General features: G+C 40.1%; 221 protein-coding genes, 1 pseudogene and 1 other annotated feature (1 of these 223 cut by a window edge). Of the genes and pseudogenes, 92 read left to right on the top strand and 130 right to left on the bottom strand.

From position 1 onward, the window contains the following. The first annotated feature begins 148 nt into the window (after nt 1–148). The 14 genes from ACFVSW_RS02155 to ilvA all read left to right on the top strand — a co-directional run bounded on the left by ACFVSW_RS02155 (nt 149) and on the right by ilvA (nt 18,425). Entirely contained in the window at nt 149–832 is a 684-nt protein-coding gene (locus ACFVSW_RS02155; protein ID WP_387311674.1) for a TerC family protein, read from the top strand. 265 nt (nt 833–1,097) lie between these two features. Continuing rightward, entirely contained in the window at nt 1,098–1,241 is a 144-nt protein-coding gene (locus ACFVSW_RS02150; RefSeq protein WP_387311617.1) for a hypothetical protein, read from the top strand. A 124-nt stretch (nt 1,242–1,365) separates the two neighbouring features. Next, nucleotides 1,366–2,235 carry a proline iminopeptidase-family hydrolase gene (locus tag ACFVSW_RS02145; RefSeq protein WP_387311672.1) on the top strand — a complete coding sequence of 290 codons (870 nt, stop codon included), beginning with the start codon at nt 1,366–1,368 and terminating at the stop codon, nt 2,233–2,235. A gap of 202 nt (nt 2,236–2,437) precedes the next feature. Then, nucleotides 2,438–2,560, top strand: a complete 123-nt coding sequence (locus ACFVSW_RS02140) for a hypothetical protein (RefSeq protein ID WP_387311615.1) — start codon at nt 2,438–2,440, stop codon at nt 2,558–2,560. Nucleotides 2,561–2,915: 355 nt separating this feature from the next. Then, nucleotides 2,916–4,160: an ATP-binding protein gene (locus tag ACFVSW_RS02135; protein ID WP_387311613.1), complete on the top strand. Its 1,245-nt coding sequence runs from the start codon at nt 2,916–2,918 to the stop codon at nt 4,158–4,160. A gap of 181 nt (nt 4,161–4,341) precedes the next feature. Next, a complete protein-coding gene (locus tag ACFVSW_RS02130) occupies nt 4,342–6,063 on the top strand; it encodes a SpoIID/LytB domain-containing protein (protein ID WP_387311611.1) in 1,722 nt (573 codons plus the stop codon). Between the two features lie 180 nt (nt 6,064–6,243). Further along, nucleotides 6,244–7,575: an MDR family MFS transporter gene (locus ACFVSW_RS02125; protein ID WP_387311609.1), complete on the top strand. Its 1,332-nt coding sequence runs from the start codon at nt 6,244–6,246 to the stop codon at nt 7,573–7,575. A 147-nt stretch (nt 7,576–7,722) separates the two neighbouring features. After that, nucleotides 7,723–9,636: an FUSC family protein gene (locus tag ACFVSW_RS02120; RefSeq protein ID WP_387311670.1), complete on the top strand. Its 1,914-nt coding sequence runs from the start codon at nt 7,723–7,725 to the stop codon at nt 9,634–9,636. 60 nt (nt 9,637–9,696) lie between these two features. Further along, complete coding sequence (locus ACFVSW_RS02115; RefSeq protein WP_387311607.1) at nt 9,697–12,048, top strand: helix-turn-helix domain-containing protein; 2,352 nt, start codon at nt 9,697–9,699, stop codon at nt 12,046–12,048. Between the two features lie 331 nt (nt 12,049–12,379). Then, on the top strand, nt 12,380–13,807 hold the full coding sequence (locus ACFVSW_RS02110; protein WP_387311605.1) for an MFS transporter: 1,428 nt from the start codon (nt 12,380–12,382) through the stop codon (nt 13,805–13,807). A gap of 71 nt (nt 13,808–13,878) precedes the next feature. Further along, a complete protein-coding gene (locus ACFVSW_RS02105; RefSeq protein ID WP_387311603.1) occupies nt 13,879–15,066 on the top strand; it encodes an amidohydrolase in 1,188 nt (395 codons plus the stop codon). Between the two features lie 233 nt (nt 15,067–15,299). Beyond that, nucleotides 15,300–15,764 (top strand): GNAT family N-acetyltransferase, encoded by a 465-nt coding sequence (locus tag ACFVSW_RS02100; protein WP_387311601.1) that lies wholly within the window; start codon nt 15,300–15,302, stop codon nt 15,762–15,764. Nucleotides 15,765–15,944: 180 nt separating this feature from the next. After that, a complete protein-coding gene (gene map / locus ACFVSW_RS02095) occupies nt 15,945–16,685 on the top strand; it encodes a type I methionyl aminopeptidase (RefSeq protein ID WP_387311599.1) in 741 nt (246 codons plus the stop codon). Between the two features lie 166 nt (nt 16,686–16,851). Further along, nucleotides 16,852–17,100 (top strand) — a binding site (T-box leader). Nucleotides 17,101–17,159: 59 nt separating this feature from the next. Continuing rightward, a complete protein-coding gene (gene ilvA, locus ACFVSW_RS02090) occupies nt 17,160–18,425 on the top strand; it encodes a threonine ammonia-lyase IlvA (RefSeq protein ID WP_387311597.1) in 1,266 nt (421 codons plus the stop codon). A 265-nt stretch (nt 18,426–18,690) separates the two neighbouring features. Here ilvA and ACFVSW_RS02085 read toward each other — a convergent pair whose 3' ends face one another. After that, nucleotides 18,691–19,368 carry a DUF2642 domain-containing protein gene (locus tag ACFVSW_RS02085; protein ID WP_387311595.1) on the bottom strand — a complete coding sequence of 226 codons (678 nt, stop codon included), beginning with the start codon at nt 19,366–19,368 and terminating at the stop codon, nt 18,691–18,693. Between the two features lie 30 nt (nt 19,369–19,398). Next, nucleotides 19,399–20,760 (bottom strand): arsenic transporter, encoded by a 1,362-nt coding sequence (locus ACFVSW_RS02080; RefSeq protein WP_387311593.1) that lies wholly within the window; start codon nt 20,758–20,760, stop codon nt 19,399–19,401. Between the two features lie 518 nt (nt 20,761–21,278). Between ACFVSW_RS02080 and ACFVSW_RS02075 the strand changes: the two genes are divergently transcribed. From ACFVSW_RS02075 to ACFVSW_RS02060, 4 genes are all read left to right on the top strand, one after another. Then, complete coding sequence (locus ACFVSW_RS02075) at nt 21,279–21,998, top strand: YebC/PmpR family DNA-binding transcriptional regulator (RefSeq protein WP_387311591.1); 720 nt, start codon at nt 21,279–21,281, stop codon at nt 21,996–21,998. A 104-nt stretch (nt 21,999–22,102) separates the two neighbouring features. Further along, nucleotides 22,103–22,354: a hypothetical protein gene (locus tag ACFVSW_RS02070; protein ID WP_387311589.1), complete on the top strand. Its 252-nt coding sequence runs from the start codon at nt 22,103–22,105 to the stop codon at nt 22,352–22,354. A gap of 107 nt (nt 22,355–22,461) precedes the next feature. Then, a complete protein-coding gene (locus ACFVSW_RS02065) occupies nt 22,462–22,848 on the top strand; it encodes a DnaJ family domain-containing protein (RefSeq protein WP_387311587.1) in 387 nt (128 codons plus the stop codon). A gap of 132 nt (nt 22,849–22,980) precedes the next feature. After that, the gene (locus tag ACFVSW_RS02060) at nt 22,981–23,415 is read left to right on the top strand and encodes an SMI1/KNR4 family protein (protein ID WP_387311585.1); all 435 of its coding nucleotides are present in this window, start codon (nt 22,981–22,983) and stop codon (nt 23,413–23,415) included. Between the two features lie 111 nt (nt 23,416–23,526). Here ACFVSW_RS02060 and ACFVSW_RS02055 read toward each other — a convergent pair whose 3' ends face one another. Beyond that, complete coding sequence (locus ACFVSW_RS02055) at nt 23,527–23,931, bottom strand: hypothetical protein (RefSeq protein ID WP_387311583.1); 405 nt, start codon at nt 23,929–23,931, stop codon at nt 23,527–23,529. A gap of 410 nt (nt 23,932–24,341) precedes the next feature. Here ACFVSW_RS02055 and ACFVSW_RS02050 point away from each other — a divergent pair, with 410 nt between their 5' ends. The 7 genes from ACFVSW_RS02050 to ACFVSW_RS02020 all read left to right on the top strand — a co-directional run bounded on the left by ACFVSW_RS02050 (nt 24,342) and on the right by ACFVSW_RS02020 (nt 29,822). After that, nucleotides 24,342–24,860: a hypothetical protein gene (locus ACFVSW_RS02050; protein ID WP_387311581.1), complete on the top strand. Its 519-nt coding sequence runs from the start codon at nt 24,342–24,344 to the stop codon at nt 24,858–24,860. A gap of 144 nt (nt 24,861–25,004) precedes the next feature. Further along, complete coding sequence (locus ACFVSW_RS02045) at nt 25,005–25,406, top strand: SET domain-containing protein (RefSeq protein WP_387311579.1); 402 nt, start codon at nt 25,005–25,007, stop codon at nt 25,404–25,406. A 277-nt stretch (nt 25,407–25,683) separates the two neighbouring features. Continuing rightward, on the top strand, nt 25,684–26,880 hold the full coding sequence (locus ACFVSW_RS02040; RefSeq protein WP_387311577.1) for a GTP-binding protein: 1,197 nt from the start codon (nt 25,684–25,686) through the stop codon (nt 26,878–26,880). An 18-nt stretch (nt 26,881–26,898) separates the two neighbouring features. Continuing rightward, entirely contained in the window at nt 26,899–27,048 is a 150-nt protein-coding gene (rpmG, locus tag ACFVSW_RS02035; RefSeq protein WP_066087106.1) for a 50S ribosomal protein L33, read from the top strand. A 105-nt stretch (nt 27,049–27,153) separates the two neighbouring features. Continuing rightward, on the top strand, nt 27,154–28,113 hold the full coding sequence (locus tag ACFVSW_RS02030) for a metal ABC transporter substrate-binding protein (protein WP_387311668.1): 960 nt from the start codon (nt 27,154–27,156) through the stop codon (nt 28,111–28,113). 174 nt (nt 28,114–28,287) lie between these two features. Further along, nucleotides 28,288–28,995 (top strand): metal ABC transporter ATP-binding protein, encoded by a 708-nt coding sequence (locus ACFVSW_RS02025; RefSeq protein ID WP_387311575.1) that lies wholly within the window; start codon nt 28,288–28,290, stop codon nt 28,993–28,995. Then, complete coding sequence (locus ACFVSW_RS02020) at nt 28,941–29,822, top strand: metal ABC transporter permease (RefSeq protein WP_387311573.1); 882 nt, start codon at nt 28,941–28,943, stop codon at nt 29,820–29,822. Before ACFVSW_RS02025 ends, ACFVSW_RS02020 begins: the two co-directional genes overlap by 55 nt. Before the next feature lie 111 nt (nt 29,823–29,933). Here the strand turns inward: ACFVSW_RS02020 and ACFVSW_RS02015 are convergent, their stop codons facing one another. Both ACFVSW_RS02015 and ACFVSW_RS02010 read right to left on the bottom strand, forming a co-directional pair. Further along, complete coding sequence (locus tag ACFVSW_RS02015; protein WP_387311571.1) at nt 29,934–30,845, bottom strand: TIGR03943 family putative permease subunit; 912 nt, start codon at nt 30,843–30,845, stop codon at nt 29,934–29,936. A 12-nt stretch (nt 30,846–30,857) separates the two neighbouring features. Next, nucleotides 30,858–31,859: a permease gene (locus ACFVSW_RS02010; protein ID WP_387311569.1), complete on the bottom strand. Its 1,002-nt coding sequence runs from the start codon at nt 31,857–31,859 to the stop codon at nt 30,858–30,860. A gap of 302 nt (nt 31,860–32,161) precedes the next feature. On the opposite strand from ACFVSW_RS02010, the gene ACFVSW_RS02005 reads away from it, so the two are divergent. Continuing rightward, nucleotides 32,162–32,524 (top strand): hypothetical protein, encoded by a 363-nt coding sequence (locus tag ACFVSW_RS02005; RefSeq protein WP_387311567.1) that lies wholly within the window; start codon nt 32,162–32,164, stop codon nt 32,522–32,524. A 142-nt stretch (nt 32,525–32,666) separates the two neighbouring features. Here ACFVSW_RS02005 and ACFVSW_RS02000 read toward each other — a convergent pair whose 3' ends face one another. From ACFVSW_RS02000 to ACFVSW_RS01950, 11 genes are all read right to left on the bottom strand, one after another. Beyond that, on the bottom strand, nt 32,667–33,716 hold the full coding sequence (locus ACFVSW_RS02000) for an ion channel (protein WP_387311666.1): 1,050 nt from the start codon (nt 33,714–33,716) through the stop codon (nt 32,667–32,669). A 144-nt stretch (nt 33,717–33,860) separates the two neighbouring features. After that, nucleotides 33,861–34,094: a hypothetical protein gene (locus ACFVSW_RS01995; protein WP_387311565.1), complete on the bottom strand. Its 234-nt coding sequence runs from the start codon at nt 34,092–34,094 to the stop codon at nt 33,861–33,863. Between the two features lie 32 nt (nt 34,095–34,126). Continuing rightward, nucleotides 34,127–34,360 (bottom strand): hypothetical protein, encoded by a 234-nt coding sequence (locus ACFVSW_RS01990; RefSeq protein WP_387311563.1) that lies wholly within the window; start codon nt 34,358–34,360, stop codon nt 34,127–34,129. A gap of 48 nt (nt 34,361–34,408) precedes the next feature. Beyond that, a complete protein-coding gene (locus tag ACFVSW_RS01985; RefSeq protein ID WP_387311561.1) occupies nt 34,409–34,639 on the bottom strand; it encodes a hypothetical protein in 231 nt (76 codons plus the stop codon). 238 nt (nt 34,640–34,877) lie between these two features. Beyond that, nucleotides 34,878–35,555: an SOS response-associated peptidase gene (locus tag ACFVSW_RS01980; protein WP_387311559.1), complete on the bottom strand. Its 678-nt coding sequence runs from the start codon at nt 35,553–35,555 to the stop codon at nt 34,878–34,880. Nucleotides 35,556–35,680: 125 nt separating this feature from the next. Continuing rightward, nucleotides 35,681–36,397: a trehalose operon repressor gene (treR, locus tag ACFVSW_RS01975; RefSeq protein ID WP_387311557.1), complete on the bottom strand. Its 717-nt coding sequence runs from the start codon at nt 36,395–36,397 to the stop codon at nt 35,681–35,683. Between the two features lie 14 nt (nt 36,398–36,411). Beyond that, nucleotides 36,412–38,079, bottom strand: a complete 1,668-nt coding sequence (gene treC, locus ACFVSW_RS01970) for an alpha,alpha-phosphotrehalase (RefSeq protein WP_387311555.1) — start codon at nt 38,077–38,079, stop codon at nt 36,412–36,414. 78 nt (nt 38,080–38,157) lie between these two features. Then, nucleotides 38,158–39,582 (bottom strand): PTS system trehalose-specific EIIBC component, encoded by a 1,425-nt coding sequence (gene treP, locus ACFVSW_RS01965; RefSeq protein WP_387311553.1) that lies wholly within the window; start codon nt 39,580–39,582, stop codon nt 38,158–38,160. 634 nt (nt 39,583–40,216) lie between these two features. Continuing rightward, nucleotides 40,217–41,482, bottom strand: a complete 1,266-nt coding sequence (locus ACFVSW_RS01960; protein ID WP_387311551.1) for an FtsW/RodA/SpoVE family cell cycle protein — start codon at nt 41,480–41,482, stop codon at nt 40,217–40,219. Then, nucleotides 41,482–41,880, bottom strand: a complete 399-nt coding sequence (locus ACFVSW_RS01955) for a PadR family transcriptional regulator (RefSeq protein WP_387311549.1) — start codon at nt 41,878–41,880, stop codon at nt 41,482–41,484. The genes ACFVSW_RS01960 and ACFVSW_RS01955 overlap by 1 nt, the downstream gene beginning before the upstream one ends. Further along, nucleotides 41,870–42,418: a sigma-70 family RNA polymerase sigma factor gene (locus ACFVSW_RS01950; RefSeq protein WP_387311664.1), complete on the bottom strand. Its 549-nt coding sequence runs from the start codon at nt 42,416–42,418 to the stop codon at nt 41,870–41,872. The genes ACFVSW_RS01955 and ACFVSW_RS01950 overlap by 11 nt, the downstream gene beginning before the upstream one ends. Before the next feature lie 349 nt (nt 42,419–42,767). Between ACFVSW_RS01950 and ACFVSW_RS01945 the strand changes: the two genes are divergently transcribed. Beyond that, on the top strand, nt 42,768–43,184 hold the full coding sequence (locus ACFVSW_RS01945) for a DinB family protein (protein ID WP_387311547.1): 417 nt from the start codon (nt 42,768–42,770) through the stop codon (nt 43,182–43,184). 175 nt (nt 43,185–43,359) lie between these two features. On the opposite strand, the gene ACFVSW_RS01940 is transcribed toward ACFVSW_RS01945, so the two are convergent. From ACFVSW_RS01940 to ACFVSW_RS01930, 3 genes are all read right to left on the bottom strand, one after another. Next, nucleotides 43,360–44,550 (bottom strand): M14 family metallopeptidase, encoded by a 1,191-nt coding sequence (locus ACFVSW_RS01940; protein WP_387311545.1) that lies wholly within the window; start codon nt 44,548–44,550, stop codon nt 43,360–43,362. A gap of 101 nt (nt 44,551–44,651) precedes the next feature. Continuing rightward, entirely contained in the window at nt 44,652–45,563 is a 912-nt protein-coding gene (locus tag ACFVSW_RS01935; protein WP_387311543.1) for a TIGR01777 family oxidoreductase, read from the bottom strand. Between the two features lie 13 nt (nt 45,564–45,576). Continuing rightward, nucleotides 45,577–45,969, bottom strand: coding sequence for a thiol-disulfide oxidoreductase DCC family protein (locus ACFVSW_RS01930; RefSeq protein WP_387311541.1), 393 nt, complete (start codon nt 45,967–45,969; stop codon nt 45,577–45,579). Between the two features lie 295 nt (nt 45,970–46,264). Here ACFVSW_RS01930 and ACFVSW_RS01925 point away from each other — a divergent pair, with 295 nt between their 5' ends. After that, nucleotides 46,265–46,639 carry a DUF2500 domain-containing protein gene (locus ACFVSW_RS01925; RefSeq protein ID WP_387311539.1) on the top strand — a complete coding sequence of 125 codons (375 nt, stop codon included), beginning with the start codon at nt 46,265–46,267 and terminating at the stop codon, nt 46,637–46,639. A 390-nt stretch (nt 46,640–47,029) separates the two neighbouring features. Beyond that, nucleotides 47,030–47,677 (top strand): phosphatase PAP2 family protein, encoded by a 648-nt coding sequence (locus tag ACFVSW_RS01920; protein WP_387311537.1) that lies wholly within the window; start codon nt 47,030–47,032, stop codon nt 47,675–47,677. Nucleotides 47,678–47,774: 97 nt separating this feature from the next. Here the strand turns inward: ACFVSW_RS01920 and ACFVSW_RS01915 are convergent, their stop codons facing one another. The 4 genes from ACFVSW_RS01915 to ACFVSW_RS01900 form a co-directional block, all read right to left on the bottom strand. Then, nucleotides 47,775–48,443 carry a DUF2642 domain-containing protein gene (locus tag ACFVSW_RS01915; RefSeq protein WP_387311535.1) on the bottom strand — a complete coding sequence of 223 codons (669 nt, stop codon included), beginning with the start codon at nt 48,441–48,443 and terminating at the stop codon, nt 47,775–47,777. A gap of 195 nt (nt 48,444–48,638) precedes the next feature. Beyond that, on the bottom strand, nt 48,639–50,129 hold the full coding sequence (locus tag ACFVSW_RS01910; protein ID WP_387311533.1) for a hypothetical protein: 1,491 nt from the start codon (nt 50,127–50,129) through the stop codon (nt 48,639–48,641). Between the two features lie 59 nt (nt 50,130–50,188). Next, nucleotides 50,189–50,677, bottom strand: coding sequence for a hypothetical protein (locus tag ACFVSW_RS01905; protein WP_387311531.1), 489 nt, complete (start codon nt 50,675–50,677; stop codon nt 50,189–50,191). A gap of 156 nt (nt 50,678–50,833) precedes the next feature. Then, on the bottom strand, nt 50,834–51,904 hold the full coding sequence (locus ACFVSW_RS01900; protein WP_387311529.1) for a CotH kinase family protein: 1,071 nt from the start codon (nt 51,902–51,904) through the stop codon (nt 50,834–50,836). Between the two features lie 336 nt (nt 51,905–52,240). On the opposite strand from ACFVSW_RS01900, the gene ACFVSW_RS01895 reads away from it, so the two are divergent. Then, nucleotides 52,241–53,416, top strand: coding sequence for a hypothetical protein (locus tag ACFVSW_RS01895; RefSeq protein WP_387311527.1), 1,176 nt, complete (start codon nt 52,241–52,243; stop codon nt 53,414–53,416). A 97-nt stretch (nt 53,417–53,513) separates the two neighbouring features. On the opposite strand, the gene ACFVSW_RS01890 is transcribed toward ACFVSW_RS01895, so the two are convergent. Beyond that, nucleotides 53,514–54,860: a D-serine ammonia-lyase gene (locus ACFVSW_RS01890; RefSeq protein ID WP_387311525.1), complete on the bottom strand. Its 1,347-nt coding sequence runs from the start codon at nt 54,858–54,860 to the stop codon at nt 53,514–53,516. 153 nt (nt 54,861–55,013) lie between these two features. Between ACFVSW_RS01890 and ACFVSW_RS01885 the strand changes: the two genes are divergently transcribed. Both ACFVSW_RS01885 and ACFVSW_RS01880 read left to right on the top strand, forming a co-directional pair. Continuing rightward, complete coding sequence (locus tag ACFVSW_RS01885; RefSeq protein ID WP_387311523.1) at nt 55,014–55,430, top strand: MerR family transcriptional regulator; 417 nt, start codon at nt 55,014–55,016, stop codon at nt 55,428–55,430. An 83-nt stretch (nt 55,431–55,513) separates the two neighbouring features. Beyond that, a complete protein-coding gene (locus ACFVSW_RS01880) occupies nt 55,514–56,824 on the top strand; it encodes a hemolysin family protein (protein WP_387311521.1) in 1,311 nt (436 codons plus the stop codon). Nucleotides 56,825–56,897: 73 nt separating this feature from the next. On the opposite strand, the gene ACFVSW_RS01875 is transcribed toward ACFVSW_RS01880, so the two are convergent. Next, nucleotides 56,898–57,326, bottom strand: a complete 429-nt coding sequence (locus tag ACFVSW_RS01875; RefSeq protein WP_387311519.1) for a VOC family protein — start codon at nt 57,324–57,326, stop codon at nt 56,898–56,900. Between the two features lie 270 nt (nt 57,327–57,596). Here ACFVSW_RS01875 and ACFVSW_RS01870 point away from each other — a divergent pair, with 270 nt between their 5' ends. Continuing rightward, on the top strand, nt 57,597–57,965 hold the full coding sequence (locus ACFVSW_RS01870) for an ArsR/SmtB family transcription factor (protein WP_387311517.1): 369 nt from the start codon (nt 57,597–57,599) through the stop codon (nt 57,963–57,965). Further along, the gene (locus tag ACFVSW_RS01865; protein ID WP_387311515.1) at nt 57,958–60,093 is read left to right on the top strand and encodes a heavy metal translocating P-type ATPase; all 2,136 of its coding nucleotides are present in this window, start codon (nt 57,958–57,960) and stop codon (nt 60,091–60,093) included. Before ACFVSW_RS01870 ends, ACFVSW_RS01865 begins: the two co-directional genes overlap by 8 nt. Before the next feature lie 142 nt (nt 60,094–60,235). On the opposite strand, the gene ACFVSW_RS01860 is transcribed toward ACFVSW_RS01865, so the two are convergent. Then, nucleotides 60,236–60,574, bottom strand: coding sequence for a YmaF family protein (locus ACFVSW_RS01860; RefSeq protein ID WP_387311513.1), 339 nt, complete (start codon nt 60,572–60,574; stop codon nt 60,236–60,238). A 197-nt stretch (nt 60,575–60,771) separates the two neighbouring features. Here ACFVSW_RS01860 and ACFVSW_RS01855 point away from each other — a divergent pair, with 197 nt between their 5' ends. From ACFVSW_RS01855 to ACFVSW_RS01840, 4 genes are all read left to right on the top strand, one after another. Next, entirely contained in the window at nt 60,772–61,476 is a 705-nt protein-coding gene (locus tag ACFVSW_RS01855) for a DUF421 domain-containing protein (protein ID WP_387311511.1), read from the top strand. 82 nt (nt 61,477–61,558) lie between these two features. Next, a complete protein-coding gene (locus ACFVSW_RS01850; RefSeq protein ID WP_387311510.1) occupies nt 61,559–61,819 on the top strand; it encodes a metal-sensitive transcriptional regulator in 261 nt (86 codons plus the stop codon). Between the two features lie 234 nt (nt 61,820–62,053). Beyond that, nucleotides 62,054–62,533 carry a DsrE/DsrF/DrsH-like family protein gene (locus tag ACFVSW_RS01845; protein ID WP_387311508.1) on the top strand — a complete coding sequence of 160 codons (480 nt, stop codon included), beginning with the start codon at nt 62,054–62,056 and terminating at the stop codon, nt 62,531–62,533. 23 nt (nt 62,534–62,556) lie between these two features. Continuing rightward, on the top strand, nt 62,557–62,853 hold the full coding sequence (locus ACFVSW_RS01840; protein ID WP_387311506.1) for a rhodanese-like domain-containing protein: 297 nt from the start codon (nt 62,557–62,559) through the stop codon (nt 62,851–62,853). Between the two features lie 106 nt (nt 62,854–62,959). Here ACFVSW_RS01840 and ACFVSW_RS01835 read toward each other — a convergent pair whose 3' ends face one another. The 6 genes from ACFVSW_RS01835 to ACFVSW_RS01810 form a co-directional block, all read right to left on the bottom strand. Then, nucleotides 62,960–63,298, bottom strand: a complete 339-nt coding sequence (locus tag ACFVSW_RS01835; protein ID WP_387311505.1) for a hypothetical protein — start codon at nt 63,296–63,298, stop codon at nt 62,960–62,962. Between the two features lie 76 nt (nt 63,299–63,374). Then, nucleotides 63,375–64,547, bottom strand: coding sequence for an MFS transporter (locus ACFVSW_RS01830; protein ID WP_387311503.1), 1,173 nt, complete (start codon nt 64,545–64,547; stop codon nt 63,375–63,377). 169 nt (nt 64,548–64,716) lie between these two features. Further along, nucleotides 64,717–66,345 carry a PhnE/PtxC family ABC transporter permease gene (locus ACFVSW_RS01825; RefSeq protein ID WP_387311501.1) on the bottom strand — a complete coding sequence of 543 codons (1,629 nt, stop codon included), beginning with the start codon at nt 66,343–66,345 and terminating at the stop codon, nt 64,717–64,719. Next, on the bottom strand, nt 66,342–67,100 hold the full coding sequence (locus ACFVSW_RS01820) for a phosphonate ABC transporter ATP-binding protein (RefSeq protein WP_387311499.1): 759 nt from the start codon (nt 67,098–67,100) through the stop codon (nt 66,342–66,344). Before ACFVSW_RS01820 ends, ACFVSW_RS01825 begins: the two co-directional genes overlap by 4 nt. Nucleotides 67,101–67,114: 14 nt before the next feature. Beyond that, complete coding sequence (locus tag ACFVSW_RS01815) at nt 67,115–68,014, bottom strand: putative selenate ABC transporter substrate-binding protein (RefSeq protein ID WP_387311497.1); 900 nt, start codon at nt 68,012–68,014, stop codon at nt 67,115–67,117. Between the two features lie 221 nt (nt 68,015–68,235). After that, a complete protein-coding gene (locus tag ACFVSW_RS01810; protein WP_387311495.1) occupies nt 68,236–69,789 on the bottom strand; it encodes an ABC-F family ATP-binding cassette domain-containing protein in 1,554 nt (517 codons plus the stop codon). A 200-nt stretch (nt 69,790–69,989) separates the two neighbouring features. Here ACFVSW_RS01810 and ACFVSW_RS01805 point away from each other — a divergent pair, with 200 nt between their 5' ends. The 5 genes from ACFVSW_RS01805 to ACFVSW_RS01785 all read left to right on the top strand — a co-directional run bounded on the left by ACFVSW_RS01805 (nt 69,990) and on the right by ACFVSW_RS01785 (nt 74,432). Then, a complete protein-coding gene (locus tag ACFVSW_RS01805; protein ID WP_387311493.1) occupies nt 69,990–70,457 on the top strand; it encodes a hypothetical protein in 468 nt (155 codons plus the stop codon). Nucleotides 70,458–70,560: 103 nt separating this feature from the next. Continuing rightward, nucleotides 70,561–70,740, top strand: coding sequence for a spore germination protein (locus tag ACFVSW_RS01800; protein ID WP_387311491.1), 180 nt, complete (start codon nt 70,561–70,563; stop codon nt 70,738–70,740). Between the two features lie 159 nt (nt 70,741–70,899). Continuing rightward, a complete protein-coding gene (locus tag ACFVSW_RS01795) occupies nt 70,900–71,898 on the top strand; it encodes an NAD(P)H-dependent flavin oxidoreductase (protein WP_387311489.1) in 999 nt (332 codons plus the stop codon). 311 nt (nt 71,899–72,209) lie between these two features. Next, the gene (locus tag ACFVSW_RS01790; protein ID WP_387311487.1) at nt 72,210–73,400 is read left to right on the top strand and encodes a glycine C-acetyltransferase; all 1,191 of its coding nucleotides are present in this window, start codon (nt 72,210–72,212) and stop codon (nt 73,398–73,400) included. A gap of 87 nt (nt 73,401–73,487) precedes the next feature. Then, nucleotides 73,488–74,432: an L-threonine 3-dehydrogenase gene (locus tag ACFVSW_RS01785; protein WP_387311486.1), complete on the top strand. Its 945-nt coding sequence runs from the start codon at nt 73,488–73,490 to the stop codon at nt 74,430–74,432. A gap of 118 nt (nt 74,433–74,550) precedes the next feature. On the opposite strand, the gene selD is transcribed toward ACFVSW_RS01785, so the two are convergent. Next, on the bottom strand, nt 74,551–75,606 hold the full coding sequence (gene selD, locus ACFVSW_RS01780; protein WP_387311484.1) for a selenide, water dikinase SelD: 1,056 nt from the start codon (nt 75,604–75,606) through the stop codon (nt 74,551–74,553). A 188-nt stretch (nt 75,607–75,794) separates the two neighbouring features. Between selD and ACFVSW_RS01775 the strand changes: the two are divergent. After that, a pseudogene (locus tag ACFVSW_RS01775) lies at nt 75,795–75,980 on the top strand (Rdx family protein); the annotation flags it as partial. A gap of 80 nt (nt 75,981–76,060) precedes the next feature. On the opposite strand, the gene ACFVSW_RS01770 reads toward ACFVSW_RS01775, so the two are convergent. Next, nucleotides 76,061–76,459 (bottom strand): Hsp20/alpha crystallin family protein, encoded by a 399-nt coding sequence (locus ACFVSW_RS01770; RefSeq protein ID WP_387311482.1) that lies wholly within the window; start codon nt 76,457–76,459, stop codon nt 76,061–76,063. A 104-nt stretch (nt 76,460–76,563) separates the two neighbouring features. On the opposite strand from ACFVSW_RS01770, the gene selA reads away from it, so the two are divergent. Beyond that, the gene (selA, locus tag ACFVSW_RS01765) at nt 76,564–77,982 is read left to right on the top strand and encodes an L-seryl-tRNA(Sec) selenium transferase (protein ID WP_387311480.1); all 1,419 of its coding nucleotides are present in this window, start codon (nt 76,564–76,566) and stop codon (nt 77,980–77,982) included. 206 nt (nt 77,983–78,188) lie between these two features. On the opposite strand, the gene ACFVSW_RS01760 is transcribed toward selA, so the two are convergent. Further along, nucleotides 78,189–78,326, bottom strand: a complete 138-nt coding sequence (locus ACFVSW_RS01760; protein WP_024026873.1) for a small acid-soluble spore protein P — start codon at nt 78,324–78,326, stop codon at nt 78,189–78,191. A gap of 115 nt (nt 78,327–78,441) precedes the next feature. On the opposite strand from ACFVSW_RS01760, the gene ACFVSW_RS01755 reads away from it, so the two are divergent. Next, the gene (locus ACFVSW_RS01755; protein WP_387311477.1) at nt 78,442–78,711 is read left to right on the top strand and encodes a hypothetical protein; all 270 of its coding nucleotides are present in this window, start codon (nt 78,442–78,444) and stop codon (nt 78,709–78,711) included. A gap of 48 nt (nt 78,712–78,759) precedes the next feature. On the opposite strand, the gene sspO is transcribed toward ACFVSW_RS01755, so the two are convergent. Beyond that, a complete protein-coding gene (sspO, locus tag ACFVSW_RS01750) occupies nt 78,760–78,912 on the bottom strand; it encodes a small acid-soluble spore protein O (RefSeq protein WP_024026875.1) in 153 nt (50 codons plus the stop codon). Nucleotides 78,913–79,240: 328 nt separating this feature from the next. Here sspO and acnA point away from each other — a divergent pair, with 328 nt between their 5' ends. From acnA to abc-f, 3 genes are all read left to right on the top strand, one after another. Beyond that, entirely contained in the window at nt 79,241–81,949 is a 2,709-nt protein-coding gene (acnA, locus tag ACFVSW_RS01745; protein WP_387311475.1) for an aconitate hydratase AcnA, read from the top strand. Between the two features lie 65 nt (nt 81,950–82,014). Continuing rightward, on the top strand, nt 82,015–82,188 hold the full coding sequence (locus ACFVSW_RS01740) for a hypothetical protein (protein WP_387311473.1): 174 nt from the start codon (nt 82,015–82,017) through the stop codon (nt 82,186–82,188). A 261-nt stretch (nt 82,189–82,449) separates the two neighbouring features. Further along, nucleotides 82,450–84,180: a ribosomal protection-like ABC-F family protein gene (gene abc-f / locus ACFVSW_RS01735; RefSeq protein WP_387311472.1), complete on the top strand. Its 1,731-nt coding sequence runs from the start codon at nt 82,450–82,452 to the stop codon at nt 84,178–84,180. A 121-nt stretch (nt 84,181–84,301) separates the two neighbouring features. Here abc-f and ACFVSW_RS01730 read toward each other — a convergent pair whose 3' ends face one another. Continuing rightward, nucleotides 84,302–85,342: an NAD-dependent epimerase/dehydratase family protein gene (locus ACFVSW_RS01730; RefSeq protein WP_387311470.1), complete on the bottom strand. Its 1,041-nt coding sequence runs from the start codon at nt 85,340–85,342 to the stop codon at nt 84,302–84,304. Nucleotides 85,343–85,498: 156 nt separating this feature from the next. On the opposite strand from ACFVSW_RS01730, the gene mtnA reads away from it, so the two are divergent. The 8 genes from mtnA (at nt 85,499) to ACFVSW_RS01690 (ending at nt 91,877) form a co-directional block, all read left to right on the top strand. Further along, entirely contained in the window at nt 85,499–86,548 is a 1,050-nt protein-coding gene (gene mtnA / locus ACFVSW_RS01725; protein ID WP_387311468.1) for an S-methyl-5-thioribose-1-phosphate isomerase, read from the top strand. Between the two features lie 21 nt (nt 86,549–86,569). Further along, the gene (locus tag ACFVSW_RS01720; protein ID WP_387311466.1) at nt 86,570–87,370 is read left to right on the top strand and encodes a class II aldolase/adducin family protein; all 801 of its coding nucleotides are present in this window, start codon (nt 86,570–86,572) and stop codon (nt 87,368–87,370) included. A gap of 155 nt (nt 87,371–87,525) precedes the next feature. Further along, the gene (locus ACFVSW_RS01715; protein ID WP_387311464.1) at nt 87,526–88,068 is read left to right on the top strand and encodes a TlpA disulfide reductase family protein; all 543 of its coding nucleotides are present in this window, start codon (nt 87,526–87,528) and stop codon (nt 88,066–88,068) included. A gap of 127 nt (nt 88,069–88,195) precedes the next feature. Then, on the top strand, nt 88,196–88,327 hold the full coding sequence (locus ACFVSW_RS01710; protein WP_387311462.1) for an FbpB family small basic protein: 132 nt from the start codon (nt 88,196–88,198) through the stop codon (nt 88,325–88,327). 66 nt (nt 88,328–88,393) lie between these two features. Beyond that, nucleotides 88,394–88,540, top strand: coding sequence for an acid-soluble spore protein N (locus ACFVSW_RS01705; RefSeq protein ID WP_024026884.1), 147 nt, complete (start codon nt 88,394–88,396; stop codon nt 88,538–88,540). 218 nt (nt 88,541–88,758) lie between these two features. Further along, nucleotides 88,759–88,974, top strand: coding sequence for a small acid-soluble spore protein Tlp (tlp, locus tag ACFVSW_RS01700; protein ID WP_387311459.1), 216 nt, complete (start codon nt 88,759–88,761; stop codon nt 88,972–88,974). Between the two features lie 126 nt (nt 88,975–89,100). Further along, on the top strand, nt 89,101–91,428 hold the full coding sequence (locus ACFVSW_RS01695; protein WP_387311662.1) for an AAA family ATPase: 2,328 nt from the start codon (nt 89,101–89,103) through the stop codon (nt 91,426–91,428). Between the two features lie 20 nt (nt 91,429–91,448). Continuing rightward, nucleotides 91,449–91,877 (top strand): acyl-CoA thioesterase, encoded by a 429-nt coding sequence (locus ACFVSW_RS01690; protein ID WP_387311457.1) that lies wholly within the window; start codon nt 91,449–91,451, stop codon nt 91,875–91,877. A gap of 49 nt (nt 91,878–91,926) precedes the next feature. Here the strand turns inward: ACFVSW_RS01690 and ACFVSW_RS01685 are convergent, their stop codons facing one another. The 3 genes from ACFVSW_RS01685 to plsY are packed head-to-tail and all read right to left on the bottom strand — an operon-like array spanning nt 91,927 to nt 94,032. Then, the gene (locus ACFVSW_RS01685; protein ID WP_387311455.1) at nt 91,927–92,223 is read right to left on the bottom strand and encodes a HesB/YadR/YfhF family protein; all 297 of its coding nucleotides are present in this window, start codon (nt 92,221–92,223) and stop codon (nt 91,927–91,929) included. 58 nt (nt 92,224–92,281) lie between these two features. Beyond that, nucleotides 92,282–93,433 carry a CapA family protein gene (locus ACFVSW_RS01680; RefSeq protein ID WP_387311453.1) on the bottom strand — a complete coding sequence of 384 codons (1,152 nt, stop codon included), beginning with the start codon at nt 93,431–93,433 and terminating at the stop codon, nt 92,282–92,284. A gap of 14 nt (nt 93,434–93,447) precedes the next feature. After that, nucleotides 93,448–94,032 carry a glycerol-3-phosphate 1-O-acyltransferase PlsY gene (gene plsY / locus ACFVSW_RS01675; RefSeq protein WP_387311451.1) on the bottom strand — a complete coding sequence of 195 codons (585 nt, stop codon included), beginning with the start codon at nt 94,030–94,032 and terminating at the stop codon, nt 93,448–93,450. Nucleotides 94,033–94,224: 192 nt separating this feature from the next. Here plsY and ACFVSW_RS01670 point away from each other — a divergent pair, with 192 nt between their 5' ends. The 10 genes from ACFVSW_RS01670 to ACFVSW_RS01625 all read left to right on the top strand — a co-directional run bounded on the left by ACFVSW_RS01670 (nt 94,225) and on the right by ACFVSW_RS01625 (nt 108,111). After that, nucleotides 94,225–95,964, top strand: coding sequence for a glycosyl hydrolase family 18 protein (locus ACFVSW_RS01670; RefSeq protein ID WP_387311449.1), 1,740 nt, complete (start codon nt 94,225–94,227; stop codon nt 95,962–95,964). Nucleotides 95,965–96,222: 258 nt separating this feature from the next. Next, complete coding sequence (locus tag ACFVSW_RS01665; protein WP_387311447.1) at nt 96,223–97,074, top strand: sensor histidine kinase; 852 nt, start codon at nt 96,223–96,225, stop codon at nt 97,072–97,074. A gap of 67 nt (nt 97,075–97,141) precedes the next feature. After that, nucleotides 97,142–97,555 carry a CoA-binding protein gene (locus ACFVSW_RS01660; protein ID WP_387311445.1) on the top strand — a complete coding sequence of 138 codons (414 nt, stop codon included), beginning with the start codon at nt 97,142–97,144 and terminating at the stop codon, nt 97,553–97,555. A gap of 298 nt (nt 97,556–97,853) precedes the next feature. Next, nucleotides 97,854–99,833, top strand: coding sequence for a DNA topoisomerase IV subunit B (parE, locus tag ACFVSW_RS01655; RefSeq protein ID WP_387311443.1), 1,980 nt, complete (start codon nt 97,854–97,856; stop codon nt 99,831–99,833). Continuing rightward, a complete protein-coding gene (parC, locus tag ACFVSW_RS01650; RefSeq protein WP_387311441.1) occupies nt 99,830–102,268 on the top strand; it encodes a DNA topoisomerase IV subunit A in 2,439 nt (812 codons plus the stop codon). Before parE ends, parC begins: the two co-directional genes overlap by 4 nt. A 96-nt stretch (nt 102,269–102,364) precedes the next feature. Next, nucleotides 102,365–103,120, top strand: coding sequence for a hypothetical protein (locus tag ACFVSW_RS01645; RefSeq protein ID WP_387311439.1), 756 nt, complete (start codon nt 102,365–102,367; stop codon nt 103,118–103,120). 165 nt (nt 103,121–103,285) lie between these two features. Further along, nucleotides 103,286–103,735: a MarR family winged helix-turn-helix transcriptional regulator gene (locus ACFVSW_RS01640; protein ID WP_387311437.1), complete on the top strand. Its 450-nt coding sequence runs from the start codon at nt 103,286–103,288 to the stop codon at nt 103,733–103,735. A gap of 114 nt (nt 103,736–103,849) precedes the next feature. Then, nucleotides 103,850–105,577 (top strand): ABC transporter ATP-binding protein, encoded by a 1,728-nt coding sequence (locus ACFVSW_RS01635; protein ID WP_387311435.1) that lies wholly within the window; start codon nt 103,850–103,852, stop codon nt 105,575–105,577. Further along, a complete protein-coding gene (locus ACFVSW_RS01630; protein WP_387311433.1) occupies nt 105,574–107,469 on the top strand; it encodes an ABC transporter ATP-binding protein in 1,896 nt (631 codons plus the stop codon). The genes ACFVSW_RS01635 and ACFVSW_RS01630 overlap by 4 nt, the downstream gene beginning before the upstream one ends. Before the next feature lie 219 nt (nt 107,470–107,688). Next, complete coding sequence (locus ACFVSW_RS01625; protein ID WP_387311431.1) at nt 107,689–108,111, top strand: PH domain-containing protein; 423 nt, start codon at nt 107,689–107,691, stop codon at nt 108,109–108,111. Nucleotides 108,112–108,242: 131 nt separating this feature from the next. Here ACFVSW_RS01625 and xerS read toward each other — a convergent pair whose 3' ends face one another. From xerS to ACFVSW_RS01550, 15 genes are all read right to left on the bottom strand, one after another. Continuing rightward, nucleotides 108,243–109,331, bottom strand: coding sequence for a tyrosine recombinase XerS (gene xerS / locus ACFVSW_RS01620; RefSeq protein WP_387311429.1), 1,089 nt, complete (start codon nt 109,329–109,331; stop codon nt 108,243–108,245). Nucleotides 109,332–109,862: 531 nt separating this feature from the next. After that, nucleotides 109,863–111,989, bottom strand: coding sequence for a LysM peptidoglycan-binding domain-containing protein (locus ACFVSW_RS01615; RefSeq protein ID WP_387311428.1), 2,127 nt, complete (start codon nt 111,987–111,989; stop codon nt 109,863–109,865). Nucleotides 111,990–112,117: 128 nt separating this feature from the next. After that, a complete protein-coding gene (locus ACFVSW_RS01610; protein ID WP_387311426.1) occupies nt 112,118–112,840 on the bottom strand; it encodes an endonuclease/exonuclease/phosphatase family protein in 723 nt (240 codons plus the stop codon). Between the two features lie 118 nt (nt 112,841–112,958). Beyond that, a complete protein-coding gene (locus ACFVSW_RS01605; protein ID WP_387311424.1) occupies nt 112,959–113,636 on the bottom strand; it encodes a YkoP family protein in 678 nt (225 codons plus the stop codon). 178 nt (nt 113,637–113,814) lie between these two features. Then, nucleotides 113,815–115,047 carry an MGDG synthase family glycosyltransferase gene (locus tag ACFVSW_RS01600; RefSeq protein WP_387311422.1) on the bottom strand — a complete coding sequence of 411 codons (1,233 nt, stop codon included), beginning with the start codon at nt 115,045–115,047 and terminating at the stop codon, nt 113,815–113,817. Between the two features lie 600 nt (nt 115,048–115,647). Then, the gene (locus tag ACFVSW_RS01595; protein WP_387311420.1) at nt 115,648–115,998 is read right to left on the bottom strand and encodes a VOC family protein; all 351 of its coding nucleotides are present in this window, start codon (nt 115,996–115,998) and stop codon (nt 115,648–115,650) included. A gap of 362 nt (nt 115,999–116,360) precedes the next feature. After that, nucleotides 116,361–117,389, bottom strand: coding sequence for a YheC/YheD family endospore coat-associated protein (locus ACFVSW_RS01590; RefSeq protein ID WP_387311660.1), 1,029 nt, complete (start codon nt 117,387–117,389; stop codon nt 116,361–116,363). A gap of 95 nt (nt 117,390–117,484) precedes the next feature. After that, nucleotides 117,485–118,699, bottom strand: a complete 1,215-nt coding sequence (locus ACFVSW_RS01585) for an ATP-grasp domain-containing protein (protein WP_387311418.1) — start codon at nt 118,697–118,699, stop codon at nt 117,485–117,487. Nucleotides 118,700–118,924: 225 nt separating this feature from the next. Continuing rightward, nucleotides 118,925–120,304, bottom strand: a complete 1,380-nt coding sequence (locus ACFVSW_RS01580) for a Mur ligase family protein (protein ID WP_387311416.1) — start codon at nt 120,302–120,304, stop codon at nt 118,925–118,927. 365 nt (nt 120,305–120,669) lie between these two features. After that, complete coding sequence (locus tag ACFVSW_RS01575; protein WP_387311414.1) at nt 120,670–122,250, bottom strand: SagB family peptide dehydrogenase; 1,581 nt, start codon at nt 122,248–122,250, stop codon at nt 120,670–120,672. Between the two features lie 22 nt (nt 122,251–122,272). After that, entirely contained in the window at nt 122,273–124,213 is a 1,941-nt protein-coding gene (locus ACFVSW_RS01570; RefSeq protein WP_387311412.1) for a TOMM precursor leader peptide-binding protein, read from the bottom strand. Then, entirely contained in the window at nt 124,210–126,168 is a 1,959-nt protein-coding gene (locus tag ACFVSW_RS01565; protein WP_387311410.1) for a putative thiazole-containing bacteriocin maturation protein, read from the bottom strand. The genes ACFVSW_RS01570 and ACFVSW_RS01565 overlap by 4 nt, the downstream gene beginning before the upstream one ends. 41 nt (nt 126,169–126,209) lie before the next feature. Next, complete coding sequence (locus tag ACFVSW_RS01560) at nt 126,210–126,608, bottom strand: hypothetical protein (RefSeq protein WP_387311408.1); 399 nt, start codon at nt 126,606–126,608, stop codon at nt 126,210–126,212. Between the two features lie 486 nt (nt 126,609–127,094). Beyond that, nucleotides 127,095–127,367 (bottom strand): heterocycloanthracin/sonorensin family bacteriocin, encoded by a 273-nt coding sequence (locus tag ACFVSW_RS01555; RefSeq protein ID WP_387311406.1) that lies wholly within the window; start codon nt 127,365–127,367, stop codon nt 127,095–127,097. Nucleotides 127,368–127,709: 342 nt separating this feature from the next. After that, a complete protein-coding gene (locus ACFVSW_RS01550; RefSeq protein ID WP_387311404.1) occupies nt 127,710–128,897 on the bottom strand; it encodes an SEC-C metal-binding domain-containing protein in 1,188 nt (395 codons plus the stop codon). A gap of 425 nt (nt 128,898–129,322) precedes the next feature. Between ACFVSW_RS01550 and ACFVSW_RS01545 the strand changes: the two genes are divergently transcribed. From ACFVSW_RS01545 to ACFVSW_RS01530, 4 genes are all read left to right on the top strand, one after another. After that, a complete protein-coding gene (locus ACFVSW_RS01545; RefSeq protein WP_387311402.1) occupies nt 129,323–129,580 on the top strand; it encodes a DUF2533 family protein in 258 nt (85 codons plus the stop codon). A gap of 11 nt (nt 129,581–129,591) precedes the next feature. Next, nucleotides 129,592–130,275: a LexA family transcriptional regulator gene (locus ACFVSW_RS01540; RefSeq protein WP_387311400.1), complete on the top strand. Its 684-nt coding sequence runs from the start codon at nt 129,592–129,594 to the stop codon at nt 130,273–130,275. A gap of 271 nt (nt 130,276–130,546) precedes the next feature. Continuing rightward, complete coding sequence (locus tag ACFVSW_RS01535) at nt 130,547–131,746, top strand: iron-containing alcohol dehydrogenase (protein WP_387311398.1); 1,200 nt, start codon at nt 130,547–130,549, stop codon at nt 131,744–131,746. A gap of 24 nt (nt 131,747–131,770) precedes the next feature. Beyond that, nucleotides 131,771–133,141 carry an aldehyde dehydrogenase gene (locus ACFVSW_RS01530; protein ID WP_387311396.1) on the top strand — a complete coding sequence of 457 codons (1,371 nt, stop codon included), beginning with the start codon at nt 131,771–131,773 and terminating at the stop codon, nt 133,139–133,141. A 56-nt stretch (nt 133,142–133,197) separates the two neighbouring features. On the opposite strand, the gene ACFVSW_RS01525 is transcribed toward ACFVSW_RS01530, so the two are convergent. The 11 genes from ACFVSW_RS01525 to ACFVSW_RS01475 all read right to left on the bottom strand — a co-directional run bounded on the left by ACFVSW_RS01525 (nt 133,198) and on the right by ACFVSW_RS01475 (nt 142,399). After that, the gene (locus tag ACFVSW_RS01525; protein WP_387311394.1) at nt 133,198–133,773 is read right to left on the bottom strand and encodes a GNAT family N-acetyltransferase; all 576 of its coding nucleotides are present in this window, start codon (nt 133,771–133,773) and stop codon (nt 133,198–133,200) included. A gap of 77 nt (nt 133,774–133,850) precedes the next feature. After that, a complete protein-coding gene (locus ACFVSW_RS01520) occupies nt 133,851–134,285 on the bottom strand; it encodes a DUF6526 family protein (protein WP_387311392.1) in 435 nt (144 codons plus the stop codon). Nucleotides 134,286–134,301: 16 nt separating this feature from the next. Then, nucleotides 134,302–135,402 carry an ABC transporter permease gene (locus ACFVSW_RS01515; RefSeq protein ID WP_387311390.1) on the bottom strand — a complete coding sequence of 367 codons (1,101 nt, stop codon included), beginning with the start codon at nt 135,400–135,402 and terminating at the stop codon, nt 134,302–134,304. Beyond that, nucleotides 135,399–136,328, bottom strand: a complete 930-nt coding sequence (locus tag ACFVSW_RS01510) for an ABC transporter ATP-binding protein (protein ID WP_387311388.1) — start codon at nt 136,326–136,328, stop codon at nt 135,399–135,401. Before ACFVSW_RS01510 ends, ACFVSW_RS01515 begins: the two co-directional genes overlap by 4 nt. A gap of 228 nt (nt 136,329–136,556) precedes the next feature. Next, nucleotides 136,557–137,360, bottom strand: a complete 804-nt coding sequence (locus ACFVSW_RS01505) for a LysM peptidoglycan-binding domain-containing protein (RefSeq protein WP_387311386.1) — start codon at nt 137,358–137,360, stop codon at nt 136,557–136,559. Nucleotides 137,361–137,579: 219 nt separating this feature from the next. Next, nucleotides 137,580–138,044 (bottom strand): hypothetical protein, encoded by a 465-nt coding sequence (locus tag ACFVSW_RS01500; RefSeq protein ID WP_387311384.1) that lies wholly within the window; start codon nt 138,042–138,044, stop codon nt 137,580–137,582. 20 nt (nt 138,045–138,064) lie between these two features. Further along, nucleotides 138,065–138,778 (bottom strand): DUF4367 domain-containing protein, encoded by a 714-nt coding sequence (locus tag ACFVSW_RS01495; protein WP_387311382.1) that lies wholly within the window; start codon nt 138,776–138,778, stop codon nt 138,065–138,067. Then, entirely contained in the window at nt 138,775–139,326 is a 552-nt protein-coding gene (locus tag ACFVSW_RS01490) for a sigma-70 family RNA polymerase sigma factor (protein WP_387311381.1), read from the bottom strand. Before ACFVSW_RS01490 ends, ACFVSW_RS01495 begins: the two co-directional genes overlap by 4 nt. 329 nt (nt 139,327–139,655) lie before the next feature. Beyond that, complete coding sequence (locus ACFVSW_RS01485; RefSeq protein ID WP_387311379.1) at nt 139,656–140,570, bottom strand: hypothetical protein; 915 nt, start codon at nt 140,568–140,570, stop codon at nt 139,656–139,658. Next, nucleotides 140,551–141,084: an RNA polymerase sigma factor gene (locus tag ACFVSW_RS01480; RefSeq protein ID WP_387311377.1), complete on the bottom strand. Its 534-nt coding sequence runs from the start codon at nt 141,082–141,084 to the stop codon at nt 140,551–140,553. The genes ACFVSW_RS01485 and ACFVSW_RS01480 overlap by 20 nt, the downstream gene beginning before the upstream one ends. A gap of 511 nt (nt 141,085–141,595) precedes the next feature. Next, on the bottom strand, nt 141,596–142,399 hold the full coding sequence (locus ACFVSW_RS01475) for an RDD family protein (RefSeq protein ID WP_387311375.1): 804 nt from the start codon (nt 142,397–142,399) through the stop codon (nt 141,596–141,598). A 124-nt stretch (nt 142,400–142,523) separates the two neighbouring features. Here ACFVSW_RS01475 and ACFVSW_RS01470 point away from each other — a divergent pair, with 124 nt between their 5' ends. Continuing rightward, a complete protein-coding gene (locus tag ACFVSW_RS01470) occupies nt 142,524–143,498 on the top strand; it encodes a stage II sporulation protein M (protein WP_387311373.1) in 975 nt (324 codons plus the stop codon). Here ACFVSW_RS01470 and ACFVSW_RS01465 read toward each other — a convergent pair. From ACFVSW_RS01465 to ACFVSW_RS01440, 6 genes are all read right to left on the bottom strand, one after another. After that, nucleotides 143,476–144,837 carry a DUF58 domain-containing protein gene (locus tag ACFVSW_RS01465; protein WP_387311372.1) on the bottom strand — a complete coding sequence of 454 codons (1,362 nt, stop codon included), beginning with the start codon at nt 144,835–144,837 and terminating at the stop codon, nt 143,476–143,478. The genes ACFVSW_RS01470 and ACFVSW_RS01465 overlap by 23 nt on opposite strands. After that, nucleotides 144,788–145,717 (bottom strand): AAA family ATPase, encoded by a 930-nt coding sequence (locus ACFVSW_RS01460; protein ID WP_387311370.1) that lies wholly within the window; start codon nt 145,715–145,717, stop codon nt 144,788–144,790. The genes ACFVSW_RS01465 and ACFVSW_RS01460 overlap by 50 nt, the downstream gene beginning before the upstream one ends. Continuing rightward, nucleotides 145,714–146,850, bottom strand: a complete 1,137-nt coding sequence (locus ACFVSW_RS01455) for a DUF4350 domain-containing protein (protein WP_387311368.1) — start codon at nt 146,848–146,850, stop codon at nt 145,714–145,716. The genes ACFVSW_RS01460 and ACFVSW_RS01455 overlap by 4 nt, the downstream gene beginning before the upstream one ends. Further along, complete coding sequence (locus ACFVSW_RS01450; RefSeq protein WP_387311366.1) at nt 146,847–147,503, bottom strand: DUF4129 domain-containing protein; 657 nt, start codon at nt 147,501–147,503, stop codon at nt 146,847–146,849. The genes ACFVSW_RS01455 and ACFVSW_RS01450 overlap by 4 nt, the downstream gene beginning before the upstream one ends. A gap of 31 nt (nt 147,504–147,534) precedes the next feature. Beyond that, entirely contained in the window at nt 147,535–148,452 is a 918-nt protein-coding gene (locus ACFVSW_RS01445) for a hypothetical protein (protein WP_387311364.1), read from the bottom strand. A gap of 120 nt (nt 148,453–148,572) precedes the next feature. Then, nucleotides 148,573–149,790, bottom strand: a complete 1,218-nt coding sequence (locus tag ACFVSW_RS01440; RefSeq protein ID WP_387311362.1) for a CapA family protein — start codon at nt 149,788–149,790, stop codon at nt 148,573–148,575. 357 nt (nt 149,791–150,147) lie between these two features. Between ACFVSW_RS01440 and ACFVSW_RS01435 the strand changes: the two genes are divergently transcribed. Both ACFVSW_RS01435 and ACFVSW_RS01430 read left to right on the top strand, forming a co-directional pair. After that, a complete protein-coding gene (locus tag ACFVSW_RS01435; protein WP_387311360.1) occupies nt 150,148–150,714 on the top strand; it encodes a sigma-70 family RNA polymerase sigma factor in 567 nt (188 codons plus the stop codon). Next, nucleotides 150,695–151,453 (top strand): hypothetical protein, encoded by a 759-nt coding sequence (locus tag ACFVSW_RS01430; protein ID WP_387311358.1) that lies wholly within the window; start codon nt 150,695–150,697, stop codon nt 151,451–151,453. The genes ACFVSW_RS01435 and ACFVSW_RS01430 overlap by 20 nt, the downstream gene beginning before the upstream one ends. A gap of 301 nt (nt 151,454–151,754) precedes the next feature. Here ACFVSW_RS01430 and trhO read toward each other — a convergent pair whose 3' ends face one another. Then, nucleotides 151,755–152,714, bottom strand: a complete 960-nt coding sequence (trhO, locus tag ACFVSW_RS01425) for an oxygen-dependent tRNA uridine(34) hydroxylase TrhO (RefSeq protein WP_387311356.1) — start codon at nt 152,712–152,714, stop codon at nt 151,755–151,757. 188 nt (nt 152,715–152,902) lie between these two features. Here trhO and ACFVSW_RS01420 point away from each other — a divergent pair, with 188 nt between their 5' ends. Then, a complete protein-coding gene (locus ACFVSW_RS01420; RefSeq protein WP_387311354.1) occupies nt 152,903–154,081 on the top strand; it encodes a glycosyl hydrolase family 18 protein in 1,179 nt (392 codons plus the stop codon). Between the two features lie 216 nt (nt 154,082–154,297). Beyond that, complete coding sequence (locus tag ACFVSW_RS01415; RefSeq protein ID WP_387311352.1) at nt 154,298–154,693, top strand: hypothetical protein; 396 nt, start codon at nt 154,298–154,300, stop codon at nt 154,691–154,693. A 71-nt stretch (nt 154,694–154,764) separates the two neighbouring features. On the opposite strand, the gene ACFVSW_RS01410 is transcribed toward ACFVSW_RS01415, so the two are convergent. After that, the gene (locus tag ACFVSW_RS01410) at nt 154,765–155,013 is read right to left on the bottom strand and encodes a hypothetical protein (RefSeq protein ID WP_387311350.1); all 249 of its coding nucleotides are present in this window, start codon (nt 155,011–155,013) and stop codon (nt 154,765–154,767) included. A 134-nt stretch (nt 155,014–155,147) separates the two neighbouring features. Beyond that, nucleotides 155,148–155,417 carry a DUF1292 domain-containing protein gene (locus ACFVSW_RS01405; RefSeq protein WP_387311348.1) on the bottom strand — a complete coding sequence of 90 codons (270 nt, stop codon included), beginning with the start codon at nt 155,415–155,417 and terminating at the stop codon, nt 155,148–155,150. 158 nt (nt 155,418–155,575) lie between these two features. On the opposite strand from ACFVSW_RS01405, the gene ACFVSW_RS01400 reads away from it, so the two are divergent. Then, the gene (locus ACFVSW_RS01400; protein ID WP_387311346.1) at nt 155,576–155,872 is read left to right on the top strand and encodes a hypothetical protein; all 297 of its coding nucleotides are present in this window, start codon (nt 155,576–155,578) and stop codon (nt 155,870–155,872) included. A 64-nt stretch (nt 155,873–155,936) separates the two neighbouring features. On the opposite strand, the gene ACFVSW_RS01395 is transcribed toward ACFVSW_RS01400, so the two are convergent. The 5 genes from ACFVSW_RS01395 to proB form a co-directional block, all read right to left on the bottom strand. Further along, nucleotides 155,937–156,800 carry a DUF3307 domain-containing protein gene (locus ACFVSW_RS01395; RefSeq protein ID WP_387311344.1) on the bottom strand — a complete coding sequence of 288 codons (864 nt, stop codon included), beginning with the start codon at nt 156,798–156,800 and terminating at the stop codon, nt 155,937–155,939. Between the two features lie 12 nt (nt 156,801–156,812). Next, on the bottom strand, nt 156,813–157,619 hold the full coding sequence (locus tag ACFVSW_RS01390) for a hypothetical protein (RefSeq protein ID WP_387311342.1): 807 nt from the start codon (nt 157,617–157,619) through the stop codon (nt 156,813–156,815). Nucleotides 157,620–157,722: 103 nt separating this feature from the next. Beyond that, on the bottom strand, nt 157,723–159,999 hold the full coding sequence (locus ACFVSW_RS01385) for an ATP-dependent DNA helicase (RefSeq protein WP_387311340.1): 2,277 nt from the start codon (nt 159,997–159,999) through the stop codon (nt 157,723–157,725). 492 nt (nt 160,000–160,491) lie between these two features. Continuing rightward, a complete protein-coding gene (locus ACFVSW_RS01380; RefSeq protein ID WP_387311338.1) occupies nt 160,492–161,733 on the bottom strand; it encodes a glutamate-5-semialdehyde dehydrogenase in 1,242 nt (413 codons plus the stop codon). 7 nt (nt 161,734–161,740) lie between these two features. After that, nucleotides 161,741–162,853 carry a glutamate 5-kinase gene (gene proB, locus ACFVSW_RS01375; RefSeq protein ID WP_387311336.1) on the bottom strand — a complete coding sequence of 371 codons (1,113 nt, stop codon included), beginning with the start codon at nt 162,851–162,853 and terminating at the stop codon, nt 161,741–161,743. A gap of 649 nt (nt 162,854–163,502) precedes the next feature. Here proB and ACFVSW_RS01370 point away from each other — a divergent pair. Together ACFVSW_RS01370 and ACFVSW_RS01365 are read left to right on the top strand one after the other, a co-directional pair. Next, nucleotides 163,503–163,844, top strand: a complete 342-nt coding sequence (locus ACFVSW_RS01370; RefSeq protein WP_387311334.1) for a 2Fe-2S iron-sulfur cluster-binding protein — start codon at nt 163,503–163,505, stop codon at nt 163,842–163,844. A gap of 452 nt (nt 163,845–164,296) precedes the next feature. Then, entirely contained in the window at nt 164,297–165,556 is a 1,260-nt protein-coding gene (locus tag ACFVSW_RS01365; RefSeq protein WP_387311332.1) for a glycosyl hydrolase family 18 protein, read from the top strand. Between the two features lie 565 nt (nt 165,557–166,121). Here ACFVSW_RS01365 and ACFVSW_RS01360 read toward each other — a convergent pair. From ACFVSW_RS01360 to ACFVSW_RS01340, 5 genes are all read right to left on the bottom strand, one after another. Further along, nucleotides 166,122–166,289 (bottom strand): hypothetical protein, encoded by a 168-nt coding sequence (locus ACFVSW_RS01360; protein ID WP_387311330.1) that lies wholly within the window; start codon nt 166,287–166,289, stop codon nt 166,122–166,124. A gap of 208 nt (nt 166,290–166,497) precedes the next feature. Beyond that, a complete protein-coding gene (gene wrbA, locus ACFVSW_RS01355; protein ID WP_387311328.1) occupies nt 166,498–167,109 on the bottom strand; it encodes an NAD(P)H:quinone oxidoreductase in 612 nt (203 codons plus the stop codon). A 325-nt stretch (nt 167,110–167,434) separates the two neighbouring features. Further along, complete coding sequence (locus tag ACFVSW_RS01350) at nt 167,435–168,967, bottom strand: serine hydrolase domain-containing protein (protein ID WP_387311658.1); 1,533 nt, start codon at nt 168,965–168,967, stop codon at nt 167,435–167,437. A 374-nt stretch (nt 168,968–169,341) separates the two neighbouring features. After that, nucleotides 169,342–170,253, bottom strand: coding sequence for a carotenoid biosynthesis protein (locus tag ACFVSW_RS01345; RefSeq protein WP_387311326.1), 912 nt, complete (start codon nt 170,251–170,253; stop codon nt 169,342–169,344). A gap of 242 nt (nt 170,254–170,495) precedes the next feature. Beyond that, nucleotides 170,496–170,972: a DUF6220 domain-containing protein gene (locus ACFVSW_RS01340; RefSeq protein ID WP_387311324.1), complete on the bottom strand. Its 477-nt coding sequence runs from the start codon at nt 170,970–170,972 to the stop codon at nt 170,496–170,498. Nucleotides 170,973–171,279: 307 nt separating this feature from the next. Between ACFVSW_RS01340 and ACFVSW_RS01335 the strand changes: the two genes are divergently transcribed. Together ACFVSW_RS01335 and ACFVSW_RS01330 are read left to right on the top strand one after the other, a co-directional pair. After that, complete coding sequence (locus ACFVSW_RS01335; RefSeq protein ID WP_387311322.1) at nt 171,280–171,966, top strand: response regulator transcription factor; 687 nt, start codon at nt 171,280–171,282, stop codon at nt 171,964–171,966. Beyond that, complete coding sequence (locus ACFVSW_RS01330) at nt 171,963–173,081, top strand: sensor histidine kinase (RefSeq protein ID WP_387311320.1); 1,119 nt, start codon at nt 171,963–171,965, stop codon at nt 173,079–173,081. Before ACFVSW_RS01335 ends, ACFVSW_RS01330 begins: the two co-directional genes overlap by 4 nt. 123 nt (nt 173,082–173,204) lie before the next feature. Here the strand turns inward: ACFVSW_RS01330 and ACFVSW_RS01325 are convergent, their stop codons facing one another. The 23 genes from ACFVSW_RS01325 to ACFVSW_RS01215 all read right to left on the bottom strand — a co-directional run bounded on the left by ACFVSW_RS01325 (nt 173,205) and on the right by ACFVSW_RS01215 (nt 195,728). Then, nucleotides 173,205–175,451 carry an AAA domain-containing protein gene (locus ACFVSW_RS01325; protein WP_387311318.1) on the bottom strand — a complete coding sequence of 749 codons (2,247 nt, stop codon included), beginning with the start codon at nt 175,449–175,451 and terminating at the stop codon, nt 173,205–173,207. Nucleotides 175,452–175,567: 116 nt separating this feature from the next. Next, on the bottom strand, nt 175,568–175,768 hold the full coding sequence (locus ACFVSW_RS01320) for a helix-turn-helix domain-containing protein (RefSeq protein ID WP_387311316.1): 201 nt from the start codon (nt 175,766–175,768) through the stop codon (nt 175,568–175,570). Nucleotides 175,769–175,936: 168 nt separating this feature from the next. Further along, nucleotides 175,937–176,584: a deoxyribose-phosphate aldolase gene (gene deoC, locus ACFVSW_RS01315; protein ID WP_387311656.1), complete on the bottom strand. Its 648-nt coding sequence runs from the start codon at nt 176,582–176,584 to the stop codon at nt 175,937–175,939. 175 nt (nt 176,585–176,759) lie between these two features. Continuing rightward, nucleotides 176,760–177,023, bottom strand: a complete 264-nt coding sequence (locus ACFVSW_RS01310) for a EutN/CcmL family microcompartment protein (RefSeq protein WP_387311314.1) — start codon at nt 177,021–177,023, stop codon at nt 176,760–176,762. Next, complete coding sequence (locus tag ACFVSW_RS01305) at nt 177,023–177,298, bottom strand: BMC domain-containing protein (protein WP_024028003.1); 276 nt, start codon at nt 177,296–177,298, stop codon at nt 177,023–177,025. The genes ACFVSW_RS01310 and ACFVSW_RS01305 overlap by 1 nt, the downstream gene beginning before the upstream one ends. 3 nt (nt 177,299–177,301) lie before the next feature. Continuing rightward, on the bottom strand, nt 177,302–177,586 hold the full coding sequence (locus ACFVSW_RS01300) for a EutN/CcmL family microcompartment protein (RefSeq protein WP_387311311.1): 285 nt from the start codon (nt 177,584–177,586) through the stop codon (nt 177,302–177,304). Nucleotides 177,587–177,601: 15 nt separating this feature from the next. Then, a complete protein-coding gene (gene rpiB / locus ACFVSW_RS01295) occupies nt 177,602–178,057 on the bottom strand; it encodes a ribose 5-phosphate isomerase B (protein WP_387311310.1) in 456 nt (151 codons plus the stop codon). Further along, nucleotides 178,054–178,893, bottom strand: coding sequence for a triose-phosphate isomerase (gene tpiA / locus ACFVSW_RS01290; protein ID WP_387311308.1), 840 nt, complete (start codon nt 178,891–178,893; stop codon nt 178,054–178,056). Before tpiA ends, rpiB begins: the two co-directional genes overlap by 4 nt. An 11-nt stretch (nt 178,894–178,904) precedes the next feature. Continuing rightward, complete coding sequence (locus ACFVSW_RS01285) at nt 178,905–179,183, bottom strand: BMC domain-containing protein (RefSeq protein WP_024028007.1); 279 nt, start codon at nt 179,181–179,183, stop codon at nt 178,905–178,907. Between the two features lie 103 nt (nt 179,184–179,286). Continuing rightward, a complete protein-coding gene (locus tag ACFVSW_RS01280; RefSeq protein WP_387311306.1) occupies nt 179,287–180,714 on the bottom strand; it encodes an aldehyde dehydrogenase family protein in 1,428 nt (475 codons plus the stop codon). Nucleotides 180,715–180,716: 2 nt separating this feature from the next. Further along, complete coding sequence (locus ACFVSW_RS01275; RefSeq protein WP_387311304.1) at nt 180,717–181,016, bottom strand: EutN/CcmL family microcompartment protein; 300 nt, start codon at nt 181,014–181,016, stop codon at nt 180,717–180,719. Next, entirely contained in the window at nt 181,013–181,759 is a 747-nt protein-coding gene (locus ACFVSW_RS01270; protein WP_387311302.1) for a hypothetical protein, read from the bottom strand. Before ACFVSW_RS01270 ends, ACFVSW_RS01275 begins: the two co-directional genes overlap by 4 nt. Nucleotides 181,760–181,764: 5 nt before the next feature. Beyond that, a complete protein-coding gene (pduL, locus tag ACFVSW_RS01265) occupies nt 181,765–182,424 on the bottom strand; it encodes a phosphate propanoyltransferase (protein WP_387311300.1) in 660 nt (219 codons plus the stop codon). Continuing rightward, entirely contained in the window at nt 182,417–183,379 is a 963-nt protein-coding gene (locus ACFVSW_RS01260) for a DNA-binding transcriptional repressor DeoR (protein ID WP_387311298.1), read from the bottom strand. The genes pduL and ACFVSW_RS01260 overlap by 8 nt, the downstream gene beginning before the upstream one ends. A gap of 330 nt (nt 183,380–183,709) precedes the next feature. After that, on the bottom strand, nt 183,710–185,065 hold the full coding sequence (locus tag ACFVSW_RS01255; protein WP_387311296.1) for an aspartate aminotransferase family protein: 1,356 nt from the start codon (nt 185,063–185,065) through the stop codon (nt 183,710–183,712). A 181-nt stretch (nt 185,066–185,246) separates the two neighbouring features. Continuing rightward, nucleotides 185,247–186,713 carry a CoA-acylating methylmalonate-semialdehyde dehydrogenase gene (locus ACFVSW_RS01250; RefSeq protein ID WP_387311294.1) on the bottom strand — a complete coding sequence of 489 codons (1,467 nt, stop codon included), beginning with the start codon at nt 186,711–186,713 and terminating at the stop codon, nt 185,247–185,249. A gap of 177 nt (nt 186,714–186,890) precedes the next feature. Next, nucleotides 186,891–188,507, bottom strand: coding sequence for a PucR family transcriptional regulator (locus tag ACFVSW_RS01245; protein ID WP_387311292.1), 1,617 nt, complete (start codon nt 188,505–188,507; stop codon nt 186,891–186,893). A gap of 78 nt (nt 188,508–188,585) precedes the next feature. After that, nucleotides 188,586–188,804 (bottom strand): hypothetical protein, encoded by a 219-nt coding sequence (locus ACFVSW_RS01240; protein ID WP_387311290.1) that lies wholly within the window; start codon nt 188,802–188,804, stop codon nt 188,586–188,588. Between the two features lie 51 nt (nt 188,805–188,855). Continuing rightward, nucleotides 188,856–190,274, bottom strand: coding sequence for a dihydropyrimidinase (gene hydA / locus ACFVSW_RS01235; RefSeq protein ID WP_387311288.1), 1,419 nt, complete (start codon nt 190,272–190,274; stop codon nt 188,856–188,858). Between the two features lie 21 nt (nt 190,275–190,295). After that, nucleotides 190,296–191,582: an NAD-dependent dihydropyrimidine dehydrogenase subunit PreA gene (gene preA / locus ACFVSW_RS01230; protein WP_387311286.1), complete on the bottom strand. Its 1,287-nt coding sequence runs from the start codon at nt 191,580–191,582 to the stop codon at nt 190,296–190,298. A gap of 22 nt (nt 191,583–191,604) precedes the next feature. After that, nucleotides 191,605–192,957, bottom strand: coding sequence for an NAD(P)-dependent oxidoreductase (locus tag ACFVSW_RS01225; protein WP_387311654.1), 1,353 nt, complete (start codon nt 192,955–192,957; stop codon nt 191,605–191,607). Between the two features lie 534 nt (nt 192,958–193,491). Further along, nucleotides 193,492–194,076, bottom strand: a complete 585-nt coding sequence (locus ACFVSW_RS01220) for a branched-chain amino acid aminotransferase (protein ID WP_387311284.1) — start codon at nt 194,074–194,076, stop codon at nt 193,492–193,494. 137 nt (nt 194,077–194,213) lie between these two features. Then, nucleotides 194,214–195,728 (bottom strand): DHA2 family efflux MFS transporter permease subunit, encoded by a 1,515-nt coding sequence (locus ACFVSW_RS01215; protein WP_387311282.1) that lies wholly within the window; start codon nt 195,726–195,728, stop codon nt 194,214–194,216. A gap of 185 nt (nt 195,729–195,913) precedes the next feature. Here ACFVSW_RS01215 and ACFVSW_RS01210 point away from each other — a divergent pair, with 185 nt between their 5' ends. After that, complete coding sequence (locus ACFVSW_RS01210) at nt 195,914–196,819, top strand: TetR/AcrR family transcriptional regulator (protein ID WP_387311280.1); 906 nt, start codon at nt 195,914–195,916, stop codon at nt 196,817–196,819. 46 nt (nt 196,820–196,865) lie between these two features. Here the strand turns inward: ACFVSW_RS01210 and ACFVSW_RS01205 are convergent, their stop codons facing one another. Together ACFVSW_RS01205 and ACFVSW_RS01200 are read right to left on the bottom strand one after the other, a co-directional pair. Further along, the gene (locus tag ACFVSW_RS01205) at nt 196,866–197,267 is read right to left on the bottom strand and encodes a hypothetical protein (protein ID WP_387311278.1); all 402 of its coding nucleotides are present in this window, start codon (nt 197,265–197,267) and stop codon (nt 196,866–196,868) included. Nucleotides 197,268–197,362: 95 nt separating this feature from the next. Then, on the bottom strand, nt 197,363–197,848 hold the full coding sequence (locus ACFVSW_RS01200) for a PaaI family thioesterase (RefSeq protein WP_387311276.1): 486 nt from the start codon (nt 197,846–197,848) through the stop codon (nt 197,363–197,365). Nucleotides 197,849–197,937: 89 nt separating this feature from the next. On the opposite strand from ACFVSW_RS01200, the gene pepF reads away from it, so the two are divergent. After that, entirely contained in the window at nt 197,938–199,752 is a 1,815-nt protein-coding gene (gene pepF, locus ACFVSW_RS01195; RefSeq protein WP_387311275.1) for an oligoendopeptidase F, read from the top strand. Between the two features lie 65 nt (nt 199,753–199,817). On the opposite strand, the gene ACFVSW_RS01190 is transcribed toward pepF, so the two are convergent. Next, complete coding sequence (locus tag ACFVSW_RS01190; protein WP_387311652.1) at nt 199,818–200,810, bottom strand: VanW family protein; 993 nt, start codon at nt 200,808–200,810, stop codon at nt 199,818–199,820. Between the two features lie 315 nt (nt 200,811–201,125). On the opposite strand from ACFVSW_RS01190, the gene ACFVSW_RS01185 reads away from it, so the two are divergent. Then, on the top strand, nt 201,126–201,548 hold the full coding sequence (locus ACFVSW_RS01185; RefSeq protein WP_387311273.1) for a hypothetical protein: 423 nt from the start codon (nt 201,126–201,128) through the stop codon (nt 201,546–201,548). 149 nt (nt 201,549–201,697) lie between these two features. Here ACFVSW_RS01185 and ACFVSW_RS01180 read toward each other — a convergent pair whose 3' ends face one another. From ACFVSW_RS01180 to ACFVSW_RS01170, 3 genes are all read right to left on the bottom strand, one after another. Further along, nucleotides 201,698–202,681 (bottom strand): proline dehydrogenase family protein, encoded by a 984-nt coding sequence (locus ACFVSW_RS01180; protein ID WP_387311271.1) that lies wholly within the window; start codon nt 202,679–202,681, stop codon nt 201,698–201,700. A gap of 184 nt (nt 202,682–202,865) precedes the next feature. Beyond that, nucleotides 202,866–204,119, bottom strand: coding sequence for a cell division protein FtsZ (gene ftsZ / locus ACFVSW_RS01175; RefSeq protein WP_387311269.1), 1,254 nt, complete (start codon nt 204,117–204,119; stop codon nt 202,866–202,868). Between the two features lie 215 nt (nt 204,120–204,334). Continuing rightward, on the bottom strand, nt 204,335–205,645 hold the full coding sequence (locus ACFVSW_RS01170; protein WP_387311267.1) for a DUF4139 domain-containing protein: 1,311 nt from the start codon (nt 205,643–205,645) through the stop codon (nt 204,335–204,337). A 247-nt stretch (nt 205,646–205,892) separates the two neighbouring features. Between ACFVSW_RS01170 and ACFVSW_RS01165 the strand changes: the two genes are divergently transcribed. The 5 genes from ACFVSW_RS01165 to ACFVSW_RS01145 all read left to right on the top strand — a co-directional run bounded on the left by ACFVSW_RS01165 (nt 205,893) and on the right by ACFVSW_RS01145 (nt 211,234). After that, nucleotides 205,893–206,867 carry a 2-hydroxyacid dehydrogenase gene (locus tag ACFVSW_RS01165; RefSeq protein WP_387311265.1) on the top strand — a complete coding sequence of 325 codons (975 nt, stop codon included), beginning with the start codon at nt 205,893–205,895 and terminating at the stop codon, nt 206,865–206,867. 87 nt (nt 206,868–206,954) lie between these two features. Further along, entirely contained in the window at nt 206,955–207,149 is a 195-nt protein-coding gene (locus ACFVSW_RS01160; RefSeq protein ID WP_387311263.1) for an alpha/beta-type small acid-soluble spore protein, read from the top strand. Between the two features lie 315 nt (nt 207,150–207,464). Continuing rightward, entirely contained in the window at nt 207,465–208,301 is an 837-nt protein-coding gene (locus ACFVSW_RS01155; RefSeq protein WP_387311261.1) for an SDR family oxidoreductase, read from the top strand. A 196-nt stretch (nt 208,302–208,497) separates the two neighbouring features. Beyond that, nucleotides 208,498–209,886: a TldD/PmbA family protein gene (locus ACFVSW_RS01150; protein WP_387311259.1), complete on the top strand. Its 1,389-nt coding sequence runs from the start codon at nt 208,498–208,500 to the stop codon at nt 209,884–209,886. Between the two features lie 4 nt (nt 209,887–209,890). Next, nucleotides 209,891–211,234: a TldD/PmbA family protein gene (locus ACFVSW_RS01145; RefSeq protein WP_387311258.1), complete on the top strand. Its 1,344-nt coding sequence runs from the start codon at nt 209,891–209,893 to the stop codon at nt 211,232–211,234. 115 nt (nt 211,235–211,349) lie between these two features. On the opposite strand, the gene ACFVSW_RS01140 is transcribed toward ACFVSW_RS01145, so the two are convergent. The 16 genes from ACFVSW_RS01140 to ACFVSW_RS01065 form a co-directional block, all read right to left on the bottom strand. Continuing rightward, nucleotides 211,350–212,201 (bottom strand): 3-hydroxyacyl-CoA dehydrogenase NAD-binding domain-containing protein, encoded by an 852-nt coding sequence (locus ACFVSW_RS01140; RefSeq protein ID WP_387311257.1) that lies wholly within the window; start codon nt 212,199–212,201, stop codon nt 211,350–211,352. A gap of 48 nt (nt 212,202–212,249) precedes the next feature. Further along, entirely contained in the window at nt 212,250–213,026 is a 777-nt protein-coding gene (locus ACFVSW_RS01135) for an enoyl-CoA hydratase/isomerase family protein (protein WP_387311255.1), read from the bottom strand. A gap of 80 nt (nt 213,027–213,106) precedes the next feature. Further along, nucleotides 213,107–213,883: an enoyl-CoA hydratase-related protein gene (locus ACFVSW_RS01130; protein WP_387311650.1), complete on the bottom strand. Its 777-nt coding sequence runs from the start codon at nt 213,881–213,883 to the stop codon at nt 213,107–213,109. 56 nt (nt 213,884–213,939) lie between these two features. Further along, the gene (locus ACFVSW_RS01125) at nt 213,940–215,127 is read right to left on the bottom strand and encodes a CaiB/BaiF CoA transferase family protein (RefSeq protein WP_387311253.1); all 1,188 of its coding nucleotides are present in this window, start codon (nt 215,125–215,127) and stop codon (nt 213,940–213,942) included. A 52-nt stretch (nt 215,128–215,179) separates the two neighbouring features. Further along, on the bottom strand, nt 215,180–215,947 hold the full coding sequence (locus tag ACFVSW_RS01120; protein WP_387311251.1) for an SDR family NAD(P)-dependent oxidoreductase: 768 nt from the start codon (nt 215,945–215,947) through the stop codon (nt 215,180–215,182). A 17-nt stretch (nt 215,948–215,964) separates the two neighbouring features. Continuing rightward, nucleotides 215,965–216,753 (bottom strand): enoyl-CoA hydratase/isomerase family protein, encoded by a 789-nt coding sequence (locus ACFVSW_RS01115; protein WP_387311250.1) that lies wholly within the window; start codon nt 216,751–216,753, stop codon nt 215,965–215,967. A 36-nt stretch (nt 216,754–216,789) separates the two neighbouring features. After that, on the bottom strand, nt 216,790–217,701 hold the full coding sequence (locus ACFVSW_RS01110) for an acyl-CoA dehydratase activase (protein WP_387311248.1): 912 nt from the start codon (nt 217,699–217,701) through the stop codon (nt 216,790–216,792). Between the two features lie 159 nt (nt 217,702–217,860). Further along, nucleotides 217,861–219,165, bottom strand: coding sequence for a 2-hydroxyacyl-CoA dehydratase subunit D (locus tag ACFVSW_RS01105; protein ID WP_387311247.1), 1,305 nt, complete (start codon nt 219,163–219,165; stop codon nt 217,861–217,863). Nucleotides 219,166–219,200: 35 nt separating this feature from the next. Then, on the bottom strand, nt 219,201–220,358 hold the full coding sequence (locus ACFVSW_RS01100) for a 2-hydroxyacyl-CoA dehydratase subunit D (protein WP_387311245.1): 1,158 nt from the start codon (nt 220,356–220,358) through the stop codon (nt 219,201–219,203). Nucleotides 220,359–220,436: 78 nt separating this feature from the next. Next, on the bottom strand, nt 220,437–221,207 hold the full coding sequence (locus ACFVSW_RS01095) for an SDR family NAD(P)-dependent oxidoreductase (protein ID WP_387311244.1): 771 nt from the start codon (nt 221,205–221,207) through the stop codon (nt 220,437–220,439). Between the two features lie 82 nt (nt 221,208–221,289). Continuing rightward, entirely contained in the window at nt 221,290–221,778 is a 489-nt protein-coding gene (locus ACFVSW_RS01090) for an acyl-CoA dehydrogenase family protein (RefSeq protein WP_387311242.1), read from the bottom strand. Between the two features lie 95 nt (nt 221,779–221,873). Further along, nucleotides 221,874–222,425 carry an acyl-CoA dehydrogenase family protein gene (locus ACFVSW_RS01085; protein ID WP_387311240.1) on the bottom strand — a complete coding sequence of 184 codons (552 nt, stop codon included), beginning with the start codon at nt 222,423–222,425 and terminating at the stop codon, nt 221,874–221,876. 30 nt (nt 222,426–222,455) lie between these two features. Further along, nucleotides 222,456–223,694, bottom strand: a complete 1,239-nt coding sequence (locus ACFVSW_RS01080; RefSeq protein WP_387311238.1) for a thiolase family protein — start codon at nt 223,692–223,694, stop codon at nt 222,456–222,458. Nucleotides 223,695–224,054: 360 nt separating this feature from the next. After that, nucleotides 224,055–225,695, bottom strand: coding sequence for an AMP-binding protein (locus ACFVSW_RS01075; protein ID WP_387311237.1), 1,641 nt, complete (start codon nt 225,693–225,695; stop codon nt 224,055–224,057). A gap of 353 nt (nt 225,696–226,048) precedes the next feature. Continuing rightward, a complete protein-coding gene (locus ACFVSW_RS01070; protein ID WP_387311235.1) occupies nt 226,049–226,987 on the bottom strand; it encodes an MBL fold metallo-hydrolase in 939 nt (312 codons plus the stop codon). Between the two features lie 58 nt (nt 226,988–227,045). Continuing rightward, nucleotides 227,046–227,663: a TetR/AcrR family transcriptional regulator gene (locus tag ACFVSW_RS01065; RefSeq protein ID WP_387311233.1), complete on the bottom strand. Its 618-nt coding sequence runs from the start codon at nt 227,661–227,663 to the stop codon at nt 227,046–227,048. A 276-nt stretch (nt 227,664–227,939) separates the two neighbouring features. On the opposite strand from ACFVSW_RS01065, the gene ACFVSW_RS01060 reads away from it, so the two are divergent. The 3 genes from ACFVSW_RS01060 to ACFVSW_RS01050 all read left to right on the top strand — a co-directional run. Then, nucleotides 227,940–228,521, top strand: a complete 582-nt coding sequence (locus ACFVSW_RS01060; RefSeq protein WP_387311231.1) for an anthranilate synthase component II — start codon at nt 227,940–227,942, stop codon at nt 228,519–228,521. Then, a complete protein-coding gene (pabB, locus tag ACFVSW_RS01055; RefSeq protein ID WP_387311229.1) occupies nt 228,521–230,272 on the top strand; it encodes an aminodeoxychorismate synthase component I in 1,752 nt (583 codons plus the stop codon). Before ACFVSW_RS01060 ends, pabB begins: the two co-directional genes overlap by 1 nt. 62 nt (nt 230,273–230,334) lie before the next feature. Further along, nucleotides 230,335–230,686 carry the start of a right-handed parallel beta-helix repeat-containing protein gene (locus ACFVSW_RS01050; protein WP_387311228.1) on the top strand. It continues 1,049 nt past the right edge of the window, so the window shows 352 of its 1,401 coding nt (coding positions 1–352); it begins with the start codon at nt 230,335–230,337; its stop codon lies off the right edge, out of view.

Below are 230,686 nucleotides of genomic sequence, written 5' to 3'. Positions count from 1 at the left end.
GTAAGTTCACATTGGAAAATAAATAGCTGTTCATTTCCTTTTTAATCTCGTTTCCTTGGTTTAAAAGGGAAGTCTATAAACGGAAAGGGGAAACAGGCCGGTGGAACTCCTACATGAGATATTAAATAGTTATAGTACATTTTTTTCAATGGAGACCTTTGAGAAGGTTGTGTCGGATCCCGCCAGCTGGGGAATAATTGGTACCCTTATTATTCTGGAAGGATTATTATCTGCTGATAACGCCCTCGTCTTGGCGGTGATGGTGAAGCATCTTCCGACGGAACAACGTAAGAAAGCCCTATTCTATGGCATTTTTGGCGCCTATTTCTTCCGGGTTGTCGCTATAGGGTTAGGGGTATCCTTAATCAACATTCCTTGGATTAAAATTGTTTGCGGGCACTATCTTTTATGGATTGTCTTTCAAAACTTTTTTCAAAAAAAGGAAGAGGAAGATGGAGTTCAAAATAAAAAGATGGGATTCTGGAGAACCGTTTTAACCGTGGAGCTGATGGACATTGCTTTTAGTTTTGACAGTGTAATTGCGGCTTTTGGGGTTTCAAATCAGGTTTGGGTATTGTTTTTGGGAGGAGTTCTGGGTATCTTAATGATGCGCGGGGTAGCTCAGTTATTCCTGGTATTAATTGAAAGAGTTCCTGAATTTGAAACAACCGCGTTTATTCTAATTGCGATAATAGGAGTAAAAATGATCATTGCAGCATTTGGATTCTATATGAATGAAGTCGTTTTCTTTAGTATTTTAATCGCGGTATTCTTGGGTACATTCGTCGTTCATTTATTTAAGAATCATTCAGGAAATGAACCGACTATGTAAAATCTTTTTAAAGGGGAAGGACAAATCGTTCTTTCCTTTTAATTTTATCAATTGATAGGTCAAAAAAATATAAAAATAGGAATATTATCTAGGGGATTTAGCAGTATAAGGGGTGAGCTGCTGTTATGTTGGCTCTCAAATTAGATAGTATGTAATAAGCAATACCCACATCTCAGAAGAGAAGTTGAACAACAGTCGCTTTTTTTTTATGGCTGTTAAGGCCAAATTTTTCAATTGGTTAAATACATAAGAAGGAGGAAGAGAAATGACAAATCGTAATAACAATCGAAATCAGCCGCATACCGGGGGTAGTCAAGGAAAGGCAAGCGATACCGAATTTGGCGCAGAGTTAGGATTAAGCAAAAAAGCGAGAAAAAGAGCTGCCAGAGAAAGTAAAAAGAATCAATAGGCATATTGTGACTAAAGGAACTGATTGTCATCTCAGTTCCTTTTTAAATGGACTGAAAAGATTCTATCCGTGTTGCTGCACATTATGGTAAAATTGGATATTATGGATTTAAAAGGGGGAAACAATTGTGCTGCAAGAGGGCTTTATTGAAGTAACCGGAGGCAAGGTCGCTTATCAACTGTTTAATCGACAAGCAGCTGGAACACCTGTGATTATTTTACACGGGGGACCTGGTTCGTCTTGCTATTCGCTGCAAGGGTTAAAAGCGCTAGCGGAAGATCGTCCGGTTATTTTCTATGATCAATTGGGATGCGGAAAATCGGACAGGCCGACTGACACGTCGCTGTGGCGGCTTGATCGATTTGTGGAGGAATTAGCACAGGTTAGAAATGCATTGAATCTTGATGAAGTACATATTTTAGGGCATTCGTGGGGGACAACGCTTGCAGCTGCGTACTGTTTAACGAAACCAAGCGGCGTGAAAAGTGTTATTTTTTCTAGTCCATGCCTAAGCGCCCCATTATGGGAACAAGACCAAAAACGCAATCTAAAGAAGCTGCCAATCGAAATTCAAGAAACAATCAAACAATGTGAAGAAAATGGTACAACCGATTCTGAGGAATTTAAAGCGGCAATCGAGGTTTTTAACAATCATTTCGTTTGCAGAATCCCAAGACCGGAACATTTATCACAAGGGTCACACTATCGTAACCCTGAAATTTATAACATTATGTGGGGACCGTCTGAATTCACTGTGCTTGGCAATCTGAAAGAATTCGATTGTACTTCACGGTTAAAGGAAATCAACTGCCCAGCGCTATTCACATGCGGGCGTTTTGATGAGGCAACACCTGAAACTACCCAGTATTACAGCAGTTTAACACCTGATTCGAAATTCCACGTGTTTGAAAATAGCGCCCATTTACCGTATATCGAGGAACCGGAAGCGTTTCTGCAGGTGATAGGCAGCTTTTTAAAAACAATCGATTCCTAATAATCTCTGAACAAAAAGATAATCCACCCATGAGGTGGATTATTTCAGAAATTTTGACGTCCATCCGCTAATTAGCAGCAAGGGTGATACATTGGAAAACAGCATGGGTTGAAAGCGGGCGGGCAGCATGGATTGTACATCGGCGGTGGACAACACGGATTCATTGGCGGTAGACAACACGGATGTATAGGCGGCGGACAACATGGATTCATCGGCGGCAGACAGCACGGATCATACATTGGATAACAACAAGGTTCTTGAACCGGATAATAACTTGGCTGCTGATAAACTTGTGGTGCGATATAAGGGATATTTGGGACATTAGCTGGGGAAACAGGTTGGTTTGGCATAATATTTGGACTCACAAACGGCAAGTTGGGCATGTTATTTGCAATTGGTTGGTTTGCCATGATATTGGAACTTACCATTGGCTTATTTGGCATAGTATTAGGACTTACATAGTGCTTTTTTTCCATTATTGATCTCTCCTCATCCATTTTTCATACAAGATAGTCTATGTGTCTATATGCAGGAGTGTATAGACAAATCCCCAATCAAACATCTCCATTACCTCTGTTCTATTTTTCATAAAATTTCATTTTAAAATAAATTAGTGAAGGAATGAAGTAGGATTTTGTCGAATTAATATAAGTAAATATGTCTATTACGAGGACAAAGAAATGAATAAATTCGGACAAGCTTTTCTCGTGTTAATTTCCATCTTATTTACCAGCTATCAGCACTTCATCCATAATGAGCCATTTTTTACTTTAGACTTTGTTATTTTTACCGTAATTGCTTGGTTTGTTGGCTGGCAATATGATAAGGCACGATTCTATGAAAAAAATGCACGTGCAAGTGAGGACAGCTATAAGCAATTGATCGATTCATTGCCTGAACCCGTTTATGTAACATGCGAGCATCGGCTGCTTTTTGCTAATCATGCGGCAGTATCCATGATTGGTGCGACAAATAAAGAGGAGGTAATCGGTAAATTTATTACTGATTTCATTGTACCTGAGTATGAGAACCGTTTAATGGAACGATTTAAGCAGATTAAGAAAGCGAAACAGCCAGTAAACACCATTGAATACAAAGCGAAGCGTTTGGATGGAACGGTGTTTTTCTTCGAAGTTTCTTCGTTGTCCATTGTTTTTGGCGGAAAAGCGGCGATACTATCAATTGGAAAAGATGTTACTGAAAGAAAAGAACAAACGAGCCAACTGTTGCAAAAGTCTGAAAAGCTGGCCTTGCTCGGTCAAATGGCAGCCGGCATTGCCCATGAAATAAGGAATCCCCTTACTTCGATAAAAGGATTTATTCAGTTGTTCAAGTTCGACCATCTTCAAGATGAATACTATGATATTGTGTTAGCTGAACTTGATCGAATCAACGAAATTGTCGGTGAATTCCTGGTTCTCGCCAAACCGTCGGCAGCTGTATTAGTCGAAAAAGATGTAAAGGTATTAATAAAAGATGTAGTAACCTTATTTAATAGTCAATCCATTTTGAAAAACGTCCAGATTTTTGTCGAATATGAAAGTGATTTGCCAATGATCAGCTGCGAGGAAAATCAGTTAAAGCAGGTTTTTCTCAATCTGCTTAAGAATGCTGTGGAAGCCATGCCGGCCGGTGGAAATATTGAGGTTAAAGTAATGGCAAAAGGCGATGGTCATGTTGCTATTCAGATTGTCGATCAAGGTGTTGGGATACCGGAGGAACGGATTCCAACACTTGGAGAGCCTTTTTATACCACTAAGGAAAAGGGAACCGGTCTTGGCCTGATGACCTGCTTTAAAATTATCGAAAGTCATCACGGTAAGCTTACCATTCAAAGTAAGGAAAAAGTGGGAACCACCGTAGAAATCATCTTACCGACGATTAAACAGCAGTTATTGAGACAGGAAATGAGTTATCAGCATTAAACTTAGTCGATAAAAATTATAGCCTCAGTCGTTAATATAAAGGCTGGCGAAATAAGGCTTGAGGGCATTTTCCTCAAGTTTTTTAATTGGAAAAAATAATCCATTGTCCGTTTCTAAACTATTACTATATGATTATCCTGAACAACGGATACGATTAATAGTTTTGGAGGGGAAACTTAGATTGAGAAAAATCCTGCTTACAGTCGTAGCTTTTGCCTTACTTATTTCTTTTCTTCCTGCTGGACGTGGTTTTGCACTGCAGCCAGAACCGCTCGTAAAAGTGAAGTTGATCAATTTTTTGGGAAACAAAACGGAAATCAGCTTAGAACCAAATGGTGATTATCTTACAAATGACCCGAATGTTAACTTACAATCAGGGAGCACCTATCTATTAAGACAAGTAAATGGAAAACTATCACTATATAAGGATGGAAGCTTTCTAAATTCATTTGAAACCTTTTCTGTCCAGCCTCAAAAGCCTAATTCCCAACTATCAATTAATAATCGTTTGTACCTTGGCAGCTTTGATTTTTTCATCGAAAACAAGCAATTTGTCCGACCGGTCAATTCTGTTTTAATGGAAGATTATTTAAAAGGTGTTGTTCCGATTGAAATGTATCCTTCCTGGAATATTGAAGCCTTAAAAACTCAAGCCGTGGCTGCAAGGACATACGCGTTGAGTTATCTAAATCGCGATGTAATTGAGGATACGATTTCTTATCAGGTATACGGCGGCTATAATTGGACAACAAATACGACAAAAGCGGTTGATGAAACGAAAGGTCAGGCTGCCCAATTTAATGGGCGCCTCATTGATGCTGTTTATTCGGCCAGCAATGGCGGGATGACCGAAAGTAATACCAATGCTTGGGGATCTCAAGCCGTTCCTTATTTATCGGTAAAAAAAGATAGCTATGATTCAAAGACAGTTTGGGACTTTTCCTTCCGTAAAACCCAAATTGACCTTACCTCAAAGGATTTATCAAATTCGGCCGCATGGTGGTCCACAACCAATGAAGCCGATGTGACGATTTCCACTAATATTAAATTGTGGTTAAGCAACAATGGTTATACAAGCAAAGACATTAAAATTGTTTCCATTTCTGATTTTTCACTTCATAGTCCAGGTTCTGGCGGTCGGGTCAGTAAAGGAAGCATTACGATAGACTATTTAGCTAAAGATAAAGTAGACGAAGCCGGGAAATTGATACTGCAGCGTGTTGTTTTTTCAAATGTGAATGCATCAACCATAAGAGCAATGATTGGAAACCGGGTGATGTTAAGCTATTTAATTAATAAAATAGATACGAATGCAACTGTTGTTACTGTTAGGGGTTCTGGTGATGGTCATGGTGTCGGCATGAGTCAATGGGGTGCTAAATACATGGCTGATGCAGGGAAGTCGTATGAAGAAATTTTGAAGTTTTATTTTACAGGGATTACGCTTGTCAACATGTATGAAGCTACATCCCATAGTGGAAGTGAGCCAACTACTGCGCCAACTTCTCAAAGTGAAAGTCCCGTAACTGTAGTAAAAACCGGCTGGGTAAAAGAGAACGGAAAGTGGTTCTACCTCAAATCAGGCGGTGTTAAGACGACTGGTTGGCTGAAAGATGCCAACAAATGGTATTATTTAAACAAAAATGGTGAAATGCTTACTGGCTGGCAAAAGGTCAGTGGCAAGTGGTATTATTTAGAGCCAAGCGGTGCAATGGCAACGGGTTGGTTGAAGGATAAAGAAGTATGGTACTATCTAACTTCTTCCGGTGCGATGGCAACTGGCTGGATTACGGTAAATGGTAAACGGTACTTTTTGACCGCCAATGGCGCAATGGTGACAAACAAGCAATGGATAAGTGGAAAATGGTATCTATTTCATGCTAGTGGTTATTTCATAAAATAAGAAAAGGTTCTTTATAGAAAACCATGTTTACCTGTTCGAGGGCTCCGACTTTATAGTTGGGCCTATTCTTTTGCTAAAAAATAGTTAGGTTAATAAGTTGCATTTTGTTATAATAGTAGAAGTGAATTAAAAAAATGTAAAAAAGAGGAAATGTTTTTCTGTGGCATTTGGGAGGTATTTATGGGAAAAAATAGATTTGTATTTTGGGCTTTAGTAATAACAACCCTTATTTCGGCGTTGGATGCTAATATTATGCAGACGGCAAGTCCGACGATTGTCAAGCAGCTTGGCGGCATGGAGCTGTTTGCCTGGATATTTGTTGTTTATATGTTAGCAAGTACGGTTACGGTCCCGCTTTACGGGAAATTATCGGATATGTACGGAAGAAAAAGATTACTAATTATCGCCGTGGGGATCTTTACAATCGGTTCGGTTCTTTGCGGAATGGCGAATTCGATGGTCATGCTCGTGGTTTATCGGGGTGTTCAAGGTCTAGGGGCTGGCGGTATGATTCCGCTTTCGATGATCATCGTCGGTGACTTGTTTACGATTGAAAAGCGGGGCAGGATTCAAGCGGTTTTCAGCACCATTTGGGCGCTATCTTCGATTGTTGGTCCTGTTTTAGGCTCGTTTTTCGTCGAAGCACTGACGTGGAGATGGATATTCTTTATCAATATTCCAATCGGCATTGCCACTGTGCTATGCTTGCTTCCTTATAAGGAACAAATTGAATTTAAGAAGACCCATATCGACTTTAAAGGATTCTTCCTTTTCGGAGCATCGATTACGCTGTTATTGTTAGCGACAAATATGAGTAATCCGCTCTGGTACGCTATTATTGGAGTTATTGGTTTGATTATATTTGTCATAGTGGAACGGAAAGAAGCACATCCCTTTCTACCTGTTGCTTTATTTAAGAACAAAGGGTTATTTTCGACAAACCTGTTCATGCTAGTGTACTGCTTATCTTTCTTCGGGACATCGAACTTTATTCCATTGTTTCTGCAGGAAGGTGCGCATATGAGTATTTATAAAAGCGGTCTAATCCTGTTAAGTATTGCGGTAGGCTGGATGTTTGGCAGTACTCCTGCTGGAAATTGGATTATCCGCTTCGGCTATAAGCCTTTATTTATTACTGGAAGTTTTATTACCGCCCTATCAGGATTGGCACTATTTTTATTTATTAAAGATTTATCTTATACGAATTTGTTTATCATTCTGACCATCCAGGGATTTTCCTTTGGTTTATTGTTTGCGATTGGAACGATTGCTTCTCAAGAATTTGCCGATTCTTCAATCAAAGGAGTGTCGACGTCACTGCAAATGTTCTTGCGAAATATTGGGACATCCATCGGCGTTACAGTGATGGGGCTGTTCATTAACCATGCAGCAAACATAATCGTTGGAATGCAAAACGTATTTCTTTATGCCTTTTGCTTAAGTTTAATTACCGTCGTTTTGAGCTTCCTCATCCCATCAAAAACGGGGGCATTGAGTGAGAATCAATCGTAATCCTCGATAATCTAGAAAAGAGACCGCACATTAATGTCCGGTCTCTTTTCTTTGGTGTTTAAAAAAGCCGCAAAGGATTAGAGCAATTGGAGAATACTATTGATAAATCAAATGTTTTCCAAGAAAGCGGGTTGCGTAGTGGCAAAGATGAGAAATTGGTCAACATTCGGAACGATAACAAAACAGGCATTTGAAATTAAAAAGAATCCTTTTCCATGGAAAAAAGCTATTTGTGCTGGTTTTTGTGCGGCAATCCCGGCCCTCATTGGATTGCTCAGCGGAAATTTAGCCTATGGAATGCAGGCAGGGATTGGGGGTTTTACCTTTCTTTATGTATTTAATGAACCCTATGCACAGAGGGCAAAAAAATTATTTTGGGTGATGATTGGGCTCAGCCTATCAGTTGGTTTAGGAACGATGCTTGCACCGTATCCATGGTTATTCGCATTAATGGTCGGAGTTATTGGTGCAGTAGGGACATTTATTTTTGGTGCCTTGCAAATTCCAGGGCCAGCAGCGGTGTTTTTTGTTTTATGTTTTTCGATGACGTCTGGAATGCCGATTGATCCTGCCCTTGCTCCATTGAGAGCCAGTCTTGTTTTATTGGGTGGGCTGCTTTCATGGGTAATTGGAATGGCTGGTTGGCTTTATCAACCACATGCTCCTGAAATGAGGGCGGTAAAAAAAGTATATTCCGAACTGGCATGCTTTTTAGATTCAATCGGTACAGCAGACTATAATCAGGCAAGGCACAGAACCGTGATGCAGATGAGGGCTACGGATGATATTCTGTTGGCGGGTTACATTTCATGGCGAAGTACGGATTTATTCAACCGGTTAATTTTGTTAAATAATCATGCAAACGAAATATTTATCCATGTCATGGAACGTTTTTCCGAACAAAGCGGCAAACTGCCGCATGAATTAGCAGCAGCTGTCAGGGGGATTGTCCATTCAATCGATCATAAAATGGACACGCGATTTACTTTTCGCCAGCCTGATGAAATGGATGAAGGCATCGACCGATTGTTTCGCAAAATATTTGATGCCGATGCCATTTTGAATGAGCCTGTTTCGAAAATCAATCAAGACATAAAAATCTTTAAGCGTTCATTACCGACAGTATTCGGCGGGGCTTTTGACAAGAACTCGGTTGTGTTTCTTTCTGCCGTTCGCTATGGAGCAATCCTTACGATTGCGGCGATTGTTGCATATTCTTTTGATTTTTACCGATCCTATTGGATTCCATTATCCTGTGCGGCTGTGATGCTTGGTTCTACCATAATATCTACCTTTCATCGGGCTATTCAGAGAACTTTAGGTACTATTATTGGAATACTGGCGGCGAGTATCGTTCTTTCAGCAAACCCCCAAGGAATTTTTATTATCTTAATTATTTTTTCACTGACAACCTTGACAGAGCTTTATATTGTTAGGAATTACGCACTTGCTGCGATGTTTATCACTCCCAATGCCTTATTAATTGCCGAAAGCTCGACACATTTACATAAGCTGTCTATTTTTGCCACTGCAAGAATCACAGATGTGTTAATTGGGTGCTTCATTGGGTTGATCGGTACTTATTTGACAGGAAGAAGATCAGCCTCAAGCAGGCTGCCACATGCCATCGCTAAAACAATTAGAAGCCAGATGCAGTATTTCCAGGTGTTATTTTCAGCGCAAAGCAAAGGCTATTCTTTTGGTAAAATCCAGGCACAAAGCAAAATGCACACGAATTTTGATAATTTAAAAATTATCTATACAACAGCGTTAGGGGAAATCCCAAACAATAAAACTGCTTTAGCGGAACTTTGGCCCGCTATTTTTTCAATGGAACAGCTGCGGTTTCATCTCAATGCTTGTTTAAAAATAAAGGACCGGCCAATCCTTCCAGATGAAAGCCTTGCCCAAATATTATTCGTTTTTGAATCAATGGCAAGCGCAGTTGAACATAAACAATCTGTAGTGAGAAAGAGGATACCAAAAATAACGGGATTCTCAAAAATTCAAAAAGAAATCGCAGACCTGCAAAACGCTTTGGGGGAAAAACAATTCAATTAATAGTAAAATAAGTACTGTTTCCATGACCTTATGGATGTGGAATGAGGACTGAGGACTGAGGTGAATGGGTTGGAGGAACAAGGATTAGATTTTTTTCTTGAGCTTAAAAGGATTGAATATGCAGCGCCAAAGGTAAATAGAGGTGTTCAAATTGTATTTGTTATTAATGGCGTACTAACAGTAGAAACGAATAGCCGCTTTTATTCATTAGCTGAAAATGATTTACTTCTTCTTAATCGAAATCAGCTTTATCAATTGCATGGCTCGAATGATAATTGTGTGTTGCTGTTGACGATTACGGACCCCTTTATCGATCGCTATTATCCAGACTATCACAGGCGTCGGTTTCAATGCTTTTCACGAGAAGTCGAAATGGGCCGTGAGTTAAAGATTGACAAAATCAGACGATTGCTTGCGGAAATGATGATTACCTATTTAAGAAGGGATGAAAGCTATAAGCTTGAAATTCAAGGAACCATCTGTCAAATACTGTTGATCCTAATTCGTAATTTTAGTGGGGAAGGTACCGCTTTCGAAAAAATCGATACAGATGATCAGCGGTTAACGCAAATCATTGACTATATGGAAAGAAACTATGAACAACAAATTACCCTGGAAGAAATGGCACAAAAGAGCTTTCTTTCAACAGGCTATTTATCGCGCTATTTTAAACAAAAGATGGGAATGGGTTTCAGCCGATTTTTAATGAATATTAGGTTAAAACATGGGGTAAAGGACTTGCTTTATACAACGGATTCGATTTCGCAAATTACGATGAAAAACGGATTTCCAAATACAAAATCGTTTACAAACCTGTTTAAAGAAGTATATAGTGTAACGCCGCATGAATATCGAGAAACTCATTCCCCCGAACAACAAGTGGATTCCATTCACAGCTATCATTTGCACGATTCAGAAACACTGATGAAGTCTCCAGAGGTTTTGACTAAATTAGGGATGATCTTAACTGCTAGTGACAAAATGTATGTTAATACAGAAACACGTTATGAAGAATTGGCGATTGAACTTTTGCATGAGAAAAGGGTGGTTGTCAACCTTCCTGAAAACATCCTCATCATTGGGGAATTAAAGGAATTATTAAAAGAAGATGTGCGCTCGCAAGTGTTGATGGTGAAAGAAGAATTGGGATTACGCTTTATTGGAATCCGCCATTTGGTTAGCGGGGCGACCATTCTTCCTACTGTAGAAACTGATGAACGGTTTGCCACGACCTCACCTTACTTTAACACGGATGGTGCGTTAAATTTTATGAAAAAAAATGATCTCTCCTTGTTTGTACGGGTAGATTATAAAGAAATTTCCATTGACGAAGAACAGTACTTCAGTAAACTAACGAAGTTTTTAAAGCATTGTTTGCAGGTTTATGGAGAAATTTACTTAAATACATGGCATTTCATGTTTAATGAGCCCTATTATACAGCTGTGAAGGCTAAGGACTTACATCGGGTCTATCTAAAACTATATCATCTCCTTAAACAGCATGTGCCGGGAATTCAGGTCGGTGTATTTCTGCCATTTTCTTTTCATGACGAAAAAATTCCGAAAGAGCATGAATGGCAGTTAGAAGAAAGGGACCGGATTGATTTTTTTGGCTATCATGCAAACCAAAATGAAGTGATTGATTTTAACGAAATGGGCGATGACCGCTTTTCATTAGCAAAGGATTACATAATGGAAAAAACAAACAAGATAAAAGGATTTTTAAAGCAGCATCAGATCAATAAACCGTTTTTTCTTGTATCGTGGAATACACTTTCCGGAAATACCCGGTACACAAACGGCACGTTTTTCCGGGGTGCCTTAGTTTTAAAAGATGCTTTAGATTTAGCCAATGAAATCGATTCACTCGCCTTTTGGATTAATACTGAATTACATGAAGAGGATAAAATGAACCTACGAATTCGTCTTGAAGGGTTAGAATTATTTCATTATTTCAATGGAAAGCGACCTGCCTTTTATTCGATGTTATTTGCGAACAAGCTTCAAGGAGAAGTCGTTGCAAAGGGACCGGATTATTACATGACACAAACGGACCGAGGTTACCAGCTAGTCCTCATGAATTGCAATTACGTTAATCCCTATTTTTCAATTGAGGAAGCGTTTCTTCAAAAACTAAATAAAGATATTCGTGTGAAAATTTCCGGCATGCAGCAAGGCGAGTATCAGGTTCGTAAGTACATTTTTGACAAGGACAATGGGGCGTTATATACGAATTGGTGGAAATTGGGTAGTAAACATGGAATGGATGCCGAGATTATTGATTATATTACCCGTTCCAGTCTTCCATCATTAGAAATATTTGATGAGTCAATTGATGAAGAATGGGTGTTTTATTCCTATATGACCACAAACGCCATCCATTTTTTCGATATTCGTAAAGTAATTGAATAATCAGGTTAGCCATTGATATGAATCAATGGCTTTTTTTTGAATAAATCAAACCGAATGTCAAAAATCGACGGCTATTTTTCACTGTTAAGGAAGGGCGTTTAAAAAAATGACCAAGAATACAACAAAACAAAACAATAAAAGACTCAGTTTCATTGGCTGTTTTTTCTATAATAGGGACATAAACAAGATATGAGTTAACCGTTATGAACTACAAGAAGATAAATCATGCCTTGTGAATCAAGGTAATTTTTATATCAAATACTATGCTGTAGGAATGATAATTTTTCGAAATAGATAACGGTTAGCAAAAAGATAAATAGGGGGTTCAACCATGGAAACAGGTTACAAAGGTACAAATAAAATGATCACAGGAATTGTGTTTGGTGTTCTTACATTCTGGCTATTTGCACAAGCATTGCTAAATGTGGTTCCTTCTGTTCAAAAAGATTTGGGCGTTTCACTTGGAACAGTGAACATTGCCATTAGTTTAACATCCTTGTTCTCAGGATTGTTTATCGTTGCTTTTGGTGGACTTGCAGATATAGTTGGTCGTAAAAAAATGGCTAATATTGGTTTTGTTTTAAGTATCATTGGTTCACTTTGTCTAGTTTTCGCTAACGGAGCCGTATTACTTATTATTGGGCGTATCTTAACAGGATTTTCGGGTGCAGCTATTATGCCATCAACCATCGCCTTAATGAAAGCTTATTTTGAGGGAGCAGATCGCCAACGTGCTCTAAGTTTCTGGTCTATCGGTTCTTGGGGAGGAACAGGGATTGCCTCATTTTTAGGCGGTGCCATTGCCTCATCTTTGGGATGGAGATGGATTTTCATCATTTCTATCATCGTTGCCATTCTTGGTATGCTTCTATTGAAAGCTACACCAGAAAGTAAACAAGAATCTTCAGGTGGTTTTAAATTCGATTACACTGGTTTAGTCATTTTTATCATCACCATGTGTGCTCTGAATGTATTTATTAATTTCGGACCGACTCTTGGATGGACAAGCCTGACTTCCATTGCTCTTATCATTATCACAATCATAGGTTTGATTGTTTTCATTAAAGTTGAAAGTGGTAAAAAGATTGCACTGATTGACTTTGATGTATTTAAAAATAAGGCATATACTGGTGCGACGATTTCCAATTTCTTGTTAAATGCAACTGCTGGTGCGATAGTTGTAGCTAATACGTATGTACAAGTAGGTCGTGGAATGAGTTCATTCCAAGCAGGTTTGTTATCACTAGGTTATCTAGTAGCTGTGCTTGTGATGATTCGTGTCGGAGAGAAAATATTACAAAAAGTAGGCGCAAAATCACCAATGATTTGGGGTTCCATCATTACGACAATTGGTTGTGCATTGATGGGCTTAACTTTCTTACCAGGTGTTGGTTATATAATTTCTGAATTCATTGGATTTACACTATTTGGTCTCGGACTTGGATTCTATGCGACTCCATCAACGGATACATCTGTATCGAATGCTCCTGCTGGCAAAGTAGGGCAAGCAGCTGGAGTTTATAAAATGGCAAGCTCACTTGGTGGTGCATTCGGCGTTGCAATTTCCGCAGCTACTTATGGTGCAATCGCAGCAAGTGGAAATCTTGAATCAGCCGGTGCAATTGGTATGGCCGTAAATGTTATATTTGGCATAATTGCAATACTATCTGTTATCTTTTTGGTGCCAGGAGATGCTGGAAAAACTTCAACTGCACCTAAAAAAACAAAGGCTATCAGCCAACGTCCTATTACAGAATAATTAGCAATTGGAAATGTTTAACGCGCCACTTTTAGTGGCGTGTTCGTAAATAATAAAAAGGTGGTTAGATTGTGAAGAGTAAATTAATGGAAATGTTAGAAGCACGTAAAGATGAAATGATTGAAATTCGCCGACATCTACACGAAAATCCTGAGCTTTCTTTTAAAGAAGAAAAAACAGCTCAATATATTATTGATTTTTATAAAGGTAAGGACGTAGAAGTTCAAACGAATGTTGGTAATGGACACGGAGTTATCGTAACCATTAAAGGCGGAAAGCCTGGGAAAAATATTGGTTTGCGCGCTGATTTTGATGCACTCCCAATCATCGAAGAAACAGATTTACCATTTAAATCAAAAAATGAAGGCGTTTTTCATGGGTGTGGGCATGATGGACATACAGCCTATTTGTTAATCTTAGCGGATTGCCTCATTCAATTAAAGGATGAAATTCCCGGCACCATCAAAATTATTCACCAACATGCAGAAGAAGTTCCGCCAGGCGGGGCAAAAAGTATTGTCGAATCTGGCATTCTTGACGACTTAGACAATATATTTGGTATCCATTTGCTGCCAATGGACAAAGCTGGAGTGGTTGGTTATCATGCTGGATTTTCCTTTAACGGCAGGGCATATATGAAATTAAAAATTCAAGGTAGAGGTGGCCATGGTTCTTCACCACATTTAGCGAATGATGCCATTGTGGCTGGTGCTCATTTTGTTACAGCCGTTCAAACGATTATTAGCCGTCGCTTAAGTCCTTTTGATATTGGTGTAATTACGATTGGTTCTTTTGATGGGAAAGGAACATTTAATGTCATTAAAGACAGCGTAGAGCTTGAAGGCGATATTCGTTATATGACGGTTGAAACAAAAGCAACCATTGAAAAAGAAATGAAACGTATCGTAAAAGGGCTGGAAGAAGAATTTGGTGTAACATGTGATCTAACTTACGAAAATGATTATCCACCACTTTATAACAACCCAGAATTAACAGAGAAAGTTGCTCAATTCTTAAAGAGTGCAAATGATAAAGATATTACAAAAGTAGAAGAGTGGCCAGCAATGCCGCCATCCGAAGACTTTGCTTATTATGCTGAAAAATTCCCTTCATGCTTCTTCTATATCGGTTGTACACCTAAGGGCGTGGAAAAACCATATTTTAATCATAATCCTAAATTTGATATCGATGAAGATTCACTTCTCGTAGCAGCAAAAGCAGTAGGATATGTGGTTTGTGGTTATTATGAGTTAGATTAGCAAAAAGCGTTTCTGCAAAATATCTGGTGTCAGGCACCAACCCATTACCATTGTTCATCTTATTTCCCGGCCAAAGCAGTGGTAATGATTGAGTGCTTGAATTGAATGGAAAATAATAATATTATGTAAACTTATAATAAGGCCATGGTTACTAATGGCCTTTTTGCTGTGATTTCATTTCATGAACAGTGATCATTTCATATAATAATTGAAATGTAATTAGAGGTGAGAAAATGGCTTTAAAAATTGAAAAGACAAAAATGACCGAGGCAGCAGCGCTGTTATCGATTCAGAAAGAGGCGTTCCAAGCCGACTTGAAAAAGTATCGGGACTATGATTCGAGTCCAGCTGCGGAAACATTGGATTTTTTTAAGTATAAAATCAATAACTCCTTCCATTATACGATTTTCTTTGACGGGAAAATAGCAGGCGGCATCTGCGTTGTGAAAGTGTCAGATACCCATTACCGTTTGTTTCGGATATTCCTTCATCCCAGCTGTCAAGATAGAGGGCTAGGCGGTAAGCTTGTTTCAAGCATCGAAAAAAAGTTTCCTAAAGTGAAAACGTGGAGCCTTGACACACCAAAGGATAATCGTCGAAATCGCTATTTTTACGAAAAACTGGGCTATCAAAAACAGGGGGAATATAAAGTAAATGACCGATTAACACTAATTGAATATCAAAAAACAGTAAAATGAACAACGAAAGCTTAAGTTCTGGCTATTTTTAAAAATAAAAGTACAATATAATAATGGATGATAAAAAAACTCGCCGATTGGCAAGCCGTTAGACGGTTCATGAGGCGTTGTTTGCCCTTATGCTTGATAGGAAAGTTATACTTTCCTATCGGCTAAAAAATATATGAGTGGAGAAAAATAATGATTGCAAAAACAGAAGCAGATTTTAATGGTTTAAAGGAAATAGGTAAAATTGTTGCCTCCATTAGAGATGAATTGGTACAAAGAGCAGTACCTGGCGTCACGACGAAGGAACTTGATGACTTGGCAGGAGAGCTATTTGAACAGGCTGGAGCTATTTCCGCTCCAAAAGGGGAATACGATTTTCCCGGTTACACATGTATAAGTGTAAATGAGGAGGTAGCCCATGGTATTCCAGGTCCTCGGGTTATCGCGGAAGGGGACCTTGTTAATATTGATGTTTCCGGATCAAAGAACGGCTATTTCGCTGATACCGGCATCTCGATTGTTGTCGGAAAAGGGGATGAAATATTAACTAAAATTTGTGAGGTTGCGAAGCTTGCCTTTGAAGCGGGGCTTAAGAAATGCAAGCCGGGAGCGAAGAAAAGCGGCATTGGCAAGGTCGTGCACAAAACAGCGCAGCAGCATGGATTAACCGTCATCAAAAATCTCACCGGACATGGGATTGGCCGCTCCATCCACGAATCACCTGATTATGTCTATAATTATTATGAGCCGTGGGACGATGAATTGCTCAAGGAAGGGATGGTTATTGCATTTGAACCGTTTATTTCTACCCTGGAAGAGGAAGTAATTCAACTTGATGACGAATGGACCTATGCAACAGAAAAAAGCTTTGTCGCTCAGTATGAGCATACAATGATCTTGACTAAAGATGGTCCGATTATTGTGACACTTTAATATTAGTGAAGTTTTCAATTTAGAATTGGCTGTTTTCATATGAAGACAGCTTTTTTTCATTTACAGCTGTTTAATGTAAGCGCTTTATAATTGACAAAATAGTTAAAATAGTCAAAAAACATTGACGGACTTCTTTTCCCGTGTTACCCTTATTTTTATAATTAAACATGAATCGAAGACGAGAAGAGTAGGATAGGTACTTGTACTAAAGAGAGTCGACATTTGGTGGGAGTCGATGGCAGGACTATTTGAAGATCATCTCCGAGATGCGTAGCTGAAGAGACTAAGTAAGCTAGGCCGGCCAAGTCCGCCGTTACAATGGAACACGTACAAATCAAGCGTACGTCAATCGAGAGCCGCAGTCATTTAGGTGCTGCGGAAGTAGGGTGGTATCGCGAGTAAACTCGTCCCTATACACTGGGGCGGGTTTTTTGTTGTTTAAAAAATGCTATTCGTAATAGGAGGAAAAAGAAAATGAATCAAAAAGTTGAGAAAAAAGTGTTTAATGTGGAGGATATTATCATTGCCAGTCATACAATTAAGGACGAGATTTCACCCACTCCCTTGCAATATAATCACTTACTATCCGAACGCTACGACTGCAATGTGTATTTGAAGCGCGAGGATCTGCAAAGCGTCCGTTCGTTCAAAATTCGCGGTGCCTATAATCGAATTAAAAAACTAAGCCCTGGAGAATTAGAAAACGGAATTATCTGCGCAAGCGCGGGTAATCATGCTCAAGGAGTCGCATATTCCTGCCACCTGTTACAAATTAATGGAAAAATCTTTATGCCAACCACCACTCCAAAGCAAAAGGTGAACCAAGTTAAATTTTGGGGTAAGGGCAGTGTTGAGATTGTCTTAGCAGGCGATACCTTTGATGATGCTTCTGAACAAGCAATGGCTTGCAGTCAAGAGGAAAAGCGGACATTTATCCACCCATTTGATGACTATGATGTGATTGCCGGCCAAGGAACAGTTGCCGTAGAGATACTTAATGATTGTCCTGTAAAAATGGATTATTTATTTGGAGCAATCGGCGGCGGCGGTCTTATGGCTGGAGTTGGAACGTATTTAAAGCACTTTTCACCGCAAACGCGATTAATTGGGGTCGAGCCTGAAGGTGCGCCTGGGATGAAAGAGTCGTTTTTAAAGGGGGAAGTAACCACACTTAAAACCATTGACCCATTTGTTGACGGCGCTGCAGTAAAAACGGTCGGAACAAAGACCTTCAGCATTTGTAAGGAAATCGTAGATGATATTATCGTCATACCAGAGGGCAAAGTATGTACCACGCTTTTATCACTTTACAATGAAAATGCCATTGTTGTCGAACCGACCGGAGCCTTATCCATTGCTGCTTTGGATACATACGCGGAGGAAATTAAGGGTAAAACGGTGGTCTGTATTGTTAGCGGCGGTAACAATGATATCGGCCGAATGCAGGAGATCAAGGAGCGTTCGAAGCTTTATGAGGGCCTGCAGCATTATTTTATCGTCCAGTTCCCGCAACGTCCAGGAGCCTTACGTGAATTTTTGTTTGATGTTCTTGGACCGAATGATGATATCAGTCATTTTGAATACACGAAAAAGAACAATCGCGAAACGGGACCTGCACTGGTTGGAATCGAACTAAAGGATAAGCACGACTATTTCCCTCTTATTGAACGGATTAAAACGAAGGGATTTTTATATCGCGAAGTGAATAAAGACAGCACCTTGTTTCAGATGCTGGTGTAAGGGGAATCAATTTTAACTGAATCACCATGTAAAAGAAACCGCCGAAATCAAAATACCTTTTTATGTCTTGAACATTTTAAGACTATGTTTCATATTTTATCATAGTGAAGGAAATTAAAAAAAAGACCGTAGGGCAGTGCCACGGCCAATGAACATTTTCCAAGTAAAGGATCATCCATCTTTGTACGCCAATACAGGATGGATTATTTTTTTTGTTTCGATTTTTTAAAATCATTATGATTACCCTCCAATTTTCCTATTTGTGTTACGGTAAATGGATGGTTTTGACGTGCTCTAGATTTCGAAACACTTTTTCCCTTTCGGCTGTAATGAGAGTCAATTTCTTATTACGCACCTTCTCAAGGAAGCCTATTTTTTCGCTGCTGTCACCGCCATCGATCACCACCAGCTGATTTTCTAATTTTTTGCATTGTTCTTCAAAGCTCCTGGCTAATGGAATGTTCGTGGGATTAACCGGGAGTGACTCATTGCTAAGTGAGTATGGTGTGGCATTTTCCGGATACGGAATCAGCCATTTTACATGGTTCATCGATATAAACAGAGTTTTATAGATTGGAGAGTAAAAGACAAAGTGATCGTTCATAATACTTGTTAAATAGCCATGAACCGATTTATTCCCGGTTACATACACTTCGACAAACCTGCCTCTGGCGTTGTTTAAAATTCCGCGAAAGGACACCACGGGTGAATTTGTTTCAAGTGGCTTTAATGAGGGAGGATCATAATAGATTGTATTTTCCTCTTGTTTTGCCTCTTTCATTTGCTGAATATGAACAACAGGAATGTAGAGGAAGGATCCTGTTCTACCCACGAACAAAACAATGATGTCTAACCCACTATCAACTAATATTCCTGAGTAAAAATTCTTTCCGGAAATCTCAATTTCGATATTTTTTCCCAATAATTCTTTAAAATCATTCATGTTATTTCTCCTTTTTCTAGAAGCTTTTGATTACTGAAGTGCTCCGCCAAAGATCCATGTAACCCAATGAGATAGAACAATCAATGTAAACAAAACAGCTGGAGGGATGACGACTGCGGTTATTTTTACATACTCAAACCAAGTGATTCTGACTTTACCTTTCCTGACAATGTGCATCCACATCAATGTTGCCAGCGTTCCCATTGGTAGAAGCAACGACCCCATGTCACTGCCAATAACGTTGGCAAGATAGGAAACTTTCAAGGTGAGCGTGTCTAGGCCCATATGTGTTAATGTGAGAGTTCCGACCATGAGTGCAGGGTGATTATTAAAGATATTGGAAAGAACGGATAGGAGAACGCCCATCATGATACTCGCATGATGCAGACTGCCGGAAACCATCGGTCGCATGAAAGCAATCAGCCAATCGGTCAAACCAATATTATTCAGACCGTAAATAATGACATACATGCTGAAAGCAAAGATTAGAATATACCAAGGTGTCTTTTTCAGCATATCGTATGGAGGTATTTTTAAATAAGCCCATCTCCAGCCTAAAAGGATAAGTGATCCGATGACGGCCATAACTGAGACAGGAATGGCAAAATACGATGCAACAAAGAGACTGACACGGACAGCAAAGACAAACAGCAGAACATTTCGCATAAATTTCGACCGGGCTTTATCCGATGCATAAATCGGTTCTTTCTTAAGTGGGTGGTAGGTTGGCAGTGTAAGACCGCTTACTTTTGTAGGAACGGTTTTTGGGAGGACTTTGTAAAATCTTAGAAACAAGAGTCCAACTAATAACAGAAGACCAAGGGTTGCTGGTACAAACATCATCGCTGTGTGCATATACAAGCTCATATCGACGATTTTTAGGGCAATCAGATTGACAATATTACTGACGCCAATTGGAGCACTTGAAGCGGTAGCGATTAAGCCGCCTGATAATAGGTAAGGAATTTTTTGATGGTTTTTTAAACCCATATTGTTTAGCAGCATGACAAGAATAGGTGTTGTGATTAAGATACTCCCATCATTATTGAAAAACAGTGTCATCATAAAACATAACAGATTGACGTACCAGAATAAGCGAATTCCAGACCCGTTAGCTTTGGCAGCGAGCTTCTCTGCCACCCAGTGGAAAAATCCAAAACTTTCGAGGACGATTGCCATTACAATCGTTGCAATAATGGTAATCGCTGCGCCGCTGATTGTTTCAGTGATGATCCCGAGGTCAGATAGGGAAACACTTCCGCTGATTAATACAAAAATCGCACCGATTGTGGCCGGTATCGCTTCGTTAATTCCCCGCGGCCTCCAAAGAATTAAGATAAGTGTAACGACAAATGATAATATGGTAATCCAGATCATTGGTTGAAGAAACATGGTTTTCCCCTTTCATATTTGCAAGTGATTCATGATGTTTCATGAGAAGCAACTGCCTCCTCAAGTCCTCAGTAAGGTCCGCTTCTGTCCCCCCCTTCCATCTATCCCTCTTGTCAGGTTGTACTACATTTATATGTATCACTATAAAGACGAGCTCTAGGTTTGTACCCGATTTTCACTAATTCCACGAAAATCTATGTATGCGATATTTTCCTCGATAGTGGTAACATAAAGGGGATCCGTAAAATCAATTGTTGAACAATGGGGAAACGTTATGGAAAATGGATTGTTTAATCCAGCTGCCGCAGAAAAATACGGGGATAACGATAGACGAAGTCAATTCAGACTTAACAAATGCGTAAATTAAGGTATAATATTATTGTAAAAAAGATAGTACCGTGTGATTAATAGTATTGAAGCAAAGAACGGTTGTTTGTTATTTTGAAAAAGTATTGAAATGATGACTTTTTCTATTATAATTATTTTGTGTAGTTTAAAGCGGAAAGAGAGTGTTCATAATGGGACGTAAATGGAATAATATTAAAGAAAAGAAAGCGTCAAAAGATGCCAATACGAGTCGTATCTATGCCAAGTTTGGCGTTGAAATTTATGTAGCCGCAAGACAGGGTGATCCCAATCCAGAATCAAATCAGGCATTAAAATTTGTTCTAGAACGTGCAAAAACCTACAATGTCCCGAGACATATTATTGACCGAGCGATTGAAAAAGCTAAAGGCGGTTCAGAAGAAAGCTATACTGAACTTCGTTATGAAGGTTTCGGACCTAACGGATCCATGGTGATTGTCGATGCATTAACAAACAACGTTAACCGTACAGCTTCAGACGTTCGTGCAGCCTTTGGTAAAAACGGCGGGAACATGGGAGTGAGCGGATCGGTAGCTTATATGTTTGATGCAACTGCCGTCATCGGTGTCGAAGGGAAAACTGCCGATGATGTACTTGAACTATTAATGGAAGCTGATGTGGATGTCCGCGACATTTTAGAGGAAGACGATTCGGTTATCGTTTATGCCGAGCCAGACCAGTTCCATGCCGTACAAGAGGCATTTAAGACCGCTGGCATTTCGGAATTTACCGTTGCCGAACTAACCATGCTAGCACAAAACGAAATCACACTGCCAGAGGACGGACTAGCCAAGTTTGAAAAAATGATTGATGTATTAGAAGACTTAGAAGACGTGCAGCAAGTGTACCACAACGTCGATTTAGGTGAATAATCTATAGAAGAAAGCAGACCCTTGATTAAAATAAAAGGTCTGTTTTTTTTGTTTAGAAACTAATTCAATGTAGTGAATTGCCCGAATACAGAAAAAGGAGGTTTTTGGGTAAAAGGAGAGGGGCTGCATTGCCCGAAAACAGCAAAAATTTCAATTTGGGTAAAAGGAGCGGGGCTGCATTACCCGAAAACAGCAAAAATTTCAATTTGGGTAAAAGGAGCGGGGCTGCATTACCCGAAAACAGCAAAAATTTCAATTTGGGTAAAAGGAGTGGGGCTGCATTACCCCAAAACAGCAAAAATTTCAATTTGAGTAAAAGGAGAGACGCTGCATTGCCCGAAAACAGTAAAAAATAACATTTTGGGAAGATTGGTTTTAATTTGTTATTTTTAAACAAAGGAATATGCAAAAGAAAAAGAGAATAAAGAACATAAAGTGTATTCAAGAGAGGAGTTGAAAATCAATGACTTTTAAAAAAGATAATCATGAAAATTGGATGGATCAAGTTTCGAAAGACTATAATTTGGATGAGGAAATGAAGAAACACCCGGGATTCGGAAAACCACTTCCATCTCGATTATTTTCAGGAGATATCTATTCAAATTTTGTCAATACTGCGAAAGAGGCGGGGTACCTGCCGCCATTTGTCGCCTTGCAAAAGGAAATAAGGCAAGAGATCGCTAAGGCGCTAAAATTAAAGGAAGAAAATGCAAAGGATTCTGAACTAAGCAATTTAATCGCTCAAATTAATGAGAAAATAAAAAAGTATAACTCCAGCTGTCCACCAAGCATGCAGCGGGGAAGGATTGGTTTAGATAATATTGAAAATCAATATAAAATTTGGGAATAAGATGCCCGCTATTATAAGGATAGAGCGATTAGTTAGCATTAATATCAGGCAGCTAGCAGATTGCTAGTTAACTGATTTATGTTTGCTAACAAGAGATACGTAGTTATTTTAAAGAAGAGGATTGAAAATAATATGTGGAAGAACTATATTTCTAAAATATCACCAGAATACCATTTTAAAACACCGGCTACAAAGTATGAACAAGATGAAATCAACGCAAAACTTAATGTGGAGCTGCCAACTGAATTAAAAAACCTTTTCAGTGAAACAAACGGAGTATTCGATGAATTTAATTGTCCATTAATTTGGTCGACTAAACAAATCATCGAGGAAAACCTGTCATTAAGAAATGATGAGGAATTTAAGGATTTGTTTATGCCCTTTGATCATTTGTTATTTTTTTCAGATGCTGGAAACGGTGATTTATTTGGCTATGCGATTTTAAATGGAGAAATTCAAAAAGATGATGTGTATGTTTGGAGTCATGAGTGTGACAGTCGGACATGGATTGCCTCATCACTGGAAGATTTTATTGAAGGCTGGGCAACCGGTAGAATAGGTGTTTAATAGAAATGAAAACGCTTGGCAAGAAACAAACGGGTTCGGTTTTGTATTCGAAAACCGAACCCGTTGCGAGGGGACACCAAGCGTTTTCAGTTCGTCAACATTTGAATAGGATTATCTTGGCGTGATTGGTTTTACCATGATTGCTGGTGAGTAGGTCGTTAAGATACAGCCCTCCATATGAGTTGGACTTAGTAATCCTAAATTAAGCGCAGAATTAATTTTTACAGGATCCGGTTTTTTAACGACTTGAATCAGGTCATTCATCTGTAATTCTTCTAATCTTTTAATCGTTTCGTCTTCATCATACTTTTCCGTTTTTCGAATCTGCCTTTGGAGCTTGTAGCCGCTGATGGTGATTTCCCCTTTATGCTCGGGGCCAACCAAGTTATTAAAATAAGTTTGAAAAGCTTCCTTTAATTCATTCATTTTAAGTTCAATTTCCTTCTTCTGTTTATTCAGTTCGTAATACTTGACCAACATCTCTCCTGTAATGAAGGATTCATTGTTTTTAACCAAAATCCTCGCCTCCCTACGAACGTATATTCTATAATATGATGATTTTGGAAAAATAGTACCTTTTTTCGTAAAAATGGATGATTTCAATTTTTAAAATAGTATGATTTTCAATGCCATATCAGGAGTTACCTTCGTCGCAGAGCTGCCAAGAACAGCAACTGGAAAAATTCAAATAGTACATCTACGTGATGAGTATTGGAGTGCACAGGGGATGACCGGGCACTTTGTTAATTAAGGTTTTTTGTGGAATCAAATGTATCAAAAACAACTGCTAGGATGTCATCTTAGCGGTTGTTTGATTTTTTTCGCAGAGTCTAAAGGTATTTGAACATGGGTAGTGGAATATAATGAATGTGCTTTTCCAGAAGCTATAATTTTGTCTTTTGGGGATTGAAGGGAGTGGAGCTTTTTTGTTTATAAAAATGAACAAACAGGAGTTTGATACGCTGGAGGATGAAGCACTTGTAGCAATATGCTTCGAGCCATTTATTTCTAAAATCCGAGGAAAAAGTAACACAGTTAAGCAAGAAGTTTACAAGCAACTGAATACTGGGCAAAAGGCGTTGTTTATGTTTAGTGTTTATTTCAACCATGCAAGAAATTCTCTCGCTGAGTTCTACTGGTGGAGCGCCTATTACCTGGCACAACCGAATGCTTGGTCAGAAATTAAGTCAGCATTACGTTACTTTAAAGCCGAAGAAATGCAAAGACTTGTGGAGGAAATTGAAAGGGTTCTTGTCACAAGGGACTTTCCAAGCAATTTGGAGGAGTTCAATGTTTCCTATAATGACCTTGAAAACGATCCGCAGCTCTTGGCAACTATTGGACCTCTAAACACAATATTCACCGGAATTTCTCCTGCTACCTTGAAAATTATTGGTGAATATATTAGAAATAACCCGCTGGAGTTCATTTGTATAGAGGATTAGGAAATTTAGTGACTTTGAACAGGAAAAATTTACAAATTGGTGTCAGGCACCATAGGAAGAAAAAACATTTGCTTTCTGTCTTATTTACTGGCAAGCTTAAGAAGGTAAAAAATCTTCTTATGAAAGAATTTATAGGTGATTAATATGATTGAGATTAAAACTTCGACGCTTAGTGATGGGGATTTAAATAGAGGGGTATTTGCAACACGTGATATAACAAAAGGGGAGCTGATTCATCAAGCACCGGTTATTCCTTATCCTAATGAGGAGCATGTTCACATAGAAAAAACCTTACTTGCCGATTACGCATTTGAATATGGTCTTAACCACACCGCGTTCGTTTTAGGATATGGCATGTTGTTTAACCATTCGTATGAGCCGAATGCCACATATGAAATTAATTTTCCAAATCACTCGTTTGACTTCTATGCTTACAAGGATATAAAAGCAGGGGAAGAGATCCTCATCAATTATAACGGCGATGAAGATGACAATGAACCGCTTTGGTTTAATAAGGATCAAGATAGCACTAACGAAAATGATTAAATCGAAAAGGATAGATGAAAGCAGTTATTTCTGCTTTATCTATCCTTTTTTCATGGAAAACGAAGCTATATAACTCATGAAAAATGGAGGGACGATGAGAAAAAATAAAAAAACACTTGCAAATAGTAATGGTTACGATTTATTATGTATAGGTGGATGAAAGAAGGAATCGTCTACTGCAATATTTTTTTAAGGTTTAAATCGTAATGATTATGATTTAACCGCGATATATTAAGAGTGATTCGCATTTGATAACAAACGAAGGAGAGATGTACAGTTGAGAAGAAACAAAATCCCAGTGACAGTATTAAGCGGCTACCTTGGTTCAGGTAAAACTACTTTGCTTAATCACATTTTGGAGAACCGTGAGGATAAAAAGGTTGCGGTAATCGTAAATGATATGAGTGAAGTAAATATTGATGCCATGCTCGTTAAAAAAGGTGGTTTTTCACGAACAGATGAAAAATTGGTAGAGCTGCAGAATGGCTGCATTTGCTGCACGCTAAGGGAAGATTTAATTATCGAAGTGGAAAAACTAGCTTCAACAGGTGATATTGATTACATCGTAATTGAATCAACTGGGATCAGTGAACCAGTTCCAGTTGCGCAAACTTTTACATACGTGGATGAAAATTTAGGGATTGATTTGTCAAAATTCTGTCGTTTGGATACGATGGTCACTGTTGTCGATGCCAATCGGTTTTGGCATGATTTTTCATCAGGTGAAAGCTTAATTGATCGAAAACAGGCAACCGATTTAAATGATACAAGAGAAGTGGTGGATTTACTGATTGATCAAATCGAGTTTGCGAATGTCATCCTGTTAAATAAAATTGACCTCGTGGACAATGAGGAAATAAGTGAATTAAAGGCAGTTATGCAAAAGTTAAATCCAGATGCTCGAATCTTAGAAACCGACCATTCCATTATTCCATTACATGAGGTTTTGGATACGAACTTGTTTGACTTTGAAAAAGCGAGTCAAGGTGCAGGATGGATAAAGGAATTGAATGAAGAACACATTCCGGAAACAGAGGAATATGGTATTTCTTCGTTTGTTTACAAAAGAAAAAAGCCATTTCACCCAGAACGCATCATGAATTGGTTAGAAAATTGGCCTGTTGAAGTAGTTCGGGCTAAGGGATTTATTTGGCTGGCATCACGAAACAATATCGCTTGCCTACTTTCACAAGCGGGTCCATCGATCACCTTCCAGGGAGCCGGAGAATGGATTGCATCCTATTCAAAGGAAGAGCAAGAGGAAATATTGAAAGAAGAACCGGAATTGTTAGCGCGCTGGGATAATATTTATGGAGACCGGATAACTGAACTCGTTTTGATCGGAATTGAGATGAATCAAAAGGAAATGGAGTGTTCGCTTGATCAATGTTTACTGACCGATGATGAGTTATCACAGGACTGGTCTTTGTTCAATGATCCACTGCCGGTGTTTACAGAGGCAGCTATAAATTAATTTCAGGAGGATGAAAAAATGAGAGTAACGATCACATTAGCTTGTACAGAAACAGGAGACCGAAATTATATTACAACCAAAAATAAACGAACTAACCCTGAGCGCCTCGAATTGAAAAAGTATTGCCCGCGGTTAAAGCGACACACGTTGCATAGAGAAACAAAGTAACGGAATTAGTGAAAAGAGCGGTTTACTTTGAGTTTTAAATCGTAATCATTTCGACTTGAATTTAATGAGGGAGAGAGAAATTTGGAAAAAAATCAACTAACGAAAATGATAAAGACTGGCATTGTAACGCTGGCTTGTTTGACTTTCATTTCCGGATGCAGTTCTAAAGAAACAACTAATGAAAAAAGTAGCGTTGATGGAGATAAAAAACTTCATATCGTTACCACTTTTTATCCAATGTATGAGTTTACGAAAAACATTGCAGGCGATCAAGCAACAGTGGATCTGTTAATTCCTGCAAGTTCGGAGCCCCATGGGTGGGAACCATCTCCAAAGGATATGGCTAACATTCAGAAGGCTGATCTTCTTGTATACAACAGTCCTTTTTTTGAGACTTGGGTTCCAAAGGTGGAGGACTCCCTCGATAAAAATAAAAAACCATTGTTTATTGAAGCCAGTGAGGGGATTACTTTAATGGAAGGGACTGCTGATGAAGAGGATGTAGATGTAGATGAACATGACCACGATCATGGGCATGTCATGGATCCTCATGTATGGCTCAGCCCGGCGCTTGCACAAAAAGAAGTAGAGACGATTACAGCAGCACTTGTGAAAAAAGATCCGGAAAATAAAGAAGTCTATGAGAAAAATAGTCAAGAATACATCCAACAACTTAAAAGTCTTGATCAAAGCTATCGGGATAGCTTAAAAGAGTATGCTGGAAAAGAAATTATTACCCAACACGCTGCCTTTGGTTATTTAACGAAGGAATATGGTCTTAAGCAGGTCCCAATTGCAGGGCTATCTCCTGACGCAGAACCAAGTCCGGCGAGATTAGCGGAGCTTAAAACATTTGCGCAAGAACATCATCTGCACACGATTTATTTTGAAGAGTTGGCTTCCCCAAAAGTTGCTGAAACACTAGCAAGCGAAATAGGAGCAAAAACGAAGGTTCTCAATACGCTTGAAGGATTAAGCAAACCGGATCAGGAAAGGGGATTAAATTACATTGAAGTCATGAAAAATAACTTAAAGTCCCTTGTGGAAACACTCTCGCAAAAATAGGGAATTCATGTTAACGAAAAAGTGTATTACACTTTTTCGGCCGAAAGGAAAGGATTACTTTCCTTTCAGGCATTAGGGAAACTATGCCTTTGTCGTCGCCTAACGGCTCGCCAATCGGCGAGTTTTCTTTATTTTTGCATTAAGTTAGACATTAGCAAAGAGAGGTGTTAAATAATGATTCTTGCTTCCGTGCAAAATATTGTGTTTGGTTATCACCATTTACCAAGCCTCAATGGTGTTTCATTTGAAATTGAAAGTGGCGAATTTGTCGGGATAACTGGACAAAATGGCGCGTCCAAAACCACAATGATTAAGTTGCTGCTTGGATTGCTTAAACCATGGGAAGGCAACATATCTGTTACCAAGACTAACCTGAAAGGTGAAACTCTTACAATTGGGTATGTGCCCCAGCAAATTGCTTCATTTAATGCGGGATTTCCCAGTACCGTGTTGGAGCTTGTTCGTTCGGGACGATTTAAAAAAGGAAAATGGTTCAAGCGCTTAAACAGTCTCGATGTAAAAATTGTAGAAAATGCGTTAAAGATGGTAGGTATGTGGGAGTTTCGTCATCATAAAATAGGATCACTATCAGGAGGGCAAAAACAAAAGATCTGTATTGCCCGGACATTAGCATCAGAACCTGACCTACTCGTGTTAGATGAACCTACGACAGGAATGGATGCAAGCAGTAGAAAAGCGTTCTACGAATTTTTATCTCATCAAGTAAAAGCACATGGAAGAACAGTCATTATGGTGACTCATAACCAGGACGAGGTAGATCCTTTTCTTACAAAAACACTACAGTTGGAAAGGGGGGAACATGGGGGATGGAAATGCTTAGTCTTGAATTCATGCAGCGGGCTTTATGGGCTGGAGGAGTAATTGCCATCATTGCACCCTTATTAGGTGTGTTCTTGATATTAAGGCGTCAGGCATTAATGGCCGATACACTTTCCCATATCTCACTTTCAGGAGTTGCGATTGGTTTTTTTATTCATATCAATATTACATTTTCTAGTATTTTAATCGTCGTCATCGGTGCAATTGGAATTGAATATATGCGCCGTGCCTACAGAACTTATTCTGAAGTATCGATTGCCATCCTGATGGCTGCAGGACTGTCGTTTGCCTTATTTCTGATGAGTATCAGTAGTGGCGGGACGTCGACTTCAATCGATCAATACTTATTTGGCTCGATTGTGACGATTAGTCCATTACAAGTAATAGTACTAACCGTGGTTGCAGCTTGCATCCTCCTATATTTTATTGTGCTTAAAAGACCTTTATATTTGATGACTTTTGACGAAGACACCGCCTTCACTAGTGGAGTTAATACGAATTTGCTTTCGCTCTCCTTTAGTATTGTCACGGGACTGGCAATTTCGGTGATTATTCCAACCATTGGTGTATTACTGGTTTCTGCGCTGCTTGTCCTGCCGGCGGCTTTTGCTATTCGCTTGGCAAAGGGATTTGCCATGGTGATTCTAGTTGCTGAACTTACATCGATTGTAAGTATTTATACAGGTCTCGTTTCTTCATATGAATTAGGAACACCTCCTGGGGCTACGATTACACTCATCTTAATCCTGATTTTATTAGTAGGTTTTATTGTACAGAAGGTGGTTCTTCATTTCTCAAGGGTTTTGAAAACGAGAAGCAGAAAAATCATTCAAGTTCCGCAAACAAGATCATTTGACAAAAGAGCTTAGAAAATTTAAGCACTTTTGTCAATGCTTGTTGTTTTTTTGTAATAGGAGACATCTTCCTCCGGTAAAGGTGATGCTTCCGCCAGTAAAACCCTGCAACCACTTTATATCAGTTTATTCTATCCTCTCCCCAGCATCATAAACGTACGGCTGTTTAGGGATAGGAATCATTTTATAATCTTGAATATTGATAATGGGAATGGAAGCTCCATCGAATATCGTTTGATCGATTGTACCTGTCACTTGTATCCATTTATCATTTGGCAGGCTGGCTACTTTTCCTTTTGCCATGATTCCGTATACTGAGGCATCTGCTACACAGCAAGTGATTCCATAGCGGGCAATGACGATTTGATCTTGGAAGAAATTTTTTTCCCGATAGATAAATCCCTTAATCGTAATCGTTTTGCCTACCATTTTCTCCAAGTTTTCTTGAATAATATTCACCATCGGAACGTATGTGTCATCCGTAACATTAATACTTGGAGAGAGTATTAGGTTGCTAGTTAATGAGGTATATTCAGTTTGTGTTAATGGTTCCGGCATTCCCGCGGATGAAGAGCTGGTGGTGGAATCAGGACGACCTTGGTCAGATGATTCCCCATTCTTTTTTGCTGGGTGAATGTTTACCAAATCCTGCGTATCTGCGCCAAGTTTGAGGGTTCGATTCTTGGCTACAGAGCTTCCGAGGACATGATCGGCAAAAAGGAGCCCGGTGGTAATCGGAATAATGAAGATTGAATAAAGGAACAAGCTCTTTATTTTCGATGTTGGATAGTAATGTTCTCCCTGACAATCACAATCGTAGTGTGCATTTTCTTCAGAGGTCCCTCGAAATATTAATAGAACCCCTACTAGGAGAAAAATAAACAATGTAACGTAAATAAAACCGTTCATCTTCGGTGCGATAAAAAGGGTGATATTATTTGTAAGGAGTAGTTTCAAAAGCAGGAGCATAAATCCGATCAGAATAATGCCCCTAATTAGATGGTGATAGGTTTTTTTTTCGCTATTCATTCTTTTCATTATGCAAACCTCCTACCAAACTGTTAATTGAAAAATATAAATAGTTACATAAACGACAATGGGGACCACAACCATCAGGAATAAGACGAATCTCTTTTTAAAATAAGCAAATAACATGAACGTATTTTTGATGTCCAGCATCGGACCAAATACAAGAAAAGCAAGCAGTGAACCCTTTGTAAAAGTGGAACTAAATGACGAAGCAATAAAGGCATCGGCCGCAGAACAGACTGACAAAACATAGGACAAGCCCATCATTACTCCTGGTGCGCCGGCTGTGCTTGTTCCAAGTGATAACAACAAATTTCGATCGAAAAAGACCTGAAACAAACTTGCCAAGAAAGCACCGATAAATAAAAATTTGCCCATATCAAATAGTTCATCACTGGCATGATAAAATGTTGCCAATAGTTTGTTTTTCTGCAGATGATGATGCTCATGGTGGTGAACGTGTTTCTTCGTCCTTAAGACATCAGCTTTCCTGAAATACCGATAAATAATCAATCCAATGATGATCGTACAGATAAAACTAACAAACATTCTTGCATTTGCCATATAAGGCGTACTTTTAAAAGCAAAATAAGTGGATGCATAGACAACAGGGTTAATAATGGGTGCGCTAAGCATAATGACAACCCCTACATGTGCAGGCATTCCTTTCTTAATCAATCTGCGAACAACTGGAATAACCGCACATTCACAAATAGGAAAGATGATGCCAATTAAGGCAGCAGGAATAACGGCCAAATAAGCATTACGAGGCATTACCTTCTGAATCATATTTTCTGAGACAAAGGATTGAATAATCGCTGATACAAAGACACCCAACAAGATAAACGGAATCGCTTCTAAGATGATGCTAAGGAAAATCGTGTTGACATTGAAAAAAGAACCAGGGAATTTATCGAAAATAGCCAGATTATTTACTTGCTCCGCAAAAAGAAATAGAAAAATAAAGAGACAAAATAATAGAAGGCTTAAACTACCTTTTATGAACCTAGTTAAGTAGACCAAAATAATAGATACCCCCCTTAGCTCTATCAGTTCCTAACATTATAGTATGTTCTTCTAATTAGATAATGACCTTTATAAAAATATTAAGAAGATAGTAATCCCTCTATGAAACTATCTTATTTCTATAAATCGTAATTATTACTATTTATTTTTAGGAGGATATTAATGAATCACAAAAGACTTGATTTTCGCTCCGCCACCCACTATCCAATTACTTTCCTGAAAAATAGGACATTTGCCTATGCCTTTTCGTGATTTCGACATAGTCTAGACTGTAACCTAAATAAAGGAGAGATGCTCGAATGATTGATACGAGACAATTTATGGGCGGTTTTGGAGGCATGGGAGGATTTCCGGGTGTTGGTGGCTATAGCGGCATGGGCGGTTACCCAGGAATGGGAGGATACGGCACTGTAGGAGGCTATGGTGGATTTCCAGGAATGAGCAGCTATGGAGGATATGGAGGATATCCAGGTATGGGTGTATACCCAGGCTATGGTGGCATGGGCGGTTACCCAGGTCATGGCTGGCATGGAGGCTGGGACGGATATCACGGTCACGGTGGACATGGAGGCTGGGATGGATATCACGGTCACTGTGGACATGGAGGCTGGGATGGATATCACGGCCATGCAGGCATGGGAGGATTTCCCGGCCAAAGTTGATAGAAACATTGAACACAACAGTTAATATGAATAGTTTGTAAACAAAAATGCGCAGCGACTGTATGAAAAAGTTGGCTTTAAAAAAGAATCCAATTACTATTATTTTTCGATTTAAATAAGGGGATGCCAGCAGCGCATCCCCTTATTTAATCGTATTTGTGTTTAGTTGGTCGAGGGTCTCTTTATCACAAATTACGAAAAGCTGGGCATCCTCAGGAATTTTATCATCAAGTTTTTGGTTAATATGCAGGTCACGGCGATCGGCAACAAGTGTCGCCCCTTTGCTGAGAAGATCAAAAAAGGCATCACGATATGTCTGCCATTCAGGTTGTTTAGGAATCTCGTACATGGCTTCCCCATATTTTGTGCTCAACATTTCAGAAAACAAATGAGTAGCACCATGAGAAAACAACGATCTTACTGCTGCATGAGAAATCATTTCTTGGGTCGGAATAAACTCATCGACTTTCGCATGCTTAAATAAGGGAATATGATTTTGATGAATGACCTCAGCAGTAACGTGGACGGACTTATGATATTTTTCCTCAATGGTTGTGATGGCGGTTGCGATTAATAGCGTTTTGCCGTCAACGAGAAGCGGGTCTTTTCTTGCATAGTTGTCTTGGGTAATTTGGTTAGCAAAAATGATGACTCCAGTTGCTTTCGGTAAATTTGCATCTAATAGTGTTTTCTCATTGGTCGCATTCCCGCGAACATAAAACAGCCGCTCCGCCATTATTGGAGCCTTTTCCAAATCATCAATGATGACTATATCGATTTTTTTATCAGATTTGAATATTTCTTCGATTGCTAATTTTGATTTTGCACTCCAGCCAATCAGGATAATATGATTTTTGCCTGTGTATTTCATTTTCCCTCCTATTTTAAGTTTATCGATTAGATAAATGGAATTAATCACTTTTCCAATAAAAACACCGACAAGCCCAATTCCTGTGATATAAAGGAAAATGGTATATGCCTTGCCAGCATCGGTTACTGGAGTATAGTCGCCAAAACCGACAGTAGCAAGAGCTGTCAAAACCCAATAAATAGATGTTAAATAAGATTCAAATCTTTTTGGCTCAATTAAATAAATACCTAACGCGGCCATTAAGATGTACAAAATGGCAAACGGTATAAAGATTTTATCACGAAGCTTAATCAGATAATAGAGCCATTTTTTTAGCATCATTCCCACTAGCTATCGTTCCTGCCTTCCAAACTGTCGAATATGCTTATATTTCCCAAAGTTTGCAGATTAATCAACAGTTGTGAAAGAAAGCATGATAACAGATAAATTACCCCCTATCCAAACCGAATAGGGGGGTAATTGTTTTTAAACGATGCTATTTTTGGTGATCCAGGCATCGCTAATGTCTGAATCTAAGATATAGGAGATAGGGATGATCATGGAAACCAAATCTCCATTTTGCTCACCGTAACCTTGGTTTCGTTTGTATGAAACGAAATGGTCAATAAACTGGTTAGGTCCAAAATTGAGGACCGATGCGTGGTCGATTGAATTGACTTTTACACCCCCGAGATTCACAACCATCGGTGCGAATACCAAAATATCACCCCTTGTTATTAAAACAAAACCCGTTAAATAATGCTGTTCTTTACGGAATTGGTATCATTTACATCTGGGTCAACCACCCATGAAATGGGGATATTTACAGGCGAAATGTCACCATTCTGTTCGCCAACCCCCTGATTTCTTTTGTAAGAAACAAACTGATCGACAAATTGGTTAGGTCCCAAATTAACAAATGCTGAATTATCGACTGAATTTACCTTAAATCCTAAAAAATTGATGGCCATTGGTGCGATATTCATATTATTCACTCCTATGCCTTAATTGTTTTTAACCAATTGGAGATAAAGCTAATGGCTATTCTTTATCACTGGCTTATCGATGAATTCGTCATCGAAGGTAATATGAATGGGGCAAAAATCAACAGTTAAATCGCCATGCTGCTGGCCAAATCCTTGATTTTTTTTCGCGAACGTATTATTTCCTTTTAGAAAATTTTCTCCAAAGGATACGGCACTTTTATGTTCGGCACTGTTTATTTTAATACCGCCAATATTGACTTTTGTTGGAATAAAAAACATCGTATTCTCCTTTCTTTGTCTCTATTCAGAAAAAGGACGGAATGAAATCATGGGTATTTTTAAACTATATTCACTGAAAATGATAATAAGACCGTTATATTGTTTTGGCTGCATTGGACATCAAAAAAAAAGCGGCCGGAGCCGCTTTGTAAGAAGGAAAATCTTTATGGGTTAGTACATCATATGAATTAGCTTGTACGTGCTTGTAGTGAACATGTCCATTTTTAAAAAATATTTTTTAACAAATTTTTTGAATCAGGTTAATCGAGTTATTTTTCGGTGAGTTCACGAGCGGAGATACCTCGTATGTCTCCATTAAATTTTCATCGAAGGGAACTAGTAATGAATGGAGCTGTTTGGAATCTGAAATGGAAGGATTCAGCCAAGTTTTTTCATTTTCCGGCAGTAAAATAACAGGCATCCGGTCATGAATATCCTTCATTAATTCATTGGGTCCTGTTGTGATCACCGAGCAGGTGTAAAGTGTTTTTCCATCCGGCGATTTCCAGCCTTCCCAAATACCGGCCATAGCAAACAAATCATTCGACTTTAGTTTAATGCGCATCGGTGTTTTCGTTTTATCATCGTGGCGTTTCCATTCATAAAAGCTATCGGCAATGACTAAACAGCGTTTCTTTTTGAAAGCGGCGCGAAAGCTTGGTTTTTCAGCAATTGTTTCAGCCCGGGCATTGATCATTTTATTACCAATGGATCCATCCTTTGCCCAGGGCGGGACGAGACCCCATTTTAAAAAGCCCATTCGGTTCGTTTTCCCGTCATTGATTACAGCTAGGACTGCCTGGGAGGGGGCAATATTATAGCTTGGCGAATAAAGCTCTTCCTCCATGAAGGATTGAATATCAAAGCGATCAATGATTTCTTCGAAAGTTGCCGTTAATGTGAAGCGGCCGCACATGCACATCACCTCAGTAATTTATAACCCCATTGTAGCAAAATTCATGGAGAAAATCTTTCAGCGTAGTTCAACAAACGGGAAATAGAAAAGACCTGCTATCAACCAACTAGCAGGTCTCATCTCTATTATTGTCTTGTTCTCCGGGCAAAGTCAACAAAGCGGAATTTGTCAGGACGATGCCTGGATTCTGTGTATTGGAAAAGGGTGGCATCATCTAGATAAACATAGTTTTTAATGACGACCACATTGTGAAAGCCTTCTAGGTCCATTAGTGCACGGTCTTCTTCATTCGGCTCTTCGACAACAATTTCCTTTTTTGCAAAACTAATCGAGAGTCCCAATTCGTCTTCAAGATACTGATAAATCGAATCGGCACAAATATCTTCCGTTAAGTGTGGCACAAATTTTTTAGTTAAGTAATCTTTATCTAAAATAATTTTTTCCCCGCCCATTTCTCTAGTGCGGACAACCTTCCAAACGAGATCTTTACTTGAAAGCTGAAGTTGTTTTCTGATAAGACTATCAGGCTTATCTAACTCGAGCTCGTGGACAATGGTTTTGGGCTTGCTACCCATTTTTTTCGATAATTCCTTAAAGCTGACTAGTCCGGAAACGGGGAAATCAAATTTACTGATGTCGATGACAATCGAACCTTTTCCTCTAACTTTTTGGATATAGCCATTTTGCGAGAGCAGGTTTAACGCTTTTCGAATCGTTTCCCTCGAGGTATCGAATTGATCCTTTAAGTCATTTTCAGAGGGGAGAAGCGTCTGCGCCGGAATTTCTCCGCTTTTTATTTGCCGAGCAATGTGGTTATAGATGGTTTGGTACTTATTTGTCATCACGACAGCTCCGTTCATTTTTTCAGGTGGTACACAATTGATTCATACTGCCGCAAGGGAATAACTTGTCCAAGCGGGGCAGAATCCTCATAGTTAGAGATTAGCACCTTACTATCATAATCATCAAGCTTTAAATGAGCAGGGAGGACAAATTCAATTTCATTGGCGTAAAAATGATTGATGACGAGCAGTTTTTCCGTTCCGCTTGTTCGTACATAGGCAAAAATTTCGTCATCATTTTCTAAAATAAGCTCGAAATCACCTTCAGATATCACTTCAAAGTCTTTTCTTAATTGAATTAGCTTTTGATAGTGATAAAAAATCGAGTCTGTATCGTTAACGGCTTTTTCAGCATTAATGTCTTGATAATTCGCCGCTGTCGTAATCCAAGGGGTTCCTGTCGTGAAGCCCGCGTGTTCACTACCATTCCATTGTACGGGCGTCCGCGAATTGTCCCGTGATTTTTGCTTGAGGATTTCCATAATCTCTTCCTCATCCAAGCCTTCCTGTTTCTTGAGGTTAAACATATTTAAAGTCTCGACATCGCGATAGTCTTCAATCGACTCGAATTTCGGATTGGTCATCCCGATTTCTTCGCCTTGATAAATATAGGGTGTTCCCTGCATCATATGCAGCGCTGTTGCCAGCATTTTAGCAGACTCCTTGTGATATTTTCCGTCATCGCCGAAACGCGAGACGACACGAGGCTGATCATGATTACACCAGAAAAGGGCATTCCAGCCGCCGCCGTGATTCATTTCAACCTGCCACTCTGAGAGGATATTTTTCAAAGACTGAAAATCGAAATCTGCCTTCGTCCATTTATCGCCATTTAGATAATCGACTTTCAAATGATGGAAGCTAAACGTCATATTTAGCTCTTCTTGGTCAGGGTTGGTGTACTTGATACAATTATCAATCGAAGTAGACGACATTTCCCCAACAGTCATGATATCGTATTTTGAAAAAACCTGTTCGTTCATCTCATGGAGAAACTCATGGATGCGCGGTCCATCTGTATAAAATTTACGTCCGTCACTGTTATCTTGAGGGAACTGCTGATTTTTTGATATGAGATTAATCACATCAAGACGGAATCCGTCAACCCCTTTTTTCAGCCAAAAATGCATCATTTCATATAAAGCTTCGCGGACCTTTTCATTTTCCCAGTTTAAATCCGCTTGCCTGACATCGAACAAATGTAGGTAATACTGTTCCGTTTCTTCATCATATTCCCATGCAGGGCCGCCAAATTTGGACTCCCAGTTTGTGGGCGGCATGCAGTCCTTACCATCCTTCCAGATATAGAAGTCACGATATGGATTATCTTTAGAAGATCTAGCTTGCTTAAACCACTCATGTTCGGTGGACGTATGGTTGATAACAATGTCCATGATGATTTTTAATCCGCGTTTGTGGGCTTCATCCAGCAGCAAGTTGAAATCTTCCATTGTTCCATATTCTTCGTGAATGGAATAATAATCACTAATATCATACCCATTATCACATTGAGGGGATTGGTAAATCGGTGTGAGCCAGAGGACATCGACTCCTAGTTCTTTTAAATAGTCTAGTTTTTCAATAATGCCCTGAAGGTCTCCGATGCCATTTCCCGTTGTGTCATTAAAGCTTTTTGGATAGATTTGATAGACGACTGCTTTTTTCCACCATTCTTGTTGCACAATAAACACCTGCCTGTTTTTTTTGAAAAATAATTAGAAAAAGGAGGGAGGCATCTCCCTCCATTACTGGAGTTTTATTTATTTTTTGAAAGAAAATTTATTCATCCTTGTTTTGGCGAAGACAATGGTCAAAATGAATGGTATGACAATTGCTACGACCATGGAAAGGGCGAACATACCCATATGCTGCGGCTGAATCGATAAGAATCCAGGAATACCGCCAACACCGATCGAGTTGGCCATGACATTACTGCTTACGGAAATGACTGCCGCAGCCATTGATCCCAGCATCGCAGCTAAGAATGGGAAGCCATATTTCAAGTTAATCCCAAACATCGCTGGCTCGGTTACACCTAAGTAACAAGAGATGGCTGCTGGAATCGATACTTGTTTTTCTTCTTCATTTTTCCAATTGATGAAAATCATGGCAAGGACAGCAGAGCCTTGAGCAATATTAGATAGAGCGATCATTGGCCATAAGTTTGTGCCCTTAAACTGATCCATCAATTGAAGGTCGATCGCATTTGTCATATGGTGCAAACCAGTGATAACAAGCGGTGCATAAGCAAAACCAAAGATTGCGGCAAATACCCAGCCAAAAGCGGATGTTAAACTAGAATATACCACATGTGAAATTCCAGAACCGATGCTCCAGCCGATCGGGCCTAATACTGTATGTGCGATTAAAACCGTTGGAATTAACGCAAAGAACGGAACGACAATCATTGAAATCGAATTTGGTACAATTTTTCTAAGTCTTGTTTCTAAGAAAGCAAGTAATAAGCCGGCTAAAATAGCAGGAATGACTTGTGCTTGGTAACCAATCATCTTAATTTGCGTAAAGCCGAAATCCCATATCGGAATATCCTTTGCACCCGATACGCCATAGGCATTAAGCAATTGTGGAGAAACGAGTGTAATCCCAAGGACAATACCAAGTATTTGCGAACCGCCCATTTTCTTCGTAACGGACCAGGTTATCCCGACTGGTAGGAAGTGGAAGACCGCTTCGCCAATCAGCCAGAGGAATGCATGGACGCCTGCCCAGAACTGGGATACTTCAACAATGGTTTTGGTGCCATCTTCAAGTAATTTGATATCGCCAATCACGTTCCTGAAGCCGAGGATCAAACCTCCGACAACAAGGGCAGGGATTAATGGAGTGAAAATTTCAGCTAGATGCCCCATCATCCGCTGTAGCCAATTCTGATTTTGTTTGGCTGCAACTTTTGCTTCATCTTTAGATGACCCATCTACACCAGCAATTTTGATAAAGTCGTTGTAAAAGCTTGAGACTTCATTTCCGATGATAACTTGGAATTGACCTGCTTGGGTAAAGGTACCTTTTACAAGTTTAATTGATTCAATTTCTTTAATATTTGCTTTCGCTGGGTCGTTTAAAACAAACCGCATTCTTGTTACACAATGGGTAACGGCTGCAATGTTTTCTTTACCGCCAATTTGTTCCAGTAGTTCTTTAGATGGCTCAGTGTACTTACTCATTAGTCTTTCCCCCTGTTTAAATGGAATATAAACCCCAATTATATCTCTATCCTTTTTATATACAGGCATGTGTACGTTTTCATCCAATTGCTTAGCTTGTATATACAGGTTTTGATTACGTTTTCATTTTAACTTGTATATACATGTATGTCAACAAGGATTTTTTAATAGTTTTTTTATGTTGATTAGATTTGAATTGAAAAGCGGGGGAGTATATTTGGGATTACCGTCTTATGGTCTGACCATATTGTTTAGTCATGCTTATGGCAAGGGGTGAGGGGAAAAGTTAAGTGATGATTTAGATAGACAAATGATGTTTATGAAGTAATCCAAATGGCATGTACCATTGCATGCCATTTGGATTACTTTCACTCTTTACAGCTTTAAAACATTGAAAGAATATTTCGAAAATGGTAAGATAATGATGTTAAAATTCTTCTGAGTTTTGACCTCCTAATGAAGAACTTAGTCTAGACCACTAAGTTCTTATTTGAACCTTTGACTTTAGATCAGGGGTTCTTTTTTCTGATAGAGGGAACCATTTCAGACCAGTAAAAAATAGTGACACTTTTATAGAAATGGAATAGAAAAAAGAGGAAGGATTCATACGCGAATCCTTCTCTCTAAGTGCAGCTTAGTTTATGATAAAATTCTTTCGACGGTATATACTCAGTGCTATTCCGATCACTATGCTATTGATTAGGATTGGAACGGTGCCGTAGCTTATAAAGGGAAGCGACATGCCGATGATTGGCAGGAGGCCGAATATCATTCCAATGTTATAAAGTAATTGGACGGAGTAGATGGTTAAGCCGCCAATGATCAGTAATTTTCCAAACTCGTCTTTGATTTTTACCGCCATAAGCATCATTTTAACAATGATTACTGATAACATCGCTAACAGGAAAAGCGAGAACCCCCAGCCTAATGAATAAGTTAGTGTCAAGTAAACAAAATCCGTATGAGATTCAGGAATAAAAAAGCCGTTTTTCGGGATTGACTGAAAGCCCCATTTCACTTCCTTAAGAATTTTCTCCGACTGAATTGCTATGTAACCCTCGGATGATGGGAACTTGTGAGGGTCTAAAAATGCATAGATTCGGGTTTTTCGGAATGGGACCATTTGGTTCCATAAAACAACTGCCGCAAGCACAGCAGAGGTGGCAGTCAGCAAGGTTGTTTTGACGATCTGTTTCCTGCCGCTGAACCAATACATAAACATTACCATCGTGAAATAAACACAACAACTCGCAAAATTTAAGGTGTTAAATAATAATGTAAGCGAGATGACAAATAAAATTCCTAGCAGCCAAGTTTTCATTTTGGGATTCTTGAAAAATGAAGCCCAGGCGATTAGGTAAAAGGGAAGAACGATACTTGTATCAGTAGAAAATCGACCAATTGAGAAATATGGCCGTCCATTTATGTGCCTTAATAAAGGTAAATCCATTCCATTAGCAGCAATCAAAAGGAGAACGGTGCCAATTATGAAAAAGGTCCAGCCTTTTCTTTCCCAGCTTTTATAATTAAGAAACAATAATCCGCTTACGATGAGAATTCCTAGCGAAATGCCAAAAGCTTTTGACAACCAGCTTAAAGGTAAATCTGTATTTTTTAAAACAATCAGGGGTAAAGTTCCCAGCCCTAAAACGGTTAGAAATAAAAGGATTAACGTCCAGTCAAGCTTGGGCTTATAGATTTTATTAAATTTAGTCCCGATGGCGAGGGGACTGCCCATTTGCTCAACAGCTTTTTGTTCCGCCTCTTCAGAGGAATATCCTTCTTTTAGATAATGATCGATATTTGCTTTAATATGCTGCTCAAGCTCTTTGGTCACGATTTTCTTAGCATCTTTTGATCGAACGTGAGTCATGACCGAAGCGAGAAATTCCTGTTTCATCATGAGCTTTCACCTTCAATCAGCTTTTTTAGAAGTGGCATTTCTGTACTGCGTTTTTCTTCAAGTTTTTTCAACCATTTCCTGCCCTTTTGAGTTAAGACGTAATACTTAAATTGGTCATCCCAACGGCTTGTTAACAGGGCATCCTGTTCTAATTGGTGGAGCATGGTGTAGATCAAACCTTCTTGTTCTTCAAACCTTTTAATATTTCTTGCCCTTAAAAGCTGGACCAATTCTATTCCGTTTTTTTCCGTACTGAGGAGCTGAAGGCTGGCTTCGATAACATTTTCCTGCTTTGTTCTGCGATTAATCGCTTCTTGGTGCTTTTCGGTAAACACTAATTCTTTAAAAATGGAGTTCTTCATTGATTGCTTTAGATTTCTTAGTTTATTGTCCATCCTCAAACCCCTCCAGTTCTTCTCTTAAGAGAACCTTTGCACGTTTCAATCTTGATTTAACCGTGTTTTGATTTACTCCCAAGACGGATTCAATTTCTTTCAACGACATGTCTTCAAAATAGAAGAGGTAGATGACTTCACGATATTTCATCGGCAGCTTTAATACGGCATTCGCAAGTGTTTGTTCCTCTTCTTGTTCTAGGACAGCTTGTTCAACATTTTCGCTCGATGAACCCGTCATTTCTGCCATTTTTTCAGATACCATCACTTTTCGGAAATACCAGCTCCGTAAATAATCCTTGCAATGGTTGGCGGCGATTTTGTAAAGCCAGGTTTTTAGCTTAGCGTTTTGCTTGTATGTATGAAGCGCTTTGTAGCATTTCACAAAAATATCCTGCGTCAAATCTTCTGCTAATTGTTTGTTTCGAACATATGAATAGACAAGTTGCAATATATCTTGACCGTATCTGGTCATGATTTCATTAAATAGTAATTCGTCATCTTCTGATTTGATTAAGTCGGCAACAAACTCTTCCAGGATGAACATCTCCTTTCTCTGTCTTAATAATAGACGGAGCACCATAGGTAAAAGTTTATTTTTTCTCTAATATTGTCGCATTTTGCGGTGAAGAGGGGAAGGGGTGACACCATCAAACATATAAAAGATAACTTTACGATAACCGAAATGGTTTTAGACAGTTGTTCTTTCTCAGTTAACACAACTTATGATAAACTAAGGATATCTGAATTTTCTGAATAACTGAACATTCATTGTTCCGTTAAAGGGATTAAATTGGAGGGAATAGAAAATGGATGTAAAGACACTTTTGTTATAACAATAGGCAAGCTGCTTAGATGAAGAAGACTGGTTTCCACCACTTGAAAAAGTGCTAGAGGATATTACTTTTGAACAGGCAATTTGGAAACCAGCTGATGGGGCAATGAATTCAATTTGGGAATTAGTTTGTCATTTACTTTTCTATGAAAAGAGATTTCTGATGCGATTTCTTGGTGAAACAGCGAATGAACCACAGGCAGAAAATAATGAATCTACATTTCGATTACCAACTGAGACGTTAGAAAATTGGAAGGAAACAAAACAAGAATACTTTTATGTTCATCGTGAACTTGAAAAAATACTAGCAAAATCAGAACATGAAGATTTGTATAGACAGATCCCAGGAGAAGATAATTCATTAGTGCTTGAACTGAAAAGTTTAGCAATGCACGACGCATATCATATTGGGCAAATTGTATTCCTTAGTAAAATGCAAGGAGCTTGGGCAGGGAAACGCAGCTTATAAAAAAGCTTCAATAGCTTTACAGTTATTCCATTATAGGCCCTTTAATGGAATAAGAACGGGAACGTCCAAATCGGACGTTCCCATAATTTATACCTGAAAAACTACAATACTACTTAACAAAGCATAAAAAAAAGAATAGGAAAAAGGAGGTCGGTGAATTTTTTCGACCCCCTGTTTACATATAAAGCCCCGCCAAGAAAATTCCGAGTGATTTCTGGTAAATTTCATCGAACTGCGATATTGGAAGGGGATTTATGCCATGTCCAAGTTCAACCGTGAAACCGGGCCGCCGCCAATCCTGAATAAACCAGTCTTTGTAACCAGCGTAGCTTTCAATCGTTTTGACAGGCACATAACCGCTGACCCGGCTAAATTCTTTCACAATGTCCTCGGACTGTGGCGGTTCGAGATTGTCAAACCCCCAATAAATCTCTTCACATTGCGTATGAAAGGCTAGTACGCGGGCAAATTCCCGCTTTTTGGTCAGCCCGGCCATTGCGATTGCTTCTGGCTCTGATAAGGGTTTTTCTCCTCCATAATCTCGTGGTCCAGGCTGATTAGGATTTCTTGCCTTCTCTTCCTCCCATTTTGCCGGAAATTGATCATTTAAATCTACACCGCTCATATTTGCTTTCCACCCCGAGAAGTCAGTCTTGCCTTTATTTAAACACAATACTCTTTTCTTCAAGTTTTCATTTGCAGGTGGTCCGTGCAAAACGAGATCAACGCCGTCAGGGTTCACCATAGGGACAATTGATAGGGTGGTTTGTTCGTAGAAAGGAAATGTTGATAAACCGCGAATGTTATTTTGATTTGTCAACGATAATAAATAATCATTTAAAAAGGTCATGATGACTGGTGTGGTAATCCATTCATTGGCATGAAAGGAACCGTTATAATGAATTCTTTTTCTACCGTTACCAATGAGAATTTCCGGAATGTTTTTTCCAAGAACGGTATTTCCAATTGAAGGAATTTGTAGAAACGGGTATATCTCGTGTAATCTCTCGATATCCTTCATCAATTTTTCGTAATCATATGACTGCCTGCCGTTCACTAATCTCCACGTAATTCGCAGTGGAACTTTTATAACTTGAGTTTCCTTAAGATTTTTCGGGTTTATTCCTGGATTAACTAGGTAAACGACTTCAAGAGGGAGATTCCGACTTTGGGCAATGCTTGTTAAAGAGTCCCCATAGCGAATTTGATATTCTTGGGCGACGAAGCCCGGAATTTGAATTCGTTGACCAACCGAAAGGCTGTTTGGCTGAATAATCTGATTGGAATCATTAATCAATTGCAAATTAATCTTAAACAACTGGCTGTAGTGCGATAAAGAATCGCCCTGCCTAACAACAATCTCCATTTGGAACCTCCTGCTGAAAAAACAGTCTTAATAAAATGTATGCCAAATGGAAATAAATATTTGATTGTTTTAGGGGTGTCAGGCACCGTACCAGTCGTCACTTAAATTAAGTCTTTTAAGGCTGTTTCTAAATTATGATATTTAAAGGTAAATCCATGATGTTGCAATTTCTTTGGCAGGCAATTCCTGCCGGTTAACGCTAAGCTTGGTTCTGTTTTCATGAAAAGATAGGCACCTAGCCAAACAAGTGGCGTCGGGGCAGGGGGTGTCCACCCTTTATTTAGCACTTTTCTTAAGGCAGCCATAAATTCTTTATTGGTAACAGGATTCGGGCCAGTTGCGTTATAAACGCCTTCATATGTATCGTTTTCGATTGCCTGCAGGAACATTTCATTTAAATCATCGATATGGAGCCAGCTGATATATTGTTTGCCGGACCCGACTGTCCCGCCGAGGTTGAGTTTAGCCAATTTTGTTAACGGCTCAAGTGCACCGCCATCACGCCCTAAGGCAAAACCAATTCTTAACAGAACTTGACGTGTAGCAGGCAGGGATTCCTTGAAAAATTCTTCCTCCCATTGCTGGCAAACTTCTACAGAGAACCCTGTCCCGTGCGGCGCCGTTTCGTCACAAACTGCTGTCGTATCACCAAAAATAGCTAAAGAGCCTGCTTGGACAAATACATGCGGCGGCGTTGTACATTCATTAATTGCTTCTCGTAAAACTTTAACTGAATCGAGTCGGGAGGAGATAATTTCTTCGCGATTCGCCTTTGTATAAATACAATTTACGCTTTTTCCGGTAAAATTTACGAGTGCAAAACAGCCATCAATTTCTTTTGCCCATTCCCCTAAATGAATTCCATCCCATTGGACGTACTTCATTTCACCCTCAACTTTTGAATTACCCCTTGTTAGAATGGTAACTTGATAGCCCTTATTGACGAGAAAGCGGGCTAATGAGTTCCCTAAGAATCCAGTTCCAGCTGCTAAAATAATTTTTTTATCCATCATAAGCCTATCTCCTTTAATCTAAAAATCTACTTTTCCATTCAGGTTTAGGGAGCATGCAACTGTCTTTTTTTCCAAACCACCGATACCTGTTTTTGGCGATTATACCGTAAAACAAATCTCTGATGGAACGGGGGATGATGAGGAAGACTGCAAGCAATCTCCAAGCCCCGGTTAATTTTCTGCAGATTCTTAGTGCTGCGGTTGATTTAAGGTGAATTTCCCCATTTTCTAATAGAACAAAACTGTTGATGTTTGTATTTAGGCCATACTTTTTAAGCAGCGATTGTCCCGCTTCACCTTGGAGGGAGGCAAACTTAAACGTCCCATTAGGGTCACGTTTTAAAATAAATTGCACGCTGCTGTTACAAAGATTGCACACACCATCAAATAAGATGATTCGTTCCATTCAGTTCACCCACTTTAAGTTTTCACTATTATCATGTGATTTAAGCATAGCATATTTTCGGTCTTTGTACTTTTATACGCTTCCATTAATGTTATTTTATTATAAATATTTCTTGTCGAATAGAATTTCTATCGGTATATTTGAATTATGATGAACATCCTTAAATGGAAAGTGAAATCATGGAAATTAGAGTCATTCTTGAAGGTTTTTTTTAATTTAGCTTAAACCGATTAGAATGATTAGCCTTATATATATTCGAACTTATTTTTCATAAGTGATCAAAGGGGGTTACATGATGGATTTTGACCAAGGATTTGATATGTTTTCTGTTATGCAAACCATTTTCCCGATTTTTTTTATTTTGGTGGTTGGGTTCATACTTTTTGCTATTTTCAGAGGGATTAAAGAATGGAGCAATAATAATCATCAACCACGCTTAAACGTTGATGCGGTAGTGGTCTCGAAGAGGACTTCAGTAAGTGGTGGTGGACATGACTCCCATGCCAGTACGTGGTACTATGTAACGTTTCAAGTGGAGAGCGGTGACCGAATGGAATTCAACATAGGCGGAAGAGAGTTTGGCCAATTGGCAGAAGGGGACGTCGGCGAACTTGTCTTCCAGGGCACAAGATACCACCAATTCACAAGAAAACAACAAACAGGGGCATAAAAGACTCTAATAAGAAGAGAAACCAAAATTATCACCTTGGTTTCTCTTCTTATTTCGACTGACTGTCCACTGGGGGCGGACAAATGTCCACGAGCGGTGCCTGACACCCAAATGTAACAACCAAACGAGACACTCCAAATAGGATGTATGCACCTTTGTTGAACAGTTGAGTAGAATATTGGAGAAATAACCCAATTTGTTCTTGAAAGATGTCTAAATTTCGTCTTGAATGATGGTATGTAAGGGACTGTAAATTAACAACATAAAATATAGAGAAATCTTGGAAAATATATGGATTTTTAACTTATTTATGATATTATATTAAAGGTTCGACATTTTTTTCTATTAAACTGTTAATTTTGAGGGTATTCGAGAAGGGGAGGGGCATATTTGAAATTACTAATAAAAAAGGCTCCCTACTTATTATTTTTGCTCGTGATGCCGCTTCTAGGGAAAATCTATGAACTATTAAACACCCGAGCAAATGATGCTGTGGATCTTACCTCCACAGTCGATAAAGCCATTCCTTTTATATCAGTCTTTATCATTCCTTATATCCTTTGGTATGCTTATTTGTTTTGTTATTTAGTTTATTTTTGTTTTAAGGATACCAAAATATACATTAAAACATTGATCTTGATTGTGATTGCCGAGCTGATTTGTTTTGTGATTTACTTCTTTTTTCAGACAACAGTACCAAGGCCGACAGTGGAAGGTAACAATTTAGTTATTCACCTTGTTCAATGGATTTACGCGAACGATCGCCCAGTTAATTGTTTCCCGAGTATCCATGTACTTACGACATTCGCCATCATGCTTGCTTCACTAAACATTAAAAATAAACATGTACTAAACAACTTAACAATCCATATTTTAGGTACATTAATTATTATCTCGACTCTTTTCGTTAAGCAGCATGTGATGTTAGATATGATTGGATCCATGTTCCTTGTTACCTTCCTATATGGAATTACCTTTGAACTACTGTCATTCCGTGTTAGCAGAAAATCAGAGACCGTTTATGTGGAAGATAAATAGTTTACTAAATATGCTCATAAAAAGAGTGTCGATTAGACACTCTTATAGAGTATTATAAAAAAAGCTTGTTTACTAATCAGCCATAGAACATTGCCAATTACGTCATATGAACGGTTTTAATATGTTGTAGATTTAAATAAACTGGATCCTCTTTCGCACTAATTAATTCCACAAAGTTATTCTTGATTCCTTGAATTTTGCCAATCACATTCTCGTTTTCGCCAATATTAAAGACAATTAATTCTCCCACTAACTTTTCAATTTGCACTTCAAAGGATCGGGCAAATGATATGCTGCTCGGGTTAACAGGCAGACTTGCGTTGCTTAAACCGTAAGGCCGTTGATTATTGGTGTACGGGATTAACCATTTAAGATGGTTCAGCGAGATAAACATGGTCTTGTATATAGGGGAGTAAAAGACAAAGTAATTGTTCATGATGCTAATAATATAACCATGCAGTGCTTGGTTACTTGTGACATAGATTTCTGTAAAAATCCCCTTTGCGGAGGTAAGGGTTTTCCGTAATGATATTTCTTCATTATGATTATAAATCGGTGTTGGTTCGTCGTTGAAATTAATCTCATCAATTTCATCTTTCTTTAAAAATTGCCAGTTTTGTATATGAACAATTGGAATATAAAGATAATCATACCCATTGAAAATTACCCATAAATCACTGCCAATGTCCACTAATAACCCGCTGATTAATTTCTTTCCTGAAATCTCTACTTTAATATATCTTCCTCTAATATTTTTCAAATTCATTAACTCACATCCTTTCCTGGGTTTTACCAATTTACAAATAGAGATGGGCTTTAGGAACCAAGTTCATTTACGATATAAGAATGCTGACACCTGCCCAGCTCATATTTGTAAGAATTCTTTGGGATGCTGCCATAAGGCGGGAAGTAAGATTGAAGGGAACTGAAATTTTTTTATCATTTCTTAAAGTGATTATATCTAAAATCTAAATGTTCTTTTGCTTCTGTTTGGCCAGCCTGCAAATGGGAAAGCAGCCCTGCTATTTTCACGGGAAACGGGTTCACCGGCAAAACGGAAACTCTTCGATTCTTGCTGTTTTTGTACCCCTTCTATCCTATTATCCTTTTTATTTGCACTTGTCACCTCTGTCCAAGGATCCTTTTTATTTGCACTTGTCACGTCTGTCCAAGGATCCCTTTTATTTGGACTTGTCACTTCTGTTCTAGTATCCTTTTTATTTGCACCTGTAACTTCTATTCTAGTATCCTTTTTAATTGCACCTGTAACTTCTGTTCTAGTATCCTTTTTAATTGCAACTGTCAGGTCTGTTCTAGTATCCCTTTTATTTGGACTTGTCACTTCTGCCTTAGTATTCTTTTTATTTGCACTTATTACTTCTGTTTTAGTATCCCTTTTATTTGGACTTGCCTCTTTTGTTTTATTTTCAGTTTTATTAGGTACCGCTTTTTCTGAAATAACCGGTTTAGGAACATTTGCGGTTTCTTGAACTTTTGCAGGTTTTACTTCCTTTTTTATTTCCGGTAAAAGTGATGCCGTTGTCGTTCCCGATTTAATTGGTGAGGTTTCCTTTACAGGTTTCATTTCCTTTGGCTGCTCGTTCAGTTTCGGTTTGCTCATCTTTGGAGCTTCAAACTTTTCCTCTGTTCGACTCAATTCAATGGTAGTTGGAGTACTTACTTCTTCAGACTTCTGTTTAATAGTACTGTTAAAGGCAGAGACTTCAACCTTTGTTTCGATTACAGGAGTTTCCGTTTTGATCGGTTGTGACCAAACCATTGAATTGTTTAGTTCGACAATCTCATTAATTTCAGCAATTAGAGCAGCTGTTTCCTGTCTTTCAGGCTGTTCTTTGTGAGTCGAAGCCTTTTGCCTCTTTTCCGAAGAATTGCTCGCTTCTTTTATTGTTGACGTTGATTTTGTATCATTTTTATTCTCTGACTTTTCGGAGGAAGCGGTTCCTTGTTCATTTGCTTCGTTATTTTTTTGTGCACTTTTCTTTGGTGCCTGCAGCTTGGCGGGTTTCTCCTCTTTAACAAATCCTTTTAAAATGTTGGAGACATGCGATAATTTGATTAGGATTCGCTCTTCACCATTAATTAATGTGGCAAAATCGGAATCAATGTCACTTAATACGCCGCTAAACCTTTGTTTATTAACACTTAAAATGCTTACCCAGGAATGTTGAAATGAATGGAGAAGTTCTGTTAAGCTCTGTGTCTTTTGAAATTCTGCAGTGGTTTCCTCTGTCTGGAACAGTCTCGTGTTTTTTGTGATTGCTTGGATTTTATCAATGTTATAATAGAAAATGTATTTATTTTCGGTTTCTAACACGACATGGTCTGTTTCCACACCAATTAGTTTTCCTTTAAATACGTCTTCACCTACATAAAGATTTACATTGAAGCCCTTTAATAAATCCAATGCAGTTGAAAATTTATCTAACCCCATGTATTTACCCTCCTTAAGAGATAATGGGTCGCTTCTCTAGTGGAGAAGCGACATTTTGGTTACTCGTTGTTACCTTCAGAATTTTGATCATTATCACTGTCATCAGAGTCATTTTTTTGTTTCTCTACCATCAAACCATAGCTGATGTTTCGAATGTGCCTCATCGAAAAACGGACGACTTCTTCCTTCACAATTAAAGAAGCAAAATCTTTATTTACATCATTAAGGACGCCTTCAAGGGCTTCCGTGCCTCCGCGGTTAATTCTTACCCATTGATATTTTATACTTTCTAACAATTTATGGAAATTATCTCCGGTTTTATAATCGAAGTTTTTTGGAATGTTTAAACCTAAATTCATTAAATCCTTCGAACTTTCGGTAACACTTTTGATATGATTTGTTTTGTAATATACAACCCCATCCTTTTCAGTTAGAAGGACGAAATAATCATCAAAAACGGCCAGTAATTTTCCTTGCCTGGATTCTGGGCCTCCCCGATCCACCCTGATTGTTTTGCCAACATGAAGGTTCATTACTTCTTTATTCATAACCCATAGTTTCCTCCTTTTATTTAAATAAACATTTACACTGCATCTATATGTGTCACGGGGTGATGTTGTACTAATAAAGCCGCCTTTTTTTCAAAGAATGGGTAAAAAATAGGCAAAAAAAAGTATATGATATTTAACCATATACTTCTTTCGTTATTGGAGTTTAATCATTTGTTGTTTGAGATAAGCATTTCTTTTTTGGATGAAATGAATGATAAATTCCTTCTCCTGATTTAATATTTCTGGGCTTGCTTTAACAAAAGGATCAAGGTGAAGGTACGGAATAATCGTTTGAAAAAGCGCATCAATCATTTCGGTTTGCGTTTCAACTGTAAATTCGTTAGCTAAAATCGAGGACAAAATATCGGAATAGTTCTTTTTAAAATGTGGAAAAAACAGCAATCTGCCTGTCAAGGTGTTATAGCCTGTAATTGGTACAAAATCATGGTCAAGCGGCAGTCCGTGAAGGTCGCGGCCCCAGGTTCCATCATAGTCCCATGGTGTAATCTCGAAAACGCCGGTTTCACTATTTTGGTAAAGGGCATAATTATGGATAAAGCCATCAAAATTTTGCGTACATACAACGCCTGCCAGCCATGTTAAATATTGTTTGACATCAAGAATCATAGGTATTTGCTTTTCAAATTCCTCATTGCTTAAGGAGTTTGTCATGGCGATAAGGTTTTCTAAATTTGCAAGGTCTTTTTTTTCACCATATTTTAGTGTGTAACCGTCATCCAAGCTTTTTTTCAGTTCTTTTTCTGGTGTTAATAAGGAAAAATTTGCATGATAATTGGTGGCGTAAATGATTGGTCCTAACGGCAATTTTCTTTTTTCTAAAAGATATTGATCGAAGGATTCAAGCTCTAGGTAAATCCCTTTGCAAAATCCATTTATATATAGAAGGATATGTTTTGAATGGGGAGCGGAAACACCAATATTGTCAAAGAAATCGAGTGAGAGTTTATTCCTGCAGAGTGTTACGTCATTGAATTCTGCATTTAGGTGGATTTCATGTGCACCATTTACTGTAAAGGGTTTTTGAAAAACGATATTATACGATTTCTTTTTCTTCTTTCTGATTACATTCCCTCGGTAAGATAGTCCAATTGTGTATTGACGGCTGCCTATTTTAAGTACAGCAGGTACATGTTTATCCATCCAAATGTCTTTATCCAGTTGGTTTAGCTGCTTAGGATTAATAAAAATTTCATATTTTTGCAATTTATTTACTCCTAATTATACATATTTTTTAGAATTGTATGCTCGCTAATTATTAATGGTTCCGTATCTAGGTTTTTGCTGTTAAATTCAAAAAAAAAAATAAATGTATGTCTATATCCAATTCCACTTTATTCCCATAGATTATCAATGAGCATAAAACTTTGGGAAAGTGGTGGAAAATGGCAATGAGGATCGTCATGGAAGAATTGCTATCACAAGCACAAGAAAATGGTGTGGTCGATTTTTTAGATAATAATCCAGTTGAGTTCAAACTAGGAAAAAAGGGCAGGAAAGAGAAAAAAGGTAAGAGAGGCAGCAAAGGATCAAGGGGGAGCCATGGTTCAAAGGGCAGTGCTGGAAGTCGCGGCTCACGCGGAAGCAGGGGCAGCCACGGGTCCAGAGGAAGTCGTGGCTCAAGTGGAAGCAGAGGCAGCCGTGGATCAAAAGGAAGTCGTGGCTCAAGTGGAAGCAGAGGCAGCCGTGGATCAAAAGGAAGTCGTGGATCAAAAGGAAGTCGTGGATCACGCGGAAGAAGAGGTAGCCGCGGGTCCAGAGGAAGACGAGGCTCACGCGGAAGCAGGGGCAGCCGCGGATCAAGAGGTAGCCGTGGCTCACGTGGAAGTCGTGGCTCACGTGGAGGAAGCAGAGGTAGCCGTGGCTCACGCGGAAGCAGGGGTAGCCGCGGATCAAGAGGTAGCCGTGGCTCACGCGGAAGCAGGGGCAGCCGCGGATCAAGAGGTAGCCGTGGCTCACGTGGAAGCAGAGGCAGCCGTGGCTCACGTGGAAGTCGTGGCTCACGTGGAGGAAGCAGAGGCAGCCGTGGCTCACGCGGAAGCAGGGGTAGCCGCGGATCAAGAGGAAGCCGTGGCTCACGCGGAAGCAGGGGTAGCCGCGGATCAAGAGGAAGCCGTGGCTCACGTGGAAGCAGAGGCAGCCGCGGGTCAAGAGGAAGCAGAGGCTCACGTGGAGAAAGCAGAGGAAGCCGCGGGTCAAGAGGTAGCCGTGGCTCACGTGGAAGCAGAGGAAGCCGCGGGTCAAGAGGAAGCAGAGGCTCACGTGGAGAAAGCAGAGGAAGCCGCGGGTCAAGAGGGAGCCGAGGCTCACATGGAAGCAGAGGCAGCCGCGGGTCAAGAGGAAGCAGAGGCTCACGTGGAGGAAGCAGAGGAAGCCGTGGGTCAAGAGGAAGCAGAGGCTCACGTGGAAGCAGAGGAAGCCGCGGGTCAAGAGGGAGCCGAGGCTCAGGTGGAAGTAGAGGAAGCCGCGGGTCAAGAGGAAGCCGTGGATCAAGAGGAAGCCGTGGATCAAGAGGGAGCCGAGGCTCAAGAGGAAGCAGAGGCAGCCGCAGATCAAGGAGAAGGCGAGGCCCACGTGGAAGCAGAGGCAGCCGCAGATCAAGAGGAAGCAGAGGCTCACGTGGAAGCAGGGGCAGCCGAGGCTCAAGAGGAAGCAAGGGAAAACCTGGTCCGAAAGGTAAGAAAGGTCCCAAATAGTAATAAAAGTAAATCTTTTTAGGGAGTCATATATTACACAGGATTCATCAAGTGATGAGTCCTTTTCTTATTTTTATAAATATTGGAAAAGTAAAGAATAGCAGCAGGATTCAAAATCATTACCGTCGGTTCACCATTCCCTTTTGATAATATTGATCCATCATTGCTTTCGGAACCATACTCCCGCCCGTTGCCCAGACAATATGTGTACCATTACCCACTTTGTTCACTAAATCACATTTTTGTACATAATCGGCACCCTCTTTAGATAATTTAACCGGTCCAATCATACCCGCCAGTGCAGAAGGTTCTAAATGAATATCCTCCGTATCAACTAGGTCCTTTAACAGTTTATACAAACGGTCATCGCTGACCGTGTAATTTCCGCTTAAAAAAGGTTCCATGGTTCTGCCGACAAATCCAGATGGTCTTCCGACAGCAAGGCCATCTGCCTCGGTAATATTATCAATGCCAATATCTTGGACCGAAATTTGCTCATGAAGACCCGTCATTAAGCCGAGTAACATACACGGTGAGTGGGTTGGCTCGGCAAAAAAGCAGTGGACGTGGTCCTTAAACATTAATTTCAACCCAAATGCTACGCCCCCAGGGCCGCCGCCGACACCACAAGGAAGGTAAACGAATAATGGATGATTTTCATCAACAGTAATCGCTAATTCTTCTAATTGACTTTTCAATCGTAAAGCCGCCACTGCATACCCTAAAAATAAATCACGAGAATTTTCATCATCCACGAAATAACATCTAGGGTCTGCTTCAGCTTGGATTCTGCCCTCCTCAACCGCTTTACTATAATCTGTGTCATACTCGATCACTTCGACATTTCTACTCCGAAGCAAGTCCTTTTTCCATTGTTTTGCATCAGCGGACATATGGACGGTTACCTTAAACCCTAACTTCGCACTGATGATGCCGATACTTAAGCCCAAATTTCCAGTGGAACCAACGGCAATTGAATAGTGAGAAAAGAAGGTGTGGAACTTTTCGCTGGCTAAAACTGAATAATCATCATGAATGGATAACAATTGGTTTTCCAAGGCCAGTTCTTCTGCATACTTTAGGATTTCATAAATGCCGCCTCTTGCTTTAATCGACCCCGAAATAGGGAGATGACTATCACATTTTAACAGGAGCTCTCCCAATAAAGGCTCCCCGAAATCGTGCTCCAATTTTTCTTTCATCGTCGGAATCTTTAGCAAGGGAGATTCTATTATGCCCTTTGAAACGCTTGTTTCCGGAAAAACCTTCGCAATATAGGGGGCAAACCGTTTTAATCTTTCCTCAGCCTCACTCACATTCGTATCGGAAAGCGAAGATTTTTCGATTCCATTCAGGAATTTTTCAAGTTTTGGATTGATCCAAAATACTTCCTCCAGTGATAGGAGCTTTTCCAGCAAAGGGAGTTTTTGATTCTCTAGCCATAAGTGTATATCAGTTTTTTCCATCTTGTAATCCTCCAACCGTTTCAGGATAAATTCAGTTTATCATAAATGCAGCTTATCTAACTTACATAAAAAACCGACACGTTGACTGTACGGTTAGAGTTGTGTTATAGTATTTTAATAGAAAAATAGAAAAGGGGGGAGTCCATTGGGAAGTTGTATAGAATTGGTGAAATAGCAAAGTTAATGAATATCTCTAAAAGGACAATTGATTATTACACCCAAATGGGCTTACTTAACCCTATTAGAACGGATTCTAATTATCGATTGTATGGTCATGAGACGATTCAGATTTTGGAGCTGGTGGAGCATTACAAGAATCTTAAGATGCCGCTTGAGGAAATCAAGTCTTCTATTGAAATGATTCACTCAGATAATAGTATCGACAAACAGAAGGTCGAGCAACATTTTGAACAAATTGCGCTGATTATGGAGCATTTAAAAGAAGAATTAAAGGCGATGCAACCTATTCTACAAAAATTAAACAAGCAACAAAAAGAACAACTGGTAAGCAAATTATCGTCGCAAGGAGTTACATTGGCACAAACATTATATTTACTTTTTAAATGCTAAAATCTTTACTCGATAATAACGAACTAACTTGGGAAAAAACAGGAGGTGTATTCCTTACTTGAAATTTTTAAGTAAGGAGACTATTGATTATTTTTAATTTGTTAATGATAGCAATCTTAATTGCTTTTACAGCGTTTTTCGTATCATACGAATTTGCTATTGTTAAAATTCGCAGCACGCGAATTGATCAGCTAGTTGCAGAAGGCAGCAAGAATGCGGCTGTGGCAAAAACGATTGTAACAAATCTTGATGAATATTTATCTGCTTGTCAATTAGGGATTACCGTAACAGCATTAGGTCTAGGCTGGCTGGGTGAACCGACAGTGGAGCATATCCTGCATCCGCTCTTGGTTAAAATAAACATGCCAGAATCGGTTTCAAGCATAACATCCTTTATCCTGGCGTTTGCTTCGGTAACCTTCATTCACGTCGTAGTAGGCGAGCTGGCACCAAAAACATTTGCCATTCAAAGAGCTGAAACGATTACGTTAATTTTCGCTAGACCGATGATGCTATTTTATAAAATGATGTATCCTTTTATTAAAGCATTAAATGGCTCTGCCCGGATGATTACAGGTCTATTTGGATTGAAGCCCGCTTCCGAACACGAAACGGCACACTCGGAAGAGGAGCTTCAAATCATTATTTCGGAAAGCTTTAAAAGCGGTGAGATTAATCAATCTGAATATAAATATGTGAATAATATATTTGAATTCGATGATCGGAATGCCAAGGAAATTATGGTGCCAAGAACGGAAATTGTCGCTTTTGATATCTCACAATCGTTAGACGAATGTTTGAAAATCGTTATAGAAGAAAATTATACGAGATATCCAGTCATCGATGGTGAAAAAGATAACATCATCGGCATGGTCAATATGAAAGCAGTTTTTACAGAGTATATTAAAGGGAAAAATGTTGAAACTTCTATAATGGAATATATCCGACCCGTCATCCAAGTCATTGAAACCATTCCTATCCACGATTTATTAGTCAAAATGCAAAAAGACCGTGTTCATATGGCTATTTTAATTGATGAGTATGGCGGAACCGCAGGGTTAGTAACGGTCGAAGATATCTTGGAAGAGATAGTCGGCGAGATTCGGGATGAATTTGATGCGGATGAAGTCCCAGATATAAATAAAATCAGTCCAAATAAAACAATAGTTGATGGAAAAGTCCTAATTGATGAAATCAATGATTTGTTAGGATTAGACATCGACGATTCAGATATCGATACAATCGGCGGCTGGATCCTCTCGGAAAAAATGGAAGTAGCCGAAGGTGATAAAATCATGTACGAGGATTACGAGTTTAAGATTCTTGAAGTTGATGGCTATCATATTAAGTCGTTAGAGATTGCGAAATTATTGAAGCAAGAATCTTGTGCTTAACAATAGGCCAAAAAGGGTGAGAAACTTTCTGTTTTGAGAGTTTCCTCACCCTCTTTTTTTGTTTAGGGAAAAATTACATCACCATTTCTCCATTATCAAAATTGAATTGCCATTCTATGCCAAACTTATCTTTTACTTGACCATAGCACTTGCTCCAAAATGTTTCTTGAAGCTCCATGACAACAGTTCCGCCATCTTTTAATTTATTAAAATAAGTGGTAATTTTATCCTTATCTTTATTGACCACTGCTAGGCTTATGTTATTACCTGCTACAAAAGGCATTCCCGGAAATACATCAGAAAACATCACATTACTTCCATCAATGTTGAGCCTTGTGTGCATCACTAAATTCTTTGCTTCTTCTGGCAGTGGGTAATCTGGATTTTGTGGAGAATCGCCAAAAGTCATAATATTTGGTTTTTCGGTACCAAAAACCTCTGCATAAAACTCTGCTGCTTCGCGACAATTTCCATTGAAATTTAAATAAATATCGACAGCCATCTTCTTCACTCCTAGTTAAGTATTTAGCAATCATTGGTAATCTTGCATAAAATATTGTACCATTTTATGATTCAAATTCAAAAATTGGAGCAAATTATTAAGTAAAATCGCTTCTGGAAAACTGGCATCAGTATTGAAACCTAATATAAAAAGCGGTAACTCCCATAAGGAATTACCGCTTTTTCATATTTAAATAAATATTTGACCATTCTAACAATTGAACATATACTAATAATCAAACGGATATTTGAATAATGGGTGGTGAACGTGATGAAACATGATGATATATGTGAAATAACCTGCGTTGATGAGGAAAAAGTGAAGCGGGTGAAGGAATCTGTTTCCCAGCAAAATACAATGGCTGTTTCACAAATATTTAAAGCGTTATCCGATGACACTAGAATTAAAATCGCTTACGCCTTAAGCGTAGAAGATGAATTATGTGTCTGTGATGTAGCTAATATCGTAGGCAGTACGACAGCTACAGCTTCCCATCATTTGCGACTGCTGCGAAATTTAGGGTTAGCGAAATATCGAAAAGAAGGCAAATTGGTTTTCTACGCTCTTGACGATGACCATGTTAAACAACTAATTCAAATCGCTTTTGAGCATCAAAAGGAGGTGGCCACTCATGAGTAACGCTTTAGAACAAGCAAATGATAAAACCGTCTATCGGGTGCAGGGATTCACCTGAGCTGGCTGTGCGACAAAGTTCGAAACGAACGTAAAACACCTGGATGGTGTTTCTAATGCAAGTGTAAATTTCGGTGCTTCCAAGCTTACGGTTTATGGTGAAACAACCATTGCGGAATTAGAGAAAGCAGGAGCTTTTGAAAATATCAAAGTCATTCCTGAAAAACAACGATTTGATGAGAAAAAAGAACCTTTCTTGAAAAAATATTCAACAGTCATAGTCTCATTTGTTTTCTTGCTTATTGGCTGGTTTGCCGGACAAATGAACGGAGAAGAGAGTTTATTTGCGATTTTTGCGTATGGAGCGGCTATTTTAGTAGGCGGCTATCGCCTTTTTATCACCGGACTGAAAAATTTATTCCGTTTAGAATTTGATATGAGAACCCTGATGACCATCGCCGTTATTGGAGCAGCAATCATCGGCGAGTGGGGAGAAGGAGCAACAGTTGTCATTTTGTTTGCCATAAGTGAGGTTCTCGAGTCCTATTCGATGGATAAAGCTCGGCAATCAATTCGCTCGTTAATGGATATTGCTCCAAAAGAAGCCTTAATTCGAAGGAACAACAAAGAAATTACGGTAGAAGTGAACGATATTCAAATTGGAGACATCTTAATCGTCAAACCAGGACAGAAGATCGCCATGGACGGTATGGTAGTAAAAGGAGTATCCGCAGTTAATCAGGCAGCGATCACGGGTGAATCTGTCCCTGTTTCGAAAACGGTTGATGATGAGGTTTTTGCTGGAACCTTAAATGATGAAGGACTTCTTGAAGTGAAAGTCACCAAACATGTGGACGATACCACGATTGCCAAAATCATTCATCTTGTTGAAGAAGCTCAAGCTGAAAGGGCTCCATCTCAAGCATTTGTCGATCGCTTTGCGAAGTATTATACACCCGTTATTATGTTCATTTCCCTGTTAGTGGCAGTGCTTCCCCCGTTATTATTTGATGCGGATTGGAGTAAATGGATTTATCAAGGGCTGGCTGTATTGGTGGTTGGCTGTCCTTGCGCACTTGTCATTTCGACTCCTGTTTCGATTGTGACTGCTATTGGTAATGCTGCACGAAATGGGGTTTTAATTAAGGGCGGAATCCATTTAGAGGAAATGGGTGCAATTAAAGCGATTGCCTTTGATAAAACAGGAACTTTGACGGAAGGAATTCCAGTTGTAACGGATTATCTTCCCCAAACCAATAAAAATTCGAATGAACTGCTAGCCATCATAGCTGCTTTAGAAAATAGTTCACAGCATCCTTTGGCTTCGGCGATAATCAAAAAAGCAAAGCAGGAAAACGTACCTTACAAAGACATTAAAATAGCTGACTTCTCTTCCATTACTGGCAAAGGAATCAAGGGAAGAGTCAACGATAAAATGTACTATGTCGGCAGTCCTCATTTATTCGATGAAATTTTACCAAATGGAATTTCGTCGAAACTAAAAGGGAATATTGCTGAAATGCAAAATCAAGGGAAAACCGTTATGGTGGCAGGCACGGCAACGGAAATACTGGGATTACTAGCAGTTGCTGATGAAGTGAGGGGAAACAGTAAGTCTGTTATCCAAAAACTTCACTCGCTAGGGATTCAAAAAACAATCATGCTTACGGGTGATAATTCAGGGACTGCCAATGCAATTGGAAAGCAAGTAGGGGTATCTGATATACAATCAGATCTGTTACCTCAAGATAAATTAACGTTCATTAAAAATCTAAGAAAAAAATACGACCATGTTGCAATGGTCGGAGACGGTGTGAATGATGCACCAGCTTTAGCCGCATCGACTGTCGGAATTGCTATGGGCGGAGCAGGAACAGACACAGCGTTAGAAACAGCAGATATTGCTTTAATGGCCGATGACCTAGGTAAACTTCCATTCACGTTAAAACTAAGCAGAAAAGCTTTATTCATTATCAAACAAAATATCACCTTCTCACTTGGCATTAAACTATTGGCGCTTTTACTAGTTATTCCAGGATGGTTAACGCTTTGGATTGCGATTTTTGCGGATATGGGTGCCACGCTTATTGTCACATTGAATGGATTACGACTTCTCCGCGTAAAAGATAAATAATATGTTGGGCTTCCCAGAGTAACTGCGAATATTGGTTTTAAGAAAAAGAAGGTGCGATTACTCGCACCTTCTTTTTCTTAAAACCATACATAATCGGTATCTAGTAGTTGGTGGATATTTCGCTACTACTGTGTTTATTTGGTTACTTCGTACCTGGTGCTGGGTGGTCAACCCCTTTAACATGATGACTATGTCCAGCTTCTACTGTGGTATGGAAATCATAGTAATGTACATGCATTCCATTTCCAACTGGGATCGCCGGTCCGGAGTATGCTTGATAATGGTGGGTATGACCATCCTCAAACAAAACATATCCTTCAGTATAATGGATATGACCTCCATCTTGGGTTTGAATCGGTGGTGATGTAATATCCAAGCATTGATGAACATGATTTGAACTTACTCCTGTATAATCAACTGACCCATGATTATGGTGGGGCACAAATCCATTTACAAAATCATCCTTTCCTATTATCGCCACTTAAATCACCCTTTCCTATTTACTATCATGATTAATTAAATATACGCAACGTCCTCAGTGAATAATTCAATATTTTTAAAAATATGGTGGTCGTTAATTCCTCTCGTATAGAAATATATGAACCATAGAATACTAACGATAACTTACGTTCAAATCTTCGGATCGTTAAGCTGAAGAATTTTAGGGGAGATGGATGATTGGAAATATTTTACCGTGCTTTCATTGTTTTTATTATGGGCTATTTGTTTTTACGGGTGACTGGAAAAAAGGCAGTATCGGAAATGCATGCATTTGACTTATTGTATATCTACGTACTTACCAATATCATCAGTACACCTGTGGAAGTCAATCATATAGGAAAATCTTTAATGTATGCTGCAATCATAGTCATTTTGTATAAAATTTTTGTACGTATATCTTTATATAATAAATTAAGATGGATTCTTTATGATAGTCCGACAGTATTGATTCGAAACGGTGATATTGATAGAAAAGGGCTGAAAAAGGTCAGAATGACTATTAATGAGCTATTATCACAATTAAGAGTTAAAGGGTACACGGATAGCCAAAATATTGAGATGGCGGTAATGGAAGATACAGGGAGTATTAGTGTGATCCCCAAGTCAAATTACCGGCCAATCCAACCTAATGATTTAAACATAATTGTAAAGAAAGAATATATACCTATTCCATTGATCATGGATGGGCAAATTCTTGATTATAATTTAAAATATCTTCAACTAGACCGAAGCTGGTTACTTAATGAGGTGGAAAAAGCCGGGGAAAAATTAGAATCAATTACGTTAGCTACTTTCTTAGAAAATCGAAAAGTTTTTATCGATAATAATGAAATTATAGATCATAAAAATAATCCTTATTACTACAAGCCAGGTAACGGTTAGAAAAGTTACAGTTGACAACATACCCTTAAGGGTATAATGTATAACTTGGCAATATTGTTCCTTTTAATGAAGGAGGTACCACATGGATTATAATGATCAAATTAAAAATAGAGTAAAGCGTATTGAAGGACAGTTAAGAGGAATTTTAAGAATGATGGAAGAAAATAAGGACTGTAAGGAAGTTATCACCCAGTTATCTGCATCAAGAACTGCCATTGACCGTACTATTGGTGTAATTGTTAGCTCTAATTTAGTGGAGTGTGTTAGAAATGCCAATGAAAATGGTGAAAGTACAGAAGAAATGGTTAAAGAAGCAGTAAACCTTCTAGTAAAGAGTCGATAAAGAGAACTCGCCGATTGGCAAGCCTTTAGGCGAAGTCAGAGGCGTAGTTGCACTTATGCCTGATAGGAAATTTTTAATTTCCTATCGGCTAAAAAAGGATTGACACCCTTTTTTATTTTTAGTACTATTATACCCGTAGGGGTAATGGTAAAATTTTTAAAAAAATATTTTTTTAAAATGAATTATACCTGTACGGGTATATGTAATGATATTTATCATCCAGGAGGTTCATACATGACAGAGAAGAAAAAGACAACAATTGTATTATTTAGTGGAGATTACGATAAAGCGATGGCGGCATATATTATAGCGAATGGTGCTGCTGCATATGATCATGAAGTAACTATTTTTCACACATTCTGGGGATTAAATGCCCTGCGTAAAGAAGAAAATATTCCAGTGAAAAAAGGATTCATGGAAAAGATGTTTGGAAAAATGATGCCTAGAGGCGCCGATAAAATGGGACTTTCCAAAATGAATTTTGCCGGCTTCGGTCCGAAAATGATCAAAGACATTATGAAAAAACATAATGCGATGCCTTTACCGCAATTGATCGAAATGGCTCAAGAACAGGATGTAAAGCTAGTAGCATGCACGATGACAATGGATTTATTAGGACTAAAACAAGAAGAACTTTTAGATAATATTGAATATGCAGGAGTGGCTGCTTATTTGGCAGACGCACAAGACGGGAATGTTAACCTATTTATATAAGAGTGTATAAGGAGGAGAAAACGATGAGACAAATGACGGCAAAAGAAGTTGCGAAATTATTAAATGAAGGAAAAAAATTAAATATCATTGATGTTCGTGAAGTGGACGAAGTAAGGACCGGAAAAATCCCAGGTGCGATGAATATCCCTTTAGGATTAGTTGAGTTTCGCATGCATGAATTAGATAAATCAAAAGAGTATCTTATGGTTTGCCGTTCAGGAGGTAGAAGCGGTCGTGCAGCACAATTTCTTGAAAGCTATGGTTTTAATGTAATCAATATGGCTGGTGGAATGCTTGACTGGGAAGGTAACGTAGAATAAATTTTTTTAAGATAAATAATACCCATATAAGTATAAAAGCACGAGGTCAACGATGAACAACTTAAAAGTAAATGAAGTTTAATGAATAAAAAAGACCGCTAACCGTTTATTCGTCAGCGGTCTTTTTGCTATAATCCCAATATCTTATGCTATCTGTTTTTCCTGTCGGTTCACTTTTTATAACATTTCCATCTTTGTCCTTATATACTTCATATTCCTCGTATGTTTCTACAATATAGCCATCTACTCTTTCAAGTTTCTCTAGTTTTTCTTCCAATTCTGGAATATCACTCGATGGCTCCACTTCAACAGGTTGGGCTATGGCAGGCTGAACGGATGAATAGGCATAGTTTTTATTAAAAAATGAGTAAGGTGAATCAAGATAGGCAGCAAACACTAAGGTCACCAATAGGCAAGCAACACAAGTAAAGGTTTTTATTTTCATGATATACAGGGCTCCTTTTATATAATCATCCTGTATTCATTTTATGCATGTCCGATGATGCCATATGCCTCAATATTTAATTTTGTATATTTGGTGCTTTTGCCGTATGCAGCTGAGGGCGAAAGACGACGAATAGCAGAAAGGCAACGATTGTGATAATGGCTCCTGAAATATAGGGGAGACCCGCAGCCATTGAAAATAGCCAGCCTCCGAGCGGCGGACCAATAATACGTCCTAAAGAATCAAAGGATGACAATAGTCCGGTTGAGCTTCCATGTCCTGCCTTGGACGTCTTTGTAAGCAGGGAAGAGACGCTTGGACGGATGACTCCATTGCCGAGCCCAAAAAGAGTTAAATATATCGCAGCTGTTGTAAAACTATGTACAAGCAAGATTGAACCGAAGCCAAGGGCAGATACAATCATACCGCCTTGAATGACTCTGCTTTCCCCATATTTTTTGGTTAATCTGCCGACCAAACCACCTTGAACTAATGCACTACCAAAACCCATTATCATGAAGATGTATCCAAGCTGGATTGCGTCTAATCCTGCTTTCTTAGCGGCAAAATAGGCAAACGTTGCCTCTAAACCTGAGAGAGATAACGAAATTAATAGCTGGACGAAAAACAGCACGGACACAGCTCCATTGAATACCTTCCAGATGGATGTTTTTTCCTTTGAGATAGGACCCTTTTTTTGTTTTGATTCCTTTAACAGAATAAATACCAGGATCAAGGTGATAAAGGAAGACCCACTTGCAAGATAAAAAGGCATACTTAAGCTAAATTTCGAAAAAATACCGCCAATCGCCGGTCCGAACACAAAGCCTAAACCAGTGGCAGCGCCGACAATCCCCATGCCTTTGCCGCGATTTTCTTCCGTTGTGATGTCAGCAACATAGGCCATTGCGGTTGGCATATTGGCAGATGAAAGAATACCGCCCAGAATTCTGGCTGCAAATAACATCCATAATTCAGTTGAAAGAGCTTGGATGAGGAAAGATAAACCGAGACCGAATATCCCGATCATCATCACCGGCTTCCGTCCGATGCGGTCGGAAACCTGACCCCACATTGGTGCAAAAATGAGTTGCATCAGTGAATAAACCGCCATTAACAATCCGAGTTCAGTGGGATTTGCCCCAATTTCCTCGGCGTAAAAAGGTAATACTGGAATAATAATTCCGAAACCAACCATAACTAAAAACATAACCACAAATAAAATCGGTAAAGCAGATTTTGTTTGCAATGAATTCTCACTCCCTAGATGATTCAAAAAGTCATTTCTGTACTATTATAGGATAATGGAAAGGACCGTTCGAATCAATTTTTTCCTATCTTGGTATGAGTATGCAGCCAACCATTCGTAGAACCTTACGAAAAAGAACACATTTCTATTTGGAAATGTGTTCCTTTACTTATTTAACCGATTTTCTCGTACTTTCAGAAGCAAAGTCGGCGATGATGACAAGAATCATATAACATAAGAGAAGCAGGGTAATTTGTGTGTAATTGAAAAAGCTCATCGCCAGTTTGAAATCCATTCCCAAACCGCCGGCTCCGACAAAGCCAACGACAATCGTTGTTCTCATAATAACTTCCCAGCGGTAAAGAATATAGGTGAGAAATCGCGGTAAAACCGTTGGAAGGATACCGTAAAAAAATATTTCTACCTTGGAAGCACCAGTGGCAGCTAAATTTCGAATCGGCCTTGGATCCATGTCTTCGATTACTTCTGCCCATAGCTTTCCTAGGATTCCAAAGTTATGAAGGGCAAGAGCAACCGCTCCCGGTAGCAGACCAGGTTTAAATATAAAGATTATCATCATCGCCCAAACTAACTCTGGAACCGATCGTGAAAAAATATAAACGACACGGACTATCCCATATAGGAACCAATTGTACCACTTCTTATTCGAAGTCAAACTGCCATTAGCAATGTTCCTGGCCGCTGGAATAACAGTGAAAAACGCTGCAAGCGTTGCAAACCCAATCGCCATGATGCTCATTTCAAGCGTTTCAAGCGTTAATTTTAATGCGGCACCCCAGCTTCCAGTATCGAGGAAAGCCGGTTGCCTATCGTTTAAGCCAATCAAGCCCCCGAAAAACTTCTTCGCATATTCGATGTTTTTACCAGAAAGTAATTCAAATAACTGGGCATTCTCGCCAAATCTGATATACACCCAAGAACCAAGGATTAACAGGATAGCAAAAAAAGTGGACCGCCACCCAGTGCTGAAACCACGAAGCCGCTTCCGTTCCGTTAACCCTTTACGTGCAAAATTACTCCAAATATCTACAACAAGCACTAATCCGATTAGAAAAAACACATACGACCATACTTGATCATATTTCAAATCGGCAAGCGAAAGTTGAATCTGATAGCCTAAGCCGCCGAGCCCGACGAAACTCATGATAGCCGAAGAACGAATTGCACATTCAAAGCGGTACATCGTATAGCTGATCATATCCGCCCAAATCAATGGAAGATAGCCATAAATAAGGGTTTGCAGCCTGGTTGCACCGGCAGATTTTAATGCCTTAATGGGCTGCTCGGAAACATCATTTAACATATCCGCAAAAATCCGGCCTAGGATACCGCCATATGGAATCGCAAGCGCAAAAATTGCCGCATATGGTGAAAGACCGACTGCGGCAACAAAAAGCCAAGCCCAAATTAGTTCATGAATTGATCGGGTGAATCCTAATATACCTCTAAAAAACACCTTTGAAATCATCCTGGAGGTTTTATTAGAAGCAAGTACACCTGAGGCGAGAATTCCGATGATAAAAGCATAAATAATTGCGAGAGACATCCCGGCAACGGCGTAGGCCAGGGTAATCCACGCCGATTCAAAGCCAAGTGATAACACTCCTGTGGACAAATCAGGATGAATGAGACCTTCAAAAATTTGCAGCATCGTCGGTATTCCGCCAGCATGGAATAGGTCAGTACCCCATTGGATAGAGAAAAGACTCCAGACAAAAACAGCTGCCAAAACTAAAGTAAGGATGAACCGATTATGCATGCGAAAGATCGATTTCATGCCTTATCACCGCTTTTAAGCTGGTACAATTCGGCTAAAAGGTCATCTGTTACATTTTCTGTCGGCAGGTCAAAAAATATTTCACCATTTTTCATAGAAATAATTCTGGTAAAATACTTTCTGGCGTATTCAACAGAATGCAAGCTCGTGATTAACGTTTGCTCTTCTTCGGTAACGATTTTCGTCAGCATCGCCAGAATATCATCTGCTCTTGCAGGATCAAGGGAGGCAACCGGTTCATCGGCCAAAATCACTTCAGGCTTTTGCACCATTAGTCTTGCCATCGCAACACGCTGCTGCTCACCGCCGGATAAGGTTGAGGTGATTTCAAACGCCTTCCCATGAAGTCCAACCCGTTCTAATGCTTGTATTGCCAGTTCTTTTTCCTGTGGAACGAGTAATGAAAAGAGTGATTTAACAGTACCCCATTCTGACAGTTTTCCGGCTAACACATTATGAATCACTGCCAGTGGTCCAATTAAATCGAATTGCTGGCGGATTACACCGATTTTTTTGGCCAATATTTTACCTTTTTTATAGGCCGATAGGGGCTGTCCATCTAAAAGAAGTTCGCCGCTAGACAGTGGTACAATTCTAGCAATGGCATTAAGCAGCGTTGTTTTACCGGCACCGCTTGGTCCAATTAAAGCTACTAATTCCCCTTGTTTAATGGTAAAAGAAAGGGAAGATAGGGCTATCTTCCGCTCAAAGTGTTTTGTTAAATTTTTTGCTTCAATCATGTGTTTTGAAGACATTGCTATTACACCTACTACTTAATGATCTTTAGTTCTTTGGCAACCATCTCAATCTTTTTGTAATTATCATTTTTTGTTTCAACAAAACGATCGGTTTGGAATAAATCAACAATTTCTTTTTGCTCGCTAGTAATCGAGAGAAGGGCTTCTTTTACTTTATTCTTCGTACCCTTTCCGAAAACATCTTCAACATTGCTGTTTACCGTCCAATTATAGTCAAAATAGGCAGGAGTAGTGTAGAATACTTTTACTTTATTCGTATCTACTTTTCTTTCTTTTACAGCTGCTTCCCAAACTGCCTCGTTCAATGCACCTGCTTTAAAGGCACCTGATTCAATAAGCTTGTAGGTTGTATCATGTGAGCCAGAGAAGTTAGGCTTGCCATCAAAGTCCTTATTCGGATCAATTCCTGCCTCTGTTAAATAGTACCGCGGCATTAAATGCCCGGAAGTGGAACTTTCACTGCCAAAGGTAAATGACTTGCCTTTTAAATCTTCCAGCTTCGTGAAATTTTCGGAAGACTGGGTTATAAATACGGAGTGGAACTCAGCATCGCGTGGTCTTTGGACAATCGACTCAGCTTCTGGAACAAGGTTTCTTGCCTGAACACTTGTTAAGCCGCCAAACCAGGCCATATGAATTTCTCCACGTTGAAAACCAGTTACTAGTGCTGCATAATCAACAGACGGTACAAATTCAACCTTTAATCCTGTCTTTTCACTAAGATATTTTGCAACTGCCGTCATGCCTTTGTCAAGATCAGCGGCATTTTGGTCAGGAATTGCTCCGATTTTAAACACTTTGTTGGTTGTTGCCTCTTTTTTTCCTTCACCAGCTTTATCATCCTTTTGCCCGCAAGCAGCTAGGGAAAATACAACCATTACAAGAATAAGCGCGGAAAGCCATTTTTTCATTGTAATAAACACCTCAATTATTTTTTTAAAAAAATACATCCATTGATAAATCCAATGGAAGTGTCTTAAAGTTTACATTATAAAGAATAGTTGTATCAAAATAAATACAATTTATCTATTTGTTCGATGAAAGGTAATCGGTTTTATGTATAGGGGAATATTGGAAGCGAAGCAAAAAGCAAAACCCCCCGCTAAAGTGCAGGGGGCTTATAAGTTATCGCCTATACAGTCTGCTGCGACCATTCCTCAACATTCCATACCTTCGTTACCCAATCTTCATAAAAATCAGGTTCATGGCAGACAAGGACAACAGTACCCTTGTATTCTTTAAGGGCACGCTTCAATTCTGCTTTTGCATCGATATCTAAATGGTTTGTCGGCTCGTCGAATAAAATCCAGTTACTTTCATTCATCATTAGCTTACAAAGGCGGACCTTCGCTTGCTCACCGCCGCTTAGTTGATTCATCGGGCGGGAGATATGTTCATTCTTTAAGCCACAGCGGGCAAGTGCTGCGCGAACTTGGTGCTGATCCATCGAAGGGAAGGCATTCCAAACATCATCAATCGGCGTAATTCCTGCTGCTTTTACTTCTTGTTCAAAATAAGAAGGGAAGAGGAAATCACCACGTTCCACCTTTCCATTTAAAGGATCAAGTTTGCCAAGCATCGTTTTAAGAAGCGTTGATTTTCCGACCCCATTACAGCCGATGATTGCGACTTTTTCGCCGCGTTCTAACGTCATATTCATTTTCGGCAGAAGCGGTTGGTCGTAGCCAATTTCTAACTCATTGGCTTCAAAGACATACCGGCTGCTGCTGCGAGATTCCTTGAAACCAAAAGTAGGTTTCACCGCGGTTTCCGGACGGTCAATCCGTTCCATTCGGTCCAGCTGTTTTTGCCGGCTCTTAGCCCGGCCTGTAGTCGAATAACGAGCTTTGTTTTTAGCGATGAAATCTTCTTGTTTCTTAATGAATTCCATTTGTTTTTCATAGGCATTAATATGCTGGTTCTTATTAATTTCCGCAAGTTCTAAGAATTTTTCATAGCTTGCCGTATAACGGGTCAGCTTGGAAAATTCCAATTGAAAAATGACATTGGATACGGGATTCATAAATTCGGTATCATGGGAAATCAGAATAAACGCATATGGATAATCTTTCAAATAAGATGTTAACCAGCGAATATGTTCAACATCTAAATAGTTGGTTGGCTCGTCAAGTAATAGAACTTTAGGCTGCTCTAAAAGAAGCTTTGCAAGCAGTACCTTTGTTCTCTGCCCGCCGCTGAGTGCCGCAACGTCCCGCTCTAATCCAATCGCATCCAGGCCTAATCCTCGTGCTGCTTCTTCAATTTTGATATCTAATGAGTAGAATCCGCCGGCATCAAGGACATCTTGAATTTCGCCCATTTTTTCTAACAGAACTTCCAGCTCTTCGGGAGAAGCATCAGCCATTTTGGCGATTACCTCATTTAATTCCTTTTCTTTTTCAAAAAGAGGAAGGAAGGCGTCGCGCAGAACATCCCGCATCGTTCTCCCTGGAGTCAACACGGTATGCTGATCCAAATAGCCGTAATGAACACCAGGTGTCCATTCTACCCGGCCGCTGTCATGAATCAATTGACCGGTAATAATATTCATTAAAGTGGATTTACCAACGCCATTGGCACCGACAAGGCCGACGTGGTCTTCAGCTAATAATCGAAAGGAAACATCCTTAAATAAGGTGCGGTCTCCAAATGTATGAGATAAATTATCTACAGTTAATAAGCTCATTTTTATTCGTAATCCTCGCTTTGTTCAAGAATTTATACATTTCTACATAATACTAGATTTTTACGAATTCGACTAGATTTTTAAAAAGATAAATACTGTAAATTTTTGAATGGTGGATTTTGAAAGCAAAAGCTGTTTGAAAAGCAATGAATAATCCCGGTGATTATTTGGGCAATTTAAATAAAAAAAGGAAAAAAAGTATGATAGGACTTTTAATAGCTATCTTTACATTTAACTTTATTGCCTTTAAAACTAATAAAAGATTAACGCCCAATCATATTGTTCACATCTGGACATTTACGATTGCTTTCCAGACGCTTTTCGATTTGTTCATGGAATTGAAATTTCACGGCTATTGGTATTTTAAAAAAGCAATTGAATGGGAAGGAGTCCTTCCGCATGTGTTGCTTGTCCCGCCTGTCAACATGATGTTTTTAAATTGGTATCCATTAAATGCTAAAATCAGTAAACATATGGTTTATATCATCTTATTTGTTTGTGCTATTTTACTTTACGAACTAATTACCCTGCTTCCGGAGCCGTGGGGATACTTCCACTACGGCTGGTGGAAATTATGGCATACCGCTATTATTGACCCCATCCTTTTATTGATTTTGTTAAGTTATTATAAGTGGATATGCAGGATTGAAGGAATTAGGGAAGCGTAGAGGCTGAGGATGCAGCCTCTTTTTCTATTTCTAATGAAGACGTTTAAACAATGATACCAGCTTGTACATATATTAATAAAAATGGATGGGAGGGATGGTTAGGATGGTCAGGAAAGATGGCGTTATTATTGTTAATAATATTTCAGGAGGAACGGTCAACTTTGATGACGCCGTAACAATTGCACCAATATCCATAACAAAAACTGTTGCAGGTTCTGGTTCCGCAAATACAGGACAGACAATCATCACAATCTCTGGGGTGAATTCGACGCAACAGGAGTAGTTGAAAGAGAAATAGACTTCGGTGAGACGGTGCTTTAATAGCAGCGTCTATTTTTATTGATAGTTTTTGTGACTTTACTGATTGAATACTCATTCATTTTCAGTTATGATAAAAAGGAGGTATAAAATCAGAAAATTCAAAACTACGAGGTGAAGGGATATGAATAAATCAATTCCTGATCAATGGTATCATCAATTAAGATTACCGGTCATTGCTGCCCCGATGTTTTTGGTGTCAGGCACCGAGCTTGTTAAAAATTGCTGCTTAAATGGGGTGATTGGCTCATTTCCAGCCCCTAATGCCAGGCCAATTGAGGTTCTTGATCAATGGATGGGGCAATTGAACCAGGAACTTGAGGAGGCTCGCGTTAAAGAACCAAACCGTAAGATTGCACCGTGGGCTATGAATATGGTCGTACATAGCTCTTACAGCCGCCTTCAAGAAGAATTGGCATTAATTCAAAAACACAAGCCGCAATTAGTCATCACATCATTAGGTAGTCCAAAACAAGTTGTTGAGATTGTCCATGAATATGGCGGTTTGGTTTTTTCAGATGTCAGCGACCTTAAATTCGCTAGGAAGGCAGCAGAGACTGGTGTGGACGGGTTAATTTTAGTCGCCAGCGGCGCCGGCGGGCATGCGGGGCAGATTAATGGTTTTGCCTTTGTGGATCTGGTTCGGACTTTCTGGGATGGAATTATTATCCTAGCCGGGTCAATTTCTACAGGGAATGGTGTATTAGCAGCTCAAGCGGCTGGAGCAGATTTTGCCTATATGGGGACGCGATTTATTGTCGCGACTGAAAGCATGGCCAATAATGAATACCGGGAAATGCTGATTGAAGCAACCCAGGAAGACATAATTTTAACGGATGCCTTTTCCGGTGTTATGTGTAATATGTTAAAACCGAGTATTGTCAAAGCAGGACTTGACCCAAATCAACTGGAGAAGAAAGACAAGGTTGATTTCGATACTTTGCAAAAAGACACAAATGCGAAAGCATGGCGCGATATTTGGTCCGCCGGTCACGGCGTAGGAGCCATTGACCGGATTGAATCAGCGGCAGCGATTATTAACCGTTTAGAAACTGAGTATCAAGAGGCACTGGAAAAGGTAAATAACGGTGCAGCCAAATTTAGCGTGATTCCTGTGAACTAAGCGAGTGTCTATTTGCTTCATGTTCAAAAATTTGAAAATAAGACCTTTCTGAGGTTTTATTTTTTTTCTTTTTAAACAAGTATCAATCAAACCACTAAGCAAATAACCTGATTTAAAAATGGGTAATCTAAAAGGAAGAAAAATATTTTTCTCAGTTTGTCCGCCAGGTATGAACAATTAGTAAAAAATATGATAAAGTATACTAGGAGAATCCACCAGTAACACCGTTTAATAAATACATAAATGTCCGCGTGGAGTGGACAAATGTTTTTCTGTAAAACGAATATTAAGTAACTAAGGGGGAATTGAAAATGTCCAGTAACACTTTGGAGCAATTTTTAAATGATAATCTTGAGGATTTGAGGGGTAAGGGTCTATATAATGTCATCGATCCGTTGGAAAGCCCAAATGGACCAATTATCAAGATTAATGGAAGAGAACTCGTCAATTTATCTTCCAATAACTACTTAGGCTTGGCCACCGATGAACGTCTAAAAAAAGCGGCTGCTGAAGCGATTGAGACATACGGCGTCGGAGCTGGTGCTGTTCGAACAATCAATGGTACTCTTAAACTCCACGTCGAATTAGAAGAGAAATTGGCTGAATTCAAACATACAGAAGCAGCAATTGCGTACCAATCCGGTTTTAATTGTAACATGGCGGCCATTTCTGCGGTAATGGATAAGAATGACGCGATTTTATCAGATGAATTAAACCATGCCTCGATTATCGACGGCTGCCGGCTGTCTAAAGCAAAAATTATCCGTGTCAAGCACTCTGATATGGAAGATTTACGTGCAAAAGCGAAGGAAGCAAAGGAATCCGGTCTTTACAATAAAATCATGGTGATTACTGATGGCGTGTTCTCGATGGACGGCGATATTGCCTTACTTCCGGAAATCGTCAAAATTGCCGAAGAATTTGATTTAATAACCTATGTGGACGATGCACACGGCTCAGGTGTTCTTGGTGATGGTGCTGGGACAGTCAAACATTTCGGCCTATCTGATAAAATTGATTTCCAAATCGGTACTTTATCAAAGGCGATTGGTGTGGTTGGCGGTTATGTAGCAGGTAAGAAAAACCTGATTGACTGGTTAAAAGTCCGCAGTCGCCCGTTTTTATTCTCGACATCTTTAACCCCAGCCGATGTGGCAGCGAGCAAGAAGTCAATCGAGATTTTAATGGAAAGTACCGAGCTTAATAAGAAGCTATGGGAAAATGGCGACTATTTGAAAAAGGGCTTAAAGAAATTAGGTTTCAATATCGGCGACAGTGAAACACCCATTACTCCTTGTATTATCGGTGATGAAAGTCTTACACAACAATTTAGCAAACGTTTGAATGAAGAAGGAGTATATGCAAAGGCGATTGTGTTCCCAACCGTTCCACAAGGGACTGGTCGTGTCCGCAATATGCCGACAGCTGCCCATACGAAGGAAATGCTTGATCAAGCCATTGCGATTTACGAAATAGTCGGCAAGGAAATGGGTATAATTTAAACCAGCAAAGACACCCTTGATAAGAGGGTGACGTACCTATAAAGTAAAGCAGAATTTTTTAGCATAAGTGAAGAGGACGGAGAAACGATGAAGCGTATTTTAATTACAGGTGCTTTAGGGCAAATTGGCTCAGAATTGACCTTAAAGCTGAGAGACATCTATGGAACAGATAATGTGATTGCCACCGATATTAAAAAGAATGACAGCGAGGCAGCCAGGAGCGGTCCGTTTGAAATGGTCGATGTGACCAATTTAAACCAAATGGTGGAAACAGCGAAGAAATACAAGGTAGATACGGTGATGCATTTGGCCGCACTTTTATCAGCTACAGCAGAAGCAAAGCCAGTATTTGCTTGGAATTTAAATATGGGCGGACTATTGAATGGTCTTGAAACAGCTAGGGAGCTAAACGCGCAATTTTTCACTCCGAGCTCAATCGGTGCCTTTGGTCCATCGACTCCTAAGGATAATACACCGCAGGATACGATTATGCGCCCATCCACTATGTATGGGGTAAACAAAGTTGCCGGCGAGTTATTGGCCGACTATTACCATCAAAAATATGCTGTCGATACTCGTGGCTTACGTTTCCCAGGATTAATCTCCTATGTGGCCCTTCCAGGCGGCGGGACCACGGATTATGCCGTTGAAATTTACTATGAAGCAGTCAAAAATGGCCGATATACTTCATACATTGATAAGGGCACTTACATGGATATGATGTATATGCCGGATGCTCTAAATGCAATCATTGATTTAATGGAGGCCGATTCTGCCAAATTAATTCACCGCAACTCCTTCAATGTGACAGCGATGAGCTTTGAACCTGAAGAAATCGCTTCAAGCATTGCGAAGTATGTACCCGGATTTGAAATTTCTTACCATGTCGATCCGGCCCGGCAAAAAATCGCGGATAGCTGGCCAAATTCGATTGATGCGACGGCGGCAAAAGAGGAATGGGGCTTTAAATTCGAGTATGATTTAGACAAAATGACAAAGGAAATGCTTGAAAAGCTTCGTCAGAAACTATAATAAGTAAAAATCCTGAACCAAAATGGGTTCAGGATTTTTTATAACAAGGATATCGGTTTATGAATGCTTTTCCGCATATGAATGAAATAGATACAGCGAAGCTATAAATGCCTCACTGTCAGCGGTTTACATAGATAAGTTTGTCTTTCTTTTCGGTTACTCGGCCAATGATTGCTGCTTGGCCTAATCCATTTGAATGAAGATTATCGACGTAATTATTCGCTTCATCTTCACTAATGGCAACGAGGAGACCACCCGAGGTTATTGCATCACAAAGAACAAGCTGTTCTTCCGGTAGGATATCGCCGTAACTAACATCGTCAGCTAACCATTTATGATTCGACTTAGAGCCTCCCGGTACAACACCATCCCTTGCTAACTCGATAGCACCTTCGAGAAGCGGCACTTGGCTAAATGAAATTTCGAAGCTAACTTCACTTCCCCGAGCCATTTCACTGCCGTGGCCAAGTAAGCCAAATCCAGTTACATCTGTAACGGAATGCGGGTGAAAGTTCGTTAATACTTCTGCAGCCGTTTTATTCAGCATCGCCATTGTGTCTGTAACTAGTTGTTCCTGCTCATGCGTTACGACGCTTCTTTTTATCCCCGTTGTCAAGATGCCCACACCAATCGGTTTTGTCAAAACAAGGACATCGCCGGGTTTTGCGCCAACGTTTTTCCAGACCTTATCCGGATGAACAATTCCTGTAACGGACAGGCCAAACTTAGGTTCTTGATCATCAATCGAATGGCCGCCAATCGTAATCGCACCTGCTTCTTTTACCTTATCAGCAGCACCGCGGAGAATCTCGGCAAGCATGTCCGCACCGAGTTTTTTAATCGGATAGCCCACAATATTCAATACTGTTTTCGGTTCTCCCCCCATTGCATAGACATCACTTAATGCGTTTGCAGCCGTAATTTGCCCGAACATATAGGGATCATCGACGATTGGAGTAAAGTAGTCAACGGTCTGAATAAGTGCAATCGTGTCTGTTAACCGATAAACACCGGCATCATCGGAAGTATCAAGCCCCACTAATAATTCTGGGACAGGTTCTTGTTTCGGTAATAAGCGCAACACTTGCGCCAGGTCCTCAGGACCAATTTTGCAGCCTCAACCAGCTTTTGTAGATAAAGAGGTCAGGCGAATTTTTTCTTGTTCACTCAACATGTCCACCTCCATTTTATTAGTATACCTGTTAAGTCATAAATCCGCACTACAAGTGCTATATATTTGCCCTATAATAGCTGATGGGATAAACTATTTCTAACATCTAGGTGTTGGAAAATAAGGAGGAAATTTCAATGAAAAACTATCATGTTATTGTCGAATTCTGCATGCAGTGAAACTATTCTCCAAAAGCTGCGAGTTTCGCGGAAGAGTTATTTAACCATTTTTATCGAGATATTCAAAAGATAGAACTAATCCCAAGTTCCGGAGGCGCGTTCGAAGTGACACTCAATGGGGAGAAGATATACTCAAAGCTTGATACAGGGATTTTCCCAGATACGGCAGAAATGATTGATATTATTTCTACGAAGTAAATCTAATCTTTATTTTTACAAGATATTTCTGATAATAATATTATGTAAACTATCCTGTAAAAAGTAAATCATAAAGGAAATTAAGGCAAAGTAATATATCTGTTTTTCCCTGTTCCTTTATTTGTCTTTGAAATAAATATTTCAAGGATCCCATTTGAAAAAGAAGCCGATACTTCTTGTTGATTTATCTTAAAGGGGAAATCAATGGAACGAACTCGTTTTTGGTTGTCTGGGGAAGGGGGGTATTTAGCTGCAGAAATAATTAATTTTTCTTCTTCTATATATACCTGAATTTCCGAAGCCTCAAACTCGCTTAAGATGGCTTCGACAATCCATTCCTTGTCAGTTTCATAAACATCGATTTGGAATTGTGTCTGGTCATAATAAGAGGTCAATGGATCAAGAAAATAGTTTTCCAGCCACTTCTCTACTAAATCAAAATCAAACTCCTGGTTTTGATCATCTTTCTTTTTTGTCATATCCAATCCCCCTTGCTCGTATCATTTTATTCATTTGGAATTAAAACGTGAAACGGATGTGATATAATAGGAAAAAAGAAGGATAAGTGAAGGAGTTTTTTCTTGTGAAAGAATGGTTACGTTCAATTCCTGCCATTCATGAGCTGCAAAGTCATGGTGCGTTTATGTCACTGCAAGAAGAGAGTAATCTTGATCACTTGCAGCTTACGAAGCAGTTAAAAGATGTTGTCGATCAAATAAGGGATAACATCATTCATGATAAATGGACAGGCGCTAGACCTGGGACAAACCGCTTTATCGAAGAGTTGTTTGCTTTGCTAGAAACGAATTTAAAAAAGCAATTTTCCTATACAATTGAAAAGGTCATCAATGCAACGGGGACAATATTACATACCAATCTCGGCAGAGCAAGATTAAGCGAGAATGCAATTAGCCATGTGGTGGAAACAGCCAGAAATTATTCAAATCTAGAATATAAGTTAAATGAAGGCACGCGTGGTTCGCGGCATAGTCATGTTGAAGCACTTGTAAAGGAAATCACCGGTGCCGAAGCGGCAATGGTCGTCAATAATAACGCATCTGCTGTTTATCTAGTTTTAAGGGCAATGGCTAAGAATAAAGAGGTCATTGTATCAAGGGGGCAGCTTGTTGAAATTGGCGGATCTTTTCGGATTTCCTCGATAATGGAGGAAAGTGGCGCACAGCTAGTAGAAGTAGGAACAACCAACAAAACGCATCTTTACGATTACGAGAATGCCGTAACTCCTGAAACGGCGATTGTCATGAAGGTCCATACGAGCAACTTTAAGGTCGTTGGTTTCACCAAATCAGTCGAGACAGAAGAGCTAATTGATTTATCCAAAAGACTTGATGATGTTATTTTTTACGAAGACCTTGGCAGTGGTGCACTTTACGACTTCAGAAAGCATGGAATAGGTGAAGAACCGGTTGTTAAAGAGGTCATTGAAATGGGGGCAGATGTCGTAACCTTTAGTGGAGACAAGCTCCTTGGCGGCCCACAAGCTGGGATTATTGCCGGAAAAAAAGAAATAATTGATTGTTTGAAAAAACATCAGTTAGCTAGAGTAGTCCGGGTCGATAAGATGACGTTAGCTGCGCTCGAGGGGACCTTAATCGATTATGCCCGCGGTGAAAAAGCGATGCGAAATATCCCCGTTCTCCGTGATTTATTAGTTACTATTAATGAATTAGACGAAAGGTCTAGGGTCTTCGTTTCAAATTTGTTACAAAGGACAAGCGCCTTTCAGGCAAAAATATTTCCGGATACTAGTCAAGTTGGCGGGGGGACGATGCCGGACGTTGTGCTTCCAACCATTGTTATTGCTTTAATACATGACTCCCTAACGGCTGAACAACTTAGCAGAAAACTGCGCACTGTATCAAAGCCAGCAATTGTCGCACGTATTCAAAAAGAGGAATTTATTATTGACTTAAGAACCGTTACACTCAAAGAAGAAGCGATCTTACTTGAAAAATTAATAAATGTAGGGAACCCCTCTTAAAGGAAGAGGGGTTTATTGTTTTTATACAGAATTTATTTCAATGAACTTTGAGAATTGTCCAGCTCCAGCGCCCTAGCGGCTAATGTCCTTCGCTCTCCGCCCTACGATAAGTCAACATCGGGCAGCGAAGCTCACCGTGTTTCCTTTATCTCAGTTGGAGCGCTCCAGGCCATACGCCGCTGAACAGGGCGCTTGCGCTTTTCTTATCACATATCATGGTGTGAATTATGTTTTGCCCGGGTATGATTGCGATTCTTTACTTTGTGAGAACCGCTTAATGGTTCCGGCTGCCCGGATTGCTTTGGCGCGTTTTTTCGCATATCTTTGCCGTCGTTTTTGTTCATTTTTTTATCCCTCCTCAGTATTAGGATGTAATCAATAAATCTTTTTATGCCCGAATATTTTTTATTGTTCTGTGCAATTTAATGGGTATACAAAATGAAGGAGTGATACAGAACCATGCAAAAATATCCTTACAACAAGGACAAACAACAAGCTTTTCAAGCGGCACAGCAAGGATATGAGGAGGCCCAAGGGCTGTTCGAGACCATCGTTAGTGATAGTGCCAGTTATGGCCATCAGCTTAAACATTTAAAGAATGAAGTGAATGAAGCCTACCAGCAAATTGAAAATGCTCTTGAAGTAGCTTCGGAACATCAAAGGTCACAGTTAGAACGATTTCAACAAGACCTGCAAAATATGGTATCCGAAGTAAATCAGACCGAATAGGTAATGCATGGGGGGACCCTGACAAATGGGTCACCCCTTTCTGCTTTTTTATTGATTTTTCTTACGCTTTTTATTGTTCATTCTCTCTATTGCTGTTAATTCCGGTTCACTGGCCAATTCCTCGTTGAAACCTGCTCCTTTTCCTTGTCCATTAGCGGCATTCATTCCAGGAATTACATGATTAGACTTTCGTTTTACCATATCATTCACCTCCCAATACAGTTACTATTTCCTTTATATCTTGAAAAATGACAATAAAAAAGTTTTTTGAGATAATATTAAGGAAGATGAGGACTTTCCCAAAATGAATTCCATTCTAGTGTTAATGCGATTTTCAAAATATTCCGAACAAATTACATAAAAAACATAAGGAAAACTTATCAATCGCAATAACTTTCTTGTTATTTACTTATGTAAACGGTTGTATTAAGATTAGAATTGTGAGAAAAGTGAAGCTGGATGGGGAAATTCAAACATTTCGACTTTTCGTTAATTTTGTTTTATTATGACGAATGAGGGGGTTTTACACATGGTAAAAAATGATGTATTTAACGCACGCGCTTCCTTTGAAGCGAACGGCAAACACTACCACTATTACCGTTTAAGTGCATTGGAAGAAGCAGGGATTGGCAAGGTATCTAAATTGCCATATTCCGTAAAAGTTTTACTTGAATCCGTACTTCGCCAATATGATGGCCGTGTAATCACAAAAGAGCATGTTGAAAACTTAGCAAAATGGGGAACAGCTGAGCTGAAGGAAGTAGACGTTCCATTCAAACCAGCGCGTGTTATTCTCCAAGACTTTACAGGCGTTCCAGCGGTTGTTGACCTTGCTTCCTTAAGAAAAGCAATGGCAGACCTGGGTGGCGACCCCGACAAAATCAATCCTGAGAAAACAGTTGATCTTGTTATCGACCACTCCGTACAGGTTGATGCCTATGGTTCAGATGATGCGTTAAAAATTAATATGGATTTCGAATTCGAAAGAAATGCTGAGCGCTATCAGTTCTTAAATTGGGCGCAAAAATCATTCAATAACTACCGTGCGGTTCCGCCTGCAACAGGTATCGTACACCAAGTAAACCTTGAGTACTTGGCAGATGTTGTTCATGTTGCGGAAACAGACGGAGAATTAGAAGCATACCCAGATACATTAGTTGGTACTGACTCACATACCACCATGATTAATGGTCTTGGCGTTCTTGGCTGGGGCGTTGGCGGGATTGAAGCAGAAGCTGGAATGCTTGGACAGCCATCATATTTCCCTGTACCGGAAGTTGTCGGTGTTAAATTACTTGGCGAGCTTCCAAACGGGGCAACTGCAACAGACCTTGCTTTAAAAGTAACGCAAGTTCTTCGTAAACATGGTGTTGTAGGTAAATTCGTTGAATATTTCGGACCTGGTGTAACTTCACTGCCACTTGCAGACCGTGCAACAATTGCTAACATGGCTCCTGAATATGGTGCTACATGCGGATTCTTCCCAATTGACGATGAATCACTTGGTTATATGCGCTTAACTGGCCGTGAAGAAGAGCAAGTCAAAGTGGTGGAAGAATATTGCAAAGCAAACGGCTTATACTTCGATCCATCATTTGAGCCAGTATATACAGACGTAATCGAAATCGATCTTACTGAAATTGAAGCAAATCTATCTGGTCCAAAACGTCCACAGGATTTGATTCCACTTTCAAAAATGAAACAAGAATTCGTTAAAGCTGTTTCTGCCCCTCAAGGAAACCAAGGCTTTGGTTTACAAGGCACTGAACTTGATAAGTCAGCAACCATTAAATTCACGAATGGCGATGAAGCAGAAATTAAAACAGGTGCTGTAGCAATCGCTTCTATTACAAGCTGTACAAACACTTCTAACCCCTATGTATTAGTGGGGGCAGGTCTAGTAGCTAAAAAAGCCGTTGAACTTGGAATGGAAGTTCCGAAGTTTGTTAAAACTTCTTTAGCACCAGGATCTAAAGTTGTAACTGGATACCTTCGTGATTCCGGCTTACTGCCATACCTTGAGCAAATTGGCTTCAACCTTGTTGGTTACGGCTGTACAACATGTATCGGTAACTCCGGTCCATTAAAAGAAGAAATTGAAAAGACTATCGCGGAAAACGACCTATTAGTGACATCTGTTCTTTCAGGTAACCGTAACTTTGAAGGACGTATTCACCCGCTTGTTAAAGCAAACTATCTTGCGTCACCGCCGCTTGTAGTCGCATATGCACTTGCTGGTACAGTGAACATTGATTTCGCATTAGAACCAATTGGTAAAGACAAAGACGGCAATGATGTCTTCTTCAAGGATGTTTGGCCGTCAACTGCAGAAGTAAATGACGTAGTCAAGCGCACGGTTACTCCGGAACTATTCCGTAAAGAATACGAGAACGTGTTCGGTGACAACGAGCGTTGGAACGCAATCCAAACAAGCAATGAGCCGTTATATACTTGGGATGAAAATTCAACTTATATTGCAAATCCGCCATTCTTTGAAGGTTTATCACCAGAACCGGGTACCGTTGAGCCTTTAACAGGACTTCGTGTGGTTGGTAAATTCGGTGACTCTGTTACAACTGACCATATTTCACCTGCAGGAGCCATTGGTAAAAATACTCCAGCTGGTAAATACTTGCTTGAAAAAGGCGTTCAGCCACGTGACTTTAACTCTTACGGTTCACGCCGCGGTAACCACGAAGTGATGATGCGCGGAACATTTGCAAACATCCGTATCCGCAACCAAATCGCACCAGGCACAGAAGGCGGCTTTACGACTTACTGGCCAACTGGCGAAGTGACATCAATTTACGATGCTTGCATGAAGTACAAAGAAAACGGTACTGGCTTGATTGTTCTTGCTGGTAAAGATTACGGCATGGGCTCTTCACGTGACTGGGCTGCCAAAGGTACCAACCTGCTTGGTATTAAAACTGTTCTTGCTGAAAGCTTTGAGCGTATTCACCGTTCAAACCTTGTGTTGATGGGTGTACTTCCTCTTCAATTTAAAAAAGGCGAAAGCGCTGAAACACTTGGTTTAACTGGTAAAGAAACAATTGACGTCCAGGTGGGCGAAAACGTAAAACCACGTGATCTTCTAAAAGTGACAGCTACAGACGAAGATGGAAACAAGAAAGAATTTGAAGTTCTTGTTCGGTTCGATTCTGAAGTGGAAATTGATTACTACCGTCACGGCGGAATCCTGCAAATGGTATTACGTGAAAAGTTACAACAAGCTTAAAATGTGTGATGAAAACACCATGTCTTTTTGGCATGGTGTCTTTTTAGAAAGGAGAACATATGAATTTGAATAAATGGCCAAAAGGTTTGGGGTTGAGGCATCAGACCTTATCCCAATCAGTGATGGCTATCAAAATTCCGTCTATAGCTTTAGTCGTTCAGGTCATGAATATGTTCTTTGAGCAGAATATTCCATATTCTGATGTTAATTTTCAGGAAGTGATTGACAAATACATTTGATGTTTAATAAAATGTAAGTATCAAACGAAAAGGGATGAATAAAGGGCCAATGAAATTTTAATCTTATTTTTCAGCACATGATTCGAATACTCGAAAAATGATGAACCTGAAGAATGGGATTAGTTTGCCCTTTTTTATATCCAAATCGTATAAACCATTTTCACGAACCTTTTTAGGTTTATTTTTGCTGTGCAATTATTATGGTAAATTATGATAGAACGATATAAAAAACTCGCTTCAGGTTCATGAAGGGAGTTTTTTATGTTTAAAAATCAGAGGACGATCGTAAAAGTAATCGGATTAGAAAAAAGTTTTCATTTAAGGAAGGTATTGCACAATCTCCACTTTGAGATTAATAATGGTGACCGCATCGGCCTTGCCGGCTATAATGGCACTGGGAAAACGACACTTGCCAATTTAATTTTCGGAAAAATAACGCCAGATAAGGGGTTAATTGAAAAATCAAGAGATTTGCGGATGGGTTATCTTTCGCAGTCGATTGATTATGAAGTGAGCCATTTTCAGCAATCCATTGCAGAGGTCGAAGAACACGAGTTGTTTCAGTATGCAAGTAGATTAGGTCTAAAAAGGGTGTATGACTGGAAGGAAGAACGTCTGTCTCACTTAAGCGGCGGAGAAAAGCTGAAGCTCGCACTCTCAATGGTTTGGGCATCGAAGCCGGATTTTTTAATCCTGGATGAACCGACAAATCATTTGGATTTTACCGGAATCGAGTGGTTGATTTCCGAATTAGAAAAGTTTTCTGGTTCTGTCTTGATTATTTCCCATGATCGCCATTTTTTAGATAAAACGGTCAATCGGATTTTTGAGTTAGAAAATAGTAAAATCCAATTTTACAATGGGAACTATAGTGACTATCGAGAGGAAAAGCAGCAGAACTTAGCGAATCAGCGTCACCAATATGACGTTCAGCAGCGCCAAATCGAAAAGATTGAATCGCAAATGGAGCAGTTAAAAACCTGGTCAGAAAAAGCACATCGCGATTCGACAAAGCAAGGGTCTGCCTCAGAAAGAAGACAAATTGGCTTTAAAGAGTATCATCGGGTAAAGGCTAAAAAATTGGATAATCAGGTGAAATCGAAAATGAAGCGATTGCAAAATGAGCTTGATAAACACAAAGTTGAAAAGCCAAGGGAGGAAGCAGCAGTTAGATTTCAGTTTGACAACCATGGAAAAAGAGGCAAACGGATCATTGAGGCCAAGAAGCTAGCAAAAGGATTTGCAGATCGGATTCTTTTTCAGGATTCGCAGTTTTATATTAATCATGGCGAGATAATTGGATTGTTCGGTGAAAATGGCTGTGGCAAAACGACATTAATTAAGATGATACTAGGTGATGATTTATCCTTTGATGGTGAATTGTGGAAGAGCGACTCCGTAAAAATTGCTTACTTAAGCCAGGATGTAGCTGATTTGCCCGCTGATAAAACAGCGATTGAAGCCTTAGGGTTTACGGATAGAGAAAGTATCCTAAAGGCAAGAACAATGCTTGCCAATTTAGGCTTAAAGGAACAACTTATCACGAAGCCAATTGGGACATTAAGTCTTGGTGAGCGAACACGAGTAAAGCTTGTTGATATGTTAATGAAAGACTATGATGTTCTTATTTTAGACGAACCAACCAATCATTTAGACTTACCAAGCAGGGAACAGCTTGAACAGACATTAGGTGAGTTTACTGGGACGATCATTACCGTTTCACATGATCATTATTTTCTTAATAAACTTTGTGACCGGCTGCTTGTGTTTGAAAATCAACAAATTAGACGAGTTGAAATGAAACCAGAGGAGTATCTCAATAAGGATGTAAAGAGTGGAGATAGTTCTGAAGAAGCGCTGTTAATTATTGAAAACAAAATCGCTTTAATCTTAGGTGAATTATCATTAATTAATCAAAAAGATCCAAAATATCATCAATTAGACGCAGAATTTAACGAACTTCTTAAACAAAAACGAAATTTAAAGGGGTAAATCGTGAAAGAGAGCAGGAATTCCCGCTCTCTTTCGTTCGCTATCAGGCATTTTTTGAATTTATTTGCGGATTCACCTGGTTTATTTGCGAATTGCCCTGTTTTATTTACGAATAGCTTTCTTATAAGTTTTGACTCCATAATTGAAGCAGCTCTTTCTCTTTTTCCGAACGCATACCCGATTTCCACTCATCTTCGGACAGGTGACGAGTTTTTTCCCATTCATAAATTTCCAACAAGCTTTCAGTAAGCGACCTAAAACTAAGCCCACTTTGAACTGCCTTATCGATATTTATCGAAAAGGCACCCCGCCAAGGCTGCTCTAGCTCCGGTGATAATGGTGCATCTTCAGGAACCCAGAGTGGCATCTCGGTCCATGGTGCCACGCCTTGATCAAGCAGGAACTTTTCATCCGCCCAATCCAATTCAGCATTTGAACCGGTCACGTTAATACAAGCATCGAGGAACTCTTTCATCGTTAGCGGATAATTAGGTCCAGTGGCGTTATAGGTACCTGTTGAACGGCTACCCATCAACTGCAGCATCCAAACAGATAAGTCTTTATTATCAATCACCTGTACCCGGCGGCTTGGTTTACCAGGGACTAACACTTTACCGCCTTTTGCAACTCTATTTAACCAATAGGGAACACGGTCCGTATAATCGTTCGGGCCCATTAATTGACCAGCTCTGACATTCAACACCCGGCCAGGCATATTTTTTTCGGCAATCCGTTCACATAAAGCCTTGAAATGCCCATAATGATCATAAATTGGACCTTTCGCATCCTTTGAAAGCTCATTTGCTTCGTCAAGCGTCATTTCTAAAACGGGGTAGTTTTCACCCAAATTTTCAGGGATCCAGTCTTTATAAACGGAAATGCTTGAAATAAATGTATAATGATTTACTCGGTCTTTCAAAAATTCAGTCGAATTTTGAACCGTATAGGGAATAAAGCCGCTCGTGTCTAATACTACATCCCAGTTGCGGTTCTTAAGCTCCTTTAAGTTGCCAAAACGATTTCCGGTAATAATTTCAACGTCATTTAGGCCGGCATTTTGAAAACCGCGATTAAAAATCGTCACTTCATGATTTTGAGCCAATGCTTCTTTCACAAACCTTCTACCTAAAAAACGGCTGCCACCTAAAACAAGTATCTTCAAATGAATCACCCTCCCATATCCTACTTCTATTTTAACAAATTTTCCGACAATTGCATTAAGAATAGTAATTCCAGCTTTTCAAAAATGAAAAGTTTTGCATATGCCGTGGATATTGTTAAAATTACATATGTACATATAGACGAGGAGATGTTTAAGTTGGAAAACACTTTTTTACAATCCGTTTCCTATGAAAACGGTGTATTAAAAATATTAGATCAAACCAAAATCCCTAACGTAACAGAATTTCTTGAAATCACGAAAATTGAAGATGCATGGGATGCAATTAAACAATTAAAAGTGCGCGGTGCTCCGGCAATTGGGATTGCTGCTGCCTATGGATTAGTAGTCGGGATGAAGAATGCACCGGAAACTTCCTTTGCGGATTTTTATGCCTTTTTTAAAAAACAAGCGGACTATCTGGGCTCGTCAAGGCCGACCGCCGTTAATTTATTTTGGGCATTAAAACGGATGGATGAGCGGGCGCAAAAGGAACAGGAGCGACCAATCGCAAAAATTAAGCAAGCACTAGAAGACGAAGCCCATTTAATAAGAAAAGAAGATGAAGAAGTTTGCCGGACCATTGGCGAGCATGCCTTGACCCTATTGCAAGACAGGATGGGAATTCTAACCCACTGTAATGCGGGCGGCATCGCAACTGCGAGATATGGAACGGCACTTGCTCCATTATATTTAGCGAAAGAAAAGGGCTGGGATATTAAAGTATTTGCCGATGAAACAAGACCGCTGTTGCAAGGTGCACGCTTAACAGCTTGGGAGCTGATGCAGGCAGGGATTGATGTCACGCTGATTACCGATAATATGGCCGCAATGGTGATGCAAAAGGGATGGGTCCAAGCTGTCATTGTCGGTTGTGACCGAGTAGCAGCAAATGGGGATGTCGCCAATAAAATCGGAACGTATGGTGTCGCTTTACTCGCAAAAGCCCATCAAATTCCTTTTTATGTGGCAGCGCCCATTTCAACGATTGATTTGGAAACCAAAACAGGTGCCGATATTCCGATTGAGGAACGTGAGGCGGCAGAAATTACCGAGGGTTTTGGAAAAAGAACCGCTCCTGAAGGCGTAAAGGTATTTAATCCAGCATTTGATGTAACACCACATGAGCTGGTTACGGCTATTATTACGGAAAAGGGCATACTAACAGGAAATTATCAAGAAGAGCTGCCAAGACTTTTTCAAGTGTAGGAATGGAAAGCAGGGGTGCTTATGATAACAGAAATAAAATATAAAAAACAAATTTGTGACATTGGAAAAAGGATATATGAAAAGGGATTTGTTGCTGCAAACGATGGCAACATTTCCATCCGGCTTAGCGACAATGAATTCCTGATTACGCCAACGGGTGTAAGTAAGGGCTTTTTGGCTCCTGAGATGATAGTAAAGGTGGATGGACATGGGAATGTGCTTGAAGGGACTCCTCCGTACCGGCCGACATCAGAAATGAAAATGCATCTGAGCGTTTACCGAGAACGTCCGGATATACAAGCTGTTGTTCATGTTCACCCGCCATATGCAACGGCATTTGCTATTGCTGGAATCCCTTTAGATCAAGCGATCATGCCGGAATCAGTTGTCTATCTTGGAACGATCCCTGTTGCGGAATATGGGACCCCGTCGACAAATGAAATACCAGATGCCGTCCAAAAGTTTGTTCATCACCATCAAGGCGTGTTATTAGAAAATCATGGTGCTTTAACATGGGGAAAAGACTTAGAGCATGCCTATTATTTAATGGAATCATTAGAATTCACTGCAAAAATTAATTGGATTGCCAAACAAATAAATGGCGATCGTGAACTATCGAAAAAACACGTTCAAACACTTGTTGAGCTGAAAACGAAAATGGGGATTAACAGTAAATCGCCATGTGGGGCCGAAACGGCTGAAGGTATCCATGCCAAGAAAATTTCCCCTCCATTCGAACAATCCTTATCGGAACAAGATATGAACCTGATCGTCGATAAGGTCACCAAAAATGTTCTAGAAGAATTGAAAAAACTATTTTGAAAAACGAACGCTTGCGCTACAGTCCATCCCCCGCTAAGCTGGCACATGCGATTTTCTAAAATTGTCACAGATTTGGCATAGAAAAGCTTCGATTCACCTAAGTTAATAGTGTAAAATCGATATTGCGGATACAGAATTAAAGGAGGTTTTCGGGGATGATAAAAAAAGTAATTGCTGCTGTTCTTTTAATTACATTATTGACAGTTGCGATTGTGCAGGCAATGGATAAACGGACAGAGAAACCCGAAACAGAAACGGCTAGTCAAACAGCTTCAACTAAAGAAACCCTTGGTATTGGAGTAAAGGCCCCTGATTTTGAGCTAAAAACATTGACGGGGGAAACGGTTAAACTCTCCAATTTAAAAGGAAAAAAAGTTATGCTTAACTTTTGGGCTACTTGGTGCGGGCCATGTAAAGCAGAAATGCCGGAAATGGAACAATTCTCTAAGCAAATCGGAGACGATATCGTAATTTTAGCCGTTAACATAGATCCACAATTGGATGTAAAAGGGTTTGTTGACGAAAATAAAATTACCTTTCCAATCCTTCTTGATACAGATGACAAAGTAAATGAAACCTATCAGATTATGGCGATCCCGACTACCTATTTTATCGACAGCAAGGGAATCATTCAGAATAAATATCCAGGAACCATGAAACTGAATATCATGGAAGAATATACAAAAAAATTAAACTGAGACGTTGGTTAAACGCCAATGTCTTTTTTATTTGAAATAATCGATATAATTTTCGAAAAGTTGTAATAATTGCAACCGTTTCCGGGCATAATAACTGTTACAATAGTTAATAAGGAAGGTGATACCCATGAGAAAACCAAGAAAACAATCCTTTGCAGAACTAGTATTAGAAAATAAATCACAATTGTTAAAAGATCGTGCTGCGATGGAAAAAATTGAACAGCGCTTAGAACAAAAACGCCTTGGCAAAGCCGAGTAATACAAAGTTTTCCAATCATGGTTTTTCATCCTTATGGACAAAATGTAAATAAGGAGGGATCATGAGATGAGTAATGAAACAGGTTATAAAACAAAACGTTTTAAACCAGATCACATTGGAACACAACCTCGAGGGTTTGGCGGCAATAAAGGGAAAAAGATGCAAGATACGTCTGGAAAGCATGCCCAAGTGATGCAAACCAAAGGTGAATAATTTATTGATACAAGACCTACATGGCACTAGCCAGCAGGTCTTTTTTGTCCGATAGGAAAGTAAACTTTCCAATTAGGCATAAGTTGCAACTACACCTCATGAAGCGCCAATCGCAAAGTTTTCTTTATCGTGAAAATTTCGCTATTCATGTGATATTTTTTTCATCCGGTAACAAACTATATTTGTACCAAATAAACTATTATGGAGGAATTGGACCCATGGCTTTTGATAACAAACCCAAACCGGACGATCGCAGTGATAATGCTGAAAAGCTTCAGTCGATGATTGATGATACCACGGAAAACATTGCAAAAGCGGAACAATCTCTAGAATTTACCGATAGTGAACAGCAGCGCCAGCAAATTGAAGAAAAGAATCATCGCAGACGGGAAAGCATTGAATCGTTTAAAGCAGAAATTCAGGATGAGACATAAATATATTACGTATTTCAAAAAGGACCTGAGCTATAATTCAGGTCCTTTTCCAATTTCTAATCTCTTTATTTAGTGATTAGAATATGGGTGTGATAAGATAATAAGGAGATTTTTAAAAAAGAAGTGATGAATTTGGAACAACAAGATAAACAGCTTTTATTATCCAGCGAGCAAATTGTGCAGTGGGAACGGGAGCTTAACGAAACAGGGTTTATTCGCAGTCAAAGCCAGTTAGTTGCCGCGATCAGTCATGAGTCCAATCCCGTTACATCATCGAAGTTGTTAACACTTGCGGCGCTCTCAAGACTTGGACGAAATTCCGAAGACTCATTGGCATTTGTTTGGCTCGATAAGGCAATAAAGCTAGATCCTGAGAACCAACGGGCGAAAGAATTTATGATTCGGTCTGATTGGAAGAAGTTAAATGACTTGCTCGACCCACTTTCTTTCCCACCGATAAGGGAAACGGATAATCGCACGGCAAAGAAGAAGACTGCAGAGCAGTACATAGAAATATGTCAAAGCTTTTTAACAGGAGTGGATGCACAGCTACAAAAGCTACAAGATGATCTAGATTTGGCTGTAAAGCTTGCCAATCAAGATGCTTATCTAACGTATCACCAACTTCATGATTTGCTTGCTGCAGCAAACGAGGAAACAAGCAGCTTGCTGAAAGCGGCAGAAGAATACGATCAATCGATTACCGGTGTCTTTCACACATCCACCTTTTATGATGAGTTAAAATTGCATCTTTCTCGCGTGGAAGAAATCAAGCAGAAATGGCAGCAGCTATTTGTTGATGCAGCGGACATAATCGCAGCGCCAGAAAATGCTCTAGAGCAATTAAATAATATGATTGGCATGGCTTCGGTTAAAAAGAGGGTTAATGATTTTTACCGATTTCTAAAGTACCAAAAACAGCGGAAGGAACTTGGCTTTCAAGTGAAGGATGAGCTAAGTTTGAATATGATTTTAACAGGGAATCCAGGTACAGGAAAAACAACGCTGGCACGCTTGCTTGCAAAAATTTATCATGAGCTCGGAGTTCTGCCCCGTGCGGAAGTAATCGAAACAGACCGTTCTCAATTGGTAGGCTCGTTTGTTGGCCAAACAGAAGAAAATGTAAGGGCTGTAGTAGAACGCTCGATTGGCGGCGTTTTATTTATTGATGAAGCCTATAGTTTAAAACGTGTTGGGCAAACAGGAAATGATTATGGGCAGGCAGCAATTGATACGCTTGTTTCATTGATGACAGGACATGAGCATGAGGGGAAGTTTGCTGTCATTCTAGCTGGTTATCCTGATGAAATGCGCTCCTTTTTGGATGCAAATCCCGGTCTCAGAAGTCGTTTCCCACAGTCTAATTTTATTCATTTACCTGATTATTCGAATGAAGAGCTTACCCTAATTGCGGAAGCTGCTGCTGCCGATAATGATTACTTTATCACTGAGGAATCCAAAATTGAAATTGGCCACCGGCTTGATCAGGAGCGGGTAGATGATTCCTTTGGCAATGCAAGAACTGTTCGCAATATCGTGTTGGATGCCATTTTTAAGAAAGGGGCAGACAACCGGGAAAAAGAAGCGGACATTCTCGAATATATGTTTCTTAATCCAGAAGACTTTCGATTGGAAAAAGACGAAGCACCCGAATCACCGACTGAACAGCTCGAACGTTTAATTGGGCTTGAACCTTTAAAAGGAGAATTGAAGTCACTTATTTCGTTTGTAAAAATGCAGCAATTTCGAAGGAAAAATGGGTTGCCGGCGGTACCTATCCAGCTTCATTCAGTCTTTACGGGAAACCCCGGTACAGGAAAAACGACAGTGGCGAAAATCTATGCAGCGTTTTTAAAAGAATGCGGAATTTTAAAAAGAGGACATCTCATTGTAGCGAGCCGAGCAGATTTTGTCGCGGGATATGTCGGTCAAACAACTGGGAAAACAAAGAAGAAGATCAAGGAATCCCTTGGCGGCGTGTTATTTATTGATGAGGCTTATTCCCTCCTTTCGAATTCAGCTGGTGATTTCGGCAAAGAGGTCATTGATACACTAGTCGATGAAATGACGAAGCATAATGAAAATTTAGTTGTGATATTGGCGGGTTATCCTAATGAAATGAATCAGCTTCTTGAGAGCAACCCGGGCCTGCGCTCAAGGTTTAAAAAGTTCTTCCACTTTCCTGATTATTCAGCGGTAGAACTTCTGGAAATCATGACCTCTTATGCTGAAAGCTATCAATACCAAATTACAGAGGATGCGGGGAATTTGCTGCGGCAAACATTAGAAGAAACCGTCTTTAAGGGGAATGGACGCTTTGCGACAAATTTAGTAGACGAAATGATACAAGCTCAAGCCTCTAGATTAATGGCAGTCGAGGGAGACGAACATCTATTTGAAAGTTCAATGTTCCTAGATGTAGAAGATGTCAAAACAGCATTAAATAAAATGTAAATAGGAAAGGATCTTTGCACGTGGATAATTATTTTGTTTCAACTAGAGAGATTCAGCTTTACTATGCTGATACCGATATGATGGGTGTCATTTACCATGCCAATTATTTGAAATTTTTTGAGCTAGGCCGTACCGGGTTTATTGAAGACCTCGGATATAGTTATTTGGCGATGGAGGAAGCCGGTTATTATGCCCCTGTTTATGATATTCAAATTACCTATAAAAAACCGTTACGATATGGAGATCAAGCATTTGTAAAGACATGGGTGGAATTAAATGATGGCATTAAAACCATTTACGGCTACGCGATTATGAACGGGAATGAAGAAGAGTGCGCTGTGGGGACATCCACCCACATTATAGTCAAAAAAGATAATTTTAGACCAACTTCTTTTAAAAAGACCTTTCCTGAGTGGTACTTAAAATATGAGGATGTTAAGAAAAAATAGATATAAACAAAACAGGCACACCATGGAAAATTTCAAGTGTGCCTGTTCCTTATTCTTCTTTTTGATAGTGAAAAACAGGTTCATCATAGTCTGCATGGTATTCAATCAGTAAATCGTGGTTATCAAAGTACCATAAATCTCTTTCTTCAATATAAAAAGTAATACCTGCTAAAATGGATTTAGCCCCAATATCTTCGGGCTGTTCAGTAGAAATACCGAGTGAAAAGCCACTTTGAACCGTACTGCATCCGCCGTACCTAGCATAGAACCGAACAAAGCCTCCATCGGTAAGACTGAGTTCCTCCTTATACCATGCTGCTGCATCACTTGTTATCTGAATGTTCATTTGGATGAACTCCTTTCTAATGAGATAAATTTTCGACCTTGAGATTGTTTTCGCTTTTCTATCGTAACCATTGGACCATATGCTGCTGGATTTCCTTGTATTTCGCATCCGCGTTCGGAAGACCGTACGAACCCGCTTGTTCTAAAGGAACAACCTTAAAATGATGATATTTTTGACTTGTAACGTAGGTTGGATAAAAGACAGGGTTCGAAAGTTCAATCGAATTGCCTTTTTCTTGCACGTGTTTGGTGATGTCAATTGTCGCTAATCCGCCAATATCTTTATAATCATTATACTGTGCTGATATAAAGTTTCCTAACGAATAAATGACAAACGTTTTTCGGCCATCGCTGGTATTAATCCATTCCATCGGCTGCAAAACATGTGGATGGGAGCCAAAAATGACGTCGACGCCCTCATTTGCCAGAAAGGCAGCTAACTCCTTTTGATCATTTGTCGGGATTCGCTGGTACTCATTTCCCCAATGGATGCTTATAACGACCACATCTGCAACATTTTTGGCGCGATGGATTTCTTCCTTCATTACTTCGCGGTCAATCAGGTTAACAAGATAATCCTTTCCTTTGGGAACGGGTATTCCGTTCGTTCCGTATGTGTAGGCAAGAAAGGCAAGCTTGATCCCGTTTTTAGTAACGATCCTTAATTTTTGGCGATCTTTTTCATCAATAAAACTCCCCACATGTGGTAAACCAATACTATCTAAATAAGCTGATTCCGACTGAATTCCTTTTTCGCCTTGATCTAAGGTATGATTATTGGCGGTCGAAACCATGTCGACACCTGTATCGACAAGTGCATTTGCCACTTCGTGCGGACTATTGAACCTTGGATAACCGGATAGACCCAGCTCCAGACCCCCTAACATACTCTCTTGATTGGCTGTGAGAAAGTCTGGCTTTTCTAATAAAGGTTTCACCTGATCAAACATCGGGTCGAAATCATATGTGGCTCCGTTGAAGGCATCTTGATAGACGGGGGTATGAATAAGAATATCACCAATGCCACCAAGGGTTATTTTTTCGGTCAGGCTCCGATTCTCATTTGATGAAGATCTCGGCTGATGATTTTTCACAGGAAAATGCTTTTCGTCTGCGGGAGGTTCTTGCTGTTGCTGAATAAAGAGGACAAAAGCAACAGCAATGCATCCGATGATAATGATAACCGATGGAAAAAGGATCTTCTTTTTCATATTAGCTCCTTAAATCATAACCATTTGATTTTTGGCTCTGTCTTATTGATGATTCTTTTAATATTAGCTCGGTGTCGATAGATAACAAATAAAGTTAAAAGGGCAACAGCGATTAGCAGGGGGATATTCCAAAGAACAAGCCCATAAATGACTCCACAAACACCTGCAAGCATCGAGGATAAGGAAACATATTTAGTTATGTATAGACTGATAAAAAAGACGACCAGGACAGCAATAAACATAAGCGGTGCACAGAATAACAGGACCCCGCCTGAAGTGGCAACTGCTTTACCGCCGCGAAACCCGGCAAAAATGGGATAGGTATGTCCCACAACAGCAAAAGCCCCGGCAATTAATGGATTGAGATCCAGATGAAAAAGCACAGGTAAAGATGCTGCTAGCGTACCTTTTAGTATATCGGCGAGAGTGACAGCTAATCCCGCTTTTACTCCAAGTGTTCGAAATGTGTTTGTTCCCCCTAAATTACCGCTCCCATGTTCACGGATATCCGTTTTATAAAAAACTTTTCCAATGATTAATCCGGATGGGATGGAACCTAGTAAATAGGCAAGGATTAATACTAAAATAATTTGAATCATTAATGATTTCCCCTTCAATAAAAGATACAGTGCTTATATTTTACCATGTAATTGCGCAAAAACACCAATGGATTAATTAATATCCATAAAGGAAATTACCGAGGAATTGATAAATTATTACGGAATTGTAAAAATCCCTTCTCATTTCCAAGCGGATACTTTACGATAAGGAAATAAGGGGGAAAGAGAACCATGGCAAGAGTTATCTATCATAAAAATAAAAAAGTGGCAACGAAGTGGATTATAGGAGGATTAATAGGTGCTTGTTTGCTTATTCTTTCCTCCATATTCCTGTTATTATATCCGTTTGCATCAACAGATAAAAAAGTATATTTTCAAGGTGAAAATCCGATTCTTTATTCAGGGCTTCAGAAAGGGAATGCCTTAATAGAAGGAGATACCCTGTTTGTTCCATTAACATTCATGCAGGAAAACATCGATGATAGCATCATTTATGATGAAAAGTCAAAATCGGTTATCATTACAACCAAAGATAAAGTTGTACAAATGCCAACAGATTCACTAACCTATTTTGTGAATGAAAAGACGGTCGACTTACAGCTTTCACCGATCATCACTAAGAATGGAGAAATTTTCATTGCACTCGACCCGATTCTCCCCTTCTATCCAATCCAGTATAGGAAATTGCCTGAGAGTAAGGCCATTTGGATTCAAAAAGATGGGGAACAATACGAGAATGGCAGATTAATAGATAAGGATGTCAATAAAGAAAAGCTTAGATTGCGTACTGAACCAACTTGGCGCTCCCCATATACGGCCGAAATGACAAAAAGTGAACTTGTCACGATCGAAGGCGCGAAAGAGGACTTTTACCTAGTCAGGAAAGCAAATGGCATAAGCGGCTATCTCAAAAAAGACTATGTTTCTAAGCAAGACACCGTTAAAATCAACATTAGCCGTGAAAGCAAAACGTTTCAAATGCCCAAGTTAGATGGCCCGATTCAATTAACATGGGAAGCGGTTTACACAAAAAACCCTGACACTACTAAAATAGCTAATATGACAGGTGTAAATGTTATCTCGCCAACGTGGTTTTCGCTTGCAGGCAGCGATGGTTCAATCAAGAATCTAGCTTCCCTGGATTTTAGTAAATGGGCACAGGCAAAGGGTTATCAAGTATGGGGTGTGTTTTCAAACGCATTTGATCCCAAACTCACTCATGAAGCATTAAAAGACTTTGAAACCCGGCAAACCATCATCCGGCAATTGCTCCATTTTAGTCAGATGTATCAGCTGCAGGGAATCAACTTTGATATTGAAAACGTAAATCAAGAGGATGGACCATTTGTCACGCAGTTCATGAGAGAGGCGGCACCATACCTGCATGATGCAGGGCTTGTTGTATCAATGGATATCACTTTTTCTGCAGGCGATAACAACAACTGGTCATCCTTCTATGAAAGACCGAAACTTGCCCAAATAGTCGATTATTTGATTGTTATGGCTTATGATGAACATACGGGGGCATCGTCTGGGGCTGGAAGCGTGGCAAGTCTGCCATGGGTCGAACGAAACCTTCAAAATCTGTTGTCAGAGGTTTCCAATGAAAGGCTCGTCCTTGGAGTTCCCTTATATGCAAGGCTATGGAAGGAACAAACGAATGCGGATGGCTCAACGGAAGTAACGGCAAAGGCTCTGGCAATGGATCAAGTGAAGACATGGCTTACCGAAAAAGGTCTGAAGCCATCCTATGATGAAGCTAGCGGTCAAAACTATGCTGAATATGATGATCAGGCCGAAAACGCCACATATAAAATTTGGCTTGAAGATGAATCATCCTTGCAAAAACGAGCGGCTTTAGCTGTAAAATATGAATTAGCTGGTGTTGGGACATGGTCAAGATTTTTTGGCGACCAAACAGCCTGGACGGCCTTGGATTTAAAGGCAGCCAAGGCCTTAACACAAAAATAAAAGGAATAGAAAAAGGACCGGATTAGCGGTCCTTTTTCTATTCCTTTTTTTAATCTGTCAATTCTGAGAACAAAAATCATCAATTTTATTACGAAAATATGGAGAATTTTCAAACCATTTGTTAACTCGTTGAAAGCCATATATAAAGCCCCTATAATTTAGTTAAAATCAAATTCATAACAAAAAAACGGCCGTGCGAATACAACCCATGTTCGGTTTATCTAATAATTTTTCAATCTATTTTAGGGGGTGAGCCTTTTGAAAGAGCAATCGGAAGGTAAAAAGAACGATCAAGATTTAGCGAAAAAGTATGAGTTAATTTTGCAGCAAAATCGCTATTTAGAAAAACGACTCCAGGAAGAGGTGGTAAAGAATAAGCAGAAAGACACGATTTTGATTGAGCAATCCAGACTAGCTGCAATGGGAGGAATGGTTGCGAGTATTGGGCACCAATGGCGTCAACCGTTAAACAATTTATCTCTAATGATTCATGACGTAAGAGAGGCACTTGAGTTTGGCGAAATTGACAATCAATACATTGACCGGTTCACAAGGGAAAGCATGCAACAGATTAAACATATGGCTCGGACGATCAATGATTTCCGGAAGTTCTATAAACCGAATAAGGAAAAATCGTTTTTTTCGGTCGGAGATTCGATTGAAGAGGCTTTGTCGATTTTTTCTATAAGCCTGAAAAATCATGGAATTCAAGTGGAATTTGAATACAGAGGACAACAAATGGCTTATGGCTATCCGAATGAATATAGCCAGGTGGTGTTAAATATCCTAACAAATGCCCGAGACGCGTTTGTCCAAAAAGGTATTAGCCATCGGAAATTAGTGATAAAAATTGGCGAAAGCGGGCAATTTATTAAATCGGAGTTCATTGATAATGCAGGTGGAATTGAGCCAACACTGTTAAAGAAGGTTTTCGACCCCTATTTTACCACAAGGCCGCAAGGATCGGGTCTTGGGCTTTATATGACGAAGATGATTCTCGAGAATATGAATGGTAGTGTCACGGTAGAAAATACAGGTGAAGGCACACGCTTCTGTCTATCAGTGCCGAAGGTTTCCGCAGCGATTGAACAAGAACTTCTAACGGTTTAAATCCATTTATTATCTTTTTTTATCGAAAAAAGGTAAAATTAAGAAAACAACCTTAGGAGTGATTACTATGACAATTGAAAATCCAAGCCGCGCAGAACTTGGCACTATTTTAAAAAAGGCAAAAAGAATTGCAGTCGTTGGTTTAAGTAATAATCCGGAGCGCACTTCCTATCAAGTTTCCGCAGTCATGCAGAAGGCAGGCTATGAAATTATTCCTGTAAACCCAACCATCGATGAAGTACTTGGTGTAAAAGCTGTTGCTGCCTTAAAGGATATTGAAGGCCACGTGGACATTGTCAACGTTTTCCGCCGTTCTGAACAGTTGTTTGATGTAGCGAAGGAATTTGACGAGATCGATGCAGACGTCTTTTGGGCCCAGCTGGGTCTCGCCAATGAAGCCGCTTACGAGTTCTTAAAGGAAAAAGGATATACGGTCGTTATGGACCGCTGTATAAAGGTCGAGCATTCCTTAACAAGATAAAGTCTATTTTTAGGAAAAACTGCTAAATAGTTGGCAGTTTTTTCTTTTTTTTTCGCTTAAAAAACACCAACAAAGTGTTACAAAATGGGGTTGTTTTAAATTTCGTATTTGCCAAATCAAAATAAATCGCTACAATAAAGCATAGACGCCGCGAGTAGATGTGATAAAATGAAAGTGGCAAACATTAGTTCCTTTTATTAAAAAGGATAATTCATTCTATTTACGAATCATTTATTAATTAGCAATTAAAGCAATTAGAAAAGTGTTTCTTTTTGTAGGGTATGAAAGGGGTATTTTAGTGGCAAGGATTCAGCAGGCTTTTGATTATAATGATGATGCCATACAGGTACTAGAAGGTCTTGAGGCGGTTAGAAAGCGCCCGGGAATGTATATTGGCAGCACCGATTCACGCGGTCTTCATCATCTCGTTTATGAGATTGTCGACAATTCAGTCGATGAAGCGCTCGGTGGATTTGGCGATCACATTATTGTCAGAATTTATAAGGATAATTCCATTAGCGTTATTGATAAAGGACGCGGAATGCCTACAGGTATGCATAAAATGGGCAAACCAACACCTGAGGTCATTTTAACCGTGCTTCATGCTGGCGGTAAATTTGGCCAGGGCGGTTATAAAACAAGCGGCGGTCTGCATGGTGTTGGTGCTTCTGTCGTTAATGCGTTATCAGAATGGTTAATCGTCACCATCAAAAGGGACGGATTTGTCTATGAACAGCGATTTGAAAATGGCGGCAAGCCGGTAACGACACTTGAGAAAATCGGCAAAACCAATCAAACAGGAACGACGATTCACTTTAAGCCAGATCCAACGATTTTTTTGACAACTACTTATAATTTTGAAACCTTATGTGAGAGGTTACGAGAGTCGGCCTTCTTGTTAAAAGGATTAAAAATTGAAATTATCGATGACAGAAATGACTTACATGAAATGTTTCATTACGAAAATGGCATTGAAGCCTTTGTTGAATATTTAAACGAAGAAAAGGATATCCTGCATCCCGTCATCAGCTTTGAAGGCGCCCAGAATGGCATTGAAGTTGATTTTGCCTTTCAATTCAACGATGGCTATTCAGAAAATATCCTTTCGTTTGTCAACAATGTCCGTACCCGGGATGGCGGAACACATGAAGCGGGTTCGAAAACCGCGATGACCCGCGTATTTAACGATTATGCCCGCAAGGTATCGTTCTTAAAAGACAAGGACAAGAACCTAGATGGTGCAGATATTCGTGAAGGGTTATCAGCAATTATCTCTGTCAGAATCCCGGAAGAACTGCTCCAGTTTGAAGGACAAACAAAAGGGAAATTGGGAACAAGTGAAGCAAGGTCTGCTGTAGATGCAGTTGTATCCGAGCATCTTTCCTACTTTCTTGAAGAAAATCCAGATATAAGTTCCCTTCTGATAAAAAAATCAATTAAAGCATACCAAGCACGTGAGGCTGCCCGAAAAGCACGTGAAGATGCAAGAAGCGGAAAAAAACGCAAGCGCTCGGACGCCGTCTTATCCGGTAAACTAACACCGGCACAATCCCGTAACCCGCAGAAAAATGAACTGTATTTGGTGGAGGGAGATTCTGCAGGCGGTTCTGCGAAACAAGGGCGTGACCGCCGCTTTCAGGCTGTATTACCCCTTAGAGGTAAGGTAATTAATACGGAAAAAGCGAAACTGGCAGATATTTTTAAAAATGAGGAAATCAATACGATTATCCATGCAATCGGCGGAGGAGTCGGAACGGATTTTAATGTTGCCGATATCAATTACGATAAAGTCGTCATTATGACGGATGCCGATACGGATGGAGCACATATTCAAGTTTTATTGCTAACCTTCTTTTATCGGTACATGAAGCCGCTTTTAGAGGCAGGAAAAGTGTTTATTGCCCTCCCGCCGCTTTACAAGGTAAGCAAAGGGACAGGGAAGAATGAAAAAATTGAGTACGCCTGGAATGACGATGAGCTCCAGGGAGCAATGCGAAAAGTAGGACGAGGCTATATTATTCAACGCTATAAAGGTCTTGGTGAAATGAATGCCGACCAGCTATGGGAAACAACCATGGATCCAGAAACCCGGACATTAATTCGCGTGAAAATTGATGATCTTGCAAGAGCAGAACGCCGGGTCACCACCTTAATGGGCGATAAGGTTGAACCGCGCCGTAAATGGATTGAAAGTAATGTCGCTTTTAGTCTAGATGAGGCCGACACAATTTTAGAAAATGAAAATATTACGGTCTCTGAGGAGGGTGCTGAAGGATGAGTGCAAACGAAAAATTCCGTGACTTACCTCTAGAAGATGTAATTGGTGACCGTTTTGGCAGATATAGTAAGTACATTATTCAGGAACGTGCCCTGCCAGATGCCAGAGACGGTTTAAAACCGGTACAACGAAGAATTCTCTTTGCGATGCATGTGGAAGGCAATACCTTTGATAAAGGTTTTCGTAAATCAGCGAAAACGGTTGGTAATGTTATCGGTAACTACCATCCGCATGGTGATTCTTCCGTTTATGAAGCAATGGTACGGATGAGTCAGGATTGGAAAGTCAGAAATGTTCTTGTACAGATGCACGGTAACAACGGTAGCGTTGATGGCGATCCGCCTGCAGCAATGCGTTATACAGAAGCAAGGCTATCTGCGATTTCGGCAGAGCTATTACGCGATATCGAAAAACAAACGGTTGAGTTTATTCCAAACTTTGATGATACGGCGAAGGAACCAACTGTCTTACCAGCGATGTTCCCAAATTTACTCGTCAATGGCTCAACTGGAATTTCAGCTGGTTATGCCACCGATATTCCGCCGCACCATCTTGGTGAAATTATCGATGGTGTCATCATGAGAATGGACAAGCCGGATGTTTCTGTTGATGAATTGATGACGATTGTCAAAGGACCGGATTTCCCGACAGGCGGGATTATTCAAGGAATTGACGGCATTAAGAAGGCCTATGAAACTGGTAAAGGCAAAATCATCGTTCGCAGTAAGGCCGATATTGAAGAGGTTCGCGGTGGTAGACAGCAAATTGTTGTGACTGAAATTCCCTATGAAATCAATAAGGCGAATCTTGTGAAAAAAATTGATGAGTTCCGCCTTGATCGTAAAGTCGAGGGAATATCAGAGGTACGCGATGAAACGGACCGGACTGGCCTTCGAATCGTTATTGAATTAAAAAAGGATGCCGATGCTGCAGGTGTCTTAAATTATCTATATAAAAATAGCGACCTCCAAGTTACCTATAATTTTAATATGGTGGCCATTCATAAGAAGCGTCCAACCTTAATGGGCCTGCGTGAATTATTAGATGCTTATATTGAGCATCAAAAGGATGTTGTCACGAAAAGATCGGAGTTCGAGCTAAACAAAGCAAAGGAACGCCAGCATATTGTTGAAGGATTAATGAAAGCATTATCCATCCTCGATGAAGTTATTGCGACCATCCGGGCATCGAAGGATAAACGTGATGCAAAGGACAATTTAATCGCGAAATTTGCGTTTACAGAACTGCAGGCGGAAGCAATTGTTTCCTTACAGCTTTACCGCTTAACAAACACTGATATTACCGCATTAAGACAGGAATCAGATGAATTAGCGAAGAAAATCGAAGAACTGACCAGTATTTTAGAAAGTGAAAAAAAGCTGCTCTCTGTCATCAAAAAGGATCTTAAAGAAGTGAAAAAACGCTTTGCTGATGAGCGCCGCTCCAAGATTGAAGCAGAGATTGAAGAGTTGAAAATTAATCTTGAGGTTACGGTTCCAAGTGAAGATGTAATTGTCACAGTAACCAAACATGGTTATGTAAAACGGACAAGCGGGCGTTCCTATGCTGCTTCAAATGGGCAGGACCCTGCGATGAAGGATTCCGATCGTTTGCTTGCACAGCTCGATATGAATACCCAGGATGTTCTGCTTCTATTTACGAATAAAGGGAATTACTTGTACTGCCCTGTTCATGAGCTCCCTGATATCCGCTGGAAGGACCTTGGACAGCATGTCGCAAACATCATTCCGATTGAACGAGATGAGGAAATTATCCAAGCCATACCAGTAAAGGACTTTGAAACGGAAGCCTTCATCGTTTTTGTTACGAAAAATGGGATGGTCAAGAAAACGGAGCTAAAAGCATATAAAGCACAGCGTTATTCCAAACCGCTAGTCGGCATCAATCTAAAGGATGATGATCAAGTTATTGATGTCCATCTAACAGACGGGACAAAGGAAGTTTTCTTAATTACCCACTTTGGTTATTCCCTCTGGTTCCATGAGGAAGAAATAAGTATTGTTGGTGTTCGTGCTGCAGGAGTAAAAGGAATTAACTTAAAAGACAGCGACTTTGTTGTCGGCGGTAAAATTCTTACTCTCGATAAAAACGAAACGATTGTTATCGCTACGCAGCGTGGTGCTGTGAAACGAATGAAATTAAAAGAGTTTGAAAAAGCAACCCGTGCGAAGCGTGGTGTTGTTATCTTAAGGGAACTCAAGGCTAACCCGCATCGAATCACGGGCTTTGTTATCGCCGCAGATGAGGATGTTTTATATATTCAGACAGATAAAGGCTATATAGAAGTCCTTAAAACGGCGGAGATTCACTTTAGTGACCGCTACTCAAACGGATCGTTTATCCTTGATGAGGGCGATAATGGTAAGGTTACTGCCATGTGGAAAGAGAAAGCAGCTGATATTCCAAGTGAATAGTTTTTTTGCAGGATCCTCTAAATATTAGAGGGTCCTGTTTCATTTTTTCCCCATAATTGGACATACTACTACTACGTGAGGATGGAGGGGAAAAGGATGAAAAAAGAGATACTGCTGGTGATTACATCGTTCTTTCTAATTTCTTTAACGGCAATTACCGGAGTATATGCAATTGAGGAAAAACAAAAAGTGGTCACTATTTCAAAACAGGAAGCAGATATTACAGGTGATGGAAAAGTAGATGTCATTTTGTTAAAGGGAATTCCATATCAGAATGAAACTTCTTTTTTGAAAGAGATTTTCATAGAGGTAAAGGCTTCTAATTCGAAGACCTATACATTCCCACTAGAAAGCGGTTCTAAGGCAGCTCTCGAGCTTGTCGACTTAAACCACGATATGGTGAAGGATATATTCGCAACAGTATTGACTGGCGGCAGTGGCGGCATAGTGGCTACCTATTTATATTCCTTAAAAGATTTTGAGTACTCCGATCTATCTGTACCAGATCCGCTGGAAATGGATGCGAAATTTTTAAATGGCTATAAAGCAGAAATAAAACTAACGCAAACAGGGAAATCCTATTTATTCGATTTAAAGGACCGTAAAAGGTATTACACAAAACTAGGTTTATACCATAATGCTATGCTTAATGAACCGACAGAATTAACGGTAAATCCATATAACAGCCTAACACCAGTTCGATTAAAAGATGGCAGGATGGGGTTAAGAGGGGTTCAGAGGGTAACTGGAATCGCTAACGCTGATACGATTGCCTATGTAGAATCAACATGGTTTTATCATAACGGACAATGGAAATTTATTAGTGCCGAAGTCAAGAAAGAAGAAGTATAGGGATCCCATATCAGTTCATAAACACAGGAAATCCTGTGTTTTATTTTTTTTACAAAAAATTGACAGGATTATGAATGAGGAATATACTTAGCAATGTAAATAATTAAGTTACCTAACTATTAGTTACCTAATATTAGGGTATATATGATAAATGAGGTGATAAAAGTGGCGGATATCGAAAGTGCCACAGCGCAAAAGCTGCTTAAAGCGTTCATGCAATTTAGAAAAACAGGCTGGCATGCTAAGAAGATTGGCGGATATAATCCCAGCGAATTCAAGGTGCTCGTAACGATTCAACAAGGTGCAAATGAGAAAAATAACGAGATGAAGGTCTCAGAAATTAGTCAACGCTTGCAAGTTACACCGCCGACCGTTACCCAAATCGTTAATATCCTTGAAAAGGACGGCTTAGTGGAACGTACGATTGATCCAGATGATAGACGTGCAGTAAAAATTAAACTTACGTCAGCAGGGATGGAAGCAACAGCGAGCGCAAAAAATCGGTTTACCAAAACCTTTACTGGATTAATTGATTATTTAGGTGAAGAAGACAGTGAGCGGTTAGCTGTTTTACTCGACAAAGTCCATCACTATTTTAATGAACAAGGCCGCTAACGGGATTAGGACGCGATATCGGTTCAAAAATGGAACAAACATTTTGTTCATATTCAGTTCATAACTATATTGTATTGTTTACTCATTAACAATCTAAACCGGAGTTGATGCAACTTGATAAAATTAAGCAGATTTCTAAAATCCTTTCAAATACCGATTTATTTCGTTTTAGGCCTTGTCCTACTGCAATCATTGGCTGAACTCTATTTACCAACGTTAATGGCCGATATTGTCGATAATGGTGTGGTGACAGGAGATACGAACTACATTTGGAAAATCGGCGGGTATATGCTTCTTGTAGCTGCTGGCGGGATGGTTTGTTCGATTGCTGCCAGTTTCTATTCTGCAAAAGCAGCAGCAGGGTTTGGTAAATTGTTACGTACCAAGGTTTTTTCACATGTGGGCGATTTTTCGTTACATGAATTTGATAAACTGGGAACGGCTTCATTGATTACAAGAACGACCAATGATATTACCCAAATCCAGCAGGTATTAGTCATGATGCTAAGAATGATGGCCATGGCCCCAATGATGTGTATTGGCGGAATCATTATGGCTTATTCAAAGGATTCCAAATTAACCTTAGTTCTTGCAGTGGCATTACCCGTTCTCGTCCTTGCCATCGTGATTATCGCTAAAAAAGGAATACCGCTTTTTAAAGCGATGCAAGTAAAATTGGATAATCTAAATCGTGTGTTAAGAGAAAATTTAACTGGTATTCGTGTCATTCGTTCGTTCAATCGTGTGGAGCATGAGAAAAAGCGATTCGACGCGGCAAACTGGGATTTAACGCAAACAGCGATTAAGGTAAATAAACTAATGGCAGCGATGATGCCAATTATGATGATCGTTCTAAACCTTTCTACTGTTGCAATTATTTGGTTTGGCGGGATTCGTATCAGTAATGGGCATATGCAGGTCGGCGACATGATGGCGTTTATTCAATATGCGATGCAAATCATGTTTTCGTTCATTATGCTGTCCATGATGTTCGTGATGATTCCAAGAGCATCTGTTTCTGCCGTCAGAATTAACGAAGTCATTGAGACTGTCGCAGATATTAAGAATCCGGCAAAGTCTGTTTCAGGAAAGGGTACAAGAGGGCAAGTAGAATTTAGAAATGTAACCTTTAGCTATCCTGGTGCTGAAATGCCGGCGATTTCAAATATTTCTTTTTCCATGAATCCTGGTGAAGTTACGGCTATTATTGGGGGAACCGGCTCCGGGAAATCGACCCTCATTAATTTAATCCCGCGCTTTTATGATGTGGACAGCGGGAAGGTCCTTGTTGACGGTGTCGATGTTCGTGATATGACGCAAGAGCAGCTTAGAGAAAAGATTGGTTTTGTTCCACAGCAAGCTGTTCTATTTACTGGAACGATTGCAGAAAATATCCGCTACGGAAAAGAGGATGCGACTGAAGACGAAGTGAAGCATGCAGCTGAAATCGCCCAAGCAAATGAGTTTATTTCCGATATGCCTGATGGGTTCGATGCGATGATTGCCCAAGGGGGAACGAATGTTTCGGGGGGGCAAAAACAGCGTTTATCGATTGCCCGTGCACTCGTTCGGAAGCCGGAAATTTATATATTTGATGACAGCTTTTCTGCATTGGATTTTAAAACAGATGCCAAGCTTCGTGCCGCATTAAAAGGAGAAACTGGCGATTCAACTGTATTAATCGTGGCACAGCGGGTGAGCACAATTATCGATGCAGATCAGATTCTTGTCCTAGATAATGGAGAAATCACCGGAATCGGCACACATAAGGAATTGATGGAATCGAGTGCGGTTTATCGTGAGATTGTCATGTCACAGCTGTCAGAGGAGGAAATCGCATGAGTAAAGATTCCAAAAACCAAGACCATGGACAAAATCCAGGAGCGCGAAAAGGTGGCCCCGGTGGGGGATTTGGCCCAATGGGCATGGGCATGCCTGTTCAAAAAGCCAAGGATTTTAAAGGAACATTAAAAAGACTGCTAAGCTATTTAATACCGTATAAATTACAGCTATTTGCTGTTTTAATTACAGCCATCATCAGTACGGTGTTTTCGATTGTCAGCCCGAAAATTATGGGACATGCAACAACCAAGCTGTTTGAAGGTTTGATGATGAAGCTTAAGCATGTTCCAGGAGCAAAAATAGATTTTGACTACATTGGGCAAATAATCATTATGCTAATTGGACTTTATATTATTAGTGCGATATTTGCATATTTACAAGGGTATATTATGGCGGGAGTGGCGCAAAAGACGGTCTACAATTTGCGTAAAGAAGTCGAGGAAAAACTCAACCGGCTGCCACTAAAATACTTTGATTCGCGTACACATGGTGAAATTCTCAGCCGTGCTGTCAATGATGTTGATAACATCAGTACTACCTTGCAACAAAGCTTAACCCAGCTGATAACATCAGTTGTTACGATCATTGGTGTTATTGTCATGATGCTATCGATTAGTCCCTTGATGACACTTATTGTCATCTTGACACTGCCACTTAGCGGTGTAGCGATTGCAAAAATCGCTAAGAAGTCGCAACAGTTTTTTAAAGGACAGCAAAAATCACTTGGCCAGCTAAACGGGCATGTCGAAGAAATGTATACGGGTCATAAGGTCATCAAAGTATTCGGTCATGAGAAAAAATCACTTGAACAATTCGAGGAAATCAACGAAAAGTTATACCAATCAGGCTGGAAGGCCCAATTCGTTTCTGGGATGATTATGCCATTAATGTCGTTTATTAATAATATTGGCTATGTCCTTATCTCAGTTGTTGGCGGTATATTAGTGACAACAAACGCGATTAAAATTGGTGATATTCAGGCCTTTATCCAATATGCAAGGCAATTTTCTCAACCAATTGCACAAACAGCATCCATTGCAAACGTCATTCAATCAACGATTGCAAGTGCGGAACGTGTATTTGAAATTTTAGATGAAACCGAAGAGGTCCCAGAAGCGGTTGCGGCTGAAGTGATTACTGAGCCTAAGGGGGAAGTAGCGTTTAACCATGTATCCTTTGGTTATGAAGAACATGAACCTTTAATCGATGACATGAACATCGCTGTAAAACAAGGTCAGCGGGTTGCCATCGTTGGACCAACAGGTGCCGGGAAAACAACACTGATAAACTTATTAATGCGTTTCTATGAAATTGATTCTGGTAAAATACTAATTGATGGAATCGATACTCGGGAATTGAAAAGGGAGCATCTAAGATCTTTGTTCGGGATGGTGCTTCAAGATACCTGGCTCTTTAATAGTACCATTCGAGATAATATTGCTTATGGAAGAGAAGGGGCAACGGAAGAGGAAATTGTGGCAGCAGCACGCGCGGCCAATGCTGACCATTTTATTCGCACACTCCCTGAAGGCTATGATACGATTTTGAACGAGGAAGCTTCAAATATTTCACAAGGACAAAAGCAATTATTAACGATTGCGCGGGCGATTCTAGCTAATCCGGCCATCTTAATTCTTGATGAAGCGACCAGCAGTGTCGATACTCGTACCGAAGTTCAGATTCAAAAGGCAATGGATCACTTAATGAAGGGGCGTACTAGTTTTGTAATTGCCCACCGGCTGTCAACGATTCGTGATGCCGATCTCATCCTGGTGATGAATCATGGCAGCGTGATTGAAAAAGGAACTCATCAGGAATTGTTAGAAAAAGACGGTTTCTATGCTGATTTGTATAATAGTCAGTTTACCAGTAATCAGAGAAATGCAGGATAATAGACAGCGCTTATAGGGCCATCGGCTCCATAAGCGCTTTTTTTTAGGCTGTTTTCGTAAACTTGCAACTAACTCATAAAAATTACTAGATTTTGTTGTAAAATTAAGCCTAATAAATGGCATTTTAAGTTTTGGGAACTTTTACATGGGTAATTCGTAAATACAACTATTAAAAGGGATTTCTTTCTTAAAATTAATTGATTCAGGGTGGTGAAGGCAATGAGATTTTACTCAAAAAAAGGAATCATCACTGGGGTTATATTATGGGGGACGGTTATCTTTTTAATTGGTTCTATTCTATTCCTGCCTGGCGGACCAGAAGGGAAGGGGGAAACCATTATTGCAGTTCTTGTAAGCGGATTAACCAGTGCATTTATCAGTTGGATTTGGTTTGGGACTTATTATGAAATAAATGGTAGTCAATTAAAGGTAGTCGGAGGACCGTTTCGGTGGAAAATTGACATTATGACGATAACAAGTATTAGAAAAACGAGAAATCCGTTATCAAGTCCAGCATTGTCATTGAACCGTTTAGAAGTACAATATGGGAAGTGGACTACGATTTTGATTTCTCCTAAAAACAAGAAACAATTTTGTGCGGAATTAAGCAAAATAAATTCAACAATAGATCTTTATTTATAAATTTTATTCCGTCTCACTATCTTAAGTATACTTAGTGGATGAGACAGAATTGATTTTTGTAACCATAATAACATTATGTAAACTGATGAAAATGAAAAAGTAATGCTGCCATTAGTGGCAGCATTACTAATTTATTCGACTTGTTCTTTTGGCATATCCATCTTATCAACGGCAATTTTTAAATCATCATTTTTAATGTGAGTATAAATCATTGTTGTTTGGATTGATGAATGGCCTAATTGGCGTCTTAATTTTGGCACATCATTGATTTCTGCATGGTATCTGGTAGCAAATGAATGTCGCAGCTTATGTACCGATAATGATGGTTTCCCAAATGCCGTAGCATATTTTTCAATGAGTTTCTCAACAGATCTAGCCGTAAGCCTGCGTGATTTTCCTTTTGGACCGATTGGCGCAGAAATGAATAATGCCTTATTATTCTTATCTACTTGGTACTTAGCGGTCCTAAGAGATAGGTATTCTTGCAGATCAGCCATTGCAACCTGACTAAAATAAACGAATTGTTCTTTATTTCCTTTTCTAATGACGCGGACACAATACTTGCTAAAATCAAGATCATCTAAATCAATGCCCACTAACTCCGAAAGACGCAGCCCTGATCCTAAGATTAACGAGACAATGGCAGTATCACGTTCTTTGTTTAATTGATAAAAATTAGATAGTTTCTTATTATCTTTGTTCAATTCTCCGTAATCATTGGCTACAAACAAGCGAAACTTCTCATATTCATCCCCAAGTAAAATCTTGCCTTCCATCTTATTCGCTTTCGTTTCCATACTGTCTTTGACTTCATTAAATTCTATTTTCGCCATTACATTTCGATGGATATACGGCTTTAAATCAGGTGTTTCAGCAATGTTTTGCAGGTAATTGAACAGCGATTTTAACGCAGATAACTTCCGATTTACGGTTAATTCTTTATTATTTAATTCATAGTGAAGAAAGTTTAAAAAACCTTCGACTTCAAGCACGGTTAGTTGCTCCAATCGCTCTAAGGGGATTTCCTTAACGCTGCACGTCGTTAATCGCTCACTAACCATCCAATTGAAAAAAATTTTATAATCATGACAATAATTAAACAGCGACGCGGTAGAAAGTTTTCTTAGCTTATGATTGATGTATTCATCCACATACCACGGTAATTCATTAAGTAAGTTCTGCAATTTTTTAAAATTTTGCTGTTTCATTTGATTTACCATAAAATCACCTCACTACTATAGTTTACCTCGGGCACATAATTACGTCAAATTTATATTTTACGTAATTATGTTTTAAAGAATTTATCACGTATTCCCCCCCTTTTTGTAAAAGGACAAAAAAGTTTGTACTACGCCCTTTTGTAATTCATAAGACAAAAAAGTTTGTACAAACTTAGACAAGAAACTTTGTACAAAAAACTTTAATCCCGAATAATTTAAATAATTAATCTAAGTTGCAATTTTGTATGAATCAGTTATTAACCGAATAATCCCAATATGGCAGCTGGCTCTTTTCTCTTCCTCTTCTTGACCTATTTTTACTGGTATCTCGGTCATACCACTTAATGGTTTTATTTTTACGAACAGGAAAAGGTATGACAATAGAGCTTTGATCGTACGAAAGAAGAAAATCATAAAAAAATGCCCTTGGAGAAGGCAGTCTCTCCAGGGCGTTTACGTAACCTACATGCAAATGTAATTATACCAATATCCATCCATCATTAGATGAGCATTGTCCTCTTGATCCGATGTTTAGCGTGGAATCGTCAGCTTCTGACCGATTTCCAGATATTTAGCCGGATCAAGATTGTTAGCTTTCGTGATGGCATCGACTGTGGTGCCATATTTTTGGGCAATTTTCCAGAGAGTGTCACCAGACTGAACTATATGAATAACCAGATCAGTACCAGGTGTGGAATCACTGATTGTCAGTTTTTGACCTATATACAGCGGTTTGTTAGGATCGAGCTTATTAAGATCGACAATAGTTTGAATGGTTGTTCCATACTTTTGAGCTATTTTCCATAGTGTATCTCCAGACTGAACTGTGTGAACCACCGCTGGAGTTGTTTCTGCTGCCTTGCCCGGAATCATTAGCTTTTGTCCGATATTCAGAGGCTTATTGATATCCAGTTGGTTTGCATCAACGATTTCTTGTATCGTTGTTCCATACTTTTGAGCGATTTTCCAGAGGGTGTCCCCGGATTGAACAGTATGGACGATTGAGTTATTTACAGGTGGAACAACAGGCTGAGGAATAGAGCGTGTGAATAGTTCTGATTTCAAAACCCAACCATTGTATTCCAAGCTGTTTTGCCAGAAGCTGACCTGATACCAATCTCCAGATTCATCGAGAATGGTCACTTTCGTTTCTGCTGGGATTATTGACATCTGTCCTGCATTTAGGCTTGCCGCTTTTTTCACAGTTGTTTCCTTAATGGTTGTACCGAAAATATCACCAACCATCGTCCGCTTGGCAGGGTCTTCTAGCCACTGTTCATTTCCGGCAAGATCTTTTAATTGAAAAACAAATGTATAAAAACCAGTTGAAACTTCAACTCCGCTTTGATCCTTCCCATCCCAATTTTTATAATTCCATCCTTGATTTAATAGACCGTAATCTAATACACGGACAACTTTTCCTGATTCATTCTTCACATGGACTTTCACATATGCATCCTTACTTAGGTTGAAAGACAATGACGCAGCTTGACTTCCTTCATAAGGTGAAAAACGTTTAGATACTGTATCAAGAAAGGCATTCGGTTTGATTGTATCTGTTGCAGGCATATAAACATAAAGATTTCCATAGCCACTTGTTAAAAGGAAGTTTTCCGTTGCCATTACAGGTTGGTGAGGTAAACCTGGTATGATTAGTTCGCGAACAAGTGAACCAGTATTGACGTCATACCATTTAACTTTTCCGTTATTTTCAATCAAGACATAGTTTTGAGTAACAACGATTGGCCCTGATGAAGTATTAACTAAACGTGCACCGTCAACCCGATCTGCATAAAGCGTTTTCCATCGAAGTACCCTTGTTTCTTTGTCATAAGCGTATAGGTAGCCATCATTTGCTTTAGCAAAAACAGTATTTGCATTAACTTCGAACATAAAGTTTGTTGTTACAGCAGTTTTGCCTAATACTGTTCCTTTATTTGCATCATAGACATAAAGATCAGCGTACCAGTTAGTGTAGATTTTTCCATCCTTTATGACAAGCTTTGTAGAATAATAGTCTACAGTATTTGTAGTCCATAACACTTGAGATGTAGCCGTATCAAGCGCATACATTTTTCTTACCATATCAATCTGATTATCTGTTACAAAATAAAGCTTTCCATTACCTACAGCAATGTTACTTTGAATGCCTTCACGCTGTGAAACTGAAAAGGTCCACTTTTGAATACCTGTAGTCAAGTTCACCGCTACGATGTTTTTATTGCTTACAAAATAAAGATTGCTGCTATCTGAGGAAAAAGAATAGCCACTGTAATTTAAAGTCCATTGCAATGCTGCTTCTTTACCTATATCCTTGATGGCAAATGTTTTGTTCGCGGTACTAAAAACAATTAGTCCATTCTGTAAAGTGATTTGACGAATTTCCTCTCCATCACTTGTTGAAAACTTCCATTTAATCGATTTGGTCTCTGCATCCAAGGCTGTAATCATGGTAGCTTGTTTATCTGGTATATAAATGGTATTTTTATCTACAGCAGTCCTCAAATAGTTGCCATTACTTACGGTATCTGTAGTAATTGTCTGCTTTAAGTCAACATTTACCTGTAGATTGCTTTCTGCTAGGGATATAGTTGGACCAATTAAAAATAAACCAAAAAGGAAAAAACCAATTAAGACCATAAAACTCCTTTTTGACACTAATGATTACCTTCCTTTCATATATAAAAATAGTTATTTCAAACATATTATACAAGCAGACTAAATTAATAGATAATGGGAAGTAAAGGTAAAAATACAAGGCGAACAGTGACGGGCACTGTTCGCTGCTAATAAAGAGAAAGTGTCGCTTTTAACGGCAAATGGTCGGAGGCTTTTGATAAAATTTTTACAAGTTCTACGTCAACAACTCGAACATCTTGGCTCACAAAAAGATAGTCCAATCTAATTCTTGGCTTCTTTGATGGATAAGTAAATCCTGTCCCGCTGCCTGCAAGATTCCAAACGTCTTGAAACTTTTTCGTTATATTGCACCATTTATTTGATCCCGGTCTCATATTCCAATCACCCATAATAATCATAGGATGTGAACACTTGTCAAGCTGATGGATGATAAAGTTCGCTTGCTTTCGATGAAGAAATGAATTTAAACTTAAATGAGTAACATAAAATCGAACTATCTTTCCATTTATTTGAATGGACGCTTCTAGTAGGGACCTTGGTTCGGCAAGGCCTGGTTTTAAATGAAATAAATGACTCTTTTTAGTAATAATCGGATATCGAGACAGAAGAGCATTTCCATATTCCCGAACGTTCGCCTGGTTCTTGAACGAGATGGACGGACTAAAACATTGATACATGTTTAATTGCTTTGCAAGCAGACTAATCTGATCTTCATAGTCACTTCGCCTAGAAAAATTCCTATCCACTTCGTTTAGACCAATGATATCTGCCTTACTTTTTTCAATTATATTCGCAATTCGATGAAGATCCGTTTGTTTATCGAGCCCTTTACCATGGTGAATGTTATAGGTCATAACCTTAATATCCAAAATATCCTCACCTCAAAATCGAAAATCGTTTACTCGCAATGAAGTGAAACTCAATCAGTGGGGGCGATTCATCCCCCTCTTACTCCCGGCTTATGCGGGATAAACAATCTAAAGATTTTCAGGTGGGATATCTTCGCATAAGTTCCTTTGTCGACATGACCATCATCTTAGGCACAAGATGTTCCACTTTGTTTTGTAACCTATCTTTTCCTTGAGGATGAACGACAGACATTAATAAGCGCAAATATATTTTGGTAAAGAAGGAGAATGGTCCCCTAGGCAAGTTATTAACGGTAAACCCGAATTGTTTTGTTCCACGATGGATCATAGAAATCCCGTATAGGGCCTTAATCTTTTCATAATTTGGATGGTTTAAAATGATGGGCAGAGTCTTCGGTAATAATTGTTCCGTTGCTCGAATCAGTTGAATGGCTAATTGAATAGAAGAACGTGAATGGATTCCCATGTTATAAAGCACTTCATTATTAAAATGTAGTTCCAGTACACGGTCTCCTTTTTGAATTCTCTCTCCGTCTGGCAATCGAACTGTTTTACCCCAATAAGTACGTATTCTTACGTTTAAGAATGGATGATTTTCATCAATGGGATGGATATGAAATAACCAATTAAACACTCTTTCCCATCTGAGCCATAGAGAAACCATTACTTTCTTTTTCCAGGTTACTTCTGATGCTAATTCTTGTTTTCCTAATGGAGGCATCTGGTCTATACGTACACATGTATAGCCTCGATTAAAGAACAGAATGATCAAAGTCCAAAATATGGCTTCCTCCATGTTACATTCTCCTTTTCCGTTTCACTTTTTCGCCTGGTAGAAGCCAAAAAATCTAGGACAATGCCGACAAATAACAAAGACTTACTCAAACGGTCATGGGATAATTGAACCAATCTATCGATCTCATCTTCATTAAAACATTTTGTAACACGCAATACTTAGTGATTCCCTACCATATCTAGCCAAAGGAATTTGTACTTTTAAGCCTTGGCTCACCTTTTTCAACTTCCATATCTGGTGTGAAAATCAAGGATAGGCTTTGTTGTTTCGTTCGAACAATCACATCAAGAGCACCAAAATTCGTTCCTTTCATATGAAATCGTTTAACGTTCTCTTTCATACCTATTAGGAACTTTGGAGTATATAATAGATGGAAGAGCTTTTTCCTTAAGTCAGCAAGATTTTCAGCCTGCATGGCCACACCCGCTTGCACTAAAAATTGAGCATTATCTTGTTCTTGCCCCGGAAGTGGGTTATAAAGCAACATTGGTAATTTAATCGCCATTGCTTCCGAAATCGTTATTCCTCCAGGTTTGGTAATGATGAAATCTGAAATTGCCATGAGCTCATGAACATAGTCAATATATCCTGTCAAATGTATGCGATGTTTTGAGTCCTTTAATTCTTCTTTTAACTGATGTCGTAATTTATCATTGTGACCACATACAATGATAAGTTGTATGGGTTGAGGTAATGCATCCAGCTCGCGAAAGGTGGATAAACCATCGCGAATCATGCCGTGTCCCCCGCCCATCACCATGATCGTAGGTAAGTCAAAATCCAGTCCATATTTTACAGATAGATCTTTACGAGAATGATGCTCGTAAAATTTTGATTTGATTGGGATTCCTGTATCAGCAATTTTAGAATCTGCAATTCCTTGGCGGTTTAAAGCATGACGAACCAGGCTTGAACCAACGATATATTGGTCCGTAAAGGGGTGAATCCAATAACTATGATCGGTATAATCTGTGATAATGGTCACGGCGGGAATATTGGTTAACCCACACTCTTTTAACTTGGACATGACACTTGCCGCAAACGGAAAGGTACTGACAACAACAGATGGCTGGACTTCCTGTAACAATTTCAGCATTCGTCCCATTCCAGTGGAAAGTAATGAGTTTAACTTGATTGAAAAAGGATTCACCCTCCGTGTTTTTTGATAAAAATAGCCATATAAGCTAGGGAAGTTTTTAATTCCTTTCAGGTACACATAGCGGCTAATGGGGTAAAAATAAGAATGAGCCACTGCCATAAAGTCCACAATAACTGGTTCTGCATCTGGCAGGCGCGACTGCACCGCCTCTCGGATCGCGTAGGCAACTTGTTGATGTCCATCTCCAAAAGCACTAGAAAGAATAAGAATTTTATCTTTTTTTTCGGATTTATTTTTATCACCTCTCCGCATCGCCTATTCACCCCCTTTTAAAGAAGCATTCCGAGTTCATTTTGTTCACCACTTGAGCTACTACTCTTTACTATTTAATTCAACATACAATAGTATCCACAAAATACAAGAAATTATGAGGATACAACGACTGAAAATCGAACTGACCAAGGGACCATGTGCAAGCGCCTTGATCAGCCTCAAACCAACCTATGAAGTCAGTAATTTGAATTCATAGGTTGCTCAATTTTGACCTCAAGGAGCTAGCTGCTTGCTCTAGTTGGGGTAGCGTTAGAATTGGAATTTTACAACGTTAAGGATATTCCAATATTAAAAAGCCCAATTCCTCAGTATCAAAATAGAGAAATTGGGCTTTTTTCGTTCCTTCATTAAAGCGCCCGAATATTGTTCATTAACTTTTGTCAATAACTTAAATAAATAAAAGTGTCACCAATAAAGATGACACTAATAATTTTTACTCTTATTTAAGGGCGTACCGAAAGATAGGGTTCATTGAATAAAACACCATTATGGAACTAGATAAAGAAGGTCAACCTTAGTGAAATGCGTAATATCTTCTAATCAATTAGCCAATACTTGAATAAAGCTGTAATTTCTAGATTATCTCTCCCATATTTCAATCCATCTTCCTTCTGGATCCGAAATCCAAATAAATGTTCCATACTCGCTTTTTTCAGGTTGTTTTAAAAGTGGTATGCCAATTTTATTGAAATGTTCCATCCAAGCTTCGATATTTTCTACTTGAAAATTTAGCATCACCGATTGTTCTTCAGGAAAATAATTACTATCTTCTTTAAACAAAGAAAAGATTGTTTCGTTGTCAGCATCTGGCTTGATGATAGCACCATTCCACTCTCCCATCGATAAACCTAGAGTATCTTTATACCAATTTTTTAATGAAACAACATCTTTTGTTCTCCAAAAAATCCCACCGAAACCTTTAACCTTCATTTTCATAACCTCCAATTAGATAGATATAAAATAATTTACTTATAAAATGATCTAGATAGCGACTTCCCTTCTCCCGCTAACCAGACCGCTAGTACAATAAGTTCTACAAAAAGTGCGTTATTCCTTCTTAATTAATTTTAGCTAGTAATAAAATGTTAACTTTCTGTTACTGTGCTGCAGTTGATGTTGAGAATCTGAAAGTATAATCAAATTGTTAGAGCAGTAATAGATTCGAATGAAGAGTTAAAACATAGGATCATTTCTCTGGATGTGCTTTTAATAGGTAGGTAAGCACTTTTAAGGTGCTTGCCTCTTTCTTTTCACTGCCCATTTTGTGTAATAAACGATGGAAAGTTTTCGATTTAATGTTTATTTCTATCAGCTAAATATTTAGCATACTGAATCGTATTTTTAGCTACATCTAATTCAACATTATATATATTAGGTGGACCGGGTCTCCAATTTACTTCAAAAAGCCAAAGTTTTTGGTTTTCATCAATTCCGACGTCAATTCCTAATTCATCCAATTCATTGTCATATAAAGAATCAAAATGATTTGAAAACCTTATCGCAAACTGTTCAAGATACCTTTGAATATCATACCATGAGTCACCAAACTCTGTTTTCAAAAAAATATCCAGGAAAGTACTATAACCACCACTACCCATGTTAGATGTGATGGTCCCCAACCTCCCTATCCTTGGATAAATAGAAGTAATAACCCATTTTCCTTCTCCATTTTTTTGTACATGCAATCGGAAATCAAAAACATGACCAGATTTTGTTTGACTTGTAATAAACTGTTGAACTAAGTAATCTTGTTCTTGTATTTTATGGGATATCAATTCTAACAATTGATTTTCATTAATAGATGATATTAATTTTGCATCATTAATTTTGTAATGATTTAATCCATATTTTTCAATTAAAACAACGCCCCCTCCTTGATGTCCAGACATTGGTTTGATTATAACTTTTTTATAAAGTTTGATCATGTTAATAAAAATCTGAACGTCACTTAATTTATAAAAAGGAATAAGATATTGTTTAAATTTTTTTGCCTTATTAATTCTGTTATATACAGTTAATTTGTTTCCAATAGAATGACTTGTAAACGGAATCCTATCGAACAAATAATCAAAGATTTGTTCAGCTTTATCACCTACAGAATAACTCGCATTATAAATGACATCAGGAAAAGGAAATTCCTTTTCAATCCACTGTCCATTTTCATAGACTTTCCCTAAAATTTTTTGCTGTTTTATATTTACCTTCCCTAGGGTAAAGTAAAAAAAGTTTACACCTTCAGCTTTTGCTACAGCTGCATAAGCATATGCTTTCTTTACATTATTTGGATCTTTGCGATGATGAAGCATGCCAATTAGCGTCATTATACTTCTTTCCCACCTCTCCCAATTCTTTTCCTTATATTTATGTTCAATCATTAAAAGTTCACGATTAACAAACAATTTATCACTCCAAATTTTTAAATTGGGTCAAGGTAGAAACGTATCTTGCTAGCTGCATTCCTGGCAAATCTTTCGGCTTCTTCTTTAACATCTGAGGATGCCAAAATGTATCCGCAACGATCTCCCATTGATAAAGGCGGGCGTAATATCTGTCCTTGTTGGGGTTTTATATACACCTCTTCAACACCGGGATATTGAGAGATGCGATTTTTCCCCGTTACCTTAATTAATTTTCCTCTAGAATCAACAGTTAAATAATGTGCGTATACATACTTACTGTGTTTTCTAGTAAGGTAAGGCTCATTTCCTAACATTAATTGAATGGTTTCCTCTACTAAATTAATTCCAAATCCGACTTCAATGATTCGATTCATCGCTCCACCTGAGATTCTCGGGTTAATTTCAATTAATTTCCACGCTCCATTTACAAAGCGCATTTCTAAGTGACAAGCCCCATTTTTCATTTGAAAAGCCTTTAAGATGGAACTTACTGTCTCGAGGATACTATTGTATAAACGTTGATTGATATCTGGTAGTAAACAATATCCGGTTACGATAAATCGTTGTAAAAAAGTAATTTGTTGTTCGATTATCGCGACAATATGAACTTTTCCATTGTGTACTAAAACTTCGATTAAATATTGGGGTCCTGTTAGATACTCCTCCAGCAAAATCTGTTCACTTTTTTTTAGTAATTTTTGTATTGCCAGTTTCAACTGATTCTCGCTTTTTGCCAACAGAACATCTTTTGAGCCGGCAGATAAGGGAGCCTTTACAATAAGAGGTAAATATTTTCTTTGTTTCTGAATAAATTTCTCTAAGGATTCATCTGCTGTGTAAATTGCATAATGAGGAGACATTGGGAGGTCTTTGAGAAGCTCGCGAGTTAAAACTTTATTTTCCATTTTTAGAATTGGATCAGCAGAAACTCCTTTGTGACAAAATTCTTCTGATAAGGCTGCTGCTACATGAACAAAAGGATCTACAAAACTCAAAATGCCTTTTATTTGTTTACCTTGTTTTTGCAGTTTGACGAGGATTTTTTTTAATTTATCGTAATCGGATAATTCCACTAAAATCATTTGATGGACATCGGGAAATTCTGTTCTTTGATAAATGAAATTTTTTCTATTGGTTAATAACACCGTAAAATAGCCGAGTCGTTCTGCAGCTTTTATTGCTTCTCTACTTGATCCAGCTTTGTTTGTTTCAACAAATACAATAGTTCGCATAAGCTTTGTCATCCTATCTTTGATAGTTTTTATGTAAGGTTTAGCTTTAACGGCTTTGTTTAAGTGAAAAAACACACAGCTTACCTTTTTAATATATTGTCTTAAGACAAGAATGGTCTGGACAATCGTCATAATTCTTAAGAAGAAAATTTAAAAATTTGTAAAAATGAAAAGAGCGTCTGCAATATAAGCAAAACGCTCTTCAAAAGTATTATAAATGGGCCATTAACTTCTTAAATATTCGATGACATCATCGAAGTCTGTGTCATTCCCGCCCGTTTTGAAATAAACAATGTCATTTGGGATTAAAAATGAATCAAAAAACCTCTTCATTTCCTCTGCATCTGAAAAATGATAAACATTATGCGGATTTACTCCTGCCTCTATAGCTGGCTTTGCAAAATCTTTTGCAATGGCCCCTTTGGTGATGAGAACATCGACCCCCAAATCACCGAGTAGATGTCCTGCCTTCTCGTATTCTTCATCTGCATATTTTCCCAGTGATGCCATTCTTCCCAGAACAGCAATTTTTCTTTGGGATGGAAATGCTATTTTGCTTAATGTTTCTAAGCCTTTTCTTAAGGAAGCAGGATTTGACTTCCAAGTATCATCCACCAACGTAATTTGATTTCGTCCTTCAATTATTTGAAAATGGGATCCGATATGATGATAAGTGGATAATCTCTTTAAAGCATAGTGAAGATCCACTCCTAAGATTGCAGCGGCTGCTAATGAAGCGGCTGCATTATATACATTATGCTCACCAAGACCCGGTATATATCCTTTATATTCTCTTTTCTTATATTCAATCCAATATGTCATGCCGGATGAATTATATTGATACTTCTTTATCCTAAAAATAGCATCCTTGTTTTTTCCAAACGTTTTAATCTCTCCCTTAAATTTAGAAGTATCGATGGAGGAGAGATATGGGTCGTCCGTATTTAGAATGAGAGTTCCCTCATTATTCATACCTTGCATTATTTTTGCCTTTTCTGCGAGATAATCATCGAATGATCGAATATCATCCGTATGATCCACATCAATCATTGTCATAATCCCAATAGTCGGGTAAAAATACTTGCAGGACTCCGTCATATCCCCTTTTGAAGATACGGCTGTTTCAAATACTGCCACATCCGTATCTTTATCAATTCCCATTAAATAAGGAAGGTTGTAATAATCGGCATTTTTGCTGGATATTGTTGCTTGGACATTGTGTGTTTCTTCCAAAATGTGTTTTAGCATTTCTTTCGTAGTAGTCTTTCCACATGTACCAGTAATGGCGACTACAGGAATGTTAAACAGATGCCTGTAATACGAAGTGAATTTATAGAAAGTGTCTTTGAGATCCTTTACCATAATGATTTGCTCAGGATTTAATCTTTCCATATAAGAAAATGGTGTATCTGTAACGATGAATACATTCTTGTAATTCTTTATAGATTTAACAGGCACCTCTGTGTTGTTCCATCGAAAATATAACGTATGACTCCTAATTTCAAATCTGTCATAAGTGACCGTCTGAATCCGTATACCTTTTTGCTTTATTTTAGGCTGAATGTTCATTGCAGTTAAAATGTTCTCCAATAATAATGTCTTCAAAATGTCCCTCCTAAGTTCCTTTTTTGAAAAAAGGCATCTCCCCTAATAATCCTGTTTTATATGGGTAGTAGTGATCGAATCACTTTGAATTCAAATGCTAATGTATCATATGACGTGTCCCCTATTGCAGGTGTGTGATAAATACTAAGTCCAGAAATGAAAGAATACATCTACAAGGTATTTGGTATTTTTGTGTCATTCGTCATTGTTGCCATTATGTTACTCTGTTTGTGTCAAACCGGTTATAGAGAAACTCCTCACCATACTTTATGATAGTTTGTCTCTTTAATTGAAAAAAGACATAGTATACAAGAAATGGATAAAACTTGTATACTATGTCGTAATAAAATTTACTCTTGTCTAACCTAGCTATTCAAATTTCCTTTTAACCAGGCACGGGGACGGTATGGACCTACTGGGATTTGGATGAGGCTCGTAATTTGTTTCGAATCGTTTCTGTAAAGTTCATCACATTGGTTTGCATTAAAGCCTAAGAGTGGGTGGCCCCCCATACCTAAGGCACACGATATCAAGAGCAGCCGTTGCAAGAGTATCCCCGCTTCCATCTGTTGAATTCGGTATCCTCTATAACCTAATTCCTCTTTTAGGTGATCCTTTCCTCCAACAACATGTAGGCAGAGCGGAACTTGAAACAGATTTACATTGGGCATTGTTAAACCAGATTGCAAAATCTCCCGGAAATCCCCGTTTGTTATTCTTCGAAGGGAATGCGAGCTTTTGTCATAGGCGTAAGCACCATTTGAAACGCCCTCCACGTTATAAAAAAAGCCGTGCAATGATAAACGAGTCACAGGATCCTCATCTGTGTCATCAAGATCATTCTGATACGAAAAGGAAAATGTCTCTTTTAACAAAGTGGATATGGTATTTTGACTGACTTTCCCCATCATAAAATCAATATCAGGAGAATGTCTCTCTCTACAAACAGAAGCAAGATCGTACGAAAAGGACTCCGTTGTTGGCAGCATGATGAATTCCGTACCAAAGGACTTTTTTACACGATCATCTTTTTTTATCTTGACAAAAGACTGGGTTGTTTCAAACATCGATGCTTCATTCATCTCTTTGAGCAGCGGGTAATCAAGGACTCTCTTTGAACGGTTATAGGTTTCATGCTGCACCAATGGCACTTCCCGGGTCAATTCAGCGGCAGAAACATTTTCTTCTCTATTAAATTTATCAACACATTGGATAGATGGGTAAATAGATAACGGGATCACCGCATAGACACTTTCGTCCTGTTCCGATAGCCCAAGCAAATGATTAATAGAACGATCAAGAAATTGATAACATACTCGTGATGAGAATCCCATCCGATCGGCCACTTCTAATGCTTGCCCAATGACACAACCGGCATCTAACCCTTGGAGCCTGTAGGAAAAATTATTGTATTTATAAAAATTTTTCCAAAAAACGGTTGAGACAAAAACAGTGCAGAAACTATCAGAAACATCACAATTTCCAAGACTTCTTGACAAGTAAGAATCGTAATTTCCTTCTCGGAGCAAACGGAGGCAGTGATGGGCCACATCGTAGTGATATATTCCCTTCGGTACGTCCGCAAGCTTACTATACACATATAATTCATTGGGATACAACGCTCCTCCAGAGGGAACAAATCTTCGTAGTAACTGGGTGTAGCTTACTGCAGTTCTTTCCTCTGGATCCTCAAGGAAAGCCGATTGAGCGTATTGTGTCAGGCCGTAAACATACCATAAAAAAGACCTGAGCTCCTCTAGTCCGGGTTCATCCAGTGCCTCTCGTCCGTTTAGTGTTAATGGTATATCTCCGGACAATGGAATCTCTGGTAAGCCGCGGTACAGTTTATAAGGAAGTGGTGCGTCCCCCCAATCCACTTCCCAATCTGGCGGAGCAAGTTTTTCTGTGTCAAAGTGAAGGTGGTGAAGAAATGTTTCTAGGTTCAATCGTAAACCTCCTACTTTTCAATTATGGGAACGGATGGGGATATGGATTAAGCTGTTCAAACGATAACGGCTGTTTGGTAAATCCAAGTTTCATTGGTACTTGGAGGACCCTTTCCAGCCCTTTGACACGGGTAAGATGATGTCCGAAAGTCATCGGCAACATGCCAGGAATCAATACCTTTACACAGAATAATCCGTTCCGTTTGGTTATAGGTGTCGTTTGGTCCACCACAATGACCTCGAGGTCCAACTTGCGGAACCTTTGAAGAAGATCCTGGAGATCATCCTTCAAATCGGTATTCACAGGAGGCTGTTTAAATTCCTCAGCAAACGATCGTAATGGACGATGATCATCCAATAAAAAGTTCAGCCGATCCTCTGCTTCCCGCAGGCCGTAAAGCAGGCCATGGTCCTCCATCGTACGAACAGCAAATGGATCTTTTAGCATTTCTTCATATTTCCGCCGGTTTTCCTCCACTATTTTATCGTGCCTAACCATCATTCCAGCGAGCTCGTAAATCGAGCTTTTTACAGCTCTAACAGGATCTGGACTAGCGCCTGCTGCACAGATGATGTTTACACCCTTTGATCTTCTGTTTTTTGCCACTGCAAAAACGCTGGGAATCTCATGTTCCATTGTCGAATTGTACAAATAAACGTCATATCCCGCCACCTCTCGTAAACGGTCGACCATCAGCTCTAGTTCTTTATCGTTAGCAGAATGAGGGTCAAGACGAGGGAGGGGCAGCTCGGCATACCAAGTTAACAAGAAGGAATCCCGCTCGACGACCTCCATAATCCCATGGAAAATGGCTTCCTCTAAGCTCCCTCCTAATGCACACCCGTTGGAGGTTTCATAAACAAAGCCCTCCCCATTGCCTAAACTGTAATAGGCTAATAACTCCGGTACAAGTATTGGACGTTCTTGTAAGAACGAATAACCCCAGACCCAATTCATTGGGGCATCAGGATGAAACGGTTTAAACGGAAAATGAGGCTTTGCATATTGTTCCTGATCATGTATACCTACTGTTTCAGGATTTAGCGCGATATGCTTTACGTGATGATAACTATCATGAACTTTCTTCTTTTTGCCTTGGGGCTCGATTCCGCAATATCGCTCCAATCCCTCCAAAATGGCCGTTAGTTCACTCATTTCATAAGAATTAGTACGGCCAGCTACTCCCTCGTCTGCTCCAAACAACGGCATGTTAACCAAAACATCGGCAAATGGGAGCCTTAAATCCTCCATTTTTCCATTCATAATTCCACTACGATCATCTAAATAATCTTCGACTAGCACTGTTTTCAATTCATCCATCGAACGGCAGCGATAACCGGCACCATTTAATTTAGGGCTGGATTCTAGGCTAATTTGTGCTAATTCAGGTGTGTCTTCAGGGATTGGACTGCAAATCGGACACAAAGGATCTGGCAAGAAAAAGTGACTGGAGGTCGTTAATGTTCTTAGATTGGTAATGAACATCCTTTCTTCCAAGGAGGAAGGTTCTCCCTGAAGAACTTTTTGCACTTCGTTATTAATCAAGTTTGCCATTTGCAACAGTCCCGATCGAGAAGCCCAGGCATCACGCAGGACACCTGCTCCAGTTCCCATTCTCGCTTGAAGGTTCCACATTTCAAGGCGATCGCTTCCGGCTATCAAGCGCCGTTTATCAGCACAGAGAGAACATCCCGGTGTTCCGTGAAGAACGATTGGACCAATAATTCCCTCACCAAACGAAACGAAACCTCGAAGCCAAGGAATACCATTGATCCTCAATCTCTGCCCTGCTTTTTGATAAACGGATGGATGCCAGGCATCGTCGAGCACTAGAACTAATTCTGTATCCTCGGGAATCTCTTCAAATATGCTTTGACGTCTTACGAGATAGCTGGTGGACAAGTGATCACAAACATAATCTGCTAATATACCAGCTCCGTCAACGAGGATACATGCAGTCATTGGGAAGCCCCCTCTCGTACCTGCACACCATATACGCCTGCCAGCCCTTGTTTTAAAAAGGGCTCAAGCGACAGATCGTAGACATATAACTGTTTGTTGTTGCTATTCAAAACCTGAATGGAAGATTGTAATAGCTCCAATTGTGTCATTTCCTCAAAAGAGGGAATATTGAGTTTAGTTTCGCTTTTTTCCAAATACCTCATAGACTTCTTCTCTTGCCTCTCGACGGAATTTATCTGGTTTTGAGCATCGAAAAGTGCTTGCTGCAATGTATCTCGGAGTGCCAATGTGGTATTTAAACCTGCCCCGGTGTACCAATGGCCATTTGACCTTACACATACCACCGGGAAGCCCAACACATCCTCTTTTAAACCAATCGCCGATGAACCGTTCAAGGTAGTCAGTGCCTTTAAATAAAATCGGCATTTTTTATCTTCTATGGCTCCGATTGGCACACGATAAACCGTATGATCCCCCTTTCTACTTTTCAATTCTTTATCTAGAAAGGCTTGCAGCCCCCGACAAACAGCCTCTGCAGTTGTTTCTCCTGAACCGATACCAATAAACCCCTCTGCAACGTTCGCGCCAGTCCTAGCTGTCTGATTCTTGACTCTAAAATTATGGGAATCTACCATTTTTGACACATACATTTCAATGCCCTTTAGGCCGGCATTTCTTCTTGCTTCTTCATGTGTCAGGCCCGAACAGACAACTTCCGGCTGCAGTTCCGCCGGTCCCTCTGACATTGGGTCAACTGTCTGAACATAGCATTGGGATAGAGGAAGCTGTGGCAAATTTCGTTCCTCCCAGGTATGGAAAATACCTATTTCTTTCGAAGTTAAGCGACTGAAATATTCCAAAAGCAGTCCCTGTTGTTCATCCCTATCCGATTCTTGTTTAAGTCTTTCATCAAGATCTTCAATCAGTTCGGGTGCATAACTTTTAGACGTTACAAATGGATGTGTAATGAAGTAAAGCCAGTCTCCTTCCATTGTTTCAAGATCAAGCAGGTAAATTTGATTACATTGATTCTCATCTGCTACTCCTGTAACCTTTTTGAAAAATTCGAATACAGAGACATTTGCCAAAGTTGCTCCTGATGTGGAAGAGAAGCCACGAGACCGCTCATCGGCTTGCACGAAAGATTGATGAATTCTGCGCCATGCAGACTCGAAGCACCCTTCTGATTCTGGATAGGTTAACGGACCGGAGAGCCCTACTTTTTCTAAATAGATGGCTGGGAGAAATGCCTTATTTTCTTCTTTGCAAACTTGATTGAGATTCCTTAATTCATTTACATTTCTATCCTGTGAAACATACAGGATCCAATCATAATGTTGAACAGCTCCTCTCCAAAAATTTTCCCCCGCCCCTTTATGATAGGGCACTTCCACCATCTCCACATCGGAATCTACTTTCCACGCATGTTCCACCATTTCATTTAGCCGCAGCCTATTGGTTGGAACCGTATCTGTTACCATGACATTTAATTTGGGCAGTCCAGATTCTATTAAGGCTGCGACCAACGATATAAGGATGTGTCCAGAGCCGACAATCAAAACCTTTGCCTGACGATATACTTGAAAATGGTAAGCCCCTGATTCAGAAAAATTCTCGATGAATTCAATTTGTGATGCATATTTTTCAAGTACTTGCTGATTTAATTGATGGGGAATATCTTTGCTGACATCACGAACAAACCCATTCTTGTACAACGTTTCTCCGATTTCGTAGACCCTGTTACGATACGGTGGTGTTAACCCCTCCGTCAAAGCTGCCAATGTTTGCTCTCCATTGAACATCGGAAGCAATTTTTCAATCCACTGATAGATGGTTGTGCCTTCCATTCGGAATGAGCTTACGTTATTTCTAAAATAGACACCCCCCTTTTGATCCGGGAGAAAAAATGTATCCCTTTTGGCCTTTAGACGTGAGGACGAGTTAAGTTCTGCCATGAAGCTCCTCCTTATTCCTATTCGTTACGTCTTGCGCACTATTAGTTTATGTACGATTTTTTGTCCAATATGATAAACATTGTAAAGAAGTGCCCCTGAGGCAGATCCTGCAGGGGCACTTCCTTTTGATAAAATTTATATGGAAATTTAAACCAGTTGAAATAATATTTAAACAACAACAACGCTGGTACAGTTATAGCAGTTATAGTAGCTATCATAGTAGCCATCATAGTAGCCGCCAGAGCAGCCGCCACATCCACCACATCCACCACATCCACCACATCCGCCAAAACCAAAACCAAAGCCGAAACAGCCAAAAACGCCACAGCGGAAACCGCCACAACGAAAACCTCCACATCGAAAACCGCCGCAACGAAAGCCACCGCCGCCACAGCGAAAGCCACCACCGCCGCAACGAAAGCCGCCACCTCCACCTCCACAACGAAAGCCGCCATGAAGGCGCGGATCTAGGTTCTGTAGATCCATTGGAACTAACTCACCAGCTTGATAAGGATCGATTCCCAACCCTTGCAGTTCATTTTGAAAATTGTGCATCTTTTCCTCCCCTTTATATTTAATCAGATGAACCCTAAATAGAGAGTTGAAAAGTAAATTATCTGGTTTGTATTAAATAAAACATCAGATACGCTCTGTACTCTCTTCAACAAATTATGATTCCTTTTAGGTCACTGTTACTAAATAAAGAGCCTAATTTAGAAGGAATAAAGTAGGGTGACCACTTCCATGGCCACCCCCTCATCAAACCGTACGTGCCCTATTAAGGCACACGGTTTACCAACATGTTACATTGAATTCTTTATTTGCATGTGCATAGTTTATTTGTTTTATCTTTTATCTTCTGACGAAAGTCCTTCCACCTGGAATCAAAATAATGTTTTACAGTTTCTTTCCAGAATTCGAACCAATTAAATAAAACCGAAACCGATGCCAAAACAGCCAAAGCCACCGAAACAGCCGCCAAAACCACCACAACCGCCGCAACCGCCGCAACCGCCGCAACCGCCGAAACCACCGCAACGAAAGCCCCCGCAGCGAAAGCCCCCGCAACCGCCGCAACGAAAGCCGCCACAGCGCCCAAACACGCGTGAATCCTGGATTTGTTGACCGAATGGAACTAACTCACCAGAATGATAAGGTTCAATTCCCAACCCGTGTAGCTCATTTTGAAAATTGTACATCTTTTCCTCCCCTTTGTATTTTAATCAGATGAAACCTAAATAGAGAGTTGAAAAGTAAATTAGCAGGTTTGTAGAAATTAAAACATCAGATACGCTGTGTACTCTCTTCAACAAATTATGATTCCTTTTAGGTTGCTGTTACTAAATAAAGCGCCTATTTTACGTTGAAGGTTTAAATGATTGAATGCTATATTTATCCCCTCCGTGAAAAAGGGGCCAGACCCCCGGTGCGTTAATGTGTTAACACACCGAGGGTCTGGCACCAAAATTAAGACAAAGAAAAGCTTGGAATCCCAAACGCACAAAGAAACCCTCCGGATTATACTGACCGGAGGGTTGATTTTATTTTCCACAACACTTCTTATATTTCTTCATGCTTCCACAAGGACATGGATCATTTCTACCAATTCTCTTGTTTTTAACCGTTTGTAATGGTTGCAATTCCTTTTGCTCTAATGCAGATAATTCAGAAGCAGTATGGCCTTTTAGGAACCACACTCTAGTATTATTCATGAGATTAACTACCATTGCCATACATGCTTGTATTGTATGAAAATCATTTAATTCGATCCTACTTTGTAAAAATTGAAGGATATCACTCGAATTTTCTCCAATTTGTGTAGCATAAACGCATTCTTCCACAATACCATCCGCCTCTTTCCTGCTAATGGTATAATTTTGGGTAAGAAAATTTACAAACTGTTTATAGCTTTCGTTTCGTTCAACATAACCAGGTTCACCAGCAATTAGCAATTGGTCCTTCGAAAAAGGATAAAACGCCACACCCATTCTTTTCTGCTGCTCCTGCTTCACTCTTTCCGGATCAAATACTCTCGCATTTGAGAACCCATATTGATTGATTCGGATTTCTCTATAATAGATAGCAGCAGCATCTATCACCGATAAATATTCTGCTACATCTAATGGTTCCTTTAGATAATTTTCTAGCATCTTTATTAATTCTGTAATACTTAAGGATCCATAATAATAAAGGAGACCATGAGTAAGTTTAATCCAATTAGTATTTCGTTGAACAATTGATAATATCGATAAGTTTGTAACAAGATTAGCCGATTGTTCCACTATTTCCTCTGGCATTACTATTACCTTATTTTCTTCAAGCGTCCCTGAGAAGAGTAAGCCTAGTGAACGGAAGTATTCAATTTGAAAATCTTCTAAAGTTGGAACGGTTATATATCCGCCTCGTTTGCCAATATTCTTTATTAAGTTCAATCGATCCTTATCAAATGGTAAGAAGCTCTTTTCTATCAAAGCAGGAATTTTTTCTTGCAGCAGCGCGATTAATTCCGCTTTTTTTAAGCTACTAGCGTTTTTTATTTCTAACCTTCTACGAATCGAATTCAATTCGTCTCTCGTTAGATTATTAAGACCATCAGCAAGTGAAAAAGGAAGGGAAATTTCATTCCAGTTTTTTTTATCCCTTTTCTCCTTAGCTTTCGTTGTTGTTTCTTTTAGCTTTTCTAAAGCAAAAAGCACCTTTCCATTTGCATCTCTTTCAAAATCCTTCATTTCAAAATCACCTCAAATAATCCAAACCTGTTTATATAGTTTCGAAAAAAATACTACTTATTATATCATACGAACGAATAGGCAGATAGATTGTTGATTTCGAAACTTTTTATGAATAATAAACTTACCTTGTTTATATCAAAAAGACTAGTCTTTCATGCGAAAAAAATTATTCTAATATATTATTTATAAAGTGTTACACCGTGATTTTTAGCATTTTCCCTCTAATTAAGTATACTAATATACTAATTGCAAGAAAAGATTAGGCCACCTTGAAAATTTTTCCTGGAAAGCTAAATGCGTCTGAGAGCGAATCTCAAACGATGCTAAAAGGCGTAATATTGTTTTATTTTTCAGGTTGCTGAATTCTCTTCATAACCAATTATGGTATGATAAAATCAGCTAACCATTATAGGAGTGAAAACATGAGTGTCCATAAAGATTTAATTAAACATGCCGCGAATCAAAATAAATGGTACCAAGAGTTCCAGGCTCTGGATCAACTGCGTGAAAGCTATATTGAAGATGCCGTTGAATTATGTAAACAAGGCTCCTCCTTCTCGACCGAAAAAATTAATGAAGTAACCAATAGGATGAATAAGATAAACTTACGATTTGTTCCGGAACGGAAAATTGTAACGGTTGAAATGGTTCAAGAATATGTGAACTCATTTACAAAATAATGAAACAGGTGGTGACGGCTACGATTTCCTTAACCAAAAGACGACGAGAATTTTTAGACCAGATTTGGTATCAATATCAGAATACCAATCTTCCTGTCCATTATTCGGAAGTGGCCGAAGCGATTGGTGTGAGTAAATGGACTGCCTATGATGTATTAAAAAGCCTGGAAGGCCAAGGGCTATTAAAAAGAACTTATAATGCCAATGAAAATGAAACAGGCCGCTCCGTTGTCGTCTTCTCCCCTACAGATCTGGCTGGTCATCTGTTCCAAAAAGAAAGAAGAGAAATTTCAAATACAGATGAATGGGAAATGATTCTTAACGAGGTAACAGACTTAATTGAAAACCAGCAATATCTCCCTTTGATGGATGCAATCAATATTATTTTGGAGTTAATGAAAACCGTCGAGGTTAAGCTAAAATTCTGTGCCTACTTCCTTTGTGTGCTCATTTTATTTTTGAATAGCCTCGGTGATGCTATAAAGGATTTAACTGTTAATGTTGTGAATTCATCACAGGAATCAAAAGTACAGCTGTCAGTGTTTGTTGGTGCAGTTGTCGGAATGATTATTCAGTCTGTAGGTGAGGAATTAAGCCCTGAAATGATCATATTAGTAAAGCAATTTTTTGATAATGTCAATCAACTAGATTCAGTTGAATTGGACCTCTTAATTGAGTTCATTAAACAAAGTTAACCATTCTTAGCCAGCCTTAAATATATGTGGGTGGCTTTTTTCTCTATTACAAAAGTAAAGTAAAAATTGTTTTCTGAATATTTATTATATTCGTAATATTTTCCTTGACATTTCTAAAATGAATGCGTTATAAAAGTATTAGAGGTTTTTGGGCTTTTTGAGTTTATCTCCCCTCTTTTTGGGTCTTTTGGGTATCCTGTTGTTAGTTTTTAAACTTCTTAGACTGCAATAAAGATTACATTCAATTTTTCAAAAAAAGTGAGGTAATGTTATGTATAAGGTGTATTGCAGGTCTTTTCAAGGAGTGATGAAAATAGCTTCCACCTTCATGCCTTGGCGGGAGCCTGAGCTCTTAGTGGGAGAAAATAGTTTAAAAGAATTGCCGAAACTTATAAAACAGAATAAAATTGATAGCGTTTTAATCGTGACCGACCAAGGAATTGTATCGGTTGGGCTAATGGACAAATTTCTGATTGACTTGCGAGCTGAAGGAATCGACTATTTCATATATGACAAAACCGTCCCAAACCCAACCATAGATAATATTGAGGAAGCCTTTCAAATGTTCACGGCATATAATTGTAACGGGATCGTCGCCTTCGGCGGCGGATCGCCTATGGATTGTGCTAAAGGGGTCGGTGCCCGGGCAGCAAGACCAAATAAGAGCATTCCTCAAATGAAGGGTGTATTAAAGGTGTTGAAAAAAATGCCTCCCCTGTTTGCTATCCCCACCACCGCCGGAACTGGAAGCGAAGCAACCTTAGCTGCGGTTGTTTCTAATAGCGAGACACATGAAAAATATGCCATAATGGACACATCACTTATTCCACATTATGCTGTTCTTGATCCATTACTTATCGTTAATCTTCCCCCTCATATTACAGCAGCAACAGGAATTGACGCCTTAACACATGCAGTTGAAGCATACATCGGCAAAAGTAACACGAAGGAAACCACCCAGTACAGTTTAGATGCGGTGAAATTAATCTTTGAAAATCTCTATGAGTCCTATACAAACGGGACGAACATCCAAGCACGCACGAAAATGCAGAAAGCTGCCTATTTAGCTGGAATGGCATTCACAAGGGCCTATGTTGGTTATGTCCATGCAATTGCCCATACGCTAGGTGGATTTTATTCTGTTCCCCACGGTCTGGCAAATGCAATTATCCTCCCCTATGTCTTGGAGTATTACGGCGAATCCGTACACAAACCTTTGGCCGAGCTGGCAGAATTAGTTGGTATTGGTGATCCCGCAGATACTACCGAGCAAAAGGCAGTTAAGTTTATTGAAGCGGTAAAGGATCTAAATGATAGTATGGCGATTCCGAAAAAAGTAAGTGGGATTGTCGATAGCGATATACCAGTAATGGTTGAACGTGCATTAAAAGAGGCGAACCCTTTATATCCTGTACCAAGGATATTAAATAAGGATGATTTATTTACTCTATACCAATTAATAAAAGAATAACGACGATCTAAGGTGGTTAATGAAATGGAAAATTACAATTCCATAATTGCTCAGCAAAAGGCTTTTTTTCGAACTGAAATGACCAAAGATATTTCATACCGACTTGAAGCGCTACAAATATTGAGAAACGCTATTAAAAATAATGAGCAAGTGCTGATGGATGCCTTGAAGGCGGATTTAAATAAATCTGAATTTGATGCGTATACCTCTGAAATCGGTTTTGTTCTAGAAGAATTACGATTTACGATTAAACATCTACGTTCATGGGTAAAGCCAAAAAAGGTTAAAACACCTTTAACGCATATTGGCTCCAGCAGCTACATTTATTCGGAACCATACGGAGTTACTCTCATCATTGCTCCTTGGAATTACCCCTTTCAATTGGCCATCGCTCCATTAATCGGTGCCATTGCCGCTGGAAACTGCGCGGTTATCAAACCTTCAGAATTAACGCCGAAAACATCTGAAATACTAGGGAAAATCATTAATGATTTATACCCCGAAGAGTACATTTCCGTTGTCCAAGGAGGCGTAGAAACAAGCCAAGCACTCCTTAATGAAAAATTTGATTATATCTTTTTTACCGGAAGCGTACCTGTGGGAAAGGTCATTATGGAGGCGGCAGCGAAAAATTTAACCCCAGTGACATTAGAATTGGGCGGAAAGAGCCCTTGTATCGTTCATAGGGATGCCAATATAAAGCTGGCAGCAAAACGGATAGCCTGGGGGAAGTTCACAAATGCCGGACAAACCTGTATTGCCCCGGATTATTTGTATCTTCATAAAAGCATTAAGGATCAATTCCTCCAACAATTTAAAGAGACAACGATTGAATTGTATGGGGAGCAGCCGTTAAACAATGTTAATTTTACAAGAATCGTGAGTGATCGGCATTTTCAGCGGTTGTGCTCCTTCCTCAACAATGGTGAACTTTTTATGGGAGGTAATGCAAATCAAGAAAAGCTTACGATTGAGCCGACGGTCCTTACGAATGTCACCTGGGAGGAACCGCTTATGCAGGACGAAATCTTCGGGCCGATTCTGCCTGTACTTGAATATGATGCGCTTTCAGAAGTAGTAGAAGGGATTCATCGTCATCCGAAACCGCTCGCACTTTATATTTTTACAGAAAATAATGCCATACAAAAGCAAGTATTAAAGAGCATTTCTTTTGGCGGCGGCTGTGTCAATGACACGGTTTATCATTTTGCCTCCCCATACCTTCCCTTTGGCGGAGTTGGAAATAGCGGGATTGGCGCCTATCATGGAAAAGGCAATTTTGATACTTTCTCCCATCAAAAAAGCGTTCTTGAACAAACGACCTTATTTGATATCTCATTTCGTTACCCAAATGTGAAGAATGGGCTGAAAAAAATTAAGCTTTTTATCAAGTAATGAAAGCCATTAAAAAGGTTAACCAAAAAATTCTGGTTAACCTTTTTTAGTATACTTTAAAGATTATCTAATATATTCCCTTTCCCAACTTCTTCGTTAAAGGTCAGAACCTCATCAACTGGCTGGTAGGAATCACCATAGAAATGTTTGTCCTTATAGGTGTGAATCATATCATAGGTTTTTTTCATGGCTTCAAATATCATTTCTTCCGATTCATGAAGTGGTGCCCAATAAAGGATTTCCATCTTATTAATCTCATTTGTCGCAAGAGATTTTCTCTCGTACCCGATAGATTCCGCATGCTCAAAGCCTTCGCGTTTGTAATAACGCAGCCTTTTTTCTGTATCACTGTCCTCATAATTAACTGGTTCGACTTCAAGGATGATCGGTTTCCCCTTGCTTTTCATTTTTTCCATTAGTTTTCGACCAAGCCCCTGGCCGCGGGCAATTTTCGAAACGAAAAGGTAATCGATAAAAACAAAATTATCGAGCTCCACATACATTAAAACATGATTGGGTCCTTCATCTTTATGATAGATTTCAGAACGCTCTTTAAGTAAAGTTTCCATATGCTCTCTTGATTTCATCTCTTCAACCGGAAAATATTGATTCAACTTTTCATACCAATGCATAAACATACTCCTTTACTTCATGATAATTTTCATAATGGAAGTATGTGTTAAAATTTAGATTTAATACTGCATCCACTTTATATCCGATTATAGTCTGCCCGCCAAGTTTGAATCGCTTTCTTAATTTCATCCGGTTTTAAATTTTCCGCTGCTGCCCGCCTACTTAACTCAGGAAATTCCTTGTCATCTGCAAAACGTAATGCTGCCACTTGAGCGAAACTGAGTTTAGGATCCAATAACTCCCCCGTTAATACATAATAACGAAGGTTCTCTTCTGCACGAATCGCCCGATCTTGTGCCTTTAATGGATATAACCGTAAAAGGACTGCGATGATTACAATGATTATCATCATTAGAAAAAGGATTATCGATTGAAGTATGTTCTCTCCCTGGATGATGGTACGAACCATATAGACAATAGTAGTTACTAACGTTCCTAATAATAATAACTGCAAAACATAATGATAAATCGGGTGCACTCGAACGTGCGTTTGATAATCTTGCTTCCTCATTTTTCTCCTCCTCATCCTATTCCCATTTAAACACATAGCTGGCAATGATAAAGGCACCAACGAGCCAACCGCCTAAAATCAGTGCCTCTGTCCCTAAGCTCAGAAACGATGCTCCAACATTCATCGTTTCTCGTAATGCATGGCTAAGATGGGCAATCGGTAAAATCTGAACAATTGGCTGCAAAAATTCTGGCATATTTTTAATCGGGAAAAACACGCCTCCCAAAAATAGCATCGGAAAGGACAGAAATCCGGCAATTGGACCCGCACTTTCTGGAGTTTTAGCGATGCCTGCAATAATAAACCCAATCGCCATAAATGCCAGTGTCCCTAAGATGACAAAACTGATTAAAGTAAACCACGACCCGCGGACTTCAACACCAAAAATCAGATGCCCTACTCCTAGAACAATAAGCGCTTGCAAGCCATTCAATACAAGGCGGGCAGTAATTTGCGCCGCAATAAAAGTAGATGCCTTTAGAGTGGTTCCTTGCATTCTTCTTAAAATTCCCCGCTCTCTCCAGGCAGCAATTTGGCCAGCAACGCCATTCATGTTATTACTCATAATCATCATCGCGACAATCCCTGGCACTAAAAAATCAATATACTTTAAATTTAGCGTTTCGACACCTTTCATATCCATTGCAACTACAGGATGATAATCCAGGATGTCTTTACTAATTCCATCAACAATATTACTTACTACCTGAAGACCGACTTGTGATACGGCAATGTTCGTTTCATTAAAGTATACAGGAAGTAAGTAGGGTGCTTTTTTTCCTGGTGGACTACTTAAGCTTGCATCGTATCCTTTTGGGATGACGACAACTAGCTGTAAATCATCTTTTTTCAATTTGTTTAAAGCTTTATTTTCATTCTTTTCTATTTGTACTGTTAGTGCTTTGTTTTCAATTAGAGTGGTTAATAAATCTTTTGATGAAAAGGATTGGTCTTGGTCTACAACACCAATTGTTAAAGAAATCCCATTACCATTTGATAAAAATGAACCTAGGATAACCATGAGGAAAAGCGGGAAAGCCAGCGTCCAAAACAAGACCTGACGATTTCGAAGGAATATCCGCAGCTGCGATAATGTTAGTTGCCAATAAGCTCTCATCCTTCTCTTAATCTCCTTCCGGTCATATGTAAAAACACATCTTCTAATGTAGCTGTTCGAGTTTGCAAATCTGTTAATTTAAGTTGTTTATCCGAAGCCATGTGAATTAAACTTGTTAAAGTGAGTTGAAGATCATCTGTATATAGAACACAAACATCCTTTTGATTCCCAACCTTTGTTACCCCTTCGATTTCATGTAACTCCACTTCAGTGGATTCATTTTCAAACCGGAACTCCACCGCATTATCTGACTGCAGGTTTTTTACAAGCTGGGACGGTGTGTCTAACGCAATAAGCTCTCCTTGATTCATAATCGCAATACGGTCACATAATACATGTGCCTCATCCATGTAATGGGTGGTTAACACAATAGTTTTCCCTTTCTTTTTTAATAGGAGGATAATATCCCAAAGCGTTCTTCGTGCCTGTGGGTCAAGCCCTGTTGTCGGCTCATCTAAGAAGATGATCCAAGGGTCATGAACAAGTGCCAAGGCAATGGCCAGTCTTTGTTTCTGTCCTCCTGATAGACTTTTTATCCGACTTTTCCTTTTTTCGGCTAGCATCATCTCCTCAATTAAGGTAGGAATGGAAACCTGTTTCGGATAAAAACTTGCATATAAATGTAAGATTTCTTCAACTGTAAGCAGTTCAAAGAGTGACGTCGATTGTAATTGAACACCGATGACCTCTTTTACCTTTTTTAATTCTCTTGTGATGTCAAATCCACCAACGATCGCTGTCCCTTGATCGGGTTTTCTTAGACCGACCAACATTTCTAACGTAGTGGTTTTTCCCGCCCCATTTGGACCGAGAAGACCGAAAACTTCCCCTTTATAAACCTGAAATTCGACTCCCTTTACTGCCGTGAAATCGCCATATGTTTTCACCAGATTGATAACTTGAATGATTTCTTCTTGAGAACTCATTTTTCACACTCCATATTATTCATACTTAAGCGTACATGCTGAACTCTTCAATTAATCATTATCTTCGGTAATTTGTGGTCACTTGCTCTTGTTAAAAAACAACTCTAAATACCATTATTCTATAAAAAATAGATTATTCCTCTAAAATTAAAAGCAAAAAACAATGGAGCTATCTAAGCACATAAAAAAGGAGTCGTTATCCGACCCCTTGTTAAACTTTCCTTGTTATTAAAATATTGAAATAAGTGCTCCGTTCTTATGTATTACCGTTACTTCCTGGCCTGCTCTTTTTTCGTATTCGGATGCTGAACCGTATGGAACTGTTAAAACAAATGGCTCATCCCTATGCTTAAACTCTACGGTAAAGTTGTCCGCAGACCCTACTACCTTTACTTTTGTGGAAATTGCCGGACCGGGAATCGTCAGCTTTTGCCCAATCAGAACCATTTCAAGGTGAAGTCCATTCGCTTTTTTCACGTCCGCTACCTCTACTCCAAATCGGTTAGAAATTCCCCATAGCGTGTCTCCTGGTTTCACTGTGTACACTTGATTAATCTCTTTAGCTTGGGAATCAGCAGCTAGTTTTAATTTTTGACCAATATAAATCTGATCTCCCTGTAAATGATTAATCTTTTTTAAATCATTCATACTGACACCTGATTTTTTTGCCAGGGAATAAAGGGTATCCCCTTTTTGGACAGAATAAAGACTTGTGCTTTCTTTTCCATGGACTGGTTGTACATGTTCGGGTACCAATAGCTGCTGTCCAGCCATTATTTTTTCAGAAGTTAGACCATTAACCTCTTTTAGCTGTTCGACACTGACATCATACTTTTTGGACAGACTATATAGTGTATCATTCTTTACTACAGTATAGGATGTACTGTATGCTGCCACTCTTGTTGTCAGTAAAGCAACAGCCGTAATTGCTCCAGCTACAGCAGCTGTTGTCAGTTTTTGATTACGCGCTCTCATCTTTTTCTGGCGTAATTCAGCTAATCTTTGTTTTCTCTTTATAAACGTCGTACTCAAAGTTCTATACCCCCATAAAATGATCTAAATAGATTACCTTATAGTGTTTCGACAAATCACTCCAATTTATGACTGTATATTAAAAATATTCCTCAATATCCATCTTTTTTTAAAATCCAGTGTTTTAATAGCCTTTGCAACATTTTTATTTTTTGGTAATAAAAATAAACCATCATGGTAATCCTGTTTGAAAATGGACTACCATGATGGTTTTCTAAATTAGCTTTTTTGCAGTTTTTTTCGAATCATGATAACTGAGAATCCCCCGCAAAGGACAATAATCGCAGCTAAAATATAGATTGGCTTAAGTCCAGAGCCGCTTTCTTTAGGAGTCCCGCCGTCCCGTAACAGTTCGTTACTATTTGTGGTCATAATCACAGGTTGCTGTCCGCCATCTACAACTGTTACATTTTTCTCTCCAAAAAACTCAATTAAATAATGGATGGTTTCTTCGTTATACGGTTGGACGCCAATTTCAATTGTATTTTCTAAAGGCGCGGTGTGCGTAACCGTAATGCCTTTATCTGCCAACTCATCCTTTTTATCTTCAAAAATAATTTTATCGACCTCTTTTTGTTTTTCAAGCATAGCCGCAGTTGGCTCAGAAGCTGCAAATGTTGTTAATGTTGCCATAAATGGAATGCCAAGCCCCAATATAATTGCCATGAGCATTTTAAGTTTCATTTTATGTTCCTCCTAAGTTTTTATTTAAATGATTTCGCGATTTTTACGGTTTCTTCAGTGGAGATGGACCCAGCTATCCAGTAATGGACATCATTCAGATACCAGTGAAGCTCAGCAGCCGAATTCCCGTCCTCTGGATTCAGGTACCCCATGGTCCCGTTAATATCCACCTCTTCAAATCCATGTGGGATGTCCCCTAACATGTTTCTTTCGATGATCACTAAAAAAGATTGATCTTCATGGAAATAAGTGAAAACAAGCTTATTAATCTGCTCCTTGCTGCTGCCATAACCATGGATGCCGTCCAATTTAAATTGACTCGGGGTGTAAGTCGGCAACAACACATCAGTCCCAAATGTTTGTCTTGCTTCGTTCTCACTGTTCAAAACCCATGACTGTCTCACAAGTGGATCAGTAGAGTCATTCCCCCCGCTTCGAAATAGGGTGGCGTTATCCGATGTTGTCTTAGGCTGGGACTGATTTGTATCGACTCCTCTTAATAACCAACTAGAAAAGAAGACTAGACAAAAAGCTGCCGCGACTAACATGGTGCTGTAAACTCTTCTTTTTCGAAAAAATGCTAACCAGGTTGCTCCACTTCCCTTTTGATTGTCTGCGGTTAATTTATTCCTCACTTCGTCTTGAAGCCGCGAATGGAAATCCAGCGATTCAAACAATGTCTGATCTAGCTCTTCCGTGAACACTTTCTTTATGTCTTTTTTCGGATCGGTCATTTACTGAACCCCTCCTTTTCCAGTAGTCCACCTAACAATTTTCTCGCACGATGGAGTCTCCCGCGAACGGTACCTTCTGGGTCGCCGGTAGCTTTGGCAATTTCTAACGTATTAAAATCCAGGTAATAGAATAAATAGAGCACCTCTTGATAATGTAAAGGCAAAGTTAAAACATGCTTTAAAATCTCGGTCCTGTTCATCCGTTTGATAACTTCTTCTTCAAGGTTTCTGGTAATTGGTTCATTTATGAAAAGAGTATCGGATGGGATCTCTGCAGTTCTCTTCAATCGTAAATGGTCTCGACAGCGATTGATTGTTATTTTTATCAGCCACGTTTTCACACTGCTGTCACCACGGAATTTCGTCCAGTTTCGATAAGCGAGAATAAATACCTCTTGACTAATATCTTCAGCAAGATGACGATCACCTAAGTAAAAATAGGCAGTCCGCAACACAAGTGTACCGTATTGATTCATCATATCTTCAACCGCTGCAGAAGGATCTTTAGAGAAGTTTAGGTTATTATCTTTGCGGGAAGGCCTTCCCATTTGACCACCTCCACCTTAATAGACGGGTCCTATAAGATTTACGCTACGATGTTTCTAAAAAAAAGGCTGTATTAAAAGTGAATGTTGATTTCCGTTCCAGGCGCTTCGCTTTCCGCGGGGCGGGCGGTGAGCCTCCTCGGCGCTAAAGCGCCTGCGGGGTCTCACCTGTCCCGCTGCTCCCGCAGGAGTCTCGCGCCTTCCACTCCAATCAACATTGTGCTCAAAATCCACAATGTTCTTAAACACAGCCAAAAAAACCGACTCAACATTTGTTGATTCGGTCACGAATTTTCTAGACTATAATTTTTCTTTACTCATGTTCCTTGCAATTATTCATCCTGCTCATGGTAGACATATTCATAGGTTAGTTCATTACCATTTAAAGTGATGGTAACTTCATTCTGGAAGGTTACCGAAACAAAGGTGGTTGACAATCCTTTTGCGGATTTCTTCTGCCAATCCACATCCTCGAGAATTTTTTCGACATACTTATTATAGGCTTTAGTGGATGCACCTTCCCAACGATACACTTCGTAATTATTAGGCGTTTCGGAAACTTGTTCTAAATCAACTGGGTAAATCATCCTCTCGTAGCCATAGGTCACGTAAAGCGGCTCATTATGATGATAAGGTTTTTTCCCTTTAAGCTCTATTGTTGACATTGCTTTAAAAATATTTGCATATTCAAGCTTTGGATAATCAAACGTAAACTGCAGCCATTTTTCCGCTGTCAATGGTATAAAGAAGTAATAGCGGATGACGACGTCCTGCATTTTTACATGCTCAATATAAATGCTGGTTTTATAAGGAAAATGTTCAAGTTCTTTGTTAACAAACATCGATTTAGAAGCAATCGTTGTGTTCTTTTCTGCTTCGGTCACTTCTTTTACAGTTCCAAACGAAATCGGATTGTTCTTGTAATAAAGCTCTAATTGCCCTCCTGTTTTTTTACTCGTGACATCCTCAAGCTTCCAGCTGAATAGTTGATCATCAACAGTGAAATAGTCAGCATTATTTAGCTTAGGGCTCTTCTCCAACAGCATGATCAGAAAACCCCCAAAAATCACTACAAGCAATGAGGCTGCGACGATGCTTTTCCATTGAAAGAATTTAAATGGACGAGCTTTAGAGGGGGCTTGTGCGATTGATTGTCGAACTCTACTTCTGATTGCATCTTTTTGCCTGTCTGTTGACCCAACTTGCTTTAGCAGCTCCCATTGATCATCAAAATGGTTGTTCGCCATGTATTACCCCTCCTTTATCGTTCATTTTCCTGAGAGTTTGCAGTGCCCTTGATAAGGTTTTACGAACCTTAGCCTCAGACCAATGGAGAATCTCCGCTGCTTCTTTTGTTGAACATTCTTCAATCTTGATTAACGTAATCACGAGACGATAATTTGGTTTCAGCGATTGTATATATTGCATTTGCTGGAGAATTATCTCCCGATTCTCAATTAACTGTTCAACATCAATCGAGGAAGGTATTTCATGAGAAAATCCAATCACGTTAAAAAGCCTTTTTCGTTTTCGGTTGCGAATTTCATCAAGGACCAAATATCTCGCAATTCCGAATAGCCATGTTTTCACAGCCGAGCGGTTTTCAAATCGCTCAAGTCCTGTGAATGCCCGTAAAAAAGTGTCGTGAACCAAGTCCTCGCATGATTGCTTATCACCAATCATAAATAAAATAAACCGATAAATATCATCATAATACTGTTCATACCAGTCCATCACAAGCTCTTCTTTGTCCTTACTCAAGCCCCCATCACCTTCTTTTTTTCTTTCTTACTCATAAGTCGTCACGAATTAAATAATGTGACACTTTTTTAAAATGGTATGTTGTTTTTATTTTTCATAGTGCCTATTTTGGACTTTTTTTCCAGTTAACAGGCACTATGAACCTGCCATAGTGCCCGTTCGGGTCTCTTTTTCCTGGCCACGGGCATTATGAACCTCTCATAGTACCCGTTCGGGTCTTTTTTTCTTGCCCACGGGCATTATGAACTTCTCATAGTGCCCGTTCGGGTCTTTTTTTCCTGGCCACGGGCATTATGAACCTCTCATAGTGCCCGTTCGGGTCTTTTTTTCTTGCCCACGGGCATTATGAACTTCTCATAGTGCCCGTTCGGGTCTTTTTTTCCCTCCCACGGGCACTATGAACCTCTTATAGTGCCCGTTCGGGTCTTTTTTCCCTGTCCACGGGCACTATGAACTTCTCAAAGTAAAAAAAACACTTAAAAAATAGACTGCCAAGAATGGCAGTCTATCTTTACATGTCAAATTCCCATTCTTCTCTAAGGTTTAAATAGAGTACAAGCAGTGTATTTTCCAATTCCTGTTCGGTTTTCCCAAGCACATCTTGTCCAATTTTCGGAAGCAGAATCTCGGCAATCTGTCTTGTGAGTTGATTCTTCTCCACCAATGGTAATTGCGTAAAACGGCCGGTGTATGTATTAATGAGCTTCCAATCTTTCGCCGTAAAAGCCTTGAACGTCCATTCATCGATGATTAGATCATCCTTTGAAATCGCTCTGCTCGCGATTTCTTTTTCTATCTGAGTTAACCTTTTTTTCCGTTTCGCTTTTCGCTCATGGATCACAATTGTTCCAGCGACAAGATCCCCCAGCCGCTTATGCTTCGAATGGAAGAATACCATGATAATCCCTAGAAAATAAGCTGTCGGCAACGTATCAATAATCCGCATCAGATTGCGGATAAAGCTTGATAGCAAGGTAATACTGTGACCATTTTCTTGGATGACTCTAATCCCAATCAGCTTCTTGCCAATCGTTCTTCCGCCTGAAAAAAATTCAAATGCAAAAAAATATCCCCAATTAATAACAAACAAAGCAATAATCGTAATCGCTATAGGAAGAGTCTCCTCAAAGAAATAAAACGGCAGTGGTGACGATCCCTCGATAATCAGATAGACAATAATGAGTGCCAGAATGTTAACAACGTTTAAAAGAATCTGATCAATGATAAAGGCTACTGCTCTGCTGCCTAAACCAGCGACTTGAAATTGAAGCGAGACGTATTCCGGTGTTTTAATCTCCATTTGTTCTTGGTTCATAAGGTTTCTCCCATTCTCTATGGTGATTTTATCTAAAGCTGTTTCTATTTTTCTTTAAAATTATTATAATAAGATGAATAGTAAAAAAATACATAATCGCGTAATGATAACAAGAGGTGTCAGAATGAATGTAAAGCAATTTGTAAAACTGCATCGTGATGAATGGAAAGAGCTCGAACAGCTGGTGACCGCTTTAGGGAAGAGGAGAAATACGATTACCGGTGCCAATATTACTCTCTTTCATCGACTCTATCAAAAGGCAGCGCAGAATCTTTCCTACAGTCAAACCTATTTTCCCGCAGATGAAGTAACTCACTATTTGAACGGCCTTGTTTCTAAATCACATAACTTGATGTACAAAGATCAAGTTTCAAGCTTCAAACAAATTCGTTATTTTTTCAGCACAAAATTTATTGGTTTATTGTTAGAGCAGTGGAAATTTGTCTTGATCGCACTGATTTTGTTTACGATCGGTGCCTTAGGGAGCTTCATTTCAGTCATAAATGACCCACTCCATATTTATTCGATTCTTCCGGCGGATATGGCTCAAGGCGTTAACCCTGAGCAGCTGGGAAGCCATGATGGAGCGGTTGACTCCTCCGTAATGTCCGCTAGTATTATGACGAACAACATAAAGGTCGCAATATTAGCCTTTGCCGGCGGAATTACATTTGGGCTCTTGACCGTCTACTTAATGGTTTATAACGGAATCCTTATTGGTGCACTCGCTGCCCTGTTTTGGCATCACGGCAAGTCCTATGATTTTTGGGCCTATATTGTCCCGCATGGGATGATTGAGCTCACAGCGATTTTCATTGCCGGCGGTGCCGGACTGTTAATGGGCTATAAGCTCTTTGTCCCAGGACAATATTCTAGAGGCTATCAGTTAAAGCAGCAAGCAAAACGTTCCGTGCAGCTCCTGCTAGGGACGATTCCCTTGTTTATCATTGCCGGCGTGATTGAAGGCTTTATCACACCGGCCGCCATCTCATTAGAAGCAAAGTATATCGTTGCCATCTTAACGGTGATTGGTTTAATCCTTTATGTTATCATTGGACGGCAAAGACTTATGAAAACTACAAAAGGTTTTGATTCATAATCTCGATATAATGGGAAACGGCCGCAATCGCCAGTTTCTCCTCCCGGGCCTCTATTAATTGGAGGCCCTGTTTTTCCCATTTTATTTTTTCCCGTTTCTTAATAACAATTTGCTGCTGAGCGATACTTTTCAGCATGGCTGCCTGCACATCAATCGGCTCCGCTTTTATTCTTTTTATAAGGGTCTGATCCTCAATCCCAATCATCAAAAATAGATGCCGCTGTCTTAGGCGCTTAAAAAAGATTAGCGCGCTTTCCTCATGAAGAAAGGTCCTTACGTCGCTGAATAATAACAGCAGACTCCGCTTCTTTTGCATCATTTCTAAATATTGCAGGACTGCCCCATAATTAGACTCGGCTGCATCCACCTGGAGATGATAAATCGCTTGGAGAATCGTCTGTAAATGGGCCATCCCTTTTGCTGGCGGAACAAAGACCTTTATTTCCTTCGAAAAAGCAAGCACAGAAACATAATCGCCTTTTTGCAGCGCCGCCGCTGTTACGGTCAGCGCCGCTTCTAAAGCTCTCTCTAGGCGATTCCCTTTTGTCAATTCCGCCCCCATCATTCTCCCGCAATCAATTAAGATGGTAATATATTTCCCGTGCTCCGGTTCATACTCATTCGTCATCACTTCTTGCAGCTTCGCCGTTTGCCGCCAGTTGATCTTACGCGGATCGTCACCAACTACATAACTTCTAATCTTTGCAAAATCACCTACTCCACTGCGCTGCCTGCGAATGTTCAACCCTTCGTAGACGAGAAATTTTTGTGCATTTTCGAGATATTGTTTGGTTTCTGTTAAATCCGGCAGGACTTTTATAGAATCCTCTAATACGACAGTCGTTTGCTTTTCCCATAAACCAAGGAAACTGGTATAGCGAAAATAAAGTTTGTTAATTTCATATTTCCCTCTAACCAAGGCAGCCGTATCATAGGTTATCTTTGTTGTGGATTCCTTTTGGGCCACACCTGATACTGGAAATGGGCGATCCAATGTCTGTGGCAGTCCATCAATCAAACGGAAGGAACAAGCATGCTGGGAGTGATTGCTTACTTCCAGCTCCACCTGGTAGGGTATCCCTCGTTCAAGCTCTGAGGGCAGAAAACGTTTAAAGCTAAGCTCCTTTTTCTTCGGTGAAAACAGTAAATCACCTAGACTGACAAAAAAAACAATCAAATTGACAGTGATGACGAATCCCCAAGGAACCTCCCGAAAAGCCGTACCAATCACTAATCCAAGCGACAGTACAATTACAACCATCATGAACCGTTTAGTTGGTAAAACTCCTCTATCTTGGAACAGGAACCGACCCCACAAGTTCTTCAATGATCTGGTCAACGGTAGATCCCTCCAATTCTACATGCGGGGATAACTGAATTCGGTGTCTTAAAGCGGGTTTGGCAACCATTTTGATATCATCCGGCGTTACATAGTTCCGGCCTTTAATGTACGCCCATGCTTGCGCCGCTTTTCCAATCGATATTCCTGCTCTTGTACTTGCGCCAAAGCGAATTGCTTCTGATTCCCGCGTTTTCCTGACAATCTGCATCGTATAATCGATGACATTTTCGCCAACGGTGACTCTTTCAATCTCTCTTCTAATCGAAATAAAACTGTCCATATTAAGAATGGCAGAAACAAGCTTTGCGTCAAAACTGTTTTCAATGACTTGTCTTAAGACATTTTTCTCTTCCTCAAAGGATGGGAAATCAATGAGCAGCTTAAAAAGAAAACGATCCTGCTGAGCTTCCGGCAGCGGATAGGTTCCTTCAAATTCAATCGGGTTTTGGGTGGCTACTACAAAAAACACCTCTGGCAATGGATAGGTATCACCTTGGATTGTGACTTGTTTTTCTTCCATTGCCTCAAGCAGCGCGGCCTGGGTCTTTGCCGGTGTCCGGTTGATTTCATCCGCTAAAAGAATATTCGTGAAAATCGGACCTTTTAAGGTTTGAAAGCTGCTTTCCTTCATATTGTAAATCGTGCTTCCGGTAATATCACTTGGAAGCAGGTCAGGTGTAAATTGAATACGATTAAAGTCACCGCCTAGCATACTGGCCAGCGTTCGTACCATTTGTGTTTTTCCGGTGCCCGGCACCCCTTCGAGCAGGACATGACCCCCGGATAAAATCGCCGATAATAGCAGCCTGAGATTTAGACTTTGACCTAAAATCCGCTGCTCATATTTTTCTAAAAAGGATGTTAATTCTTCGTTCACCCTTCCTCCACCTCTTCCCGTAATTGCTCTAGTTTTCTGGACCAAAGCAAATATTCCTGTTTACTTACTTTTTCTTTTTCAAGTATATTGGTCAACCCAATTAAAAATGGGCGAATCTCATTTGCTTGCATCCCACGGTGTTTTCGCTCCAAGAAACTAGACAAATCCTTCCATTCAATCCGGTATGGAATTCGCCATCGCTCTTGTAATAATAATTTTAGATAGTCAGCCTGTATCAATAAGGAATCGTGGTAACGTCGGCCGCGGAGATACCAAGCCGTGATCGCCCGTATTCCTTCATCGCTAAAACGAACCGACTCTTCCCTTGGAACAAGCAGTGGTCCGAACCGCTTTCCTTTGAACCACAGCCAAAGCATCATCAGCAGGATTCCCTGTAGAACGAGCAGTAAAAACCACATCGGGTATACCGTCATAATCGATGAACCATTCTGACTGCCATGAAGGTATTCATCAAATAAGACAGTCCCCGTTTTTGCTTCATTGAACAAGTTGAGAACAAGTGCTAAATTGTCCTTCTTTAACAGGTTGTCATTTATCAGCCACTCTGGAGTAATCGCAACGATTAATTGTCCTTTGCCAACAGATCGTTTCAGTGCAATCGCACCGCCGCCAGCATCATCAATGAGAACCGTGTCATCCTTGTTTGTCACTATGCGGAATGGAGAGTTCATTTCGGCCTTATAGGTACCTTGATTTTCCCCATACCACTTTACTTCATGATCGGGGGAAGGCTGCTCGGGAACCGTGTCCAAATCAAACATTCCTTTTGGATTGGTTTGGAATAAAAGAATCGTATTTCCGGCCTTCATGAAGTTCTGATAGGCCTCCATTTCTTCCGTTTCCGGAATAAAAAATGGTTCAACCATCACCAGAAGTTTTTCTTCACCCTGTTTCGGCAGATTCTTGGGGTCTGCAGTCCAGCTATTAACACGAACTTCCTTTTGTAAATATGTATTCAATGCCTTCACACCGGTTGGAGAAGGAGAATTTGAGACATAATTGGGATATTGCTTTGGGCTTTGTGAGCTGAGATATAAACTAATCAGGATAAAAACGAAGAGCAGAACAGTCAGCCAAATCCATCCCTGTCTCTTAGGTTTAAGATTCTTCAAGTGTTCTCCTCCATCCTGCCAAGTGTTTGCTCATATTCCCCGAGCATTCTTCTTACTTCCGTTTGAAAAAGTTGATATTCTTTTTCTTGGACCTTCCGCATACCATAGGTCACTTCATCAAAGAACGCTGCCAGATCATAAAATTTTACGGCCCATTGTTGATTGACTTTTCGCAGTTCCTCATAATACTCCCAATTGGTTTTCCAAATTCGTGCCTCAAGCCAATCCTTTTCGTGAAAATAAAGGAGCAGGGCTAAAAACAGGTGACGGGTAGCAAGCGTATATTCTGCTAAACCCTCTTGTTTTTTAGCCTCCTGTAAATGCCTTTCGGACGACCAATTGATTTCGTGCATCGATTGAAGCGGCTTTTTGTTATACAGCAGTTTATTTCGGTTGTGATTGCGGATCATAAAAATGGCAGCAAAGGCCAAAAAGAATACAACCACGACAATAATCGCAATAAGAATTGGCCCCGAGGCACTGCCGGCAGATTCCATGGAAGGAAATAATTTCAGCAGCTGCTCGGCAATCCATTGTTTTGCTTTTTCCCATAAGGTTTCAATCAAGCCTTTTGATTCATTGTGATAAATCTGATATTCTTTTGTATTTAATATCTCTTTCAGTTCATCCCTTGCTTTGTTAGCATCAAGCATAATCCTCACCTAACTTATTTAGGTATTTAGTTTAGATTGTTTTTGTGTTGTAATTCTCAATCATCTCTTTTAAATCATCACCCTCATGTCTCGTTTTTAAATCAAGATACATGACAGCATAGCCAACAGAGAAAATCATTGTCGTAATTAAGGTGGCGAGGTTTGAAATTAGTGATAACAACACACTATTACCTAAAGCGAGCCCAAACGTCATTTGAACGGCTAATTCAATAGCTGAAATTATTAAATAAAAGACGATATAAAGACCCATCAATGTCCAGGTACGTTTCCTGGAAAGTCTCCAGCTTCGCTCTAATCCAGGTGAATCCTTGTCCAGCACGACGGAAGCAAAGTAAAAGCTCCAGCGTGTTAATAACAGCCCAATTCCGATAGCAAAACCTAAAAATAGCAGGATGGCCCCGAGAACGCCTAAAACGGGATTTGCCTCAAAACCAAATAGGGCCGTTACCGTAACGAGGATAATCGGAATTGCGATAATCATAACCGTGATAATTCCGAATAAAATACTGCTTCCGATCATCGGCCAAAATCGCGAAAACGCTTGTTTAATGACGGAACCAACGGTATATTCTTCGTTTTTTCGAATATTAGCAATGGCGAATAGGATGGCTGCCTCCGCCACCAGACCTAAAATCGCACCAATCAAACCTACTATTATGATTCCAATATCAGCGCCGAAGCCGCTCGTCTCCATTGTTCCGGTTTCAGTAAAACCCGAGAGGATTTGCTCAAACCAGACATTTCCACTCCCCATCTCTCTAAAAAAACTAGTCCCGGAAACCAGCTCCATAATTGCTTGAAGCAAATAGACAGGTCCCATGAAAATGAGTGATATCAAGAAAAAATCTTTAAAGCGATTTTTAGTTAAACTAAAGGTATGGTCCAGTATTTCCCCAAAACCTTTTGGTTTGCTAAACTTTGTATCCATAACCGAAATCCTCCTAGAAACAATTGTAATAAAACATATTTTAACATTATTCTGACATCAAAACCGTAGATAGTTATAAAAAAATAGCGAATGTTTAAGAAATTGCAGTGTTTTATTTCATTATTCCTTTTTGACTACTTCTTGCGGGTTTTCATAGACAAGCCAATCGGATCCTTTGATTTTGTTAGATGCATCAATGATTTTTTTCTTTACTCGCTCTTGTTCTGCACCAGTTAATTTTGTTGGCTGATAATTATTTCTAGAAGAAACAGATGAAATAGAAAATGGCACAACGTTGATTTCTTTTTTATCGGTTAGAACACCATTTTTCAAATGAAAGGTTTGTTGAAATACATATGTATCCTTGTCCCTTGGGTTTCGATTCCCGCCAAACATAAAGTTGCCCAAACTATAAACAATAAATTTCCCATTATATTCTTCTATTCCCTGGACGACATGGGGATGATGGCCAAGAATTAAGTCTGCACCGCTATCAATTGTAAAGCGGGCTAGCGATTTCTGAGCTTCATTCGGGACATACTGGCTCTCATTGCCCCAGTGATAGTGAATAAGTACAAGCTGTACCCCTTGATTTCTTAGGTTTTTTATATCCTGTTCCACTTTTTGACGGATTTCTTTTGTATCAGACCAGCCTTCATATCCTAAAGCCCCGACCTTAATCCCTTTGATGGTCGTAATATATTGATGATCGTAGCCAAAATAGCCGATGTTTTGATTCTGCAAGGCGGCAATTGTGTCATTGTATCCCTTCTCCAGGTAATCATGACTATGATTGTTTGCTAGATTAACAGCTTCAATGCCACCTAATTCTAGAATTTTGGCGTACGATGGGTCACCCTTAAAGCGAAATGTCTTCTCTGCCTTTTGCGTCGCATTTGTGAGCGTGGTTTCTAAATTCACGGTTGTAAAATCGTCCTCTAAGAATATATTTTCCAAGCCCTCAAGGAAATAGGGCAGACCATTGGCAGACGCCGTCTTTACAAACGAATCACTATAGGTAAAACTTTCATCGGTTCCAAGCGTAAAATCCCCGGCCGCACTTATTTTGATGGTCGTTTCTATATCTGGTTCCGGTTTGATTTCTGGTTTCTCTTCCACTGCGACCACTTGTTTCGGCTCCTCTCCCTTTCCCTTTTCTGTTGCCTTTTCCCTGGCCGGAGAAACTTTACTAGAAACATTTTCTGACTTCAAATGGTTAGCGTAGAAAAAGCCCCCGGCAAGGATCAAAATTACCGCAAAGATAGCAAACCGAACAATCCCTTTCGATTGATGGCGTTCTTTTCTCGTCTTTTTCCCGCTGCTGCCCTTATTATTCATCTCTATCGATAGCTCCTTTATTTTTCTAACATTCTTAATTCTACAATATATACCGCTAATACTCTATCAGTTTTACAAAATATTGGTTAATAAACAGAAAAAGCAGGCACAGAGGTTTATTAAGCTAAAGGGTGCGATACTTCAAGAAGGAGGTCCCCTTTTTTCTTTTTGCACAAAAAAGATTGTGAAATGTTGTACTTAAACTATCTTGCGGTTAGTGCAATAAGACCTATGGTATTATTGCACTAAGAAAGCCTAAAAATTAAAAATGAAATAAATTAACTTAATCTTTTAATAAAGTGAAACTTTTAAAAACTGTATCTCGTTGTAGCTATAGAAAATTAAGGTGGTGAGTAAATGGCAAAAGAAAATACGGAAAATAATCATTTTATCAAAAATAATCAAGATGAATGGTTAGAAATAATAATGAGTGAATATGGAGAACGATTAAAGAAATTAGCGTTTAGTTACTTAAAGGATTGGGGCTTGGCACAAGATGTAGTCCAAGAAGTTTTTGTTACTTGTTATAACCAATATTATAAAGCATCTGAAATACACTATTTCAAAGCTTGGATTTATCGTATCACCATTAATCGCTGTAAAGATATGCTAAAAAGCTCATTTTTAAAAAGATACTATTTTAACAATAACTTACTCAAACACTTTATTAATAAGGATTTGTCTCCAGAAATGAAGTTGGTGTTGAAAAACGAAAAAGAAAAGCTTTCTCAAACAGTCCTCTCCTTGCCAGTAAAATACCGAGAAATAATTATCTTTTTCTATTATGAAGAGATGACTATTACCGAAATTGCTGAACTTTTAGCCATTAATGAAAATACAGTAAAAACAAGATTAAACAGGGGTCGGATATTGGTAAAAAAAATATTAGTTGGAAGTGAACTTTATGGAAGAACAATTGAGTAACCTTAAAAGAGCAATGGATGATACTGTATATAAGGGAAACCATTTTTCGGAAGAACATAAGGTGAAAATCAGAAATACCATAAAGCATCCGCATAAGAAAAATAGATTTGAGTGGTTTCCTAAGCTTTTAACTGTGACATTATTCATAGGCTCCATAATATTTATTACAGATATAACAAAAAAGAGCATAAATTCCTCTGATAAACCATCACAATTAGAACAAAGAAATGGAACCAAAACAGAAGAACAAAGGAATAATGAAGAGAACTGGGTGCAAAAGACAGCAATTAAAAAAGTTCTTGAGCAAGAGTTTACTAGTCCGGATGAGAAGTTAATGGATCTATTATTGAATCCTAAATATAGGACTGTTGTGAATAATAAAGAAGAGAACCAAGAGGCAGATAAATATTTAGCAGAAGTATACGGACGTTACTTTGCAGATTTTTCTAGGATCGAGACCTTCATTGCAGCATTTGGTGGTACCCAATACCAAACTTCTGCCTACTTAAATGGCTATAAGTTAAGTCTTAAGAATATCACGATTGAGCAAGGGAATATTTCACATCGTTATACCTTCATAGCAAAGGTCGGTTATCAGAAAAATGGAGATGAAGAAAAAACTACAAGTGTAGAAGGTGAAGTCTTCTTTTCTACAAAGGAAAAGGAAGAAGGGAAAATCGTGGGATTTCGATTCGCGGATCACAACGGTTTGTTGCATATTTTGAGAAATAACAATTGAACAAGTTAACATGCAAACACAAAAAGGACCTAATTTGGTTCTTTTTTTTATGATTGAAATAACAACAATATTGTTGAACATAGCCATTCAAAAAAAAAGTTTGTGGAAAATGTACTTAAAGGGGGGCTTTAGTTGAAGAAGTTTCGGATTTCAATAACAAAGAAAACTCGCCAATGGCGAGTTTTGCTTTTTTTATATACTAATTACTATGTCAAAACGACTGTCAATTCGGTACATTTTTTTAGGAAAGCACCTCAAAACGGAACCCTTTAAATTTTTCTGGCCTGCTTCCTTATACTACTTAAACGGTTAAATTGTTTTCAATTGCCGTCATTCTTTCTTTTACCTCTTCTTCGCTTAAACCATGTTCGGCGATATAACGGTTCCGAGGATGTACTCTGCATTCTTGGGAACAGCTGCGTAAATGTTTATGTTCGTTTTCTTCTGAACAGAGAATTTTTTTATTACATGCCGGATTGGCACAATTCACATAACGTTCGCATGGTTCACCTGTAAAATAATCTTTTCCAACAACTACGTGCTCTTTGCGATTTACAGGTACACTGATGCGCTCATCAAACACATAGAGCTGTCCATCCCATAATTCCCCTTGAACTTCGGGATCTTTTCCATAAGTGACAATCCCGCCTTCAAGCTGTGACACATCTTCAAAGCCCTCTTGAAGAAGCCAGCCTGAAAATTTTTCACAGCGAATCCCTCCGGTGCAATACGTGAGAATCTTTTTGCCTTCGAAAGCTTGTTTATTTTCTCGAATCCAGTCCGGCAAATCGCGGAAGTTCAAAATATCCGGTCTGACCGCACCTTTGAAATGGCCCAAATCAAATTCATAATCATTGCGGGCATCGATTACCACCGTGTCTTCTTTCTGCATTTCCTCGAAAAATTCTTTAGGTTTCAAATGTTTACCTGTTAGAACATTCGGATTAACGTCATCTTCTAAACGTAAAGTAACAAGTTCAGGCCTGAAACGTACTCGCATTTTTTTGAAGGCATGCCCTGATGCTTCATCTATTTTAAAAATCGTTCCAGCAAACAGAGGATGCTCCTCCATGTATTTCATATACACGTTCGTCTGTTCGATGGTGCCTGACACCGTTCCATTAATTCCTTCCGACGCAATAATGATTCGACCCTTTAAGCCGAAATCATTACATACTTGAAGATGTTCTTTCGCAAACTCTTCCGGATTCTCGATTACGACGTATTTATAATACAATAACACTCTATATTCTTGATTCATAATGAACATTTACACCTCTTAATTAATGATTAACCTATTTACTATATCAAAAATCCGGCCTGCTGCAAAATTTTTTTCTTTCAGGGGTCTCACTTTCCCCACCTAAGAGGTTGATATTACCAACCCATCCTACCCGTTTTTTCTGATACAATTTTTATGAGGAAGACGATTGAGGAGGAATTCTGCAAATGAACAAACGTAATCTCCTCCTTGCCTTGGTAATTGTGATTACCTTCATTGGAGGAATTTTAACTGGAGTTTTAGTCACTCGTAACAATTCACATGAAAATAATGATACAAAATCTATTAATATAGTAAACGCACCTAAATCAGCACTTATGCCCGAAGAAAAAGCCTTGCCAGAAATAGAAAAAGAACAGTCAAAAGCTCTTATCGCTTATGTTCAGGATTTCCGCGACCCAAACGAAATTGATTATGCCAAATTGACACATGTTATTTTTTCCTTTGCCCATCCGACAAAGGAAGGCGGCATTTTGCTCAATGGCGATCCTGCCTTAAAAAACTTACGAACGACCGTTGCAAATGCCAAGAAATATCACACAAAGGTGATCCTTGGTGTTGGCGGATGGTTCCACATAAGCGGCGGCGAATCGTATTCTTATTTTAAGGCGGCGATTTCTAATCCTGCCACTCGGGCGAAGCTTGTTCAAGAGCTTACTAGTTTTGCAGACCGTGAGCACTTAGACGGAATTGATGTTGACTTTGAGCATCCACGCAATCAAGAAGATGCGGCAAACCTAGCCGCTTTTACTAAAGAGCTAAGCGAACAGCTTCATCCTAAAAACAAGGAATTATCGGTTGCCGTTTATGCAAAAATTCATGCAGTAACCTTGACTGAAACCAAATTTGTTAATTATGAAACCGCCATGTTTCAATATGTTGATCATGTAAACATCATGGCCTATGATGGTCAGTGGGATGACGGCTACCACGCCGCTAATTTATCCCCCTATCCCTACACAGAGAAAATTGTAGGCTACTGGGCAAACTATTTCGAGACAAACCATCTCTCTAAAGAAAAACTCGTTTTGGGTGTTCCTCTTTATGCTCAGCCGGAGAATCCAAAAATCAAACAGGTTTCTTATGAAGCAATCATCAACAATAATCCTGCAAATGCCGCCAGCGATACAGTAAAAATGAATGGGACGACATATTATTATAATGGTGACGCAACCATGAAAAAGAAAACAAAATTGGCTCTTGAACATGGCTTCGGCGGAATGATGCTGTGGGAAGCAGGGCTTGATGCAAAAGGAGCACATAGTCTTACCGGGACTATTTCTGCGGAATTGAAAAATTCAAGTAATGATCCTGTGAAATATTATACGGTAAAGAAGAATAATTAAAAAAAGGCTGCCTTCTCTGGCTTTGGAGAAGACAGCCTTTTTTTATACTTGTACCATTTTTGACATAAATTTGTATAAAACTATCGATTTCGATGGTGCCTGACACCAAATTGTAATAAATTATGGTAGTTGTCGTATATTTTTCCAAAGATTTTGAAGGATTTTGTCGTAATAAAGAGAATGAAGTATAGGAGTTTAAAAAAAGGAGGAATACAGATGAAGAAATTTTTAACAGTATTATGTGGAGGCTTAATTGCATTAACGTTGTTCGTGACCACAGGGAATACGGCAAAGGCAGCGGAACCAACCGATCCACCAGCAGTCACCGAATCAGACGATTGTGGCTGCCACGATGCTACACAACTTTTTGGAGCTGAAAGAAATAAAATTGTATCAAATGTAATAAGCAGCGATGCGTATAAGAATGTAAAAAAAGACCTTAAAAATAAAGGCTATAAGTCGCATGGAGCAAATGAAATCGAAGTTATGAAACATAATGTATATGGTGTAATAATCGTTGGTGTTCCTTTTACTAATTCTAAGGGAAATATCGAAATGGCAGTTTTTATTGATGGTGAATTTATGGGCGTTTCCCCAGCGGATGCAAACTAAAATAAGAAAATTCCCAACCATCAGTAGGTTGGGAATTTTTTCAGGCAGGACATGGGCGGTTAAAAAGGAAACTAAACAATCTGTTCGTCATTGTTTTCCATATTCAATAAGGCTCTTTTATTTGGTATTTGCGTTAAGTTTGATTTTTTTAGAAGATAGGATAAATGATCAATGGGCATTGAACCATGACCTTTACCTTCTCCAAGTGTGAACTGAACCGTAATTCCATTGTAAGCAATCACCGTAAGTGATTCAGCGGAGTTAAAATTTCCCTGAGCCCCTTGAGAAATTTGATATTTCGTTCCCTCTTCAATTTGCATTACGTCTCTCCTTTGATGATATTCTCCCTAACAGTATGCCATAAGTTACCAGTTACATACATATTATTTCCAATTGATATCAAAGTAGATTTCAAAAAAAAAGAGAGGTATATCCCCCCTCATTCTTCAACGATTTACTCTTCCTCATCCATCATTTCATCAAATGCCGCCGACACTTTGTCAAATTCCTCATCGCTTTCTATCGCGGAAAAATCTCCATCTTCATCGACCTTTAAAAAGAAGATATCAATATCATCATCCGTTTCTTGTTGCACGTCTTCCGCAAATCCAACTGCGACGTAGTCAGCTCCTTCAATTGTCATTACTCCTAGTACTTCAACCTCTTGTTCTTGGTCATTTTCATCGCTGATAGTAAAAATTTCGCCTACTTCAATTTTAGTCATAGTAGTAGTTCCTCCTATTTTTTAAATCTTCCTTCAAACAGTATCTCTTAAAAAGAGAAATAAATCCACATTCAACGTAAATTATCTATCGTAAAGCTAGATATTCCTCATAAATCTCTTATAATGAGTGTATATGGCAATTGAAGGAGACGTTTTCTATGAATCAAAAACAAGTGGAAGAAAAAATTATCGAGAACTATAAAGGTGAAGAGAAAATGATGATTCTCGTCTTCGCCCAATGGTGTGTAAATCATGACCTCAATCCAGAGGAATTATATGTTAGGGCCTATCCAAATCAAGCCTCCAACCCTGCCTTGAAGGAAGCAATCGAGTTAACGGTACCAAAAGAAGAAGCTGGAGATGTTGGTGACCAAACCTTGCTAGGCGTTTTATCATTATTTGGCAACGATGACCTTGCCTTTGTTGTGACGGAAGAAATACAGAAGATGAAATAGCTTGCGTGCTTTTCTTAAAAAAAGCTGCCTTATTTTGGCAGATAAAAATCTGTTTTTCATATTTTTAAGTCAAAACTTCCCGTAATACAATTCCAAGTGAGATGCCAATGAACATCGAAGTAAGGGTGCCGAGCAAGAAATACTCTGCCCAATCCCGGTCATCCATTTGTTTAAACCTGGCAATCGATTTTGCCGCAACAATAAACCCGATGGCTGGGTAGGCACTGTAAAATGTCAACACTAAAACTAGCAATCTTTCAATATAGCCGATTAATTTCCCGCGAGAAAGATCGTGTTTAGAGAATATGGTGTAATGATATTCCTCGGTTAGTTCCTTTTTTCCGATCCTTGAATGGGCATACTGATCCTCATGTCTGTTAGCTTTAAAAGCATATTTTCCTTCAAAGCTTAACAGCTGGTTCGGCAGCGATCCTAGAAGAATCCTTATTAAATGTCCGCTAACACTTGTGGTTAGAATCACAATGATGAGGATAAACAAAACGGCATTTATCGAGCTTAACTTATGTCCTTCCTTGAAAACTTCGCTTATTTTTGTTATCTCTAGACCAATAAATAAATGACATGCAAGCAAAATCATCCCAAGATGGAGTAATTGATCCAATAGGAAAAAACTAAGCCGCTTCATGTTCTCCTCGTTTGTAATTTTAATCGTATCAAGCAGTTTGATTTTTATAAAGTCAATCAGAAAATGAGAAAAAACAATTAAAACCAAAGGGAAAAGGAAATTATTTAGGCTATTTATTACGTTAAAGTAAGGAATCAAATAGCCGCCAAGAACCAACCCAGTCATAAAAAAATGATGTGCTAGATGCTTCTTAAGGTTTTTATACTTTTCCCTCACCATATTATCTGTTTGCAAATAAAAATCAGAGATTAGATGGGCGAGAATGAGACTTAAAATAAGCATGGTTTCCCCTCTCTAGTTAATAAGCAGCAAGTTTATATTGTCCTTCAAATGACTTCTAATCGAATCATGCAACCTCTCAGCTGTTTCCATTGGGTTATCCGCTATACCTTGAATGGTATTTTTCTGTAATGAATTTAGGACGTTAATCAATCCATGAAAGGTACGGAGGACTTCTTCGCTTTTTCCTTTTTTGAAATGACTCGAAATAGTAGGCGCTGTTTTGCCAAGCAGTTCACCAACGGCTTTTTGCTGCTGCAATATGAGATAAAAGGAACATACGAGCTCCTGGATGTTCGTTTGTTCTTTGATGAGAGTGTGCTGCAATTGCAGGATTGTGTTAAATAACGTCTCGAATTCATAGCGAAACTGGTTGTATAAAACAGGGATATTTCGATCACCTAAATAAAATTGGTCAAGCTCAAATTTAAAAGGGGGCCGATTTTGTTCTTGTTTCAACAAATCGTTCGCATATCTGGCCTGCTTAATCAACGGATGGATCCATGTCTCGATATCGACTTCTGCTAGTTCCCTATCGATATCTCCAAAAGACAAACCAAAATAAGGTTTGTGATTGCGATATTTCCAAATCCTGCTTACATAAAAAGCGATGATATAGGCTGTTGAATAGCCATTGCCAACAAAGATGATTTCATCACCAGCTCGATGCTTCACTTTTACTTGTCCATTGTTTTCGGTCCAAATGGTGATCCATTTCACCATCTCATCTAGATATAGCGTCAGTTCATCTCCCATATTTTCAGCCGACGAATTACTGACATCTAATATAAAAATTGATATTGGATTATTCTTCGTTTTCACGGTTGTTCACCCTAATTAGATTATTTAATCTAATTTTATAAAAGTTTGATTAAATAGTCAAACTTCATTCCAGTTCGATTATTTAGTGCAAATGCCCTGATTGTTAAATGATTGTATACTCTCTCCATTCAGGAGGCAAGAGCATTTGATACTGCTTTTGTAGAAATCGGTCGTCGACAAGGACAATCGTCCCATGATCCGTTTCAGAGCGAATCAATCGTCCCCCGGCTTGCAAGACCTTGTTCATCCCCGGGTACACATAAGCATAATCATAGCCATTCTTGTCCTTTTTATAAAAATGATCCTTGATAAGGTTGCGTTCAAAACAAAGCTGTGGCAGCCCAACCCCAACCACGACAACTCCATTTAATCGATCTCCGAGTAAGTCTACTCCTTCAGAAAAAATCCCGCCAAGAACAGCAAATCCAAGTAAGGTTTCATTTTGATCAGGCATAAATGCCGCCAAAAAGGCTTCTCTTTCTGCTTCTGTCATCCCAGTCGATTGAATGATTGTTTGCGTTTCTTCATCTGATTGCTTGAATTGCTCATAAACGGACAATAAATATTGATAGGACGGGAAAAATATCAGATAATTTCCCGGTCGGTTTTTAATTAACGATTTGATCATCGCTACAATTGCATCTTTGGTCTGTTCCCGATCCCTGAAGCGCGTCGACAATGGTTTAATAAAGACATCGACTTGTTCAATTGAAAATGGCGACGGGATGGAGAGCGCATAATCCTCCTCATTCCCGCCGAGGATATCTTGATAATACGATAATGGTGAGAGTGTTGCTGAGAAGAACACCTTTGAGCGATACCCTTTCCCCATTTGTTTAAGCAGCTTTGAGGGATCGATGCAAAACAGCTTAATCACCAAATCGTTTTTATTTTTCTCCGCGTAAATGACATAATGCTCATCAAGAAGCGGGACGATTTTTAAAAAATTATTCACCGTAAAGTAGGCTTCTACTAGACTTTGAGAGGTATTTGTTAGTAGTTGCTGTTCTGCATCCGCTACAAATTGAAAAAGTTGTTCAAAAAACGCTTCATCCAGCTGCTCTAAGATAAATTCATTCTTGTCGGCATTTGCTTTTTTCAAGGAAATGAACGAGGAATTCAACTTGCTAGCAGCGTCAAAAATCACCTTATTGACACCCTTAAAGTCTTTTTTCAACTGGAGAAACATCTCCTTGTTTAATGAGGCTGAGAACATCTCCCGGCCGCGGTCAACGAGATTATGAGCCTCATCGACCAATAAAACGGTTGACTTCTTTTGTTCCTCAAACAATCGCTTAAGCGACACCCTCGGGTCAAAAATATAATTGTAATCGCAAATAATGGCATCAACGGCATATGCAAGGTCAAGCGAAAATTCAAATGGACAGACAGTATGCTTACGGGCATAGGCTTCGATTACTTCACGGGTCATCCCGTTTTCATTTGATAAAATATCAAGAATTGCGTCATTAATTCGGTCGTAATACCCAGCCGCAAACTCACAGTAATCCTTTTGACAAATCGTTTCATCCTTGAAACAAACCTTGTCCTTTGCTGTAATCGTGACCGAGTTCATACAAAGACCACAGGAAGACATGCGGGCAAATGCCTCTTCCGCTGTTGTTCTGGTAATTGTTTTTGCAGTCAGGTAGAAAACACGGTTTAGGGGTCCTTCCCCCATCGCCTTCACCGCTGGGAAAAGAGTAGAAATCGTCTTGCCAATTCCTGTTGGCGCTTTTGCGAACAGATTTTTTTTATCTACAATCGTTTTATAAACAGCTCCAGCTAGTTTCCGCTGGCCGTCACGATAGGTTTCAAACGGGAAAGCTAATTCTTTACAACTTTCATTTCGTTTGATTCGATGCTCATGCTGCAGCTTGGCATAAGGGGCGTAGCCTTCAATCACCTCTACTACAAATGTCTCAAGTTCTGATAATGTGTAGTTCTTTTGATAATATTTTTTTGCTTCTGTTTCCACATGGACATAGGTTAGCTGGACAAGGATTTCCGATTGAGCGTTGTCTTTTGCATACATATAGGCATACATTTTTGCCTGTGCCCAGTGAACAAGGTAACCTTCACCTTCGATTTGCTCGAGTGGCTGCGAGAACGACTTAATCTCATCGACCATTACCCCTCCATCACGAAACAAAAGCCCATCGCATCGGCCATCAATGAGGAAGGTAAGGTCATCATAGGAAATTTCAGTTCGAAGATAAACTTCCTTTTGATCACCCTCTTGATACGTTTTTTGGATTTTCTGATGTATCCTTGTCCCATCTAATAGCGTCGATTGGGAGCGGAAACGGGTATCAATACTGCCGCTCCGGAACACATATTCAACAAGAGTTCTTACGGAAATATGAATATCATCTGACATTTGAACACCAACCTACTATACGAGAATGTATGTTTGTATATTAATTATAACAGAAACTAGAACAAAAATTTAGGCTGATTTAATAATTGAGAAGAGAAGTTAACACATAGTTAACACATACTATTTGGACCTTTTCTTGGATTTTCACTTGAAATGTTCAAGTAGAACCTCTTTACTTAGACTTTTTCATGGATTTTCATCCGTGTTGTTTAAGTAGATCCTCTCTACTTAGACTTTTTCATGGATTCTCATCCGTGTTGTTTAAGTAGAACCTCTCTACTTAGACTTTTTCTCGGATTTTCACCCGTAATGTTCAAGTAGAACCTCTCTACTTAGACTTTTTCATGGATTTTCACCCGTATTGTTTAAGTAGAACCTCTCTACTTGGACTTTTTCATGGATTTTCATCCGTATTGTTTAAGTAAAACCTCTCTATTTACACAGCCAAAACAGAACGCAAAAAAAGCGCTTTTTTAGCGCTAAACAAAAATATTACGAACGAATTTGCCCTGTTCCCTGAACAATTGCTTTAGAAGTTGTCAATGCCTTAAGCCCCATCGGCCCGCGGGCGTGCAGCTTTTGCGTACTGATGCCGATTTCCGCACCGTAGCCAAATTGTTCGCCATCGGTGAAACGAGTCGAGGCATTGTGATAAAGCACCGCCGCATCCACGGCCTTGAAAAATAAACGCACATTTCTTGTATCTTCACTAATAATCGCTTCAGAGTGTTTTGTTCCATATTGGTCGATATGTTCAATCGCTTCTATCACATCACTCACGAGTTTTACTGCTAAAATCGGTGCAAGAAATTCCGTGTGCCAATCTTCTTCTGTTGCTGGCGCGACAAAAGAATAGGCGGAGGCTAATTCCTCACTTCCTCGCAGTTCAACCCCTTGATCATGAAGCGCATGCAATAGGTTTGAGACATATGGCCAATTTTCATGAATAAGCAACGTTTCTGCGGCATTGCAGACAGATGGCCGATGTAACTTCGCATTTATGGCAATATCAATACCCATTTTTTGTTCCGCTGTTTCATCAATAAATACATGACAGTTACCAACGCCAGTTTCTAACACTGGAACAGTGGCATGTTGGATGACCGATTGAATCAACCCTGCTCCGCCCCGAGGGATGAGAACATCTAAGTATTCGTTAAATTTAAACATTTCCGCCGCTGTTTCGCGGCTCGTATCCTCTAGCAGCTGCACGGCATTAGCTGGAATCGCAGTTCCTTCAAGTGCACCTCGCATGACATGGACAAGTGCTTTATTGGAATGGATTGCCGAGGAGCTGCCTCTTAAAAGCACAGCATTTCCTGCTTTCAAACAAAGGCTCCCGGCATCCACCGTTACATTGGGACGTGCTTCGTACACCATTCCGATAACCCCAAGCGGGACCCGAATCGTGTTAATTTGCAACCCGTTTGGCCGCTCCCATGCTTCGATTGTTTCACCAACTGGATCCTCCAAATGAATTAACTGCCGTACCCCACTAACAATTTGATCAATTCTTTCATCCGTTAACAGCAACCGATCTAAAAGAGAAGGTGATAGTCCGTTTTCTTTCCCCGCCTCAATATCCTTTGCATTTTCACTTATAATCCAGTCTTTCCCCATCAATACATGGTCCGCCATCATCGCTAACGCCTCGTTTTTCTCGGCGGCAGAAAGCATTGCCATCTGTTTCGCTGCTTTTTTTAATTTTCTAGCCTTTTCGAGTAACTCACTCATCCCTCATTCACTCCTTTGGCATGGTGACCCAATTATCACGATGGATCACTTCCGCTTTTTTGTTAATCGAATAAACCTTCGATTGTTCACTTGGTAAGCCTTTTACCATTAATAAATTCTTAGAGGAATAATAAATCTGCCCTTTTCCGACGGTTTTCCCTTTTTGGTTTCGAACCACTACGACATCCAGTGCGTTAAACTCACCAATTACCTTCGTCACTCCAACTGGCAGCAAACTTTTCCCATGGAACAGAATGGCTTTCTCTGCCCCATCGTCAATTTCAATCACTCCGCCGACCTGAGAGTGATAGGCAATCCATTGCTTTCTCATTTGCATTTGCGTTTGGAATGGACCGCCTATATACGTCCCATCACCTTTTCCAGCTAAAATATCGACCAGTTTTTCCTTTCCTATTCCTGTGCCGACGAAGACGCTGACACCAAGTGACAATGCCTTTTTTGCTGCCAGTAACTTCGACTTCATACCGCCAGTGCCAACAGAAGAACCGCTATCCCCGGCAAAATCAAGCATTTCTTCGGAAACCTCTGGGATAAAGTTAAATTTTTTGGCCACTTTTGTGAGTTTTGGATTACCATCATAAAGACCGTTAATATCTGTTAAAATAATCAATGCATTGGCATGTAAAAACCCGCTGACGAGGGCAGACAGCAAATCGTTGTCCCCAAAGGTCAATTCCTCAATCGATACCGAATCATTTTCATTAATAATCGGCAAGACGCCTCTTTGGAGTAGCTCATTAATCGTCGAGAATAGGTTTTGAAACCGGGTCTGGCTGTAAAAATCTTCACGAGTTAATAAGATTTGCGCTGGTACCATATCAAACTCTTTAAACAGCTGAATATACTGTTGCATTAATAGTCCTTGCCCAACAGCTGCAGCCGCCTGTTTCCCGGAGTTACTTTTTGGGCGCGTTGGGTAACCAAGAGAACCAAACCCTGCCGCAACAGCACCGGATGAAATCAAAATGACCTCATGCCCCTGGGATTTTAAAAAGGCGAGTGCATCCACATGCTCACGGATTTTTGCTTCAGAAATTGTACCAGACGTATTTGTAAGTGAGCTGCTCCCAATCTTCACCACCACAAGCTGTTTTTTCATAACCGTTCGACCTTTCTTATAAAAAATAAAAAAACGATTCATCTGTCCTTAAAAAAGGACGGAAAAATCGTTTCCGCGGTACCACCTTAATTGATGACGAGCACAGCGCTCACACCCACTTGGAACCCGTAACGCAGGCAGGCGTCTCATGTTTACATAAGCAGCGTGTGAGGGCAGGTTCAAGCTTTTTTCCGTGAGAAACCTTTCAGCCTGCGGGTTTCACTCTCTATCACGTTCCAAAGGTTTACTAGTCCCATACCATTTTCTATTTCAATTTATTTGATTATCCATAGAAATTGAGAAAAAGTCAATATAATTTTTTGAAAATTTAAATTTAAAAAACAACAGAGAACTATACATTTCCGAGTTACATAATTTCGCCTATATTTATTTCAGTTTATTAAAGAAAGAATAGATATTTGATGTTCATTTGTATTATTCACCTGTTGAAAAGGGGTAGAAATCAAGAATAAAATCTCAAGTAAAAATTTTCAGTCTCAAAATAATCATCATAAGGACTAAAAGTAGGGAATGTTTGTGTTATTGGAGAAAAATTTCTTTTTTATGTCTTAACAATGTAATGTATGAGAATAACTAATCATGATGAAGAAACATTTTGATCAATCATTTTTGGTGAGGAGGAAATAAAATGCCCTATATTACTGTATTCGGTCAAGGTACTTTTGAAGTAGCAATGGGAAAAAAGTTAGTATTAGCACTGGAAGATAACGGTGTAAATATTCTCCATCGCTGCGGCGGTAAAGCAAAATGTACAACTTGCAGAGTAGAAGTTCTGGCAGGTGATTATCAAGAGATAACCAGCAATGAAAAAAATGCTTTTGCGGCTAAAGGATTGAATGATCAATTAATTGATGATTATCTTCGTTTATCTTGTCAAATAATTGTGAATGGAGATATTACAGTTCGTCCTATTATGACAGTAGAAAACTCTAGTCTTGCTGCCGGCCCAAGACCATCAGAAGAAATTTAGCAACAATTATTCAAAAACCACAGTTCCATTATTGGATATAGCTTCAAAAGTCATAAAAATTCGGTGTAATATTTTTCTTTTAATGATTAGAAATGGATCACTTTCCTCCAAGGTACCCGGTTCAATCATAAGCCCACTTTATGAGTCGATGAGTTTTCTCGATAAACGACATTCCTTACACTTCTAATACCTCTTGACACGACATGTTCGTTGCTCATTTTATAGTTCTTCTCCTTCCTTTATTCGGGGTGCACAAAAAGTTGACACCTTGAACGTACAACAGACCTAGTTTTATCGCTTATGAAGAGTTTTATTCATTCTAGTAATCTCAAAGTTTTAATCGTTAAAAATGATATCCTTCGTGATTTCCCTTACTATAAATAATTTCCTACATTCAATACAAACAAGTACATATATTTAAACTAATACTAACATTTGAAAAGAGGTGTCCAATGTTTATTTATGTGGTTAAAACAGATGATTCTATATTTTCGATTGCAACAAAATATCAAGTTTCTATGGATAGTATACGCAACATAAACGGATTAAAAACAGATAGATTAGTACCAGGACAAGATCTGCTCATTCCGACAAATATGTATATTGTTCAGCCTGGGGATTCACTATATTCCATTTCTCAAATGAGTTTAATTTCAATTGATACCATCCGTCTTTATAACGGGTTGCAATCAGATATTTTAATGGCTGGAATGAAGTTATATTTGCCTCCTAGACCTAAGTACGAAGCAGAAGGATTTAGTTATATAACGCCTTCTACACCTGAAAAGAATCAATTAATCGTTCAGACCTTCGCACCGATTAATACTTTTTTTGGAATTTTCGAATACCATATTCTTCAGGATGGAGGTTTAAGTACTTTAAATGATCAGCAACTAATTAGGCTTGTAAGAGAGAATAAGGTAGCACCCCTAGCCGTTATCACGAATTTGACACCGACAGGATTTAGTCCCGAATTAACGAGACGAGTATTAAATACTCCTGAAATTAGAGAGAGATTAATAAATAACATCTACAACCTAATCAAATCCAAAAACTATGCTGGTGTAAATATTGATTTTGAACGGATTCATGAAAGTGAAAGGGATTTGTATAGTGGCTTCTTACGTTCGTTAAGTGAACGATTAAGGCCTGAAGGATTTTATACATCCGTAGCAGTACCGGCTAAAACAAGTGACAATATTTCCTGGTTAAAAGGGTATGATTACGGAGGAATAGGAGCAGCTGTTGATATTGTCTTTATTATGGCTTATGACTGGCACGAAACAAGCAGTCCGCCAGGCCCTACTGCTCCCATTGGGGAAGTAAGAAAAACTATTGAGTATGCTCTTAATCACATGAGAGGAAATAAAATTATCCTTGGTGTTCCACGCTATGGGTATAATTGGACAATGGCTAATGGAACAGTAGACAGCGCCCGTGCCGTATCTGTCTCTACTGCAATAGAAACAGCTATGAAGTATCAAGTGCCAATTCAATATTCAACAGAATATCAGCAGCCTTTTTATCAATATCGAGATGAAACGGGCAAACGACATATTGTGTGGTTTGAAGATGCAAGAGCTCGTGCTCAAAAACTTCAACTAATGGTTAACTATCGTTTAAGAGGGATTGGGGCCTGGCAATTAGGATTACATTTCCCTCAATCAGGTATCTTAGTAAGAGAATTTATGATTCCAAAAAAAATTATTTGATAAGTAAAAAACTGGTTCCTATATATAATTGGGAAACCAGTTTTTTTATTTAAAATTTAGCATAATAATATTAAACCTGAATTATTCACCTGTTGAAAAAGTTTTCTCAACACTTTCCACACCCTCCCTATATCCTCGTAGAGTAAAGCGCAAACAACAGGCAGGTCTCCTGCCTCGGTTCATCGCTCCTTATCCCTTCCCATTTCAATATATTAATTTCTAACATTTTAAAAGAAATTATTACATATATTTAATTATTAATACTAACCTTCGAAAAGAGGTAGCCCTATGTTTATTTATGTGCTCATTTCCACAATCAGGTATCATAGTGAGAGAATTCATGAGTACAAAAAAAATCATTAGATAACTAAAATCTCCTATTTTCAGCAAGGAAATCTCTCACAAAAAAGTTGAATCCTTAATAGAAAAATTATGTATTTGACAGTCCTGCCCATGAGAATGGTAACCCATATTTTGATACAGCATGACCGTTAAAAACCAGCGCTGCTGCTAATATTATTGACGCACATATAATTGCGGCGAATACTCGTCCAACTGATACCCTTTAAGCAAAAAGTCCGCCAACGGCAATATAGTTAGGGATATTATGAACTAAACCCATCCATATTGCAGCATAATTTCCGATGTTCCAACTCCTATCTTCTGGCTTCGGCGGCAAAACGTCTTCGCTAAAACCCGCTGCTTTTAATTGCTCTCGATAGATTTGCTTCATTATTAATCTCAATTAATCGGCAAGAAATAGATAGGACTTATTATTCATTCGCTTCTTGAAGAACCGAAGAGTGTTCTTCTCTAATAAAGACGATGATTCCTTAGGGTAAGAAACATCGTCTTTTTTTAAATCAAAATTTTCTTCCTCTTTTTTCAATGTTCTTCATTTCATCTGCCAATCGAAATATAATCGATCGGCACTTAATTTATTATTGGTTTGCCTTTTTTACCCATTCTGCAACTGAAACTGTACGTTTCGCTTGGTGTTTAACTGCAGCCTGTACATCTTCAATCATTTTTCCATCTTGCCCTACCGTAACACTTGTTCCGTAAGGATTACCCCCAGACCCGAAAATAACCGGATCGGTATATCCTGGTGCTGCAACAATCGCTCCCCAATGGTACATGGAGGTGTAAAGTGATAAAATCGTTGCCTCTTGGCCGCCATGAGGATTTTGTGCTGAGGACATCGCACTCACCACTTTATTCACTGTCTTACCGTTAAACCAAAGACCGCCACAAGTATCGATGAATTGTTTCATTTGTGCAGGCATATTTCCAAATCGTGTCGGAACACTGAATATAATAGCATCAGCCCACTCTATATCCTCCAATTTAACCTCAGGCACATGTGCGGTAGCTTCGACATGTGCTTTCCAGCCTGGATTACCCTCGATCACAGATTGCGGTGCAAGCTCAGGCACTTTTAATACCTTTACTTCTGCACCAGCTTCTTTTGCCCCTTCTTCCGCCCACTTTGATAGCTGATAGTTCGTTCCACCCATGCTGTAATATATGACAGCTAATTTAACGTTTGTCATCATCCTTGTCTCCTTTTCATTGAAAATTGCCGTGTCCCATTTGATTCCCGACTAACAAAATTATCGTTCCCTATTCTTATGTTTTAATTCCATAATTAAAGGTGGCAGGGCCTCAATTATAATAGGAGTCCCCCCAAATCGCGATCTTACAATTTGTTAAGCGCCGGAGAAAGGACTACTGCTACATGGACTTGCAAAAAGGTTCAGATGGAACTAGCCATCTACATTTCGAGCAAAGGGAAAAATTTCTTTATCAGAGAATTTTAAGGTTCTATCAGCGAATTTCGTGAAATTTCCTCCTGCTTTCTCTCTTATTCTCAATATTTCAACCTTGATGTTTTTCATGCCTAATCGATCGAACCAACCGGAAAATTTCCATGCTACCCTTCAGTGCCATAAGGACAGTTACTATTTTCAGCCAAAGGAATAAGTCCGGCTGAAAGATGGTTGCCAGATGCCATATCGGTACAATTTGAGTCATACTCAACAACAGGATCATAAACAGACCTGCAAAATCCAGTACAATTCTTGCTATAACTTTAATCGATATTTCAGTACGGCCTGAATGGTCAGGACTTAACGGTCCAAGGCAGCGCTTCGCAGTTCGAACGGTCGTATATAATAACCAAAAGCTGAGGATGATTATTAATCCATTTACAAGCAAGTATTTCTGCGAAATGCTTAGACCAGATCCCCCAATCGGTTGTTCATTTAGTAAGTTTATAACCCCATAGGCGATGTGGGTAGTCGTAATGACGTGTGTTTCTGGCCATTCGGCATCAATCGCGTCAAGTACGTTAGCGAATACGATAACTCCCAATTGTTGGTCCGGAGCAAAAAAAGTTTGGGCTTGGAAACCCAGAGAGCCACCCGGCGAACCGAGAAACTGTACACCGTTAATGGAATCTGTCGACCAACCCATGGCATACGTTCCCGGAACCGGTTCGGTCTGCATGAGACCTATGCTTTCCGAAGAGAGGACGGTATTACCTTCAAAGCGGCCGCCGTTCATTTGGGCAATCAAGTAATGGCTCATGTCCTTCGCACTGGTATACATGTAGCCCGCCGGCGCATCCCCGGCAATATAAACAAAGGGGCCATCGTAGGCAACGTTGTATCCAAATATCCGACGGTAGGGCGTAGCCAGTCCATGTGCAGCCGCTTCATCGAGCGTAACGTAGCTGTCATGCATGGACAGAGGGTTGAAAATATGTTCCTTCACATAGTCGCCATAGGACTGGCCGGATACTCGTTGCACAATGTAGCCAAGCAGTACATAATTTGCGTTCGAATACGTGTAGGGATGTTCGGTTTGTTTGGTTCCCTTTAAAAACTTTTCCGCATAAGACAAGGCGTTTTTCTCTATAGCGTTTTGATATTGATCGTTGACACTTGCCAGCGTGTTCCTAAAAGTTGAGATTTGGGTGAACCCACTTGTTTGATTAAGTAACTGACGGACAGTAATGAACTCTGCACCGTCATACTTGGTGGGGATATAGCGCTGTATAGGAGCGTCTAAGTCAATTTTTCCTTCTTCGGCAAGCTGCAGAACGGCCATAGCAGTAATCGACTTGCCGATCGAACCTAATCCGAAAGGTGTTTCGGGTGTTACAGGACGACCCGATGAATCGGCTTGACCATATCCCTTAAGGTAAAGAATGCGATCCCCCTGTACAATCGCGAGAGCAAGCCCCGGAAGACGTTGTCGTTTCATTTCACGAGCAATATACGCATCTACTTTGGAGAAGACTGAAGCGCCAGATTGCTCGACTTGCATGCTTCCATCACTTCTCGCTGAACTGAATAGGGGGAAGATGAACAGACCGCACAGGATTAAGGCTATTATTTTCATTTTCATTTTCACTCCATCCCATCCCTAGTTATTTTTCTGTAAACTTTCCAAAGATTGTTCAGATTCGCTTTAACTGATGGATAGTGCATATTCCTATGAATGAATAAAATTAAATTTATTCATTCGGAGTTAAAAGGTTTACGCTTCTCAGTGATTTCTCTAGTGTGGGGGTGGCGTTACGTAATGTGTCGCTAGGGGGCGCAAGGGCAGCAAAAGTGGCAAAGGTTTTTCTTTACTGAATTGGGAAGCGCTCCATCAATAGTGAGATTGTTGGGGACTTTCATGGATCTGAAGCGCATGTGCCCAAAATCTGTGCCAGACCCATAAAATTCCCAAATGGACAAATACGTGACTTTCAAAGCTCCTTTGTTATTTCAACGCTAAAGAGATTTCCCTGACAGCCGTTTCACCTGATCCTGTTTCAACTTCTGTGTGTTAGTAGAAACGGCTGACCTTTGAAGCAGTTTCACGGCTGATAAAGCTGCCACGAAGATCATCGTAAAGATACCAACCGTAGCTTCCGCCTCGGCAATGCTTCTGGTATGCCAGACCACCCCCATCGCGTCAGTGACCAGTGAATTGCCGCTGTCTGACAGATAGGCCAAAACAAATCCCAACCCAGTCACGGCATACATGATGATAGCTTGAGCGTAGAACGACCTAGGAAAAGCCGACTCCTCCTTGTTGCCATCAGTCCTGCGCAAACGAAGGAAGAGGGCAAACAATTGGAAGATCACATACACAGTGAAGAACCACCCCAAGAAGTTGGTGAGTGGCACCCCGAAGTAGCCACCACCTTGCTCCCAGATCCAGAAATGATTGATTGTCGAGGCTGTTGGATCAAAGCCCAAATCCCAGGCGACCATGGCGAAGGAAGCAATAAACGGAACTGCGAACGTGGTGAACGCACTGGACGTTCGATTAATATCACTAATCAGTACCGTGCCAAGCACCCAGGCGAGGTAGCCGATGGCACAGTAGCTAGGGCCGATAAGCAGAGGCACCAGAAAGAGCTTGGGGCCAATCACGTCGGTGTAATAGTAGTGACCAAACGGAAAGCCAGTCAGAACACTGATGTTTTCCAAGAGGTTACTGACGACCAGACAAATGACAAGAAAAGTGAGAATGCCGCTCCATTTGTAGCGCAAGGCCCCGTGAAGCAGCCCAAAAACGATCGTGATCAAAACCACGAACGGTATGGGAATATGGAGTGGAAACACTTGATTCGCCAGTTTAACCACTGTATAAACCACAACCAGAATCCAAAGAACGTAGGTCGATATGGTTCTCACGAAAATCCTCCTATACTAGAATACTATCCCGCCCGGAAGGACGGCTAACAAGGATACCGGGCATTCCAAATAGAACAATTACAATGATTCGAAACCAATTAGTTCTTTTCTCATAATCATGCGCTACCAGATGCAGCGATACTCCAGAAGCAATAAAGATAAGAAAAACCAATAGATAGTCGGATAGATTAGGGTGCAACTTTCCTCCCCATCCATGTTGAAGATTGTGATCAAAACTAAATTCAATCTCTTTGCTCTGCAGATATTTTCAATTTTGCTTTCATGAGGGCATCGGTCTTCTGTGCGAGGGACACAGATCCAAAAAACAACATCAGAGCGAGCACCGGATGGAGAGCAGATAAATATCTAATTCCAGACGGTAATTTAGCGCTGACCGCTATTAAAATGATGATGCCGATTAACCCCGCACTACGCAGACGAAAAGAAAGCGGCAGTCGAGCGATGAAAGAAATCACGAATATCAGGATAGAAACAATGATTAGCAATTTGGCGAATCCTATATGGCTGGTCCATTGGGCCGCATCCCAAAACAGTGCGAGACCGGCAAGAAACACCTGGATCAAAATACATATCGCAAATATTCTTAGCATTGCTTTAAACACCATACGCGCTCTAACCACGAGTGGTGAAAGATTGGTTACTTCTACCGCATGATCGCCGGCTTCAGGTTTACTGCGGTTTACGGATAGGTTGCTCATCTTTAAACCTCGCTTTCGTTAAAATAAGATTAGTCAGGTTTTCCATAAGAGATCGTACAATCGCTTACTCGACTTCGGGATCTTTGTCGTTAAATAGGCTCTGTAACTCCTCAAGCTGTTTTGCTAACGAAACGATCTCGTCGTTTTCAGGTTCACAGTCAGTTTAAACAATAAATGTCGAGAACTTATGCAGATCTTCCTCTTTTTGTGTGGATTTCTTCAAGAACATGTTAAATCACGGTATAATTTTCGGTAAGTGGTGTTTTCCCGCACAGGAAGCAGACTAAACTGGAAAGATGTGATTGGAATGGAAACGAAATTGTTGCTTGTGGAGGACGAACCGGGCATGCTTGAGGAGATGCACATCTATCTGGAACGTGAAGGGTTTCGGGTATTGACAGCCTGTACCGGTAAAGAAGCGCTCACGATTGTTCGGTCTGAGCAGCCTGATATCGTCGTGCTTGATTGGATGCTCCCCGAGAAAAGCGGCATCGAGGTATGTCGCGAATTAAGGCATACATCAAATTGCGGTATTATCATGGTCACAGCCCGATCGGATGAATCGGATAAAATCGTCGGTCTGGAAATCGGTGCGGACGATTATTTGACGAAGCCGTTCAGCTTGCGCGAGCTCGCCTCGCGTATCCGAGCTTTACTTCGCCGCTTGCATGGACCTGAAGACAGGTTGATGTTCTTGGAAAGAGACAACCTGATCATTTCCGAGGCCAAATGTCAGGTATTCAAAGATGGCCAGGAGATCCAACTGACACCAACAGAATTCAAAATTTTGTACACGTTGGCTACGCGTCCCGGAATGGTTTTCAGCCGCCTGCAATTATTAAAAACCGCACTCGGGGACGAATATATGGGATACGAAAGAACTATGGATTCCCATATCCGGAATCTTCGCCGCAAGCTGGGAGACGATCCGGCCAATCCTCGTTATATTCAAACGGTATACGGTTTCGGTTACCGATTCGGTGAACAATCATGACGTTGACAGTACGCAAAAAAATATTTGTCTCAATGGGACTGCTCGTTCTTATTATCGGCGGCGCTCATGCAATAACCAAACAGGCTTACATGGAGTCTTTGTTCGATCAATTTCGTAAGGAAGAAATTGATACATCTTATTTAAACTCACTGCCCGGGGAACAAATCGAGATCTTGAAGACTTACGTTTCAGGTAAGATGCAGAAATTTGGGCTTGGAAATTGGGTGTTTTTCATAGCAATCGGGCTGCTCTTCAGTTTATGGATTTCGGGGGTACTGACGATTCCGCTTAGAAAGCTTGTTGCCGCTATCGAACGCGTTGCAGAGGGGGATCTGGACGTGAACGTTCCTGTCCAATCAAAAGACGAATATGGGAAAGTAATCCAGACATTCAACGATATGACGCTTCGTCTCCGGGAAGCTGAGGAAGGCCGCAGGCGGTTGGTAGCGGATGTCGCTCATGAGCTACGAACACCGCTGTCGATCATGCAGCTAAAATTAGAAAATGCTCAACAGACCGGTCAATCCGTCCCTCCGGAAATGCTGCTTAGACTCCAAGACGAAGTGATCCGCTTAAGCCTGCTTGTGGAAGATCTTCATGTCTTGTCGTTGGCCGAGGCGGGTCGGTTGGCATTGGACTTCCAACCGCTCGATCTGTCGGCAAGACTTGAACAAATCGTTGATGATGTGAAAATAGAGGCTGAGGAAAACGGACTGGAAATGAGCTTCTTTTCGAACACGAGACCGGTAACGGTGATGGCCGACGCGAGACGGATCACGCAGGTGTTCATCAATTTGTTGACAAATGCAATCCGCTACACACCGGAAGGAGGAAAGATTTCGGTTGTAATAGAAGACAAGGTCCTGGATCAGAATGTAATCTATACATGTGTCTCGGTGAAAGACACCGGCATCGGTATTCCTGCCGAAGAATTGGCCCACCTATTTGATCGTTTTTATCGTGTGGAAAAGGCCCGTTCGCGGCATACAGGCGGAACGGGGCTCGGATTATCGATCGCCCATCATTTTGTCAGAGCCCACGGCGGGTTCATCCGCGTCGTGAGTGAGCCTGATAAAGGGACGACATTTACCGTTTATTTGCCTTTGGGTAAATGATATGTAATAAAGGCTTTTTTGAATATTTCGGCGATTATGTCATCGATTTACAAAACATCCCTCAACCAATAGAAGAGAGTATACCTGTATAAAAAAATAGGTCGCAGTGAAAACTCGAAATTCCTACTCTATCATTAAAAATTGACCTAAAAAATGCTCTGAAACTTTTTCCGAATCAAGTCTTGCAGCGATAAATGGCGGTTGAATACTTCTTGCTCCTTCTATCGGCAATCCCAGCCAGAGCAGCCGCCGATCGATGATAATGAATGGAAACGATAAGTTTTCATTCAGCCTATTATCTGGCTGAAGCTCAATCCATTCTTCCCCGGAAATCACTGTTAATTTTACGAGTTTTCCCCGATTGTTTAACTTCTCCTTCCATTGCAGCAAAAGTGCAGTTTGCGATGGTAAAGAGATGACAATCGATGATCTTGCCCCCGCTATATCCTGGAACACTTTTTCAAGCTTCATAGCATGCATCCAATGCAATCTTGGATGCTGATTCTTAATCCACGTCCCGATTTCTCTCGTTCTAACAGTTTGCCGATGCTTCTCTTGGTGTTCTACTAGTTGTCTAAGTGTTTTGTCATGATAAACACGCTTACGAATATATGATAGATTGCTGACATGAATAAACTTTCCTTTTGTCCTCGTTATTGCGACATTAATCAATCGTTCGCTATCTTTACCAGTTAAAAGCATACCGGCACGTTCTTGCGGCTCTCCATCGACGGTATCAAAAACCATGACATCGCGCTCACTGCCTTGGAATCTATGGACTGTCGCCGCAATAATATCGGCTGTTAAGCGTTCGTTTTCATATAAATCATCGAGTAACAGCTCCATCAAATTAGCTTGGGCACGGTAAGGTGTCACATAGCCAATCGATCTTACCCCAGCCAAGTACGATTCATGGATGATTTGAAACGACAATAACACCTGCCAAAGATTCATTCTCGACTTCGACGTCCGTTCAGTCATACAATGGGCACCAGTATTGCTTGTATCTACAAGAATTGACGCCCGGCCGGAAAACGGTGCTTTTTCAACAATTTCATTTCTGCTCTTTAGAACACTTTTATGATCACCCACAAGCTTATTGTAGACGAACTGATTAGTGAAGGCGGAGATATCCGGATGCATTCTTCGTTGTTCTTTTAATAAAAATAAATGCGGATGCAGCTTACCGTCATTTACCCAATCAACGACACCTGCCCGGTGAAAAATATCCTCCTTCAGCCACATCGTGACCAAAGAATCTCTTGAGGAGGCAATTGGCGGTAATTGTTTAAAGTCACCGCAAATAATAACGCGTTTCCCAAGCGTTGCGGCGAAAGCAGCCTGCGGCACATAAGCCATGCTTGCTTCATCAAGGATCACAACATCAAATTCCTTTTCATAGATTGCGGGGTCGCTCGCTGCTTTAGCCAGCGTTGATCCGACAACAAACGCATCCTTCACAAACTGGATTTCCTTTTGGCGAATTTTTTCGAGGACTCTGGCAATTTTCGTCTCAAGCTCCAACAAATGATTCGTGTCTCGTTTACTAAAAGACCGGGCTAAATCCTGCTTTAGCTTCCGTCTTTCGTCTAATAAAATTTCCTTGTCCTTCGCGAGATGGGGTTCTTGTTTCTCTAATAACTGAATAGTAGTAATCGCTTCATGATTTGCGAGCTGCTCTCCCGTATTAGAGCTATAGCGAAGAACATCCCCTTCACGGAAGCGGTCTTTCTTATTAATGAAGGTAGAAATTTCGGCTATTAAGACATCAACCGCTTGGTTACTGTGCGATAAAATCAGGACCCGCTTTTCTTGAAAATATTTATTTGCCGCCGTGCGCGCCAATGTGTAGGTTTTACCTGTTCCAGGCGGCCCCCACACAAAGGTAACTGGATTGTATTTTGAACGCAAAACTAATTCGTGAACATTGCTTTTTATTTTTTCAACTGGATGCTTTGCCGGCATCGAAGGATCCATTAATTTTTTTACCCGTAACCGTTTTTGTTTATTTTTTCTGATTTCATCTAGTCGTTGGATGAGTTGTTCAAGCAGTTCCCATGGATCGTGAACCAGAAATGCCTCGGGGATTAAGTCTCCGTATGATTTCTCGAGGTCCAGCATCACGCCTTTGCCTTCTGATGAGAGCACGCGTCCACTTTGTTTCATGCTTCCCCATTCAAGACGAATCGAAGATCCAACGGGAATTCGTAATGAATAGACGGTATCAAAATAATAGGTAAACGAACCTTCACTTGATAATAATCTTCCATTTGAAACAATAAATTTGTTGCTTCCGAATTTTTTTAAATGAGATATTTCATTTTGCAGTGCCTGCTGCCATTCTTTTATGTATGTAACTGTACCTGTCATTCATCTCTTCCTCTTATAAAAGCTTCAGCCAATTTTTCTACTGTGCCTATCATAGCATTTTAAGTTGAAAATAAAAAAGCACACGTTCCAAAAAGGAACGAATGCTATTGTTTAAATTAAATAGATACATCTCCAATTGAGAAGCTGCAGTTCAACGCTTCCGAAATCTTGGCTAAGGTTGAAATCTGTACATCCAGCTCGCCATCCTCAATTGCTGCGATTGTTTCAGTGTGCAGTCCTGATAAAGACGCTAATTTTTCTATTTCCATTTCACGGTTTAATCTAATTTTCTTTAGTTGATGTCCAATATTGTTCATTCGAAACACCCCTCATATATGTAAGCGATTACATTAAGTTTATTTCATTATAGTAAAATATCTAAAAATTTTCAATACTTTTTAGATTAAGAGGAAGGAGTTTTTCATAGGGCAGCAACAGCCAGATGAAAAACTCCAAAACTCAACTTGAACATTTCAACTTAAAAATTAATACCCAGTACCTTGTCCGCCAGTAATAATCGCAATACTGGAGCTTGCACCAATTCTTGTGGCACCAGCTTGAATCAGCTTTCTAGCGGTATCTAAATCTCTTACACAGGCGGAAGCTTTCACGCCTAAATCTGGACCAACTGCATCGCGCATGAGCTTGATATCTTCAGCCGTTGCACAGCCTGGACCAAAACCAGTAGAAGTTTTCACAAAGTCTGCGCCAGCCATCTTAGCAAGAATACATGCCTTTTTCTTCTCTTCGATTTCAAGAAGACCCGTTTCAATGATTACTTTTACAGGAGCATGACCTTTTGCCGCTAATACAACACCTTCAATGTCCTTTTTCACGGTTTCGAAGTCGCCTGATTTAAGCGCACCGATGTTAATGACCATATCGATTTCCGTCGCGCCATTTGCAATCGCATCGCGGGTTTCGGCGGTTTTTACAAACGTGCTTGTTGCCCCTAATGGGAAGCCGACAACCGTGGTAACGCCGACACCAGAACCTTTAAGTTCCTTCGCAGCTGTAGACACCCAATATGGATTAACACAAACAGTGGCAAATTTATGTTCCTTCGCTTCTTCACAAAGCTTCACGATTTGGTCTTTGGATGCTTCCGGCTTTAATAACGTATGATCAATCATCCGCGCAACGGATGGACCAGTAATAATATTGGACGCAGAACCTTCTTTATAGGTCACGTTCCCGGAAACAGCTGGCTTCGCTTCCTTCAACGCTTGTTTATTTGTTAATTGTTCCATAATTTGATTCGTAATTTGTTCAACTAATGCTTCAATTTGCACCCTTGTTCACCTCACATTAATGTAGTCGATCAACGATTCCGGCAATGACCGCATCGAAAGAGCCTTTCGGGTCTTCTAGGATGTCCCGTGCCGATCCACCTTCTTCAAGAATTAGAACATAGTCGCCAACACCTGCTTGAAAGCGGTCAAAGGCAATCATTGCGTCACCACATTCATTGCCTTTTGCATCAACAGGGATGACAACCATCAGTTTTTTATTCTGATGACTCGGTGTTTTAATCGTTGATACGACATTCCCAACCACTTTTGCTAGTTTCATTATTTTGCTGCAGGTAGAATCTTCTCGATATCTGAGTGTGGTCTTGGGATAACATGAACGGATAAAAACTCGCCAACACGCTGCGCTGCATCAGCTCCTGCCTCCGTTGCTGCTTTTACGGCACCAACATCACCGCGTACCATTACCGTAACCAAGCCGCCGCCAACATTCACTTTTCCGAGTAGTGTCACGTTTGCTGCTTTCGTCATGGCATCTGCTGCTTCAATTGCTCCTACTAAACCTTTTGTTTCAATCATTCCTAATGCGTTGCTCATTTATTATTCCTCCATTCGTTTCGTCACGTTATAATAGTCGATAATTCCGAGAATCCCAGCATCTGATGGAACCAAATCCTTGTTAAGCGGCAGAGAAGACTCTCTGCTTTTTGCTAAGTAAACGAGGTCCCCTTCTCCTGACTGTCCAATCGTATCGATAGCCACAAGTGGTTTGCCTTTTTCTTTCAACCCGTCATCGACTGGTTGGACAATCAAAAGCTTTAAACCTTTTAAATTGTCATTTTTATGAGTACAAACCATATTGCCAATCACTTTGGCTACAAACATTGAAAAAACCTGCCTTTACCGGTGTAAAAACCGGCTTTCGATTTCCATAATTTTTGTCACACGACGGTCATGACGGCCGCCGGCAAATTCGGTTTCCAGCCATGTCTTTACTAATTGCTTGGCTAATCCCTCGCCAATAAATTGCCCGCCAATCGATAGCACATTGGCGTTATTATGCTCTTTGCTGTTAATAACAGAGGATAAATCCCAGCAGACTGCGCCGCGGACTCCAGGTATCTTATTCAAGACCATCCCGCTGCCAATGCCGACACCATCAATCATGATGCCCACATAGTCAGCATTTGTCGCAACCGTTTCACCTACTAAAAAGGCAATATCGGGATAATCTACGGATTCGTTGGCCTTACAGCCAAAATCTAAATATTCATAGCCTAATTCAGTTAAATAGACTTTTAAGGTTTCTTTTAGTTCGTATCCACCATGGTCGCAACCTATCGCAACTTTTTTCATGAATTTTGTTCTCCTTTGGCAAATACCTTGATCATTCCATCAAAAGACTTAGCCTTCAAGCTGGCGCCGCCAACGAGCACGCCGTCGATATCCGGCATCTTGCTATATTCGGCTGCATTGCTTTCATTTGCCGAACCGCCATATAGGATCGAGATACTCTCTGCTTTTTCACCGAAAATTTGTTTCAAAACAGAACGGACATAGGCGTGTGTTTGCTGCGCTAATTCAGCAGTAGCTGACTGCCCAGTTCCAATCGCCCAAACAGGCTCATAAGCAATGATAAATTGACTGGAATCAATCTTATTCAAGGCACCGAAAAGCTGACTAGCTAAAACCTCTTCGGTCTGTAATGCGTTTTTTTGTTCTAACGTCTCTCCGATGCAAATAATCGGAGTAAGACCAGCCGTAATCGACTGTTTTACTTTCATATTGACCAATGAATCATCTTCACCGGCATATTGTCTTCTTTCGGAATGGCCAATAATGACGTATTCACAGCCGACATCCTTCAACATCTCAGTCGATGTTTCTCCGGTGTAGGCACCTTTGTCTGCCCAATGGACATTTTGCCCGCCTAAGTGAACCGGCTTTCCTGATTGTTTAATAAAAAGATGGGCCGGATAAAGCAGCTGTGCCGGCGGGCAAACGACCACAGTAACATCATTGCTGCTGTTGATTTCTTGAAAAAATTCAGCTGTTTCTGCCAGCGTTTTGTTCATTTTCCAATTGGCAATCACATATGTCTGCCGATCTCCCTGGAGTTGCAGACCACCTAAAGTTTGGCCAATGACATCTCTGACAAGATTTTTGATATAGCTTTCAATGGATTGTTCCATTTGAATTCACCTTATTCTGCTTTCGGTAAAATACCTTCTACATCGCCGTTTGGACGTGGAATTACGTGTACAGAAAGAAGTGTCCCAACGCGCTGTGCCGCATCTGCACCTGCTTCTGTTGCTGCTTTAACGGCACCAACATCCCCACGTACCATAACCGTAACAAGACCGGCACCCACTAATTCTCTGCCTACTAAGGTAACATTTGCCGCTTTCACCATTGCATCTGCTGCCTCAATTGCTGCTACCAAACCTTTTGTTTCGATCATTCCTAATGCTTCTTGACTCATTTTATTTCCTCCTTTAGTAATTTCTAATTTTGGTGTTGTCGCTTTTTCTTCTTGTGAAGTGACGGTTTTTTCTTCTTTAGACTTTGCCAATTAACACACCCCACTAAATAATTCTAAATCCATCTACTAAAACGCAGCGGCGCTGGCGTGTAAATGTTTTCGCACTTGTTAAGCCTTCACCAGTCGGACCAGCAATTGTAAGTGTTGTGAAGCCTTCACTTTCAAAGCCAAGACCAGCAACAGATGGCCCATTTTTCACAAAAATAGTCGCTTGGATTTCTTGTGCCATCTTTGTTAAGTTGGTGATGTTTTGCGAGTGCATGATCGCCGTATGACGATTTCCTTTTTCAGCAATGACGGCCAATTCAATCGCTTTATCCACATCGGTAACTCTAACGATTGGTAAAATAGGCATTAACATTTCTGTCATCACCAATGGGTGATCCTTTGTTGTTTCAGCAATGATTAACTTCACATTCGGACTTGCATGAATGCCGGCTGCCTGCAAAATCACCGCTGCATCCTTGCCGATAAAGTCTCTGTTCGGATAATACTTATCGTTTTTCTTCACTAATACCTTTTCCAATAATTTTTCAAATTGGAAGCCTTTCAGCTCGATTGCTCCGTTTTTGACCATTTCTGCCTTTAAAGCGTTTGCAGCCTTGTCAACAACGAAGACTTCTTTTTCAGCGGTACATAATACATTGTTATCAAAGCTTGCACCTTGGACAATGTGAGCCGCCGCTTGTGAAATGATCGCTGTTTCATCCACGACTACTGGTGGATTACCAGGACCTGCGGCAATTACTTTTTTACCAACAGCCATCGCTGCTTTGACAACTGGTCCGCCGCCTGTGACAACCAAGGCATTTACTTTAGGATGGTTCATCACTTGTGCCGAGGTTTCAAGATTCGGTGCAGCTACAGAGGTAAGGGCGTTTTCAGGTCCGCCTGCAGCGACAATCGCTTGGTTTAGCAGCTTTAATGTTTTCAGCGACACCCGTTTGGCGCTTGGGTGCGGGTTGTAAACCACGGTATTCCCGGCGGCAATTAGCGAAATCGAGTTATTGATAACGGTCGCTGCCGGATTTGTTGATGGTGTTATCGAGCCAAATACACCGATGGGGGCATATTCTACAAGTGTTAATCCATCATCACCGGAATAGGATGTACTGACTAAATCTTCGACTCCTGGTGTTTTGTTGGCAGCTAAAAGGATTTTAGCCACCTTGTCCTCCACACGCCCTAAGCCGGTTTCGTCAACGGCGAGCTGTGCCAGCTCATTCGCTTGAGCGCGGCTGACTTCTCTCATGTTATCAATCATTTGTCTTCTCGCGGCCAATGGGAGTTTGCGCAGTTTTTCCCAAGCAAGTCTTGCTGCTGCTGCCGCTTCGTCGACTGTTGCGAACACGCCGTCGCCTAAGCTGACATCATTTTGTGGTGCAATAGGAGCATCGGCTGCTTCAGTCTGGCCTAATTGCTTTAGCACCTGTTCAACCATTTTTTTGATATCGGTTTCATTTATTTGCAATGCTAGTTACCTCCTTTTTTAAAGGTTAAGGACCCTTGTATCTCAATCTGATCGACAATTCCCACGATTGCCGCATCAGCAGGCACACCGTTTGTAATTTCTGTTTGTCGTGCAGAACTTCCGCTGACGAGTAAAACGACTTCACCGACACCTGCTCCAACTGTATCGATTGCCACGAGTGGTTTTCCGTCTTCTTCGATACTTCTCATATCAAGTGGTTGTACAATCAGAAGTTTCTTCCCTTTTAATTTCTCTGCTTTAGTGGTAGATACAATCGATCCAACCACTTTACAAATGATCATAGCGTCCCTCCTTTCGAGGAATCGTTCTGCTTAATTTTAATCTTTAATTCTCTCGCCAAGTCCTTTGCCGAAGGTGTCACCTTACTCCTTGCTGGAACTACTATTTCTCGTAATCCATCGCGATCCGCTTTTTCTACATGTCTCGCTAGAATGAGAGCTTGTTTTTCTTGGAAGGCAGTGTACTGTTCTTCAACCGTTTGTGAAAGCTTCTTTAATGGCACCCATTTCACGTCATCTGTTTGAATCTGCCTAATGTATGACTGCAGGCGTTCCTGGACAGTATGCGGCGCATAGATTTGCTGATACACATTCGGTTCAACATAATCGTTTACGATGACAATGGGCTTACCAACTAATTGGTATTGAATCGCTAACCACACCGCTAATTCATCATCGATTGTTAAGGCAAGCTTCGATACCAATTGATAGGATGCTGAAGGAACAACAAGAACGGCTGATTTTTCCATTAAGACAAGCAATTCTTGCTGTGAAGTCTCTTCTAATAAAACATATGACTTTCCGCTCAACTTAGTCGTTGCTTGGAGCCAATCCTTTGATAAAATTAACGTCACCTCGTAAGAATTCAACAACGGGGTAACCGCTTCCAAGATTTCCGTTGGATTAGGAGATTGATAGCCTAAAAGTATAGCAATCGGTTGTCCTTTTTTCCCTTGCGACTTTTCCTTTAAGTAGGCTTCGACAACTTGCTGGACGAGCATTTTAACCTGTGATTTAACATCCACCAGCATTACTCCCCACTCACTTTATTTCGACCTTCAATGGCGACAATTTCTCCAAGTTGTCCATTTTTGATATTTGCAGCATTTGCCTCATCAAGGTCAATATGCATCTCAAGCTTGTATTTTGGTGAAACACGAATCAATACATTGGAGAAAATAACCCCGCGTGCTCCATCAACTTTCACTTGAACAAGGTCTCCATCCGAAACAGCAAACGCTTCGGCGTCTACAGTGTGCATATGAATGTGGCGTGCGGCACAGATCAGCCCTTCTTTAATGGTGATTTGCCCGCGCGGACCTTGGATTGTGATCGATTCTGAGCCTTTAATTTCTCCGGAGTTACGAATCGGCGGTTTCACACCAAGCGTAAAGCCGTCGAATAGAGACACTTCCACTTGCGTACTGCCTCTTGCGGGCCCAAGGACACGAACATTTTGAATCTTACCCTTTGGACCAATTAAGCTAACGGTTTCCTTTGCTGCGAATTGGTTCGGCTGGGATAAACTTTTAAGCTTCGTTAGTTGATAGCCCTTTCCAAACAGACGCTCAACATGTTCAGGGGATAAATGAATATGCCGGTTTGAAGCCGCAATCGGAACTTGCTTAGCTGGTTGAAGCGTATCTTTGACAATCTTTTCGACTAGTTCTCGAATACTCTCTTTATCCATTAACGTTATCACCCCCCATTTCGAGTAAAGCCTTGGCCGTATACTGATCGGTAATCAGTACATTTGCGTGCCGGCCATTCAGAGCACCATAAATCCCATCCACTTTCGTGTTACCGCCTGCAATCAGGATGCCGTAATCTTTTCCGGCCAAGTGCGAGAGTTCAATGCCAATCGTACGGTCATTTAAAGCTTCATGGCTTATCTTCCCGTCGATATCAATAAACCTGGAGCAGATATCACCAACCGTTTGATTTAATCGTAAAATCTCGATATCACTTTCTAAAAAGTAACCCGCGTGCATGAGTGTCGATTGTTCGCCAGGTTCCCCTACCGTGAAAATCGCGATATTTGCCTGTTTGCCTAACTCTAATAATCGTTTCACATGCCTGTCAGCCACAATCGCCTGCTTGACGACGATATGGTCTACCACCGCCGGAACCGGCAAGAAATGTGGTGTCGTATTGAAAGCATTAGCAAGACCGTTGATGATTTCAGATGCATATGTGTTCGACTCAGAGTAACTCACCCCGCCATTAAGCTGAACAATCGTAATATCCTTTACATTCTTAGGCTGTAGTTTTTTCACGAGTTGATAAAGGGTTGTTCCCCAAGTAATTCCAATGGTGTCGCCGTTTTGAACAATTTCATATAAATAATCGGCAGAAACGTCTCCCAGTTTCTCTTTGATGAGTTCATCCTCATACTCTGGAATCGAAGCAACAATACAATGCTTTAACTGGAATTTCTTCTTCACTTGCATTGCCAATTCCTGAACGTCTTCAGCCGGATTAATTATTTTAATATGGACAACACCCTCTTGGATAGCTTGATCCAGAAGTCTGGATACGGTGGGGCGGGAAATACCTAATTTTTTCGCAATTTCCTGTTGACTGTAGTCTAATTGATAGTATAATTTCGCTACTTCAACAAGGCGCGAAATTCTTTCATCCGCCATTGTATCCTCACCTAATTTTTAAAGTTATTAAAATCGGAAACTCGAAGAAAACGATTACAAACTATTGTAAAAAGAAACATTGCATTTTTTCACGAAAGCAGTTTGTGTGAAATTATGTAAAACTTACGTGAACAATTGCTAAGTTTATTATAACTCATTCAAATGTTCTGTCAATTGTTACTTCGAAAAATTTCGACATTTTTTCACACGAATTCGCGAAAAGAACCCCATTCTATTAAATTATTATATTGTGAATTTATGTCCTAAAATGAAAAAAAAGAACACTCGTAATTTACAATTTGTAAGTTACGAGCGCTCTTCCCTAGCGAATTATCGAATTTTATCCAGTGATTCCGTAAGTGTATTGACGATAAAATGAAGGTCCTTTTGTTCAATGTTTAGCGGCGGTGCTAATGTCAACACATTATTGTATCCCGCAACTGTTGCGCCGTTTTTCCCGATGATAATCCCTTCCTGTTTACAATTTGCAATTACTTGATTAACAAGGGCTACATCCAACGGTTCCTTTGTGCCCTTATCCTTCACTAATTCAATCCCCACAAGTAATCCTCTACCACGGACATTTCCGACATATGGGTGGTCCTGTAACAGGTTCGTTAGATCATTCAGTAATTGTTCCCCTAAATCTCTGGAGCGGTCAAATAAGTTTTCTTTTTCCATAATCTCGAGATTCTTTAACGCAAGTGCACAGGCTGCGGGATTGCCGCCAAACGTATTTACGTGACGGAAGTAATCATACTCCTCTGTCCCTTTAAACGCTTCATAAATATCCTTGCGTACTGCTGTCGCCGAAAGCGGCAGATAGGCACTGGTAATTCCCTTTGCCATCGTAATAATATCCGGCTTCACCCCGTAGTTCATAAAGCCAAATGGTTTTCCGGTCCGCCCAAAACCGCAAATGACTTCATCGACGATAAGTAGTGCGCCATGTTTCTCACAAACCTCTTTTGCTGCTTTCATATAGCCGTCCGGCGGAACTAGAACACCGCCTCCAGTGATAATCGGTTCCATAATCATCGCAGCAACCGTTTCACTGAGCTCCCAGGTCATCGTCCGGTCAATTTCTTTGACGGAAGATAATTCCCTTGGGTCAGCGACGTTTGTATCATCGCGGTAAGAATCCGGAGGTGACACATGGATAAACCCTGGTGATAACGGCTCATATTTATATTTTCGTTGTGCCTGCCCGGTTGCGGCTAAAGCTCCCATTGAGTTACCGTGGTAGGACCGGTAGCGGGAGACGATTTTATAACGGTTATGTTCGCCCTTTTGTTGATGGTATTGCCTGACGATTTTAAAAGCAGTTTCGTTTGCCTCTGAACCGCTGTTCGAGAAAAAGATGACATAATCATCGCCAAGCATTTCATTTAATTTTTCCGCTAGTTTAATAGCCGGAACATGGCTTTGCGATAGTGGAAAATAGGCCATTTCCTTTAATTGTTCATAGGCGGCTTCTGCAAGCTCAGTCCGTCCGTAGCCGACATTCACGCACCATAGACCTGCCATTGCATCTAAGTAGCGCTTTCCGTCAGCATCGGTTACCCAGGACCCTTCCGCCTTTGTTGCCACAATTGTGGCATTTGGATTATAAGGTTTCATCGAATGCCAGACATACTTATCATCCTGTTCCAATAATGTTTCGTGGGGACGGCTTGTTTGAACCATATCCCTCTTCCCTCCTTCAGTTAATAGGTGCATGAACCATATTTATGTGAATTTTAATACTGTCTAGCTGCAGCGCCTAGGGGCTCGGGGTCATAAGCCAATCCGTCAAGAAGGCTAAAAAGCAGCCTTCTAGCCGGCTCGTCTTATGCCTGTCGCCCCTGGGCAAGGCGCTTCCGCTTTTCTATGCATCGAATCTAGAAGTGATCATTTTCTTGCGAGTATAGAAATTCAACCCGTCTTTACCGTTAACGTGTAAATCACCGTAGAAGGAATCCTTCCAGCCGGAGAATGGGAAGAAGGCCATTGTTGCCGGAACGCCGACGTTGATCCCCAACATGCCGGCATCTGCTTCTTCACGGAACTGGCGAACCGCTTTTGCGTTATTTGTATAAATGGTCGCTCCGTTTCCGTACCTCGATTTACGGATAAATTCTAACCCCTCATCTAAATTATTCGCGCGAAGCAGACTTAAGACCGGAGCAAAAATTTCGTCTTTAGCAATTGTCATCTCCGGAGTAACATGATCAAATATCGTTGGTCCGAGGAAATTTCCTTCGGGAAGGTCTTCCATTTCCCTGCGTCCATCCCTGATCAAATCTGCCCCTTCCTCTACTCCTTTTTCTATATAGCTTAATGCCCTTTCGCGGTGCTCCCTGCGGATGACAGGAGTTAATAATACTTCGTCATCCATGCCGTTCCCAATAATTAATTCATCTGCCTTTTTCTTCAACGCTTCAACAAATGGCTCATTATCGCCGACAACGACAACGGCACTGCAGGCCATACAGCGCTGACCGGCACTGCCAAATGTGGAACTTAACACATGCTGAACAGCCTTATCCATATCAGCATCAGGCATGACAATATGGTGGTTTTTCGCTCCAGAAAGAGCTTGAACCCGTTTGCCTTCAGCAGCTGCACGCTGATAAACATACTTAGCCACCGCCTGCGAGCCGACAAAGGAAATCGCAGCAATATCCTTATGCTCGAGTAAGCCGTTGACGACATCATGGGCACCGTGAACGACATTTAAGACACCATTTGGTGCTCCAGCTTCTGTGAATAACTCTGCTAAGCGATTAGCTAAAATCGGAGTGCGCTCAGATGGCTTTAACACAAAGGTATTTCCACATGCCACAGCGAGCGGGAACATCCATAACGGTACCATCATCGGAAAGTTGAACGGGGTAATCCCGCCGACGACCCCCAGCGGATACCGGAACATTTCCGAATCGATGTCCTCGGCAATTCCTGACAGTGTTTCACCCATCATTAATGTTGGTGTGCCCGATGCGAATTCAACACACTCAATCCCGCGCTGCACCTCCCCATACGCTTCCTTGTAAGCCTTTCCATTTTCCTCAACAATTAACTTTGCCAAAGCTTCATGGTTTTCAGTTAACAGATAATGATATTTGAAGAGGATTCTTGCACGCTTCGGAACCGGGACGTTTTTCCATTTTTTAAACGCTTCTTTTGCTGCGGCAACAGCAAGATCGACGTCCTCTTTGGATGATACCGGAACCTTTGTTAACAGTTCATTCGTTGCCGGATTCGGTACATCAAGTGTTTGATTGCTGTTCGAATTCACCCATTCACCGTTAATAAAGTTTTTTAAAACAGCTGTATCATTTTTTGTAACGCTCATACTGAAACCTCCTTATTTTTGAAAAAATAATCGATTGAATTTTCCAACAATAAAACGTTGATACCATCATTATCTCGTATCGATAGACGGCTTTCATTAGACAATCCGTAAAATAACTTGAAGCATTTCTGCGACAAATTGAATATTCATTTAACATTTTGCTTATACCGAGACGATTTACAAGGCTTGATTTGCTTTCTTAAACTGTGAAGCCGACAGATAATCATGAACCAAAAGCATAAATTCAATGGCCACCCGTTTTTCATGCTCCATAAAGTCTTCTCCCAACAGGTTTTCGAGTTTATGCAGACGATGGTATAATGTTTGTCTGACGATAAATAACTTGTTCGAGGTTTCTTGCTTCGACCCATTACACTCCAAATAGGCTTTTAACGTTTCTAACAGTTTGCCATTGTATTGTTGATCATATTGAATGACGGGATGTAAGTATTCAGAGGCTAGTTCATGTAAATCAGTGTGTTTGCTCATTTGCGAAATCAGCCGATATAAATGCAGATCTTCATAAAAATGATAAATTTGTTTGTTCGTCATTTTTTGTTGAATCCGCAGCGTTTCTTTTGCTGTTTGATAGCTCTTATGTACCTCACTCAGTGATTGAATAAACTTACCTGCCGCAATGATCAGCTTTGCCGATGTTTGCTGGCGGATAAATTCTGAGTCTTGGATCGATTCAATCGCCTTTTTAATCCGTTCCTTTAGATTTTTTTTCGTTCGATTATTTAACAGTATAAAGGTAATCTCATTTCTTTTTTCGACGAAAAAGACAGCAAAGCCATTCTGTTCAAAAACAGAGCGAAATAATAATTTGAAGTAGGTAACATCCTTACTTGATTTTTCCTTAACAGGAATCTGTTTTGTGATTAATACCGCAACATCACTGGTCTTTGGTTTGATTCCATTTTCAACCAGGTATTCGTGAATGTCTTCAAGTGAATGCTCGCCGTCAAGCCAGCCGTGCAGCCACTCAAACTCTTCGACGCGCTTTTTTTCCTCCACATACAAATCTCTTAATAAATGCTGGGCTAACGCGGTTGCCGTTCGATCTAAAATCAACGAATCATATTCGCTGATGGGAATATCCTTTGAATAGACAACCAATTCGGCATATTCCTGGCCAAACAAAAAAATCGGCGCTGAGGCGATATGATCATAAGGCTGCGTTTTTGCCTCCTGAAGCTTAGCGATAATTGAAATTTGTTCTTGGCGATTAATTTCAGGTACGAATTCATACTCCTGGTTTTTCAAACGGAAAATGATTTGCACATCCAATGCTGAGAAAATAAATTGAAGAATATCCTCATATGTTTCAATGGTAAGAAGTCGTTTATTTAAGCTCTGCGAATAATTCTCTAAGTCAGAAATCTTCTGGTATTGCTGGTTAATGATGACGGAATGGATGTCTTGCGTGATTTCAACAAACGGCACTTCTTTTTGAAAAATAATAATCGGAAATTGCACATCATTAGCAATATCAATGACCTCTGAAGGAACCCCAGACATGTATGTCCCCATCTCAAGGCATAACCCTGCCGCATTGTTATCAATAAATTCCTTCACCATCGAGACAAATAAATTCACATTATCCTTCCAAGCCACCCCTGTTGACAAAATAAGCTCGTTCCCATTCAATAGGTTGCGAATACTTGTTACCTCGACAACATGAACCCATTTAACGGTTCGATGGATGCCCTCCTCACCTGCAATAACGATTGAGTTTTCAAAGTGCTTTCGTTTCAAAATATCTGCGGTCGTTAATTGAAAATGTTCTTTCATCTGATTAGCACTCCTTGAAAAATAAGACATGAACTTGGAAAAAGATTGGTTTTTCAACCAACCCCTTTCCCATTTCAATCAATTTTTTGGCTGATTCTGACTAATTAATAGACTGGAAAAATATTTTCTTCCGTTCGCAGTTCCAATTTGTAAGGTTTCTGTGACATTTCCATTAGGATGTAAAAAATCAACAGAAGCCCCATTTAAATGTTCTCTTACACCGTAAATTTGGCAGCCTTTTTGGATAAGAAAATCAATCTTGTCACGTTCATCGAGAAATTGTTGATAGTCTGACATCGTATCCCCATCCTAATCTGAGTTAATATATATAGGCAAGATGATATTTTTTTAGATTGATAAGGTTTCATTTTGGTTAACAGGTGTCGTTGTGCGATATTTCGCTCGCTTCAAATATTGACCGGCACCCGGCTTCCCGACAAATTGCTTGTCACGGACGACATATTCACCGCGTACTAACACAGAAACAGGTTCGCCGGTGACCTCCATGCCTTCAAACGCATTGTAATCGACCGCCATATGGTGAGTCTCAGCAGACAGGACCCGTTCGACATTCGGATCAAAAATCACAAGGTCGGCATCAGCACCAACAGCAATGGTTCCTTTTTGCGGGTACAGCCCAAAGAGTTTAGCCGCTCTTGTCGAGGTTAGGTCAACAAACTGGTTCAGACTGATCCGTCCTTTCTTTACTCCCTCCGAAAATATAATCGCTAAACGGTCTTCAATAATCGGACCGCCATTCGGGATTTTCGTAAAATCATCCCTGCCTAAATCCTTTTGCCCGTTAAAATCAAACGAGCATTGATCGGAGCCGATTGTTTGCAGCTGACCGCTCTTTAACGCATTCCAGAGGGCTTCCTGGTTCCACTTTTCACGGAGCGGCGGCGACCACACGTATTTGGCTCCTTCGAAATTCGGCTTTTCTAAATAGCTTTGATCAAGGACCAGATATTGCGGACAGGTTTCGCCCCAGACATCGAAGCCCTTGCTGCGCGCCTCGGCAATTTTTTCAGCCGCATCGGCACAGGAAACATGAACCACATATAGCTGCGAATTGGCGAGCCCGGTAAACCTGGCGGCACGGCCCGTTGCTTCCCCCTCTAATTCCGGCGGTCTTGTTAACGCATGATAAATCGGTTCTGTATTCCCTTCATCGAGTGCTTTCTTTGTTAGATAATCAATGACATCCCCATTCTCGGCATGGACCATAACCAAGGCTCCAAGGTCTTTTGCGGTGACAAGCGTCTTGAACAAGGTTTCATCGTCTGCCTGGAAGACATTTTTGTAAGCCATAAACACCTTAAACGAAGAAATTCCTTCTTCATTTATGACTTGTGGCAGTTCATTTAGAACATTCTCGTTGATTTCCGAAATCATTAAGTGGAAGCCATAATCAATCACGGCTTTGTCCTTTGATTTATCATGCCAGGTTTGAATCGCATTTTTTAGCGGCTCGCCTTTATTCGTTAAGCAAAAGTCAATGACCGTCGTCGTGCCCCCGAAGGCAGCAGCCATTGTTCCCGATTCAAAATCATCCTTTGTGACTGTGCCGCCGAAGGGCATATCTAAATGGGTGTGCGGGTCAATTCCTCCTGGAAAAACAAGACAGCCTTTGGCATCAATAACCTCCGCGCCAATTGCCGAGAGATTCGAACCAATTTGCGTAATTTTTCCATCTTCGATTAATAGTTCTGCTTGAAAAGTGTCAGATGCGGTGACAATCGTCCCATTTTTAATGATTTTTTTCATATAATGAATCCTCCTAATCTATTATTTGGCAACGTCTGCTTTACACTCGACTGCGACACTTAAGGCCGTTTGCCGTTCATTCCAGGTCATTGGCGCCAGCTCTCTTGGTGCTTCAATCATGTCGATTGCTCCATCAACCGGGCATACAATTGAACATAAATTACAACCAACACAGTCTTCTTCTCTAACTTTCAGATAGCTTTTTCCATTCGCATCTGTAAGCATATCAATGCATTGATGAGAGGTATCCTCACAGGCAATATGGCATTTATTGCAATTGATACATACATCCGGATTGATTTTTGCGACAATGTTGTAGTTCAAGTCCAAGTTACCCCAATCGGAGTATTTTGGAACAGATTTCCCGATAATATCGGAAACGGCAACAATCCCTTTACTGTCTAGGTAGTTATTAAGGCCTTCTATCATATCTTCAACAATGCGGAAGCCATGGTGCATCGCAGCCGTACAGACTTGGACACCCGTTGCCCCCATCAGCATAAATTCAACCGCATCCCGCCAATTGGAAATACCGCCAATTCCAGAAATAGGTACATTGATATGCGGGTGCCTTGCACATTCAGCAACCATATTTAAGGCAATCGGCTTAACTGCAGGTCCGCAATAACCACCGTGCGCCCCTTTTCCGGCGACATGTGGGATCGTATTCCATGAATCAAGATCCACTCCCATTAGGCTATTAATGGTATTGATCATACTAATAGCATCGGCACCGCCATTGCAAGCTGCTTCAGCAGTAGCGGTTATATCGGTAATATTAGGCGTTAATTTAACAATGACAGGAGTTTTCGCTACTTCTTTCGCCCAATAGGTCTGACGTTCAACAAGAGCTGGAACCTGCCCAGAGGCAGAACCCATTCCGCGCTCGGCCATACCGTGCGGACAGCCGAAGTTTAATTCGAGCCCATCAACCCCGACATCTTCAACGCGCTTGACGATTTCATGCCATTTTTCCTGCTTTGGTTCGACCATTAACGAAGCGATAATCGCATGGTTTGGGAATTTCTTTTTTGTTTCATAGATCTCCTTTAAATTGACATCTAATGGACGATCTGTAATCAGCTCAATATTATTGAAGCCAGCGACTCTTTGACCGTTAAAACTGATTGCGGCAAATCTTGAAGTAACATTTAGGATTGGGTCGCCAAGTGTTTTCCAAACCGCTCCTCCCCAGCCGGCCTCAAAGGCTCTTTGAACCTGATACCCCGAATTGGTTGGAGGTGCTGATGCCAGCCAGAATGGATTAGGAGATTTTATTCCTGCAAGGTTTATACGTAAATCAGCCATTATTTTTCCTCCTTATGATCGATTAAGCTGTTCCCACAGCGGTAAATTGCTTGTGAATCGCGTAGGCCACATCTTTGCCCTGTTGTGCAGCCGTGACGACCATGGCATCGCCTTTTCCTTTGCCAAAAATGACGTCGCCGCAGGCAAATATTTGCGGATTCGATGTTTGCAGTGTTTCTTTATCGACCTTTACGACCCCGCCTTCATGTGTTAGACCAAACTGCTCAATCAAATCCAAGTATCTTGATTGTCCAATTGCTTTGACAACAGCATCTACCGGTAGGACATGCTCCGACCCTTCAATTGCTGCAGGTCTGCGGCGGCCATCCGGTTCAGGTTCACCTAGTTCCATCTGGATACATTCAATGCCGGTGACCATTCCATTTTCGTCACCAATAATCCTTGTTGGTGCGGTTAACCAACGGAATTCGACGCCATCCTGTTTAGCAAATTCGTATTCAAAGTCATATGCCGTCATTTCCTCTTCAGTTCTTCGGTAGAGGATTTTAACGTTTTCGGCACCTAAGCGGACCGAACAGGTGGCTCCGTCAATCGCGGTATTTCCGGCACCGATGACGACAACACGCTTGCCGCGAAAGTCATTGGACAGCTCTCCGTCCTTTGTTGCCTTGACAAATTCAATCGCATCAAAGACTCCATCTAGATTCTCGCCTTCAATGCCAAGGTTTGGCACATGGGCCATTCCAATTGCTAATACAACCTTGTCGAAATTCTCAGTTATTTCAGCAACGGAAATATCCCTGCCGACCATTGTGTTCGTTCTGATTTTGACATTCATTTTTTCAACTTGCTCTACTTCCCAGAAGGAAATCTTCTGTGGCAATCGGAAGGAAACGATGCCATACGTATTTAATCCGCCAGCTTTCTCGGCTCCTTCAAATATTGTTACGTTATAGCCCAATCTCGCCAGTTCACGAGCTGCAGATAATCCAGCAGGACCGCCGCCAATAATGGCAACAGTTTGTCCAATTGATTTACCAGGTTGAAATAGGGTTTGTTCATTTTGAATGGCCCAATCTGTCGCATATCTTTGCAGATTGCCAATCATAATTGGTTTTGTTGAATGATTGAGGACACATGCTCCTTCACAGAGTTCTTCTGTTGGACAAACCCTGGAACAGCTTGCGCCGACTGGGTTCGAAGACATAATCGTTTTTGCGGATCCAAGAAAATTCCCTGAGGCAATTTTCTTAATAAAGGTTGGAATATCAATACCTGTTGGACAGGCTTTAATACATGGGGCATCATAACAATAGAGGCAGCGATTGGATTCTTCCACCGCTTCTTGGTTTGTCAGTCCTGGTTCCACCTCTTGAAAGTTTCTTTCAAGATTTGAAAGGGAAATTCGTTGCATTTTTTCAATCGCCAATGCGAAACCCTCCTTTTAATCAATGGTTTATTAACCAATTAATATTTTAAAGATGAAAGCGCTTAAATAATTATCCACCTCTGGTTTCGGAAATAACTCCACTCCCCTCAGGTTCATTTATGTAGTTTGCAGAATATTCTGCAGCTTATCTTCATTTTACAGACCGACTGTTGGCATTTCACCTGACAACTAGTTAAATAATACAGCCGTTTCATTATCCACTATGTAAAATGGTTTCCTTTCTTAAAAAAGGCCTTCTAGTTTATTATTCTGAATTCTCTACCAATTTACCATATAAAAAGTAAGGATATTGTAAAAAAAACTCGAAATCTATCTTTCTTTCTTTTTATCGAAAAAATTCTTTATGCTCTAAACATCATTAGTTCTAACTGAAAAAAAGTTTTCCATCGAAATTTTTTTAAGAAAGTTTTCGACATTCATCAAGAATTTTGTCGAATCGTCATAAAAAACAGGCATCGGATTCTCTTCCGATGCCCTTTTCTATCCTTATTTTTTTCCTTACTTTTCTTCCGCCGCTTCAACAAGTTTAAATAAAAACCGATAAATTAACAGCAACGCTTCGCCTATCGTTATTTCTTCAGTGAATCCATCTACATAATTCAGCGCAAAATTCAGATTCCATAATCCGTCATCATGACTAAACATTAAATCGAATTTTGCTTCTCCGCCCTGTAAATGACTATTTAAATGCTCCTTTAAGGTTTTTTCGAATTTCTTCTGAAGTTTTAATCCTAACATGACGTCATAAGTCCCAAAGACATCATCTGCCTCTAATGAAACAGCTTCAACTCCAATCAACTCAAACCAATTGGACTCTAAATAAATAAACTCATTTTTATGCTTTTTCAGGTAAACAAGTGGCTCCGATAAGAATGAGGAATTCTCATTCTTAATCATATTTTCTGATTCTTTATCACAACGTTCAATATAAGCATCTACAAATCGAGCGTTAGGATCCTTCACGTCAATTTGGCTGTTTTCAACTAACTTATTTTTTTCAACATAGTCTTTTTCTTCTTTAAACATCGCAAAGGCGTCGCTGTTTTGTTCTGATATGTATTGTTTGATTTGATCTTTTAACATGAAAAAATCCTCCCATTGAAACATTTCTTCTTTTAATATAGTGTTTTTTTGCAGACAAAAGCAAATTTGTTCTACTTCACAAACTGCTTAAGCAAAAAAAATAGAGGTGACTATGAAAGTCACCCCAGAGATTACCATTAATTTTCCGCTAATTTTGCCATCTTTTTAGGAGCAGGCTTAACTTCATTTGTATCTCCTGCTTGTTTTGCCCGCTTTATAAAGAAGGCGAGAATAAGCGCAACTGCAGAGATGCCAACCGTAACCAAGAATGCATCATTTATTCCTTCTAACATTGCCTTCATCATAATTTGCTGCTTCAATTCCTCAGTAGGAAGTCCTGTCAAATGTTTCATTGCAGCTTGCCCAAGTTCAGTCGCATGTGTAGTAGTCCGATTGGTCATGATCGTTACTAACAACGCTGTTCCAATCGCACCGGAAACCTGCTGTAGTGTACTGTTCATTGCAGTACCATGCGGATAAAACCGCCCAGGAAGCTGGTTTAAGCCGTTCGTTGTCACCGGCATATTCACCATTGACATTCCAAGCATCCGTACAGAATACAGAATAATTAAGTGTGTATAGGTCGTTTCAAGTGTTAATTTGCTAAAATAATAACTTGTTACCAAAGTAATTGTTAAACCAATAATCGCTAATACCCGACCGCCAAATTTATCAAACAATTTCCCTGTAATTGGCATCATAATAGCCATCAAGATTGCCCCAGGCATCATCATTAAACCTGCATCGAGCGGAGAAATTCCGCGAATGGTTTGCACATATATCGGTGTAAGAATCATCCCAGAAAACATCGCCATAGTTACGACCATTGAAATAACGGAAGATAAAGCGAACATTGGGTATTTATAGATTCTGAAATTAAGCAATGGTTTTTCTTGCTTTAATTGTCGCAGAATAAATACTACTAATGATATGACCCCGACGATAAGCGTTCCATAAACTTGCGGACTATCCCAGCCCTTACTGCCTGCAGAACTGAATCCATAAAGAATACCGCCAAAACCAATGCTTGAGAGCAGCAGTGATAAGAAATCAAGACGGATATCCACTTTTTCTTTTTTATCTTTTAGTAAGAAAAAGCCAAGCAAGACAACGATAATCGCAATCGGTGTAACAAAATGGAAGAGCATTCTCCAGTCATAATGTTGGATTAACCAGCCCGATAATGTTGGTCCAATTGATGGGGCAAACATTAATACTAAACCAAAAATCCCCATTGCCATTCCCCTTTTTTCTACTGGGAAGCTAACTAACATTACATTCATTAAGAGCGGCATCAAGATGGCCGAGCCCGCAGCTTGGATCATCCTGCCCGTTAACAAAACAGGAAACACATGGGCAAAGCCCGCTAGGACGGTCCCAAGGGTGAATAATAACATCGCTGCTAAAAAAAGACGGCGAACAGAATATTTTTGTATTAAAAACGCTGTCGCTGGAATTAGTATTCCGTTAACTAACATAAAACCGGTTGCCAGCCACTGCACAGTGGAAGCTTCAACCTTTAAGTCCTTCATAATAGATGGCAGTGCAATATTTAGCAATGTGTTGTTTAACATTGCAATAAAGGCCCCGACCATCAATACGGCAATTAGCCCGTATGGTGGACGATTCGTTTTTTTCATGGTGTTATCCATTCTATTTCCCCCTATAAACTACTAGTTCATTTTTTTATACCCCTGTTATACACTTAGCTAATAATATACTCTCAGTTCAACTTTTGCAAGTAAAAAAAACATAAAAGTTATGCGTTTGTATTCAGTCTATAAATAAGGTAGTATAAATTTATACAGTAAGTACAAATCAAACAAAAGGTGATTATATGTACAACCGGAAACAAAATGTGATTAAGATGGCACATCAATTATTTGTCGAAAAGGGCTTCCACGCTACCTCTATTCAAGACATTTTAGATTATAGCGGCATTTCTAAAGGGACATTTTATAATTATTTTTCATCAAAAAGCGAGTTATTAATCGGTATTTATAAAACAATTTACAAGGAACTTGAAAAAGAGCGCACTGATTTATTAGTGGGCCATGATCTATCAGATATCGAGATATTTATGAAACAAATGGAATTGCAGCTGATTTCAAATAAAAAGAATAAGTTAATCGCCCTTTATGAAGAAGTCATGGCTTCCAATGATATCGACCTTAAACAATTCATTCAAAGAAGTCGTTTTAGGACACTTCATTGGTATTATGCAAGGTTCATAGATATCTTCGGCGAGGAAAAGAAACCATACTTGCTAGATTGCGCCATCATGTTTCAGGGATTATTACAGCATAATCTTCAATATAATCGACTGGCCTTTGAAACAGGGGAAAAAATCAGCCAGGTGGTCCGGTATAGCGTCGGGCGTTTAGTGAAAATGGTTGAGGAAGTGAGCGAATCCGGCAGTCAATTGCTTGAACCTATGTATTTGGAAAAGTGGCTGCCGTCTTGTAACCACAACAATCAAACATTTAAACAACAACTTCTCCACTATGCTGTACCGTTGCGGAAAGCGATAACGAAGAACTTACTTGACGAAGGCGAACAGGAGAAATACCTCGAACTGTTAGACTTTATCCAGGATGAATTATTGCATGGAAATAAGCCTCGAAAATTTCTAATTGAAAGTGCCTTGGTATCTTTGAATAGCAGTTCATTTTGGAAAAAAGAATTGAAGCAGCTTGAAGGACTGATTGAAGATTATATTAAGCAATTAGAGGAAGTGTACTAAATAAATTTACCCCTAATCAATCGATTAGGGGTTTTTTACTTGATGCCTATGTATCGCTGTCGCTAGTAAATAAAGCTTTCTGAACATCCCAAATGATGAAATACTTTGAGTATTGCCTAGTTTCAACAATAGCTTCTTCACCATCTTTAACGAAGATTAGTCCCGAACCCATTTGTTCCTCATAATTCCAGCCTTTCGATTTCATAAATTCCTTAACGATATCATATCGGCTATCCCCGCTATTTTTCGATAAATACCGGCTGCGTTTTTCTGTTTTTGAGAACTGGACGTACTCAGAATCGTAAAGATGCAGCTTTATGGCTGATACCATTAATGGAACTGGATTTCCCTCTTGAAATAGGACAGACCCAAAAGAACTAATAATAATAGTTGATCCAAGTGCCAAAATAATAATAGAAGTAATAAATATTCTTTCCAGCTTTCCCATCCTTTTTCCTCCCGATCAAACCTCTCATACTTAATTAGACGGCTAAAGGGTGGTTTTTGTTTCAAAATGGGATATTTCAGTTTTATTACAAATATTTACTTATTGGTTAAAAAAGTACTTGGCATGACGACAGCAACGACCTCGCCAAGCGCGCAAAGAATATCATTTGCAAAAACCTCAGTTTCCACCTTAAACTTTTTCGGATGAATCTCATGGACAGTTCCAACAGCCTTTAATGGTACACCGTGTGGAGTAGGCTTAAGAAAATTGACATTTAATGAAGCGGTTACAAAACGTGGCGAGTCAACTTTTTCTCCCGGTTCATGACCATTTTTCCGATGTAGTGCCAGGGCTGCAGAACCTGTTCCGTGGCAATCGATTAGCGAAGCAACAAGTCCGCCATAAACAAATCCCGGCAATGCGAGATGCGCTTGTTCAGGTGTATAAATCGTTACGGTTTGCTCCCCGTCCCAGCCGGTTCGGAAATGATGACCCTCCTCATTCAAGCGGCCGCAACCATAACACCATGCAAAATCATCCGGATACTCATCTTGAATTGCATTTACTATTTTTTCAACCAAAGTTATTCCCCCTTTTTCAGAAAAGTATAACATATTTCTAAACCTATGATAATATTTAGTAGTACGAAATATGTAAGGAGGAATGACAAATGAAAAAAACAGTTGAAAAAAGGCTTACCCGGGCTGATGTACCGGAGGAATTGACATGGAACCTTGTGGATTTATTCCCGAATGAACAGGTTTGGGAAGCTGAGTTAGACGTGATAGATCAAGAAATCTTACGGTTTGAGAAATTTAAAGGTACCTTACATACTGGTCCAATCGCGTTACTCGATTGTTTAAGTGCCCAAGAACAACTGTTGATGAAACTCATAAAGGCCGGGACTTTTGCCAGCCTAAAGCAATCAGCCGATGGAACTGATCCGCTTAATCAAGCAAATTCAGCAAAATTCTCAGCCCTTCGGACAAAAAGTATGGCGGCCATGTCGTTTATTAACAGTGAAATTCTTGCACTTACGGAAGGGACAGTCGAAAAATACCTTCAGGAAGAACCTAGACTTGAAGATTTCCGAAAAAATCTGCTCGAGCTCCTTGAAACAAAAAAACATATCCTTTCACAAGAAACGGAAGAAGCACTGGCAGCACTTGGTGAACTGCAGGGAGCTCCATACCAAATTTATCAAATGACCAAATTAGCTGATATGGACTTTTCTTCGATTGAGGATGGAGAAGGAAATGAACTTCCTGTATCGTTTGCCTTATTTGAAAGCCGTTACGAATTCTCAGCTGATACAGCCGTTCGCAGAAAAGCATACAACTCGTTTGTTTCATCGTTAAAGCAGTATAAAAATACCATGGCCGCTACGTATGCAGCTGAAGTGAATAAGCAAGTAACGCTCGCCCGACTGCGGAAGTATGAGTCTGTTACACATATGCTGTTGGAACCGCAGCAAGTTACATTTGAAATGTACAACAATCAGATCGACATCATATATAAAGAGTTAGCACCTCATATGCGCCGCTTTGCCCAATTAAAGCAAAAGGTATTAGGACTTGACAAGATGTTGTTTTGTGATTTAAAGGCCCCTCTTGATCCTGATTTCAATCCGAAAACAACCTATGAAGAGGCCAGTCAAGTAATCTTGGACTCTCTCCAAGTAATGGGACCTGAATATTGCGCTATTATTGAGCGTGGCTTTAAAGAGAGATGGGTTGACCTCGCCGATAATGTCGGGAAATCAACCGGTGCTTTCTGCTCTAGTCCATATGGTTCACATCCATATATTCTGATTACTTGGCAGGACAACATGCGCGGCTGCTTTACCCTTGCACACGAATTCGGCCATGCGGGACATTTCTATTTAGCAAATAAAAATCAACGAATTATGAATGTTCGTCCCTCCATGTATTTCGTCGAAGCCCCTTCAACGATGAATGAAATGTTATTGGGGCAGCATTTACTCTTAGAGACGGAAGATGAGCAAATGCGCCGCTGGGTAATCTTGCAGCTGCTGGGAACCTATTATCACAACTTTGTCACCCATTTACTTGAGGCGGAATACCAGCGCAGGGTGTATGCACTTGCTGAAACAGGCAAAGCCCTTACAGCACAGACGTTAACTGAAATCACCGGAGCGATCCTTTCAGAATTCTGGGGGGACACTGTTGATATTGATGAGGGTGCAGGCCTAACTTGGATGCGCCAGCCCCATTATTATATGGGCTTATATCCATACACCTACTCAGCAGGCTTAACGGCATCGACAGCAGTTGCGCAAATGATTCAGGAAGAAGGTCAGCCTGCCGTTGACAGATGGCTTGATGTACTGCGAGCTGGCGGCACAATGAAGCCGCTGGAGCTTCTAAAACACGCAGGCATAGATATGTCAACACCAGACCCAATCCGCAAGGCAGTTGCTTATGTTGGCTCCTTAATTGATGAGTTAGAACGTTCATATCAATAAGAACAGAATAGGGTGTCAGGCACCATGTGAAAAATTCACATGGTGCCTGACACCCTTAATAACACTTAATTCTTAAGTTGGCTTTGGTAGGCGTGTGATGTTCGTATTTCGATTGTTAATGTGCCTTTTCCGTAGATGGTTTTTATTAGGAATGGAACTCCTGTTGTGTTTTGAAATTGAAAGTCCGGACCGCCATAGGAAACGGTTGCATCCCTTCCTGCAGGCACATAGCCGACAGATAAGGAATGATGATGTTTCTCTACATACTTAACGCTTAATTTGTCAACAACATTGAACAAAGTGGAAGATGTTTGGCAAATGCCCCCGCCGACCCCATCAACTAATTTCTTGTTGACAATTTCTTTCGCTATTTGATATCCATGGGCGGCATCGCTCGGTCCCACAGTCGTATTAAATGAAAAAATATCTCCGGTGCCAACAATGATATTATTAATTGCTTGTGCTGAGAGCTCAATATTTTTTGAACGGCCAACGACCGCACTAAATTTTGTTGTAAAGGATGCGACAGCTACTTCATCTAAATGGGCAGCGTCTTCCGGCTTATAGCCGCTTTCAGTCACATATAAGGGCAGCTCAACATCACCACCTACTACCGATGCCGCCATCAGCTTTTCAACCAACTCGGATTCCTCTAAAATGATTTTTGGTTTTCCTTTCAAAATTTGACCATTGGCATCCAGTTTATCTAAAATCATCCGCTGGTCATACCCAGGCGATTGATCCGTCCCCCGCGCCAGTTCCTTAGCCCACTTTTCCATTTCCTTTTTATATTTGTCATTTTCATTACCAAACCCCAAATCTACCGGAAGAAAGGATTTGACTAGATCCTTCGTCATAGGGTCGATAACATTTACCACAATAGGCTTTGGTTCCTCTTCCTTCTCCGGTTCCTCGTGGGGCTTCTTTTCAGGCTGCTGTTGCGGCTCGGTTACCTTTCCATCTAATGACTTATCTTTCACCGTTTTTTCTGTACACCCAGCCAACCCAACTAAAGTGATAATTAAAAAAATGGACAGAATCCACGTCCGTTTATTGATTTTCCGCAACTTCGCCACTTATCCTTTCATTTAATGGTGTCTAACTAGCAATCATATTAAAAAATTTAGATGGCGCCCTTCAGCTCCCACTCACCTATCCTATTCCTTCCAGCATGTCGATATTACTGCAACCTCACCACTAATTTACAAAACTAACTAACGAAGGGAGTTCCTGTATTTTAGATGCGATTTCGACATAAATCTACAAAATACACGATGCTCCGAGCAAAGGAAATTATTATATGGTATAATGAAAATATCTGATTCGCTTTTTCAGCCTTGATGAAGAAATAAATGTAAAAGGAGGTTTTTTTCATGGAACATTCAATTGAAACAGTTTATTTCTTGGAAAACCCTGAGAAGAAAATTGTGAAATTTGCAACTGGCACCCAACTTCGATATGAGGATGTAATAAAAGAGGTTTTTGGTGTAGCGAGTATCAATGATTTACAAATGATGATCCAGTATAACAAAAGTTTTCAAACTAGCATTTGTAATAGCCATGGAATAAGTGAAAAGAAGATTACACTTGATAAAATCATTCGGATTGCATCTAAGGTGGATATGCTTCTTTTAAAAAAGCAAATAATGGACCAAGAAAGAAATAGCATTGGCGAATTTCTTGAAGCGAACATCCCCATCACACGCCCCTTTGATACCATAATAAAACTGCAAGAAGGAATTTTTCAATGGGATGACAATGAATCTTCATATAATTCAGTAAACTCACGCGCCTGACCCCTTTGTGGTTAACAAAAATTAACCTACAAAGGCAAGGTTCTTTTTTTTAAATTTTAAGAGCTGACGACAAAAAACCGCTAGGATTTAGGTTCCAACGGTTTTTTTTGTTCCCAGTCTTATCGATAATAAGCTGACAAATCGTAAATTTATTTACGTTTATTACTCTTCTTCTTCGTTATTCTTCCCAACAAAAACGCTCCTGCCGCTACGCCGAGGATGGTATTGGTTTTTTTGTTAAATACTTGTTTGGCTACCAGATTTAAGTTTTGCGGTCTTTCGGCAAGACGTCTCATGAAATAGCCATACCAGTCATTTCCAAATGGTACATAAGTACAGAAGTTGTAGCCTTCGCTTGCTAGTTTTAACTGCAGGTCTTTTCTGAACCCATAAAGCATTTGAAATTCGAATTTTTCTTTGGGAATGTTGTTCTTTTTAACAAATTCCTTTACATGATTAATGATTTGATGATCATGAGTGGCAATCGATGTAAATTTTCCGTTAAGCAGATGCCATTCAGTAATCTTGATAAAGTTCGCATCGATATCTTTTTTATCCGGGTAAGCGATTTCTTCCGACTCTTTATAAGCACCTTTTACAATCCGAATCCGGAAGTTCCGATATTTTTCAAGATATTCTTGTGCCTGGCGGAAGTAAGACTGAATAACCGTTCCGACATTCTCATATTCAAGTGAAAGATCATCTAAAAGATCAAGTGTCGGCTGCAGGTGGCTGTAGTCTTCCATATCGATATTAACAAAAATTCCATAGTTGTTAGCTTTGTCGACAATTTCTTTGACGTTGTTTAAACAAAAGTGATAGTCAATATCTAATCCTAATTGTGTCGGTTTCAAAGAAATATGTGCATCCACTTGATTCTTATAAATCGCTTCAATAACCTTAAGAATTTGTTCTCTCGCTTCTACCGCTTCTTCTTCTTTGAAGACGAATTCTCCTAAGTTATCAACAGTACAAGAGATTCCGTGGGCATTAAGCTCTTTAATACTTTTGATTGCTTCTTCTATATTGGTGCCGGCTACAACTGTTTGCGCTCCCATTTTTAACCCATACTTTTTAGCTGTATTATTAAGAAATTGATTTTGGGATAAACCCATGAAAAAATCTTTTAACATAGCGATTTCTCCTTGCAGTTAAATTTACAAGTTTATTATAGCATACGCTTTCAATAAAAATTATTTTGCGAATATTTTCAATTTAATATTGTGAGAAATGGTAATGTTAAAAGGTTTGGAAGATTTAAACGGCGTACAAAAGGGTGTCAGGCACACTTCGCACCTGCCACCCAATTATCAGTTATTATCTATTCCTTCTGTTTCGATTCCGCAAGAAGGCAGGGATATCCAGTGATTTTTCTGTCTCTTGACCATACCGGCTGCTATCACTGTGCGATTCTCTTGTCTCTAGTTTATTATCCTCATTATTATACAGCGTTTCTTCAGAATACTCCCATTGCCCGCGGACGTTTTCATGCGTTGGTTTCTCTGATTCCTGCCACCCATAATAATGAACTGGTTCCTCTACTTTAGGTCTTTCACGTCTAGGCTGCCCTTGGAAATTTGACTTTGGCAGTGCTTCCCTTGAGGATTTTGAAGATGGTTTCTCCTTATCCATAAATCCAGTGGCAATGACTGTTATCATGATTTCATCCTTAAAGTTTTCGTTAATGCTCGAACCGAAAATCATGTTCAATTCCTTATCAGCTGCAGAAGCGACAATATCCGCCGCCGCTTGCACTTCAAACAGACTTAAATTACTGCCGCCTGTTATGTTCATTAAAACGCCTTGGGCTCCATCGATAGATGTCTCAAGCAGCGGGCTCGAAATAGCTTTTTTGGCTGCATCAACAGCACGATTTTCCCCCTTTGCCAACCCAATCCCCATTAATGCCGTGCCTTGATTAGACATAATCGTTTTCACGTCAGCAAAATCAAGATTAATTAATCCCGGGACAGCAATTAAGTCGGAAATACCCTGCACACCCTGACGAAGAACATTATCCGCTTCCCGGAATGCTTCAACCATCGGTGTTCTTTTATCGACAATCTGTAATAAGCGATCATTTGGCACAATAATTAAGGTGTCTACCGCTTGCCTCATTAACTCAATGCCGCTGGCTGCATTTAATCGGCGTTTATGCCCTTCAAATCCAAACGGACGCGTTACAACACCAATTGTTAGGGCGCCAAGCTCATGGGATATTTCTGCTATTGCCGGCGCAGCTCCTGTTCCCGTTCCCCCGCCCATTCCTGCTGTAACGAAAACCATGTCGGCACCCTTTAAAACTTCTTGAAGCTGACTTCTGCTCTCTTCCACTGCTTTCCTGCCAATTTCCGGATTTGCCCCTGCTCCTAAGCCTCTTGTTAATGAGGCGCCAATTTGCATCCTTATCCCGGCCTTCGATGAGTTAAGTGCTTGGGCATCGGTATTCACAGCAATAAATTCAACACCTTGAACACCATCCTCAATCATTCGGTTTACGGCGTTATTTCCGCCGCCCCCTACACCAATTACTTTAATTTTTGCCGCTTGATCTATGTCCAAGTCCCACATAATTCTTCCTCCTAATTTCCATTCACTATTATAAATAATTTAGCGATAATTTTTTTATAATTTAGTAGCTTTACAATTAAAAACTCTATATTTAGATATTTTACCAATATAATAGCGTTTTTTATATAGTCCTCAGGACATTCCTTTTAAAAAAATGTCATGAAACATCCAAATCGTTAGTTGGATTTTTCCCGACATTTCATTTTCAGCGATTATTAATCGTCAGACTTCTTAATCTCCATGTAAATGGAACGGTCACTAGTAATCCCGAAGCTGATCGTTTTCTCTTCCCCTGACGCTACCTCTGCCCAAAATTCGATATGGTTGGCGTCTACTGATTTAAACTCATCAGTTGATTCCTCAATCTTCCAAAAACGGTCACTAATGTAATGGTTAATTTTAATCAGGACGCTTTCACTCTTTCGGTTTTTCAAAATGTATTCATGTTTTTCATATTCGTAGTTTTTCATTTTATAGCGTTTTAAAATTTTGCTTTCACAAACAATATCAAAGGCATTGCCGATATATAAGGAAATGTTTTCATCCTTCGTGGTGTGGGAAATACGGTCTTCACCGATAAATTCAGTCGTGTTCTCTACGCAATCGTCTTGATAGACTTTAATCTTCCCTTTAGGCAGAGGAATTCCCATACGATTAGGTACAGAATTCTTGATCTCGAGCATGACTTTCGGATTTTCACTATAGGAATCAAACTCGTAGTAGCGTTTAAAAATGCCATTTTCAACGTGGATAAACTTAATTTGTTTTTTCTGATTATCCTTTAATGTGGTCGTTCCTTTTAAAGTATAAATATGGTAGTCTGCGAATGGCTTTTCCTCGAAATGTTCTTCCATATTCGTGAGGCTATAAACAACTGGCTCTATATCATAAGCTCTTCCCTCTTCTGCGCGGTTCACATCGCCAGCTAAAACCTTTAGCTTGGCATCAAGAAAAGCAGCTCCTGAAAAATTCTCAATTTCTACCCATCCGCTAAGGTCAAACGTCTCATCCTTAAGTTTGAGCACATAATTGGATTCCCAGCTAATCCCTTTTGTTATGTAAGATACATTGATAGATTTAGAGTTTGATGGGGTCACTTTCCAGACAAGTGCGGGTTTAACAATTAATTCATCAGGAAGTTTTGGCAAAATAATCTCCCCGGTCGGATCAAGGACAATTTCTTTCGTCGCGGCATTTTCCAAAACAAGTCCGCCGCTCACACTCAGCAAGCGATACTCGGCTTTTTCTCTCGATTTACTATCTTGTAAAAGAACCGTGTGATCCATATACTTTTCCAGCAGCTTTGATTTATCTACTAAATCAAAATCATAGTTCAACTCTTGCACTTCAACACCGGAAACAATGATAGAATCGGTTTCAATCTTTTTGGCAACATCTAAATAATGAACAATGGTCTCATTCTCCTGTGGTGCATAATCCCTCGTCTCTTTCACAACAGCAAAATTGTCATTATAAATCGTTAATGATAGGTTTTGAGTATTAGCAGAAGAAGATTTGTAGACCATAATTTGATTCCTCCCATTAATTAAGATATTTATACACATTTTAACATGAATATCCATCGTTCTACCAAAACTTCCTGTAAAATAATCGGATTATTCAGTAAGAATGATTCTTTTTCAACAGCCAAATTATAAAACCATATCCAGCATCTAATTTTCAGAATTGTTGACTCTGAGAAAATTTTGTGTCACTTTAAAGAAGAATTGTCCTATTCAACCCTTACTTCCATAGGAGAGGAGCTCACTCCTAATGAGCAGAAAAATTATTGCCTATAACTTTGTCTTAACTGAGACACTTGAACAATTAGATGACAACTTTGAAGTAGATTTTTTTGAAGGAATTGACCCAAAAACAGATCCGGCTTTTTTAAAGGCCCTCCAAAAAGCTGAAGGTATTGTCGGCCTTGCACTCCCGGTTGATAAAGAATTACTGGACAGGGCACCCAGATTAAAAATTGTTGCGAATAATTCCACGGGCTATAACAACCTCTCAATTGAAGAGATGACAAAGCGCGGCGTTATGGGGACACATACCCCGGGAGTTCTAGAAGATACTACAGCGGATGCCATCTTCGGCATACTCCTTGCGGCGGCACGGCGCATCCCCGAGCTCGATCACTTTGTGAAGGCGGGGAATTGGAAGCAGCATTTAACGACCGAACAATATGCAGTCGATGTTCATCATAAAACATTAGGGATTATTGGCATGGGAAAAATCGGTTCAACCATCGCTAAACGCGGGCATTTCGGATTTGATATGAAGATTTTGTACCACAATCGCACCCGGAATCCAGAGGCCGAGGAAAAATATCATGCTGCATACTGTGACCTTGATACATTGCTAAAGGAATCCGATTTTGTTTGCTTAATGACCCCGCTGACACCTGAAACAGAGAATTTAATCGGCGAACGAGAATTTAAATTGATGAAAAAATCCTGTATTTTTGTCAATGGCTCGCGCGGAAAAACAGTTGATGAAAAGGCACTGATTGAGGCAATAAGAAATAATGAAATTCATGGTGCTGCCTTAGACGTTTACCATACAGAGCCACTAAGAGCTGACCATCCTATCCTCCAGTTTGCTAATGTAGTGACAACACCGCATATCGGGTCATCAACCTATGAAACCGAACTAAAAATGGCCAAGCTGGCAGTCGAGAATCTGCTGGCAGGATTAACGGGTAAACGTCCGAAGAACTTGATTAATCCTGATGTATTGAACTAGTTGTTACTATTTATTTTTAATTAGGACAATATAAATACGAGCAACTGTTTTCTATTGCTCAAAAAACTTCGGCGGGAGTGATGGATCATGGCTAGAAACAAACTTTTAGTTCCGGGTGCAGACAGTGTTCTGGATCAAATGAAAGAAGAAATTGCGGGCGAGTTTGGAGTTCAGCTTGGTGCTGATACGACCGCACGAGCAAACGGTTCAGTTGGCGGCGAAATGACAAAACGGCTTGTCGCCTATGCTGAACAATCATTACGAAATCAACAGGGTCAATAACCTTAGATTTCCGAATCAGGGTGTCCCAAGAAATATTGGGGCACCCTTTTTCGTTTAATACTATACAATCCCCGCTTGATTAAGGTTTAATAAAAATGGCTGTGTTAAAAGTGAATGTTAATTTCCGTTCCAGGCGCGAGCGGTTCGCGGGGCGGGCGGTGAGCCTCCTCGGCGCTAAAGCGCCTGCGGGGTCTCACCTGTCCCGCTGCTCCCGCAGGAGTCTCGCGCCTTCCACTCCAATCAACATTGTGCTCAAAATCAACAATGTTCTTTAACATAGCTATAAAAATAAATGCGATTTTTAAAGGAGATATCATGAGCAAAAAAACAGCAATCGTTACAGGGTCCTCGAGCGGCTTTGGTTTGTTGTGCGTCATCGAACTGGCATTGAAGGGCTTTACGGTGATTGCGACAATGAGAGATAGTAATAAAGCAACACCATTACTAGAACGTGCGAACGAAAACAATGTGGCTGATCTCATTTATATTCAACCGCTTGACGTCACATCCGCTGAGGCTATTCAGCACTTTAAAACGATTCTATCTGACTATCCATCGGTAGATGTGCTGGTAAACAATGCAGGTTTTGCACAGGGAGGCTTTAGCGAGGAGCTTTCACTAGAAGATTACCGGCAGCAATTTGAAACCAACTTCTTTGGTGTGATTGCTGTTACTAATGCGGTCCTTCCATTTATGAGAGCTAGAAATCAAGGCAGAATTATCAACATGGGCAGCATTAGCGGGAGATTCGGATTCCCAGGTTTATCTGCATATACATCATCCAAGCACGCTCTAGAAGGTTATAGCGAAAGCTTAAGACTTGAGCTCAAACCTTTTGGGATTGATGTATCGATAATCGAGCCTGGATCGTATCAAACCAATATTTGGTCTAGCGTTGACCAAATGGAAATCGATGCTGATTCGCCTTACATTTCCTTTATGGAGAGTATGCTACAAGAAGTGGAAACCGGAAAAGCAGAACATGGCAATCCGGTTGAAGTTGCAAAATTAGTTGCACAAATTGCCTCACAGCAGAAAACTCCAGCCCTTAGATATCCCATTGGTAAAGGTGTAAAGAAAAATCTGTTGCTAAAAACCATCCTGCCCTGGAAAACCATTGAAGCTGTAATGATTAAAAAGCTAAAGCAATAACCAGTAATCGCGCAAGTCAAAAATGAAGACCTTCCTTCTATTTTACTTTTTCAAATGATCACAACAATTTAGAGGTAAAATTACCCATAATGGTGGAAAATGTTGTATGATAAATAGGTGTCATCCCATAGGCAGATTCTAACTGTAGAAATCAGAATCTTTCTATTATTTTAAAAAAGAATCTGGGAGGTCTAAAATGCTAAGTCAATCTTTAATTGAAGACGTACTGACAGCAGCTTTATCAACGGGCGGGGATTTTTCGGAAATTTTCGTCGAGGATCGTTTTACGAATAACTTTACCTTGCAGAGCAGAAAAATTGAAACCTGCCTTTCCGGGCGTGATTTTGGGATTGGCATCCGTGCTTTTAAAGGATTGCAAAGCGTCTACGCCTATACAACCGATCACAGTAAGGAAGGACTTCTGAAAGCAGCTAAAAATGCCGCACAAGCGATAAGCGGGAATTCAATAATTCAGCTGTCCCCTTTTGTTCACGAGTCAGTTGAAAACATCCATCCTATCCACCTCAACCCGCAAGAGGTCGATAAATCCCGCAAGGCATCGATCATGAAAAATGCTTATGATATAGCAAAAAACTACCATTCTAGTATTTCACAGGTCACGGTCCGTTACATGGATGAAGAACAAAATGTCCTTATTGCTAATTCGGAAGGGAAATTTGCCGAAGACAAACGCGTTCGTTCAAGGCTGGCGATTCAGGCAGTAGCAGTGCGTGATAACCAAATGGAAACAGGTTTTCATGGACCGGGCGCCCATCAAGGCTTTGAATTTTTCGAGAATTTAAATATCGACCATTATGCGAATGAAGCAGCCCGAATTGCTGTGACGATGTTAGACGCAAGCCCTTGTCCAAGCGGGAAATTCCCTGTGATTATCGATAATGATTTCGGCGGCGTTATTTTTCATGAAGCCTGTGGCCATGGATTAGAGGCAACCGCTGTTGCGAAAAACAACTCTGTGTTTGCGAACCGCATTGGTGAAACGGTTGCACCGTCCATTGTTACCTATATCGATGACGGCACGATTCAAAATGAATGGGGTTCCATCAATATTGATGATGAAGGTGAAAAGGCGCGCAAAAATGTTCTCATTGAAAATGGTATTCTCAAAGGCTATTTAATTGATAAATTTAATTCAAGACGAATGAGCATGGAATCGACTGGTTCGGGAAGAAGACAATCCTTCCGCTTTGCGCCGACCTCGAGAATGACAAATACGTATATAGCCCCAGGAACATCAACACCTGAAGAAATCATCGCCAATACCGAACATGGTATTTATTCCAAATATATGGGCGGCGGTCAGGTTAACCCGTCTACAGGTGATTATAACTTTGCGGTTATGGAAGCGTATGAGGTGAAAAACGGTAAGCTCGGTAAGCCATTAAAAGGTGCCACCTTAATCGGAAATGGACCTAAAACCTTGCAGCTTGTCGATATGGTCGGGAATAATTTAGGACATGGCGCTGGAATGTGCGGTTCGCTTAGTGGAAGTATTCCGGTTAACGTCGGACAGCCAATGATCCGTGTCAGCGAAATTACCGTCGGTGGGACAAAGGGGGAATAAGTGCATGAATATACAGGAATTTCAAGCGAACCTATTTAGTGCGGCACTAGCCAGCGGTTTTACGGATGTTGAAATCTATTATGAAAAGAAAGAAGTATTTGGCTGCCAAATATTCAAAGGGGAAATTGATCAATATGAAATTGCCGAAGACGGCGGCGTTTCCTTCCGCGGGATATTTAATGGAAAAATGGGCTATGCCTATACCGAAAAAATCGACGATGCCTCCATCCCCTTCTTGTTGGATAACGCGAAAGAAAACACGTTGATCATAAATGATGAAGATAGTGAAGAAATCTTTGCCGGCAGCAGTCAATATGAGCAAGGAAACTTTTTCTCTACGGCCTTAAATGAAGTAACCATTCCTGAAAAAATACAATTTATTAAAGATGTGGAACGGGAATTACTTGCATTAGATTCAAGAATTGTTGCGACTGACTATTGCATGATTCGAACAGAAACGGTTTCGCGATCTCTTTCAAATAATAAGGGTTTGTCATTAACGGATGGAATGAATTATTTGTATGTCATTCTGGAAGCGATTGTTAAGGACGGAGAGGAAACAAAAACATCATTTGAATTTACAGTATCTAAAGACTTCCATAACTTAAATGCAAAGGAAATCGCCAAAAAAGCCGCTGAAGAAGCACTTTCTCAATTAGGTTCAAAAAATATCGAGAGCAAGGAATATCCGGTGCTTTTAAGAAATGATGCCGCAGCAAATCTATTGGCAACATACTCGCCTAATTTTTCAGCGGAAAATACACAAGCAGGGATTTCATCTTTAAAGGATAAGCTCGGAACACAGATAGCTAATCAAAAGATTACCATTGTTGATGACCCATTCCTTGAAGATGGCCTTGCCTGCAGGACGTTTGACAGTGAAGGAGTTGCAACTAAGAAACTTACATTAGTAGAGTCAGGTGTGCTGCAATCCTTACTTCACAATCAAAAAACAGCAAAAAAAGAGCAGGCTGAAACCACTGGCCATGCCTATAAGGATTCCTATAAAAGTGCTGTCAAGGTCGGTCCTTCTAATCTATATATTGAACCTTCCGAGCTCTCTTTTGAAGCTTTGCTCGCTACTATGGGCGAAGGTATTTTGATTACAAGTCTATCTGGCTTGCATTCAGGCGCCAACACAGTTTCAGGTGACTTTTCACTTGCCGCAAATGGGTTCTATGTTGCAGATGGTAAGGTTCAATACCCGGTTAATTTAATGACGATTGCAGGTAACTTTTATCAATTATTGCAGCATGTCGAGGAAATTGGCTCTGATTTAACGTTCCCGCTTTCACCGATCGGATCTCCATCGTTTTTAGTGAAATCGTTGTCGGTTACGGTAGAGTAAAAGCGCTTTTTAGAGTGGGGATCCAACTGGATTCCCACTTTATTTGTGATTTTGCAAATAATAACACCTAAAGAAGTGGTGCCTTGCACTCAATTTTTGCAAATATAATATATGCTTAATTTTCATATTCATAGAAACCGCGGCCTGTTTTCCTGCCGTAGTGACCAGCCCGAACTAGTTTGCGCAATAACGGCGCTGGGCGGTACTTTGAATCGGCTGTTTCTTCGTAAAGGGTATCGATAACCATCAGAAGTACATCCAGCCCTATCATATCAGCCAAAGCTAATGGACCTATAGGGTGATTGGCCCCAAGTCTCATACCAAGGTCAATATCTTCTTTACTTGCGATTCCTTCTTGAAGAACGAAGATCGCCTCGTTAATCATCGGCGCCAATATTCGGTTTACAGCAAACAAAGGTGCTTCGTTAACTGTTATTGATTTTTTACCAAAGCTTTCACATAAATCTTTGGCTATCAGATAAGTTTCATCCGAGGTATCATTGCCTCGGGTAATTTCGACCAGTTCCATAATTGGTACTGGATTAAAAAAGTGAGTGCCAATTACCCGATCCGGCCGCTTGGTGGCAGATGCCATCTCGGTTATACTCAAACCTGATGTATTGGAACAAAAAATCGTGTCCAGTTTGCAAATTTGATCAATCTCGCTGTATAGCTCCATCTTTTTCTCGATATTCTCGATGATAACCTCAAAAACTATATCGGCGTCCTTTAAATCTGCTAAGCTAGTGGACACGATAAGCCGATCCATTATTGCCTCAACTGAATCATTAGTTCTCCCTTTAGCTGACAGCTTCTCTAAGCTTTTGCGAATACTGCCGATACTCCTATTTAAATAATCCTGCTGCAAATCTGCCAAAATAACTTGGAAGCCAGCGCAAGCAGCTACTTGGGCGATTCCTGATCCCATGCTCCCTGCCCCAATCACACCGATTGTTTTTAGCGACATTTAAATACACCCCACTCTGTTTTGTTTATGTCTTGTTTTTTATTCGGGTTAAATCCCCTTAAATTCGGGAGCACGTTTTTCCAGGAACGCATTCAATCCCTCTTGAATATCTTCCGTTGCTAATAGGTGAGCTTGAACCGTGACCTCTTGCTCTAAAAAAGTCTCCCAAGGGAGATGGACAGAATGATTTAGCATCTTTTTAACATATTTATTACTTATTGGCGGTCCCTTCAAAATTACCTGAGCGAATTCGCTTGCTTCCTGAAGCAAATCCCCTTCCACCACTTTATTGACTATCCCCCAGTTCTTTGCCTCTTCCATTCCGATAATCTTACCGGAAACAATCCATTCCTTGGCAATGGCCAATGGTACTCGTTCCGATAATAACTTCATTAAGCCAAGATCCGGAATCACTCCTAGATTCACAAAGCTTAGTCCAAACTTCGCTGAGCGGTCAGCGACAATAAAATCGGAAGCAAGTGCAAGACTAAACCCTGCTCCTGCAGCATATCCATGGACAGCAGAAATCACATATTTCTCCATATTTAGAATCATTCTGGTTAGATTTATAGCTTTGTGTAGATAAGAGGCGATATCACTAGGTTTCGTAAACTGCATGATGGTTTCCAAATCTCCTCCGGCACAGTACGATTTCCCTTCGCCTGATAGGAGAACGACTTTGACATCGGCATTTTTATCCAGAGTTTGCAGTGCCTCTGTAAGAGCTTCTACTAAATCGGTTGAAAGTGAGTTCAACTTCTCTGGACGATTGAAAGAAATAGAACCAATGCCGTTCTGAACACTTACCTTAATAGCTTCGGACATATTTACCGCTCCCTTTTTTCAAAAGTTATTATTTCTAAAAAAAATGATAGCTGAAGGTATAGTGCCCTAAAAAAGGGGTGCTACTTCCCTTGAAACTTTGGCTTTTCCTTCGCTAAAAATGCCCTTGCACCTTCCTTTTGATCTTCCGTGGAGCAAAGCTCTTTAAACAACTCAGCCTCTAGGTTTAATGCATTCGCTAGCGGTTGGTCCAACCCTTGAGTGATTGCCTTTTTGGCCGCTCCAATTGCCAACTGTGCCTTTTTCTGTATCTTGACTGATAGGCTCAGAGCATGACTTAGGGCTTCCCCACTAGGAACGAGAATATCCACTAATCCAATTCGGTATGCTTCACTAGCTTCAATAACATCACCGGTAAAAATAAGCTCTTTCGCTTTACCTGTACCGACCAATCTTGGTAATCGCTGTGTTCCGCCGTACCCTGGAATAATCCCTAAATTCACCTCTGGCTGTCCAAATTTCGCCTTTTCTCCAGCAATTCTCATATCACAAGCCATGGCAAGCTCACAACCAGCTCCAAGTGCAAATCCGTCAATAGCCGCAATAACTGGGATTTCAAATGCTTCAAGCCGATCAAAAATACGCTGGCCGATTTTCGCGAGTTCATAACCTATTTCTGGCGTTATATCGAGAAACTGTGTGATATCTGCTCCGGCCACAAAAGCTTTGTCCCCTGCACCGGTAATGATGATCGCCTTTGTATCGGAATTTCTCTTTAGCCCTTGCAGTGTCTGGTCAAGCTCATCCATAATCTGCCGGTTAAGTGCGTTAACTGGCGGATGTTCGATTGTGATAACTGCCGTCCTGCTTTCAAAATGAAGTTTAACAAATGGTTTCATTGACAAAATGCTACCTCCTCGGATAACTAGCTATTATCTTTGACATTTACATTCTTTTAGCTGAAAAGGCCCGTATTGGCCAATTTCTCAATTTTCGATTGAGAGTATCCTAGACTTTTCATAATTGCTTCGGTGTTAGCCTGTGATAGCGGAATCCCTGTATGCCGATACTCAGGTAAAGACTCCGAAAACTTAATCGGATTTGCAATCTGTTTTATTTTGTTTTCATTTGGTCCAGGAACCTCTACAACCATTCCCCGCTCCCGAACAAGCGGACTATCTAATACTTCAGAAAGTTTAAGGACTGGCTCAACACAGGCATCCGCGTCATTGAATAGGTTCATCCAGTCTTCTAATGTTCTCGTTCTAATAATCTGGCGAATCTCTTCCTTGATTGCGGATCCATTCTTTGGTGTCACTCCACCTGTCGCAAAGTCAGGCCTGCCAATCGTTTGACAAAACTGTTTAAAAAATTGCGGCTCGACACCGCCAAAACTCAAGTACCTGCCGTCTTGCGTCTCATAATAATCATACAAAGATCCTCCATTAACAAGGTTTTCTTCCATTCCCACGTCTTTTCCATCGACTAAATAAGAGGCCCCTTGCATGAACGAATTAAAGGCAATCATTCCGTCGGTCATTGAAACATCAATATGCTGCCCCTTACCAGTCCGCTCTCGATAGATGACAGCTGACAGAATGCCAATTATGGCATTGTTAGAACCTGAAGCAATGTCCCCGATTTGCACACCTAAAAGCGGCGGGCCAGATTCTTTTTTCCCTGAGTATGATGCGACGCCTGACATCGCTATGTAGTTAATGTCGTGCCCCGCCCGATTCCTCATCGGACCTGTCTGTCCATAACCAGTTAACGAGCAATAAATCAGTCTTGGATTTACCTTTTTAAGGCTCTCGTAATCGAGATTTAATTTCGCCATCACACCTGGGCGAAATTGCTCAATGATAATATCGTACTCACCTAGAAGCTGGTGAATCACTTCCTGCGCACGCGAATCTTTAAGATTTAGGGTCATGAGCTTTTTATTTCTGCTTAATTGCGCCGACACGGATGACAACTCTGTCCCAGGCAGGTAAGGTGGTAAAAAATCAACTACATCAGGCCTAGTTCCAGATTTAATTCTTAAAACATCCGCTCCCATATCTGCCAAGCACATCGTTGCGTAAGGTCCCGGAACCAATGTACTAAAATCTAGTATTTTCAGACCTTCAAGTGCTCCAGCCATTTTCATTCTCCTTTCTGAATGTTTCATTTATTGACTAGTCTTAGTTTCTTGTTTATTTTGCTGGGAGCTGTGCTGCACCGTCCAGCATAATCGTCGTTCCATTAATATAAGGATTCTCCACAATATGACTAACCGTTGCCGCATATTCTGACGGTCTGCCCAACCTTTTCGGAAAAGGAATATGCTTTGAAACCTCCTGCTTAAAGGACTCAGGCATACCACTAGACATTTGTGTATCGAAAAGACCTGGTGAAATGGAAACAATCCGCATTCCGTAATCCCCAATCTCACGGGCAATTGGAAGCGTCATGCCGACCACTCCGGCTTTGGAAGCACTGTACGCCGCCTGACCCAGCTGACCAGCAAAAGCAGCTGCCGAGGCTGTAGTGACAATAACACCCCTCTCCCCATTTTCATCTGGTTCATTCTTCCGCATTTCTTGTACTGCATAACGGACCACGTTCATTGTCCCGATTAAATTTACCTGTATCACATTATTGAACATATCCATTGGAAAAAGTCCCTTCTTTGAGTGGACCTTTGCTGCATATATAAGACCTGCACAATTGACCGCCACATGGATGGCACCAAACTCTGAAGTAACCGCTTCCATAGCTTCGCGAACAGAGCTTTCATCACTTACATCTGTCTTGCAAAAAACGGCGGATTCACCAAGTTCCCTTGCAAGATTCTCCCCGCGATCTTCATTCATATCTAAAATTCCTATCTTAGCGCCCTTTTCCACAAACAGTCTCGAACAAGACTCACCGAGACCCGATGCGCCGCCGGTAATGATAAACACACGATTTTCTATTTTCACTTTTGGTCACCCTCCTATCAATAACCCTTGAATTCAGGTTTGCGTTTCTCGGCAAATGCTTTAAGTCCTTCGGCAAGATCGTAGGAGCGTACATGCTGCCTGAGGTTTAGCATCTCATGGCGTAATGCCGCATCCTGAGTTTGATCCAAAGCTGCGTTCGCCACTTCCTTCATCCGACTAAGCACCAATGGACTTTTGGCGGCGAGCTTCTCAACAAACTTTTCTACTTCGAAGGAAAGCTCGCCATCCGGGACCACCTTATTCACTAAACCAAACCTTTCCATTTCAGCAGCTGAAAGAAAATCGCCGCTGAAGAGGAGATACTTCGCCCGGTTGAGACCGATTTTCTTCGGTAGTACAGCCGCACCACCGGCACCAGGAAATACGCCGAAGTTAGAGTGAGCATCTCCAATCTTGGAACTTTCTGCTGCAAAAACAATATCGCAGCACATGACAAGCTCGAGTCCCCCCGCCAGTGCAAGACCGTTAATCGCAGCAATGACTGGCTTGGGCATTTTCCGAATCAGTCCGCACACCTCGTCAAACATATCAAGGAAATCTTTCATCCCCGGTTGTGAAGGTTTTAATGAGGAAAGCACGTTTTTAAGGTCTGCCCCAGCGCAAAATGCTTGCCCTGTGCCGGTAAGGACGACTGCCTGAATACTCCTGTCAGATTGACATTCAGATAGTACAGTCTCCAATTCCTGGAGCATAGTTGATGATACCGAGTTCATATTTTCAGGACTATTTAAAATAATCCAAGCGCCGGCACCCCGACGCTCAAATAGGATCGTTTCATACTGCATGGCCTTCTCCCTTCCCAATCTAGGTTTCAAAACGATTTAGGTAGTTTTGTTTAGTTGATAATTCTGTATCGAACAACTCGCACAATCTTTGGCCGGTGCCCGGGACTTATTTAAATCTTCCTCTTCCTCCACCTTTTTCCTAATTCCTGTAGCGAAATCGTTCGCAAATAATGCCGCCCCTAAAGCGCCAACGATCTGGGGTTCATTAGGGATAAAAATCGAAACACCTAAAGATTGCTCTAAGGCATGGACCAAGCCAATATTTTTGGCGCCGCCACCTGTCATCATGACCGGTTTTTGCATCCCTACACGCCCAACCAAACCTTTCATTCTCCCTGATATCGCTTTATGCATTCCAGAAAGAATATCGATCGTTGAGTGTCCCTCAGCCACTAAGGAAATGACTTCTGACTCCGCAAATGTTGTACACATGCTGCTGATTTTGATATCAGCGTCTGATTGCATAGACAACTTGCCAATCTCAGTCAATTCAACGTCTAACGCTCTCGCCAGAACTTCGAGAAATTGGCCGGTTCCGGCAGCACATTTATCATTCATAGCAAAGTTTTTGACGTTTCCCGATGGATCGACTGCAATCACTTTACTGTCCTGACCTCCAATATCAATCACCGTTTTTACTTCGGGATAAAGATAGTTGGCCCCCTTTGCATGGCAGCTAATTTCTGTCAAATTCTTAGCGGCAATTTCTAACCTTTTACGTCCATAGCCAGTACTTACTGTATATGCGATATCATCAAGGACTAATCCCGCCTTTTCCAATGCCTCATCGATGGCCATGAAAACAGCCTTTTGACTTACAAAACCCAATTGTTTGACACTATGTGATACAATACGTTTATTCCCGTCGATAATTACTGCTTTGCCAGTTAGGGAACCACTATCCACACCCATTGTATAAAAGGAAGAACCATCCATTTTCGATGTCATCTAACTCACTCCTTTATTATTCTGTTAATCTACAAAAGGGTCGACTCTCCCTAAATTGTTGATCCAGAATATTAACCACTTTTTGAATCTGTCAGGGAGATTCACTCCCGGACAAACTCAATCTTGTTTGAAGGTTTACCAAAGATTAACCAAAGAATGTCATCCCCTGCTTTTCTGAGCTTCTAGGCTTTCAATTAGGGCTTCGATTCGGGTATTGACGAGTTCTTCCTTGTAGAATGAATCGTCGACCATGTCACCTTCAAACGAAGTAGATTGGATGCCCATCTTTTTATTCAGGTTTTCAGCTAACAAGAAATGTGAACGGGAGAACGATCGGCATGTTCTTGCACCATGAAAGACAATACCATCGATGGAATATTCCTTGGATAATGTCATCATCCGTTCCTCTGTTATCGGATAACCAAGATTTAATTGGCACTCGAGGTGATTAATCGCAATTCCCCTCAACGGATGTTCAGGGTCTATCGAATCTGGTTCATGCCAGAAGGCCATATGTGTATATCGGCCAGCGACCACTGTGGCATCATAACTGGCAAACTTATCAGCCATCCAGCCAAGCTTATTCCAATTCATGATTCCTTCCCAGAAAATGCGATACTTTTCGGTCGGAACAGCACTTACACCATTGTCGAGCCTCTCTTGTACTTCTGCTTTAACCGCTTCCATTGCTTCCACTGTTCCCGGCCATGCTGTGAGATAATTAACTGGTGCAATTTGAATGGACCAATCAAAGAAACTCGCAGGAGCTGGTTTCGCCTTACATAGTTCCATAGCCTCCATCCGAAGTTGACCAACCTTCTTGGTGACACCCATTAACTCTTGAAATTTATCCCAATTATAAGGTTTCCCGCTTATTACCTCTAAAAACTTAATCAAATCTTCAAACTGTCTCTCAACGTATTTAACATTTTCCTCAAATTCTTCCCCTTTCATATAGGTAGAACCGTTACGTCCCATATGATACGGAATGACGACATTGAACCACGGGATTTTTTTGCCGAAGACCCGCTCGATTGCCCAATCCCACTGCGGGCCGGTTGAACAGCCAGGATAGCAGGTAACAATGGCATCCGGCGCCGGTATTTCGGTTGCAATTGGACCTGGCATTAAATCATCCGGGACCCCAAATTCAGCGAACATCGCACAACCCATCTGTGTTCTGGCATAGGAGCAAAGTTCACGATTAAATCCGCGGTTCTCTGCAAAGGTTTGAGGTTCTTTTTCCTCGTGTCTAGCTGCTACACGTGCACCGTATCCTTCTCCATGGATCCACGCCAAATCCTGTGCTGCCATAAATGGACCAATTGGCAGACCAGTCGTATAAACGACTTTTTTACCAGTCTTCTTTGCATTAATTAGATCCTCCCAATACTCATTGACCAGCTTGTTAACCAATTTTCCTGATTTTAGCCTATTCGCTCTTTTCGCTTCCTGTACTGTCATTTATCATCATTCCTTTCTATTTTTGTTACAAGCATTTAAACAGCCATTTCAACAAAGGCTTCTAATCTAGTCTTAATGGTTTCAATCGAATCAAGTTCGTGTGAGATTTCTAGGAGCAGGTGAGGGATTCCAGCCGCTTGCATGGCATCTTTGATATCTGGATAGAAGAACATATGTGGTTCACAAAATTGTGCCATCACAATAACGAGTTGGTCTGCCTTATGCTTTCTCATCGAGTCAACAAGGTATTGAGGCCAGTCGGTTTTAGGGTCACATCGAGTTGGACAAGGTACGTTCGTGTTCTTATCTATATAATGAGCAGCGATTGCCTCCAACGGTTCCCTGGCATCCTCACTAATATTGTCACTTATATATCTGAAACCGTGGAAAAGGTCATCGCCGACCACGACAGCCCCTGATTCTTCAACGAGCGACAATATTTCGCTTTTAGGGGCTCCACAAAAGCTGCCAGATAAGAAGACACGTACTCCTCCCTGTTGCTTAGAATCCTTTTGTTCGGTAAGCTTTAGCAATAGACTTTCTAATATCGCGTTATGCTCTTCCTTGGGCATGACCATACTTGACTTAATAATCGACATCATCTCACTAGAACTTAGAATCCCAGGATTTGCTGTTCTTAACTCGTATAATTCTCTGATGAGGCTGCGATTCTTGTTATATATGCGAATGCTTTCACGGATGGACTCGGCACTAATCTCTCTGCCTGTGAATCTTTCAGTATCTCTCTTTAATTCCTTTAAGCCTTGAACAATATCTCCTTGCGTCCATGGCTGGTTACCAACAGGCAAGCGGAAAAACATATTGTTGACTTTAGGAAGAAGATTCCCTACTACCTCCGAACCGCCAACGGCTTGAATACAGTAATCTCCGCCAACGAATGCGTCAAGGAAATCTAATTCTCCCTTGGCCGCTTGATCGACAACACTGCGGGTGGGTCCACAAAAGTAGGAAGGATAATATGCGTGACCAGAGGTAATTGGTTCCTCCTTTACTTGAAGAACAATCGGTAAAATTCCCGCTGCATGAAGTAATTCTTCTGGAAAATGCATAATGGAACATCCAATAATCTTGGAGCCTGTTTCCATTTTCCACTCTTTCGCTCTTTCGTAGGGGTCCGCTGCAATTTTGGTTAAGTTACTCAAGATTTCATCTGCTGTTAAATTTACATACATATACGTGTTCCCTCCTTTAATTTCTTGCCTTACTTTTTTATTTTGATAATTTACTAAAACAAAAGGTATTGAGATTTGTTAGCCCGCGAAGGATAGCCCACCATTGATACTAAGAGTTTGACCCGTAATTCGGTCAGATTCTGGTGAGGCAAAGAAAAGAGCAGCTTCTGCGACATCTTCTGCATTTGGAAGACCAAGCTTTGCACGATCGACTGCTTTTTGAAATACATGACTGGCCTCGGTAGCCATAACGGCATCAAAGCCAGGAGTGTCCTGAATGACTGTTAAACAAAGGGCATTCACCCGAATTTGCCAGCGGGCGAATTCATTGGCTAAAGCTTTATTCATTAGCACCAGCCCTGCCGCTGCCGACCCAATGAGAGATTCTCTTGGCGTTGCAATTCTCCCGGCATCACTGGTAATAATGACAATTTTCCCATAATTCTGCTCCCGCATATGGTCGAGCAAAGCCCGGATTGCATAAAGCCGGGATGATTGTTGACTGTTTAGACATCCATCATAGTCATTTGGATCCAGTTCATGAAAGAACTTGGCATATTGGACAGTGGCACCACCATTTGCTATTAAAATATCAATCTTTCCCATTTCAGTAACAGCCTTGTCAGCCATTTCCTTAACAGAATCATAGACAAACAAGTCACATTCTAAAAATACGGCTCTTCGCCCTAGTTCCTTTATCTCCGATACTACCTGCATACCTGCTTCGTGGTTTCTCCCACTAACCACCACATCAGCTCCACTCTTTGCGAGCTTTAAAGCTGTGGATTTGCCGATTCCATTCGTCCCACCTGTAACAAGGGCAACTTTTCCTTCTAGATTGGTAATCATGTTTTTCTCCTTTTTTGATTAGGTTTAATTTTCTGTAATCCATAATCAGTTTTTCCTAACACGTTTCGTTTGCCCCATGTTGTTATTTGGACTGGAGAACACGGCCGATTGCCATGACCTCGGCTTCCTTCGTTCCTTCATAGATTTCGAGAATTTTAGCATCCCGATACCATTTCTGAACACTGTATTCCTCCATATAACCGTATCCACCATGAATTTCTATGGCAGCGTTTGCACAAAAAACGGCTGTCTGACCGCCCAAATATTTAGCCATTGCTGATAGAGTAAAATCGGGTTTTCCCGTATCAACGAGCCACGCCGCCTTATAAACCAGATTTCGCAGTGCTTCAGTTTTGACTGCCATTTCAGTCAATTTGGTCATGGTGGCTTGGTAACTGCCGATTGGGTTCCCAAAAGCATGCCTTTCTTTCGAATACTTGACCGCAGCATCTAGGCATGCCTGAGAAATTCCAAGCGCCTGAGCAGCAACCATCATCCTGGTAATATCAAAGAAGTGCATTAACTGAGGGAACCCTTTGCCATCGGTTCCGACAAGATTAGTCTGGGGCACGCGGACATTATCCAATGAAATTTGGGCGGTATCACTGGCCCGGATTCCTAATTTTCCATACAGTTTTGTTCTAGTGATTCCATCCGTATTTGCGTCTACGATAATCTGTGAGAATCGCTTGTGCCTTTTTTCTGGGTAATCGCTTGCACGACCATAAAATCACAAACCGTTCCATTGGTGATAAATATTTTGCTGCCATTAATCACGAAATCATCACCATCGCGGACAGCCCGTGTTTGATATCCGGCAGCATCGGTACCGGCATTGGGCTCGGTAAAGGCACCTGAAGAAACCCATTCTCCTTGACAAACTTGCGGCAAATACTTCTGTTTCTGCTCCTCTGTTCCGTAAAGATAAATCGCTTCACATCCAAAGCTAGCGGTAATAATATTCGTGCCAATTCCCATATCCACTCGGGAAAGCTGTTCCGTAATAACGGCTTGCCCTAGGATTCCCATTCCGGCTCCGCCATACTTTTCCGGAATCCAGGCTCCAACCAGCCCCAGTTCGGCGGCTTTCCTACGGATTTCTGGTGTATACTTCTCTTGTTTATCACATTCCGATGAATGTGGAGCGATTTCATTGACCGCGAACTTGTACGTCATTTCCCTTAACATATTCAATTCGTCCGATAAATTAAAATCCACATTTCCACTTCCTTCTCTATCTTTTAGCGGTCACACTTTTTCTAAAATATGAATACACATGGCAGCTTCTTCAACACCAATACTTCCGCCGCCGTTCTCAGCAAGTCCGATTCTGGCGCCAATCACCTGTCTGTCGCCCGCTTCTCCCCTGAGCTGTGTGACAACTTCGTAAATCTGCGCAAGGCCGGAGGCACCAATGGGGTGTCCTCTACTCTCAAGTCCTCCACTCGTATTGATTGGAATTGATCCCCCAAGTGTTGTCGCACCTGATTCAGCAAGTGCGCCTCCCTCTCCAGGCGGACAAAATCCCATCGCCTCGCTTTGGTGCAGTTCCCCGTATGCGGTAGCATCATGTAACTCTGCAAGGTCAATATCCTGAGGACCAAGGCCGGCCTTCACATAGGCAGCTTTGGCAAGTCTTTCACCGATATCTTCCCCGTCAAGGTCTCTATCGGAACCTTGCCCATGCACCGAGGCAAGAATTTTTATCGGACGAGGTTTCTTTAACTTTTTTATAAAAGATTCTGAGCAAACTATGACGGCTGCTGCACCATCCCCTACCGGCGCACACATGCTTCGGGTTAAAGGGTATGTTACCGGGCTATCTTTTAAAACATCATCAATACTCATACGGGTCTGGTATTGTGCATAGGGATTGAGCGAAGAGTGAAAGTGATTCTTAGATGCAATCGCTGCCAATTGTCTTTGCGTCGTTCCATACTTGTTCATATGCCAGCGAGTCATCATCGCGTAAACATCCATAAAAACACTTCTGCCAGTACCAGGTGCGGATTCTTCTGGAGGATGGCAACCTTCGAGATTTTTTCCATAATCCAATAGCAAACCGATCTGTTTTTCATAATTTTCGACATCCATACAACTGGAATAGGCAGATAACGATTTAGCTTTGTCAGGGTTCGTAAGCTTTTCAGAACCGACAGCAATGGCGACGTCATACATTCCTGCCCGTACTCCGGTATAGGCTAGGTGAAGGGCAGTTGATGCACCTGCACAGGCATTTTCAACATTAGTTACGGGGATCCGGTCCATCCCCATCCCCCTGAAAACCACCTGTCCACGAATCGAGTGCTGACCTTCAAACATCCCCCAAAAGGTATTGGAGAAGAATCCAGCCTCTAGATCCTCTTTATTTATCCCAGCATCGTTTAATGATTGATGAATTACGTCCTCCGCCATGGTACGAACTGTCTCTAACGGATATTTACCAAATTTATTCATCCCGATTCCGATGATATATACATCCTGCATAAATCTTTTTTACCCCCAATTCTTTATAGTTGGATCAACTGCAATTTCTTTGCTAAACACAGGCATTCACCTTTAAAGCGTGAATATCAACCATTCGTTCAAGGTTATTTTTACCTTCCGTAATATTCAGATAATTCCTTTAAATACATTGTAGTCATATATGACATTAGTGTCAATAACTTAATTATATGTATTTATACTTACTTAGTCCCTAGTTTCAATTTGAAAAAACTGAAATAGGGAGCTCAATTTGCAGCTCCCTTGGGTAGATTCGTATTTTATCTCCGTAACATTATTTTTTATACACTAAGGATTTAAAATCCCTTTTTTAACAAAGAGATCAACTTACTTTAATCAACTCTATCTTTTATTAAGCTGAGGTTCATCTTTTAAAACTATTTCACGCAGCTTGAACTTTTGTATTTTACCTGCTGCTGTTGTCGGGAACTCATTGACGAAAAACCAAAACCTTGGCCTTTTATAACTCGCCATATTTGCTTTACAGTATTCAGTCAGTTCTTCCTCTGTTGGTTTGTTCGCATGTGACTTTGGAATAATAATTGCTGCGACTTGCTCTCCCCAGTATTCATCCGGCAAGCCAATCACAGATACGTTTCCAATCTTCGGATGTTCCTTCAGAAGGTTTTCTACTTCAATCGGGTAAATGTTGACACCTCCACGTATTATCAAATCCTTCAATCGGCCCCTAATCTTTATGAAACCGCGTTCGTCCATAGAGCCAAAATCACCGGAGTGGAGCCAGCCATCATCCTTTAGTGTAGCGGCCGTTTCTTCCGGCATATTATAATAGCCAACCATCGTTTGATAACCACGGCAGCAGATTTCTCCATCCTTCCCCAGTGGGAGCACTTCACCGGTTGCCGGGTCAGCAATTTTTACTTCAATATGGGGATATGGCTGCCCAATGGTTTCAGCCTGGTCCTCTGGTGTATCATCGAGATGAGTTTGCGTCGTCCCCCCATGCATCTCTGTTTGCCCGCACACGATCGACATTCCACAGCCCAATTCCTTTTTAACACGCCGAACTAAATATGGTTCTACTTTCGATGCTCCAGATAAAATAGAGTTTAAGGTTGAAAGATCATACTGATCGCGTTCAGGTAAGTTTAGGATTGCCTCAACCATCGTAGGGACGAGGAGAGCGAATGTCCCCTTCTCCTCCTCAACTAGCTTTAGAAAAAGCGCTGGGTCAAAACCTCCCACTAGTACATGGGTACCACGCTGTTGCAAAGTCCCCAATACAGCGAAACCACAACCGCCCATATGAACCAATGGCATGACATTTACCCACACCCCGCCTTTTTCCATACCGGCACGTTCGGCCATGAATTTTGTACTATTAGTCATACCCTTATTATGGAGGATTGCTCCTTTTGGGTTGCCGGTCGTTCCCGACGTGTACATAATCACAAAAGGATCTTCTGACTTAACTTCCGGGAAGGTTACAGTCTTGTTCCCAGAATGAATGAAATCCTCGAAATCTGAAAAATTGATAACTTCTCTAAGCGTCGGTAAATTTACACGAACCTCGTGGGCTGTTTGGAGCATATTGTGACCGCGATATTCCTCCGTTAGGAATAGGCCTGCTGCCTCTGATTGCCGTAAAACATATTCGAGTTCTTTTCCCCTTAAAGCAGGGTTCACCGTGACCAAAATGATACCTGCAATCGCGCAGCCATATTCGATTAACATCCATTCAATTCTATTTGGTGCCCATATGGCCACCCGTTCACCAGGCTTGAACTTGTTTAACAGGGCACAAGCCACCCTTTCTGCGTCTGAGAGAAGTTGAGCGTAGGTCCAGCGTCTGCGGCGAGCTGGGTCCATTACCCCATCTATCAATGCAATGCGATTCGGCACTTCTGCTGCTACTTGCCGTAATACCTGAGCAACAGTTGAGTCATGCAAAGTTCTAGATGTATCAGCTGGCCAATACGATTCAGTTAAACGTCTAGAGTGATATACGTTGTGGTTTTCCATATTGATCTCCCCTTGCCAGGATAAGTTTAGGACATCATTCTATTAGGTTTAGAAACTCTTAGTTGTGCAATAAAAATTATAGTACGCCTTATTGCAAACAACTTGGGCATTATCAACCTTTTCCTTATTAGTATGATTTGCTGAGGTGAAGTAAAAGAAGGAGGTTTGAAGAATATTCCCTTTTTAGCACTTATGTGCCGAAGTATTATTAATCCAAAAAATATCTTTGCTAATTCTCGATATTCATCACCTCCATTAACTTTTTGTTGTAATTTTCCGATTATTCCCTCAATTGACATTGTAGGCATATATGACTACAATGTCAATAATTTCATAAATTTTTTTGGATAAACCTAAACAGCCTCGTAATACCATGTGCCCTCTTCAAAACTTCTTGTGCACTGCTGATTCAAAAATAGGTATTCCAAATGTGCTAAGGTTTCTCCAATTGCGAATCGGGTTTCGTGGATTGTCAAATTTTTAAACAGTCGCCGGCTAACTTCAATGATAGAAGAAGGCTGCTTAATAGATTGATAGACTATTTCCAATCTCTCGTGATGGTGCGCCAATAATTCATCAATTCTTTTATTGGCATTTCGGAATGGCTTACCATGGGAAGGAATGACAACATCTGCATCTAAACATTTAATCTTGTTCAGCGATTGAAAGAAGGCTTCAAGCGGATTACGAATACCTCTAAAAAAATATGAGATATTGGGTGAAATTCTAGGTAAGATATGATCAGTAGAAAAAAGGATACTATTTTCATTATTATATAATGTAATTAATCCATCAGAATGACCTGGGGTGAAAATAACTTCATATTCGTGTTTGCCAAATAATAGTTTCATACCCTCTGTGAGGTACTGATTGATCGTAGGATACGGTTGAACTCGATTAAGAAATCTTTCTTCATCAACGATTAATTCTGATAGATCGTCTTTAGGAAGGCCGTATGTGTAAAAATTCTTTTTTACACATTCCATAGAGTCGGCTTCCCAGTAGCTCAAACCTGCTTTCGCATCCACCTCTGTCATCCAAACATCAGCATTTGTTAATTCCTGCAGTTTTCCGGCAAAGCCAAAATGGTCAGGGTGATAATGTGTTAAGATGATATCCTTCACATCATGTTTCTCAATAATTGGTTTCCAAATATTTTCGGATACTTCTGTATTTAATCCCGCATCAATAATCGTCCAGCCCCAAGCCCCTTCTGCTAAAAAACAATTGACATGATTTAATCGGAATGGCAGTGGAATCGTAACTTGTGTAACTCCTATTTGAGACAGCAATTTCAGTTTCCCCCTTTTAGTTTTTAAGAAGATTTATAGTTATTCTTTTTTACCAAAATTATTGTGTTTTAAAAATGGCTCGATAGCATAGGTCTGTTAGAGAGTCTGCAACAGCATTGATATCCTCAGAACTCAAGTCCTCCGTCATTAAATAATGGCCATATCCCTCAAACATACAAGTTAACGAGCGAATGGTTACATCTACATTTATGTCGTGGCAGTACCCCTTATCCACTGATCCTTTGATGTCATGTTCAATTCGTTTAAATAGGCTTTCGCTAATTTTCAGCCATTTTCCCTCAAATTGTTTATCCACCATTACGGCTTCCTTTAATGCCAACAAAATGCTTCTATTATTCACATAATATTCCAATATCCCACGGGCTTCATATCTCATTCTTTCATAAATACTTAATTGCATATTCTTCGGCTGAACATAGTCATTCACCTTATCGGCCAGCTCGTCAACCAATTTACCGAGAAGGTCCTGCTTATTTTTAAAATGATGGTAAAAGGTTCCATGTCCGACGTCAGCACGGGACGTAATGTCATCCACCGTCGTCTTCATATAACCAACTTCAGTAAACGCTTCCATTGCTCCAGCAATAAGCTGCTCCCTAATCCTCGCCTTGCGCCGATCCGTTCTTGTAATATTCTCAGTTTTCTTCATTTCCATGATTCTATTACTCCTTTATAAATACAAATTAACTTAACTAAAATTGTAGTCACTTGTGACACTGATGTCAATATTCAAAACGAAACGTTTTTCCATTTAAACATTGACATCGAATGGATTTAAATTTATTGTAATCTTGGTCTGTAATTAAACAGATTGGTAAAATTCTTTTAAAGGCTTTCAGTTTTTCGAAATACTTCAAGCAAAGAATTTAGGAACCAACATAGCCAGTCACGGTTCGTAAAATATTCAAACGAAATGGGGCCAGAATCAACAGTGATATTAGTAATTGATAACTATGACTCATTTACGTTCAATTTAGTCCAGTACATCCGAAAAATCGGCGAAGAGGTCGTTGTGATTCGGAATGATCAGATCTCACTAGATGATTTAGAAGAGATGCAGCCGGATTCAATCCTTCTTTCTCCCGGTCCCGGTAATCCTGATTCAGCCGGTATTTGTTTAGATGTTGTGAAAACGTATTATCAAAAAGTCCCTATTCTCGGTGTCTGCCTTGGACAACAAATTATTGCCCAAGCATTTGGAGGTACTGTGATAAAGGCGTTGAAACCGATGCATGGCAAAATCTCGCTCATTCGCCATGATCAAAATGCTATTTTCCGTGATATTCCGTCACCATTACAGGTAACCAGATATCATTCCTTAATCGTAGATGAGATGACACTTCCCCCCTGTCTTGAAATTAGTGCAAGAAGTGAGGATGGAGAAATTATGGCAATCCGCCTTAAGCACTATACAGTAGAAGGAGTCCAATTCCATCCTGAGTCAATTATGACGAAAAACGGATTACAAATGTTAGAGAATTTTTTTACAAAAATTAAAGGAACCCAAAGATGATGACAAATAACATGAAACAACACCCGCTGTTAGCGTTTGAATTTGCTGATTTGAAAGGCAACATAAAACCGCTTACATTTCAAGATCCAGTCCAGGTGATTATAGCTGATTCAATCGAAGATGTAATACCAAGCTTTCAACATGTCCAGGATGCAGTTGATAACGGTTATTATGCTGCTGGTTTTTTATCTTACGAAAGTGCACCCGCCTTCGATTCTGCTTATCGAGTCAAAGACAAGAGTTCAATGCCGCTGCTATGGTTTGGAATCTTTTCGGAGCCGCTTCATCAACCGCTCAGCAGTAATGGTGCGTATTCTCATACGGAATGGACCCTATCTGTTGGTACTGATGAATACAATAAATCCATCTTATCGATTAAACAAGCGATTGAGTGTGGCGATACATACCAGACAAACTATACGATTCGACTGAACGCTCACTTCCAAGGAGACGATATCGCTTATTTCGAGAAATTAAAGAAGGCTCAAGCTTCCAATTATTGTGCCTACATCAACACAGGTGCGCATAGTATTTTGTCTGCTTCTCCTGAACTGTTTTTTCATTTAGAGGGTGACAATATTACTACTCGACCAATGAAAGGAACAACGAAAAGAGGAAAAACCTTTACAGAAGATGAAGAAAACGCCAACTGGCTCTATCATTCTGAAAAAAACCGTGCTGAAAATCTCATGATTGTTGACCTGCTGCGAAATGACTTAGGCATGATCGCCGAACCTGGTACGGTTTCCGTTCCAAAGCTATTTGAAATTGAACATTACCCTACCGTTCATCAAATGACTTCAACCATTACAGCAAAGATTTCAGCTAATACTAAACTCGTTGAGATTTTTAAAGCCCTATTTCCTTGCGGCTCGATTACGGGTGCTCCGAAAATCAGCACGATGAACATCATTGCTGATTTAGAAACGGCACCGCGGAATGTCTATTGTGGGGCAATTGGTTTTATTACACCCAATAAGGAAGCTATTTTTAATGTACCGATTAGAACAGTTTTGATTGAACATCAATCTGGAAAGGCAACTTATGGCGTCGGCGGCGGGATTACATGGGATTCAACTACTGAAGGTGAATATGAAGAAATCCTTGCAAAAGCAAGTTTACTTGAAGAAAACAGACCAGCGTTTCAATTGCTGGAAAGCTTATTATTAGACGCCGGAAGCTATTTTTTGTTAGATGAACATCTCAATCGCTTGAAAAATTCAGCTCAATACTTTTGTTTTCCATGTAATTTGGAGGATGTCAACGAGGCTTTACAAACGTTTGCGAGACATAATAACGAGGGTAAGTTAAAAGTACGGCTCCTTTTGGCAATTGACGGGGAGATCATCATTGAAGGGAACCCGATTACACCACCTGAGGCTGCTCTAAAGGTGATGCTTGCCGACAAACCGATAGATAAAAGCATGCCCTTCTTATACCATAAAACAACGAACCGGGATGTTTACACTTCATTTCAAATGATGAAACCTGTTCATGTGTTCGATGTGCTTCTTTGGAATGAAGACGGAGAGTTGACTGAGTTTACCAATGGGAATCTCGTTTTAGAAATTGATGGATTATTGTGGACACCGCCAGTGAAAAGCGGATTATTAGCTGGCACATTTCGTGAAAAGTTACTTAAAACTGGAAACATTCACAAAAAAACATTAACAGTTGCAGATTTGCGAAAAAGTACGAACATCTGGTTTATCAATAGTGTGCGAAAATGGGTGGAGGTTCAATTAACATAGAAATATAGCATTTTACGACTTAAATTGGAAAAATTCTTCGCACAGCACCGGGGGAACGTTTTATGAGAAAAGTTAGTAGAAAAAGGAATTTATTCTATTTTTCAATATTCTTAGGCTTTATTGTTCTGTTCTGGACTTTAACAAGGCACCATTCTATACAGTTTCAAGATTCTAGCAACAAGACAATCGAACAAAATCCTCAAAGTTATTCAAACCAGTTACTTTCAAATGTATCACCGGAACAATTTGGGGCTGATGGATTTGATGATAAATTGGATACGAAGGCACTGCAGGCCGCCATTAACAAGAGCTCGAAAGTGACATTGAAGAATGGGGCTACTTATATAATTGACAAACCACTTACTTGCAACCATGCGATTACGATTGTTTCTGAAGATGAAAGTAAAAGTCCTG

Origin of the sequence: Neobacillus sp. NPDC058068 (assembly GCF_042885335.1) — a bacterium.
In the GTDB taxonomy this organism is placed as follows: Bacteria; Bacillota; Bacilli; order Bacillales; family Cytobacillaceae; genus Neobacillus.
Note: the sequence above shows the minus strand (reverse complement) of the source record. Positions and strands in the feature narration are given on the sequence as shown.

Coding starts and splice junctions, on each gene's coding strand:
- ACFVSW_RS02155 (WP_387311674.1), top strand. CDS start 149: ATGGAGACCTTTGAGAAGGTTGTGTCGGATCCCGCCAGCTGGGGAATA.
- ACFVSW_RS02150 (WP_387311617.1), top strand. CDS start 1,098: ATGACAAATCGTAATAACAATCGAAATCAGCCGCATACCGGGGGTAGT.
- ACFVSW_RS02140 (WP_387311615.1), top strand. CDS start 2,438: ATGGATTCATCGGCGGCAGACAGCACGGATCATACATTGGATAACAAC.
- ACFVSW_RS02135 (WP_387311613.1), top strand. CDS start 2,916: ATGAATAAATTCGGACAAGCTTTTCTCGTGTTAATTTCCATCTTATTT.
- ACFVSW_RS02125 (WP_387311609.1), top strand. CDS start 6,244: ATGGGAAAAAATAGATTTGTATTTTGGGCTTTAGTAATAACAACCCTT.
- ACFVSW_RS02120 (WP_387311670.1), top strand. CDS start 7,723: ATGAGAAATTGGTCAACATTCGGAACGATAACAAAACAGGCATTTGAA.
- ACFVSW_RS02110 (WP_387311605.1), top strand. CDS start 12,380: ATGGAAACAGGTTACAAAGGTACAAATAAAATGATCACAGGAATTGTG.
- ACFVSW_RS02100 (WP_387311601.1), top strand. CDS start 15,300: ATGGCTTTAAAAATTGAAAAGACAAAAATGACCGAGGCAGCAGCGCTG.
- map (WP_387311599.1), top strand. CDS start 15,945: ATGATTGCAAAAACAGAAGCAGATTTTAATGGTTTAAAGGAAATAGGT.
- ilvA (WP_387311597.1), top strand. CDS start 17,160: ATGAATCAAAAAGTTGAGAAAAAAGTGTTTAATGTGGAGGATATTATC.
- ACFVSW_RS02085 (WP_387311595.1), bottom strand. CDS start 19,368: ATGAATGATTTTAAAGAATTATTGGGAAAAAATATCGAAATTGAGATT.
- ACFVSW_RS02080 (WP_387311593.1), bottom strand. CDS start 20,760: ATGTTTCTTCAACCAATGATCTGGATTACCATATTATCATTTGTCGTT.
- ACFVSW_RS02075 (WP_387311591.1), top strand. CDS start 21,279: ATGGGACGTAAATGGAATAATATTAAAGAAAAGAAAGCGTCAAAAGAT.
- ACFVSW_RS02065 (WP_387311587.1), top strand. CDS start 22,462: ATGACTTTTAAAAAAGATAATCATGAAAATTGGATGGATCAAGTTTCG.
- ACFVSW_RS02060 (WP_387311585.1), top strand. CDS start 22,981: ATGTGGAAGAACTATATTTCTAAAATATCACCAGAATACCATTTTAAA.
- ACFVSW_RS02045 (WP_387311579.1), top strand. CDS start 25,005: ATGATTGAGATTAAAACTTCGACGCTTAGTGATGGGGATTTAAATAGA.
- rpmG (WP_066087106.1), top strand. CDS start 26,899: ATGAGAGTAACGATCACATTAGCTTGTACAGAAACAGGAGACCGAAAT.
- ACFVSW_RS02030 (WP_387311668.1), top strand. CDS start 27,154: ATGATAAAGACTGGCATTGTAACGCTGGCTTGTTTGACTTTCATTTCC.
- ACFVSW_RS02025 (WP_387311575.1), top strand. CDS start 28,288: ATGATTCTTGCTTCCGTGCAAAATATTGTGTTTGGTTATCACCATTTA.
- ACFVSW_RS02020 (WP_387311573.1), top strand. CDS start 28,941: ATGGAAATGCTTAGTCTTGAATTCATGCAGCGGGCTTTATGGGCTGGA.
- ACFVSW_RS02015 (WP_387311571.1), bottom strand. CDS start 30,845: ATGAAAAGAATGAATAGCGAAAAAAAAACCTATCACCATCTAATTAGG.
- ACFVSW_RS02005 (WP_387311567.1), top strand. CDS start 32,162: ATGATTGATACGAGACAATTTATGGGCGGTTTTGGAGGCATGGGAGGA.
- ACFVSW_RS02000 (WP_387311666.1), bottom strand. CDS start 33,716: ATGATGCTAAAAAAATGGCTCTATTATCTGATTAAGCTTCGTGATAAA.
- ACFVSW_RS01990 (WP_387311563.1), bottom strand. CDS start 34,360: ATGAATATCGCACCAATGGCCATCAATTTTTTAGGATTTAAGGTAAAT.
- ACFVSW_RS01985 (WP_387311561.1), bottom strand. CDS start 34,639: ATGTTTTTTATTCCAACAAAAGTCAATATTGGCGGTATTAAAATAAAC.
- ACFVSW_RS01980 (WP_387311559.1), bottom strand. CDS start 35,555: ATGTGCGGCCGCTTCACATTAACGGCAACTTTCGAAGAAATCATTGAT.
- treR (WP_387311557.1), bottom strand. CDS start 36,397: ATGACAAATAAGTACCAAACCATCTATAACCACATTGCTCGGCAAATA.
- treP (WP_387311553.1), bottom strand. CDS start 39,582: ATGAGTAAGTACACTGAGCCATCTAAAGAACTACTGGAACAAATTGGC.
- ACFVSW_RS01960 (WP_387311551.1), bottom strand. CDS start 41,482: ATGAAACAGGAATTTCTCGCTTCGGTCATGACTCACGTTCGATCAAAA.
- ACFVSW_RS01955 (WP_387311549.1), bottom strand. CDS start 41,880: ATGGACAATAAACTAAGAAATCTAAAGCAATCAATGAAGAACTCCATT.
- ACFVSW_RS01940 (WP_387311545.1), bottom strand. CDS start 44,550: ATGGAGATTGTTGTTAGGCAGGGCGATTCTTTATCGCACTACAGCCAG.
- ACFVSW_RS01935 (WP_387311543.1), bottom strand. CDS start 45,563: ATGATGGATAAAAAAATTATTTTAGCAGCTGGAACTGGATTCTTAGGG.
- ACFVSW_RS01930 (WP_387311541.1), bottom strand. CDS start 45,969: ATGGAACGAATCATCTTATTTGATGGTGTGTGCAATCTTTGTAACAGC.
- ACFVSW_RS01925 (WP_387311539.1), top strand. CDS start 46,265: ATGGATTTTGACCAAGGATTTGATATGTTTTCTGTTATGCAAACCATT.
- ACFVSW_RS01915 (WP_387311535.1), bottom strand. CDS start 48,443: ATGAATTTGAAAAATATTAGAGGAAGATATATTAAAGTAGAGATTTCA.
- ACFVSW_RS01910 (WP_387311533.1), bottom strand. CDS start 50,129: ATGGGGTTAGATAAATTTTCAACTGCATTGGATTTATTAAAGGGCTTC.
- ACFVSW_RS01905 (WP_387311531.1), bottom strand. CDS start 50,677: ATGAATAAAGAAGTAATGAACCTTCATGTTGGCAAAACAATCAGGGTG.
- ACFVSW_RS01895 (WP_387311527.1), top strand. CDS start 52,241: ATGGTTCAAAGGGCAGTGCTGGAAGTCGCGGCTCACGCGGAAGCAGGG.
- ACFVSW_RS01890 (WP_387311525.1), bottom strand. CDS start 54,860: ATGGAAAAAACTGATATACACTTATGGCTAGAGAATCAAAAACTCCCT.
- ACFVSW_RS01875 (WP_387311519.1), bottom strand. CDS start 57,326: ATGGCTGTCGATATTTATTTAAATTTCAATGGAAATTGTCGCGAAGCA.
- ACFVSW_RS01870 (WP_387311517.1), top strand. CDS start 57,597: ATGAAACATGATGATATATGTGAAATAACCTGCGTTGATGAGGAAAAA.
- ACFVSW_RS01850 (WP_387311510.1), top strand. CDS start 61,559: ATGGATTATAATGATCAAATTAAAAATAGAGTAAAGCGTATTGAAGGA.
- ACFVSW_RS01845 (WP_387311508.1), top strand. CDS start 62,054: ATGACAGAGAAGAAAAAGACAACAATTGTATTATTTAGTGGAGATTAC.
- ACFVSW_RS01840 (WP_387311506.1), top strand. CDS start 62,557: ATGAGACAAATGACGGCAAAAGAAGTTGCGAAATTATTAAATGAAGGA.
- ACFVSW_RS01835 (WP_387311505.1), bottom strand. CDS start 63,298: ATGAAAATAAAAACCTTTACTTGTGTTGCTTGCCTATTGGTGACCTTA.
- ACFVSW_RS01825 (WP_387311501.1), bottom strand. CDS start 66,345: ATGAAATCGATCTTTCGCATGCATAATCGGTTCATCCTTACTTTAGTT.
- ACFVSW_RS01820 (WP_387311499.1), bottom strand. CDS start 67,100: ATGTCTTCAAAACACATGATTGAAGCAAAAAATTTAACAAAACACTTT.
- ACFVSW_RS01815 (WP_387311497.1), bottom strand. CDS start 68,014: ATGAAAAAATGGCTTTCCGCGCTTATTCTTGTAATGGTTGTATTTTCC.
- ACFVSW_RS01810 (WP_387311495.1), bottom strand. CDS start 69,789: ATGAGCTTATTAACTGTAGATAATTTATCTCATACATTTGGAGACCGC.
- ACFVSW_RS01805 (WP_387311493.1), top strand. CDS start 69,990: ATGATAGGACTTTTAATAGCTATCTTTACATTTAACTTTATTGCCTTT.
- ACFVSW_RS01800 (WP_387311491.1), top strand. CDS start 70,561: ATGGTCAGGAAAGATGGCGTTATTATTGTTAATAATATTTCAGGAGGA.
- ACFVSW_RS01795 (WP_387311489.1), top strand. CDS start 70,900: ATGAATAAATCAATTCCTGATCAATGGTATCATCAATTAAGATTACCG.
- ACFVSW_RS01790 (WP_387311487.1), top strand. CDS start 72,210: ATGTCCAGTAACACTTTGGAGCAATTTTTAAATGATAATCTTGAGGAT.
- ACFVSW_RS01785 (WP_387311486.1), top strand. CDS start 73,488: ATGAAGCGTATTTTAATTACAGGTGCTTTAGGGCAAATTGGCTCAGAA.
- ACFVSW_RS01770 (WP_387311482.1), bottom strand. CDS start 76,459: ATGACAAAAAAGAAAGATGATCAAAACCAGGAGTTTGATTTTGATTTA.
- ACFVSW_RS01760 (WP_024026873.1), bottom strand. CDS start 78,326: ATGAACAAAAACGACGGCAAAGATATGCGAAAAAACGCGCCAAAGCAA.
- ACFVSW_RS01755 (WP_387311477.1), top strand. CDS start 78,442: ATGCAAAAATATCCTTACAACAAGGACAAACAACAAGCTTTTCAAGCG.
- sspO (WP_024026875.1), bottom strand. CDS start 78,912: ATGGTAAAACGAAAGTCTAATCATGTAATTCCTGGAATGAATGCCGCT.
- acnA (WP_387311475.1), top strand. CDS start 79,241: ATGGTAAAAAATGATGTATTTAACGCACGCGCTTCCTTTGAAGCGAAC.
- abc-f (WP_387311472.1), top strand. CDS start 82,450: ATGTTTAAAAATCAGAGGACGATCGTAAAAGTAATCGGATTAGAAAAA.
- ACFVSW_RS01720 (WP_387311466.1), top strand. CDS start 86,570: ATGATAACAGAAATAAAATATAAAAAACAAATTTGTGACATTGGAAAA.
- ACFVSW_RS01715 (WP_387311464.1), top strand. CDS start 87,526: ATGATAAAAAAAGTAATTGCTGCTGTTCTTTTAATTACATTATTGACA.
- ACFVSW_RS01710 (WP_387311462.1), top strand. CDS start 88,196: ATGAGAAAACCAAGAAAACAATCCTTTGCAGAACTAGTATTAGAAAAT.
- ACFVSW_RS01705 (WP_024026884.1), top strand. CDS start 88,394: ATGAGTAATGAAACAGGTTATAAAACAAAACGTTTTAAACCAGATCAC.
- tlp (WP_387311459.1), top strand. CDS start 88,759: ATGGCTTTTGATAACAAACCCAAACCGGACGATCGCAGTGATAATGCT.
- ACFVSW_RS01695 (WP_387311662.1), top strand. CDS start 89,101: ATGAATTTGGAACAACAAGATAAACAGCTTTTATTATCCAGCGAGCAA.
- ACFVSW_RS01685 (WP_387311455.1), bottom strand. CDS start 92,223: ATGAACATTCAGATAACAAGTGATGCAGCAGCATGGTATAAGGAGGAA.
- ACFVSW_RS01680 (WP_387311453.1), bottom strand. CDS start 93,433: ATGAAAAAGAAGATCCTTTTTCCATCGGTTATCATTATCATCGGATGC.
- plsY (WP_387311451.1), bottom strand. CDS start 94,032: ATGATTCAAATTATTTTAGTATTAATCCTTGCCTATTTACTAGGTTCC.
- ACFVSW_RS01670 (WP_387311449.1), top strand. CDS start 94,225: ATGGCAAGAGTTATCTATCATAAAAATAAAAAAGTGGCAACGAAGTGG.
- ACFVSW_RS01660 (WP_387311445.1), top strand. CDS start 97,142: ATGACAATTGAAAATCCAAGCCGCGCAGAACTTGGCACTATTTTAAAA.
- parC (WP_387311441.1), top strand. CDS start 99,830: ATGAGTGCAAACGAAAAATTCCGTGACTTACCTCTAGAAGATGTAATT.
- ACFVSW_RS01645 (WP_387311439.1), top strand. CDS start 102,365: ATGAAAAAAGAGATACTGCTGGTGATTACATCGTTCTTTCTAATTTCT.
- ACFVSW_RS01630 (WP_387311433.1), top strand. CDS start 105,574: ATGAGTAAAGATTCCAAAAACCAAGACCATGGACAAAATCCAGGAGCG.
- ACFVSW_RS01625 (WP_387311431.1), top strand. CDS start 107,689: ATGAGATTTTACTCAAAAAAAGGAATCATCACTGGGGTTATATTATGG.
- xerS (WP_387311429.1), bottom strand. CDS start 109,331: ATGGTAAATCAAATGAAACAGCAAAATTTTAAAAAATTGCAGAACTTA.
- ACFVSW_RS01605 (WP_387311424.1), bottom strand. CDS start 113,636: ATGGAGGAAGCCATATTTTGGACTTTGATCATTCTGTTCTTTAATCGA.
- ACFVSW_RS01600 (WP_387311422.1), bottom strand. CDS start 115,047: ATGCGGAGAGGTGATAAAAATAAATCCGAAAAAAAAGATAAAATTCTT.
- ACFVSW_RS01595 (WP_387311420.1), bottom strand. CDS start 115,998: ATGAAGGTTAAAGGTTTCGGTGGGATTTTTTGGAGAACAAAAGATGTT.
- ACFVSW_RS01590 (WP_387311660.1), bottom strand. CDS start 117,389: ATGACGCTAATTGGCATGCTTCATCATCGCAAAGATCCAAATAATGTA.
- ACFVSW_RS01585 (WP_387311418.1), bottom strand. CDS start 118,699: ATGCGAACTATTGTATTTGTTGAAACAAACAAAGCTGGATCAAGTAGA.
- ACFVSW_RS01570 (WP_387311412.1), bottom strand. CDS start 124,213: ATGACTGCATGTATCCTCGTTGACGGAGCTGGTATATTAGCAGATTAT.
- ACFVSW_RS01565 (WP_387311410.1), bottom strand. CDS start 126,168: ATGGCAGAACTTAACTCGTCCTCACGTCTAAAGGCCAAAAGGGATACA.
- ACFVSW_RS01555 (WP_387311406.1), bottom strand. CDS start 127,367: ATGTACAATTTTCAAAATGAGCTACACGGGTTGGGAATTGAACCTTAT.
- ACFVSW_RS01550 (WP_387311404.1), bottom strand. CDS start 128,897: ATGAAGGATTTTGAAAGAGATGCAAATGGAAAGGTGCTTTTTGCTTTA.
- ACFVSW_RS01545 (WP_387311402.1), top strand. CDS start 129,323: ATGAGTGTCCATAAAGATTTAATTAAACATGCCGCGAATCAAAATAAA.
- ACFVSW_RS01535 (WP_387311398.1), top strand. CDS start 130,547: ATGTATAAGGTGTATTGCAGGTCTTTTCAAGGAGTGATGAAAATAGCT.
- ACFVSW_RS01530 (WP_387311396.1), top strand. CDS start 131,771: ATGGAAAATTACAATTCCATAATTGCTCAGCAAAAGGCTTTTTTTCGA.
- ACFVSW_RS01525 (WP_387311394.1), bottom strand. CDS start 133,773: ATGCATTGGTATGAAAAGTTGAATCAATATTTTCCGGTTGAAGAGATG.
- ACFVSW_RS01520 (WP_387311392.1), bottom strand. CDS start 134,285: ATGAGGAAGCAAGATTATCAAACGCACGTTCGAGTGCACCCGATTTAT.
- ACFVSW_RS01515 (WP_387311390.1), bottom strand. CDS start 135,402: ATGAGAGCTTATTGGCAACTAACATTATCGCAGCTGCGGATATTCCTT.
- ACFVSW_RS01510 (WP_387311388.1), bottom strand. CDS start 136,328: ATGAGTTCTCAAGAAGAAATCATTCAAGTTATCAATCTGGTGAAAACA.
- ACFVSW_RS01500 (WP_387311384.1), bottom strand. CDS start 138,044: ATGAAACTTAAAATGCTCATGGCAATTATATTGGGGCTTGGCATTCCA.
- ACFVSW_RS01495 (WP_387311382.1), bottom strand. CDS start 138,778: ATGACCGATCCGAAAAAAGACATAAAGAAAGTGTTCACGGAAGAGCTA.
- ACFVSW_RS01490 (WP_387311381.1), bottom strand. CDS start 139,326: ATGGGAAGGCCTTCCCGCAAAGATAATAACCTAAACTTCTCTAAAGAT.
- ACFVSW_RS01485 (WP_387311379.1), bottom strand. CDS start 140,570: ATGGCGAACAACCATTTTGATGATCAATGGGAGCTGCTAAAGCAAGTT.
- ACFVSW_RS01475 (WP_387311375.1), bottom strand. CDS start 142,399: ATGAACCAAGAACAAATGGAGATTAAAACACCGGAATACGTCTCGCTT.
- ACFVSW_RS01470 (WP_387311373.1), top strand. CDS start 142,524: ATGAATGTAAAGCAATTTGTAAAACTGCATCGTGATGAATGGAAAGAG.
- ACFVSW_RS01450 (WP_387311366.1), bottom strand. CDS start 147,503: ATGCTTGATGCTAACAAAGCAAGGGATGAACTGAAAGAGATATTAAAT.
- ACFVSW_RS01445 (WP_387311364.1), bottom strand. CDS start 148,452: ATGGATACAAAGTTTAGCAAACCAAAAGGTTTTGGGGAAATACTGGAC.
- ACFVSW_RS01440 (WP_387311362.1), bottom strand. CDS start 149,790: ATGAATAATAAGGGCAGCAGCGGGAAAAAGACGAGAAAAGAACGCCAT.
- ACFVSW_RS01435 (WP_387311360.1), top strand. CDS start 150,148: ATGGCAAAAGAAAATACGGAAAATAATCATTTTATCAAAAATAATCAA.
- ACFVSW_RS01430 (WP_387311358.1), top strand. CDS start 150,695: ATGGAAGAACAATTGAGTAACCTTAAAAGAGCAATGGATGATACTGTA.
- trhO (WP_387311356.1), bottom strand. CDS start 152,714: ATGAATCAAGAATATAGAGTGTTATTGTATTATAAATACGTCGTAATC.
- ACFVSW_RS01420 (WP_387311354.1), top strand. CDS start 152,903: ATGAACAAACGTAATCTCCTCCTTGCCTTGGTAATTGTGATTACCTTC.
- ACFVSW_RS01415 (WP_387311352.1), top strand. CDS start 154,298: ATGAAGAAATTTTTAACAGTATTATGTGGAGGCTTAATTGCATTAACG.
- ACFVSW_RS01410 (WP_387311350.1), bottom strand. CDS start 155,013: ATGCAAATTGAAGAGGGAACGAAATATCAAATTTCTCAAGGGGCTCAG.
- ACFVSW_RS01405 (WP_387311348.1), bottom strand. CDS start 155,417: ATGACTAAAATTGAAGTAGGCGAAATTTTTACTATCAGCGATGAAAAT.
- ACFVSW_RS01400 (WP_387311346.1), top strand. CDS start 155,576: ATGAATCAAAAACAAGTGGAAGAAAAAATTATCGAGAACTATAAAGGT.
- ACFVSW_RS01395 (WP_387311344.1), bottom strand. CDS start 156,800: ATGCTTATTTTAAGTCTCATTCTCGCCCATCTAATCTCTGATTTTTAT.
- ACFVSW_RS01385 (WP_387311340.1), bottom strand. CDS start 159,999: ATGTCAGATGATATTCATATTTCCGTAAGAACTCTTGTTGAATATGTG.
- ACFVSW_RS01380 (WP_387311338.1), bottom strand. CDS start 161,733: ATGAGTGAGTTACTCGAAAAGGCTAGAAAATTAAAAAAAGCAGCGAAA.
- proB (WP_387311336.1), bottom strand. CDS start 162,853: ATGAAAAAACAGCTTGTGGTGGTGAAGATTGGGAGCAGCTCACTTACA.
- ACFVSW_RS01370 (WP_387311334.1), top strand. CDS start 163,503: ATGCCCTATATTACTGTATTCGGTCAAGGTACTTTTGAAGTAGCAATG.
- ACFVSW_RS01365 (WP_387311332.1), top strand. CDS start 164,297: ATGTTTATTTATGTGGTTAAAACAGATGATTCTATATTTTCGATTGCA.
- ACFVSW_RS01360 (WP_387311330.1), bottom strand. CDS start 166,289: ATGAAGCAAATCTATCGAGAGCAATTAAAAGCAGCGGGTTTTAGCGAA.
- wrbA (WP_387311328.1), bottom strand. CDS start 167,109: ATGACAAACGTTAAATTAGCTGTCATATATTACAGCATGGGTGGAACG.
- ACFVSW_RS01350 (WP_387311658.1), bottom strand. CDS start 168,967: ATGAAAATGAAAATAATAGCCTTAATCCTGTGCGGTCTGTTCATCTTC.
- ACFVSW_RS01340 (WP_387311324.1), bottom strand. CDS start 170,972: ATGAGCAACCTATCCGTAAACCGCAGTAAACCTGAAGCCGGCGATCAT.
- ACFVSW_RS01335 (WP_387311322.1), top strand. CDS start 171,280: ATGGAAACGAAATTGTTGCTTGTGGAGGACGAACCGGGCATGCTTGAG.
- ACFVSW_RS01330 (WP_387311320.1), top strand. CDS start 171,963: ATGACGTTGACAGTACGCAAAAAAATATTTGTCTCAATGGGACTGCTC.
- ACFVSW_RS01325 (WP_387311318.1), bottom strand. CDS start 175,451: ATGACAGGTACAGTTACATACATAAAAGAATGGCAGCAGGCACTGCAA.
- ACFVSW_RS01320 (WP_387311316.1), bottom strand. CDS start 175,768: ATGAACAATATTGGACATCAACTAAAGAAAATTAGATTAAACCGTGAA.
- deoC (WP_387311656.1), bottom strand. CDS start 176,584: ATGATTGATCATACGTTATTAAAGCCGGAAGCATCCAAAGACCAAATC.
- ACFVSW_RS01310 (WP_387311314.1), bottom strand. CDS start 177,023: ATGAAACTAGCAAAAGTGGTTGGGAATGTCGTATCAACGATTAAAACA.
- ACFVSW_RS01305 (WP_024028003.1), bottom strand. CDS start 177,298: ATGAGCAACGCATTAGGAATGATTGAAACAAAAGGTTTAGTAGGAGCA.
- ACFVSW_RS01300 (WP_387311311.1), bottom strand. CDS start 177,586: ATGTTTGTAGCCAAAGTGATTGGCAATATGGTTTGTACTCATAAAAAT.
- rpiB (WP_387311310.1), bottom strand. CDS start 178,057: ATGAAAAAAGTTGCGATAGGTTGCGACCATGGTGGATACGAACTAAAA.
- tpiA (WP_387311308.1), bottom strand. CDS start 178,893: ATGGAACAATCCATTGAAAGCTATATCAAAAATCTTGTCAGAGATGTC.
- ACFVSW_RS01285 (WP_024028007.1), bottom strand. CDS start 179,183: ATGAGTCAAGAAGCATTAGGAATGATCGAAACAAAAGGTTTGGTAGCA.
- ACFVSW_RS01275 (WP_387311304.1), bottom strand. CDS start 181,016: ATGATCATTTGTAAAGTGGTTGGATCGATTGTATCTACCACTAAAGCA.
- pduL (WP_387311300.1), bottom strand. CDS start 182,424: ATGGATAAAGAGAGTATTCGAGAACTAGTCGAAAAGATTGTCAAAGAT.
- ACFVSW_RS01260 (WP_387311298.1), bottom strand. CDS start 183,379: ATGGCGGATGAAAGAATTTCGCGCCTTGTTGAAGTAGCGAAATTATAC.
- ACFVSW_RS01255 (WP_387311296.1), bottom strand. CDS start 185,065: ATGGTTCAAACAAGCCGTCCCCACGAAACATTATTGGAACAGGATGAT.
- ACFVSW_RS01250 (WP_387311294.1), bottom strand. CDS start 186,713: ATGAGCGTTACAAAAAATGATACAGCTGTTTTAAAAAACTTTATTAAC.
- ACFVSW_RS01245 (WP_387311292.1), bottom strand. CDS start 188,507: ATGAAAGAACATTTTCAATTAACGACCGCAGATATTTTGAAACGAAAG.
- ACFVSW_RS01240 (WP_387311290.1), bottom strand. CDS start 188,804: ATGTCAGACTATCAACAATTTCTCGATGAACGTGACAAGATTGATTTT.
- hydA (WP_387311288.1), bottom strand. CDS start 190,274: ATGAAAAAAATCATTAAAAATGGGACGATTGTCACCGCATCTGACACT.
- preA (WP_387311286.1), bottom strand. CDS start 191,582: ATGGCTGATTTACGTATAAACCTTGCAGGAATAAAATCTCCTAATCCA.
- ACFVSW_RS01225 (WP_387311654.1), bottom strand. CDS start 192,957: ATGCAACGAATTTCCCTTTCAAATCTTGAAAGAAACTTTCAAGAGGTG.
- ACFVSW_RS01220 (WP_387311284.1), bottom strand. CDS start 194,076: ATGTTAAAAGATCAAATCAAACAATACATATCAGAACAAAACAGCGAC.
- ACFVSW_RS01215 (WP_387311282.1), bottom strand. CDS start 195,728: ATGGATAACACCATGAAAAAAACGAATCGTCCACCATACGGGCTAATT.
- ACFVSW_RS01210 (WP_387311280.1), top strand. CDS start 195,914: ATGTACAACCGGAAACAAAATGTGATTAAGATGGCACATCAATTATTT.
- ACFVSW_RS01205 (WP_387311278.1), bottom strand. CDS start 197,267: ATGGGAAAGCTGGAAAGAATATTTATTACTTCTATTATTATTTTGGCA.
- pepF (WP_387311275.1), top strand. CDS start 197,938: ATGAAAAAAACAGTTGAAAAAAGGCTTACCCGGGCTGATGTACCGGAG.
- ACFVSW_RS01185 (WP_387311273.1), top strand. CDS start 201,126: ATGGAACATTCAATTGAAACAGTTTATTTCTTGGAAAACCCTGAGAAG.
- ACFVSW_RS01180 (WP_387311271.1), bottom strand. CDS start 202,681: ATGTTAAAAGATTTTTTCATGGGTTTATCCCAAAATCAATTTCTTAAT.
- ftsZ (WP_387311269.1), bottom strand. CDS start 204,119: ATGTGGGACTTGGACATAGATCAAGCGGCAAAAATTAAAGTAATTGGT.
- ACFVSW_RS01170 (WP_387311267.1), bottom strand. CDS start 205,645: ATGGTCTACAAATCTTCTTCTGCTAATACTCAAAACCTATCATTAACG.
- ACFVSW_RS01165 (WP_387311265.1), top strand. CDS start 205,893: ATGAGCAGAAAAATTATTGCCTATAACTTTGTCTTAACTGAGACACTT.
- ACFVSW_RS01160 (WP_387311263.1), top strand. CDS start 206,955: ATGGCTAGAAACAAACTTTTAGTTCCGGGTGCAGACAGTGTTCTGGAT.
- ACFVSW_RS01155 (WP_387311261.1), top strand. CDS start 207,465: ATGAGCAAAAAAACAGCAATCGTTACAGGGTCCTCGAGCGGCTTTGGT.
- ACFVSW_RS01150 (WP_387311259.1), top strand. CDS start 208,498: ATGCTAAGTCAATCTTTAATTGAAGACGTACTGACAGCAGCTTTATCA.
- ACFVSW_RS01145 (WP_387311258.1), top strand. CDS start 209,891: ATGAATATACAGGAATTTCAAGCGAACCTATTTAGTGCGGCACTAGCC.
- ACFVSW_RS01140 (WP_387311257.1), bottom strand. CDS start 212,201: ATGTCGCTAAAAACAATCGGTGTGATTGGGGCAGGGAGCATGGGATCA.
- ACFVSW_RS01135 (WP_387311255.1), bottom strand. CDS start 213,026: ATGTCCGAAGCTATTAAGGTAAGTGTTCAGAACGGCATTGGTTCTATT.
- ACFVSW_RS01130 (WP_387311650.1), bottom strand. CDS start 213,883: ATGAAACCATTTGTTAAACTTCATTTTGAAAGCAGGACGGCAGTTATC.
- ACFVSW_RS01125 (WP_387311253.1), bottom strand. CDS start 215,127: ATGGCTGGAGCACTTGAAGGTCTGAAAATACTAGATTTTAGTACATTG.
- ACFVSW_RS01115 (WP_387311250.1), bottom strand. CDS start 216,753: ATGCAGTATGAAACGATCCTATTTGAGCGTCGGGGTGCCGGCGCTTGG.
- ACFVSW_RS01110 (WP_387311248.1), bottom strand. CDS start 217,701: ATGACATCGAAAATGGATGGTTCTTCCTTTTATACAATGGGTGTGGAT.
- ACFVSW_RS01105 (WP_387311247.1), bottom strand. CDS start 219,165: ATGACAGTACAGGAAGCGAAAAGAGCGAATAGGCTAAAATCAGGAAAA.
- ACFVSW_RS01100 (WP_387311245.1), bottom strand. CDS start 220,358: ATGTATGTAAATTTAACAGCAGATGAAATCTTGAGTAACTTAACCAAA.
- ACFVSW_RS01095 (WP_387311244.1), bottom strand. CDS start 221,207: ATGATTACCAATCTAGAAGGAAAAGTTGCCCTTGTTACAGGTGGGACG.
- ACFVSW_RS01080 (WP_387311238.1), bottom strand. CDS start 223,694: ATGCAGGATGTATATATCATCGGAATCGGGATGAATAAATTTGGTAAA.
- ACFVSW_RS01075 (WP_387311237.1), bottom strand. CDS start 225,695: ATGGAAAACCACAACGTATATCACTCTAGACGTTTAACTGAATCGTAT.
- ACFVSW_RS01065 (WP_387311233.1), bottom strand. CDS start 227,663: ATGGAAATGAAGAAAACTGAGAATATTACAAGAACGGATCGGCGCAAG.
- pabB (WP_387311229.1), top strand. CDS start 228,521: ATGACAAATAACATGAAACAACACCCGCTGTTAGCGTTTGAATTTGCT.